Annotated in this window: 217 protein-coding genes, 3 tRNA genes, 3 pseudogenes, 1 riboswitch and 1 other annotated feature (2 of these 225 running past the window's edge); of the genes and pseudogenes, 197 read left to right on the top strand and 26 right to left on the bottom strand. The window is 50.0% G+C overall.

Annotation, left to right across the window (positions count from 1 at the left end; genetic code table 11):
* The 5 genes from ACI3EW_RS09605 to ACI3EW_RS09585 all read left to right on the top strand — a co-directional run.
* Nucleotides 1-816 carry the 3' end of a DUF6320 domain-containing protein gene (locus tag ACI3EW_RS09605; protein ID WP_118529728.1) on the top strand. It extends 1,062 nt beyond the left edge of the window, so the window shows 816 of its 1,878 coding nt (coding positions 1,063-1,878); its start codon lies off the left edge, out of view; it ends in the stop codon at nucleotides 814-816.
* 38 nt (nucleotides 817-854) lie between these two features.
* Nucleotides 855-1,880, top strand: a complete 1,026-nt coding sequence (locus ACI3EW_RS09600) for an alpha/beta hydrolase (RefSeq protein WP_118529729.1) — start codon at nucleotides 855-857, stop codon at nucleotides 1,878-1,880.
* Nucleotides 1,881-2,069: 189 nt separating this feature from the next.
* Nucleotides 2,070-3,455, top strand: coding sequence for an NCS2 family permease (locus ACI3EW_RS09595; RefSeq protein WP_118529730.1), 1,386 nt, complete (start codon nucleotides 2,070-2,072; stop codon nucleotides 3,453-3,455).
* 383 nt (nucleotides 3,456-3,838) lie between these two features.
* Complete coding sequence (locus ACI3EW_RS09590) at nucleotides 3,839-4,081, top strand: HPr family phosphocarrier protein (protein WP_405578954.1); 243 nt, start codon at nucleotides 3,839-3,841, stop codon at nucleotides 4,079-4,081.
* Between the two features lie 319 nt (nucleotides 4,082-4,400).
* Nucleotides 4,401-6,764, top strand: a complete 2,364-nt coding sequence (locus ACI3EW_RS09585; RefSeq protein ID WP_118514338.1) for an ATP-dependent DNA helicase — start codon at nucleotides 4,401-4,403, stop codon at nucleotides 6,762-6,764.
* Nucleotides 6,765-6,825: 61 nt separating this feature from the next.
* Here the strand turns inward: ACI3EW_RS09585 and ACI3EW_RS09580 are convergent, their stop codons facing one another.
* On the bottom strand, nucleotides 6,826-7,701 hold the full coding sequence (locus ACI3EW_RS09580; RefSeq protein ID WP_118529731.1) for a LysR family transcriptional regulator: 876 nt from the start codon (nucleotides 7,699-7,701) through the stop codon (nucleotides 6,826-6,828).
* A gap of 404 nt (nucleotides 7,702-8,105) precedes the next feature.
* Here ACI3EW_RS09580 and ACI3EW_RS09575 point away from each other — a divergent pair, with 404 nt between their 5' ends.
* The 24 genes from ACI3EW_RS09575 to ACI3EW_RS09460 all read left to right on the top strand — a co-directional run bounded on the left by ACI3EW_RS09575 (nucleotide 8,106) and on the right by ACI3EW_RS09460 (nucleotide 37,626).
* Nucleotides 8,106-8,291: a hypothetical protein gene (locus ACI3EW_RS09575; RefSeq protein ID WP_147352474.1), complete on the top strand. Its 186-nt coding sequence runs from the start codon at nucleotides 8,106-8,108 to the stop codon at nucleotides 8,289-8,291.
* Nucleotides 8,263-8,877, top strand: a complete 615-nt coding sequence (locus ACI3EW_RS09570) for a sigma-70 domain-containing protein (RefSeq protein ID WP_118298438.1) — start codon at nucleotides 8,263-8,265, stop codon at nucleotides 8,875-8,877. Before ACI3EW_RS09575 ends, ACI3EW_RS09570 begins: the two co-directional genes overlap by 29 nt.
* 223 nt (nucleotides 8,878-9,100) lie before the next feature.
* Nucleotides 9,101-12,865 (top strand): phosphoribosylformylglycinamidine synthase, encoded by a 3,765-nt coding sequence (locus tag ACI3EW_RS09565; protein ID WP_405578962.1) that lies wholly within the window; start codon nucleotides 9,101-9,103, stop codon nucleotides 12,863-12,865.
* 253 nt (nucleotides 12,866-13,118) lie between these two features.
* On the top strand, nucleotides 13,119-14,615 hold the full coding sequence (locus ACI3EW_RS09560) for a C69 family dipeptidase (RefSeq protein WP_405578965.1): 1,497 nt from the start codon (nucleotides 13,119-13,121) through the stop codon (nucleotides 14,613-14,615).
* 301 nt (nucleotides 14,616-14,916) lie between these two features.
* Nucleotides 14,917-15,999 carry a 16S rRNA (cytosine(1402)-N(4))-methyltransferase RsmH gene (gene rsmH, locus ACI3EW_RS09555; RefSeq protein WP_118298441.1) on the top strand — a complete coding sequence of 361 codons (1,083 nt, stop codon included), beginning with the start codon at nucleotides 14,917-14,919 and terminating at the stop codon, nucleotides 15,997-15,999.
* A 118-nt stretch (nucleotides 16,000-16,117) separates the two neighbouring features.
* Nucleotides 16,118-16,681 (top strand): hypothetical protein, encoded by a 564-nt coding sequence (locus ACI3EW_RS09550; protein ID WP_485662890.1) that lies wholly within the window; start codon nucleotides 16,118-16,120, stop codon nucleotides 16,679-16,681.
* Nucleotides 16,597-17,997: an LTA synthase family protein gene (locus tag ACI3EW_RS09545; RefSeq protein WP_485662888.1), complete on the top strand. Its 1,401-nt coding sequence runs from the start codon at nucleotides 16,597-16,599 to the stop codon at nucleotides 17,995-17,997. Before ACI3EW_RS09550 ends, ACI3EW_RS09545 begins: the two co-directional genes overlap by 85 nt.
* 519 nt (nucleotides 17,998-18,516) lie before the next feature.
* On the top strand, nucleotides 18,517-18,885 hold the full coding sequence (locus ACI3EW_RS09540; protein ID WP_118529735.1) for a heavy-metal-associated domain-containing protein: 369 nt from the start codon (nucleotides 18,517-18,519) through the stop codon (nucleotides 18,883-18,885).
* A gap of 100 nt (nucleotides 18,886-18,985) precedes the next feature.
* Nucleotides 18,986-19,342, top strand: coding sequence for a Fur family transcriptional regulator (locus ACI3EW_RS09535; RefSeq protein ID WP_118298444.1), 357 nt, complete (start codon nucleotides 18,986-18,988; stop codon nucleotides 19,340-19,342).
* Between the two features lie 316 nt (nucleotides 19,343-19,658).
* On the top strand, nucleotides 19,659-19,973 hold the full coding sequence (locus ACI3EW_RS09530; RefSeq protein ID WP_118298445.1) for a DUF6110 family protein: 315 nt from the start codon (nucleotides 19,659-19,661) through the stop codon (nucleotides 19,971-19,973).
* Between the two features lie 5 nt (nucleotides 19,974-19,978).
* Nucleotides 19,979-22,084: a heavy metal translocating P-type ATPase gene (locus ACI3EW_RS09525; RefSeq protein ID WP_405578974.1), complete on the top strand. Its 2,106-nt coding sequence runs from the start codon at nucleotides 19,979-19,981 to the stop codon at nucleotides 22,082-22,084.
* 284 nt (nucleotides 22,085-22,368) lie between these two features.
* Nucleotides 22,369-22,722, top strand: a complete 354-nt coding sequence (locus ACI3EW_RS09520; protein WP_118298487.1) for a hypothetical protein — start codon at nucleotides 22,369-22,371, stop codon at nucleotides 22,720-22,722.
* Between the two features lie 145 nt (nucleotides 22,723-22,867).
* Nucleotides 22,868-23,569, top strand: coding sequence for a UMP kinase (gene pyrH, locus ACI3EW_RS09515; protein ID WP_118298446.1), 702 nt, complete (start codon nucleotides 22,868-22,870; stop codon nucleotides 23,567-23,569).
* 15 nt (nucleotides 23,570-23,584) lie between these two features.
* A complete protein-coding gene (frr, locus tag ACI3EW_RS09510; RefSeq protein ID WP_118322076.1) occupies nucleotides 23,585-24,139 on the top strand; it encodes a ribosome recycling factor in 555 nt (184 codons plus the stop codon).
* A 147-nt stretch (nucleotides 24,140-24,286) separates the two neighbouring features.
* Nucleotides 24,287-25,015 (top strand): undecaprenyl pyrophosphate synthase, encoded by a 729-nt coding sequence (uppS, locus tag ACI3EW_RS09505; protein WP_118529736.1) that lies wholly within the window; start codon nucleotides 24,287-24,289, stop codon nucleotides 25,013-25,015.
* A gap of 11 nt (nucleotides 25,016-25,026) precedes the next feature.
* Nucleotides 25,027-25,830, top strand: a complete 804-nt coding sequence (locus tag ACI3EW_RS09500) for a phosphatidate cytidylyltransferase (RefSeq protein WP_118529737.1) — start codon at nucleotides 25,027-25,029, stop codon at nucleotides 25,828-25,830.
* Between the two features lie 73 nt (nucleotides 25,831-25,903).
* Nucleotides 25,904-27,064, top strand: coding sequence for a 1-deoxy-D-xylulose-5-phosphate reductoisomerase (locus ACI3EW_RS09495; RefSeq protein WP_329751416.1), 1,161 nt, complete (start codon nucleotides 25,904-25,906; stop codon nucleotides 27,062-27,064).
* A 159-nt stretch (nucleotides 27,065-27,223) separates the two neighbouring features.
* Nucleotides 27,224-28,309: a M50 family metallopeptidase gene (locus ACI3EW_RS09490; protein ID WP_405578981.1), complete on the top strand. Its 1,086-nt coding sequence runs from the start codon at nucleotides 27,224-27,226 to the stop codon at nucleotides 28,307-28,309.
* A 24-nt stretch (nucleotides 28,310-28,333) separates the two neighbouring features.
* The gene (gene ispG, locus ACI3EW_RS09485; protein WP_405578984.1) at nucleotides 28,334-29,398 is read left to right on the top strand and encodes a flavodoxin-dependent (E)-4-hydroxy-3-methylbut-2-enyl-diphosphate synthase; all 1,065 of its coding nucleotides are present in this window, start codon (nucleotides 28,334-28,336) and stop codon (nucleotides 29,396-29,398) included.
* 2 nt (nucleotides 29,399-29,400) lie between these two features.
* Nucleotides 29,401-34,080: a PolC-type DNA polymerase III gene (locus ACI3EW_RS09480; RefSeq protein ID WP_118529740.1), complete on the top strand. Its 4,680-nt coding sequence runs from the start codon at nucleotides 29,401-29,403 to the stop codon at nucleotides 34,078-34,080.
* Between the two features lie 514 nt (nucleotides 34,081-34,594).
* The gene (locus ACI3EW_RS09475; RefSeq protein WP_215703086.1) at nucleotides 34,595-35,341 is read left to right on the top strand and encodes an EFR1 family ferrodoxin; all 747 of its coding nucleotides are present in this window, start codon (nucleotides 34,595-34,597) and stop codon (nucleotides 35,339-35,341) included.
* Nucleotides 35,342-35,485: 144 nt separating this feature from the next.
* Complete coding sequence (locus ACI3EW_RS09470) at nucleotides 35,486-36,406, top strand: carbon-nitrogen hydrolase family protein (RefSeq protein WP_405578988.1); 921 nt, start codon at nucleotides 35,486-35,488, stop codon at nucleotides 36,404-36,406.
* Nucleotides 36,406-37,023 carry a flavodoxin family protein gene (locus tag ACI3EW_RS09465; RefSeq protein ID WP_015554272.1) on the top strand — a complete coding sequence of 206 codons (618 nt, stop codon included), beginning with the start codon at nucleotides 36,406-36,408 and terminating at the stop codon, nucleotides 37,021-37,023. Before ACI3EW_RS09470 ends, ACI3EW_RS09465 begins: the two co-directional genes overlap by 1 nt.
* 30 nt (nucleotides 37,024-37,053) lie before the next feature.
* Complete coding sequence (locus ACI3EW_RS09460; RefSeq protein WP_485662883.1) at nucleotides 37,054-37,626, top strand: NUDIX hydrolase; 573 nt, start codon at nucleotides 37,054-37,056, stop codon at nucleotides 37,624-37,626.
* Between the two features lie 297 nt (nucleotides 37,627-37,923).
* On the opposite strand, the gene ACI3EW_RS09455 is transcribed toward ACI3EW_RS09460, so the two are convergent.
* Nucleotides 37,924-39,162 carry a DUF1015 domain-containing protein gene (locus ACI3EW_RS09455; protein WP_405578993.1) on the bottom strand — a complete coding sequence of 413 codons (1,239 nt, stop codon included), beginning with the start codon at nucleotides 39,160-39,162 and terminating at the stop codon, nucleotides 37,924-37,926.
* A gap of 253 nt (nucleotides 39,163-39,415) precedes the next feature.
* Between ACI3EW_RS09455 and ACI3EW_RS09450 the strand changes: the two genes are divergently transcribed.
* Together ACI3EW_RS09450 and ACI3EW_RS09445 are read left to right on the top strand one after the other, a co-directional pair.
* Complete coding sequence (locus tag ACI3EW_RS09450) at nucleotides 39,416-41,941, top strand: heavy metal translocating P-type ATPase (protein WP_405578995.1); 2,526 nt, start codon at nucleotides 39,416-39,418, stop codon at nucleotides 41,939-41,941.
* Nucleotides 41,942-42,105: 164 nt separating this feature from the next.
* Nucleotides 42,106-42,468 (top strand): metal-sensing transcriptional repressor, encoded by a 363-nt coding sequence (locus tag ACI3EW_RS09445; protein WP_243022226.1) that lies wholly within the window; start codon nucleotides 42,106-42,108, stop codon nucleotides 42,466-42,468.
* A gap of 149 nt (nucleotides 42,469-42,617) precedes the next feature.
* Here the strand turns inward: ACI3EW_RS09445 and ACI3EW_RS09440 are convergent, their stop codons facing one another.
* The gene (locus tag ACI3EW_RS09440; RefSeq protein WP_118529748.1) at nucleotides 42,618-42,869 is read right to left on the bottom strand and encodes a hypothetical protein; all 252 of its coding nucleotides are present in this window, start codon (nucleotides 42,867-42,869) and stop codon (nucleotides 42,618-42,620) included.
* A 324-nt stretch (nucleotides 42,870-43,193) separates the two neighbouring features.
* Between ACI3EW_RS09440 and ACI3EW_RS09435 the strand changes: the two genes are divergently transcribed.
* From ACI3EW_RS09435 to ACI3EW_RS09425, 3 genes are all read left to right on the top strand, one after another.
* A tRNA-Pro gene (locus ACI3EW_RS09435) sits at nucleotides 43,194-43,267 on the top strand.
* 14 nt (nucleotides 43,268-43,281) lie between these two features.
* A tRNA-Glu gene (locus ACI3EW_RS09430) sits at nucleotides 43,282-43,353 on the top strand.
* A gap of 36 nt (nucleotides 43,354-43,389) precedes the next feature.
* Nucleotides 43,390-43,462: transfer RNA gene (locus tag ACI3EW_RS09425), tRNA-Thr, on the top strand.
* A gap of 569 nt (nucleotides 43,463-44,031) precedes the next feature.
* Here the strand turns inward: ACI3EW_RS09425 and aroA are convergent.
* The 3 genes from aroA to ACI3EW_RS09410 all read right to left on the bottom strand — a co-directional run bounded on the left by aroA (nucleotide 44,032) and on the right by ACI3EW_RS09410 (nucleotide 47,089).
* Nucleotides 44,032-45,309, bottom strand: a complete 1,278-nt coding sequence (aroA, locus tag ACI3EW_RS09420; RefSeq protein WP_405579000.1) for a 3-phosphoshikimate 1-carboxyvinyltransferase — start codon at nucleotides 45,307-45,309, stop codon at nucleotides 44,032-44,034.
* 116 nt (nucleotides 45,310-45,425) lie between these two features.
* The gene (locus tag ACI3EW_RS09415; RefSeq protein WP_118529750.1) at nucleotides 45,426-46,520 is read right to left on the bottom strand and encodes a prephenate dehydrogenase; all 1,095 of its coding nucleotides are present in this window, start codon (nucleotides 46,518-46,520) and stop codon (nucleotides 45,426-45,428) included.
* 194 nt (nucleotides 46,521-46,714) lie between these two features.
* Nucleotides 46,715-47,089 (bottom strand): hypothetical protein, encoded by a 375-nt coding sequence (locus ACI3EW_RS09410; RefSeq protein ID WP_215702987.1) that lies wholly within the window; start codon nucleotides 47,087-47,089, stop codon nucleotides 46,715-46,717.
* Between ACI3EW_RS09410 and ACI3EW_RS09405 the strand changes: the two genes are divergently transcribed.
* On the top strand, nucleotides 47,090-49,189 hold the full coding sequence (locus tag ACI3EW_RS09405; RefSeq protein ID WP_118297904.1) for an elongation factor G: 2,100 nt from the start codon (nucleotides 47,090-47,092) through the stop codon (nucleotides 49,187-49,189). It abuts the gene before it with no gap.
* Between the two features lie 673 nt (nucleotides 49,190-49,862).
* On the top strand, nucleotides 49,863-51,731 hold the full coding sequence (locus ACI3EW_RS09400; protein ID WP_215702988.1) for a tetratricopeptide repeat protein: 1,869 nt from the start codon (nucleotides 49,863-49,865) through the stop codon (nucleotides 51,729-51,731).
* Nucleotides 51,732-51,908: 177 nt separating this feature from the next.
* Here ACI3EW_RS09400 and ACI3EW_RS09395 read toward each other — a convergent pair whose 3' ends face one another.
* Nucleotides 51,909-53,096 (bottom strand): ribose-phosphate pyrophosphokinase, encoded by a 1,188-nt coding sequence (locus ACI3EW_RS09395; RefSeq protein ID WP_118298054.1) that lies wholly within the window; start codon nucleotides 53,094-53,096, stop codon nucleotides 51,909-51,911.
* A 242-nt stretch (nucleotides 53,097-53,338) separates the two neighbouring features.
* Here ACI3EW_RS09395 and ACI3EW_RS09390 point away from each other — a divergent pair, with 242 nt between their 5' ends.
* The 12 genes from ACI3EW_RS09390 (at nucleotide 53,339) to ACI3EW_RS09335 (ending at nucleotide 67,155) form a co-directional block, all read left to right on the top strand.
* Complete coding sequence (locus tag ACI3EW_RS09390) at nucleotides 53,339-54,757, top strand: DUF512 domain-containing protein (protein WP_215702989.1); 1,419 nt, start codon at nucleotides 53,339-53,341, stop codon at nucleotides 54,755-54,757.
* A 15-nt stretch (nucleotides 54,758-54,772) separates the two neighbouring features.
* Nucleotides 54,773-56,098, top strand: coding sequence for a ribosome biogenesis GTPase Der (der, locus tag ACI3EW_RS09385; protein WP_015554291.1), 1,326 nt, complete (start codon nucleotides 54,773-54,775; stop codon nucleotides 56,096-56,098).
* Nucleotides 56,099-56,101: 3 nt separating this feature from the next.
* A complete protein-coding gene (gene plsY / locus ACI3EW_RS09380) occupies nucleotides 56,102-56,734 on the top strand; it encodes a glycerol-3-phosphate 1-O-acyltransferase PlsY (RefSeq protein WP_405579011.1) in 633 nt (210 codons plus the stop codon).
* Nucleotides 56,735-56,797: 63 nt separating this feature from the next.
* On the top strand, nucleotides 56,798-57,805 hold the full coding sequence (locus tag ACI3EW_RS09375; protein WP_118529754.1) for an NAD(P)H-dependent glycerol-3-phosphate dehydrogenase: 1,008 nt from the start codon (nucleotides 56,798-56,800) through the stop codon (nucleotides 57,803-57,805).
* Nucleotides 57,806-57,890: 85 nt separating this feature from the next.
* Nucleotides 57,891-59,363, top strand: a complete 1,473-nt coding sequence (gene spoIVA, locus ACI3EW_RS09370) for a stage IV sporulation protein A (protein WP_405579015.1) — start codon at nucleotides 57,891-57,893, stop codon at nucleotides 59,361-59,363.
* 57 nt (nucleotides 59,364-59,420) lie between these two features.
* Complete coding sequence (locus ACI3EW_RS09365; RefSeq protein ID WP_118529756.1) at nucleotides 59,421-61,022, top strand: MBL fold metallo-hydrolase RNA specificity domain-containing protein; 1,602 nt, start codon at nucleotides 59,421-59,423, stop codon at nucleotides 61,020-61,022.
* A gap of 68 nt (nucleotides 61,023-61,090) precedes the next feature.
* Nucleotides 61,091-61,570, top strand: a complete 480-nt coding sequence (gene rnhA, locus ACI3EW_RS09360) for a ribonuclease HI (protein WP_118297913.1) — start codon at nucleotides 61,091-61,093, stop codon at nucleotides 61,568-61,570.
* A 229-nt stretch (nucleotides 61,571-61,799) separates the two neighbouring features.
* Complete coding sequence (locus ACI3EW_RS09355; protein ID WP_405579020.1) at nucleotides 61,800-62,597, top strand: lysozyme inhibitor LprI family protein; 798 nt, start codon at nucleotides 61,800-61,802, stop codon at nucleotides 62,595-62,597.
* Between the two features lie 181 nt (nucleotides 62,598-62,778).
* Nucleotides 62,779-62,901: a hypothetical protein gene (locus ACI3EW_RS09350; protein ID WP_275950589.1), complete on the top strand. Its 123-nt coding sequence runs from the start codon at nucleotides 62,779-62,781 to the stop codon at nucleotides 62,899-62,901.
* A 15-nt stretch (nucleotides 62,902-62,916) separates the two neighbouring features.
* Complete coding sequence (alaS, locus tag ACI3EW_RS09345) at nucleotides 62,917-65,571, top strand: alanine--tRNA ligase (RefSeq protein ID WP_405579024.1); 2,655 nt, start codon at nucleotides 62,917-62,919, stop codon at nucleotides 65,569-65,571.
* Nucleotides 65,572-65,780: 209 nt separating this feature from the next.
* Nucleotides 65,781-65,957: a 30S ribosomal protein S21 gene (gene rpsU, locus ACI3EW_RS09340; protein ID WP_003504099.1), complete on the top strand. Its 177-nt coding sequence runs from the start codon at nucleotides 65,781-65,783 to the stop codon at nucleotides 65,955-65,957.
* A gap of 169 nt (nucleotides 65,958-66,126) precedes the next feature.
* Entirely contained in the window at nucleotides 66,127-67,155 is a 1,029-nt protein-coding gene (locus ACI3EW_RS09335) for a tripartite tricarboxylate transporter permease (RefSeq protein WP_405579032.1), read from the top strand.
* A gap of 67 nt (nucleotides 67,156-67,222) precedes the next feature.
* Here ACI3EW_RS09335 and ACI3EW_RS09330 read toward each other — a convergent pair whose 3' ends face one another.
* The gene (locus tag ACI3EW_RS09330) at nucleotides 67,223-68,140 is read right to left on the bottom strand and encodes a LysR family transcriptional regulator (protein ID WP_118529759.1); all 918 of its coding nucleotides are present in this window, start codon (nucleotides 68,138-68,140) and stop codon (nucleotides 67,223-67,225) included.
* 156 nt (nucleotides 68,141-68,296) lie between these two features.
* On the opposite strand from ACI3EW_RS09330, the gene ACI3EW_RS09325 reads away from it, so the two are divergent.
* The 50 genes from ACI3EW_RS09325 (at nucleotide 68,297) to ACI3EW_RS09080 (ending at nucleotide 114,773) form a co-directional block, all read left to right on the top strand.
* On the top strand, nucleotides 68,297-69,697 hold the full coding sequence (locus ACI3EW_RS09325) for a YfcC family protein (RefSeq protein WP_118529760.1): 1,401 nt from the start codon (nucleotides 68,297-68,299) through the stop codon (nucleotides 69,695-69,697).
* Nucleotides 69,698-69,710: 13 nt separating this feature from the next.
* Nucleotides 69,711-70,895, top strand: coding sequence for a M20 family metallopeptidase (locus ACI3EW_RS09320; protein ID WP_118529761.1), 1,185 nt, complete (start codon nucleotides 69,711-69,713; stop codon nucleotides 70,893-70,895).
* Nucleotides 70,896-71,018: 123 nt separating this feature from the next.
* Nucleotides 71,019-71,885, top strand: a complete 867-nt coding sequence (locus tag ACI3EW_RS09315) for a YitT family protein (RefSeq protein WP_405579037.1) — start codon at nucleotides 71,019-71,021, stop codon at nucleotides 71,883-71,885.
* A gap of 63 nt (nucleotides 71,886-71,948) precedes the next feature.
* Nucleotides 71,949-72,221, top strand: a complete 273-nt coding sequence (locus tag ACI3EW_RS09310; protein ID WP_118529763.1) for a YabP/YqfC family sporulation protein — start codon at nucleotides 71,949-71,951, stop codon at nucleotides 72,219-72,221.
* Nucleotides 72,214-73,596 carry a sporulation protein YqfD gene (locus ACI3EW_RS09305; RefSeq protein WP_118529765.1) on the top strand — a complete coding sequence of 461 codons (1,383 nt, stop codon included), beginning with the start codon at nucleotides 72,214-72,216 and terminating at the stop codon, nucleotides 73,594-73,596. Before ACI3EW_RS09310 ends, ACI3EW_RS09305 begins: the two co-directional genes overlap by 8 nt.
* Nucleotides 73,583-74,605 carry a PhoH family protein gene (locus ACI3EW_RS09300; RefSeq protein WP_021904349.1) on the top strand — a complete coding sequence of 341 codons (1,023 nt, stop codon included), beginning with the start codon at nucleotides 73,583-73,585 and terminating at the stop codon, nucleotides 74,603-74,605. Before ACI3EW_RS09305 ends, ACI3EW_RS09300 begins: the two co-directional genes overlap by 14 nt.
* Complete coding sequence (gene ybeY, locus ACI3EW_RS09295) at nucleotides 74,602-75,099, top strand: rRNA maturation RNase YbeY (RefSeq protein ID WP_021904350.1); 498 nt, start codon at nucleotides 74,602-74,604, stop codon at nucleotides 75,097-75,099. Before ACI3EW_RS09300 ends, ybeY begins: the two co-directional genes overlap by 4 nt.
* Nucleotides 75,096-76,226: a DUF3048 domain-containing protein gene (locus ACI3EW_RS09290; RefSeq protein WP_118529767.1), complete on the top strand. Its 1,131-nt coding sequence runs from the start codon at nucleotides 75,096-75,098 to the stop codon at nucleotides 76,224-76,226. The genes ybeY and ACI3EW_RS09290 overlap by 4 nt, the downstream gene beginning before the upstream one ends.
* Nucleotides 76,216-77,880, top strand: a complete 1,665-nt coding sequence (locus ACI3EW_RS09285) for a putative polysaccharide biosynthesis protein (RefSeq protein WP_182426740.1) — start codon at nucleotides 76,216-76,218, stop codon at nucleotides 77,878-77,880. The genes ACI3EW_RS09290 and ACI3EW_RS09285 overlap by 11 nt, the downstream gene beginning before the upstream one ends.
* A gap of 106 nt (nucleotides 77,881-77,986) precedes the next feature.
* Nucleotides 77,987-78,394: a hypothetical protein gene (locus ACI3EW_RS09280; RefSeq protein ID WP_118529771.1), complete on the top strand. Its 408-nt coding sequence runs from the start codon at nucleotides 77,987-77,989 to the stop codon at nucleotides 78,392-78,394.
* A gap of 149 nt (nucleotides 78,395-78,543) precedes the next feature.
* The gene (locus ACI3EW_RS09275; protein ID WP_405579045.1) at nucleotides 78,544-79,980 is read left to right on the top strand and encodes a BaiN/RdsA family NAD(P)/FAD-dependent oxidoreductase; all 1,437 of its coding nucleotides are present in this window, start codon (nucleotides 78,544-78,546) and stop codon (nucleotides 79,978-79,980) included.
* Nucleotides 79,892-81,499, top strand: coding sequence for an NAD(P)/FAD-dependent oxidoreductase (locus ACI3EW_RS09270; protein WP_215703006.1), 1,608 nt, complete (start codon nucleotides 79,892-79,894; stop codon nucleotides 81,497-81,499). Before ACI3EW_RS09275 ends, ACI3EW_RS09270 begins: the two co-directional genes overlap by 89 nt.
* A 70-nt stretch (nucleotides 81,500-81,569) precedes the next feature.
* Entirely contained in the window at nucleotides 81,570-82,415 is an 846-nt protein-coding gene (gene proB / locus ACI3EW_RS09265) for a glutamate 5-kinase (RefSeq protein ID WP_118297934.1), read from the top strand.
* A 150-nt stretch (nucleotides 82,416-82,565) separates the two neighbouring features.
* Nucleotides 82,566-82,793 carry a DUF896 domain-containing protein gene (locus tag ACI3EW_RS09260; protein ID WP_405579049.1) on the top strand — a complete coding sequence of 76 codons (228 nt, stop codon included), beginning with the start codon at nucleotides 82,566-82,568 and terminating at the stop codon, nucleotides 82,791-82,793.
* Nucleotides 82,771-83,394 (top strand): 5-formyltetrahydrofolate cyclo-ligase, encoded by a 624-nt coding sequence (locus ACI3EW_RS09255; protein ID WP_405579052.1) that lies wholly within the window; start codon nucleotides 82,771-82,773, stop codon nucleotides 83,392-83,394. Before ACI3EW_RS09260 ends, ACI3EW_RS09255 begins: the two co-directional genes overlap by 23 nt.
* Complete coding sequence (locus ACI3EW_RS09250) at nucleotides 83,388-84,629, top strand: glutamate-5-semialdehyde dehydrogenase (protein WP_118297937.1); 1,242 nt, start codon at nucleotides 83,388-83,390, stop codon at nucleotides 84,627-84,629. Before ACI3EW_RS09255 ends, ACI3EW_RS09250 begins: the two co-directional genes overlap by 7 nt.
* 83 nt (nucleotides 84,630-84,712) lie before the next feature.
* A complete protein-coding gene (gene miaB / locus ACI3EW_RS09245) occupies nucleotides 84,713-86,143 on the top strand; it encodes a tRNA (N6-isopentenyl adenosine(37)-C2)-methylthiotransferase MiaB (protein WP_329751392.1) in 1,431 nt (476 codons plus the stop codon).
* 95 nt (nucleotides 86,144-86,238) lie between these two features.
* Nucleotides 86,239-88,872 carry a DNA mismatch repair protein MutS gene (gene mutS / locus ACI3EW_RS09240; RefSeq protein ID WP_182426750.1) on the top strand — a complete coding sequence of 878 codons (2,634 nt, stop codon included), beginning with the start codon at nucleotides 86,239-86,241 and terminating at the stop codon, nucleotides 88,870-88,872.
* Nucleotides 88,873-88,906: 34 nt separating this feature from the next.
* Complete coding sequence (gene mutL, locus ACI3EW_RS09235; RefSeq protein ID WP_405579057.1) at nucleotides 88,907-91,006, top strand: DNA mismatch repair endonuclease MutL; 2,100 nt, start codon at nucleotides 88,907-88,909, stop codon at nucleotides 91,004-91,006.
* Entirely contained in the window at nucleotides 91,006-91,956 is a 951-nt protein-coding gene (miaA, locus tag ACI3EW_RS09230) for a tRNA (adenosine(37)-N6)-dimethylallyltransferase MiaA (RefSeq protein ID WP_118529787.1), read from the top strand. Before mutL ends, miaA begins: the two co-directional genes overlap by 1 nt.
* A gap of 11 nt (nucleotides 91,957-91,967) precedes the next feature.
* Nucleotides 91,968-93,248, top strand: coding sequence for a methionine gamma-lyase family protein (locus tag ACI3EW_RS09225; protein ID WP_118529789.1), 1,281 nt, complete (start codon nucleotides 91,968-91,970; stop codon nucleotides 93,246-93,248).
* Between the two features lie 110 nt (nucleotides 93,249-93,358).
* Entirely contained in the window at nucleotides 93,359-93,610 is a 252-nt protein-coding gene (locus tag ACI3EW_RS09220; protein WP_118297943.1) for a DUF4321 domain-containing protein, read from the top strand.
* Between the two features lie 110 nt (nucleotides 93,611-93,720).
* Nucleotides 93,721-94,428, top strand: coding sequence for a RadC family protein (gene radC, locus ACI3EW_RS09215; protein ID WP_118297944.1), 708 nt, complete (start codon nucleotides 93,721-93,723; stop codon nucleotides 94,426-94,428).
* A complete protein-coding gene (mreC, locus tag ACI3EW_RS09210) occupies nucleotides 94,425-95,270 on the top strand; it encodes a rod shape-determining protein MreC (protein ID WP_118297945.1) in 846 nt (281 codons plus the stop codon). Before radC ends, mreC begins: the two co-directional genes overlap by 4 nt.
* Nucleotides 95,263-95,793, top strand: coding sequence for a rod shape-determining protein MreD (mreD, locus tag ACI3EW_RS09205; RefSeq protein WP_346011246.1), 531 nt, complete (start codon nucleotides 95,263-95,265; stop codon nucleotides 95,791-95,793). Before mreC ends, mreD begins: the two co-directional genes overlap by 8 nt.
* Entirely contained in the window at nucleotides 95,786-98,665 is a 2,880-nt protein-coding gene (locus tag ACI3EW_RS09200) for a penicillin-binding transpeptidase domain-containing protein (protein ID WP_485662870.1), read from the top strand. Before mreD ends, ACI3EW_RS09200 begins: the two co-directional genes overlap by 8 nt.
* A gap of 115 nt (nucleotides 98,666-98,780) precedes the next feature.
* Nucleotides 98,781-99,446, top strand: a complete 666-nt coding sequence (locus tag ACI3EW_RS09195) for a septum site-determining protein MinC (protein WP_118529793.1) — start codon at nucleotides 98,781-98,783, stop codon at nucleotides 99,444-99,446.
* 230 nt (nucleotides 99,447-99,676) lie between these two features.
* Nucleotides 99,677-100,468, top strand: coding sequence for a septum site-determining protein MinD (gene minD, locus ACI3EW_RS09190; RefSeq protein WP_118297949.1), 792 nt, complete (start codon nucleotides 99,677-99,679; stop codon nucleotides 100,466-100,468).
* On the top strand, nucleotides 100,469-100,753 hold the full coding sequence (gene minE, locus ACI3EW_RS09185) for a cell division topological specificity factor MinE (RefSeq protein ID WP_118297950.1): 285 nt from the start codon (nucleotides 100,469-100,471) through the stop codon (nucleotides 100,751-100,753).
* Between the two features lie 3 nt (nucleotides 100,754-100,756).
* Nucleotides 100,757-101,887, top strand: coding sequence for an FtsW/RodA/SpoVE family cell cycle protein (locus tag ACI3EW_RS09180; protein ID WP_118529795.1), 1,131 nt, complete (start codon nucleotides 100,757-100,759; stop codon nucleotides 101,885-101,887).
* A gap of 11 nt (nucleotides 101,888-101,898) precedes the next feature.
* A complete protein-coding gene (locus ACI3EW_RS09175) occupies nucleotides 101,899-102,294 on the top strand; it encodes a methylglyoxal synthase (RefSeq protein ID WP_118297952.1) in 396 nt (131 codons plus the stop codon).
* On the top strand, nucleotides 102,294-103,262 hold the full coding sequence (locus ACI3EW_RS09170) for a D-alanyl-D-alanine carboxypeptidase family protein (RefSeq protein WP_215703013.1): 969 nt from the start codon (nucleotides 102,294-102,296) through the stop codon (nucleotides 103,260-103,262). The genes ACI3EW_RS09175 and ACI3EW_RS09170 overlap by 1 nt, the downstream gene beginning before the upstream one ends.
* 22 nt (nucleotides 103,263-103,284) lie before the next feature.
* On the top strand, nucleotides 103,285-103,512 hold the full coding sequence (locus tag ACI3EW_RS09165; protein WP_405581345.1) for a hypothetical protein: 228 nt from the start codon (nucleotides 103,285-103,287) through the stop codon (nucleotides 103,510-103,512).
* A gap of 20 nt (nucleotides 103,513-103,532) precedes the next feature.
* Complete coding sequence (locus ACI3EW_RS09160) at nucleotides 103,533-103,952, top strand: twitching motility protein PilT (protein WP_118297955.1); 420 nt, start codon at nucleotides 103,533-103,535, stop codon at nucleotides 103,950-103,952.
* 168 nt (nucleotides 103,953-104,120) lie between these two features.
* The gene (ylxM, locus tag ACI3EW_RS09155; protein ID WP_015554334.1) at nucleotides 104,121-104,462 is read left to right on the top strand and encodes a YlxM family DNA-binding protein; all 342 of its coding nucleotides are present in this window, start codon (nucleotides 104,121-104,123) and stop codon (nucleotides 104,460-104,462) included.
* Between the two features lie 18 nt (nucleotides 104,463-104,480).
* Nucleotides 104,481-105,845 (top strand): signal recognition particle protein, encoded by a 1,365-nt coding sequence (gene ffh / locus ACI3EW_RS09150; protein WP_405581341.1) that lies wholly within the window; start codon nucleotides 104,481-104,483, stop codon nucleotides 105,843-105,845.
* Nucleotides 105,846-105,922: 77 nt separating this feature from the next.
* Complete coding sequence (rpsP, locus tag ACI3EW_RS09145; RefSeq protein WP_015554336.1) at nucleotides 105,923-106,165, top strand: 30S ribosomal protein S16; 243 nt, start codon at nucleotides 105,923-105,925, stop codon at nucleotides 106,163-106,165.
* Between the two features lie 14 nt (nucleotides 106,166-106,179).
* A complete protein-coding gene (locus tag ACI3EW_RS09140; protein WP_015554337.1) occupies nucleotides 106,180-106,407 on the top strand; it encodes a KH domain-containing protein in 228 nt (75 codons plus the stop codon).
* A 153-nt stretch (nucleotides 106,408-106,560) separates the two neighbouring features.
* On the top strand, nucleotides 106,561-107,076 hold the full coding sequence (gene rimM / locus ACI3EW_RS09135; RefSeq protein WP_118297957.1) for a ribosome maturation factor RimM: 516 nt from the start codon (nucleotides 106,561-106,563) through the stop codon (nucleotides 107,074-107,076).
* Nucleotides 107,077-107,088: 12 nt separating this feature from the next.
* Nucleotides 107,089-107,838, top strand: a complete 750-nt coding sequence (gene trmD / locus ACI3EW_RS09130; protein WP_118297958.1) for a tRNA (guanosine(37)-N1)-methyltransferase TrmD — start codon at nucleotides 107,089-107,091, stop codon at nucleotides 107,836-107,838.
* Nucleotides 107,839-108,030: 192 nt separating this feature from the next.
* Nucleotides 108,031-108,378 carry a 50S ribosomal protein L19 gene (gene rplS / locus ACI3EW_RS09125; protein ID WP_118297959.1) on the top strand — a complete coding sequence of 116 codons (348 nt, stop codon included), beginning with the start codon at nucleotides 108,031-108,033 and terminating at the stop codon, nucleotides 108,376-108,378.
* A gap of 132 nt (nucleotides 108,379-108,510) precedes the next feature.
* Nucleotides 108,511-109,056 carry a signal peptidase I gene (lepB, locus tag ACI3EW_RS09120; protein WP_118297960.1) on the top strand — a complete coding sequence of 182 codons (546 nt, stop codon included), beginning with the start codon at nucleotides 108,511-108,513 and terminating at the stop codon, nucleotides 109,054-109,056.
* A 24-nt stretch (nucleotides 109,057-109,080) separates the two neighbouring features.
* Nucleotides 109,081-109,929 carry a ribosome biogenesis GTPase YlqF gene (ylqF, locus tag ACI3EW_RS09115; RefSeq protein WP_118297961.1) on the top strand — a complete coding sequence of 283 codons (849 nt, stop codon included), beginning with the start codon at nucleotides 109,081-109,083 and terminating at the stop codon, nucleotides 109,927-109,929.
* A gap of 41 nt (nucleotides 109,930-109,970) precedes the next feature.
* On the top strand, nucleotides 109,971-110,615 hold the full coding sequence (locus ACI3EW_RS09110; RefSeq protein ID WP_118297962.1) for a ribonuclease HII: 645 nt from the start codon (nucleotides 109,971-109,973) through the stop codon (nucleotides 110,613-110,615).
* Nucleotides 110,616-110,742: 127 nt separating this feature from the next.
* Nucleotides 110,743-111,090: a YraN family protein gene (locus ACI3EW_RS09105; RefSeq protein WP_405581334.1), complete on the top strand. Its 348-nt coding sequence runs from the start codon at nucleotides 110,743-110,745 to the stop codon at nucleotides 111,088-111,090.
* Nucleotides 111,091-111,243: 153 nt separating this feature from the next.
* On the top strand, nucleotides 111,244-112,110 hold the full coding sequence (gene pgeF / locus ACI3EW_RS09100) for a peptidoglycan editing factor PgeF (RefSeq protein ID WP_118298056.1): 867 nt from the start codon (nucleotides 111,244-111,246) through the stop codon (nucleotides 112,108-112,110).
* A 151-nt stretch (nucleotides 112,111-112,261) separates the two neighbouring features.
* A complete protein-coding gene (locus tag ACI3EW_RS09095) occupies nucleotides 112,262-112,477 on the top strand; it encodes an alpha/beta-type small acid-soluble spore protein (protein ID WP_118297964.1) in 216 nt (71 codons plus the stop codon).
* A 485-nt stretch (nucleotides 112,478-112,962) separates the two neighbouring features.
* Nucleotides 112,963-113,517, top strand: coding sequence for a 16S rRNA (guanine(966)-N(2))-methyltransferase RsmD (gene rsmD / locus ACI3EW_RS09090; protein ID WP_118322725.1), 555 nt, complete (start codon nucleotides 112,963-112,965; stop codon nucleotides 113,515-113,517).
* A gap of 143 nt (nucleotides 113,518-113,660) precedes the next feature.
* Complete coding sequence (gene coaD, locus ACI3EW_RS09085) at nucleotides 113,661-114,158, top strand: pantetheine-phosphate adenylyltransferase (protein ID WP_118322729.1); 498 nt, start codon at nucleotides 113,661-113,663, stop codon at nucleotides 114,156-114,158.
* A gap of 21 nt (nucleotides 114,159-114,179) precedes the next feature.
* Nucleotides 114,180-114,773 carry an ATP synthase subunit B family protein gene (locus tag ACI3EW_RS09080; protein ID WP_118297966.1) on the top strand — a complete coding sequence of 198 codons (594 nt, stop codon included), beginning with the start codon at nucleotides 114,180-114,182 and terminating at the stop codon, nucleotides 114,771-114,773.
* Between the two features lie 87 nt (nucleotides 114,774-114,860).
* Here the strand turns inward: ACI3EW_RS09080 and ACI3EW_RS09075 are convergent, their stop codons facing one another.
* Complete coding sequence (locus tag ACI3EW_RS09075) at nucleotides 114,861-116,021, bottom strand: hypothetical protein (protein ID WP_405581328.1); 1,161 nt, start codon at nucleotides 116,019-116,021, stop codon at nucleotides 114,861-114,863.
* Between the two features lie 270 nt (nucleotides 116,022-116,291).
* Between ACI3EW_RS09075 and ACI3EW_RS09070 the strand changes: the two genes are divergently transcribed.
* The 11 genes from ACI3EW_RS09070 (at nucleotide 116,292) to ACI3EW_RS09020 (ending at nucleotide 127,494) form a co-directional block, all read left to right on the top strand.
* Nucleotides 116,292-117,038 carry a pseudouridine synthase gene (locus tag ACI3EW_RS09070; protein WP_118322720.1) on the top strand — a complete coding sequence of 249 codons (747 nt, stop codon included), beginning with the start codon at nucleotides 116,292-116,294 and terminating at the stop codon, nucleotides 117,036-117,038.
* Nucleotides 117,035-117,691 carry an HAD family hydrolase gene (locus ACI3EW_RS09065; protein ID WP_215703018.1) on the top strand — a complete coding sequence of 219 codons (657 nt, stop codon included), beginning with the start codon at nucleotides 117,035-117,037 and terminating at the stop codon, nucleotides 117,689-117,691. The genes ACI3EW_RS09070 and ACI3EW_RS09065 overlap by 4 nt, the downstream gene beginning before the upstream one ends.
* Nucleotides 117,692-117,886: 195 nt before the next feature.
* Complete coding sequence (locus ACI3EW_RS09060) at nucleotides 117,887-119,968, top strand: YgiQ family radical SAM protein (protein ID WP_405581325.1); 2,082 nt, start codon at nucleotides 117,887-117,889, stop codon at nucleotides 119,966-119,968.
* Between the two features lie 64 nt (nucleotides 119,969-120,032).
* Complete coding sequence (locus ACI3EW_RS09055) at nucleotides 120,033-120,797, top strand: SDR family NAD(P)-dependent oxidoreductase (RefSeq protein ID WP_118529813.1); 765 nt, start codon at nucleotides 120,033-120,035, stop codon at nucleotides 120,795-120,797.
* Between the two features lie 105 nt (nucleotides 120,798-120,902).
* Complete coding sequence (locus tag ACI3EW_RS09050) at nucleotides 120,903-121,475, top strand: O-linked GlcNAc transferase-like protein (protein WP_243022229.1); 573 nt, start codon at nucleotides 120,903-120,905, stop codon at nucleotides 121,473-121,475.
* Between the two features lie 11 nt (nucleotides 121,476-121,486).
* Entirely contained in the window at nucleotides 121,487-122,485 is a 999-nt protein-coding gene (locus ACI3EW_RS09045; RefSeq protein ID WP_405581316.1) for an RluA family pseudouridine synthase, read from the top strand.
* Between the two features lie 100 nt (nucleotides 122,486-122,585).
* Nucleotides 122,586-123,143 (top strand): Holliday junction resolvase RecU, encoded by a 558-nt coding sequence (locus ACI3EW_RS09040; protein ID WP_118728514.1) that lies wholly within the window; start codon nucleotides 122,586-122,588, stop codon nucleotides 123,141-123,143.
* Entirely contained in the window at nucleotides 123,140-124,303 is a 1,164-nt protein-coding gene (hflK, locus tag ACI3EW_RS09035) for an FtsH protease activity modulator HflK (RefSeq protein ID WP_405581313.1), read from the top strand. Before ACI3EW_RS09040 ends, hflK begins: the two co-directional genes overlap by 4 nt.
* Nucleotides 124,304-125,179: a protease modulator HflC gene (hflC, locus tag ACI3EW_RS09030; protein ID WP_015554456.1), complete on the top strand. Its 876-nt coding sequence runs from the start codon at nucleotides 124,304-124,306 to the stop codon at nucleotides 125,177-125,179.
* Nucleotides 125,180-125,343: 164 nt separating this feature from the next.
* Complete coding sequence (gene pepT, locus ACI3EW_RS09025; protein WP_329751378.1) at nucleotides 125,344-126,585, top strand: peptidase T; 1,242 nt, start codon at nucleotides 125,344-125,346, stop codon at nucleotides 126,583-126,585.
* A gap of 159 nt (nucleotides 126,586-126,744) precedes the next feature.
* A complete protein-coding gene (locus tag ACI3EW_RS09020; protein WP_215703024.1) occupies nucleotides 126,745-127,494 on the top strand; it encodes a YoaK family protein in 750 nt (249 codons plus the stop codon).
* 340 nt (nucleotides 127,495-127,834) lie between these two features.
* On the opposite strand, the gene ACI3EW_RS09015 is transcribed toward ACI3EW_RS09020, so the two are convergent.
* The gene (locus tag ACI3EW_RS09015; RefSeq protein ID WP_405581308.1) at nucleotides 127,835-128,722 is read right to left on the bottom strand and encodes a LysR family transcriptional regulator; all 888 of its coding nucleotides are present in this window, start codon (nucleotides 128,720-128,722) and stop codon (nucleotides 127,835-127,837) included.
* 177 nt (nucleotides 128,723-128,899) lie between these two features.
* Between ACI3EW_RS09015 and ACI3EW_RS09010 the strand changes: the two genes are divergently transcribed.
* The 8 genes from ACI3EW_RS09010 to ACI3EW_RS08975 all read left to right on the top strand — a co-directional run bounded on the left by ACI3EW_RS09010 (nucleotide 128,900) and on the right by ACI3EW_RS08975 (nucleotide 138,854).
* Nucleotides 128,900-130,294: a YfcC family protein gene (locus ACI3EW_RS09010; protein ID WP_015554462.1), complete on the top strand. Its 1,395-nt coding sequence runs from the start codon at nucleotides 128,900-128,902 to the stop codon at nucleotides 130,292-130,294.
* 18 nt (nucleotides 130,295-130,312) lie between these two features.
* Entirely contained in the window at nucleotides 130,313-132,061 is a 1,749-nt protein-coding gene (locus ACI3EW_RS09005; RefSeq protein ID WP_405581305.1) for a M28 family peptidase, read from the top strand.
* A complete protein-coding gene (locus tag ACI3EW_RS09000) occupies nucleotides 132,058-133,242 on the top strand; it encodes a M20 family metallopeptidase (RefSeq protein WP_021905021.1) in 1,185 nt (394 codons plus the stop codon). Before ACI3EW_RS09005 ends, ACI3EW_RS09000 begins: the two co-directional genes overlap by 4 nt.
* A gap of 96 nt (nucleotides 133,243-133,338) precedes the next feature.
* Entirely contained in the window at nucleotides 133,339-134,640 is a 1,302-nt protein-coding gene (locus ACI3EW_RS08995) for a CitMHS family transporter (protein ID WP_405581301.1), read from the top strand.
* Nucleotides 134,641-134,742: 102 nt separating this feature from the next.
* Entirely contained in the window at nucleotides 134,743-135,435 is a 693-nt protein-coding gene (locus ACI3EW_RS08990; RefSeq protein WP_117483142.1) for a response regulator transcription factor, read from the top strand.
* Nucleotides 135,436-135,444: 9 nt separating this feature from the next.
* Complete coding sequence (locus ACI3EW_RS08985) at nucleotides 135,445-137,604, top strand: ATP-binding protein (protein ID WP_405581299.1); 2,160 nt, start codon at nucleotides 135,445-135,447, stop codon at nucleotides 137,602-137,604.
* A 138-nt stretch (nucleotides 137,605-137,742) separates the two neighbouring features.
* Entirely contained in the window at nucleotides 137,743-137,907 is a 165-nt protein-coding gene (locus ACI3EW_RS08980; RefSeq protein WP_405581357.1) for a hypothetical protein, read from the top strand.
* A gap of 356 nt (nucleotides 137,908-138,263) precedes the next feature.
* On the top strand, nucleotides 138,264-138,854 hold the full coding sequence (locus ACI3EW_RS08975; protein WP_405581296.1) for an NAD(P)-dependent oxidoreductase: 591 nt from the start codon (nucleotides 138,264-138,266) through the stop codon (nucleotides 138,852-138,854).
* Here ACI3EW_RS08975 and ACI3EW_RS08970 read toward each other — a convergent pair.
* A complete protein-coding gene (locus tag ACI3EW_RS08970) occupies nucleotides 138,794-139,630 on the bottom strand; it encodes a LysR family transcriptional regulator (RefSeq protein ID WP_405581293.1) in 837 nt (278 codons plus the stop codon). The two genes, ACI3EW_RS08975 and ACI3EW_RS08970, sit on opposite strands and share 61 nt — an antisense overlap.
* Before the next feature lie 180 nt (nucleotides 139,631-139,810).
* Between ACI3EW_RS08970 and ACI3EW_RS08965 the strand changes: the two genes are divergently transcribed.
* The 15 genes from ACI3EW_RS08965 (at nucleotide 139,811) to ACI3EW_RS08895 (ending at nucleotide 152,620) form a co-directional block, all read left to right on the top strand.
* Nucleotides 139,811-140,584: an EFR1 family ferrodoxin gene (locus ACI3EW_RS08965; RefSeq protein WP_405581290.1), complete on the top strand. Its 774-nt coding sequence runs from the start codon at nucleotides 139,811-139,813 to the stop codon at nucleotides 140,582-140,584.
* Nucleotides 140,585-140,602: 18 nt separating this feature from the next.
* Entirely contained in the window at nucleotides 140,603-141,460 is an 858-nt protein-coding gene (locus ACI3EW_RS08960; RefSeq protein WP_405581287.1) for an aldo/keto reductase, read from the top strand.
* A gap of 26 nt (nucleotides 141,461-141,486) precedes the next feature.
* The gene (locus ACI3EW_RS08955) at nucleotides 141,487-142,074 is read left to right on the top strand and encodes a flavin reductase family protein (protein ID WP_405581284.1); all 588 of its coding nucleotides are present in this window, start codon (nucleotides 141,487-141,489) and stop codon (nucleotides 142,072-142,074) included.
* A gap of 97 nt (nucleotides 142,075-142,171) precedes the next feature.
* Nucleotides 142,172-142,894, top strand: coding sequence for a dihydrofolate reductase family protein (locus ACI3EW_RS08950; RefSeq protein ID WP_405581281.1), 723 nt, complete (start codon nucleotides 142,172-142,174; stop codon nucleotides 142,892-142,894).
* Nucleotides 142,895-142,990: 96 nt separating this feature from the next.
* Nucleotides 142,991-143,911, top strand: a complete 921-nt coding sequence (locus tag ACI3EW_RS08945) for an alpha/beta hydrolase (protein WP_405581278.1) — start codon at nucleotides 142,991-142,993, stop codon at nucleotides 143,909-143,911.
* Entirely contained in the window at nucleotides 143,908-144,909 is a 1,002-nt protein-coding gene (locus ACI3EW_RS08940; RefSeq protein WP_405581275.1) for an aldo/keto reductase, read from the top strand. The genes ACI3EW_RS08945 and ACI3EW_RS08940 overlap by 4 nt, the downstream gene beginning before the upstream one ends.
* 155 nt (nucleotides 144,910-145,064) lie before the next feature.
* Complete coding sequence (locus ACI3EW_RS08935) at nucleotides 145,065-146,165, top strand: cupin domain-containing protein (protein WP_405581272.1); 1,101 nt, start codon at nucleotides 145,065-145,067, stop codon at nucleotides 146,163-146,165.
* Nucleotides 146,166-146,221: 56 nt separating this feature from the next.
* Entirely contained in the window at nucleotides 146,222-147,385 is a 1,164-nt protein-coding gene (locus ACI3EW_RS08930) for an iron-containing alcohol dehydrogenase (protein ID WP_405581269.1), read from the top strand.
* Between the two features lie 11 nt (nucleotides 147,386-147,396).
* Nucleotides 147,397-147,546, top strand: a complete 150-nt coding sequence (locus ACI3EW_RS08925) for a hypothetical protein (protein ID WP_405581266.1) — start codon at nucleotides 147,397-147,399, stop codon at nucleotides 147,544-147,546.
* Nucleotides 147,547-147,579: 33 nt separating this feature from the next.
* On the top strand, nucleotides 147,580-149,172 hold the full coding sequence (locus ACI3EW_RS08920; protein ID WP_405581264.1) for a carboxylesterase/lipase family protein: 1,593 nt from the start codon (nucleotides 147,580-147,582) through the stop codon (nucleotides 149,170-149,172).
* A gap of 373 nt (nucleotides 149,173-149,545) precedes the next feature.
* A complete protein-coding gene (locus tag ACI3EW_RS08915; RefSeq protein WP_485662864.1) occupies nucleotides 149,546-149,860 on the top strand; it encodes a hypothetical protein in 315 nt (104 codons plus the stop codon).
* Nucleotides 149,861-149,864: 4 nt separating this feature from the next.
* Nucleotides 149,865-150,584, top strand: a complete 720-nt coding sequence (locus ACI3EW_RS08910) for a flavodoxin (RefSeq protein ID WP_405581258.1) — start codon at nucleotides 149,865-149,867, stop codon at nucleotides 150,582-150,584.
* A gap of 24 nt (nucleotides 150,585-150,608) precedes the next feature.
* Entirely contained in the window at nucleotides 150,609-151,715 is a 1,107-nt protein-coding gene (locus tag ACI3EW_RS08905; RefSeq protein ID WP_405581255.1) for an iron-containing alcohol dehydrogenase, read from the top strand.
* Nucleotides 151,716-151,741: 26 nt separating this feature from the next.
* A complete protein-coding gene (locus tag ACI3EW_RS08900) occupies nucleotides 151,742-152,377 on the top strand; it encodes a flavodoxin family protein (protein ID WP_485662863.1) in 636 nt (211 codons plus the stop codon).
* A gap of 24 nt (nucleotides 152,378-152,401) precedes the next feature.
* Nucleotides 152,402-152,620 carry a hypothetical protein gene (locus tag ACI3EW_RS08895; protein ID WP_485662862.1) on the top strand — a complete coding sequence of 73 codons (219 nt, stop codon included), beginning with the start codon at nucleotides 152,402-152,404 and terminating at the stop codon, nucleotides 152,618-152,620.
* Nucleotides 152,621-152,622: 2 nt separating this feature from the next.
* On the opposite strand, the gene ACI3EW_RS08890 is transcribed toward ACI3EW_RS08895, so the two are convergent.
* On the bottom strand, nucleotides 152,623-152,751 hold the full coding sequence (locus ACI3EW_RS08890; RefSeq protein ID WP_405581249.1) for a hypothetical protein: 129 nt from the start codon (nucleotides 152,749-152,751) through the stop codon (nucleotides 152,623-152,625).
* 118 nt (nucleotides 152,752-152,869) lie between these two features.
* Complete coding sequence (locus ACI3EW_RS08885) at nucleotides 152,870-153,514, bottom strand: LysR family transcriptional regulator (RefSeq protein WP_485662860.1); 645 nt, start codon at nucleotides 153,512-153,514, stop codon at nucleotides 152,870-152,872.
* A 172-nt stretch (nucleotides 153,515-153,686) separates the two neighbouring features.
* Between ACI3EW_RS08885 and ACI3EW_RS08880 the strand changes: the two genes are divergently transcribed.
* Genes ACI3EW_RS08880 through ACI3EW_RS08870 form a run of 3 tightly spaced genes read left to right on the top strand, consistent with a single transcriptional unit; the run spans nucleotide 153,687 to nucleotide 156,297 of the window.
* Nucleotides 153,687-154,865, top strand: a complete 1,179-nt coding sequence (locus ACI3EW_RS08880) for an alpha/beta hydrolase (protein ID WP_405582513.1) — start codon at nucleotides 153,687-153,689, stop codon at nucleotides 154,863-154,865.
* Between the two features lie 21 nt (nucleotides 154,866-154,886).
* Nucleotides 154,887-155,393: a flavodoxin gene (locus ACI3EW_RS08875; RefSeq protein WP_405582516.1), complete on the top strand. Its 507-nt coding sequence runs from the start codon at nucleotides 154,887-154,889 to the stop codon at nucleotides 155,391-155,393.
* 16 nt (nucleotides 155,394-155,409) lie between these two features.
* Nucleotides 155,410-156,297, top strand: coding sequence for a flavodoxin (locus ACI3EW_RS08870; RefSeq protein WP_405582519.1), 888 nt, complete (start codon nucleotides 155,410-155,412; stop codon nucleotides 156,295-156,297).
* Between the two features lie 54 nt (nucleotides 156,298-156,351).
* Here the strand turns inward: ACI3EW_RS08870 and ACI3EW_RS08865 are convergent, their stop codons facing one another.
* Nucleotides 156,352-156,618 (bottom strand): LysR family transcriptional regulator substrate-binding protein, encoded by a 267-nt coding sequence (locus ACI3EW_RS08865; RefSeq protein ID WP_405582522.1) that lies wholly within the window; start codon nucleotides 156,616-156,618, stop codon nucleotides 156,352-156,354.
* Between the two features lie 143 nt (nucleotides 156,619-156,761).
* On the opposite strand from ACI3EW_RS08865, the gene ACI3EW_RS08860 reads away from it, so the two are divergent.
* Nucleotides 156,762-156,983, top strand: coding sequence for a Rossmann-fold NAD(P)-binding domain-containing protein (locus ACI3EW_RS08860; protein ID WP_405582525.1), 222 nt, complete (start codon nucleotides 156,762-156,764; stop codon nucleotides 156,981-156,983).
* 305 nt (nucleotides 156,984-157,288) lie between these two features.
* On the opposite strand, the gene ACI3EW_RS08855 is transcribed toward ACI3EW_RS08860, so the two are convergent.
* Both ACI3EW_RS08855 and ACI3EW_RS08850 read right to left on the bottom strand, forming a co-directional pair.
* Entirely contained in the window at nucleotides 157,289-157,513 is a 225-nt protein-coding gene (locus tag ACI3EW_RS08855) for a hypothetical protein (protein ID WP_405582528.1), read from the bottom strand.
* Between the two features lie 186 nt (nucleotides 157,514-157,699).
* On the bottom strand, nucleotides 157,700-157,801 hold the full coding sequence (locus ACI3EW_RS08850) for a MerR family DNA-binding transcriptional regulator (RefSeq protein WP_405582531.1): 102 nt from the start codon (nucleotides 157,799-157,801) through the stop codon (nucleotides 157,700-157,702).
* A gap of 164 nt (nucleotides 157,802-157,965) precedes the next feature.
* Here ACI3EW_RS08850 and ACI3EW_RS08845 point away from each other — a divergent pair, with 164 nt between their 5' ends.
* The 11 genes from ACI3EW_RS08845 to rsfS all read left to right on the top strand — a co-directional run bounded on the left by ACI3EW_RS08845 (nucleotide 157,966) and on the right by rsfS (nucleotide 166,711).
* Nucleotides 157,966-159,831 carry a TIGR03960 family B12-binding radical SAM protein gene (locus ACI3EW_RS08845; protein WP_405582534.1) on the top strand — a complete coding sequence of 622 codons (1,866 nt, stop codon included), beginning with the start codon at nucleotides 157,966-157,968 and terminating at the stop codon, nucleotides 159,829-159,831.
* Entirely contained in the window at nucleotides 159,815-160,543 is a 729-nt protein-coding gene (locus tag ACI3EW_RS08840; protein WP_118529888.1) for a TIGR03936 family radical SAM-associated protein, read from the top strand. Before ACI3EW_RS08845 ends, ACI3EW_RS08840 begins: the two co-directional genes overlap by 17 nt.
* Complete coding sequence (locus ACI3EW_RS08835) at nucleotides 160,536-161,783, top strand: ribonuclease E/G (RefSeq protein WP_485662857.1); 1,248 nt, start codon at nucleotides 160,536-160,538, stop codon at nucleotides 161,781-161,783. Before ACI3EW_RS08840 ends, ACI3EW_RS08835 begins: the two co-directional genes overlap by 8 nt.
* A 257-nt stretch (nucleotides 161,784-162,040) precedes the next feature.
* Nucleotides 162,041-162,349: a 50S ribosomal protein L21 gene (gene rplU, locus ACI3EW_RS08830; RefSeq protein ID WP_021905027.1), complete on the top strand. Its 309-nt coding sequence runs from the start codon at nucleotides 162,041-162,043 to the stop codon at nucleotides 162,347-162,349.
* A gap of 8 nt (nucleotides 162,350-162,357) precedes the next feature.
* Nucleotides 162,358-162,687 carry a ribosomal-processing cysteine protease Prp gene (locus tag ACI3EW_RS08825; protein WP_015554472.1) on the top strand — a complete coding sequence of 110 codons (330 nt, stop codon included), beginning with the start codon at nucleotides 162,358-162,360 and terminating at the stop codon, nucleotides 162,685-162,687.
* 4 nt (nucleotides 162,688-162,691) lie between these two features.
* Nucleotides 162,692-162,982 (top strand): 50S ribosomal protein L27, encoded by a 291-nt coding sequence (gene rpmA, locus ACI3EW_RS08820; RefSeq protein ID WP_015554473.1) that lies wholly within the window; start codon nucleotides 162,692-162,694, stop codon nucleotides 162,980-162,982.
* A gap of 234 nt (nucleotides 162,983-163,216) precedes the next feature.
* Nucleotides 163,217-164,500, top strand: coding sequence for a GTPase ObgE (obgE, locus tag ACI3EW_RS08815; RefSeq protein ID WP_118322675.1), 1,284 nt, complete (start codon nucleotides 163,217-163,219; stop codon nucleotides 164,498-164,500).
* Nucleotides 164,501-164,575: 75 nt separating this feature from the next.
* A complete protein-coding gene (gene yhbY, locus ACI3EW_RS08810) occupies nucleotides 164,576-164,869 on the top strand; it encodes a ribosome assembly RNA-binding protein YhbY (protein ID WP_015554475.1) in 294 nt (97 codons plus the stop codon).
* Nucleotides 164,870-164,997: 128 nt separating this feature from the next.
* The gene (gene nadD, locus ACI3EW_RS08805; protein WP_118529892.1) at nucleotides 164,998-165,606 is read left to right on the top strand and encodes a nicotinate-nucleotide adenylyltransferase; all 609 of its coding nucleotides are present in this window, start codon (nucleotides 164,998-165,000) and stop codon (nucleotides 165,604-165,606) included.
* Between the two features lie 114 nt (nucleotides 165,607-165,720).
* A complete protein-coding gene (yqeK, locus tag ACI3EW_RS08800) occupies nucleotides 165,721-166,443 on the top strand; it encodes a bis(5'-nucleosyl)-tetraphosphatase (symmetrical) YqeK (RefSeq protein WP_118322677.1) in 723 nt (240 codons plus the stop codon).
* Nucleotides 166,358-166,711 (top strand): ribosome silencing factor, encoded by a 354-nt coding sequence (gene rsfS / locus ACI3EW_RS08795; RefSeq protein ID WP_117484561.1) that lies wholly within the window; start codon nucleotides 166,358-166,360, stop codon nucleotides 166,709-166,711. Before yqeK ends, rsfS begins: the two co-directional genes overlap by 86 nt.
* Before the next feature lie 66 nt (nucleotides 166,712-166,777).
* On the opposite strand, the gene ACI3EW_RS08790 is transcribed toward rsfS, so the two are convergent.
* Together ACI3EW_RS08790 and ACI3EW_RS08785 are read right to left on the bottom strand one after the other, a co-directional pair.
* Entirely contained in the window at nucleotides 166,778-167,236 is a 459-nt protein-coding gene (locus ACI3EW_RS08790; RefSeq protein ID WP_215703436.1) for a hypothetical protein, read from the bottom strand.
* Between the two features lie 23 nt (nucleotides 167,237-167,259).
* On the bottom strand, nucleotides 167,260-168,018 hold the full coding sequence (locus ACI3EW_RS08785) for a GNAT family N-acetyltransferase (protein WP_182426747.1): 759 nt from the start codon (nucleotides 168,016-168,018) through the stop codon (nucleotides 167,260-167,262).
* Between the two features lie 222 nt (nucleotides 168,019-168,240).
* On the opposite strand from ACI3EW_RS08785, the gene ACI3EW_RS08780 reads away from it, so the two are divergent.
* From ACI3EW_RS08780 to ACI3EW_RS08755, 6 genes and pseudogenes are all read left to right on the top strand, one after another.
* Nucleotides 168,241-168,840: an alpha/beta fold hydrolase gene (locus ACI3EW_RS08780; protein ID WP_118297999.1), complete on the top strand. Its 600-nt coding sequence runs from the start codon at nucleotides 168,241-168,243 to the stop codon at nucleotides 168,838-168,840.
* A 9-nt stretch (nucleotides 168,841-168,849) separates the two neighbouring features.
* A complete protein-coding gene (locus ACI3EW_RS08775) occupies nucleotides 168,850-169,245 on the top strand; it encodes a type II toxin-antitoxin system death-on-curing family toxin (RefSeq protein WP_485663371.1) in 396 nt (131 codons plus the stop codon).
* A 115-nt stretch (nucleotides 169,246-169,360) separates the two neighbouring features.
* Nucleotides 169,361-169,882: a hypothetical protein gene (locus tag ACI3EW_RS08770; protein ID WP_215703438.1), complete on the top strand. Its 522-nt coding sequence runs from the start codon at nucleotides 169,361-169,363 to the stop codon at nucleotides 169,880-169,882.
* A 214-nt stretch (nucleotides 169,883-170,096) separates the two neighbouring features.
* A pseudogene (locus tag ACI3EW_RS08765) lies at nucleotides 170,097-170,990 on the top strand (nucleotidyltransferase domain-containing protein).
* Nucleotides 170,991-171,023: 33 nt separating this feature from the next.
* Entirely contained in the window at nucleotides 171,024-171,488 is a 465-nt protein-coding gene (locus ACI3EW_RS08760) for a DUF3592 domain-containing protein (protein WP_118529902.1), read from the top strand.
* A gap of 124 nt (nucleotides 171,489-171,612) precedes the next feature.
* Nucleotides 171,613-172,068 carry a hypothetical protein gene (locus tag ACI3EW_RS08755; RefSeq protein ID WP_215703439.1) on the top strand — a complete coding sequence of 152 codons (456 nt, stop codon included), beginning with the start codon at nucleotides 171,613-171,615 and terminating at the stop codon, nucleotides 172,066-172,068.
* 14 nt (nucleotides 172,069-172,082) lie between these two features.
* Here ACI3EW_RS08755 and ACI3EW_RS08750 read toward each other — a convergent pair whose 3' ends face one another.
* Entirely contained in the window at nucleotides 172,083-172,268 is a 186-nt protein-coding gene (locus ACI3EW_RS08750; RefSeq protein ID WP_215703440.1) for a hypothetical protein, read from the bottom strand.
* A gap of 462 nt (nucleotides 172,269-172,730) precedes the next feature.
* Here ACI3EW_RS08750 and ACI3EW_RS08745 point away from each other — a divergent pair, with 462 nt between their 5' ends.
* From ACI3EW_RS08745 to ACI3EW_RS08725, 5 genes and pseudogenes are all read left to right on the top strand, one after another.
* Nucleotides 172,731-173,459, top strand: coding sequence for a PHP domain-containing protein (locus tag ACI3EW_RS08745; protein WP_215703441.1), 729 nt, complete (start codon nucleotides 172,731-172,733; stop codon nucleotides 173,457-173,459).
* A 144-nt stretch (nucleotides 173,460-173,603) separates the two neighbouring features.
* Nucleotides 173,604-173,792 carry a hypothetical protein gene (locus tag ACI3EW_RS08740; protein ID WP_118529910.1) on the top strand — a complete coding sequence of 63 codons (189 nt, stop codon included), beginning with the start codon at nucleotides 173,604-173,606 and terminating at the stop codon, nucleotides 173,790-173,792.
* Between the two features lie 149 nt (nucleotides 173,793-173,941).
* Nucleotides 173,942-174,341 (top strand): annotated as a pseudogene (tnpA, locus tag ACI3EW_RS08735) (IS200/IS605 family transposase).
* Between the two features lie 17 nt (nucleotides 174,342-174,358).
* On the top strand, nucleotides 174,359-175,462 hold the full coding sequence (tnpB, locus tag ACI3EW_RS08730) for an IS200/IS605 family element RNA-guided endonuclease TnpB (RefSeq protein WP_485662850.1): 1,104 nt from the start codon (nucleotides 174,359-174,361) through the stop codon (nucleotides 175,460-175,462).
* 184 nt (nucleotides 175,463-175,646) lie between these two features.
* The gene (locus ACI3EW_RS08725) at nucleotides 175,647-176,294 is read left to right on the top strand and encodes a hypothetical protein (protein WP_405582249.1); all 648 of its coding nucleotides are present in this window, start codon (nucleotides 175,647-175,649) and stop codon (nucleotides 176,292-176,294) included.
* On the opposite strand, the gene ACI3EW_RS08720 is transcribed toward ACI3EW_RS08725, so the two are convergent.
* Both ACI3EW_RS08720 and ACI3EW_RS08715 read right to left on the bottom strand, forming a co-directional pair.
* Nucleotides 176,260-176,508 (bottom strand): hypothetical protein, encoded by a 249-nt coding sequence (locus ACI3EW_RS08720; protein WP_215703601.1) that lies wholly within the window; start codon nucleotides 176,506-176,508, stop codon nucleotides 176,260-176,262. The genes ACI3EW_RS08725 and ACI3EW_RS08720 overlap by 35 nt on opposite strands.
* The gene (locus ACI3EW_RS08715) at nucleotides 176,505-176,816 is read right to left on the bottom strand and encodes a hypothetical protein (protein WP_215703602.1); all 312 of its coding nucleotides are present in this window, start codon (nucleotides 176,814-176,816) and stop codon (nucleotides 176,505-176,507) included. Before ACI3EW_RS08715 ends, ACI3EW_RS08720 begins: the two co-directional genes overlap by 4 nt.
* A 561-nt stretch (nucleotides 176,817-177,377) precedes the next feature.
* Between ACI3EW_RS08715 and tnpA (ACI3EW_RS08710) the strand changes: the two are divergent.
* Nucleotides 177,378-177,817: pseudogene (gene tnpA / locus ACI3EW_RS08710) on the top strand (IS200/IS605 family transposase).
* Nucleotides 177,780-178,898: an RNA-guided endonuclease TnpB family protein gene (locus tag ACI3EW_RS08705; protein WP_485662849.1), complete on the top strand. Its 1,119-nt coding sequence runs from the start codon at nucleotides 177,780-177,782 to the stop codon at nucleotides 178,896-178,898. The pseudogene tnpA (ACI3EW_RS08710) and the gene ACI3EW_RS08705 overlap by 38 nt, the downstream one beginning before the upstream one ends.
* Nucleotides 178,899-179,017: 119 nt before the next feature.
* Here the strand turns inward: ACI3EW_RS08705 and ACI3EW_RS08700 are convergent, their stop codons facing one another.
* A complete protein-coding gene (locus ACI3EW_RS08700) occupies nucleotides 179,018-179,530 on the bottom strand; it encodes a hypothetical protein (RefSeq protein WP_215702060.1) in 513 nt (170 codons plus the stop codon).
* 270 nt (nucleotides 179,531-179,800) lie between these two features.
* On the opposite strand from ACI3EW_RS08700, the gene ACI3EW_RS08695 reads away from it, so the two are divergent.
* Nucleotides 179,801-179,920 carry a GNAT family N-acetyltransferase gene (locus ACI3EW_RS08695; RefSeq protein ID WP_252197329.1) on the top strand — a complete coding sequence of 40 codons (120 nt, stop codon included), beginning with the start codon at nucleotides 179,801-179,803 and terminating at the stop codon, nucleotides 179,918-179,920.
* Nucleotides 179,921-180,316: 396 nt separating this feature from the next.
* On the opposite strand, the gene lexA is transcribed toward ACI3EW_RS08695, so the two are convergent.
* Nucleotides 180,317-180,934, bottom strand: a complete 618-nt coding sequence (gene lexA / locus ACI3EW_RS08690; RefSeq protein WP_118298003.1) for a transcriptional repressor LexA — start codon at nucleotides 180,932-180,934, stop codon at nucleotides 180,317-180,319.
* A 267-nt stretch (nucleotides 180,935-181,201) separates the two neighbouring features.
* Here lexA and ACI3EW_RS08685 point away from each other — a divergent pair, with 267 nt between their 5' ends.
* The 3 genes from ACI3EW_RS08685 to ACI3EW_RS08675 all read left to right on the top strand — a co-directional run bounded on the left by ACI3EW_RS08685 (nucleotide 181,202) and on the right by ACI3EW_RS08675 (nucleotide 185,671).
* Entirely contained in the window at nucleotides 181,202-181,516 is a 315-nt protein-coding gene (locus ACI3EW_RS08685; protein ID WP_118298004.1) for a LysM peptidoglycan-binding domain-containing protein, read from the top strand.
* A gap of 217 nt (nucleotides 181,517-181,733) precedes the next feature.
* Nucleotides 181,734-182,867, top strand: a complete 1,134-nt coding sequence (locus tag ACI3EW_RS08680) for an exonuclease SbcCD subunit D (RefSeq protein WP_118532999.1) — start codon at nucleotides 181,734-181,736, stop codon at nucleotides 182,865-182,867.
* Nucleotides 182,864-185,671 (top strand): AAA family ATPase, encoded by a 2,808-nt coding sequence (locus ACI3EW_RS08675; RefSeq protein WP_215702059.1) that lies wholly within the window; start codon nucleotides 182,864-182,866, stop codon nucleotides 185,669-185,671. The genes ACI3EW_RS08680 and ACI3EW_RS08675 overlap by 4 nt, the downstream gene beginning before the upstream one ends.
* 176 nt (nucleotides 185,672-185,847) lie before the next feature.
* Here the strand turns inward: ACI3EW_RS08675 and ACI3EW_RS08670 are convergent, their stop codons facing one another.
* Nucleotides 185,848-187,050, bottom strand: coding sequence for a tRNA(Met) cytidine acetate ligase (locus ACI3EW_RS08670; protein ID WP_215702058.1), 1,203 nt, complete (start codon nucleotides 187,048-187,050; stop codon nucleotides 185,848-185,850).
* A 272-nt stretch (nucleotides 187,051-187,322) separates the two neighbouring features.
* Here ACI3EW_RS08670 and ACI3EW_RS08665 point away from each other — a divergent pair, with 272 nt between their 5' ends.
* The 6 genes from ACI3EW_RS08665 to ACI3EW_RS08640 all read left to right on the top strand — a co-directional run bounded on the left by ACI3EW_RS08665 (nucleotide 187,323) and on the right by ACI3EW_RS08640 (nucleotide 192,711).
* Nucleotides 187,323-187,655: a cyclic-di-AMP receptor gene (locus ACI3EW_RS08665; protein WP_118298009.1), complete on the top strand. Its 333-nt coding sequence runs from the start codon at nucleotides 187,323-187,325 to the stop codon at nucleotides 187,653-187,655.
* Nucleotides 187,656-188,093: 438 nt separating this feature from the next.
* On the top strand, nucleotides 188,094-189,095 hold the full coding sequence (pta, locus tag ACI3EW_RS08660) for a phosphate acetyltransferase (protein WP_117470288.1): 1,002 nt from the start codon (nucleotides 188,094-188,096) through the stop codon (nucleotides 189,093-189,095).
* A gap of 152 nt (nucleotides 189,096-189,247) precedes the next feature.
* Nucleotides 189,248-190,441, top strand: a complete 1,194-nt coding sequence (locus ACI3EW_RS08655; protein WP_015554503.1) for an acetate kinase — start codon at nucleotides 189,248-189,250, stop codon at nucleotides 190,439-190,441.
* Between the two features lie 435 nt (nucleotides 190,442-190,876).
* Entirely contained in the window at nucleotides 190,877-191,404 is a 528-nt protein-coding gene (locus ACI3EW_RS08650) for a YceD family protein (RefSeq protein ID WP_021905044.1), read from the top strand.
* Nucleotides 191,405-191,406: 2 nt separating this feature from the next.
* Nucleotides 191,407-191,589: a 50S ribosomal protein L32 gene (rpmF, locus tag ACI3EW_RS08645; protein ID WP_015554505.1), complete on the top strand. Its 183-nt coding sequence runs from the start codon at nucleotides 191,407-191,409 to the stop codon at nucleotides 191,587-191,589.
* Between the two features lie 360 nt (nucleotides 191,590-191,949).
* Nucleotides 191,950-192,711, top strand: a complete 762-nt coding sequence (locus ACI3EW_RS08640; protein WP_118298013.1) for a creatininase family protein — start codon at nucleotides 191,950-191,952, stop codon at nucleotides 192,709-192,711.
* Between the two features lie 116 nt (nucleotides 192,712-192,827).
* Here the strand turns inward: ACI3EW_RS08640 and ACI3EW_RS08635 are convergent, their stop codons facing one another.
* A complete protein-coding gene (locus ACI3EW_RS08635) occupies nucleotides 192,828-194,927 on the bottom strand; it encodes a glutamine synthetase III family protein (protein ID WP_405582384.1) in 2,100 nt (699 codons plus the stop codon).
* 691 nt (nucleotides 194,928-195,618) lie between these two features.
* Between ACI3EW_RS08635 and pyrG the strand changes: the two genes are divergently transcribed.
* The 27 genes from pyrG (at nucleotide 195,619) to ACI3EW_RS08500 (ending at nucleotide 228,990) form a co-directional block, all read left to right on the top strand.
* On the top strand, nucleotides 195,619-197,367 hold the full coding sequence (gene pyrG / locus ACI3EW_RS08630) for a CTP synthase (RefSeq protein ID WP_215702055.1): 1,749 nt from the start codon (nucleotides 195,619-195,621) through the stop codon (nucleotides 197,365-197,367).
* Between the two features lie 141 nt (nucleotides 197,368-197,508).
* Entirely contained in the window at nucleotides 197,509-198,723 is a 1,215-nt protein-coding gene (locus ACI3EW_RS08625; protein WP_405579364.1) for an LL-diaminopimelate aminotransferase, read from the top strand.
* Between the two features lie 378 nt (nucleotides 198,724-199,101).
* Nucleotides 199,102-200,433 carry an aspartate--tRNA(Asn) ligase gene (gene aspS, locus ACI3EW_RS08620; protein WP_405579361.1) on the top strand — a complete coding sequence of 444 codons (1,332 nt, stop codon included), beginning with the start codon at nucleotides 199,102-199,104 and terminating at the stop codon, nucleotides 200,431-200,433.
* Nucleotides 200,434-200,471: 38 nt separating this feature from the next.
* Nucleotides 200,472-200,765: an Asp-tRNA(Asn)/Glu-tRNA(Gln) amidotransferase subunit GatC gene (gene gatC / locus ACI3EW_RS08615; RefSeq protein ID WP_118298020.1), complete on the top strand. Its 294-nt coding sequence runs from the start codon at nucleotides 200,472-200,474 to the stop codon at nucleotides 200,763-200,765.
* A 12-nt stretch (nucleotides 200,766-200,777) separates the two neighbouring features.
* Complete coding sequence (gatA, locus tag ACI3EW_RS08610; protein ID WP_405579358.1) at nucleotides 200,778-202,253, top strand: Asp-tRNA(Asn)/Glu-tRNA(Gln) amidotransferase subunit GatA; 1,476 nt, start codon at nucleotides 200,778-200,780, stop codon at nucleotides 202,251-202,253.
* Entirely contained in the window at nucleotides 202,250-203,683 is a 1,434-nt protein-coding gene (gatB, locus tag ACI3EW_RS08605) for an Asp-tRNA(Asn)/Glu-tRNA(Gln) amidotransferase subunit GatB (RefSeq protein WP_405579355.1), read from the top strand. The genes gatA and gatB overlap by 4 nt, the downstream gene beginning before the upstream one ends.
* A gap of 412 nt (nucleotides 203,684-204,095) precedes the next feature.
* Complete coding sequence (gene plsX / locus ACI3EW_RS08600; RefSeq protein ID WP_329752508.1) at nucleotides 204,096-205,103, top strand: phosphate acyltransferase PlsX; 1,008 nt, start codon at nucleotides 204,096-204,098, stop codon at nucleotides 205,101-205,103.
* Nucleotides 205,104-205,256: 153 nt separating this feature from the next.
* Entirely contained in the window at nucleotides 205,257-205,487 is a 231-nt protein-coding gene (acpP, locus tag ACI3EW_RS08595) for an acyl carrier protein (protein WP_015554516.1), read from the top strand.
* Nucleotides 205,488-205,556: 69 nt separating this feature from the next.
* Complete coding sequence (gene rnc / locus ACI3EW_RS08590) at nucleotides 205,557-206,237, top strand: ribonuclease III (RefSeq protein WP_329752509.1); 681 nt, start codon at nucleotides 205,557-205,559, stop codon at nucleotides 206,235-206,237.
* A 55-nt stretch (nucleotides 206,238-206,292) separates the two neighbouring features.
* On the top strand, nucleotides 206,293-209,850 hold the full coding sequence (gene smc / locus ACI3EW_RS08585) for a chromosome segregation protein SMC (RefSeq protein ID WP_329752510.1): 3,558 nt from the start codon (nucleotides 206,293-206,295) through the stop codon (nucleotides 209,848-209,850).
* A 13-nt stretch (nucleotides 209,851-209,863) separates the two neighbouring features.
* Nucleotides 209,864-210,799 carry a signal recognition particle-docking protein FtsY gene (gene ftsY / locus ACI3EW_RS08580; protein WP_118321069.1) on the top strand — a complete coding sequence of 312 codons (936 nt, stop codon included), beginning with the start codon at nucleotides 209,864-209,866 and terminating at the stop codon, nucleotides 210,797-210,799.
* 120 nt (nucleotides 210,800-210,919) lie between these two features.
* Nucleotides 210,920-212,152 (top strand): threonine ammonia-lyase, encoded by a 1,233-nt coding sequence (gene ilvA, locus ACI3EW_RS08575; RefSeq protein WP_405579350.1) that lies wholly within the window; start codon nucleotides 210,920-210,922, stop codon nucleotides 212,150-212,152.
* Nucleotides 212,153-212,285: 133 nt separating this feature from the next.
* A complete protein-coding gene (locus ACI3EW_RS08570) occupies nucleotides 212,286-213,536 on the top strand; it encodes a chloride channel protein (protein WP_215702048.1) in 1,251 nt (416 codons plus the stop codon).
* A gap of 231 nt (nucleotides 213,537-213,767) precedes the next feature.
* A riboswitch (cobalamin riboswitch) is annotated at nucleotides 213,768-213,978 on the top strand.
* A 55-nt stretch (nucleotides 213,979-214,033) separates the two neighbouring features.
* Nucleotides 214,034-215,059: a sirohydrochlorin cobaltochelatase gene (locus ACI3EW_RS08565; RefSeq protein ID WP_118533023.1), complete on the top strand. Its 1,026-nt coding sequence runs from the start codon at nucleotides 214,034-214,036 to the stop codon at nucleotides 215,057-215,059.
* A 150-nt stretch (nucleotides 215,060-215,209) separates the two neighbouring features.
* Nucleotides 215,210-216,148, top strand: coding sequence for a hypothetical protein (locus tag ACI3EW_RS08560; protein WP_118533025.1), 939 nt, complete (start codon nucleotides 215,210-215,212; stop codon nucleotides 216,146-216,148).
* A gap of 50 nt (nucleotides 216,149-216,198) precedes the next feature.
* Nucleotides 216,199-217,437, top strand: coding sequence for an ABC transporter substrate-binding protein (locus ACI3EW_RS08555; protein ID WP_346011200.1), 1,239 nt, complete (start codon nucleotides 216,199-216,201; stop codon nucleotides 217,435-217,437).
* 186 nt (nucleotides 217,438-217,623) lie between these two features.
* Nucleotides 217,624-218,634, top strand: coding sequence for a FecCD family ABC transporter permease (locus tag ACI3EW_RS08550; protein WP_405579346.1), 1,011 nt, complete (start codon nucleotides 217,624-217,626; stop codon nucleotides 218,632-218,634).
* Nucleotides 218,635-218,704: 70 nt separating this feature from the next.
* On the top strand, nucleotides 218,705-219,844 hold the full coding sequence (locus ACI3EW_RS08545; RefSeq protein WP_329752511.1) for an ABC transporter ATP-binding protein: 1,140 nt from the start codon (nucleotides 218,705-218,707) through the stop codon (nucleotides 219,842-219,844).
* Nucleotides 219,845-219,848: 4 nt separating this feature from the next.
* Nucleotides 219,849-220,047, top strand: a binding site (T-box leader).
* Between the two features lie 86 nt (nucleotides 220,048-220,133).
* Entirely contained in the window at nucleotides 220,134-222,074 is a 1,941-nt protein-coding gene (thrS, locus tag ACI3EW_RS08540; RefSeq protein ID WP_118533033.1) for a threonine--tRNA ligase, read from the top strand.
* 143 nt (nucleotides 222,075-222,217) lie between these two features.
* Complete coding sequence (locus ACI3EW_RS08535; RefSeq protein WP_185911881.1) at nucleotides 222,218-223,642, top strand: biotin/lipoyl attachment domain-containing protein; 1,425 nt, start codon at nucleotides 222,218-222,220, stop codon at nucleotides 223,640-223,642.
* Between the two features lie 11 nt (nucleotides 223,643-223,653).
* On the top strand, nucleotides 223,654-224,337 hold the full coding sequence (locus ACI3EW_RS08530) for a YggS family pyridoxal phosphate-dependent enzyme (RefSeq protein WP_118298033.1): 684 nt from the start codon (nucleotides 223,654-223,656) through the stop codon (nucleotides 224,335-224,337).
* A 17-nt stretch (nucleotides 224,338-224,354) separates the two neighbouring features.
* Nucleotides 224,355-224,867, top strand: a complete 513-nt coding sequence (locus ACI3EW_RS08525) for a cell division protein SepF (RefSeq protein WP_118298034.1) — start codon at nucleotides 224,355-224,357, stop codon at nucleotides 224,865-224,867.
* 11 nt (nucleotides 224,868-224,878) lie between these two features.
* Nucleotides 224,879-225,634 (top strand): YlmH family RNA-binding protein, encoded by a 756-nt coding sequence (locus tag ACI3EW_RS08520; protein ID WP_405579339.1) that lies wholly within the window; start codon nucleotides 224,879-224,881, stop codon nucleotides 225,632-225,634.
* Nucleotides 225,635-225,646: 12 nt separating this feature from the next.
* On the top strand, nucleotides 225,647-226,747 hold the full coding sequence (aroB, locus tag ACI3EW_RS08515; protein WP_215702041.1) for a 3-dehydroquinate synthase: 1,101 nt from the start codon (nucleotides 225,647-225,649) through the stop codon (nucleotides 226,745-226,747).
* A gap of 9 nt (nucleotides 226,748-226,756) precedes the next feature.
* Nucleotides 226,757-227,272 carry a signal peptidase II gene (gene lspA / locus ACI3EW_RS08510; protein ID WP_118321062.1) on the top strand — a complete coding sequence of 172 codons (516 nt, stop codon included), beginning with the start codon at nucleotides 226,757-226,759 and terminating at the stop codon, nucleotides 227,270-227,272.
* Nucleotides 227,269-228,180 carry an RluA family pseudouridine synthase gene (locus tag ACI3EW_RS08505; RefSeq protein ID WP_405579335.1) on the top strand — a complete coding sequence of 304 codons (912 nt, stop codon included), beginning with the start codon at nucleotides 227,269-227,271 and terminating at the stop codon, nucleotides 228,178-228,180. The genes lspA and ACI3EW_RS08505 overlap by 4 nt, the downstream gene beginning before the upstream one ends.
* A gap of 177 nt (nucleotides 228,181-228,357) precedes the next feature.
* The gene (locus tag ACI3EW_RS08500; RefSeq protein WP_405579332.1) at nucleotides 228,358-228,990 is read left to right on the top strand and encodes a cytidylate kinase-like family protein; all 633 of its coding nucleotides are present in this window, start codon (nucleotides 228,358-228,360) and stop codon (nucleotides 228,988-228,990) included.
* Between the two features lie 139 nt (nucleotides 228,991-229,129).
* Here the strand turns inward: ACI3EW_RS08500 and glmS are convergent, their stop codons facing one another.
* Nucleotides 229,130-230,686: the 3' portion of a glutamine--fructose-6-phosphate transaminase (isomerizing) gene (gene glmS, locus ACI3EW_RS08495; RefSeq protein ID WP_329752519.1), read on the bottom strand. The gene runs 261 nt beyond the window's last position; 1,557 of the gene's 1,818 nt are visible here — the last part of the coding sequence; the start codon falls outside the window, past its right edge; it ends in the stop codon at nucleotides 229,130-229,132.

Below are 230,686 nucleotides of genomic sequence, written 5' to 3'. Positions count from 1 at the left end.
GGCCCTGCAAAGATCCGGGAAGATCTGAGAGAGGATGTTGAGGATTTTGAGCTTCTCGTCGGTGCATCTCCGAAGCAGCGGATGAAATGCGGGGCGGTAGCTTACGATGGAAAGCTCTGCCTGGCGTTTACGAGTGCAATGGCAGAGAATCATCTGCCGGAAGTGTTTTTCCGTTTCCTGGAAGATCAGGGGATCCCGGTGGAGCAGGAGAGCAACGGGATCACAGACCGGGAACATGATAAAGGACGGTATCCGGTGATCGCACAGGACCGCAGAAAGATCAAAAAGGCTGTCCGGATGTTTTATCTTTCGCTGGTGTTCGTTTCGGTCCTTGCGGGGATCGTAAATCTTGCAACCTACCGGCAGATCCCATTTAAATGGTCACTCCTGACCGCGGGCGCCGCTGCCTATGTGGCGATGACATTAAAATTTTCCGTGATGCGCCATGCAAGCCTTTCCGGGATCCTTGTCAGGCAGTGTCTGGGGATCCAGGCGATCCTGCTTCTGATCGACACGCTGACGGGACTGCATGGCTGGTCGGTGGACTATGCGATCCCGTGCGTTGTCTTATTTGAAGTGGCGGCGATCCTGCTTATGATGCTCGTGAACCGACTGAACTGGCAGAGCTATTTTATGTACCAGATCGCGATCACGGTTTTAAGCTTTATCCCGCTGATCTTCTGGAAGATCGGCTGGACGAGGCATCCGCTGCTCACAGTGCTTTCTGTGGTGATCTCGGTGGCAGCGCTTCTTGCCACGGTGCTGCTCGGGGACAGGAGTGTGAAACGGGAATTGCGGCGGAGATTTCATGTGTGATAGATGAGGAAAAGGAACAGACAGGAAAGGAATGAAACATGAGCCGAAAAGAAGTCAGCATGATCGGGAATCTGACCAGGGATATGATGAGAGATGTCATGGAGACATCTTTAAAAAAGCCGATCCAGACCGGAGAATTCCGAAAGAATCCGGTGGAACCGGCATGGCGGTGCCCGAATGATTATATCTATGAACTGATCCCGACAGGGAAATTCGTGATGGAATATTTAAAGCCGAAGCAGGCGGTCACTGGGCGGGTGATCCTGCAGCTCCACGGCGGCGGATATATCGGTCCGATGAAGAACATTTACCGGCGGTTTGCGGTTAAATATTCGGAACTGGGGTTCGGGGCGGATGTCCTGACTCCTGACTACCGGGTCGCACCGGAGCATCCGTTTCCGGCGGCACTCGAGGATGCAGTCTATGCCTACAAATGGCTTTTAAATGAAAAAAAATACGATCCGGAACAGATCGTGGTTGCCGGAGATTCCGCGGGAGGCGGACTTGCCCTCGCGCTCTGTCTCTACGCAAAGGATCATGCGCTTCCGCTCCCGGCTGGGATCATCACGATGTCCCCTTGGACGGATGTGACGCTCAGCGGGGCTTCGTATGAGGAGAATTATACGATCGACCCATTGTTTGGAAATTCGAAAGAAAATATGCTCTACCAGTGCAGCTATATCGGGGATGATGATCCGAAGGACCCGTATCTGTCCCCGCTGTTTGGAAATTTTGAGGGCTTTCCTCCGATGCTCATGCAGGTGGGCTCCTATGAGGTCCTTCTTGATGACACGCGAGAAGCTGCGAAGAAAGCGAGAGCAGAGGGCGTAAAAGTCCGCTGTTCCGTCTACGACGGCATGTTCCACGTCTTCCAGATGGGACTCGACCTGATCCCGGAGAGCCGCGAGGCTTGGGAAGAGGTCGGAGAGTACCTGCGGATCGTTTACCGGATCCACAGGGATCAGGAAGGAAAGGTCGTAAAGAAGGTAAAGACGAGGCGGAAAGATACGGAGGAGCGGGCGAGACTGAATTTGCTGGCTTTTTTGAAGAGAGAATTGAAATAATGATATTTACAGGGAAGGTCGCTTAACCGAAAGGGGAGAGCGGCCTTTTTATGACATGAAATGCGAACTGCCGGAAAATGCTGACTTATAAAATCCGGCTCTTTTCCTTGCGTTTTTTTTCTGCACCTCGTATAATAAAAATTAACGGTTTTATAACAAAAACTGATAAAACAAATTGGAGGGAAACAAATGAGTCTCGAAAAATTTTTCCATCTCAAGGAAAACAACACGACTGTTAAGACCGAGATCATGGCCGGTGTGACGTCATTTATGACGATGGCGTATATCCTGGCGGTAAACCCGAACATCCTCGCAGCGGCGGGAATGGATCACGGCGCGGTCTTCACGGCGACAGCGGTGGCATCCTTCATCGGAACACTCTGTATGGCACTCTTTGCGAACTACCCATTCGCTCTGGCACCTGGAATGGGTCTGAACGCGTACTTTGCCTACACGGTCGTTCTCGGAATGGGGTATTCCTGGGAAGTTGCCCTTGCGGCAGTTCTCACAGAAGGTATCATCTTCATTATCCTTTCCTGCTTTAACATCAGGGAAGCGATCTTCAACGCGATTCCGTTCAACTTAAAGAAAGCGGTCAGCGTCGGAATCGGACTTTTTATCACATTCCTCGGTCTTCAGAACGCGAAGATCGTGATCGGAAGCTCCACGCTCGTCAGCCTGTTCTCCATCAGCGGATATAACAGCACACTTGCGGACGGACTCACAGCATCCATGAGCGATGCCGGGATCACGGTTCTCCTTGCGATCTTCGGAGTTCTGATCACAGGAATTCTGATTGTGAAGAATGTAAAGGGAAATATCCTCTGGGGAATCCTGATCACCTGGATCCTCGGTATCATCTGCCAGTTTGCCGGCGTGTATGTTCCGAATCCGGATCTCGGTTTCTACAACCTGCTCCCGGATTTCTCAAACGGAATTTCGATCCCGAGCCTGGCACCGATCATGTTCAAGTTCAGCTTAAAGGGCGTTCCGGTCCTTGAGTTCATCGTGATCGTGTTCGCGTTCCTCTTTGTTGACCTCTTTGATACACTCGGAACGCTCATCGGTGTATCTGCGAAGGCAGACATGCTGGACGCTGACGGAAAGCTCCCGAGGATCAAGGGCGCGCTCCTTGCGGATGCAGTCGGAACAACCTGCGGCGCATGTCTTGGTACTTCCACAGTCACAACGTTCGTGGAGAGTGCTTCCGGCGTAACTGAGGGAGGAAGAACAGGACTTACATCCCTGACAACAGCGGTTCTCTTCCTGTTATCCCTGCTCCTGTCCCCGATCTTTTTGGCGATCCCGTCCTTTGCGACAGCTCCGGCTCTGATCACCGTAGGTTTCTACATGATCGGCTCCGTATCTGAGATCGATTTCAAGGACCCGGCAGACGGAATCCCTGCATTCCTCTGCATCATCGCGATGCCGTTCTTCTACAGCATCTCCGAGGGAATCTCCATGGGAGTTATCTCCTATGTTGTAATGAACCTCTTCGCAGGAAAGAAAGAGAAGATCACTCCGGTTATGTACATCCTGGCCGTGCTCTTTATCTTAAAGTACATTCTGATGTAATAACATCATAGACAACTCACAAAAAGCCGGATATATAGATGGATAAAAAACGCCATTTATGTATTCGGCTTTCGGTTACTATGCATTTGCAGAAACTTGCTGATAAGGAGTTCCTGCAGATTAAGACATCAGACAACTACCTGCCTTTTCTGTGACAAATGACAAAAATTGTCATAAACTTAACAAAAAGATGGTGACATCTGTCGATTGACGCTCAACTCCGAATATGGTATAAATGTATAATCGTAGGCAGTATGGAAACATTTTCGAACCATTTCATATATTGGAATGTTAGAAACCATTGCTGTTCACGATTCGCAAAAAGGGTTTATGGAATCAGGTATTTGACATCTGTGGGTTTAACAAAAAGGAGTTTGAGAAATATGATGAAACAGAAAAAAGTAAAATTTGCGTCTGCAGACGAGGCAAAGGAGTTTGTAAGCATTGCCAGCGGCTGTGATTTTGATGTGAATGTATTTTATAACCGTATGATCATTGATGCGAAGTCTCTTCTCGGAGTACTGAGCCTTGATCTTACAAAGATCCTCACCGTTGAGTTCGACGGTGAGAACACACTGTTCGAGGAGTTCCTCGAGAGAAAGAATCCGATGCACGCGGTAGCGTAACGGATCGAAGAAAAAACGAAGAGGCAGCGGCTGTACAAAACGTATGGCTGGCTGCTTTTTTTACGCGAACAATGAGCCAAAGTCCGCGCGCGAGAGACTTTGGCGATTGGCGCGATAACAAGGGGAAACTCGCGAAGCGTGTTTTCACTTGTTTGTACCCGGAGTTTACAGCTTTGTTCTGGAATGTTATACTTGCAAAAGACATGAAATATGGAAACATCAGCAGCGATTCAGAGCCTGCAGTTCTGGTATTTTCTGCGGACGGCGCAGGAGATGTGCAGATATATTTGATTTACGAAAATGAAAGGGAGCGCATGTGATGAGCGAGGAAAATAAAAGATCGATCCGGATCTCGGTCCGGAATCTGGTGGAGTTTGTTCTGCGCTCCGGAGATATCGACAACCGAAGGTCCGGGAACGCCCAGAAGGATGCGATGCTGGCCGGGGGACGGATCCACAGGAAGATCCAGAAACGGATGGGATCCGGATACCGGGCGGAGGTCCCGCTGAAACATGAAGTCACGGATGACGAGCAGGAGATCGTTCTTTCGGTGGAAGGCCGGGCGGACGGGATCTTCACGGAAAACGGGATCACGGTGATCGACGAGATCAAGGGCATGTATACGGATGTTGCGAGACTGGAAGCACCGATCGAAGTCCACCTCGCCCAGGCAATGTGCTACGGGTATTTCTACTGCTGCGACAAGGATCTGGACGGGATCCGCCTGCAGCTCACCTACTGCAATCTGGAGACGGAGGAGATCCGGCGGTTTCAGACCGACCGCTCAAAGGAAGAACTGGAACAGTGGTTTTCGGGCGTGGTCCATGAATATTTTAAATGGGCGAGATATCTCTACCACCATGAGCTGACCCGCGACGCATCGATCCGGAATCTGGAATTCCCATACCCGTACCGGGAGGGACAGAGAGACCTTGTGGTGTCTGTCTACCGCACGATCAGCCGGAAAAAGCGGCTGTTCATCCAGGCACCGACCGGGATCGGAAAGACGCTCTCCACGGTGTTCCCTGCGGTCCGCGCGATCGGGGAGGGAAAAGGCGATAAGCTGTTTTATCTGACCGCAAAGACGGTAACGAGGACGGTCGCTGAGGAAGCACTCCGGATCCTCCGGGGAAAGGGACTGATCTTTACTTCTGTGACGATCACGGCGAAGGAAAAGCTCTGCCCGCTGGAAAACTGCGAGTGCAATCCGGATGCATGCCCGTATGCGAAGGGACATTTTGACCGGGTGAACGAGGCTGTCTTTGACATCCTGCATCTGGAACAGGAGATGACGAGGGAGAAAATCCTGGAATATGCCGAAAAATATAAGGTATGCCCGTTTGAATACTGCCTTGATATTTCAAGCTGGACGGACGGGATCATCTGCGATTATAACTACGTGTTTGACCCGAATGTGCGCCTGAAAAGGTATTTTGCGGACGGGCAGACGGGGGAATATCTGTTCCTTGTGGACGAGGCGCATAATCTCGTCTCGCGGGCGCGGGAGATGTACAGTGCTGAGTTAAAAAAGGAAGATATTCTCACGGTAAAGCGCCTGACAAAGGGCAAAGCTCCGAAGCTTACGAAGGATCTCGAGAAGTGCAATCAGGTGATGCTTGCGATGAAGCGGGAATGCGAGACATGGCAGCTCTTATCGGATGTGACATCCCTGGCGGCAGCGGCGATGGCGGTCTTTTCGGATATGGAGACATTTCTGGAGGATTTTCCGGATTTTGAAGGGCGGGACGAGGTCCTTGACTTTTATTTTGGACTCCGGGATTTCCTGAATGTCTATGAGCTGTTGGATGATCATTACCGGATCTACGCGGAAAATGTGGGCGTTTCTTCCTTTAAAGTGCGGCTGTTCTGCGTGGATCCGTCCTCGAATCTTTCACTCTGCATGGCACAGGGGAACAGCACGATCCTGTTCTCGGCGACGATGCTGCCGATCCGGTATTACAAGACATTGCTCTCAGGAAATGAGGATGATTACGCGGTCTATGCGAACTCCCCGTTTGCGGAAGAGAAGCGGCTTCTCATGGTGGCGACGGATGTCAGCAGCCGGTATTCGAGGCGGAGTGCGAGTGAATACCGGAAGGTTGCGGAGTATATCCGGGAGGTTGTCCGGTCGAAGAACGGAAATTATATGGTGTTCTTTCCTTCCTATCAGTATATGGAGCAGGTCGAACAGGCTGTGGAGGAGCTGGATTTTCCGGCAGATCTTCTGGTGCAGGGACAGGGAATGAAGGAGCAGGAACGACAGGAATTTCTGGAAGAATTTGAGAAGAAACGGAATCATTCGCTGGCGGCCTTCTGCGTGATGGGCGGCGTGTTCTCGGAAGGAATTGATCTGAAGGAGGAACGTCTCATCGGCGCTGTGATCGTCGGAACGGGGCTTCCGATGGTCTGTGTGGAGCAGGAAGTCCTGCGCGGATATTTCGAGGAGAAAGAGGAGGCGGGCTTTGATTTTGCCTACCAGTATCCGGGGATGAATAAGGTTCTGCAGGCGGCAGGGCGCGTGATCCGGACCACGGAGGATGAGGGGATCATCCTGCTCCTCGATGACCGGTTCTTAAAGAGAGAATATCTGGAACTGTTTCCGAGAGAGTGGGAACATTTTCAGATGGTGAACCGGGGAAACGTGGGACAGTGCATGGAGGATTTCTGGGAGAGCAGAAAGTAAAAGAAAAAAGAGCCCTGTCCGGCATGTAGTTGAGCGGGACATGACTCTTTTTGGTTTAATCCTACAGCATATCCATAAACTGCTTTGCAGCCTGGGAGACCGGAAGGTTCTCGTTGTGGACAACGACGAGCTGGCGGACCGGGAGAGTCTCGGAGAGCTTTAGGATAAAGAGCAGTTTTTCGTCCTCCGGGATACAGAAATCCGGGACGAAGGCGATCCCGAGGCCGATCCTTGCGAGGTCGATCAGAAGATCGTTGCTGCTGAGCTCGATCTCCGGGACCAGGTCGAGATGGGATTTCTGGAACATGGAGTGTAAAAACTCGCTGGTTGTACTCTTGCGGTCGAGCATCATGATCGGATAATCGAGAAGCTCGGCGAGTGTGAAGGTCTTATCCTGCAGCGGGAAGTGCTCGGCGCTTGCGACGAAGACATCGCGGAATTCGCGGATGGCACGGACGCTGTGGGTGTTTAAGAGACCGGAGTTCGGGTAGTTTGTGATGATGAAATCTACCTGGCCGTTCTCTAAAATGTGGGCGCACTCGATCGAGGTGGAGTTTGTCACTTTGATGTGGACGTTCGGGTAGAGCTTGTGGAATTTATTTAAGTACGGAACCAGGAAATAGCGGCAGATCGTGTCGCTGGCGGCGATACGGAGCTGGCCGCCGTTTAAGGTATTTGCCTCTAAGAGCTGGGTCTCGCCTTTGTGAATCAGGTTCATCGCCGGTTCGATATGTTTAAATAAGATATCGCCTTCCGGGGTGAGCTGGACGCGTTTTGTACTTCGGATGAAGAGGGTCTGGCCGAGCTTTTTCTCCAGGACCTTGACGGACTGGCTGACCGCGGACTGGGAGATGTAGAGGCATTTGGAGGCCTCGGAGAAGCTCAGGGTTTTTGCGACGTAGTAAAATACTTTATATAATTCGTAGTTGATATCCATTATTAGTCCTCCTAATGAAACAAGGCTATTTTATCATAGAATGGGGGATTTGAAAAGGGGGAAAAGGAAAATTGGTTGTTGCCTGCTGTTGCCAAATTGGTTGGCGGGCGGTGAGCATCCGGCCAGGAGTGCTGGGGATGCGGGGATGGTTCCTCTAACCTCCCGGGAGACTGCTAAGGGCGGAGAACAGCGGACACAACTCGCTTCGCTCAAACAAGTGTCCGCTGTTCTCCAACGCAGTCACCCGCGAGCTAAGAGGAAGCCAGATCCCCGGATCATGCACTCCTGTCCGGACGCTCACCGCCGGCGGCGGTATTGCTGGCATATTTTAAGAAGGGATGTTTCTGTGGATAGTGACAATCGTTGGGCAGAAGTTTCGTTATTTTTGCGGGTGACATGTGCTTATGTATGAATTCCAGGAGAGAAGTAAATTCTGCGAGCCTGGTGCAATAGGTTTTTTCTTTACTATGGAAGTCAGGGAAAAAATATGGTATGCTTACAGGGAACATGGAATTTTTGATATGTTTATATTTTTATCAATAGAAGAACGGAGAGAAGATCATGGCAGAGAAAATGAGATATGGCAGTAATGAGAATGAGAGTGGGAATGTTGATGACGAGTTCAACAATGCGAATGAGGAGCTGAATCCGGAAGATATTTACCGTGTATATATGGAAGAGATCGCGGCGATCCCGCCGTGCAGTGAGGAGGAGAATGAGAAGCTGCTCGGGGAGATCCGGAGTGGGAATAAGGCGGCGAGGGAGCGTCTGATCGAGGGTAATCTGAAAAATGCGCTGTTTTTTGTTCAGGATTATATCAATAAGGGCGTCCCGATGGCGGATCTGATCCAGGAGGCGAGTATGGAGCTGATGATGCTGGCGGATGAAGGCTTTGAGGGGAGCTTTGAGAAGCTTTTAGAGAGCCGGATTCGTGTCCGCATGGAGGAGATCATCAACGACCAGAAGAAGGAGACGGATATCGAGGAGGAGATGCTGGCGCGCGTCAATGTTCTCCAGGAGGTTTCAAAGTCCATGGCGGAGGAGCTTGGGCGTGAGGCGAAGCTTTCGGAGCTTGCGGAGCGCATGAAGATGACGGAGGACGAGGTCCGGGAGATCATGAAGGTGACAATGGATGCGCTCAGCATGAGCAAGATCAATCAGGATCTGCAGAGTTAATAATTTGCGGTGATACAGGATGGAAAAGAGTTCATCGCTGTGGGAGTATGCTGGATGTGACAACTGATAAGCATAAGTAATAAAATAAATTAGATATATTAACTTTACTAATCACACAAATCTGTGCTATGATAATGGAAAATGGATTGCTCCGCACGAGGTGGCGCTGCAGTCATGAAAAATAACAACCATCGGACAAAGCCGTTTTCCAGGAGGAGAGACTATGAGCGTAAAGCGCGTGTTTGTTGAGAAGAAACCGGAATATGCAATCAAGGCGAGAGAGCTTCGCGAGGAGATCGAGAGCTACCTTGACATTACAGAGGTAACGGGCGTTCGTGTACTGGTCCGCTACGATATTGAAAATATTTCTGAGGATGTATATAAAGAGGCACTCGGAACGATTTTTTCCGAGCCGCCGGTCGATGAGGTGTTCGAGGAGACATTCCCGCATGGCGCGGACGACGTGGTATTCTCCGTCGAGTATCTGCCTGGGCAGTTCGACCAGAGAGCTGATTCTGCGGAGCAGTGTGTAAAGTTATTAAATGAGAATGAGGAGCCGGTGATCCGCTCCGCAATGACTTATGTGATCTCCGGAAAGCTTTCCGCTGAGGAGATCGCTGCGATCAAGTCCTTCTGTATCAACCCGGTGGACTCCAGAGAGGCGTCCGAGGAGATCCCGGAGACACTTGTGACCGTATTTGATGTGCCGGAGGATGTTGCGATCTTTGACGGTTTTAAAGATATGGATGAGGCGGCTTTAAAGGAACTCTACAGCTCCTTAAATCTCGCAATGACCTTCAAGGATTTCCTTCACATCCAGAATTACTATAAGAACGAGGAGAAGAGAGATCCGTCTGTGACAGAGATCCGTGTGCTCGATACATACTGGTCCGATCACTGCCGTCATACGACATTCTCCACAGAGCTGAAAAATGTGACATTCACAGACGGCGACTACAAAAAGCCGATTGAGGACACTTATAACCAGTATCTTGCGGATCATAAAGAGATCTACAAAGGCCGCGACGACAAGTTTGTTTGCCTGATGGACCTTGCGATCATGGGCATGAAAAAGCTCCGCAAAGAGGGCAAACTCGAAGATCTCGAGGTTTCTGATGAGATCAACGCCTGCTCCATCGTTGTTCCGGTCGAGATCGACGGAAAGACAGAAGAGTGGCTTGTAAACTTCAAGAATGAGACTCACAACCATCCGACCGAGATCGAGCCGTTCGGCGGCGCTGCGACATGCCTCGGCGGTGCGATCCGTGATCCGCTTTCCGGACGTACTTATGTATACCAGGCAATGCGCATCACAGGTGCGGCAGATCCGACAAAACCGTTAAATGAGACATTAAAGGGAAAACTCCCGCAGAGAAAGATCGTCACAGAGGCTGCCCATGGATACAGCTCCTACGGAAACCAGATCGGACTTGCGACCGGTTATGTAAAAGAGCTTTACCACCCGGGATATGTTGCAAAGAGAATGGAGATCGGTGCCGTTATGGCAGCAGCTCCGAGAAAGAACGTCATCCGTGAGACATCCGATCCGGGCGATGTGATCATCTTACTTGGCGGACGTACCGGACGTGACGGTATCGGTGGTGCGACAGGTTCCTCCAAGGTGCACACAGAGGCATCCATCGAGGTCTGCGGCGCTGAGGTCCAGAAAGGTAATGCCCCGACTGAGAGAAAGATCCAGAGAATGTTCCGCCGTCCGGAAGTTTCCAGACTGATCAAGAAGTGTAACGACTTCGGTGCAGGCGGAGTTTCCGTAGCAATCGGTGAGCTCGCAGACGGACTTCTGATCGACCTTGACAAGGTTCCGAAGAAGTATGCAGGTCTTGACGGAACAGAACTTGCGATTTCCGAGTCCCAGGAGAGAATGGCAGTTGTCGTTGACCCGAAAGATGTTGACGCATTCTTAGGCTACGCAGAGGAAGAGAACCTTGAGGCGGTGACGGTTGCGACGGTTACCGAGAGCCCGAGACTCGTTCTCACATGGCGCGGAAAGACCATCGTTGATTTAAGCCGTGCGTTCCTTGATACGAACGGTGCTCACCAGGAGACAGACGTGACCCTGGAAGTTCCGAACCACGAGGGAACCCCGTTTGAAAAGAAAGAAGTGGGAGATGTTAAGGAAAAATGGCTGAAGATGCTCGGCTCCTTAAATGTATGCTCCCAGAAAGGTCTCGTTGAGATGTTCGACTCCTCCATCGGCGCATCTACCGTTATGATGCCGTATGGCGGTAAATATCAGCAGACCGAGATTCAGACCATGGTTGCAAAGCTTCCGGTCCTCGAAGGAAAGTGCGACGCTGTGACCATGATGAGCTACGGCTTCGATCCGTATCTCTCCAGCTGGAGCCCGTACCACGGCGCGATCTATGCGGTCCTCACATCCGTTGCGAAGATCGCGGCAGCAGGCGGCGATTATAAGAAGATCCGCTTCACATTCCAGGAGTACTTCCGCAGAATGAGCAGCGAGCCGACAAGATGGAGCCAGCCGTTCGCAGCACTTCTCGGTGCTTACAACGCACAGCTCGGCTTCGGGCTTCCGTCCATCGGCGGAAAGGACAGCATGTCCGGAACCTTTGATGAGGAGAGCGGAAAGGAGATCGACGTTCCGCCGACACTCGTCTCCTTCGCAGTTGATGTGGCGAACGCAAAGAACATGATCTCTCCGGAATTCAAGAAAGCCGGAAACAAGATCGTTGTATTTGAAATCAAGAAAGATTCCTATGATCTCCCGGATTACGCGCAGATCATGGATGGTTATGATAAACTTCATGAGGACATCAAGGCAGGCCGCGTGATCTCCGCTTATGCCGCTGAGGCGAACGGTATCGCAGAGGCTGTCAGCAAGATGGCATTCGGCAACCACTTAGGCGTAAAGATCGAGCATGACGTGGATCCGAGAGACTTCTTCGCACCAGCATGGGGCGACATCGTATGCGAGGTTCCGGCAGATAAGGTCGGAGAGCTTCAGATGAGCTACCGTGTGATCGGTGAGGTTACCGACAAGGCAGACTTTGAGTACGGCAATGTCTCCATCACGCTCGATGAGGCATTAAAGACATGGGATGCGACTCTTGAGGATGTATTCCCGACCGAGAGCGGCGTGAAGAAGGAAGAAGTTAAGAACGAAGTATTTAAGGCAGACAACATCGTGATCTGTGACCACAAGATCGGAACTCCGACCGTATTCATTCCGGTATTCCCGGGTACAAACTGTGAGTATGACAGTGCAAAGGCATTTGAGCGCGCCGGAGCGAATGTCATCACGAAGGTATTTAAGAACATGAGCGCCGAGGATATCCGTGATTCTGTCGAAACTTACAGAAAATCCATCGGGCAGGCGCAGATCGTCATGTTCCCGGGCGGATTCTCCGCAGGCGATGAGCCGGAAGGTTCCGCGAAGTTCTTTGCTACCGCGTTCCGCAACGAGGTATTAAAGGACGAGATCATGAAGCTCTTAAATGAGCGTGACGGACTCATGCTCGGTATCTGCAATGGCTTCCAGGCACTCATCAAGCTCGGACTCGTTCCGGAAGGAAAGATCGTAGAGCAGAAGCCGGATTCTCCGACCCTGACCTACAACACGATCGGACGTCATGTCTCCAAGATGGTGAACTTAAAGGTTGTCTCCAACAAGTCCCCGTGGCTTGCTGAGGCAAAGCTCGGCGGTATCTACACGAACCCGGTATCCCACGGTGAGGGACGTTTCGTAGCTCCGAAGGAGTGGATCGACAAGCTCTTTGCAAACGGACAGGTTGCGACCCAGTATGTGGATCTTAACGGCAATCCGACGATGGATGAGTACTGGAACCCGAACGGCTCCTTCATGGCGATCGAAGGTATCACAAGTCCGGATGGACGTGTATACGGCAAGATGGGTCACGCAGAGAGACGTGGCGACTTCGTTGCAAAGAACATCACCGGAGAACAGGATCTGAAGCTGTTTGAGAGCGGTGTGAAGTACTTTAAATAATTGAAATACTGATACTTTGAATGCCCCGGGGGATGCGTACTCCGGGGCATTTGCTGTGGTGCTGTTTCCTGTCACATCACCGCGGTGATTCAGTTAGTTGACAGAAACCAGGGCGCGTACTAAACTGAAGATATCCGTGGCCGGCGGACAGAATGGCCGAATGAAGACCGCTTCGCAGGACAGTTTCCTGCGGAAAGCTCAGGAGGCAGCCGCGAAACCATGATGACAAAATTGAATTTTGGGGGTATCTGATATGGCATGCACAACAATCCTGGTAGGAAAAAACGCATCATATGACGGTTCAACGATGATCGCGCGAAACGATGACTCCGGTTCCGGACATTTCACGGCGAAGAAATTCGTGGTGATCCATCCGGAGGAGCAGCCGAAGGTATACAAGTCAGTCCTTTCCCATGTGGAGATCGAGCTTCCGGGCGACCCGATGAAATTTACGGCAGTCCCGAATGCGATCAAAGGAAAGGGGATCTGGGCGGCCAGCGGCGTTAATGAGAAGAACGTGGGAATGACAGCGACAGAGACGATCACATCGAACGCCCGCGTGCTCGGCGCAGATCCGCTTGTAAAATATCAGCCGGCGGAGGACGGAAAAGAGGAAGCTGCCGGCGGGATCGGTGAGGAAGACCTTGTATACATCACACTTCCGTACATCAGCAGTGCGAGAGAGGGCGTGATCCGCCTCGGAAGTCTCCTGGAGAAGTACGGGACTTATGAGATGAACGGCATCGCTTTTCAGGATGCGGGTGAAATCTGGTGGCTCGAGACGATCGGCGGCCATCACTGGATCGCAAAGCGTGTTCCGGATGACCGGTATGTGGTGATGCCGAACCAGTTCGGTATCGATGAGTTTGACTTAAACGATGCGTTCTCTGAGCAGAAGGAGCATATGTGTTCTTCGGACCTTCGTGAATTTATCGCAGAGAACCATCTGGACCTCTCTTTAAACGGCGGAAATGGCAGTCATTTTGATGCGAGAGCTGCGTTTGGAAGCCACAGTGATTCCGATCACATCTACAATACTCCGAGAGCATGGTTCATGTGCCGCTACTTTAACCCGCATACAAAGAAGTGGGATGGACCGAATGCGGACTATACGCCGGAGTCCGATGATATTCCGTGGAGCATGGTGCCGGAGAAGAAGGTGACAGTCGAGGATGTCAAATATGCACTTTCCTCCCATTTCCAGGGAACTCCGTTCGACCCGTATGCGAAGAGCGGGGACGGCCTCCAGAAGGGCAAATACCGCGCGATCGGGATCAACCGCAACGATTTCCTGGCTCTGATCCAGATGCGCCCGGACGTTCCGGCAAACTGCCAGGCAGTCCAGTGGCTTGCATTCGCGTCCAACGCGTTCAATACGCTGGTCCCGTTCTATGCGGCTGTTGACGAGACTCCGGAATACCTTGCGAACACCACAAAGGAAGTTTCCACAGAGAATTTATACTGGTCGGCAAGAATGATCGCCGCGATGGCGGACGCATCTTTTGCGAAATCTGCGATCCACATCGAGCGCTACCAGAATGCGGTCCAGGCGAAAGGACATGCCCTGCTCCGCAAGTATGACGCCGAGGCTGCAAAGATCACGGATCCGGCGGAGAGCAGAAGACTTCTGGAGAAAGCGAACCGTGAGATCGCAAAGATGTTAAAGGAAGAGACGGGGAATACCCTGGATCATGTGCTCTTTGAGCTCAGCAATTCCATGAAGAACGCGTTTTCAAGATCTGACGCATAACAAGTTCAGGCCGAACGCATGTGAGACTTGACGCGTAATTCCGGCCGGTGGAAGCTGATAAATTCTTCTCAGAACGAGACCTCTGCAGGGATGATGCGGTGTAGATCAGGCCGCAGGATCCCGGGCGGAGGTCTTTTGTCATATTTTTGTACTTTTTGACGCTTGACACGGGAACCTCATCCCGTTATGCTACTTATGGCAGAAAATGCTCAGATTTACATGCCGCGCCTTTTTGTGTTAAGATAAACAGAAAGAGCGCAAGGCGCATGGAAGCTGAATACAGGATAAATGAGGTTTTAAGATGGAAGAAAAAGAGGTACAGGGAGCACCGGTGCACAAACGGCGTGTCCGTTACAGCGGGACACACCCGAGACGGTTTGAAGAAAAGTATAAAGAGCAGAATCCGGAGAAATATGCCGATACGATCGAAAAGGTCATCAAAAAGGGCAGCACTCCGGCCGGCATGCACATCTCGATCTGCGTGAAAGAGATCCTGGATTTCCTGGATATCAAGCCGGGAATGCAGGGGCTGGACGCCACACTTGGATACGGCGGTCACACGACGGAGATGTTAAAAAAGCTGGAAGGACAGGGGCATATGTATGCTCTTGACGTGGATCCGATCGAGATCGTAAAGACAAAGGAACGCCTGAAGGAACGCGGCTTCGGAGAGGAGATCCTTACGATAAAACAGATGAACTTTGCTGATATCGACAGGCTCGTCCCGGAGGCGGGGCTGTTTGACTTTGTCCTGGCAGATCTCGGTGTCTCCTCGATGCAGATCGACAACCCGGAGCGCGGTTTCACTTATAAGGCCGATGGTCCGCTGGATCTTCGCCTGAACCCGGAAAAAGGGATCTCTGCGGCGGAGCGCTTAAAACAGATGGATATGGAAGAGATCGCGGGCATGTTCGCGGAAAACTCCGATGAGCCTTATGCGGAGGAGATCGCACGGGAGATCGCAAAGAGAAACCGGAAACGTCAGTATATTGAGACGACCACGGAATTAAAAGAAGTGATCGAGCAGGTGCTTTCTTTTATCCCGGAAAAAGAGCGGAAGGAAGCCGTGAAGAAATCCTGCCAGAGATGTTTCCAGGCGCTGAGGATCGATGTCAACCAGGAATTCGAGGTTCTGGAAAGCTTCCTCTCAAAACTGCCGGGGATCCTGGCACCGGGCGGAAGAGCTGCGATCCTGACCTTCCATTCCGGGGAAGACCGCCTTGTAAAGTATTACTTCAAGGACGGCAAAAAGGAAGGAATCTACAGCGACGTTGCGAGCGATGTGATCCGTCCATCGGCGGAAGAATGCCAGAGAAACCCGCGTGCAAGATCCACAAAGATGCGCTGGGCGATCCGGGATGGCGAAAATCCGCACAGGATGTAAAGAAAAAACAGGCTCGGAAACGGAACTTGGAAATGAGAGAAGGAAACGGTTCAGCAAATCTTAGTATTCATTTGGCGGAATGGTTTCCGGAAGACAGAATCAGAAAGAAAAATAGATTATGAACAAAAAGATAGAAGAAACAACAGAGGAATACGAGAGAAAAGAAGGGAGTGGGCTCGAGCGCGCGGGAGCCGCGGCGATATTCTTCTTGTCGCCGGTATTATCCTACATCATGTTTGAACTAGTGACAGGAAATCTTGCCGCAGTGCTGCTGAAAAATGCGGTGCTGAACATGGTGTGGATGTTTGCGCTGTACCTTCTGGTATTCGGAATCTCCGGAAGTAGCCGGATCTCCATCCCTGTATCCTCCGTGATCCTTTATGTGATCTCTCTGGCGGAAGCCTTTGTCGTATCCTTCAGAAGCCGCCCGATCATGATGAGTGATGTCCTTGCGGTGAAGACCGCGATGACGGTGGCCGGGAGCTATAACTACACACCGACCTTTATGATGATCATCTGCGGGATCCTCCTGATCATGTGGAATGTACTGGCGCAGCTCGTGCCGGTGAGGATCAGGGGGAAGAAAAAAGAGCTGCCGTGTTTGGCGGATCCGCTGCTGCGGTCGCGGTGTTTATCGGCGGCTTCTACACGGTCCTTGTCCCGAAACTGGGACTGGAGGTAAATCTCTGGGATCCGACGACTTCCTACGCGGAGAACGGCTATGTGCTGGCGTCGGCGGTATCCTTAAAATATCTGGTAAAGAAAGCTCCGGAGGGTTATTCCCAGGCGAAGATCCAGGAGATCTATGAAAAATATGTGGGAAGCGAAGAAGAGCAGAACGAGGAGACGGCGGCCGCGGTGGAAGCGGGAGATGCGGTCCAGCCGACCAACATCATCTGCATCATGAACGAGAGTCTTTCCGACCTGTCGGTGGATGGGGAATTTACGACGAATACAGAGTATTTCCCGTTCCTCAACAGTCTGACGGAGAATACCGTAAAGGGAAAACTCTGCATGCCGGTGTTCGGCGCGATGACCAGCAACTCTGAGTTTGAGTTCCTGATCGGTGATTCCATGTACCTGATGCCGAGAGGCAGCATCGCTTACCAGTTCTATGTAAATCCCGGCGTCCGCTCCATGGTCAGCACGGTGAAAGACCAGGGATACACGGCTGTCGCCATGCACCCGTACCCGGCAGAGAACTGGAACCGCCGGATCTGCTACAATAACATGGGATTTGACGATTTCATGGATATCAGCGCCTATGAGGGCCGGGATGAGCTCCGAAATTATATCAGCGATCTGAGCGATTTTAAACTCATCACGGAGTATGTCGAAAAGAAGGCAAATCCTGATGACAAGTTATTCCTCTTCAATGTGACGATGCAGAACCATGGCGGATATACGATCCCGTTCGCAAACTTCGATCAGGAAGTATGGCTTACCGGGGACATGGAAGGAAAGTATCCGGAGGCGGATATGTACCTGTCTCTTGTGAAAAAATCGGATGAGGCATTTGAGTGGCTCGTAAATTATTTCTCCCAGTGCGACCAGCCGACGATGATCGTCATGTTCGGCGACCACCAGCCAGGGATCGAGGACGAGTTCTTTGACGAGGCGATGGGAGTGGAGAGCGCGAAGGCCCCGAACGAGCAGAAGATGTGCTGGTACGAGACTCCGTTCGTGATCTGGACCAACTACGACCAGCCTGCGGAGGATATGGGACGCTTAGGTGCGATCTACCTTTCTTCCTACGTGTTAAAGCGCGCGAACCTCTCACTGACTCCGTACAACGAGTTTTTACTGCAGCTTTCCGAAAAGCTCCCGATCATCCATCATCTCGGCATCTGGGAGTCGGACGGAACTTACCATGGCTGGGAGGACGCGGAGAGCGGAGAGTACGAGTGGAAGGAACAGCTGATGGAGTACGAGAACCTTGTATACAACCACAGCCTGGATCCGAAGACCGTAAATGAGATGTTTTCGATTTCGCAGTAAAAACTTTATGCCGAATGCATGTATGACTTGGCGTATCATTCTGGTCAGCATGAATTCATAAGATTTTTCGAAATTGCTGAGACAAATATAAAACAGAGGGCAGCCTGAAAGAGGGCTGTCCTTTTTGCTTACAGAAAATTCCGATGGAACTTCCTGTAAGCAAAAAGGCACTGTGCGCCTAAGATGCGCACTCGCGCGAGATGAAGGTTGTCGCAAGCGACCGCGCGAGACGCCCGAATGTACTGAGGCATATTCTTTTAATTTACGCGAACAACGAGCCAAAGTCTGCGCTTGCGCGAGACCTTGGCGACTGTCGTGATAACAAGGGGAAACTCGCGAAGCGTGTTTTCACTTGTTCAAAAAATTTCTCAAATAGGATTGACAACTTGGTTAGTTAGTGCTAATCTTTGTTAGTAGGAACTAACAGCCGATAAAGATACCCCCACAGGGAATCCGAAATGTGCTGTTTTTGCGGTTGTGAAGTCATGGCATGGCTGCGATAAAAAGGAGGCGTGATCAATGATAAACGGAATTATTATCGTTGTACTGATCGTGGTCGCGATCTTTGCAGTGAAAGGGGCAATGCACCAGTTCGTCTACGGCTGCTGCGGATCGAAGGACGTGGAGAAAAAGATCAAGGTGCAGGATAAAAATACGTCGGATTATCCGTACTATGCAGTTGTCGGCGTCGATGGAATGAAATGCAAACACTGCAAGCTCCATGTGGAGAATGCGTTCAACGAGAAGGACGGCAACTGGGCGGAGGTAAACCTCGAGAAGAAGGAAGCCGATGTCCGGATGAAGACAAAAATGACGGACCGTGAGATCCGCGATACCGTGAGCAAAGCCGGATATGTGCTCCGCGATATTGAATGGAAGCAGGCGTAGGAAATTTTTTAATTCGGAATGCGAAGTATCGGCAAGATCAGATTGACGGATATGTTGTGTACAGGCAGCAACGATTTTACAGGAATGAGAGGGATGCCGGATGTGGCAGAAAAAAGACATCGTGAATGAATTCCAGAGGCTTGGAAAACGCATTACAAAACAGAGAATGGTCATCCTTGACGTGATCCTGGAACAGAACTGGACAGACTGCAAGGAAGTTTACTATGAGGCTGTGCAGAGGGATTCGACTGTGGGACTTTCCACTGTCTACCGGACGATCCGGATGCTGGAGGAGATGGGCGTTTTAAAGCGTGTTTACCAGTATGTTTTTACCGATGAATCGGGAGAACAGGTCGATGGGGAGAGCGAGATCATCGCACCGGAATTTCACGGAAAAAGCGGGCTCAGAAAGACTGAAAAAGACGACGAAAAATGCTGTTCCGTCAGCGCGTCATAAAAGAGATAATTGTCAAAAATTGACAAAGTTTCTCAATTAAAGACATTATATTTGACTAACCGGGAGGTGTGGTGTTACCATGTTGAAAACGCAGAAAGACCTTCCGGTTTTTCCCGTTGTGTATAAAAAAGAAAGCAAGGAAGTGAGGACCGATGAAACACCATAAATTCTGGGCGTGGGCAACCGTTTTCTGCTTTGCTATGGTCATGTATACCGGTTATAAACATAAGTGACCGGGATGACCGTAACTGTTTCGTATCTTTACAGTTACAGATAAACTAGTGATTCTATTTTTTATTTACAGGAGGATTTAAAAATGTTAGATGTAAAGAAATGCTTAAAATTAAAAAATGTCGCTGTATTCGCAAGTGGTGTTCTCTTTGGAACAGCAGGTATCAAGGTCCTTGGAAGCCAGGATGCAAAGAAATTATATATTAACTGTCTCGCAGCAGGTCTCCGCGCAAAAGAGTGCGTGATGACAACTGCTTCCAACATCCAGGCAAACGCTGAGGATGTTCTTGCAGAGGCAAAGGAGATCAACCGTGCCCGTGCGGAAGAAGAGTTCGGTGAGGAAGAAGAGACAGCAGAGGATCTCACAGAGACTGCAGAAAATACAGAGGACGCTGAATAATCATCATGAAAACAGGAATCAGATTTACGGTAAAGCATGAAATCAGAGGCCGTATCCGAATCCATCTCACCAGAGGACGCCTGTCGATCAGACAGGCGGACCTCTTTTCCTTTTATCTCGCATCCCTTCCACAGGTAACGGCAGCAAAGGTATATGAGAGAATCGGAGATGCGGCGATCAGTTATACTGGCACGAAGGAAGACCTCATTGCAGAGATCTTAAAATTCTCGTTTGACGATGAGAAATTAAATGAACTCGTGCCGACAACCGGAACCAGAGCGTTAAATCAGGAATTCCAGGAAAAGCTTGTGACTAAGTGTCTCACAAGATGCTTCACAAAGATCTTCCTTCCGGTTCCGATCCGCGCGGTATGGACTGCGATCCAGTCTGTTCCGTATATCATCAAAGGAGTCAGAAAGCTTGCAGGAAGAAAACTGGAAGTCGAGGTCCTCGATGCGACCGCGATCACGGTTTCCATGTTGAGAAGCGATTTCAACACGGCAGGATCCGTCATGTTCCTTCTCGGGATCGGTGAGCTTCTTGAAGACTGGACCCACAAGAAATCCGTCAGCGATCTTGCTGGCAGCATGTCCTTAAATATCGAGAAGGTATGGCAGAAGACAGGAGATGCGGAAGTCCTTGTCCCGATCTCCGATATCAGGGAAGGAGACCTCGTTTCCATCCATGTCGGCAGCGTGATCCCGCTTGACGGCGTCGTTGAGTCCGGCGAGGCGATGGTAAACCAGGCGTCCATGACCGGCGAGTCCGAACCGGTCCGCAAAGAGAACGGCATGTACGTCTATGCAGGAACTGCGGTCGAGGAAGGAAATATCGTTGTCCGTGTCAAGAAGGCAGCTGGATCTACAAGATTTGAGCGTATCGTCAAGATGATCGAGGATTCAGAAAAACTGAAATCTTCCCTTGAGACGAAGGCATCCGGTCTTGCGGACGCTCTCGTTCCGTGGAGTCTCGGCGGCACGATCGTGACCTACCTTCTCACAAGAAACGTGACGAAGGCGATCTCGATCCTTATGGTCGATTTCTCCTGCGCGTTAAAGCTTGCGATGCCGCTTTCCGTTCTCTCCGCGATGAGAGAGGCGAGCAGCTACAAGATGACCGTCAAAGGCGGTTCCTTCATGGAAGCCGTTGCAGAGGCGGACACGATCGTCTTTGATAAGACCGGCACACTCACAAAGGCACAGCCGGTCGTTGCCGATGTTGTCACCTTTGAGGGACGCGATCAGGATGAGATGCTCCGGATCGCTGCCTGCCTGGAAGAGCATTTCCCACACTCCATGGCGAACGCGGTTGTTGCGGCATCCAAAGAAAAAGGACTCATCCATGAGGAGATGCATTCCAAAGTCGACTATATCGTGGCCCATGGAATTGCCTCCCATATCGGAGAGGATAAGGTTCTGATCGGAAGCTACCACTTCGTATTTGAGGATGAGAAGTGCGTGATCCCGGAGGGCGAGGAAGAGAAGTTTGAGGCACTCCCGGCAGAGTACTCCCACCTGTATCTCGCGATCGCGGGAAGACTGGCGGCTGTGATCTGCATCGAGGATCCGCTCCGTCCGGAAGCTCCGGAGGTCATGAAAGAACTCCGGAAACTCGGGATCAAAAAGATCGTCATGATGACAGGCGACAGCGAGAGAACAGCGCGTGCGATCGCTGCGAGAGTCGGTGTGGATGAATACCACTCAGAGGTTCTCCCGGAAGATAAGGCAAACTTTGTGGAGGCGGAGAAGAACGCAGGCCACAAGGTCATCATGGTCGGCGACGGCATCAACGATTCCCCGGCTCTTTCCGCAGCCAGCGTCGGCATCGCGATCAGCGAGGGCGCTGAGATCGCGCGAGAGATCGCGGATATCACGATCTCTGAGGATGCGATGTTCCAGCTTGTGACCTTAAAAGCGATCAGCAATGCGCTGATGCAGCGTGTCCACAGAAATTACCGCTTTGTCATCAGCTTTAACTTCGGTCTCATCATCCTGGGAGTGATGGGGGTACTCGCTCCGGCGACATCCGCCCTGCTCCACAATACGTCAACTCTGTGCATCAGCATGCACAGCATGACGAATCTCCTGAAGGATGAGGAGAAAAAACATTAAACTATAAGAATGACCGATCTGCCCGCGGCCGGAAACATCCGGCTGCGGGTATTTTTTACGCGGACAACGAGCCAAAGTCCGCGCTTGCGCGAGACCTTGGCGCCTGTCGCGATAACAAGGGGAAACTCGCGAAGCGTGTTTTCACTTGTTGTGCCGCGCCTGTCAGGAGTCCGGCTGTGTTCGATTTAGTGGTTCACAAGCGGCGGATTTCATGCTATACTAATGCAGGCATGTGGCAGAAGTCTGCCATCTGCTTCTTAAAAATGACAAAGGAAGGCACAAATATGAACTATATGATCTGTATTCCTTCACCGAGACTCGTCTCGAGGGAATACTGTGAAAGGATCCACAACATTCTGGCAAGAATGTCGGATCAGTACCGGGTCAATATCGTTCCGGAGCCGGTAAAGATGCGGCAGGGATCCTGCCCGGATTTCTATAAGAAATACCGGATCTACAAAGATATCAAGGATCGCGACGGAAACGGAGAGGCATATCTGACCTCCGAGGAAGAGAACATGATCTTAAGTGTCTGCAGAAATCCGGAGGAAGTGGAGCTCATGAAGAGCTGCACCTACGCATACCGGTATCCGACGACGCTGGTCCTCAAGAGCTTCCGGGAAGATAAGAAAAGATAACGAAGCGTTGGCAAACAGGTAAAAGTGTGATATACTTATTCTAAGTCCGCGGGGCGGCTGGGGGCTGCCTGGCGGGAAGGAAAAAAGAGAGCTGTGGCGTCTGGAACGAAAAAGTCACAGAAGATTTACGAGGAGTGCAGAGAAGATGAAAAACAGAAGAGTTTTTTTAAAGCTCAGCGGAGAGGCCCTTGCAGGTCCGAAAAAAACTGGCTTTGACGAAGATACGGTGAAGGAAGTCGCAAGACAGGTCAAGGCGTCTGTAGATGCCGGTGTACAGGTCGGGATCGTGATCGGCGGCGGAAATTTCTGGCGTGGACGCACGAGTGACGCGATCGACCGTCCGAAGGCGGATCAGATCGGAATGCTTGCGACTGTGATGAACTGTATTTATGTATCCGAGATCTTCCGCAATGCGGGAATGAAGACACAGATCCTCACCCCGTTCGAGTGCGGAAATATGACAAAACTGTTCTCCAAGGACCGTGCGAACAAGTATTTTGAGCATGGAATGGTCGTATTTTTTGCCGGCGGGATCGGACAGCCGTATTTCTCTACCGACACAACGATCACTCTGATGGCAATCGAGATGGATGCGGACTGCATTCTCCTCGCAAAGTCCATCGACGGCGTATACGACAGTGATCCGAAGGTAAATCCGAATGCGAAAAAGTATGACGAGATCTCGATCCAGGAAGTGATCGACAAGCAGCTCGGAGTCGTTGACCTGACTGCTTCCATTATGTGTATGGAACACAAAATGCCGATGGCGGTATTCTCCTTAAACGAAAAGGATGGAATCGCGAACGCCATGCAGGGAAAAATTAACGGTACGATCGTTACCGTCTGATAACAGGAGGAAACCATGAGCGAAGAATTAAAAGTATATGAAGAGAAAATGGAAAAATCCATCGATGCCCTCTTAAACGAGTACGCATCCATCCGCGCAGGACGTGCAAACCCGCATGTACTTGACAAGATCAAAGTAGATTACTACGGAACTCCGACTCCGATCCAGCAGGTCGGAAATATCTCCGTTCCGGAAGCGAGAATGATCCTGATCCAGCCGTGGGAGAAGAGCCTGATCCGTCCGATCGAGAAAGCGATCCAGACTTCCGAGCTTGGAATCAACCCGAGCAACGACGGAACAGTGATCCGCCTTGTATTCCCGGAGCTCACAGAGGATAGACGTAAAGAACTCGCAAAGGACGTAAAGAAGAAAGGTGACGGAGCGAAGGTTGCGATCCGTAACATCCGCCGCGATGCGAACGAAGCGTTCAAAAAGATGGAAAAGAACGATGAGATCTCTGAGGACGATTTAAAGGATCTTACCGAGAAGGTACAGAAGCTGACAGACAAGGCGATCGACAAGATCGATAAGGCCGTAGAGAACAAGACGAAGGAAGTTCTTACCGTATAAAAACGAACAGCCTGATTCCTGAGCAGAGGGAAATTTCCGGATGGAAGATCCCAAATCGTTCAGGATGAAGGTACATGACAGACAGGGACAGGGGAAGATTTCCTGTCCCTTGTTTTTACATTGGTTATAAAAGGGAGAACAAATATCATGGAAGAGAATTTAAAGATCCCCGCCCATGTGGCGCTGATCCTGGATGGAAACGGAAGATGGGCGAAGAAGCGCGGACTTCCGAGACAGCTTGGACATAAAAAAGGCTGTGAGACACTGGAGCAGGTCGTTGAGGACGCAGCACAGCTTGGAATCCGGTATCTGACCGTATATGGATTTTCCACGGAAAACTGGAAGCGCCCGGAGGAGGAAGTCGGTGCGCTGATGCAGCTGTTCCGCTTCTATGCGAAGAGACTTCTCGCGATGGCGGAAAAGAATAACATCCGGGTCCGCATGATCGGCGAGAGAAACCGGTTTGCACCGGATATCGTCGAGGCGATCAACGGTCTGGAAGAAAAGACGAAAGAGAATACAGGAATGACCTTCGTGATCGCCGTAAACTATGGAAGCCGTGACGAGATCACGAGAGCCGTGAGAAAGATCATGGCGGACTGTAAGGATGGAAAGATCGCGCCGGAGGAGATGACGGAGCAGGTCTTCGCCTCCTATCTCGACACCGCGGGGATTCCGGATCCGGATCTCATGATCCGCACGAGCGGGGAACTCCGCCTTTCCAACTATCTGTTATGGCAGCTCGCGTACTCAGAACTCTACGTGACCGAATGCCTGTGGCCGGACTTCAATAAGGAAGAATTATTGAATGCGATCCGCCAGTATAATAAGAGAGAACGCCGGTTCGGAGGAGTTGCGGCGGTAAAAACAGAGTAAGAGGTGATCTTATGTTTACGACCAGACTGATCAGCGGAATCGTCCTTGTGATCATCGCGGCGTTTCTGCTTGTTGAGGGCAGCACGGTCCTCTATTTTGGTTCCCTGGCGATCTCTTTGATCGGACTTTATGAGCTTTACCGGGTCATGAAGATCGAAAAGTCAGCGCCGGGATATGTGGGCTATGCGGCTGTCGTGGCCTATTACTGGATCATGGGAAGCAGAGAGCAGTATGTGACGTTCCTCGCGATCGTTTCCCTCATGATCTTAATGACGATCTACGTGGTGACGTTCCCGAAATACGGAACAGAGCAGATCACGGTCGCATTTTTCGGGATCTTTTATGTCGGGATCATGTTTTCCTATCTCTATCAGGTGCGAGAGATGCCGGACGGAAAATACCTTGTCTGGCTGATCCTTTTAAGTTCCTGGGGCTGTGATACCTTTGCCTACTGTGTGGGAAAGCTTTTCGGAAAACATAAAATGACACCGAAACTGAGCCCGAAAAAGACGGTGGAAGGCGCGGTCGGCGGTATCGTCGGTGCGGCAGTGCTGGGTTTCCTCTACGGAACCTTCTTTAAGAACAATATGATTCAGGTGACGAACCCGGGCGTGATCTCAGCGGCTGCCTGCGCGATCGCAGCAGTGATCTCCATGGTGGGAGATCTGGCGGCATCCGCTATCAAGAGAAACCATGATATCAAGGATTACGGAAATCTGATCCCGGGTCATGGAGGGATCCTGGACCGGTTTGACAGTATGATCTTTACGGCCCCGGCGATCTATTTTGCGATCACGTTCATGGGGATCCGCTAGGAAAGGATGAGACCGGCAGTCCGGCGAGAGAGACAGAAGACCGCCGCCTGCGGAAAACGAAAGGGTTTTAATTATGAAAAGAATTGCTATTCTGGGTTCTACGGGATCGATCGGGACCCAGACGCTTGATGTAGTCCGTGCGAATGGCGATATTGAAGTTGTCGGGATCGCGGCGGGCAGAAATATTCAGGCGCTGGAGAGCCAGATCCGGGAATTTTCCCCGAAGATCTGCGGCGTCTGGGATGAGGAGAAGGCGAAAGAACTGGCTGTCCGTGTGGCAGATACAGATACGAAGATCGTCTCCGGCATGGAAGGACTTTTAGAGATCGCAGTCATGGAGGGCTATGAGATCCTCGTGACAGCGGTGGTAGGCATGATCGGTATCCGACCGACAATGGCGGCCATCGAAGCCGGAAAGGATATTGCACTGGCAAACAAGGAGACGCTCGTGACGGCGGGACATCTGATCATCCCGCTCGTAAAGGAGAAGAAAGTCCGTCTTCTCCCGGTGGACAGCGAACACAGCGCGATCTTCCAGTGCTTAAACGGGGAACACGGGAATAAGATTGAAAAGATCCTCCTGACAGCATCCGGCGGTCCATTCCGCGGCTGGACGAGAGAACAGATGAAAGATGTACAGGTTGAGGACGCCTTAAAGCATCCGAACTGGTCCATGGGTGCAAAGATCACGATCGACAGCTCCACGATGGTCAACAAAGGACTCGAGGTCATGGAGGCAAAATGGCTCTTTGACGTCGGAATGGACGATGTCCAGGTTGTTGTGCAGCCGAAGAGCGTGATCCATTCGATGGTGCAGTTTGAGGACGGCGCGGTGATGGCGCAGCTCGGCACGCCGGACATGAAGCTTCCGATCCAGTATGCACTCTATTACCCGGAGCGCAGACCGATGAAGGGAGATCGTCTGGATTTCTGGACAATGAAGGAGATCGTCTTCGACAAGCCGGATTATGAGAATTTCCGCGGCCTGGCACTCGCGAGAGATGCAGGAAAAGCGGGCGGATCCGTTCCGGTCGTCTTCAACGCGGCGAATGAGTTCGCGGTCGCAAAATTCCTCGCGAAGAAGATCAGATACCTTGAGATCACGGATATGATCGAGGCGGCGATGGAGCATCATAAAAAGATCGCTCATCCGTCCCTGGACGAAGTGCTCGAGGCGGAAGCGGAGACATATGAGTTTTTAAAGAAACAGTGGGGATTCGTAACTATTCAGTAGGTCTGCGCATTTATTGCGCTGACCGTAAGAAAACATTGGTTTGAAGGCAAAAATCCTATCGGCGTAGCCGATTTGGAATGGATTTTTGCGCGTAACTGTGAAGGTACTGAACAGTTACGGGGATTCTAACGAATAATAGAAAGCAGGTGAACAATAAAGTTGAATCTTGGTTATCTGGCAGCGGTGGTGGTCCTTGGCGGTATCATCCTGTTCCATGAGTTTGGACATTATCTCCTGGCGAGGTTAAACGGGGTCGCTGTTGTGGAGTTTTCGGTGGGTTTTGGGCCGAGACTTCTCTCCTGGGTGAGCAAAAAGACCGGGATCCGGTACTCATTAAAACTTTTGCCGCTCGGCGGATCCTGCGCCATGCTGGGAGAATTCGGGGAAGATGAGAATGAAAAGGAAGAAATTCCGGATGTGAAGGGAGTTTCCTTTTTCGATAAAGGACCGCTTGCGAAAATGGCGGTGATCGCGGCCGGACCGATTTTTAATTTTATTCTGGCTTTTGTGTTCTCGTTTGTGATCTTATCCTGGGCGGGGATCGATCTTCCGGTCCTTGCGGGAACTTCCGAGGGAATGCCTGCACAGACGGCAGGACTTCAGGAAGGCGATGTGATCACGAAGCTTGACGGCAGAAAGATCCATCTGTCAAGAGAGATCTCCATGTACCTCATGTATTCGGGACAGGATCCGGTGCAGGTGGAATATCAACGGTACGATGAGAGCTCTGCCTCCTGGACGACGGGACATACGGTGATCCAGCCGGAGCTTAAGGATGGGAGATATTATCTCGGCGTGATCCTGCGCGGATACCGGAGTGCGGCGGAATCCCCGCTTCAGCTTCTCCAGTACAGCGCCTACGAGGTGCGCTACTGGATCCTCACGGTGATCGACAGCTTAAAGATGATCGCCGGCGGAAAGGTTTCGACCAACGATATCGCCGGTCCTGTGCGGATCGTCACGATCATCGACCAGACGGTGGAGGAGAATACGCAGTACGGCTTTGTGACGGTTGTGATGAACCTCTTAAATCTCATGGTCATGTTCTCGGCAAACCTCGGAGTCATGAACCTGCTCCCGTTTCCGGCGCTTGACGGCGGGCGGCTGGTGTTCCTGCTTTGGGAGCTCGTGACGAGACATCCGGTGAGCCAGAGAGTCGAGGGCGCAGTCAATATGGCCGGGATGGCGCTTCTCATGACATTTATGGTATTTGTCATCTTTAATGATCTGAGGATTATTTTATAGTTTTTGAAATTGGGAGAGAAATGTATGTTTAGAGATCATACAAGAGTAATTCAGATAGGGGACAGAAAGATCGGAGGGGGAAATCCTGTCCTGATCCAGTCCATGTGCAACACGAAGACAGAGAACGTCGCGGCAACGGTGGAGCAGATCCACCGCCTCGAGGAAGCCGGATGCGATATCATCCGCGTGGCAGTCCCGACGATGGAGGCTGCGGCTGCGATCCGCGAGATCAAGAAACAGATCCATATCCCGCTCGTCGCAGATATCCACTTTGATTACCGCCTTGCCATCGCTGCGATCGAGAGCGGAGCGGATAAGATCCGGATCAACCCGGGCAATATCGGGGCGCGGGAGCGCGTAAAAGCTGTCGTGGATAAGGCGAAGGAGTACGGGATCCCGATCCGTGTGGGCGTGAACAGCGGTTCCCTGGAAAAAGATCTTCTGGAGAAGTACGGCGGCGTGACCGCGGAGGCGCTCGTTGAGAGCGCGTTGAAGGAGGTTGCCGTTGTCGAGGAGCTCGGCTACGATAATATCGTGATTAGCATCAAATCCTCCGACGTTTTGATGTGCGTGGCAGCGCATGAACTCATTGCGAAAAAGACGGATTATCCGCTCCATGTCGGGATCACGGAGTCCGGAACGTTGCTTTCCGGCAATATCAAGTCCTCCGTGGGACTTGGAATTATTCTCCATGAGGGGATCGGCGATACGATCCGTGTCTCCCTGACCGGTGATCCGGTGGAGGAAATAAAGAGTGCAAAGCTGATCCTGAGGACTCTGGGACTCAGAAAAGGCGGCGTGGAAGTTGTTTCCTGTCCGACCTGCGGAAGAACCCAGATCGATCTGATCCACCTCGCAAACCAGGTCGAAAATATGGTATCCGGCATGGATCTTGACGTGAAAGTTGCCGTTATGGGCTGCGTGGTCAATGGTCCGGGCGAGGCGAGAAGCGCGGATATCGGGATCGCCGGAGGGATCGGCGAAGGTCTCCTGATCAAAAAGGGAGAGATCATCAAGAAGGTACCGGAAAATGAGCTTCTTTCCGTTCTGCGGGAAGAACTTTTGAAGATGCAGGAGATGCAGAAATAAGTATGGAAAAACCATTCCTTGAAGTTTTCCCGGGGCTTCATATTGCGGATGAACTGAAAGAGCTTTTGAAACTTGTCGTGGTGGAAAAGGTCACCATGACAAAGGACAGAAGCTCTATTCGTGTTTATATCAGAAGTCCCAGACTCATTCATAAAAAGAACATTTATGCCCTGGAAGACGGGATCGCGAAGCAGCTGTTTCCGGGAAGACCGATCACGATCAAGATTCTTGAGAAGTATCGTTTGTCGGCACAGTATACCCCGGAGAAGCTCTACGATGTCTACCGGGACAGCATCCTCATGGAGCTTAAGAATTACGGCATGATCGAGTACAACATTCTCCGTCGGGCGGACACAAAATTTGTGACCGACGACAAGATGGTTATGACGATCGAGGACAACCTGATCTACAGGGAGCGGTCGAAGGAAGTCGGGCGCGTCCTCGAGAAGATCTTTACGGAGCGCTGCGGACTTGCGGCGGAAGTGGAGTTTTTATATAAAGAAGCGGAGAAGAAGGACCCGATGGACCAGCCGGTGTTCATGAAGCCGGGCGGAGAGCTCATCATGGGAACCCGGAATGAGGAGAATTACCTGGAAGGCACCGCGGAAAGTGCGCCGTGGGACGAAGGTCCGGCGAACGGCGGATTCAGCGGAACGTTCGGAGACGGCAATGGAGACGCGGGGGCCGGGATCACGGCACAGAGCGCTGGAAATTCCGGATCCGCAGGACGGTCCGGCGCGGCGGACGGCGGTAAAAAAGCCCCCGGAGAAAAAACGGCGTCTGGTTCCGGAGCATCGAAGCAGAAGACGGATGCGGCAGGAAAGCCCGGCGGAAACCAGAACGGAAAGTCTGCCGGTGGTGGACAGAACGGCGGCGGTTTTACAAAGAAGACTTTCGGCGAGAAGGGAAAAGGCGGCTTTTCCGGCGGCTTCCGGAAAGGTTCCGACGGAAGGATCCCGTACCGGAAATCGGAGAATCCGGATGTTCTGTTTGGGCGCGATTTTGAAGGCGATGCGGTAGATATTCACGATATTGACGGTGAGATCGGCGAGGTTGTGATCCGCGGCAAGGTGATCCGCGCGGAGAAGAGGGAGCTCCGGAGCGGAAACAAACTCATGATCTTCGATATCACGGACTTTACGGACAGCATCACGGTCAAAATGTTCCTCAGGGAAGGCCAGGAGGAAGATGCGACAGCGGCGATCAAGGAAGGAAACTTCATCAAGATCAAGGGCATCACGACGATCGACAAGTTCGACGGTGAGCTCACGATCGGTTCCATCGTCGGCATCAAAAAGAGCGAGGACTTCACGTCCAAGCGTGTGGATAATGCCCCGGTGAAGCGTGTGGAGCTCCACTGTCACACGAAGATGAGCGACATGGACGGTGTCTCCGAGGTGAAAGACCTCGTAAAGCGTGCCAAGAAGTGGGGGATGCCGGCACTCGCGGTCACGGATCACGGCTGCGTCCAGGCGTTCCCGGACGCGAACCATGCGCTCGACAAGGGAGATACCTTCAAGGTCCTCTATGGAGTTGAGGGGTACCTCGTCGACGACATGAAGGAGATGGTCGTCAATTCCAGGAACCAGAGTCTTGACGGCGAGTATGTCGTATTCGATATCGAGACCACAGGATTTTCACCGACAAAGAATAAGATCATCGAGATCGGCGCCGTGAAGGTGAGAAACGGGGAGATCATTGACCGGATGGATGAGTTTGTAAATCCGGAGGTCCCGATCCCGTTTGACATCGAGCGCCTGACCGGGATCAACGACGCGATGGTCATGGGCGCGGACACGGTGGACAAGGTCCTGCCGAGATTCCTGGAGTTTGTCGGCGATGCGGCGTTAGTGGCGCACAACGCGTCCTTCGATGTGAGCTTTATCTCCCACAATGCGGGACTTCTGGGACTGCCGTTCGACCCGACCGTCCTCGATACGGTGACGCTTGCGAGAGCGCTCCTCCCGAACCTGAATCGATTTAAGCTTGACACGGTGGCGAAGGCGCTCGGCGTCTCTCTGGAAAATCATCATCGCGCGGTCGATGATGCGGAGGCAACTGCCGGAATTTTCCTGAAATTCGTGGAAATGCTGAAAAAACAGCACGATATGACGACGCTCGACCAGCTCGAGGAGTTCAGTCATGTGAGTGACGAGACGATCATGAAGATGCCGACGTACCATGTCATCATCATCGCAAAGAATGATCTGGGACGCGTGAATTTGTACCGCCTCGTGTCATGGTCGCACCTGAAGTATTTCTCGAGAAGACCGAGGATCCCGAAGAGTGTGCTGAATGAGTACCGGGAAGGTCTGATCATCGGCTCGGCCTGTGAGGCGGGAGAGCTTTACCAGGCGATCCTCCGCGGGGTTCCGGATGCGGAGCTTGCGAAGATCGTAAAATTCTACGATTATCTGGAGATCCAGCCGCTCGGAAACGACATGTTCATGCTGCGGGACGAGAAGAGCACGGTAAAGACGGTGGATGATCTCATGGACATCAACCGGAAGATCGTCTCCCTCGGCGAGCAGTTCAACAAGCCGGTCTGCGCGACCTGTGATGTGCATTTCATGGACCCGGACGACGCGATCTACCGGAAGATTCTGATGGCCGGAATGGGCTTTAAGGATGCGGACGAGCAGGCGCCGCTGTTCCTGCGGACGACGGAGGAGATGCTCTCAGAGTTCGAATATCTGGGCAGCGACAAGTGCTACGAGGTCGTTGTCACGAACACCAGGATGATCGCCGATATGTGTGAGCCGATCGCGCCGGTGCGCCCGGATAAGTGTCCGCCTGTCATCGAAAAGTCGGATGAGACGCTGCGAAATATCTGTTACAACCGTGCACACGAGATGTATGGCGAGAATCTTCCGAAGATCGTTGTGGACCGTCTGGAAAGAGAGCTGCACTCCATCATTTCCAACGGATTCGCGGTTATGTATATCATCGCGCAGAAGCTCGTGTGGAAGTCGAATGAGGACGGATATCTGGTCGGTTCCCGAGGATCGGTCGGTTCATCCTTTGTCGCAACGATGTCCGGTATCACGGAGGTAAATCCGTTAAGTCCGCATTATTCGTGCCCGAACTGTCATTATTATGATTTTGACTCGGACGAGGTGAAGAAGTATGCCGGAATGGCGGGATGTGATATGCCTGATAAGGTGTGCCCGGTCTGCGGACATCCGATGGTGAAGGACGGGTTTGACATCCCGTTCGAGACATTCCTGGGATTCAAGGGAGATAAGGAGCCGGATATCGACTTAAACTTCTCCGGTGAGTACCAGAGCCGTGCGCATGACTACACGGAGGTTATTTTCGGTAAAGGCCAGACGTTCCGCGCGGGGACGATCGGTACGCTGGCGGACAAGACGGCGTACGGTTATGTGAAGAACTATTTTGAGGAGCATGGAGAGCGGAAGAGAAACTGTGAGATCAACCGGATCGTTCAGGGTTGTGTCGGCGTCCGACGGACAACGGGACAGCATCCGGGCGGTATCGTTGTTCTGCCGCTCGGCGAGATGATCTATTCGTTTACCCCGGTCCAGCATCCGGCGAACGATATGACGACGAAGACGATCACGACCCATTTTGATTACCATTCCATCGACCACAACCTGCTGAAGCTTGATATTCTCGGGCACGATGATCCGACGATGATCCGTATGCTGCAGGACCTCACGGGACTTGATCCTGTTAAGGATATCCCTCTGGATTCGCGGGAGGTCATGAGTCTGTTCCAGAGTACGGATGCGCTGGGGATCAAGCCGGAGGATATCGGCGGTTGTAAGCTTGGCGCGCTCGGGGTTCCGGAGTTCGGTACGGATTTCGCGATGCAGATGTTGATTGACACGAAGCCGAAGTATTTTTCGGACCTTGTGCGTATCGCGGGTCTGGCCCATGGTACGGATGTATGGCTGGGGAATGCCCAGACGCTCATCCAGGAGGGCAAGGCGACGATTCAGACTGCGATCTGTACGCGTGATGATATCATGATCTATCTGATACAGCAGGGACTTGAGGAAGGTCTTGCGTTTACGATCATGGAGGCGGTCCGTAAGGGCAAGGGACTGAAGCCTGAGTGGGAAGAGGAGATGACGAAGCACGGGGTTCCGGACTGGTATATCTGGTCGTGTAAGAAGATCAAATATATGTTCCCGAAGGCCCATGCAGCAGCTTATGTTATGATGGCATGGCGGATCGCTTATTGCAAGGTATTCTATCCGCTTGCGTATTATGCGGCGTTTTTCAGTATCCGCGCCAGTGCGTTTTCATACGAGATCATGTGTCTGGGGCGTGAGAAGCTGGAGTATCATCTGGCGGATTATAAGAAGAGGGCGGATACGCTTTCGAAGAAGGAGCAGGATACGCTGAGGGATATGAGGATCGTGCAGGAGATGTACGCCCGTGGGTTTGATTTTCTGCCGCTGGATATTTATACGGCGAAGGCCAGACATTTTCAGGTCGTGGGGGACAAGCTGATGCCTTCCATCAACAGTATTGACGGTCTGGGAGAAAAAGCGGCTGATTCCATCGAGGAGGCTGCAAAGGCCGGAAAATTCCTCTCCAAGGAGGATTTCCGGAACAGAACGAAGGTCAGTAAGACGATCTGTGATCTGATGGAGGAGCTGGGAATCCTGAAGGGACTTCCGGAGTCGAATCAGCTGTCGCTGTTTGATTTCTAAATTTCATAGTGGCTGGGGTACGTGCCGGTGAGACTCCGGGCGCGAACACTTAGTGGGATTCCGGGAGGGTTCCTCTATGCTCCCAGAAAAATGCTAAGGGCGGAGGCCCGGGGACACAACTCGCAACTTGCGTTGCTCAGACAAGTGTCCCCGGGCCTCCAACGCATTTTCCAGCGAGCCAAGAGGAAGCCAGCTCCCTCCACCCAGGCGGTCCGTGCCCGGAGTCTCACCGGCGCTGGGTGTTGGCGGGAGTGAGGGATGAAGGGAAGGTTGTGGTGGGAGAGAGGGGGGTGGCGGAAGCTGGACGATGCGCGGGGCCCTTTGGGCGCCGCGGCATCGCGAGGTTGATGTGGCGGTGTGAAGGCTGTTGGTGCATTGTGAAATTGTGGAGTGGTCGAGGGAGTTGGGATTGTGTTTTTGAGGGAGAGTGGTATACTGGAGCATATAAATACAATTAATGTATTTTTATTATTTAGCCTGAATTATTCAGGAGAGCTTTTTTAAGGGGAAAGTTATGGTAAGTTATAATATTTATTTTAGTCCGACGGGCACGACGGAAAGAGTCGTAAAACATATGGGAGAAAGCTTTGGCAGTATGGAAAATATTGACCTGTCGAGACGGGATATGAAAAATCATGAAATGGAACAGGGGGATTTTTGTATTGTGGGAGTTCCGTCCTTCGGAGGACGTGTTCCGGGAATTGCGACCGAGAGACTTCGGAAAATAAAGGGTGACCGCACGCCGGCATTTTTGCTGGTTACATATGGCGGAAGAGCGTATGAAGATACTCTGGTGGAATTGAAGGATGTGCTTGAGGCTCAGGGCTTTGTCTGTATTGGGGCTGCTGCGATTGTGGCGGAACATTCGATCGCCCATCAGATCGAAGCGGGGCGTCCGTCGGCGCAGGATTACGATGAACTTGATACGTTTGTGGCTGAGGTGAAGGAGCGCCTGAAGGGGAATGTCTGTCAGGTCGAGGTGCCGGGAAACAGGCCTTATAAGGAATACAAGGTTCTGCCGATGGACATCCAGGTGTCAGCTGAATGTATGGGATGCGGAAGCTGCGTGGAGAGCTGTCCGGTTGGAGCGATACCGTTTGAGGATCCGAAGATGACGAACGGAGAAGTCTGCATTTCATGTATGAGATGTGTGGAGATCTGTCCGCAGAGTGCCAGAAGCGGGAATCCTGAAAAGGTCCAGATGATTTCGGAGAAACTGAAAATGATCTGTCAGCCGGATAAGGCGAATGAGTTTTTCTGATTTAGAGATAGTTGGGAGAAATGTTTTGAAGATATATGAATTTTCACAGTGTTGCAGGCCGGAGAAAGCGGGAAAAGAAAAAGATCATCGGCGTCAGGTAGGTTTTACATATAAGATTGCAGCAATGACAGGAGGAAAAATACTATGATTATCAAGAAGGATACATGTAAACTCGCTCTGGTACAGGCAGCACCAGTCATGTTCGATAAGGACAAGTGTGTGGAGAAGATCATCGCCCTGATCGGGGAGGCGGCCGCTAAGGGAGCGGAACTGATCGTTTTTCCTGAACTTTTTATTCCGGGATACCCATATGGAATGACTTATGGATTTACTGTCGGAAGCCGCAGCAGGGCGGGAAGAGAGGACTGGAAGACTTACTATGACAATTCGATCCTGGCGGATGGAGCGGAGATGCAGAGTATCGTTGACTGCGCGAAGGAACATTCGGTATATGTGAGTGTTGGGTATTCGGAGCGGGACGCTGTGACGGCGACACTTTATAATTCCAATATCATGATCGCACCAGACGGACAGACGATGAATCACAGAAAGCTGAAGCCTACCGGCAGCGAACGTGTGATCTGGGGAGATGCGGATAAGGATTTTTTCCCGGTAATGGAGACACCTTGGGGACCGATGGGTAATCTGATCTGTTGGGAGAGCTACATGCCGCTTGCGAGAGTGGCGCTTTACCAGAAGGGAGTTGCGCTCTATATTTCCCCGAATACGAATGACAATGAGGAGTGGCAGAATACGATCCGCCATATCGCCATCGAGGGACACTGCTTCTTCATCAATGCGGATATGTATTTCACGAAGGATATGTACCCGAAGACCGCCAGCGGGGATGAGGAGATTGCGAAGTTAAATGATATCGTGTGCCGGGGAGGAAGCTGCGTGATCGATCCTTACGGGCATGCGGTGAGTGAGACTGTGTGGGATAAAGAGGAGATCATCTACGCGGACCTCGACATGCAGAAGGTCCCGGCGAGCCGGATGGAGCATGATGTCTGTGGACATTACGCGAGACCGGACGTGTTGAAAGTGAGTGTGGAGGATAAATAATGAAAGTATTGATGATCAATGGAAGCCCGCGGGCGAATGGAAATACATCTATTGCGTTGAATGAGATGAAAACGGTGTTTGAAAAAGAGGGAGTCGACGCGGAGATCGTGCAGGTCGGCAGTGAGGCGGTAAGGGGATGTATTGCCTGTAATCGCTGCGCGGAGCTTGGGAAGTGTGTGTTCGACGATGTGGTGAATAAGCTGGCGGTGAAGCTTTCGGAGGCTGATGGACTGGTGGTCGCAAGCCCTGTTTATTATGCGTCTGCAAATGCGACCTTAATCGCGGTTCTGGACCGGCTGTTTTATAGTACATCCTTTGATAAGACAATGAAAGTCGGGGCGAGCGTTGTCTGTGCGAGACGCGGCGGATGTTCGGCGACTTTTGACGAGTTAAATAAGTATTTTACGATCAGCAACATGCCGATCGCATCTAGTCAGTACTGGAACTCCATCCACGGGCGCGGACCGGGAGAAGCTGTGGGGGATGCGGAAGGTCTTCAGACGATGCGGGTTCTTGCGAGAAATATGACATTTCTCATGAAGAGCATTGAGCTTGGAAAAGAGAAGTATGGTCTTCCGGAGAAGGAAGAGGTCGTGCGGACACATTTTATCAGATAGAGAAGAATGATATTGGAAGGAAATTATGCGATGAATCGGCAGAAACTGGTAAGTCAGATCAGAAGGTATGTGCCTTATAATGAGCAGGAAGAGGCGGATAAGGCTTTGATCCTAAACTGGATCGAGAAGAATGATGACGCGTTCCTTCGGGATAATGTGGTGGCGCACATGACGGCTTCGGCTTGGGTGGTGGATAAGGACAGGAGTAAAGTCCTTATGGTGTATCACAATATTTATCATTCCTGGTCATGGCTTGGCGGGCATGCGGATGGGGAGACAGATCTTCTGGCGGTTGCAATCCGGGAGGTGAAGGAAGAAGCAGGAATTTCCGATGTGCGGCCAGTGTCGGAGGAGATTTTTTCGCTGGAATCACTCACCGTTGACGGACATGTGAAAAAAGGACGGTATGTGTCCAGTCATCTGCATCTGAATGTGACGTATCTTCTGGAAGCGGATTCTGAGGAACAGGTGTCTGTGAAGGCGGATGAGAACAGTGGGGTCGCTTGGTTTACGCCGGAGGCGGCGTTAAAGAAATCTACGGAGCCGTGGTTTGTGGAGCGGGTGTATGCGAAGCTTGTCGAGAAGACGAAGTTCTGGAGATAAACGGAAACTAAATGGAAAGTCGGTCGATCGTATCAAGGGATGCATAAAGAAATTTTGAACGCAGATAAGCATTCCCCCGCTTCAAGTGCGCGGAGCACTAAGCGGTGGGTGAGTGGGATGCTTATGTCAGTGGGAGTTGAAAGCTCCCACTGACAGATCGCGAAGCGACTGCGTTCATGAGCAAGTAGCGAAGCGGATTGCGAATGTCCGCTTTACTAGAGTTTTATATTGTCGGTTCAGGATTTGAACTGGTCAGACGCCCGTCCGGTGAATGAACACTGGGCGGGCGTCTTGTGATCAGCTTAATCGGTGGATAAATAATCCGCTTCGGAGCTTCGGCTCAAACCAGGTAGACTTCGGCGGCATCAGGAGTCCTGCGTCCGCCACGGAAAGAAGTTCTTCGATGGACGTCGGATACATGGAAAATGCGACTTCCATATCTTCACCAACGCGGCGTTCCAGCTCCTTTAATCCGCGGATTCCGCCGATAAAGTCGATCCGTTTATCGGTTCTCGGATCACCGATCCCAAGAACCGGTGCAAGAAGATGATCCTGAAGGATCGAGACATCCAGTCCCTTTACCGGATCAGCGCTTCTGTACTGCGGAAGGATCTTTAACACGTACCATGTCCCGTCAAGATACATGCCGAAGGTTCCTTTTTGAACCGGAGCATAAGGTTCTTTCCCGATTTCTTCCAGTTCGAATTTTTCTTTTAATTTCTCAAAAAACTGTTCCGTGCTCATCCCGTTCAGATCCCTGACCACCCGGTTATACGGGAGGATCATAAGTTCCTCATCCGGGAATAATACAGAGAGAAAATAGTTGAACGGTTCTTCACCCGTATAACCGGGATGCTTTGTACGGCGCTTCAGACCGACTTTTACGGCGGAGGCGGCTCTGTGATGCCCGTCTGCGATGTAGGTGGACGGAATCGCAGCAAATGCAGCTTCAATGGCGTCTGTCCGGTCTGCTCCGTCGATCCGCCATACCCGGTGGCGGATCCCGTCGTCGGACACAAAATCATAGAGAGCCGGTTTCGTTTTTTCTTCTGCAACGATCTCCTTTAAGGCTATATTTTGCCGGTAGGCCAGAAAAATAGGACCTGTCTGCGCATTGACGGTATCCACATGGCGGATGCGGTCCAGTTCTTTTTCCTCCCTGGTGTTTTCATGCTTTTTGATCACACCGTTCACATAATCATCAATGGAACAGCAGGCGACGATCCCTGTCTGGCTGCGTCCGTCCATCGTCAGCTCGTAAAGATAGTAGTGATCCCCTGCGTCTGTCACGTAGATCCCGTCCGCGATCTGCGAATCGAGCAGCTCTCTTGCCTTTTCGTATATACAGTCCGCATAGATATCGACATCATCGGAAAACTGGGTCTCCGCCCGGTCGATATTTAAAAAAGAAAGAGGATTTCCTTTTACCGCCGCACATGCCTCTTTCCGGTTATACACATCATAGGGGAGAGCAGCTACTTCCGCTGCATGTTCCTTTGCTGGTCTGATGCATATAAATGGTTTTACAACTGCCATTTTAGTTCCTCCTGTTTGTTCTGATTCTGGTGTTCTTTAAGAGAAGAGTATTCCTGCATAATATTTTACGATCATTATAGAATAAAAGAATGGAATGTGCAAGAAGAGTACCGATGATACAGGACTTTGGCGGATTGCATGTATACGGATCAGTGACAAAAAATCTCAATAACAGCCCTTGACATTTCCGTATTCTATGTTACTATTTACATATACCAGGTATGGGTATACAGCAACAGAAAGGAACGACGATATGGAACAGTATACAGTTACAGGAATGAGCTGCGCTGCCTGCCAGACCCGCGTGGAAAAGGCGGTTTCCAAAGTGCCTGGCGTCACCTCGTGTTCTGTGAGTCTACTCACGAACTCGATGGGAGTCGAAGGGACAGCTTCTTCCTCGGAAATTATTGCGGCGGTCCAGGCTGCCGGATACGGGGCGTCCGTAAAAGGTGCAGAAAAATCAGATGGAGACGGAGACAGCGCGCTCTACGATGAATCGGCCCTGGAAGACCATGAGACTCCGGTCCTGAAAAAAAGACTTGTCTCCTCCATCGGTTTTCTCCTGGTCCTCATGTATTTCTCCATGGGGCATATGATGTGGAACTGGCCGCTTCCGAAATTTTTCGATGGAAACCATGTGGCGATGGGGCTTACACAGCTTCTTCTCACCGTGATCGTCATGGTGATCAACCAGAAATTCTTCATCAGCGGCTTTAAGAGTCTGCTTCACGGCGCCCCGAATATGGACACTCTGGTCGCCCTTGGATCGAGTGCGTCCTTCGCGTGGAGCACATACGCGCTGTTCATGATGACGGATGTCCAGGTAAAGGGAAACATGGACGCGGTCATGGAATATATGCACGAGTTCTATTTTGAATCTGCTGCGATGATCCTGACGCTGATCACGGTCGGAAAAATGCTGGAAGCGAGATCAAAGGGCCGCACCACCGATGCCTTAAAGGGCTTAATGAAGCTGGCACCGAAGACTGCGGTGATCGAAAAGGACGGCGTGGAGACCACAGTCCCGATCGCACAGGTCAAGAAAGGTGATGTCTTTGTTGTCCGCCCGGGTGAAAATATACCCGTGGATGGTATCGTGCTGGAAGGAAACAGCGCGGTGAACGAGTCCGCCCTCACGGGTGAGAGCATTCCGGTCGATAAGGCAGCAGGCGATCTTGTTTCGGCAGCAACCTTAAACCAGTCCGGATTTATCCGCTGCGAGGCGTCCAGAGTCGGAGAGGACACGACGCTCTCCCAGATTATCAAAATGGTCAGCGATGCGGCAGCCACAAAAGCTCCGATCGCGAAGATCGCAGATAAAGTCTCCGGCGTGTTCGTGCCGGCAGTCATCACGATCGCAGTGATCACGACGATCGGCTGGCTCCTTGCGGGTGAGACGATGGCATTCGCTCTGGCGAGAGGAATTTCCGTTCTTGTGATCAGCTGCCCGTGTGCGTTAGGCCTTGCGACTCCGGTTGCCATCATGGTCGGCAACGGAATGGGAGCGAAGAACGGAATTCTCTTTAAGACAGCGGTTTCCCTTGAGGAGACGGGCAAAGTGGAGATCGTTGCCCTGGATAAGACGGGAACGATCACAAGCGGCGAACCCCGCGTGACAGACATTGTCCCGGCGGAGGGGATCACAGAGACAGAACTTTTATCGATGGCGTATGCGCTCGAGAAGAAGAGTGAACATCCGCTCGCAAAGGCAGTTCTCTTAAAAGGCGAGGAGATGGGACTTTCCGCAGCCGACGTGGCAGACTTTGCGGCTCTTCCGGGAAACGGACTTTCTGCGAAATTAAACGGAAATACGATCTACGGTGGAAACATGAACTTTATCGGAAGTCATGTGAATGTGCCGGAAGAGATGAAACAGAAATCGGAAACTCTCGCGGAGAGTGGAAAGACTCCGCTGTTCTTTGCAGAGAATGAGAGACTTATCGGCATCATCGCCGTTGCGGATATGATCAAGGAAGACAGCCCGCAGGCGATCAGGGAGCTTCAGAACATGGGAATCCATGTGGTCATGCTGACCGGAGACAATGATCGCACCGCGAAGGCGGTCGGAAAAGAGGCCGGCGTCGACGAGGTCATCGCCGAAGTCCTTCCGGACGGCAAAGAGAGCGTGATCCGGAAGCTGAAAGAAAAAGGCAAGGTTGCCATGGTCGGTGACGGGATCAACGATGCCCCGGCGCTCACGAGAGCCGATATGGGAATTGCGATCGGAGCGGGAACGGATGTCGCAATCGATGCGGCGGATGTGGTCCTCATGAAGAGCCGCCTGTCAGATGTTCCGGCAGCGATCCGCCTGAGCCGCGCGACACTCACAAATATCCACGAGAATCTGTTCTGGGCATTTTTCTACAATGTGATCGGAATTCCGCTCGCGATGGGACTCTGGATCCCGGTATTCGGGTGGAAGTTAAATCCGATGTTCGGCGCTGCGGCGATGAGCTTATCGAGCTTTTGCGTCGTATCAAACGCCCTGCGTTTAAATTTCTTTGATATCCGGCGTTCCGACAGGGACAAAAAGATAAAAACAAAATCTCATAAGAAAGAGAAGGAGAGTAAAACTATGGAAAAGACACTGAAAGTAGAAGGTATGATGTGCGGTCACTGTGAGGCAACTGTAAAGAAGGCGCTCGAGGCGATCGACGGCGTATCTGCTGCAGAGGCAGATCACGTAAAAGGAACTGCGACTGTGACACTTACAAAGGATGTTCCGACAGAAGTGTTAAAGAAAGCGATCGAGGATAAGGATTATAAGGTGATCGGCTGATCAGTTTTTCAGACGGATCATGGCATTTTCTCAGATGTCGAAGATGTGCTGTCCCGGGATGCAATACTTCCGGGGCGGCTTTTCCTGCTATCATGGACATATAAAAATTTGGGAGGTCGCACATGGAAAAACGATCATGTTGTTGTTCCGGGGGAGACGGGGCAATGAACATAAATATGGAAACAGGCGCAGAAGCGGCAGAAAACGCGGCAGCTGCGGATGCAGGGACCGATGATGCAGTCTGTCACTGCCGCCACAAACACAGGACAGAAAAAGAAGAGAAGGACCTTTTAAACCGTTTGAGCCGGATCGAAGGACAGGTCCGCGGCATCAAAGCCATGGTCCAGGACGAGCGCTACTGCCCGGATATCCTGGTCCAGGTATCGGCGGTGCAGTCTGCACTGAATGGCTTCTGTAAGGTCCTGCTGTCAAATCATATCAAAACCTGTGTGGTGGAAGATATCCGGAATGGGAATGAGGAGACTGCGGTGGCAGAGCTCTGTGAGACGATCAAGAAGATGATGTAAAAAATATATTTGTGGTGAAGTGCCGCCTGAGTTGCTGTCAGTCATGCAATCGGAAAACGGGCAGTCTGTGGTGAGCATGCCCGCATAGTATCTATTATAAAAACCTGGCATCATATATGCGATGCCAGGCTTTTGCGATTTATGAACATTTATCCGATCGTGCGGTAAGTAAAAAACGCGAATCCCAGAATACAGAGGGATGCGATGATCTCACTGATAATGCGGACGACTGTGTGCGGGGTGTCATTGCTGATGATCCTGCGGGTGATGCGGATACAGACCGTAACGGCAACGAGAATGATCAGTGTGAAATATGCGGTCCGAAGCGGGATCACATTGAATGCGCCGAGACCGGCAGTGACCAGCATTGCGATAGAAAGAATGATTCTGATTGCCTTCATAAGAACGCCCCCTCTGATGAATATATTTGTGTACAGATATTATACCACAATTTTGATAAAATGGAAAACTTTTCTGTTAATTTCTTTGCGGAAATTCAGGATAATGAAAAGGTGATCCGCAAGAAGAGTGAAAATAGTATACAAAACCTTTGATAGCAGCTTGTGGGAGAGTGAGCGGAGTCCAGAGACTCCCTGGCAGGAGGCTGTTTTACAGTGAAGAAACGCCAAAAGTGTAGCTAATGTAGAAAAAATGCAAAAAATAGAAAAAAATCAAAAAAAGCTGTTGACATTTCCGTAAATCTGTATTATACTTACGTACGTAATCGAGGCGTGGCTCAGTTTGGTAGAGCGCTGCGTTCGGGACGCAGAGGTCGCAAGTTCGAATCTTGTCGCCTCGACTTATACAAACCAAGGCCTGTTGGTCAAGCGGTCAAGACGACGCCCTCTCACGGCGTAAACCCGGGTTCGATTCCCGGACAGGTCACTTGCTGTTGCGTAAGCAGCAGCATTTTTTAAAGGTGCTTCCGTGGCTCAGTTGGTAGAGCAACGCATTCGTAATGCGTAGGTCGCCGGTTCGAGTCCGGCCGGGAGCTGATTACAAAACCCCTTGAGAAATCAAGGGGTTTTCGTGTTTTTACAGGTTTGAAAAGTAGGTCCGAAAGAGGGCAAAAAAGGTGATTTGTCTACTATTTGTCTACTGTTGAATTTTTACCTGTGATTGACAACTACAGGATCATTCAGAAGCGTGTCTGACATGATGTTTGCCACCTCTTCCGTGCTTTGACGTATGCTTTTTGTACCGGATTGCAATGGGATGATCAAGGATCCATAAAAAATGTCGGCCCTGCTTGGATTTGTATTCTTGCTTGGTCTTGCTGTGATGATACTTTTTTACTGTTTAATGTTATACATTGGCAAAGATCAAACATAATATTATAATACAAATAAGATAACTTGTGAAGGATTAACACTGGGTCCCAAAATGGGGTAGGCGCTTAGTACTGAGCATTCCTATGTGCCTGGGGTTATCTTTTTTCTTTGCCTTTTTTAGACTTTCCACAAAATACGCACGAAGTCTCACGTGTGTTCGATCCATATAAAAAGGACATGGACCATCAGTTATTGGATGGTTCCATGTCCCTTTTTATACGAATCTTTGCTCTTATTCTGTCAGTCTCTCCAGTTCCTTGTAAAACGCCGGATAGGAGATATTCACGCAGTCTGCGTCATGGATTTCCGTCTCCCCCTCAGCGGCCAGCGCGGCAACTGCGAAGGTCATTGCGATCCGGTGATCTTTATGGCTGTCAATGACAGCGCCGTGGAGCGGTTTTCCACCGTGGATGATCATGCCGTCTTCCGTCTCTTCGACATCAGCGCCCATCGCACGCAGGTTTTCGACCATGATGGCGATCCGGTTGGATTCCTTTACTTTCAATTCGGCGGCGTCGCGGATCACGGTGGTACCTTCTGCAAAACATGCCATCATGGCGATCGTCGGAAGTTCGTCGATGAGCGTCGGGATGATATCCCCTTCGATGGTGCAGGCTTTTAAGCTGCTGGTACGGACGAGGAGATCGGCCGTTGGCTCCGCGTTCCCGTGGTTCTCATTTAAGAGCGTCAGATCAGCGCCCATCGCCTCACAGACTTTGATGAGTCCGGCTCTTGTCGGATTGATCCCGACATTTTTTATCAGGACTTCGGAATTTGGCAGGATGAGGCCGGCTGCGACAAAATAGACGGATGAGGAGATGTCACCCGGGACATCGATCCGGTTGCCGAAAAGCTCCGTTGCCGGCCAGATCGTCACGGAAGTTTCTTTGGACTCCAGTTCAGCGCCGAAAAATTTCAGCATGAGTTCCGTGTGGTTTCTCGATACCTGCGGCTCAGTGACGGTCGTGAGACCGTCTGCATAGAGACCTGCGAGAAGAATGGCGGATTTCACCTGGGCGGAGGCAACTTTTGATGTGTAGTGGATGCCTGCGAGCGGCATTCCACAGATTTTAAGCGGCGCACAGTCATTGCCGCGGATGCTCTTGATGTCAGCGCCCATCATGGACAGCGGTTCGATGATCCGCTTCATAGGGCGCTTCTGGATCGATTCGTCACCGGTCAGTGTTACATCAAAATTTTGAGGAGCGAGAATGCCGGAGATGAGTCTCGTTGTCGTTCCGGAATTTCCACAGTCAAGCGTCCCGGACGGGGCGGTCAGCCCGTGCATGCCCTTTCCGTGGACGATTACGGTACCGTTTTTATTTTCAATCTCGATCCCCATGCGGCGGAAACAGCCGATGGTCGAAAGGCAGTCAGCGCCCTCTAAGAAATTGTGGATCTCCGTAGTCCCCTTCGCAATGGAGCCGAACATGACGCTGCGGTGGGAGATGGATTTATCACCCGGGACAGTGATCTCGCCCCGGATATGAGCTGCTTTATGGAGTTTCATGGTAAATACCTCGATGTTTTTATTTGCGTGAACAACGAGCCAAAGTCCGCGCTTGCGCGAGGCCTTGGCGACTGTCGCGATAACAAGGGGAAACTTGCGAAGCGTGTTTTCACTTGTTATTTTGTCAGAACGTAGTTGTGACTCTTCAGGAGACTTGCTGCCTCATTTTTCTGTTCTTCTTTATAAAAGGAAATGCGGAGAGCGCCTTCCCCTTCCTCACGGCTGTGATTGATGCCCATGTTTTTGACACTGATGCCCTTTGCGGCAAGGATCGCGGAGAGGACGGAGATGGATCCCGGTTCATCGAGAACATCGACACTGAAGGAATAATCGCGCTCGATCGGACCGCGGCCGCGGTTCGGGAAGGAAGAACGGTATTTTCCTGATTCCTCGAACATCCGGTAGATTGCACTTCCGTCATGGTGCTCGAGCGTATCACAGATGGACTCCAGGGACGCGATGTAGCGCTTCAGGAGGGTCAGGATATTTTCAGTATTTGTCATGCAGATCTGCTCCCACATGACAGGGGAGGAGGAGGCGATCCTCGTGATATCTTTAAAACCGCCGGCCGCCAGCCGCTTCATGATCTCGTCCTTCGAATCATTGTCATGGACAAGATTGACGAGACTGGACGCAACAAGGTGCGGGAGATGACTGATCGCGGCGACAGAAAAATCGTGCTCATGGTAATCCAGAACAAGCGGCAGGGCACCGATCGCCAGGGCGACTTCGCGGATCCGGTCGATCTGTTCCGGAGTCGATCTTGCGGTCGGAGTAATAATATAGTAGGCATTTTCGAGAAGATGGTCAGTTGAACTCTCATAACCGGTCTTTTCAGAGCCTGCCATCGGATGACCGCCAACGAAGACATCCTCATATCCGAGCCGTTCCACAGCCTTGTGGATGTCGGTCTTTGTGCTGCCGATATCCGTGATAATGGCACCCGGTTTTAAGAACGGACGGACCTTTTCCAGATACATGGCATTGTACTCCACCGGGGTACAGAGAAAGATGATGTCACATGCGGAGAGCGTCTCATCGATCCCGTCAAGGATGATATCGATCGTCCCCTCTTTCTTTGCCTGCTCAAGCTTCGAGCGGGTCCGCATGTACGCCATAATGGTAATATCTTTATTTGCGCGGCGCAGGCCTCTGGCGATCGAACCGCCGATGAGACCAAGACCGATAAAACCAAAAGTAGAATCAGACATTTTGTAATCCCTCCTTTATCTCTTCGATTTTATAACATGGGTGTGGGAATGTCAACAGAAAAAAATCAACACTTTAAAGTGGCAAAATCAAGACCCGGATCATCGATGCATTTCTTATCTTTTTTCTGACTTAGAAAACTGCACGGCACTGTAACGACTGCGGAGGAGAGATCCTATTCACATTCTATAAAACTTTATAAATTGAAAACCCCGCGCTGCCATTCCATTCGCGGGCGGTGAGTTTCCGGGTGGGAGTGCTTGATCCCGGCACTCCCACCCGGAAACTCACCGCAAAACAAATCTTTCCTCAATCTCAAAAATATCGCAGAAAATAAGAAACCCACCCAGATTTTTAAAAGCTTTTCCGCCAAAACGCCCATGTTTTCCGCAATATCCCAAAAACAATCGAAAATATTTTGTGCAATTTCGATATTTAGCTTGAAAAATTCGAAAAGTTTTGGTAAAATATGACCATAGGCAATAAGCAGTATCGCCAGAACATCTGAACTCCGTAATTTGCGGAAGTCTTTTGAAAAAATGGCAAAAAAACATATACGGGAGGGATTCATATGGATATTTATGGAACAAAACAGATCCGAAATGTTGTACTTTTAGGGCACGGCGGCGCCGGTAAGACGACGGTAGCCGAGGCACTGGCTTATCTGACCGGCGTTACAAAGAGAATGGGCAAGGTTGCTGACGGAAATACGATCAGTGACTATGATAAAGAAGAGATCAAGAGACAGTTCTCGATCTCCACTACAATGGTTCCGATCGAGTACGAGGGAGCAGAAGGAAAGATCAAGATCAACCTTCTTGATACCCCGGGTTACTTCGATTTCGTTGGTGAAGTGGAAGAGGCTGTCAGCGCCGCTGACGCAGCGATCATTGTTGTAAACTGCAAGGCAGGGATCGAAGTTGGTACAGAAAAAGCATGGGATCTGTGTGAAGAATATAAACTCCCGAGAATCATATTTGTCACAAACATGGATGATGATCACGCATCCTTCCGTGAACTGATCTTAAAACTTGAGAAGAAGTTCGGAAGAAAGATCGCTCCGTTCCAGGTGCCGATCCGCGAAAACGAGAAATTCGTCGGTTTCGTAAACGCAGTCAAGATGCAGGGCCGCCGCTTTACGAACCTGTCCGATTATGAGGACTGCGAGATCCCGGAGTACACAAAGAAAAACCTCGGAATTATCCGTGACGCCCTGATCGAGGCAGTTGCCGAGACGAGTGAAGAGTACATGGAACGTTACTTCTCCGGCGAAGAATTCACGCAGGATGAGATTTATACCGCAGTACAGACTCATGTGTGCGACGGTTCGATCGTTCCGGTCATGATGGGTTCCGGAACCAACTGCCAGGGCTTCAATGCGCTGTTAAATGCGATCGACCGCTACTTCCCGTCACCGGATAAGGGCGAGTGCGTCGGCGTTGACGTATCAAACGGCGAGCATTTCACCGCAAAATACAATGACGAGGTTTCCCTCTCTGCGAGAGTATTCAAGACCATCGTTGACCCGTTTATCGGAAAATATTCCTTAATGAAGGTATGCACCGGAACATTAAAACCGGACAGCACCCTTTACAATGTAAATAAAGACGCAGAAGAAAAGATCGCAAAAGTCTACGTGCTGAGAGGCAAGGACGTGATCGAGGTTCCGGAGTTAAGGGCCGGCGATATCGGTGCTGTAGCGAAACTCTCCGTGACACAGACCGGCGATACGATCGCCCTCAGATCTGCTCCGATCGTATACCACAAACCGAAGATCTCCACACCGTACACTTATATGCGGTTTGCAGCCAAGACAAAGGGCGACGAGGACAAGATCTCCAGCGCACTCGCAAGAATGATGGAGGAGGATCTGACACTCCGCGTTGTGAACGATACGGAGAATCGTCAGAGCTTACTCTACGGAATCGGTGACCAGCAGCTCGAAGTTACAGTCAGCAAGCTTCTCGGCCGCTACAAAGTCGATGTGGAACTCTCCAAACCGAAATTTGCGTTCCGCGAGACGATCCGCAAGAAAGTGGAAGCTCCTGGCCGCTATAAGAAACAGTCCGGCGGACATGGACAGTTCGGTGATGTCAAGATGTCCTTTGAACCGTCCGGCGACCTTGAGACCCCGTATATTTTTGAAGAGAAAGTATTCGGCGGAGCGGTTCCGAAGAACTACTTCCCGGCAGTTGAAAAAGGCGTGCAGGAATGCTGCTTAAAGGGACCTCTGGCAGGATACCCGGTAGTCGGCATCAAGGCAACTCTTCTCGATGGCTCCTACCATCCGGTAGACTCCTCCGAGATGGCGTTCAAGATGGCATCAACAATGGCCTTCAAGAAAGGATTTATGGAAGCAAATCCTGTTCTCTTAGAGCCGATCGCCTCTGTGAAAGTCGTTGTTCCGGATAAGTTCACCGGCGATGTTATGGGTGATTTGAACAGAAGAAGAGGACGCGTTCTCGGAATGAACTCTCTCCATGGCGGAAAACAGGAGATCGTGGCGGATGTCCCGATGTCCGAGATGTTCGGCTACAATACGGATCTCCGCTCCATGACTGGCGGTATCGGAGAATTCTCCTATGAATTCAGCCGTTACGAGCAGGCTCCTGGCGATGTACAGAAGAAAGAAGTGGAAGCGAGAACTGCAGGCGGAGAAGTGGACGCTTAAAGTTTTTGAAAGATAAGAATAGAGGTAACTATTCAGTAGGTCTGCTCACTTGCTGCGCTGACCGTAATAAAACATGGGACGGAAGGCAAAAATCCCATCGGCGGAGCTGATTTGGAATGGATTTTTGCACGTAACTGTGAGGACACTGAACAGTTACGAACAGACTACGAATTCAGGGATCAGCCGCAAGGCTGGTCCCCTTTTTTACGCGAACAACGAGCCAAAGTCCGCTCTTGCGCGAGACCTTGGCGACTGTCGCGATAACAAGGGGAAACTCGCGAAGCGTGTTTTCACTTGTTGAGGTCAAAAGATATTTACGTTCCGCCTGATACAGGCAAATTCCATTCCCTGCCTATTACCTTGCAGAAGAGGTAAGAGACTTCCGTAGCCTTGTTAAAATACAGACTTCCTGACCGGAGTGAGGAGATTTCCCGGAACGTTCACAGTTTTGCCGAAGTTATGCCATAGTTTTCCATTGACTTACATCTGGACAGAAAGAGAGAAAAATGGTATAGTTATAAACTGATAAGCTATAATGTAGACGAATGAACGGAAAAATCGTTACAGTTTATGGATGACCGTTTTATGAACAAAGACTGGAACGTGACAGCCTGCTGATCGGATAAAAGATTTCCGGGATGCAGAATGCTCCGACAGAAAATGAGGAATTAGAATGAGAAAATGGTTTTTGATCATGGCCGCGGCGCTTGTACTCTGCTCCGCGTGCGGAAAGAAAGACACTTCGGTGAACGGTGTGACCCAGGAAGCGCAGGCAAGTTCAACAGAAGCGGAGAGCCTTTATAAGGAAGGAGCCGGGTATGTTGGAGAAGAAGATTATGAGAGTGCGATCGAATCACTGTTAAAATGTATTGAACTCGATCCGAATTACAGCAAAGCTTATATCCAGCTTTCCAAGGCATATATCGGAAATGAGGAATATGACGAGGCGGAGGCAATCTTAAAACAGGGATATGAAAAGACGAAAGATCCGTCCCTGGAGAAAGAGCAGGAGAACTGCATCCGCTCGATCTGCCAGGTCCTGACAGACAATGAAGACTATGAGACTGCGATCCCGTGGCTCTTAAAGCTTCAGGAGATCGACGGGGTTACCGTGGAGAACTCCTTACAGCTCTCAGAAGCGTACTCCATGATGGATGACTACGAAAACGCAGTGGCAGTCCTCCAGAAAGCGGATCAGAACGATGAGAGTATTAAAAGTGCTCTGCTGGAGGCGAGAATTTCCTACGGGCAGTATTGTTATGACGAAGGGAAAAATGACCAGGCGATTGAGACTTTAAAGGCCGTGATCGATGAAGCTCCGGACCGGATCGATGCGTATTCCATGCTGATCACCGTGTATGTTGATACCGGAAAGGCAAAAGAGGCGGAGAGCATCGTCCAGAGCGGACTGGAGCGCTTTGTCAACCAGAATTCCACGGTGACGGATGAGCAGCTGGATGAATTTTTAAATTCAGCATCCTCCTATTATATGGAACTTGAGGATGTGGATGCATGCCTGAAATTCTGGGAGAAGGCAGCTTCCATGAGACCTGGAAATAAGAGCTATAAAGAGGAACTGGACAGTTATCGTTCTTCCGCAGCGGATGAGGCATATGCGAAAGCAGATGAACTCCTGGAGGCCGGAGATGTGGAAGGCGCTTCCAAATATTACAAACGTGCGTTCGCACTGGCGCCGTCCAACTATGACGCGGGCGTGATCAGCGGTGGAGATTATACATATTGCCTTAACAAGGACGGTTCCTGGAGACTTGGATGGTATACGGATGAGACCGGCGGCTCTTATTACTTCAGCTCGGCGGCCGGACGCCTCTATGCGAGTGCAGTGACAGGATACCAGCAGCTTGACGGCGCGGTATATTACTTCGAGGATGACGGAAGAATGCTGGTGGACGACACGACTCCGGACGGACGTTTCGCGGATGTGGACGGAAAATTGTTGGATCACAATCCATATGAGGATGATGAGACAGCCGGCGATGAGACGGATGCTGCAGATGAAACGGAAGAAGAAACGGCGGCAGAGACCGAAGAGGAAACTTCCGCTGCGGCAAAGGAGACGACAGCGGCGGTAAAAGAAACTGTGAAGGAGACCACAAAGGCAAATCCGCAGCCGACACAGGCAGCAGCCGTAAATTCCGGAAATCTGAAACTGAATGCCGATACGCTCCAGGAGGCAAGCGACAAGGGCGGAACAAACACTTACGAGAAGACGGAACTCTTTGACGGATCGACTGGAAAACTTACGATGGGCGATGTATATAACTGTCTGTCCAAATACGGAAAGACCGAGTGGGTATCCCAGAAGCTTCCGTATGAGCTGAAAGTTGCAAACGTAAAGGTATGGATCCTTCCGGGCGACAACTGGAATACAACAGGACTTGTCATCAAGGATGCATCCCAGTACTTCGAGGTCCTGAAGAAGAAAGCACTTCCTGACAATGTACAGTTTGCGGTCGAGTTTGACTCCTCCGCAGCCGATAAGCTGGATATCAGCAAGGTGAGACGTACGAACGGAAACTAAAAATTGCAATAATATAAGAAGGGGCGGGAATCCCGGCAGAAGTGTCAGGGTTCCCGCCCTTTTTCCAGTTTGCGCGAACAGCGAGCCAAAGTCCGCACTTTCTTATGAAACTAAAAAGCGCCGCCTGGGATCCATAATAGAAACCGGGCGGCGTAAAAGATTTTCTGAAATTCAGGATTACAGAAGTCCCTCGTTGTACTTTCTGATGAGCTTCTGGATCTTGTCTGTCGGGGACAGGGAGTTTCCGATGGAAACGTCGTGGTTTAAGGAGTTGATGATGGCAGCAATGTACTTGCTCATATCAGCTTCCACATACCATTCCTTTGTGAAGAGTTCCGGGGAACGGTAGTTTAAGTTTGTTGTGACAACGCTGTCGATATAACCCTTCTGGTAGAACTCGTCGAATTTGTCGAAGCCTGCAGTGAAGAGACCGAAGGTACAGCATACAACAACCTTCTCAGCTTTGCGCTCCTTTAACTCTTTTGCGGTGTCGAGCATGCTCTCGCCGGATGCGATCATATCGTCGACAACGATCACAGTCTTTCCTTCTACAGAGCTTCCGAGGAACTCATGGGCAACGATCGGGTTTCTTCCGTTGATGACCTTGGAGTAGTCTCTTCTCTTGTAGAACATACCCATATCAACGCCGAGGTTGTTGGCGAGGTATACGGCACGGCTCATAGCACCCTCATCCGGGCTGATGACCATTAAGTGGTCTTTATCGATCTTTAAGGTATTGTCATGTTTAAACAGTGCTTTTACGAACTGGTAGGTCGGCATGAAATTGTCGAGACCGGATAACGGGATCGCATTCTGTACACGCGGGTCGTGTGCATCAAATGTGATGATGTTGGACACGCCCATGCTTACTAACTCTTCAAGCGCCATTGCGCAGTCTAAAGACTCTCTGTGAGTACGCTTATGCTGACGGCTCTCGTAAAGGAACGGCATGATCACGTTGATGCGGTGTGCAGTTGATGCGGTCGCACCGATGATCCTCTTTAAGTCCTGGTAGTGGTCATCCGGGGACATGTGGTTTACATATCCGGACATCTTGTAGGTGAGAGAGTGGTTTGTCACATCGACCATGCAGAAAATATCGGTTCCGCGAACAGACTCATTTACGATTCCCTTTGCTTCACCGCTTCCGAAACGCGGGCATGCGCAGTCGAGAAGGTAGGAGTCAACATCGTAGCCGCGGTACTGTAAATTGCCCTGACGGCGAATTAATTCTTCCGTATCGTTGCGGCGGAAGTTTACGATGTGGTCATTGACTTTCTGCGCAAGATCACGGCAGCTCTCAAGAGCAGCGATCTTAAGCGGTGCGAGCGGCAGACGGTCGTTGAAAACGTACTGATTAGACATGTCAGATAATCCTCCGATTTTTAGTGGTGCGGTCTGATCTCTTGTCAGGTCAGACTGTCCGATCATATTTTTGACCTGCATTTCCTTATTATACGGGATGAGCAGGCATTCCACGCCGAGTATACCATTTTCGGACATTTTTCGTCAATAGTTTCGCATGAAAATTCGTCAGAACATTCCTTTACAAATTGGAGGAAGATTGGTATGATTGTGTTTAGAACCATGCAGGAAGGGAAAATAAAGTGAAATATCAGGGACATAAAATTACGGCAGTCGCTCCCGGTTCCATCGCAGAAGAACTGGAACTGGAGCCGGGCGATGTGCTTCTTACCATAGACGGGGAGGAACTGGAAGATATCTTCGACTATGATTATATGACGGACGCTGAGAGCTTCGTGATGGTCGTCCGGAAAGCAGACGGCGAAGAGTGGGAACTTGAGATCGAGAGCGGCGGGGAGGACTTAGGACTCACCTTCGAGAACGGACTCATGAGTGACTACAAGTCATGTTCCAACAAGTGCATATTCTGCTTTATCGACCAGATGCCGCCGGGAATGCGTGAAACTCTCTACTTTAAGGACGATGACTCGAGACTTTCGTTCCTCCAGGGAAACTACATCACCCTGACAAATATGAAGGACAAGGATATCGAGCGTATCATCCGTTTCCATCTGGCTCCGATCAATATCTCGGTCCAGACGATGAACCCGGAGCTGCGCTGCAAAATGCTCCACAACCGGTTTGCGGGGGAGGCGTTAAAGAAGATCGACCGGCTTTACGAGGCGGAGACGGAGATGAACGGGCAGATCGTTCTCTGCAAAGGCGTCAATGACGGAAAGGAACTGGCGTACACGATCGAGCAGCTCTCAAAGTATGCGCCGGTAATGCAGAGTGTGTCGGTTGTTCCGGTCGGACTCTCGAAATACCGTGACGGCCTTTATCCGCTGGAACCGTTTACAAAGGAAGATGCCTGTGAGGTCATCGACCTGATCGAAAAATGGCAGAAGATCAATTATGAGCGCCACGGGATCCATTTTATCCATGCAAGCGACGAGTGGTATATTCTGGCGGAACGGGAGATGCCGGAGGAAGGACGCTATGACGGATATATCCAGCTGGAAAATGGCGTCGGCATGCTGCGCCTCCTTCAGGAAGAGGTGATGGACGCCCTGGACGGGAAGAAGGACGACGGGGTGAAGGAAGAACTCTCGATCGCGACGGGATACCTGCCGTACCCGTATCTGGAAAAGCTTGTGAGGGAGATCGAAAAGGTCTATCCGGGACGAAACGTCCATGTATATCGGATCCGGAATGACTTCTTCGGGGAGAAGATCACGGTGGCCGGCCTCATCACGGGGCAGGATCTGATCGCACAGCTGAAAGAAAGACCGCTGGGAGAGAGATTGCTTCTTCCGGCCGTCATGTTCAAAAGCGGAGAAGAAGTTTTCCTGGATGACATCACAAAGACCCAGGCGGAAGATGCTTTACAGATTCCGATAAATATAGTAAAATCAAGCGGATATGACCTTGTCGATGCGATCCTCGATCCGGAAGCGGCGAGAGAGCAGACTGCGGAACACGGGGCATATGAGCTTACAATGAAAGATGCCGGACTCACGGAAGACGGAGAAGTCATTCCGGACTGGGACGGCGAAGTATAGAAATGAGGAAAAAATATGAGTAAACCAGTAGTGGCGATCGTCGGCAGACCGAATGTGGGAAAATCCACACTCTTTAATGTACTTGCCGGCAGCACGATCTCGATCGTAAAAGATACTCCGGGTGTGACAAGAGACCGTATCTATGCGGACTGCACCTGGTTAAACAACAACTTTACCCTGATCGATACAGGCGGAATCGAGCCGGATTCCAAGGACATCATCCTTGCCCAGATGCGGGAACAGGCTCAGATCGCGATCGATACCGCGGACGTGATCATTTTCATCGTCGATGTCCGCCAGGGACTTGTTGACGCGGATTCCAAGGTTGCGGACATGCTCAGAAAGTCCAAGAAACCGGTCGTTCTTGCGGTCAACAAAGTGGACAGTATGGCAAAATTCGGAAATGATGTATACGAATTCTACAACCTCGGAATCGGCGATCCGGTTCCGGTATCCGCAGCGTCGAGACTCGGTCTCGGTGAGCTCCTTGACGAGGTAGTAAAATACTTCCGTGAGGACCAGTATGACGACAGCGAGGACGACCGTCCGAGGATCGCGATCGTCGGAAAACCGAATGTCGGAAAATCTTCCATTATCAATAAGCTTCTCGGCGAGAACCGTGTGATCGTGTCCAACATCGCCGGAACAACGAGAGATGCCGTTGATACGGAGATCGTGAGAAACGGCACGGAATATATCTTTATCGATACGGCCGGTCTCAGAAGAAAGAGCAAGATCAAAGAGGATATCGAGCGCTACAGCATCATCCGCACGGTAACAGCCGTTGAGCGCGCTGACGTGGTCCTCATGGTCATCGACGCCGTTGAGGGGATCACCGAGCAGGATGCGAAGATCGCCGGGATCGCCCATGACCGCGGAAAAGGCGTGATCGTTGTTGTCAACAAGTGGGATGCGATCGAGAAGAATGATAAGACGATCTATGAGTACACAAGAAAATTAAAAGAGACCCTGTCCTATATGCCGTATGCGGAGTATATCTTCGTGTCCGCCCTGACCGGACAGAGAATGGAAAAACTCTTTGAGCTGATCGATATGGTCCGCGAGAACCAGACGCTCCGTGTGGCGACCGGCGTCTTAAACGAGATCGTGACAGAAGCTGTCGCGATGCAGCAGCCGCCGTCCGATAAGGGCAAACGCTTAAAGATCTACTATGTGACCCAGGTTGCGGTAAAACCGCCGACCTTCGTAATTTTCGTGAACGATAAGGAGTTAATGCATTTCTCCTACACGAGATACCTGGAAAACAAGATCCGTGAGGCCTTTGGCTTCCGCGGAACATCCCTGAAATTCATCATCCGTGAGAGGAAGGAGAAGGATTAAGCGATGGGCAGAGTGCTTTGTCTTGTTATAGGTTATGTGTTTGGATTATTCCAGACAGGATATCTTTACGGGAAGATGAACCATATCGATATCAGAAATTACGGCAGCGGAAACTCCGGAACGACAAACGCGCTCCGGGTTCTCGGAAAGAAGGCGGGACTCATCGTCTTTGCGGGCGACTTTTTAAAGACTGTTTTCGCATGTCTTGCAGTCCGGATCATCTTTAAAGCAAGCCCGGATACAGACCTCTACGTGCTCTATGCGGGTCTCGGAGTTGTCCTTGGACATAATTTCCCGTGCTATCTGCACTTTAAAGGCGGAAAAGGGATCGCATCCATGGCGGGGATCCTCGTGTCCATGGACTGGCGCGTGACGCTCGTCTGTGCGGCTCTGTTCCTCGGCGCTGTGATCATCACAAGATATGTGTCCCTGGGATCGATCCTGGTCGTGATCTCATTCTTCATCCAGATGCTGATCTATGGATCACGGGGGGATTACCGTGTGTCCGAAGGAAGTCTCATGGAGTTTTTTGTCATCTCCTTTATTCTGATGGCGATGGCGATCTGGAGACACAGGGCAAATATTAAACGACTGTTATCCGGTACGGAGAATAAGCTCTGGGGCGGAAAGAAATAAACCGGCATCAGGTGCGTACATAAGAAAATCAACCTTAGGGCGTAGAAAAAGGAGTTCCTGAACATGGAAAAGATTGGTATTATCGGTTCCGGTACATGGGGAACCGCAATTGCGGTACTGCTGGTAAATAACGGACATGAGGTGACACTCTGGTCCGCGATCCCGGCAGAGATCGAGGAGATGGCAAAGACAAGGACCCACAGGAATCTTCCGGGTGTGACACTTCCGGAAGGACTCATCTATACTGCGGATCTTGAAAAGGCGATGGCGGATAAAGATCTTCTTGTGATGGCAGTCCCGTCTGTTTTCGTGCGCAGTACGGCGCAGAAGATGAAACCGTTCTGTAAGGATGGCCAGCTCATTGTCGATGTCGCAAAGGGGATCGAGGAGAATACTCTCGATACAATGACACAGATCATCAAAGAGGAGCTCCCGATGGCTGAGACGGCCGTTCTCTCCGGACCGAGCCACGCGGAAGAGGTAAGCCGCGGACTCCCAACGCTCTGTGTTGCGGGATCCCACAAAAAGAAGATCGCGGAGTATATCCAGTCCACCTTCATCAGTCCGGTATTCCGTGTATACACGAGTCCGGATGTCCTGGGGATCGAGACAGGAGCAGCGTTGAAGAACGTTGTTGCCCTGGCGGCCGGGATCGCTGACGGTCTTGGTTACGGGGACAATGCAAAAGCGGCCCTCATCACCCGCGGAATGGCGGAGATCGCGAGACTTGGCGTTGCCATGGGCGGAAAATATCAGACTTACACAGGACTCTCCGGGATCGGAGACCTGATCGTGACATGTGCAAGCATGCACAGCAGAAACCGCCGTGCCGGGATCCTCATCGGAAAAGGATACACGATGGAGGAAGCCATGAAGGAAGTCCAGATGGTGGTGGAAGGCGTTTATTCCGCAAAGGCTGCGAGAGCGCTTGCAAAGAAATATAACGTCTCCATGCCGATCGTTGAACAGGTCAACGAGGTCCTGTTTGAAGGAAAACCGGCGAAAGAGGCTGTTGCTGACCTGATGCTCCGCGACAAGCGCATCGAGCACAGCGACCTTCCGTGGGAATAAAGATCCGGACAGACCTGCCGCATGAGTGAATAAAAACATCCCCCTCGCGCATACACTGAAACAGTATATGCGAGGGGGTATTTTTATGGATGATTTCCATGTATACAAGGATATCGAGGCGAGGACGGGCGGCGAGATCTATGTGGGCGTCGTGGGACCCGTGCGCACCGGGAAATCTACGTTTATCAAGCGGTTTATGGAACTTCTCGTTCTCCCGAACCTTCCGGACGGGCAGAAAAAGTCGCAGACCAGGGATGAACTCCCGCAGAGCGCCGCTGGGAAGACGATCATGACCACGGAGCCGAAGTTTATCCCGAAGGAGGCGGCGGAGCTGGAACTCGCGGAGGGGATCCGGGCGAAGGTGCGGCTCATCGACTGCGTGGGATTTATGGTGGAAGGCGCCGCAGGACACACGGAAAACGGGGAGGAACGGCTTGTGAAGACTCCCTGGTACGACTACGAGATCCCCTTTACCCAGGCGGCGGAGATCGGGACGAGAAAGGTGATCCGGGACCATTCCACCATCGGTATTGTCGTGGCCTGCGACGGGAGCTTCGGGGAGCTTACCAGGGAGGACTTCCGGGAAGCGGAAGAGCAGACAATCTCAGAGCTAAAGGAGATCGGAAAGCCGTTCCTGATCGTGCTCAATTCCACGAGACCGTATGCGGCGGATACGAAAGCGCTGGCGCTTAAGATGGAAAACCAGTACGGAGTTCCGGTCCGGGCGGCAAACTGTGAGCAGTTAAAGAAGGAGGACATTGAGGAGATCCTGGGGAGAGTCCTTCTGGAGTTCCCCGTGACGGAACTCGACCTCGAGATCCCGAAGTGGGCGGAGATCCTGCCGGATACCCATGCGATCAAGGCGGACATGATCGCGGAGGCGGAAAAGCTTTTAAAACGTTCTGTTCAGATGAAAGATGTGCCGAAGGAGACGGTCCCGGAAGAAGACCGGGCGGTGAAAAAGCTGATCGCGGATGAACTCAATCTTGCGAGCGGGCGCGTGACGATCCGGGTCGTCGTCGACGAGAATGCGTACTTTGAGGTCCTGAGCGACATCTCCGGACTGCCGGTGCGCGATGAATACAGCCTGTTTAAGATCCTAAAAGATTCAGCGGAGATGCAGGGCGAGTATGAGAAGGTGAAAAATGCCCTGGCGGAGGTCCGGCAGAAAGGATACGGCATCGTCCTGCCGGATAAGACGGAGATTTCCCTGGATGAGCCGGAGCTGATCCGCCACGGCAGCAAATACGGGGTGAAGATCCATGCCCAGGCTCCGTCCATCAATCTTATCAAAGCGCGGATCGAGACGGAGATCGCCCCGATCGTCGGAAACGAGCAGCAGGCGAAGGATCTGATCGCGTACATAAAGGACGGGGAAGCGACGGAGGACGGCGTCTGGGATACGAATATCTTTGGAAAATCTGTGGAACAGATCGTGGAGGACGGCATGCAGGCGAAGATCTCCCAGATGACAGAGGATTGCCAGATGAAACTCCAGGATACGCTACAGAAAATTATCAATGACAGTAATGGAGGAATGATTTGCATAATTATCTGAAATTTGCTATAATAGATGCAAATAATACAGCTGATTTGCAGCGCGAGGAGGGGTTCCATGAAACTGACATTTATCGGCGCGGATCATGAAGTGACTGGCAGCTGCCATTATCTCAATGCGGCTGGAAAAAACATCCTGATCGATTATGGTATGGAACAGGGCGGAAACGTCTATGAGAATGCGGATCTTCCAATCCCGTTCTCCGATGTGGATTACATCTTTATCACCCACGCCCATATCGACCACACGGGCCTTTTGCCGTTGATCTACGCGAAGGGCTTCAAGGGTCAGATCTTTGCGACTCAGGCGACCTGTGATCTCTGCAACATTATGTTAAAGGACAGTGCCCACATCCAGGAGATGGAGGCAGAGTGGAAGAACAGAAAGGCGAGACGTGCCGGAAATCCGGAAGTTCAGGCACTCTACACGGTCAATGACGCTGAGGGCGTCTTAAAGCACTTTGTCCCGTGCCACTACGGCGATATCCTGACGATTTGTGAAGGGATCGAGGTACGCTTTACTGATGTCGGCCATCTGCTCGGCTCCGCGTCCATCGAGATCTGGATCGACGAGGACGGCGTAAAGAAAAAGATCGTGTTCTCCGGCGATATCGGAAACAAGAATAAGCCGCTGATCAAGGACCCGCAGTATACGGATGAGGCGGATTATGTGGTGATGGAGTGCACTTACGGCGACCGCTCCCATGACAGGACCCATGAGCACATCGAGGAGTTCGCGAAGATCATCCAGAGAACTTTGGACCGCGGAGGAAATGTTGTGGTCCCGGCCTTTGCGGTGGGCAGGACTCAGGAGATCCTTTACTTTATCCGTAAGATCAAGGAAGAGGGACTCGTCACCGGACATGACGGATTCCCGGTCTATGTGGACAGCCCGCTGGCTGTCGAGGCGACCCATGTGTTCAATAAAAACATTTCCGAGTGCTTTGACGAGGAGGCAATGGATCTTGTGAACCGGGGTATCAATCCGATCGGATTCCCCGGACTGAAACTTTCCGTCAGCAGTGACGATTCCAAGGCTATAAACTTCAATTCAGAGCCGAAGGTCATTGTTTCCGCGGCAGGTATGTGTGATGCCGGACGAATCCGCCACCACTTAAAACATAACCTCTGGAGGCAGGAATGTACGATCGTATTCGCCGGATATCAGGCTATCGGAACGCTTGGGCGAAGCCTGATTGATGGTGCGGAGGTCGTAAAGCTCTTCGGTGAGACGATCGACGTGGAAGCGGAGATCGTGAGGTTAGACGGACTTTCCGGTCACGCGGACAGGGAGGGACTTCTCACCTGGATCAATGCATTCAAGAAGAAACCGGGCCGCGTGTTTATGGTACACGGCGATGACCTTGTGTGCACGAAGTTCGCGAATCTCCTGCGGTCAGACTACGACCTTGTGGCGGACGCCCCGTTCTCGGGATCGGAGTTCGATCTGGCAGCGGGTGTATGGCTTAAACAGACCGTCGGCGTTCCGATCCAGAAGGAGACTGCAAGACAGAAGGAGAACAAGTCGATCTTCGCTCTTCTCGTGGCTGCAGGAGAACGTCTGGTGCGGATCATCCAGAAGAACCGCGACTGTGCAAACAAGGATATCAAGAAGTTTACGGCGGAGGTCAATGCACTCTGCGAAAAATGGGATCTCTGACTGCGGCTTATGACTGAGTGAGCCCGGAATATCATGAAATAAGACATCCTGAGAGGAAACAATACGACATGAAAGTGACACTTTATACAGACGGAGCGGCCCGCGGAAACCCGGACGGGCCGGGCGGATACGGAGCAGTGCTCCAGTTTATCGATAAAAACGGGGTTCTCCACGAGAAGGAGCTGTCCGCGGGATATGTGCGGACCACCAATAACCGGATGGAGCTGATGGCCGCGATCGCGGGACTTGAGGCGTTAAACAGGTCTTGTGAGGTGGACCTCTATTCGGATTCGAAATATCTGGTGGATGCCTTCAACCAGAAATGGATCGATGGCTGGGTGAGAAACAACTGGGTCCGCCCGAAGACAGGACCGGTGAAGAACTCGGACCTCTGGAAACGGCTGCTTGCCGCGATGAACCCGCATAAAGTGACGTTCCACTGGGTCAAAGGCCACGACGGACATCCCGGAAACGAGCGCTGTGACCGGCTGGCCACCGGCGCCGCGGACGGAGGGAATCTGCTGGTGGATGAAGGAGTAGGAAACTAGGACTGTCAAATGCCTGGGTATTCCAGCATGAAAGTCCGCTGGTCTGCACGGTCGCTTGATGACACTTTTTACAAAAGTCTTACAATCTATTACTAATTTGCGTTTTTTGTTCACAAAGATCTTCCGATATGGTATCTTTTTAGTAGAATGACAGCAGCTGTAAAAGGGGCTGTAACTGTGAGAGTACCGAACAGTTACAAGAGACTGAAAAGAGCGGGAGAGAGCATATATGGGCAGACGCAGAATATGGTTGATCATTATCGGGATCTTGATAGCCGGGGTATCCATCACGTGGGCAATGGAACGGTTTGTTTCCTCACGGGGAGTGGATACCGCGGCTGTCGTTGGTTTTGAGGCGGATGCCCTGCCGCAGGGGCCTGTGGACGCGGGAAATCCCTATGCGGTAGAAAACAGGATGAAGGCGGCGGGAACGCCGGATCCACAGACTCCGGAAGATGCGGAAGTCAGTGCCCTTGCAATGGCAGAGAATGAGATGGCAGTGGAGGAGAGCGAAACAGGGGCAGCGGCGGAGAACGCAGCAAAAGATCTGCAGGCTTCTGAGGAGACCGTGAAATCCCCGCTGGAAACAGGCAGTGCCGTTTCGGAGGCACAGAAGAACGAGAAATCTGCGGCGGAATATACGCTCTCAGACTTTAAAGAACGTCTTGAGACGGCGCGGACCGAGGCGGAAAAATACCAGGATGATCCGTCGATGAGCCAGACTTCCCGGTATGCTGCGGCGGAGTATGTGCGGAATCTCTGGGACCGGGAGCTGAATATAATCTACGCAGAGATCCACAAAGCGATGGACGAGAATGCGGCGGAATCGCTCCGGCGCGAGGAGGTGGAGTGGATCAAAAAGAGGGATCTTGCGGCAGATAAGGCCAGCGCAAAAAGATCCGGTACACCTGCCCAGAGCGTCGAGTATGTCCGGACATCGGCTAATATGACAATGGACCGGTGCTATGAACTCTTAAAGAACTATGGGGACTATCTGGAACCCGGGGAAGATCCGGGGGAAAAGTAAAAAACATCTTGCCAACCGAACAAGAAACGATTATAGTATAAGTTATGAGAATCTGCGCCAAAGACCGGACCACCGGCTTTATGGGCAGATCCCGAAAAAATAATATTATAGAAACTGTACAAATGTGTCATTTTGAACACAGGCGTCTGAATTTTGGACAGCCGGAAAAGGAGGCGTTTTTATGTCCGCATTTTTCGCATCATTTGTTTCAACAGCCGTCAAAGCTGTGATTCTGGCCGCAGTTGCCCTGGCGGGAATCGTTCTGGGTAAGAAATTCAGAGATAAAAAAAGTACACAACAGTAACCAGGAGGCAGTACCATGCAGAAATATGGTGTAAACGAACTGAGGAGAATGTTCCTTAAATTCTTCGAGAGCAAGGGACATCTTGCGATGAAGAGTTTCTCCCTCGTTCCGCACAACGATAACAGCTTACTTTTGATCAACTCCGGTATGGCACCGTTAAAGCCGTACTTCACAGGACAGGAGATCCCACCGAGACGCAGAGTCACCACATGTCAGAAATGTATCCGTACCGGCGATATCGAGAATATCGGTAAGACAGCCCGCCACGGCACATTCTTTGAGATGCTGGGCAACTTCTCCTTCGGCGATTACTTCAAGACAGAAGCGATCCACTGGGCATGGGAGTTCCTGACAGAGTGCGTGGGAATCCCGGCTGACCGTCTCTACCCGTCTGTTTATCTTGATGACGATGAGGCCTTCCGTATCTGGAATGAGGAGATCGGTATCCCGAAAGAGCGGATCTATCGTTTCGGCAAGGAAGACAACTTCTGGGAACATGGCGCAGGTCCGTGCGGTCCGTGTTCTGAGATCTACTATGACCGCGGAGAGAAGTATGGAACAGGTCCGGAGGACGTTATGGGCGGCGAAGGAGACCGTTTCATGGAAGTATGGAATGTTGTATTCTCCCAGTTCAACAATGACGGACACGGAAATTACACCGATCTGATCCAGAAGAACATCGATACTGGTATGGGACTTGAGAGACTGGCTGTTGTCTGCCAGGATGTTGCATCCCTTTTCGACGTAGATACAAACCGCGCTCTGATGGACGAGGTGGGCACTCTGGCTCACTGTAGATACGAGGAGGACGACAAGAAAGACGTTTCCCTCCGTATCATCGCTGACCACGTAAAGAGCTGCACATTTATGGCATCTGACGGGATCATGCCGTCCAACGAGGGCAGAGGCTATGTATTCCGCAGACTTTTAAGAAGAGCTGCACGTCACGGACGTATCCTCGGGATCGAAGGAAACTTCATGACAAAGCTCGCCCAGGTTGTGATCGACCTCTCTAAGGACGGTTATCCGGAACTGGAAGAGAAGAAAGATATGATCCTCCGCGTCATCGACCAGGAGGAGGAGCGCTTCGCAAACACGATCGACAAAGGACTTGAGATCCTTGCTGACCTTGAAAAAGACATGGAAGCAAAGGGAACAAAAGTCCTTGCAGGTGAGGATGCGTTCAAACTTTACGATACTTACGGATTCCCAATCGATCTGACAAAGGAGATCCTTGACGATAAGGGACTCACTGTCGATGAGGAAGGTTTCCACAAGGCAATGCAGGTTCAGAGAGAGACTGCGAGAAGCGCCAGAAAGACTACAAACTACATGGGACGCGACGATATCTACCAGAAACTCGACGCATCCTTAACATCCGCTTTTGTCGGATATGATAAGCTCGAAGCTGAGTCCAGACTGACAGCTCTTGTAAGACTTGCTTCCGATGAAGAGGGCGAGGATGAGATCACAGACGCAGTGACAGACGGCGAGAAGGCATGTGTCATCACATCCGAGACTCCGTTCTACGGAACCATGGGTGGTCAGGTCGGCGACCGCGGCGTGATCGAGAGCGCAAACGGCAAGTTCGAGGTAGAAGATACGATCCACCTTCAGGGCGGAAAGATCGGACACATCGGACACATGGTAAGCGGTATGTTCCAGACAGGCGAGGCGGTAACTCTGAAGGTAGATGAGGAGAACCGTGCCCTGATCGGAAGAAACCACAGTGCGACCCACATCCTCCATAAGGCTCTGAGAACCGTTCTCGGAACTCATGTTGAGCAGGCTGGCTCCCTTGTGACAAGAGACAGACTTCGTTTCGACTTCACTCATTTCTCCGCGATGACTCCGGCTGAGATCAAGGAAGTAGAAGCGATCGTAAATAAAGAAATCCGTGCGGCACTTCCGGTGGTTACAGACGTTATGGGTCTGGAGGACGCGAAGAAGACAGGCGCGATGGCGCTCTTCGGCGAGAAGTACGGCGATAAGGTCCGTGTCGTAAGAATGGGAGACTTCTCCACAGAGCTCTGCGGCGGAACCCATGTAAAGAATACTTCTGAGATCAGCTGTTTCAAGATCCTCTCTGAGGCTGGCGTTGCAGCAGGTGTGAGACGTATCGAGGCACTGACCTCCGACGGTCTGATCCATCATTATGAGAATGTGGAGCAGGAGCTTCATGCGGCAGCGGCTGCAGCAAAATCCACTCCGGCAGACTTACAGACAAAGATCGAGTCCATGATGGAGGAGATCAAGGCGCTTCACTCTGAGAATGAGAAGTTAAAGAGCAAACTTGCCAAAGAGGCAATGGGCGATGTTATGGATCAGGTTCAGGATGTGAAGGGTGTAAAAGTTCTCGCAGTCCGCGCAGACGGCGTTGATATGAATGGTCTGAGAAACTTGGGCGACCAGTTAAAGGAGAAGATTGGCGAGGGCGTTGTTGTGATCGCATCTGTTCTCGACGGCAAGGTAAACCTGATGGCTGCTGTGACCGATGAGGCCCAGAAGAAGGGCGCTCATGCAGGAAACCTCATCAAGGCGATCGCAGGCCTTGTAGGCGGCGGCGGCGGTGGACGTCCGAACATGGCGCAGGCCGGCGGAAAGAAACCGGAGGGCGTTGCGGACGCACTCGCAAAGGTTGCGGAAGTCGTTTCTGAGCAGGTAAAATAAGTTAAGAATTAAGGCTGTTTCAAGCCTTTTTGATGCCGGGCTGTGCAAGGTTGCCCGGCATCAAAAATAAATTTGAAAAAAATGCATTTTTCTAGTAAAAATAGGTTGACGAATGTGTAATTTATGATATAATCATACCAGTGCTAAAAAATACCCAAACAGTTGTATTATGCACAATTACACAACTGGAGGGAGGTTAGGTGTGAGCTATGTCAAACGTAATCGTTAAAGATAACGAAAGCCTGGACAGCGCTTTACGCAGATTCAAAAGAAACTGCGCAAAGGCAGGTATTCAGCAGGAGATTCGTAAAAGAGAGCATTATGAGAAGCCGAGCGTAAGACGTAAAAAGAAGTCTGAAGCGGCAAGAAAGCGCAAGTACAACTAATAAGCGTACAGGGGCTGTTCCTTTGGGGACGGCTCCTTTTTCTTTTTTATACGCAGGCTCTTGCCGAAGTCCCAAAATAAAGGGATGTGGTGATGAAAACGAAACGGATCAGGGGTTAAAAATTGGTTGCGGGATAAACGAGGACGTATTATACTATGGGAAACTTGCGGTGTTCGGCCTCTGTATCATCGCGAGTATCTCCGGCGGGAACATGGCAAAGGGCCTGATCTGCGGATTCTTAGGAATCTTAACAGCTACTGTCGGTATCGACAGCGTAACAAGCTATATTCGTTTCATAGACAACGCAAACCTTCTCTCCGGTATCCAGTACATTCCGGTTATGATCGGTCTCTTCGCGATGAGCCAGGCTTTCGAGACCATCGAGGATATCTACAGCACCGATGAGATCGATGCGAGCGTAACAAGACTTCTTCCGACAAAGGAAGATGTGAAGACGATCCTTCGCGTTGCTCCGGTTACGGGCCTCATCGGAACCATGATCGGTATCATCCCTGGTGCCGGTGCTGATATCGGATCCTTCGTTGGATACAACACAGCCCGCGGAATGTCAAAACATCCGGAACTGTTCGGTAAAGGAAGCCCGGAGGCCGTTGCTGCTTCCGAGGGCGGAAACAACGGTGTTACCGGCGGTGCAATGATCCCGATGCTGACACTCGGTGTTCCTGGTGATGCCGTAGCAGCGATCATGATCGGAGCGCTGACGATCCAGGGTCTTACCCCGGGACCGATGCTCTTCAAGACAAACAAGGTTCTTGTATACACGATCTTCCTTGGAATGTTCGTTGCCAACACGATCATGGTACTCCTTGGATTCTCCTGCATCCGCCTTTTCACAAAGGTACTTAGCGTTCCGAAGACGATCCTTACACCGGTCATTTTCATCCTCTGCGTCCTAGGAAGCTACGCAATGAGAAGTAACTTCTACGATGTAGGAACGATGTTGATTGCAGGCGTGATCGGCTGGCTCATGGGTAAAGTAAAGATTCCGACAAGCCCGGCGATCCTCGGTCTGATCTTAGGGCCGATGGCTGAGAAGAACTTCCGTACCGCACTGTTAAAGTCCAGTGGTAACCCGGTCGTATTCTTCAACACCCCGATCTGTTGGTTCTTCCTGGCCCTGATCGCGTTCACACTGTTTGGCGCGATCCGCGGACAGTTAAAGAAGAAAACAAACTAAAAACTGTGGATTTTTAAGCCGCGTCTGCTTTCTGGTTCTAAGCTGGAAAACAGATGCGGCTTTTTGATTATTGTATAATTGTTTTCAGAAAACGTGCGAGTTCGTGAATATATGGTGGAATAAAATCACATTGCCGAAACACGAGGGAGATGGGGGCTGAGATCGGCGGATCTCCGATCAGGTAATAATTGAGATCCGGGGAGATATCATGAGATAGGTACCTTCGCATTGTAAAACTGCAGCCCATGTGGTGCTGGGTCATTTGGTGAGCAGTTTCCAGGCCGCCTTCTGACAGAAGGTTAGAAGGCGTTAAGTTCCAGCGGCGAAATGCTTTTTGTTCCAGATAATAGATAGTCTCAGAGGGGAGCTGCGTGATGAATGGGATATCTTGAAAATCAGAGAGCTCAACATACTGATAAGGAGAAATTTCGCATTTGTAAACTGGAAAACGCCAATTTGTATTCTTAGGAACGACAAGGAGAAGATAATCTTTCGTTACAGTTAAATATTGAAAAATATCTTTATTCAGATGAGGAGAAACTTTACTCATAAAAACGATATCCAACTGATCATTTTCCAGCTTTTTTGTGAGATCCTCAAGAACACTCTTAGAAAAACGCAGAGAAACGCCAGGGTACATTTTCGAAAAATGGTCCATGATCGGCGGGATCAGGAAAGGAGCCTGGATCCAGGGAAGACCGATGCGTAAAGTACAGTTTTCAGAGTGGAGGAGAGAATCCAGTTGAATATGGAAATACTCCTCAAGATCTAAGATCTTTTTTGCCGTGCTTAAATAGAGTTCCCCGGCTTTTGTGGGCACCATGCGCCGGCCATTTCTAGTAAATAAAGGTGCTTCCAGTTCTACTTCAAGATTTGACAGAAAGATACTGAGAGCAGGCTGGGTCATGGACAATTTTTTTGCCGCAGCAGAGAGTGAGCCGGATTCTGCAATCGTTGTAACATAGACCAGTTCTTTTGAATACATATCAGATTCCCCCTTTAATTGCTTTTAGTATAGCATATAAAAAACACATGTGACGAATAAAATATAAAGAAAATTTATAGATGTACACAAAGTATAAAAATGTGAAATTCATGTGATTTATGATAATTATATCACAAATGCATAGGAGGAACGCATATGAAGAACGAACAAAAGAAACGGGAACTTCCAAATACGATCGTAATCATATTACTGATCATTTTAGCAGCCTGTATTATGACCTGGATCATACCGGCTGGAGAGTATGTGAGGGTAAAAAACGAGGCGGGAACTTCTGTAATTGATCCGAATCAGTTTTCTTTTGTGGCGCGTACGCCGGTGAATCCCCTGACGATACCGAACCACATTGCCAAAGGTTTTAAGGATGGTGTGGCTCTGTTTCTGTGTATTGTATTTTCTGGCGGAGCATTTCGCTTTGTGAATGTCAGTGGGGCGCTGCAGTCGGCAATTGCAAAGGTCGTAAAGAAATATTCCAATACGATCTGGGTCCTGATTCCGTTACTTACCAGTATTTTCACATTGATTTGCACAGTGAAGGGAGTAAACACATTTATACCGTTTGCCCCAATTCTTGTGGTGATCGCCCAGGCGATGGGACTTGATGCAATCGTCGGTGTCGGAATCATTCTTCTCGGCGGCGCAGTAGGCTTCAGTACCGGACCATTAAATGGATCAACAACAACCGTGGCGCAGGAACTGGCAGGACTTCCATTGTACTCAGGAATCGGCTACCGGATGGTATGCCTTGTGGTATTTGCGGTTGTGACGAATATCTACCTTGTTCGGTATGCGATGAAGATCAAGAAAAATCCGGAATTGAGCCCAATGTACGGATATACTGCAGGCACTCAGAAATCTGAAGAAAAGTCCCTAGATGATTTTGGACCTATGACAAAGACAAAAAGCCTTATTTTGATTATTATGGCGGCCTGCCTGTTAGTTATGGTCGGTGGTTCCCTAACTTTTGGATGGGGAATGATGGATATGGCGGCTATTTATATCTGGATGGCAGTGCTCATGGCGATCACACTCAGAATGTCTCCGAATCAGGCAGTAAACGAGTTTATTGCGGGAATGAAGACAATGCTCATGGCGGCCAGTATTGTGTGTGTTGCGAAAGCTGTCTCCTCGATTCTCACAGCGGGAACGATCATTGATACGATTATTTACGGACTGAGCTTTATTCTGAAAGCAGTTCCGACGATCCTTCAGGGACCGGCGATGTACATGATCAATATCGTTATAAATATTTTTATTACATCTGGAAGCGGACAGGCCGCAGTAGTAATTCCGATCGTTGCACCGCTCGCGGATATGATCGGAATTACAAGACAGACTGCTGTACTGGCATTCAACTTCGGGGATGGTTTCTGCAACTATATTCTTCCGACATCATCAGCACTGATGGGAATTTTAAGTATGGGAAATGTACCATATGATCGGTGGATGAAATTTATGTGGAAATTATTCCTGATCTGGATGGTGGTGGGATCTGTTCTGATGATCATTGCACAGATGATCCATTTTGGACCGATGTAAGAGAGGGAAAAGAATGAAGGAACAATTATTTGCATATCTGGATACACGAAGCCAGGAAATGAATGAGATGGCAGATGCGATCTTTACGCATCCAGAGACGGCTCACAATGAATATTTTGCCAGCAGTTTGCTGTGTGATTTCCTGACAAAAGAGGGATTTCAGGTGGAGCGGGGGCTCGGACGGCAGGAAACAGCATTTCGGGCGGAACAGACGCTTGGAAATGGCAATGGGCCGTCGATTGGACTTCTGTGCGAGTATGATGCGCTAGAGGGACTGGGACATGCCTGCGGACATCATATGCAGGGCCCAGGAATCTGCGGAACAGCCGTGGCTCTGAAAAAAATTCTGGATAATAAGTGCAATGGAAAAATCATTGTATATGGAACACCAGCGGAAGAGAGCGGCGGAGGAAAGATCATCTTACTGGAGGACGGTTATCTGAAGGATATCGATGTGGCTTTAATGCTCCATGGTTCTCCGACAACATGTGTGGATGTCAAATCGATGGCAGCGGCATCCGTGACAGTGACATTCCACGGAAAATCAGCACATGCTGCTTTGAAACCGGAGGCAGGAAGAAGCGCGTTTGATGCATTGCTTTTATCATTCAATGGATTGGAATTCCTCCGGGAACATGTTCGGGAAGATTCGAGAATCCATTATACCATGCAGGAACTTCCGGGACCGGCCAATATTGTTCCGGCGAAGGCTGTAGGAGCGTTCAGTGTCCGCTCTTACAATTCTGTATATCTTCATGATGAACTCCTGCCTCGCTTCTGTGACGTGATGAGGGGAGCTGCAATCATGACGGGGACGAGTTATGAGATAAAGACGGAACGAATCCTTGAGGGAAAAGTTCCGGCATACAGTCTGAATGAGATCGTGATGGAAAATGCAAGGCTGGTTGGTGCCCCGCGGATAAGAGCCCCCAGGGAAAAAACAGGATCTTCAGATTTTGGAAATGTTATGTATGAAGTCCCGGGCTGTTGTATCCGAATAGCGTTTGTGCCGGAGGGAACTTCGTCCCACTCGCAGATGTTTCTTGACATGGGATTGACGGAAGAGGCACATCAGGCAATCTTATATGCTGCCAAAATCCTGGCCGGAACGGCGTGGGATCTTTTGAGTGACAATGAGCACATGGAAACGGTGAAAAATGAATTTCGTGAAAATAAAGCACGGTTAAAAAACATGTAACCTACAGAACCTGCCACTGGCAGCATCTTTCGGATGCATGGCAACATAAAAAGACACGGACTGGCAGTTTGTTGGTCCGTGTCTTTTTATGACAGCAGCAATGTGGAGGAATAGGAGACAAAAATGGAAAAGAATATGAGCGTTACGATTGCAGGAGACGTGCTGTGCGATATTGTAAGTGGTTTTCTGCAGGGAATCGGGGTTCACTGCTATATCGACGGAATCGACGCAGCGCCTGGAGGAGCGACAGGTTTGTCGATCCTGCTGAATCGAATAACCGGTCTGCCAATCGGAATGTTGACGATCTGGATCAATCTTCCACTGATGGTGGCATCCTGGATTCTGCTAGGACGATCAAGAACAGTAAAAACAGTCAAGACAGTTTTGATCTGCAATGCGATCATAGATCTGGCAGTGACACCATATTTGCCGGTATATACAGGGAACCGGTTTATGGCATGCATTATTGGAGGTGTCTTGGTTGGGATAGGGATGGCAATCGTTTTTATGAGTGGATCTACAACGGGAGGAAGTGACATAGGAGCAAAGCTGATACAAAAATATTTTCCTCATATCCAGACAGGGACGGCGCTGATGGTACTTGATCTTATTATTATCGGGACATCGATTCTAATGTTCAGAAATATAGAGTCGGGGTTATATGGGATGATCTCCACGGTGGTTACAAGCTATGTGATCGATATGACGTTATACGGCTTGAACCGGAGTACGATGATGACGGTCGTCACTCCATTTTCTGATAAAATCGCAGATGTACTCATGGAATATCTGGATCGTGGCTGCACTTTGTTGGAATGTAGGGGAGCATATTCAAAGAAGGCGAGCGGCGTTACCCTGTGTGTTGTGGACAGAAAACAGATGTATAAAGCGAAAAAACTGATCTATCAGATCGATCCGAAAGCGTTCTTGATCGTCAGTGAGGCACGGGAAGTATATGGGGAAGGTTTTCTGGCATCTGATCAGGAATGACTATGCATACATGAAGTGCGGCAGTCATAAAATTTAACAAGGCATGATACGGCGGAGCATAGCATGAGAGGGCAGAAAAAGGATGATTTTCCCCGGATGGACTCCGCCGGGGTGTTTGCAGACGCGGTGGGCGGGGAGACGCTTTTGACATTCATCGGGACGCGGGCGGTACATATTGAAAATTACAGGAGTATTCTTGTATACACGGATACGGAGATCCGGATCCAGTGCAGGCATTATATTCTCTTTGTTTCGGGAAAGAAGTTAAAGATCTGCTATTATGATAAGGATGAGATGAAAATATCCGGCCGCCTGGAGGTGATCCGGTTTGAATAGATTAAAAGATATGCGGGAGGGAAGCGTGAAAGTCCGGATCGAGGGGAGAGGGATGGAGCGCTTTTTTAATATTGCGGCCCAGAGAGGGATCACGATTACAGAGATAGAGACAAAGGAAACAAAGAAAGCGCGAAAAGCAGGTTCGGTCGGGAAAAAAGAAGACAGAGTAGAGAAAATCCATGCGGCAGAATACAGCCATCGACAGTATACACAAAAAGATGAGTGTATTGAGAGAAATGAATATGAAAAAGATAATGCGGAAATGGAAAAAACGGTATATTTTTGGACGTCTCCGCGCAACTTCAAACGCTTGAAGCCGATCGCCCGGAAAACGGATGTCCGTCTTCGAATCACAGAAAAACATGGTTTTCCATTCTGGCTTCTCCTGGGACGCCGCAGAATTCTCTGGGTCGGCGGACTGGCAGCGTTCTTTCTTTTGCTCTATAGTTCGTCCTTCCATGTGTGGGACATCTCCTTTGAAGGAAATCACCGCTTTACAGATGAGACCTTGCTGCACTTTATGGCCACAGTCCCGGTGCAGTGCGGGATGAGAAAGAGCCGGATCTCCTGCACAGAACTGGAAAAAAGGATCCGGAACGCGTTCCCGGAGATCAGCTGGGTGTCCGCGGAGCTGACCGGCACGAGACTCACGATTCATTTGCGGGAGAACGACGGGATCTTAAAGGCGGAGACGGAACCGGAAACGCCCTGTGAGCTCACAGCTGGGACAGACGGCACCGTGACAAGGATCATCGTCCGGAACGGAAAAGCCAGAGTGAAGGTCGGAGACACGGTGAAAGCCGGGGATGTTCTGGTATCGGGGGAACTCCCGCTCTACGATGACTCGGAGACACTTGTGAAGACAAATAAGGTCCATGCGGACGCTGAAGTTTACGCCAGGACTGTCAAAACAGTCACATGGAAGATCCCGGATACGGAAGAGATCCGTGCAAGGACAGGAAAGAGGCGCCGAGGTATCTTTTTTAAACTTCTGGACCTGGAATTCTGCTTTCTGATGCCGGATCTCAAAAAAGAAAGCACATGGGAACTGTTTATGGAAGAATTCCAGCTGAAGCTTTCGAAAAATTTTTATCTCCCAGTCTACGGCGGGATCCTCACCGCAGAGGAATATGTTCCCTACGAAAAAGTCCTCACGGAAGCAGAGATCTCGGAGTCTGTGGACCGATATTTGAACGAATATTTACAAAATTTTACCGAAAAAGGTATACAAATCCTTGGTAGTGATGTTAGAATAGAGAGAAGTGAATCGCACTGGACGATTCATGGAACACTGACGGTGGTGGAGGACATCGCGAAGGAATCCCCCATCCCGGAAGATCAGGAGGAGATTCAGACAGTAGATGAGCATCATTGAGACAATCATAGACATTCCTGCAGAACATGAACGGAAAGTCTGCGGACAGTTTGACAGTTATCTGAAGAAAATCGAGCGGACGCTTCACGTATCCATGGTGGCGCGGGATGGGGAGATCAAGGTCATTGGACCGGATCATGCCGTAAAACGTGCCAAGAGCGTGTTTTCGACGCTTCTGGAGCTTTCGAAGCGGGGCGAAGAGATCGGGGAACAGAACGTGGATTACGCTCTGGCTCTTTCCTTTGAAGATAAGGACACGGAAATGCTTTCCTTGGACCGCGATATCATCTGTCACACCATAAATGGAAAACCGGTAAAACCGAAGACACTGGGACAGAAGCAGTATATCGATCTGATCCGGAAAAAAATGATCGTGTTCGGCGTGGGGCCTGCGGGAACCGGAAAAACGTATCTTGGCATGTCCATGGCGATTCAGGCATTTAAAAATGGGGAAGTGGGCAGGATCATTCTGACGCGTCCGGCCATCGAGGCGGGAGAGAAGCTTGGCTTCCTTCCGGGAGATCTTCAGAGCAAGATCGATCCGTACCTGCGTCCGCTTTACGATGCCCTGTACCAGATCATGGGCGCGGACAGCTATCTTCACAACTCGGAGAAAGGCCTGATCGAGGTGGCACCGCTCGCCTACATGCGTGGGCGTACCCTGGACAACGCCTTTATTATCCTTGATGAGGCTCAGAATACGACCCAGGCCCAGATGAAGATGTTCCTTACAAGGATCGGTTTCGGTTCCAAGGTTATTATCACCGGCGACCAGTCCCAGAAAGACCTGCCTGCGGGTCAGGTATCTGGTCTCGACGTGGCACTCAAGGTGTTAAAGAATATTGACGATATCGGGATCTGCCGGTTCTCCAATGAGGATGTGGTGAGACATCCGCTTGTTCAGAAGATCGTGAAAGCATATGATGAATATGAAGGCCGCGAGAAGCCGGATAGAATATCCCGCGCGGAACATGGAAAGAGCGGCCGGGAAGGACGGGAACAGAGATGACAGTGACAGTGGAGTACGAAGCAGAAGAAAAGCTGGATCTTCCCTATGAGGAGATCATCAAAAATGTGATCGAGGAGTCCCTGGATTATGTGGAGTGCCCGTATGACGCGGAGGTAAATGTTCTCCTGACGGATAATGCCGGGATCCACCAGATCAACCTTGATATGCGCGGGATCGACAACCCGACAGACGTTTTGTCGTTCCCGATGTGTGATTTTGAGACACCGGGCGACTTTTCCCATCTGGAAGAGACGCCGGAGGAATACTTCGACCCGGATACAGGGGAATTACTTATGGGGGATATTGTAATTTCCGTGGATAAGGTGAAAGAGCAGGCTGAGAAGTATGGCCACTCTCAGACGAGAGAACTGGCATTCTTAGTAGCGCACAGCATGCTTCATTTATCCGGCTACGACCATATGGAGGATGAGGAGCGGATCCAGATGGAGGACATGCAGAGAGAAATTCTGGAACGGAGAGGTTACAGGAGATGAGAAAACGGGGCAGAGCATTTATTATTGGTATTGGAATCATGATGGCAGCGGCAGCGCTCTCCGGATGCGGGAAGAAAGCGGAGGAAACAGCCGTGACGACGGAGGTGGAGACAGAGACGCCAGAGGAGACAAAAACGATCGTCCTCGAGACAGAGCCGACGACGGAGGCGGAGACGGAACCGGAAGGTCCGGAGGAACGCAAAGAAGTCGACGGAAAGATCCAGAGTTACCTGACCGGTGAGATGGTGGATGTGGCGAAAGCTAACAGACGCCCTGTTGCGGTCATGATGAGCAATGATAAAGCATCTCTGCCCCAGTACGGCATCAACCGGGCGGATGTTGTCTACGAGGCGCCGGTGGAGGGCGATATGAACCGCTACATGGCGATCTTCGAGGACTATGATGATATCGAGCGGATCGGTTCCGTCAGAAGCTGCCGTACCTACTATACATATTTCGCGAGAGAGTACGATGCGATCTATGCCCACTACGGACAGAGCACCTTCGCAGTTCCGTATCTGAAAAATGTGGACAACATCAACGGTGTCGATGGCACAGGCGGAAATGCGTTCTACCGCACAAAGGACAAGAAGGCACCGCATAACGCCTACACAAGCGGCGCGAAATTAAACAAGACCATCGGTCAGCTGGGCTACCGCACTTCCTACAGCGATACCTACAGCGGACACTTCCAGTTCTCAAAAAACGCTTATGTCCCGGCAGAATCAGACGCAAAGGACGCGTATAAGTTCTATCCGTCCTATGCGATGAACAATCCGTGGTTTGAGTACAATGAGGGAGACGGAAAATATTACCGGTTCCAGTACGGCGGAAAGCACAACGGAGACGGCGGCCAGATCGCTGTCAGGAACGTGATCTTCCAGTACGTGGAGTGGGGACATTACGCCAGCACCGATTATCTCAACATCAACGTCCACAAAGGCGGAGCGGGTTATGTCTTTACAGGCGGAAAGTGCGTTCCGGTCTCCTGGAAAAAGGATGGGGACTTCGGACCGACCCGCTACTATGACTCTGAAGGAAAGGAAGTTATGCTTAACAAAGGAAAGACCTGGATCTGCATTGTAGGAGCAGACAGGTTCGATAAAGCTGAAATTTATGGAAAGTAACAGACAGAAAAAGAAGAAGGAATCCAATTTCGTCGTCCAGGGAAGTATCCTGGCGGTGGCGTCCATCGTGGTGAGGATCATCGGTATCGCGTACCGCATCCCGATGATCAACATCATCGGCGATGAGGGAATGGGGTATTATGGAACTGCGTTTAATGTATACAATATTGCGCTGCTCCTGTCCTCCTACAGCCTGCCGCTCGCCGTGTCGAAGATGGTTTCCGCGAGACTTGCAGGAAAACAATACCGGAACGCCGCGAGGATCCTGCGCGCGGCACTCTGCTATGCAACGATCGTTGGTGCATTTGCGGCCGCAGTGATCTGGTTCGGCGCTGATTTCTTTGCGAGAGACGTATTCTTTATGCCTTATGCGGCATTTGCATTAAAGACATTAGCCCCGACGGTCTGGATCATGGCGTATCTCGGTGTGTTCCGCGGATATTTCCAGGGACAGGGAACCATGGTGCCAACGGCCTTTTCCCAGGTCTTTGAACAGATCGTAAATGCCATCATCAGCGTGGCTGCAGGAAGCTTTCTCTTTAACGAGGCGTTAAAGACAGAAGTATTAAAGAACCAGACAGGAACCGGCTATTCCAACGCTTGGGGAGCTGCCGGAGGAACGATCGGTACAGGTGCGGGCGCCTTCACGGCGCTGATCTTTCTGCTTTTCCTCTTTGCGATCAGCAGAAACGTCCGCAGACGTCAGATCCGCAGGGATCAGACGGAATTTGCGGAGAGCTATAAGGAGATCACGAGAGTCCTGTTCTTCACGGTCGTTCCGGTTATCCTGAGTTCCGCGATCTACAACTTAAACAGCGTGCTGGATAACGGGATCCTCGCATACAACTTTAAGACTCTCGGACAGGGAGATGAATTTGCCTCCATCTGGGGAGTGTATACAGGAAAATACCATCTGCTGATCAATGTGCCGATGGCGATTTCCAATGCCCTTTCGTCCTCCCTGATCCCGTCCGTATCCAGGGCAGTGGCGATGGGAGACAAAAAGCTTGTGAGAGAGCGCGTGGCATCTGCGATCCGTTTCTCCTGCTTTGTGGCGATCCCGTCCACTGTGGGACTTACGGTACTTGCGGGACCGGTGAATAACCTGCTGTTCTCTGGAGATAATACCCTGGCGATCCGGATGACGATCTACGGTTCTCTTGCGGTCGTATTTTACTCCGTCTCTACGGTGACGAACGCGATCCTTCAGGGAATCGACAAAATGCGTCTTCCGATCTTTCACGCGGTGATCTCCCTTGTCCTCCATCTGATCGCACTTGAGATCATGGCGCTGGGATTCCATATGGGAATCTACAGCATGGTATTTGCGAATATCCTGTTCGCGGTGTTCATGTGCCTGATGAATGCGAGATCCATCCGGAATCTTCTCGGTTACCGGCAGGAGATGAAAAAGACCGTTGTGATCCCGGTGATCGCTTCTGCAGTGATGGGACTCTTCGCGTTTGGCTCCTATCAGCTTGTGCATCTCGCGGTAAAGAGCAATGCGCTTTCTACGATGTTTGCGATGATGGTTGCAGTGATCGTTTACGGTGTGCTCCTGATCAAGCTTGGCGCCCTGTCTGCGGCGGAACTTAAGACCATGCCGGGCGGAACGAAACTTCTCAGGGTGTTCAGAAAGCTTCATTTAATGTAAAACTTTTATTTAACGGGAAGTTCCATCGGAATTTCCTGTTAAATAAAAATATATGTTTAAAAAAGAAAAAGAAAGCAGATACTTTCATAAAAGGAGGAATATTCCTATGAAAAAGTATGTATCCTGCTTTCTTTTCTTTTTCTTTCTGACATCCGCCAGCCTGATCACGCTGTTCCTTATGACTGCGGGGGAGGAAGCCCGGGGAACAGAGGAGGTACAGATGCAGCAGTCTGTGGAAGAGCCGGTCTTCGCGAAGGAGACGGAGGAGATCCATGTGGTCTTAAACCAGGAACAGGTGGAACATGAGACGATGGCGGAGGAGGAAGAACGATATTTTCTTGTTGCCGAGGAAGGATATCTGATCGTATACGATAAGGGAAAGGAGACCACGGATCTCTTTACCCACATGCCGCTCGCAGAATTTCCGGAGGAAGAACAGGAACGGCTGATGACCGGGATCTGGTTTCCGACAATGGCAGAAATATTCAGTTATCTGGAATCTTACAGCAGTTGATACTTGAAATTTTGCGTTCAGGTCGATATACTAATATAAATTGTAACCGTTCGGCGGGATGATCCCCGGATGATCTGTGATCGGGTTCCATGCGCGGATCATCGCACAGATGAACGGTTGCCGTAAATCAGGTACAGGGGAGAGATAGAATGGCGGAAAGTTTCGGAGGACGGAAAGGGATCATCATCGGCGGCGGTGCATCAGGACTTATGGCCGCGATCACTGCGGCAAAACAGGGTGCGGATGTGACGGTCCTGGAGCACACGGCCCGACCGGGAAAAAAGATCCTGTCAACGGGAAACGGCAAGTGCAACCTGACAAACCTCTATATGGATCCTTCCTGCTACAGGAGTGATCAGAGCGGATTTGAAACAGCCGCCATCCGGAATTTTCCACCGTCCGCCGCGACAGCGTTCTTCCGGGAACTTGGTGTCCTGACGATGGACCGCGGCGGCTATATATATCCGATGTCCGGTCAGGCGCAGACGGTCCTCGATGCACTGCTCCGGGGAGCGGACCGTGCGGGAGTCCGGATCATTACGGAATGTGAAGTCCGGAACGCGAAAAGACAGAAAGACCGTTTTTCGGTCGAGACAGACCGTGGGATCTATACAGGTGATTTCCTGATCTTGGCGTGCGGTTCCATGGCGGCGAAAGGAACAGGATCCGACGGAAGCGGCTATGAGCTCGCGAGACAGTTTGGACACCGGATCATCAAGCCGCTCCCGGCGCTTGTCCAGCTGAAATGCGAAGGAAATCTCCTCCCGAAAGCCTCCGGAGTCCGGACGGACTGCCTTGTGGAGATCCGGACCGGGGACGGAAAGACAGCGGCAAAAGACCGGGGAGAACTCCAGATCACGGACTACGGGATCTCGGGCATCCCGGTATTCCAGGTGAGCAGGTATGCGGCGAAGCTTTTGGATCGGAAGCAGAAGGTGTCTGCAGTCCTGAACTTTCTGCCGGATCTGGATGAAGAAGAAGTCCAGGATCTTTTGAAGGAGCAGAGATCCTGCCTTTCGGGGGAAACTGCCGAGACATTTTTAAACGGTATTTTTAATAAGAAACTCGCGTCGGTGCTCTTAAAAGCGGCAAAGATCCGGCCCGAAAGACAGGCGGGACTCTTGACGAAAGAGGAGCTGAACAGTCTGGTTTCTGTGATTCGGGAGTTTGTGATCCCGGTGAAGGAGACAAATCCTTTTGAACAGGCCCAGATCTGTGCAGGCGGTGTCGATACAACAGAGATAGAAGCGGAAACTATGCAGTCAAAACGCGTTCCCGGACTTTACATGGTCGGGGAGCTTCTGGATGTCGATGGGATCTGCGGCGGATACAACCTGCAGTGGGCATGGTCATCCGGATATGCAGCCGGATCTCATGCAGCCGCAGGGGTCGTCCAAGGATACAGAAAAACTGTCCGGGGACAGGAAAAACAGGTGAAATTCTCCGGATCGGAAGGGAACAGAGCCCGGGGAAGACAGGAAAGGAAAAAACATACATATGATCCGGATCAATCAGCTCACACTTCCCGTGGATCACGCGGAAGAGGCGATAAAGAAAAAGGCGGCAAAGCTCTTAAAAATCGATGAATCGGCGATCGGGGAGATCCAGATCGTCCACCGCTCCATCGACGCGAGAAAGAAGCCGAATCTGCTGTTCAGTTATATTGTGGATGTGACACTTGCAGGCGGAAAAAAAGAGGCAGCAGTCATCAAAAAGGCGGCAAACCAGAATGTCCGGGCAGAAGACTCGAAACTATATGCGTACCCGGAACATGGAACGCAGGAGATGAGAAAGCGCCCGGTGATCATCGGGGCAGGTCCTGCCGGGATGTTCGCAGCGCTGGCACTCGCCGAAAACGGCTATGCCCCGATCCTTTTTGAACAGGGAGATGCCGTTGAGGAGAGAACGAAAAAAGTAGAGGATTTCTGGAAAAACGGGGATCCGGCGCTCGATATCCGCTCGAACGTCCAGTTTGGTGAGGGCGGAGCCGGAACATTCTCAGACGGAAAGCTAAATACACTTGTAAAAGATACTTCGGGAAGGAACGGAAAAGTCCTCTCCACCTTTGTGGAGATGGGGGCGGATCCGTCGATCCTTTATGACCATGCACCTCACATCGGGACCGACGTGCTGAGAGAAGTGGTCAGAAATTTGAGAAACAGGATCATCGCCGGAGGCGGAGAGGTCCATTTCCGCTCGGAAGTCACGGAGATCCTGGAGGAAAACGGCAGAGTTTCCGGAGTAAAGCTCGCAGATGGGACCGTGATCGGGACGGAGCAGGTGATCCTCTCTGTGGGACACAGTGCCAGAGATCTTTTTGAGAAACTTGACAGGATGAAGGTCTTTATGGAGCCGAAGCCGTTTGCGGTGGGACTCAGGATCCAGCATCCGCAGGCGCAGATCAACCGGAACCAGTATGGGCTGGAGGATGCCGGAAAACTCGGCGCCGCGCCGTATAAAGTGACCGCGAAGACAACCAGCGGCCGCGGCGTCTACTCGTTCTGCATGTGTCCGGGAGGAATGGTGGTGAACGCCTCCTCGGAAAAAGGACGTCTGGCAGTCAACGGAATGAGCAATTTTAAACGGGACAGCGGCATCGCAAACAGTGCCCTGATCGTGGCGGTCACTCCGGCGGATTTCCCGACAGCCGGTCCTTTGGGCGGAATCGCATTCCAGAGAACCCTGGAAGAGCGTGCATTCGCGCTCGGCGGAGGAAAGATCCCCGTCCAGCTCTACGGCGATTTCGCCGCAAACCGACCGACGGTGGCCCTGGGAGATGTGAAACCTGTGTTCTGCGGGGGATATTCCTTCGCAAACCTGCGGGAACTGATGCCAGAGGCCTTAAACGGAGCGTTTCTTGAAGGGATGGAGCAGTTCGGAAGACGGATCAGAGGATTCGACCGGGCGGACGCTGTCCTTGCAGGAATCGAGAGCCGTACGTCATCACCGCTCAGGATCTGCCGCGATGAGAGCCTTCAGAGCAGTTTAAAGGGGCTTTATCCATGCGGCGAGGGAGCCGGGTACGCCGGAGGGATCACATCGGCGGCCATGGACGGCCTGAAGGTTGCGGAAGAGATCATCAAGCGGTATGCAGCGGTAGGTTAAACTGTAAAAGTGGCAGTGCGCCGGAGAAAAAGGCGGTACTGCCTGATTCCGTTGGAAAGGGGACTTTCATATGACAGAGAGAGAATTATTAAAAGATAAAAAGAGGATCGTGATCAAAATCGGATCTTCCTCATTGACACATGCGGAGACTGGAGACCTGAACCTTGCAAAGATCGAGAAACTGGTCCGCGTCATCAGCGATATGAGAGGAATGGGAAAAGAAGTGATCCTTGTCTCCTCCGGTGCGATCGCGACGGGGCGCCAGACGCTCGGCGGAAAGAAGCCGGAGACGGTTGCCGAGAAACAGGCTTACGCGGCGGTCGGTCAGGCACGCCTCATGATGGTATATCAGAAACTCTTTTCCGAGTACAACCAGACGGCGGCACAGATCCTGATCACAAAGGCGACGATCCTGGACGATACTTCCCGCGCAAACGCGAAAAATACGTTCAATGAACTTCTAAAACTCGGAACGGTGCCGATCGTAAACGAGAACGATACCGTATCTACATATGAGATCAAATTCGGTGATAATGACCGCCTTTCCGCCATCGTTGCGGCTCTTGTCGAGGGAGATTTGTTATTCCTTCTCTCCGACATCGACGGGCTCTACACGGATGACCCGAAGAAAAATCCGGATGCAAAGTTTATCAGCCAGGTGGATGACCTGACTGATGAGTTTATGGCGATGGGAAAAGGGACCACAGGAAGCGACGTCGGAACCGGAGGAATGGCGACAAAACTCCACGCGGCAAAGATCGCGACAGAGAGCGGTGCCGACATGGTGATCGCGAACGCAGACGATGTGGAAGTCATGTGGCGCATCTTAAAGGGTGAGGAGATCGGAACACTCTTTAAAGCAAATAAGAGCAGCGAATTTGCGCTGCTGGATTATATCCAGAGTATTCACGCGTAAAAAAGGTATCCCGGCATATTCGGGTGCCTTGCGCAGTCGCTTGCGTCGATCATCATCTTCGCGTGAGTGTGCATCAGATGGCAGGAACCTGCATTCCGGAAGCGGGGAAACCGCAGATCCCGGAAACAAACAGAGAGGACAGAAAATTACATGAAACAGGAACAGATCGACAGAATCAATGAACTTTACCATAAATCCCAGTCCGTAGGACTTACGGATGAGGAGAAAGAGGAGCAGGCGGCGCTCAGAAAGCAGTATGTCGCTGACATCAAGGCAAGTCTCAGAGGCCATCTGAACAACATTTCGATCGTTGAGAAGGACGACTCCGTGACAGACCTCGGAAAGAAATACGGAAATGTGGGAAACACAGAAAGCTGAGCTCAGAAAAGACATACGGAGCCGTCTGAAAGCGATGCCGGAAGAAGAAAAGAGGATCCTTGACAGGGAGATCGCGGAACACGTCCTGGGTCTTCCGGAGATTGCAGAAACGAAAGCCGTGTATGGATATGCGTCCCTGAGCTGGGAGGCGGGAACCGGGGAGATTCTGGAGGAACTCCGGGCACAAAAATACATCATCTGTCTTCCGAAAGTTACCGGGGAGACGATGGAGTTTTTTGTGACGGAGTCGGAGCAGGATCTCTCGGAAGGTTCATTTCATATCATGGAACCAAAGAACGGATGCCGAAAAGCGGATGAGACCAGATCAGAAATCCTCCGGACGGCGCCGATCCTGGTCCCGGGAATGGGATTTGTGGAAACCGGTGCCCGTCTGGGAAAAGGCGGCGGATTCTATGACCGGTATCTGGAACAGCATGCCGGTCATATGACGATCGCGCTGGCCTATGAGTTCCAGATCCTCGGGGAGATCCCGGTGGGACCGTATGATAAGAATGTAGATTTGATCGTGACAGAAAAGCGTGTGATCCGGTGCAAAGACCGGGATGCCGGAACACGGATCAGGGAGGAACAGCCATGTTAACAGAAATCGGACAGAAAGCAAAGGAAACTTCCTATGTTCTCGGAAAAATGGGGACAAATTTAAAGAATGCAGGACTTCTGGCAGCTGCTCAGGAGATCCTGGATGAGGAGAACGAGATCTTAAAGGCAAATGCGGCGGACGTTGCGAGAGCGAAGGAGAGAGGAATGGCTCCGGGACTTGTGGACCGCCTGGAACTGAACCATAAACGCATCGAAGGCATCGTGGAAGGCATGCGCCAGGTTGTCGGACTGGACGATCCGGTGGGTGAGGTCATCTCCATGAAAAAACGCCCGAACGGACTGCTGATCGGACAGAAACGCGTCCCGTTAGGCGTCATCGGGATCATCTATGAGGCGAGACCGAATGTGACGGCGGATGCGTTCGCTCTCTGCTTTAAAGCAGGAAATGCTGTGATCCTCCGCGGCGGGAGCGATGCACTGGAATCCAACAAGGCGATCGTCGCAGCGATCCGGAATGGACTGAAGAAGGAAAATATCCCGGAGGATGCGATCGCCCTGATCGAAGATACGAGCCATGAGACGGCGCGCGAGTTCATGCGGATGAACGGATATCTCGATGTCCTGATCCCGCGAGGCGGGGCCGGACTGATCCGCACGGTCGTGGAGAACAGCACAGTGCCGGTGATCGAGACCGGAACCGGAAACTGCCATATCTATGTGGATGAGAGTGCAGATCTCGATATGGCGCTCGACATCATCTTCAACGCGAAGACCCAGAGGATCGGCGTCTGCAATGCCTGCGAATCCACACTGGTGCACCGGAAGATCGCAAAGGAATTCCTGCCGCTCATGAAAAAGCGTCTGGATGAGAAGAACGTGGAGATCCGCGCAGATGAGGACGCCTGCTCGATCGTACCGGAATTTACGGCAGCGACGGAGGAAGACTGGGGGAAAGAGTACCTGGACTATATCCTTTCCTGCAAGATCGTGGATTCCGTGGACGAGGCGATCGCCCACATCAACCACTACAATACCGGTCACTCCGAGGCGATCATCACGAAGGATTACGAGAATGCCCAGAAATTCCTGAATGAGGTGGATGCGGCAGCTGTCTACGTCAATGCGTCCACAAGATTCACCGACGGCTTCGAATTCGGATTCGGAGCTGAGATCGGGATCAGTACCCAGAAACTCCACGCGAGAGGTCCGATGGGACTTCCTGCGCTGACGTCCACGAAGTACATCATCTATGGAGACGGGCAGATCCGGAAGTAAGGTGAAACAACAAGGTTGCATTTTCGGAGAATCTTGGTTATAATCATTCAGGATTGAATTTAGAAATTTGGAGAAACATAAGAATGATAGATAAAAATATCATCGCAGGGGCTCCGACGGAGGAACCGGCGAGACAGCAGTACTTTATGGAACAGGTGAAAAAGCTCGTGGAGGCAGAGAGCGCGAAAAAAGGACGCCCGCTCACCTGTTTTATCAATACATTCGGGTGCCAGATGAATGCCAGAGACTCCGAAAAGCTCCTTGGGATCTTAAAAGAAGCGGGATATGTGGAGGGAGCCGATGAGAACTCGGATTTCGTTCTTTACAATACATGTACCGTGCGTGAGAACGCGAACTTAAAGGTGTATGGCCGTCTTGGATATCTGAGCGGCGTGAAGAGAAAAAATCCGGATATGATGATCGCACTCTGCGGCTGCATGATGCAGGAGCCGGAGGTTGTCGCAAAGATCAAAAAGAGTTACCGCCATGTTGACCTGATCTTCGGAACCCACAACATTTTCAAACTTGCGGAGCTGCTCTACGAGCGCTTCATGGAAAAGAAGATGGTGGTGGATGTCTGGGAAGGAACCAATGAGATCGTGGAGGAACTCCCGGTCGAGAGAAAATATCCGTTCAAGTCCGGCGTCAATATCATGTTCGGCTGCAATAACTTCTGCAGTTACTGCATCGTGCCGTATGTGCGCGGACGCGAGAGGAGCAGAGAGCCGGAGGACATTATCAAAGAGATCGAAGAGCTTGTGGCTGACGGTGTTGTGGAAGTGATGCTTCTCGGACAGAACGTCAACTCCTACGGAAAGAATCTGGAACATCCGATCACCTTTGCGGAGCTCTTAAGAAGAGTCGAGAAGATCGAAGGACTGGAGCGCATCCGCTTCATGACTTCCCACCCGAAGGATCTCTCCGACGAGCTGATCGAGACGATGCGGGATTCGAAGAAGATCTGCAGCCATTTACATCTGCCGCTCCAGTCCGGCAGCAGTGAGATCTTAAAGCGCATGAACCGGAAATATTCGAAAGAACAGTACCTCGCACTGGTGGAGAAACTGCGCGCGGCGATCCCGGATATCTCCCTGACTACGGATATCATCGTGGGATTCCCGGGGGAGACTGAGGAAGACTTCGAGGAGACGATGGACGTGGTGCGCAAGGTCCGCTACGACAGCGCCTTCACCTTCATCTACTCCAAGCGCACCGGAACTCCGGCGGCGGCCATGCCGAACCAGGTTCCGGAGGATGTCGTAAAGAACCGTTTTGACCGCCTGTTAAAGGAAGTCCAGGACATTGCGGGAGAGGTCGTAAAGCGCCATGAGGGAACGGTACAAAAAGTCCTTGTGGAGGAGATCGATACCCACGAGTCCGGCTTTGTGACAGGAAGACTTTCCAACAACACAGTCGTACATTTCGCCGGGGACGCGTCCCTGATCGGAAAGATCGTGGATGTCTCTTTAGACGAGGCAAAGGGATTCTACTATATGGGTTCCCTTGTTAAATAATAAGGATGAAAAACATGTGACGCCCGGAGCCGAGTGCTTCGGGCGCTGTGGGCATGTTATGGAATAGGAGAAAAGACGTGGGACAGATTTCACCAATGATGACACATTATCTCGAGACAAAAAAGCAGTATCCGGACTGTATCCTTTTTTACCGGCTGGGTGATTTCTACGAGATGTTTTTTGAGGATGCGAAGACGGTTTCGAGAGAGCTGGAGCTGACACTGACGGGAAAGGACTGCGGTCTGGAAGAACGGGCTCCGATGTGCGGAGTCCCGTTCCATGCGGTGGAAGGCTATCTCACAAGACTCGTCCAGAAAGGTTATAAGGTTGCGATCGCGGAGCAGATGGAGGATCCGAAGCTCGCGAAAGGTCTTGTAAAGCGTGAAGTCATCCGCGTTGTGACGCCGGGAACGATCACGAGCTCCCAGGCTCTGGACGAGACAAAGAACAACTACTTGATGGCAGTTGTGTATACCGGAAACAATTACGGGATTGCGACGGTCGACATCACGACCGGCGATTTTTTTGTCACGGAGGTGACGAGCGAGCGGGCGCTTCTCGATGAGATCAACAAGTTCACGCCGTCGGAGCTTGTGTGCAATGAGGCACTCTTCATGTCCGGACTTGATATGGATGAGTTAAAAGAGCGGTATCATTTTGCCGTGACGGCACTGGAGAACCGGTTTTTCTCGGATGATGACTGCAGGAAGATCTTAAAAGAGCATTTCCATGTGATGAGTCTCGAGGGACTTGGACTCGGAGATTATGAGAATGGAATGATCGCATCCGGTGCGGTCCTTCAGTATCTCTATGAGACGCAGAAGAATGACCTGTCCCATCTGACGAAGATTACACCGTACACAACGGGACAGTTCATGATGATCGATACCTCCACAAGACGAAATCTGGAGCTTGTGGAGACTCTGCGTGAAAAACAGAAGAGAGGCTCCCTTCTCTGGGTCCTCGATAAGACAAAGACGGCCATGGGGGCGAGACTTCTCCGCTCCTTTATCGAACAGCCGCTGATCGACAAGACGGAGATCGAGCGCCGGCAGCAGGCGATCGAAGAGCTGAACATGAACTATATCTCCAGGGAGGAGATCCGGGAGTACCTGAATTCCGTCTATGACCTGGAGCGCCTGATGGGGCGGATCAGCTATAAGACGGCAAACCCGAGGGACCTTCTTTCCTTTAAGAATTCCCTGGAGATGCTGCCGTATATCAAAGATATTCTCGGGGAGTTTTCCTGTGAGCTTTTAAAGAAAATGAACGAGGATCTGGATCCGCTGCGGGATCTCTACGAACTCATTGACCGGTCCATCGTCGATGAGCCGCCGATCTCGCTCCGTGAGGGAAACATCATCAAGGACGGATACAGCGAGGAAGCCGACAAGTACCGGAAGGCAAAGACGGAAGGAAAGGCATGGCTGGCGGATCTTGAGACCGAGGAGAAGGAAAAGACCGGCATCAAGAACTTAAAGATCAAATACAACAAGGTGTTCGGATACTACTTTGAGGTAACAAACTCCTTCAAAGACTTGGTCCCGGATTACTTTATCCGCAAACAGACTCTGACAAATGCGGAGCGCTACACGACAGACCGGTTAAAAGAGCTGGAAGACATCATCATGGGTGCGGAGGACCGCCTGTACACTCTGGAATACGATCTGTTCTGCGATGTGCGCGATAAGATCGCTGCGGAGGTCCTGCGGATCCAGAGCACTGCGAAAGCGATCGCGGGCATTGATGTCTTTACCTCCCTGTCCACAGTGTCCATGCGGAATAACTACGTGAAGCCGAAAATCAACGAAAAAGGACTGATCAACATCAAAAACGGCCGTCATCCGGTTGTCGAGAAGATGATCAAAGACAGCCTGTTCGTCGCGAACGACACATATCTGGATAACGGAAAGAACCGGATCGCCGTCATCACGGGACCGAACATGGCGGGCAAATCCACTTACATGAGACAGACGGCACTGATCGTCCTCATGGCGCAGATCGGAAGCTTTGTTCCGGCTGACGAGGCGAACATCGGGATCTGTGACAGGATCTTCACGAGAGTCGGCGCCTCCGATGACCTGGCATCCGGACAGAGTACCTTTATGGTCGAGATGACGGAGGTTGCAAATATTTTAAGAAATGCCACGAAGAACAGTCTCCTCGTCCTCGATGAGATTGGCCGCGGCACGAGTACCTTTGACGGTCTCTCGATCGCCTGGGCAGTCATCGAACACATCAGCAACCCGAAGATCCTCGGCGCGAAGACGCTGTTTGCGACCCATTATCATGAGCTCACGGAGCTTGAGGGGACCATCAGCGGTGTCAACAACTATTGTATCGCCGTCAAGGAACAGGGGGATGATATCGTATTCCTCAGAAAGATCGTAAAGGGCGGGGCAGATAAGAGCTACGGAATCCAGGTCGCGAAACTCGCGGGTGTTCCGGAGCCGGTGATCGCCCGCGCGAAGGAGCTTGTTGAGGAGCTCGCGAGCGCCGATATCACAGCCCAGGCAAAAGAGATTGCCCAGATGAGCGCGTCCCCGCAGCATAAGGCGGTGGCGAAGCCGGACGAGGTGGATCTCAACCAGATGTCGATCTTTGATACCGTGAAGGACGATGACATTATAAAAGAACTCGGGGATCTGGAGCTTTCCAGCATGACCCCGATCGATGCGTTAAATACCCTGTACCGGCTGCAGACGAAGCTGAAAAACCGCTGGCAGTAGCAAGGATTGAAAAAGAAAGAGAGGGAGAGAGACTATGCCGATTCAGGTTCTGGATCAGAGTACGATCAACCAGATCGCCGCGGGCGAGGTCGTGGAGCGGCCGGCCTCCGTGGTGAAGGAGTTAATGGAAAACGCCATCGACGCCGGTTCCACGGCGATCACTGTGGAGATCCGCCAGGGCGGCATCGGGTTTATCAGGATCACGGATAACGGCTGCGGGATCAAAAAGGAAGAACTGCCGTTGGCTTTTCTGCGCCACTCGACAAGCAAGATCCGGACGGCAGAAGATCTTCTTACCGTGTCTTCCCTGGGATTCCGCGGTGAGGCGCTTTCCAGTATCGCGGCAGTCTCCCAGGTGGAACTGATCACAAAAACCTCCGGAAGTCTCACCGGATCGAGATACCGGATCGAAGGCGGTGAGGAGAAAGGTCTCGAGGAGATCGGCGCACCGGAGGGGACCACGTTTATCTCCAGAAACCTCTTTTTCAATACGCCGGCAAGGCGGAAATTTTTAAAGACGGAGGCCACGGAGGGCGCTCATGTGGCGGATCTCGTGGAAAAGATCGCCCTGTCCCACCCGGAGATCTCGATCCGGCTCATCGTGAACAACCAGAGCCGTCTCCACACCTCGGGAAACCACAACCTGAAGGACATCATCTACACGGTCTACGGGCGGGAGATCGCGGCAAACCTTCTTCCGATCGAGGTGTCGACCGGGATCGTGAAGATCTCGGGCTTTATCGGAAAGCCGGTGATCGCCCGGGGAAACCGGAATTTTGAGAATTATTTTATCAACGGGCGCTATATCAGGAGCGGACTCGTCTCCAAAGCGATCGAGGATGGGTACAAGAGCTATATGATGCAGCATAAATACCCGTTCACGCTGCTGCACCTCACGGTGGAGCCGGAGTATATCGATGTGAACGTTCATCCTTCGAAGATGGAGCTTCGATTCAAAGACGGCGAGAATATGTACCGAGTGATCTCGCAGGCGGTTCTCGACGCGCTTTCCGGGAAAGAACTGATCCCGAATGTGAGTCTTATGTCGGAAAAGGAAGAGCGCGAGCTTGCAAAGGAAGAAGCTGCCGTGGCACGGAATCCGGTGCCGGGGAGCGGAATGAATCCGGTGGCGAAAAACGCCCATGGACCGGAGCCGTTTGAACACCGCCGCATGGAGGCGATGGGCATCCGCGAAGAACGCCCGACCTACGGGGAGAAGAAGCAGGAGAGCAAATGGATCCTGCCTCCGAAGCCGCTCACGAGGGAACTGAAACCGGAGCCGGCGGCCGGACAATCGACCGGACAGACGGCAGAGCATATCATGGCGGGTCTTCCTGGAATGGATCCGGCAGAAAGAAAAGTGGGAGCGCTTCCTCCGGGAGCCGGAATTTCCGGTGCCGTGACAAAGAGTGCTGACTCTGCGGACAGAAAAGATAGTCAGGAAGTACGGTCTGAACAGGACCAGCCGGGAATCACACCCCGGGCGGAAAAAACAAAAGACCTCCAGCCGACCCAGATGGAGATGTTCGACAACCGTCTCCTCTCGGAATCTGCGAGAAAGCGCCACCGCCTGATCGGGCAGGTCTTTGAGACTTACTGGCTCGTGGAATATGACGGTAGCCTCTATATCATCGATCAGCATGCTGCCCACGAGAAAGTGCTCTTTGAGAAGAATTTTGCGTCATTAAAGACGAGAGAGTACACTTCCCAGCTCATAAGCCCGCCGATCATCCTGACACTTTCCCTTCAGGAGGCGGACCTCTTAAAGCGCCACATGAAGGTGTTTACGGACATCGGGTTCGAGATCGAACCGTTCGGCGGAAATGAGTACGCGGTGCGCGCAGTGCCGGACAACCTGTTCTCCCTGGCAAAGAAAGATCTCCTGATGGAGCTCATCGATGGCCTTTCCGACGACAGCATGGGGAAGAATGTGGAGTCCGTCTACGACCGGATCGCCACCATGTCCTGCAAAGCTGCGGTAAAGGGAAACAACGAGCTGTCCTTCGCGGAGGCGGATCAGCTCATCGATGAACTGTTAGAACTGGAGAATCCATATAACTGCCCGCACGGGAGACCGACGATCGTTGCGATCAGCAAATATGAGATGGAAAAGAAATTCAAGAGGATCGTATGATGAAAAAGCCTTTGATCATAATCACCGGGCCGACAGCGTCCGGAAAGACCGCCCTCTCCGTGGAACTCGCGAAAAAGATCGGCGGGGAGATCATCAGCGCCGACTCCATGCAGGTGTACCGCCACATGGATATCGGATCCGCGAAGGTGACGAAGGAGGAGATGGACGGTGTCCGCCACCACCTGATCGACGTTCTGGACCCGTGGGACGAATTTAACGTTGTCGTATTCCAGAAACTCGCGAAAGAGGCTATGGAGGAGATCTACGCGGCCGGGCATATCCCGATCATCGCCGGAGGGACTGGATTTTATATCCAGGCGCTGGTGAATGACATCGACTTCACGGAAAACGACGGGGATACGGGATACCGGGAGGAGCTGGAGCGCCTGGCGGCAGAGAAAGGAGCTTCCGCTCTCCACGACATGTTAAAGGAAGTGGATCCGGAATCAGCGGAGGCGATCCATGAGAACAATGTAAAGCGTGTGATCCGCGCCCTGGAGTTTTATAAAAAGACCGGGACAAAGATTTCCGCCCACAACGAGGCGGAGCGCAAAAAGGAATCGCCCTACAATTTTGCCTACTATGTGCTCAACATGGACCGCGGCCGCCTGTATGAGAGGATCGACCTGCGGGTGGACCTCATGATGAAGAACGGGCTGCTGGCGGAAGTGGAAAAACTGAAAGAGATGGGCTGCACGAGGGAGATGGTATCCATGCAGGGGCTGGGATACAAGGAGATCCTGGATGCCCTGGACGGGACGATCTCTCTGGATGAGGCCGTCTACATCATCAAGCGCGACACGAGACATTTCGCGAAGCGCCAGCTTACCTGGTTTAAGAGGGAAAAAGAAGTGACCTGGGTGGACCAGGGGAACTTTGATTTTGACAGAGAAAAGATCCTCGCGTGGATGTTAAAAGATCTGCAGGACAGAGGAATCGTGATAAAGTAAAAGGAGAAGACATGGAACTTACAAAGATGTACGGAGAGCTTGGAATCTCTGAGAAAGTTTTAAATTACGGAAGAGAGATCGAAAAGAGTCTGCATGACCGCTTTGAGGCGATCGATAAAACAGCGGAGTACAATCAGCTGAAGGTCATCAAAGCCATGCAGGAGGCGAGAGTCAGCGATATTCATTTTGCCGGAACGACCGGTTACGGTTACAATGACCTTGGCCGTGACACGCTGGAAGAAGTATACGCAAAAGCATTTCACGGTGAGGATGCCCTTGTGCGGCCGCAGCTGATCTCCGGAACCCACGCGCTTACCATCGCCCTTTCCGGAAATCTCCGCCCGGGCGATGAGATCCTCTCCCCGGTCGGAAAGCCGTATGATACGCTGGAGGAAGTCATCGGGATCCGTGATTCCGTCGGCTCCTTAAAGGAATTCGGCATCACCTACAGCCAGGTGGATCTTCTTCCGAATGGAGATTTCGACTTCGAGAACATCAGAAAAGCGATCAACGAGCGCACAAAGCTCATCGAGATCCAGCGCTCCAAGGGATATGCGACGAGACCGACCTTATCCGTAAAGCGCATCGGCGAACTGATCTCCTTTATCAAGTCCATCAAGCCGGATGTGATCTGCATGGTCGATAACTGCTACGGGGAGTTTGTCGAGGAACTGGAGCCGACGGATGTAGGAGCGGACATGATCGTCGGTTCCTTAATTAAGAACCCGGGCGGCGGACTTGCCCCGATCGGCGGCTATATCGTCGGACGGAAGGACTGTGTGGAGAGAGCGGCATACCGTCTGACAGCTCCGGGACTCGGAAAAGAGGTCGGCGCCAGCCTTGGCGTCAGCCAGTCTCTCTATCAGGGACTGTTCCTCTCCCCGACCGTTGTTGCGGGAGCACTGAAAGGTGCGATCTTTGCTGCAAATGTGTATGAGAAGCTTGGATTCGGCGTCGTTCCGAACGGAACGGAGAGCCGTCACGACATCATCCAGGCGATCACCTTCGGCACACCGGAAGGCGTGATCAAATTCTGTGAGGGCATCCAGGCGGCAGCGCCGGTGGACAGCTTTGTGACTCCGGAACCGTGGGCGATGCCGGGATACGATTCCGACGTCATCATGGCAGCAGGCGCCTTCGTTCAGGGATCCTCCATCGAGCTTTCCGCCGATGGTCCGATCAAGCCGCCGTATGCGGTATACTTCCAGGGAGGACTTACCTGGTTCCACGCAAAACTCGGTATTTTGATGTCCCTGCAGAAATTAGTCGATGCTGGTATCGTGACATTGTAAATGTGAACTTTTTCTTAACTCATTGTTTTTGAGCCAGAAATATGCTAAACTTCTGTGCATAAAGTGCCGGGACTGCTATGCGGTCCCGGCGATCGGGAGGAATCAACAGTATGAAAAGTAAAAGCTCCTGGGTCCTGCTTCTCCTTCTGCTTTCCGGGATCGTTCTTGGAGGCTTTATCGGAGAGATGACAGCGAGAGTGCCGGGACTTTCCTGGTTAAATTTCGGGGAATCGTTCGGACTGAACGATCCGCTCGTCTTAAACCTCGGGATCCTTGTGATCACGTTCGGACTCAGCATCCGGATCACGATGGCGAGCATCATCGGCGTGATCGTTGCGATCCTGATCTACCGTTTCCTGTAGGAAGATCTGTTTTCCGGGAAACTTCTGTCAGCCGGGGAATGTACGGATGACAAAAAGGGGATATCTGCCGCACCGTGTACCTGGAGAGACCGGAAAGGCGGGATGTCAGTATGGAAAAGAAATGTGGAAAGACGATGAAGGGGCTGCCGGTCTCGGAGCGCCCTTATGAGAAGGTGCTGGAGAAAGGCCCGGCGTCGCTTTCTGATGCGGAACTCCTCTCGGTGATCCTGCGATCCGGGACAAAGAATATCCCGGTGCGGGAGATGGCGGAGGAGATTCTGAATTCCGGAAATCCACCGGGGCTGGCGGGACTCCTCCATGGCGCCGTGGAGGATTATAAAGAGATCCGCGGGGTCGGGGAAGTGAAAGCGATCCAGCTCGCGTGCGTCGGAGAACTTTCGGCGAGGATCTGGAAAACGGCGGCATCAGAAAAGACGGTCGTTTTTGATGCGCCGTCAAAGGTGGCTGCATTCTATATGGAGGAAATGCGCCATCTGGAACAGGAGAATCTGAAACTTCTGCTTTTGAATACAAAGAACATTCTGTTAAAGGATACAACAGTCTCGATCGGAACGGTGAATGCCTCCTGCGCGACGCCGCGGGAGATCTTTATCGAGGCGCTGCGGTCCAGGGCCTGCGGGATCATTCTGCTCCACAACCATCCAAGCGGGGATCCGACGCCGAGCAGGGAGGACTGCCTCTTTACAGAACGTGTCATGGAAGCAGGAAAGCTCATGGGAGTCCCGCTTCTGGACCATATCATTATCGGAGATAATTCCTATGTGAGCCTGAGAGAACGGGGAATTTTTGAAACATGAAAAACAATACGAAATATTTTCTATTTGGACTGTCGCTTCTCTGTATCTGTATGATCGGTATTACGACGATCAGGGGAAGCATCTTAAATCCGCTGCGGACCGCGGTGGGATATGTGCTGGTGCCGATCCAGTCCGGTGTGAACAGGGTCGGCGGCGGACTCTACAATGAACTGAGCAGCGTCGGAAAACTGAAGACGGCTCTGGCAGAGAATGAGACCTTAAAGACGAGAGTGGATGAGCTGACGGAGGAAAATACGAGACTCCGCTCGGAACAGTTCGAGCTGGAGCGCCTCAGAAGTCTCTATGAACTGGATCAGGAATATATGCAGTACCATAAGATCGGTGCCCGTATCATCGCAAAAGACTCGAGTTCCTGGTTTTCCGTATTCCGGATCGACAAAGGATCCGATGACGGGATCAAAGAGGATATGAACGTCATCGCCGGAGGCGGTCTTGTCGGTATCGTCACAGATGTGGGAGCGAACTACGCGACAGTCCGCTCGATCATCGATGACTCCAGCCGTGTGAGCGCCATGGCGCAGCAGTCCGGGGATTCCTGTATCGTCGCGGGAGATCTTCAGCTGTTTAAAGACGGCCGGTTAAAGCTTTCCTATATGGAAAAGGACGATGATATCAAGGATGGCGACATGATCGTCACTTCCAATATCAGCGGAAAATTCCTGCCGGGGATCCTCGTGGGGTATGCGACGGACATCACGGTGGATTACAACGACAACCTGACGAAATCGGGATACCTGATCCCTGCCGCGAGATTCGACAGACTTCAGGAGGTCCTGGTGATCACAGACTTAAAGGATGCGGGGCCGGAGATCAATGAATAGCAATATGAAGCGGATCATCGCGAGTTTTCTGCTGGTGATCCTGGCATTTATCGTGCAGACCTGTATTTTCCCGCTGCTGCCGTTCCTGGCGGTATATCCGAATCTCATGGTGATCCTTGTCTTTTCCTTCGGGTTTATCCGGGGAAGTGCCTGGGGGATGGGATACGGACTGATCGCGGGACTTCTGATGGACCTCTCGTCCGGAGGTCCGCTCGGATTTCACACGCTGATCTTTATCTGGATGGGCTATGTAAACGGAATCTGCACGAAGTATTATTATGAGGACTATATTACGCTGCCGCTGGTGCTTTCAGCGCTGAACGAAGTGTTTTATAATTTCTATCTTTATGTATTCGGCTTCCTGGTGCGGGGAAGATTACATTTCGGCTATTATTTCATCAACATTATCCTGCCGGAGACGATCTTCACCGTGGTGACAACACTGATCCTGTACCGGCTGTTCCTCTATATCAGCCGCAGACTGGAAGAGATGGAAAAAAGGAGAGACACAACGATTGTTTAACGATTTTTCTGAAATTCTGAAAGAGTTTATGAAAAAGCTGCTGTCGTCAAGACTTGTGATCCTGGCGGTGGTATTTGTGGGGCTGTACGCGATCCTTGGCATGCGCCTGTTCAATCTTCAGATCATGGAAGGAGAGCAGTACCAGGAAAACTATATGGCAAAGACGGAAAAAAAGATCAGTCTTGCCGGTACCCGCGGAAATATTTATGACAGAAACGGGAATCTTCTTGCATATAATAAACTGTCGTACAATGTGACGCTTCAGGATAACGGAGATTACAAAAGATCCAACGACAGAAACCGGATGCTCCTGGAGCTTGTCCGGATCTTAAACCGTCACGGCGAGAACGTGGAAGGAGATTTTTCCGTGGGTTATGACTCCTCCGGGAATATGATCTTCACGACCACCAGCGAGGCGGCGAGAAAACGCTTTTTGAGCGACTATTACGGATTAAAAAAGACGGATGAACTGGATGACGCGGATGGAAAATATCCGTCCGATGTGACGGCCAGGGAAGTCTTTGACGCTAGGGTAAAATATTACGGTCTGGACCAGCTGAAGGATGACAATGACAACCCGATCGAACTTACCGATGAGGAAGCTCTCGGGATCATCAATATCCGCTATACGATGGGATTCACCGCGTACCGGAAATATGAGTCCACCACGATCGCCTCTGACGTCAGCAAGGAGACGATGACGGATGTTCTCGAAAACTCCGCGAACTTAAAAGGCGTCGGCATCGAGGAATCAACGATCCGTGTATACAATGACAGCGTTTATTTTGCACCGATCATCGGATACATCGGAAAAGTCTGGGATGATGAGCTCGAAAAACTCCGGGAGACGAATCCGGACTATGAGCTGACGGACCTTGTCGGAAAGACCGGGATCGAGGCATCCATGGAGACGGAGCTTCAGGGAAAGAAGGGTTCCCAGACTATGTATGTGGACAGTATGGGACGGATCCTTGAGGTCGTTAAGAGAACAGAGCCGGAGGCAGGACATGACATCTACCTGACACTGGACCGGGATCTCCAGATCGGTGTGTATCATATTCTGGAGCAGCAGCTTGCCGGTATCATCACGGACAAGCTCGTGAACCGTGATCTTGATGACAACGATTATAAGAAGGCGGCAAATATCCCGATCCCTGTGAAGGATGTCTACTACCAGCTGATCAACAACAATGTCCTGGACCTTGCAGCGTTTTCCGCGCCGGAGGCGTCCCAGACAGAGAAAAACATCTATGCGAAGTACAGCCAGTCGAGAGAACAGATCCTCGCACAGATCCGGAGCGAGCTCACGGATGGATCCGCGAGAAAGATGGCAGACCTGCCGGAAGACATGTTTGCCTACATGCAGTATATCTATACGTTGCTTTCCGACCGTGGGATCATACAGACAGACAAGATCGACCAGGAGTCTGACACATACAACGCATGGAAGAACGATTCCATCAGCCTCAGGGATTACCTGTACGACGGGATCGCGGAGAGCTGGATCGACACGACAAAGCTGAAGATCGAGTCCAGATACTCTGATGCGGACAGTATTTACCAGACGATCGTGGAATATGTGATGGATGACCTGCAGAACGATGCGGCGTTCACGAAGAAGATCTTCCGCTACCTTGTCAATAACGGCACCGTGTCCGGAAAGGAACTCTGCCTCGCCCTCTATGACCAGAATATTCTGGCTTACGACGAGAATGAAGTCCGGATGCTGGAGGCGGGCGGAGATGAGTACGCATTCCAGTTTATCAGAAACAAGATCTCCGATATCGAGATCACACCTGCCCAGCTTGCCCTGGACCCGTGTTCTGCCAGTGCCGTGATCACGGACGTCAACACCGGTGAGGTGCGGGCACTCGTGACCTACCCGAGCTACGACAACAACAAGTTCTCCGGAACCGTGGATGCGGAGTATTACAACAAGTTAAATAACGATCAGTCCCTGCCGCTTTTTAACAATGCCACACAGGCACAGAAGGCGCCTGGATCGACCTTCAAGCCGATCATCGCGGTGGCGGCTCTTGAGGAAGGCGTGATCGGGCTGAATGATACGGTGAACTGTACCGGTATCTACAAGGAGATCACACCGGCGCTGCGCTGCTGGATCTACCCGGGACAGCATGGACCTCTCGATGTGGTCCACGGCATCCAGAACTCCTGCAACGTGTTCTTCTCTGAGATGGGACACCGCCTCTCCATGGATGAAAACGGAAACTATTCACCGGAACTCGGTATCGAGAAGATCCGAAAGTATGCGTCCATGTTCGGACTCGATGAGACATCCGGAATCGAGATTGCTGAGAGAGAGCCGCAGATGACGACGGAGAAACCGGAGGCATCTTCGATCGGACAGGGTAAAAACTCTTACTCCAATATCCAGCTTTCCAGATATATCACGGCAGTTGCCAATAAGGGAACGGTATTCAAACTGAGTCTGCTCGACAAGATGACGGATTCCCAGGGAAATCTCTTAAAAGATTTCACACCGGAAGTACGTTCGACCATCGACGTCAAAGATTCCACATGGAACGCTGTCCACACCGGAATGCGCCGTGTAATCTCGGATGGTTCTGCGAGGAAGATCTTCAGTGACCTGGAAGTCGATATCGCAGGTAAGACGGGTACTGCCGAGGAGATAAAAAATGGACACCGCGTCAACCACGCGTTCTTCGTTTCCTTTGCTCCATACCAGAATCCGGAGATCGCGGTGACGGTGAATATCCCATACGGATATTCTTCCTCCAACGCGGCGACGGCGGCGAAAAATATTTACCGGTTCTACTACGGATATACAGACCTGAATTACATTCTGAATAACAGTGCGCTGAACTCTTCGAACGTAGAGATCGGAGACTAGTCTGCGCACTGCACAGACAAAATGCTGCAGCCCGGCGAAACTGCCGGGCTGTAAGGCGTTGACGGACCGGCGGTCTGGCGCACCTGTCAAAGTTACATAAAAGGGGGATTTCAAGATGAAAGAAGCTGTCGTAATCAAGGGAAATAAAGCCGGAATGACGGTTTATCTGGAGAAAGACCTGGATTTTGAGAAAGTTCTTCAGGCGATTGCAAAGAAGTTCAAGGCGACGGCGAAATTCTGGGGAGCTGCCCAGATGACGCTGACCCTGGAGGGACGGGACCTGACTCCGGAGGAAGAGTACCGTATTGTGCAGACGATCACGGAAAATTCCGATATCGAGGTGCTGTGTCTTCTCGACACGGACGGAAACCGGACGAGAAAATGTGAGAAAGCACTCAATGAGAGACTGATGGAGCTGTCTTCCCTCACAGGTCAGTTTTATAAAGGGAATCTCCGGGACGGGGACGAGCTGGAATCAGAGGCCAGCATCGTGGTGATCGGTGATGTGGAAAAAGGAGCAAAAGTCAGCGCAAAAGGGAACATCATCATTTTAGGAGCGCTCCGCGGGGCGGCCCATGCGGGGATCTGCGGAAATGAGGATGCGGTGATCGTTGCTTTTGAGATGGCACCGATATCGGTCCGGATCGCGGGACTTTCCCTGAAAAAAGCGGAGAAAGGACGCCATCTTGGGCGCGGTCCGATGATGATCCTCTCTGAGAACGGAAAAGTTGTCGAAGAACCGATCAAAAAGAGCTTTCTGAGTGCGCTGAATTTTATATAAAAGAGGTCCGTATCAGTTTCCTTTTATAAAGCTTTTATAAAATCTATTTTTTACTGGAATTTTTTGCTTTTTTCATGTAAAATATATCTTGTGGTACCAGGGGCAAAGATCAGAAAACGGGTGCAGGTCTGCCCGCAGGAAAATTTTTGAGCTTTTGCCAATCCGGTATCAATCTCTGAAAACAGAGGAGATGCGAGTACATTCATAACTTAATACAGGAGGATATTCTTATGAGTGAAGTCATTGTTGTTACATCCGGAAAAGGGGGTGTTGGCAAGACGACGACCTCAGCGAATGTCGGTACAGGACTTGCCATGCTCGGGGAGAAAGTGATCCTGATCGATACAGATATCGGTCTCAGGAATCTCGACGTGGTGATGGGACTGGAGAACCGCATCGTCTACAACCTTGTGGACGTCGTGGAGGGGAATTGCCGTCTGAAGCAGGCACTGATAAAGGACAAAAGATATCCGAACCTGTTTTTACTTCCGTCCGCCCAGACCAGGGACAAGTCCTCCGTGACTCCCGGTCAGATGCGAAAGCTGGTGGATGATCTGAGAGAAGAGTGTGATTATGTACTGTTAGACTGTCCTGCGGGGATCGAGCAGGGATTTAAAAACGCCATTGCCGGAGCGGACCGTGCTTTTGTCGTCACGACTCCCGAGGTATCGGCGATCCGTGACGCAGACCGGATCATCGGCCTGCTGGAGGCGGAAGAAATCTCAAAGATGGATCTCATCGTGAACCGGATCCGGATGGATATGGTCCGGAGGGGGGATATGATGTCGATGGAAGATGTGACGGATATCCTTGGAATCCCGATCCTCGGCGCGATCCCGGACGATGAGGAGATCGTGATCTCCACGAACCAGGGGGAACCTCTGGTGGGAATGAATTCCTTTGCCGGACAGGCTTATCTTAACATCTGTAAGCGGATACTTGGTCAGGAGGTGCCGCTTATGGGGCTTGAGAAAAACAAAGGATTCTTCCATATGTTTAGCGGCCTCTTAAAGAGGGCATAAATGAAAAAGAGACTGTTCCATATCCTGACAGGGAGAAATTCCGGAAGTATCGCGAAAAAACGGCTTGAATTTCTGCTGATCGCGGACCGGGCCGGATGTACGCCGGAAATCCTGGAGATGTTAAAAAACGACATGATAAAAGTCATATCAAGATATATGATGATCGATCCGGAACAACTGGAGGTCAAGGTGATCCACATGGATCAGAGAAAGGCGGGAGAAAAGCTCCCGGTCCTGTATGCCAGTGTTCCGGTTCGGGAACTGCTGGTTAAGGGGACATTTTAATACATGCTTTCAGAATACAATTTTAAAAACTTCAATTTCCGGTTGTTGTTCTACGCCCTGGCGTTAAATGTGATCGGGCTTCTTGTGATCAACAGTGCGGTAAACGGAGACAGAAGCTATATCAACCGCCAGTTGATCGGCCTTTTTGGCGGACTGGTGATCATGATCTTCTTGGCTCTGATGGATTACCACAAACTGATGCGCTGTACCGGCGTGATCTATCTTGCCTGTGTGGCGATCCTGCTGGCGATCATTGTCGCAGGACAGTTTGGAGGAGCCGGAACGGGTGCGAGACGCTGGATCACACTTCCTGTGATCGGACGCTTCCAGCCGTCGGAATTTGTTAAGATCGGTCTGATCATTTTCTTCTCCTGGTTTCTGCAGCGAAATCAGGAGAAGATCAACGATCCCCGCACATTGATCATCGTCGGGGCTTTTGCTGCGGTTCCGCTGCTTCTCATTATGAAACAGCCGGACCTGTCCACGAGTATCGTTATCGTGTTCATTATTGTATGCCTGATCTTTGTCGCAGGACTTAGCTATAAGTGGATCATCGGCGCGGCTGCTGTTGGGATCCCGGGGCTGGCACTCACGGTATTTCTTGCTGAGCGGGGCGCTGTTCCGTTCCTGACAGGATATCAGGTAAACCGAATCCTCGCCTTCATCAATCCGGGAAAATTCGCAGACTTAAATGTCCAGCAGGATAACTCAAAGATGGCGATCGGATCGGGAATGCTGTATGGAAAAGGTCTGCTCAACGAGACGGCCATTTCCGTAAAAAACGGAAATTTCTTATCTGAGGAACACACCGATTTTATTTTTGCCGTGATCGGTGAGGAGATGGGGTTTGTGGGCTGCATGCTTGTGCTGGTCCTCTACCTTCTCTTCGTATTTGAATGCCTGCGAATGGCAGGGAGAACGAGAGATCTGACCGGAAAGCTCCTCTGTACGGGGATGGCTGCTCTCGTTGGATTCCAGGCATTTACAAACATTGCGGTTGCCACCGGGATTTTCCCGAATACCGGACTTCCGCTTCCATTTATCAGTTATGGTGTAAGTTCTCTGGTAAGTCTTTATATCGGCATCGGCGTTCTTTTAAACGTCGGACTGCAGCAAAATAAACTGGAATTCTAGGAGGTATTCTTATGAATGTTGGACTGATCGCGCATGATTCCAAAAAGAAACTGATGCAGAACTTCTGTATCGCGTATAAAGGGATCTTAAGTAAACATAACCTCTATGCGACCGGAACGACCGGAAAACTCATTGAGGAAGTCACAAATTTAAATATCCATAAATTCCTTCCTGGCCACCTTGGCGGGGAGCAGCAGATGGGAGCACAGATCGAGAACAATGATATCGATCTTGTGATCTTCCTGAGAGACCCGCTGTCACCGAAGTCCCACGAGCCGGATGTCAACAAGGCGGTGAGACTCTGCGATATCCACAACGTCCCGCTTGCGACAAACCTTGCGACAGCAGAGCTTCTGATCAAGGCTCTGGATCGCGGAGATCTTGAGTGGCGTGAGATGTATAAGTAATGAGTAAGAAGAAAAGATGGATCCCGGGGATCGTGGGGTTCTGCCTGATTCTCGGCGCGACTGGCTGCGCCGGACTTGCAGATACGGGAAATACCTACGCCCTGGATCAGAGGATCGAGACGTTCGCATCTTCAGGCAGCGGAAGAACGGCGGACGGCTTTGCGGCAGACCTGGCGGTGGTAACGGATGGGATCGACGGAGACGGAACACTCACAGCGCAGTCTGCCGGGGTATTTCCGCTCGATGGGGGAAATGCCGTATTTGCGCAGGATGTTTTTGAACGCAGAAATCCTGCCAGCACGACGAAGGTTATGACGGCGCTTGTCGCCCTGAAATATGGAAATCTTGAAGATATGGTGACGGTTCCTCAGGAGTCGGTAATCACGGAGAGCGGTTCCTCCATGGCGGGGGTTGTTCCCGGAGATAAGCTGACACTGGAGCAGCTTCTTTATGGTCTTTTGATCCCGTCGGGAAACGACGCGGCAAACGCGATCGCAGTTCATATGGGCGGATCGATCGAAGGATTTGTTGAAATGATGAACGAGGAAGCAGCCCGGATCGGTGCCACAGGGACGCATTTTGCAAATGCCAACGGCTTGACGAACGAGGACCACTATATGACCGCCTACGACCTTTATTTGATGTTCCATGAGGCGTTAAAGTATGAGAAGTTCCGGGATATTATCGGAACGAAGACATACACGGCGTCCTATAAAGGGGCGGACGGATCGGATAAAACCGCATCCTGGAGTGTCAGCAACTACTACATGCTCGGAAAGAGGGAAATGCCGGATGGACTCTCCGTATTCGGAGGAAAGACCGGAACCACCCAGGCGGCGGGCTACTGCCTGATCATGGGGGAGAAGGACGCGGACGGGAAAGAGTACGCATCTGTCGTGATGCATGCGGACAGCCGCGATGCCCTCTATTCGGATATGTCGACGATCATGGAGAAGATCGACCGGTAGCAGAAAACAGGAGGAAGAATACGTGAATGAACAGGACATGAAAGTTTTCGGGGGATCCGAAGGTTTTCATGTCCTGTTTTTACTCCCGGGCAACCGTAAAGAACTGTCGACAGCAGATTCTACCGGTGTTGGAAGTACATTCTGCTTTTGTATGAAATTATTTCGAAATTTAGAAATAATGGTTGCAAATTTTCAGCAAATAGTCTATAATGAATTTACAAACAAGAGATTTTTTATACAAAATATATAAAATCCAAGGAGGAGTGCATTATGGTTCAGATCATCGCAGGACGGAAGGGAAAAGGAAAAACTAAATATTTACTTGACATGGCTAACACAGCTGTAAAAGAGGCAAAAGGTTCAATCGTTTACCTTGATAAAAGTTCGAAACATATGTACGAGCTTAACAACAAGATCCGCTTAATCAACGTGGCTGAGTTCTCCGTAAGTACGGCTGAAGGCTTTATCGGTTTCATCTGCGGAATTATTTCCCAGGATCACGATCTCGAGGCTATGTATCTTGACAGTTTCTTAAAGCTCGCCGGTCTTGAGGGAGAAGATATCACTGCAACTCTCGCAGAGCTGGATCAGATCAGTACAAAGTACCATGTAAACTTTGTATTAAGCGTATCCATGGATGGTGAAGAACTTCCGGAATCTGCAAAAGATATGGTGCTGGTAGCATTATAAAACAATCGCTCCTTCCTATAAGTAAGAGTACATAAACACCTGCCTGATGGCGGGTGTTTATGTTTTATAAGCCGGAAATTCTACGCTGCGAAAAAAATAAATAAAATGTCAAGCAAAAACACTTGACAACCATCACCGTTTATAGTATGATATCGCAGGTGACCTGATATGGAAAAAATTGTAGCACAGGGTCTTCTGTATGATTTCTATGGAGAGCTCTTAACGGAGCACCAGCGGCGTGTATATGAAGATGTGGTATTTAATGACATGTCCCTCAGCGAGATCGCCGAAGAACAGGGAATCAGCAGACAGGGCGTGCATGACCTGGTGAAGCGCTGTGACAAGATTCTTTCCGGATACGAGGAAAAACTGAAGCTTGTCGAGAAATTCAACCAGACAAAGAAAATGGTAGAAGAGATTAAGGAACTGGCTGGCCAATATAAAAAGGACGGCGACCGATCCCTGATCGACAGGATCGAAGCAATTTCCGAGGAGATCGGGAAGCTGTAAGCCAGAGGGAGAGTTTTCATGGCATTTGAAAGTTTAGCCGATAAATTACAGAATGTCTTTAAAAACTTAAGAGGCAAAGGAAGACTGTCAGAGGCGGATGTAAAAGCTGCCCTGAAGGAAGTCAAGATGGCTCTCCTGGAAGCCGACGTAAGTTTTAAAGTTGTTAAACAGTTTATCAGTTCTGTACAGGAGAGAGCGATCGGACAGGATGTCTTAGAGAGCCTGACTCCGGGACAGATGGTAATAAAAATTGTAAACGAAGAACTCGTAAAACTGATGGGTTCCGAGACCACAGAGATTGCCTTAAAGCCCCAGAATGAGATCACGGTCATCATGATGATCGGTCTTCAGGGCGCAGGTAAAACAACGACTACGGCAAAACTTGCCGGAAAGTTCAAGGCAAAAGGCAGAAAGCCGCTTCTTGCGGCTTGCGACGTCTACCGACCAGCTGCGATCAAGCAGTTACAGGTAAACGGTGAGAAAGTCGGAGTTCCGGTCTTCACAATGGGAGATAACCAGAATCCGGTGAATATCGCAAAAGCCGCTGTGGAACATGCCAGAAAAGAAGGCATGAATCTTGTATTCCTCGATACGGCAGGACGTCTTCAGATCGATGAGTCCATGATGGATGAGCTCGTCAACATCAAAGAAGCAGTCAATGTCGACCAGACGATCCTCGTTGTCGACGCGATGACCGGTCAGGATGCAGTGAATGTTGCCGGAAGCTTTAATGACAAGATCGGCGTCGATGGCGTGATCTTAACAAAGCTTGACGGTGATACACGAGGCGGTGCGGCGTTATCGATCCGTGCCGTGACGGGAAAACCGATCCTCTACGTCGGTATGGGCGAGAAGCTCTCTGACCTGGAACAGTTTTATCCGGACCGTATGGCTTCGAGAATCCTTGGAATGGGTGATATCCTTTCCCTGATTGAGAAAGCCGAATTTGAGGTGAGCGAAGAGAAGGCAAAAGAAATGAGCCAGAAACTTCGCAAAGCAGAATTTGATTTTAACGATTTCCTGGATCAGATGCGCCAGATCAAAAAGATGGGCGGAATGAACAGCATCTTGAACATGATGCCGGGAATGGCCCAGATGAAGGGAAATGTTGAAATAGACGAGAAATCCATGGATAAAATGGAGGCGATCATTCTCTCAATGACGAAGGAAGAGCGGGCGAACCCGTCACTCCTGAATCCGTCGAGAAAACAGAGGATCGCGAAGGGCGCCGGAGTAGATATTGCCGAGGTGAACCGGATCGTCAAACAGTTTGAACAGTCGAAAAAGCTCATGAAGCAGCTTCCTGGAATGATGGGAGGCGGAAAGCGGAAAGGGCTTGGCGGACTGGGCGGTATGCTTGGAAAGATGAAATTACCATTCTAAGTACCGCATTATGATAAGAAGGCAAATGCGATTCCCGCATGGCTGATAAACGAAAAAACCAAGGAGGTGAAATTGTCATGGCAGTTAAGATGAGATTAAGAAGAATGGGTCAGAAGAAGGCTCCTTTCTATAGAATTATCGTTGCAGATTCCCGCTCCCCGAGAGACGGTCGCTTCATCGAAGAGGTTGGATACTACGATCCGAACACAGAGCCGAGCACCATCAAATTCGACGAGGAAGCAGCTAAGAAGTGGTTAGGAACAGGCGCTCAGCCGACTGAGACTGTTGCTAAGCTCTTAAAGGCAGCCGGTATCCAGTAATCGAGGTGGATTCAATGAAGGAATTGGTAGAAGTTATCGCCAAAGCGCTGGTTGATAATCCAGATGAAGTCGTTGTTACGGAATCTGAAAAAGAAGAAGAGATCGTCATTGAGCTCAAGGTTGCCCCGACCGATATGGGAAAGGTGATCGGAAAGCAGGGAAGGATCGCGAAAGCCATCCGCTCCGTTGTGAAGGCGGCTTCTTCCAAGATGGATAAGAAAGTGATTGTTGAAATTCAGTAATCGTGAGGGACTGTGGACAGGATTTTTCCCGGCTGCAGTCCCCTTTCTGTTATCAGAGACGGTTTCTGCGGGCAGGTATCAGCCGTGCCGCGCTTGATAGAATGACAGGAGCTGACTGCCCGGGTTCCCTCACAGTTACGATAGGAGACAAATATGGAAAAATATCTTCGTGTAGGCGTCATTACCTCCCCGCACGGCGTGCGCGGCGAGGTGAAGGTCTATCCGACCACCGATGACGCGATGCGCTTTAAAAAATTAGATCATGTGATCCTGGACCTCGGAAGAGGAGAAAGCCGGGAGTTAAAGATCCGTCAGGTAAAATTCTTCAAAAACATGGTCATCCTGAAATTCGACGGGGTTGACACTATGAACGAGGTGGAAGGATGGCGCCAGAAGGACCTTCTGATCACAAGAGACCAGGCAGTGCCTCTTCAGGAGGACGAATTCTTTATCACCGACCTCATCGGACTTACTGTTGTCACGGACGAAGGGGATACGCTCGGAACGCTGACGGATGTGATGGAGACAGGAGCAAACGATGTCTACTGTGTAAAGACACCGGAGGGAAAGGAACTTCTTCTCCCGGCGATCCACGACTGCATTCTCGATGTGGATCTTGATAAGGAAGAGATGCTTGTCCATGTTCTTCCGGGACTTCTGGATCTGTAAGGGGAGGCCGCGATGAATTTTCATGTACTTACCCTGTTCCCGGAGATGATCATGAACGGTCTGGAGACCAGCATTCTCGGCCGCGCGGCAGCGAAGGGGATCGTATCGTTTGAGGCGGTGAATATCCGCGATTATACGCTGGAGCGCCACGGGAAGGTGGACGACTATCCTTACGGCGGCGGCGCCGGGATGGTCATGCAGGCGGAGCCGATCTACCGCGCTTATGAGGCACTTGTCGAGAAGATCGGAAAGAAACCGCGTGTGATCTACATGACTCCCCAGGGAAAGACTTTCAATCAGAATATTGCGGAAGATCTCGCGAAGGAGGAGGATCTGGTGTTCCTCTGCGGTCACTATGAGGGGGTCGATGAGCGCGTTCTGGAGATGATCGCGACAGATTACCTCTCCGCAGGAGACTATGTCCTCACAGGAGGAGAGCTTCCGGCGATGATGATGATCGACTGTATTTCAAGACTTGTCCCGGGAGTGCTGAACAACAATGTGTCTGCGGAGTTCGAGACATTCCACGATAACCTTCTGGAGTATCCGCAGTACACGCGCCCGGAAGTGTTCATGGGCAAAAAAGTGCCGGATATCCTTCTTTCCGGGCATCATGCAAATGTCGAGAAATGGCGCAGGGAGCAGTCGATCATCCGCACACTGAAGAACCGCCCGGAACTTTTGGAGGACGCTGTCCTTTCGAAAAAGGAGCAGAAGTTCCTGGATGAATTGCTGAGACAGCAGGAGACCGAAAAACCGTGACCAAAAAATTGCACGATATATGAGAAAACCGCTTGCATTTTGGCTTGCGGTATGATAAAATACAAAACTGTGGTATCCGAAAGACGGGAGAACCCTGTCAATACGGAGACTTAAATCATAAGAGATGTTCCGCTGCCGCAGGAAAAGAAGATGCGGGTAAGAACATCGAATACTTTAAGGAGGTTCATATCAATGAACGACATTATCAAGAATATCGAAGCTGCACAGTTAAAAGAGTCTGTACCGAGCTTCAACGTAGGTGACACTGTAAGAGTATCCGCTAAGATCAAAGAGGGAAACCGTGAAAGAATCCAGATCTTCGAGGGAACTGTTATCAAGAGACAGAACGGCGGCGTTAGAGAGACTTTCACAGTAAGAAAGAACTCCAACGGTATCGGCGTTGAGAAGACATGGCCGCTTCATTCTCCGTCTGTTGAGAACGTTGAGGTTGTAAGAAGAGGTAAAGTTCGCCGCGCGAAACTTTACTACTTAAGAACAAGAGTAGGTAAAGCTGCAAAGGTTAAAGAATTAGTAAAATAATTCATAACAACTGTACAGAGAGTCAGTAGATCAAAGGGGCAATGAAAATTGTCCCTTTGTTTTTACTAAAACAGCAGGAATTCCCCTTGCATAAAGTACAGATGTTCTGTCATGGATTCAGGAGGTCCCTTCATGGAATTTTTTGAGAAAAAGGAACCGAACAGACTTCACCGGATCACGGAATGGGCGGTCGACTGCGCAGTCATGATCGCTCTTGCGTGCTATCTCGTGTTTTGTTTTGGGAGCAGGGTTGAGATGAATGGAAGTTCCATGAAACCCGTGCTGGAGTCCGGAGATGTGGTGCTGATAAACCGGCTCGCATATGATGTCGGGAAACCGGTCCGATTTGATGTTGTCGTCTTTGAACGGGAAGGACAGCAGCCGGGGATCAAGAGGATCATCGGACTTCCCGGTGAGACGGTCCAGATCAAAAATGGATCCGTCTATATCAATGGGGAACTCTTAAAAGCGGAAAACGGACTTGCCGAGGCGACGATCGCCGGGGCAGCCGAGTATCCGGTCGAGCTCGGGGATGATGAATATTTTCTCCTGGGTGACAACCGTGAATCAAGTGAAGACAGCCGGTTTTCCGGCATTGGAAATATAAAACGGGAAAATCTCATCGGACGCGTCTGGCTGCGGTTTCAGCCATTTTCCAGACTTGGTTTCGTCCGGTAGCAGGAAAGGACGGAGACGATTACTATGAATATACAGTGGTATCCAGGCCATATGACAAAGGCGAAACGCGCCATGAAAGAGGACGTGAAACTTGTAGACCTCGTGATCGAGCTTGTGGATGCGAGAGCGCCGCTTGCCAGCCGCAATCCGGATATTGACAGCCTCGCAGCTGGAAAAGGCCGTGTGATCCTTTTAAATAAGGCGGATCTTGCTTCTGAGAAGGCAAATGCCGCATGGATCTCCTATTTTGAGGGACAGGGCTTCCAGGTCATGAAGATCGATGCAAGAGCGAAAGCGACGTTAAAACAGCTGAATGCCCTGATCCAGGAGGCATGTAAGGAGAAGATCGAGCGCGACAGAAGGCGCGGTATCTTAAACCGCCCGGTGCGTGCGATGGTGGTCGGGATCCCGAACGTCGGAAAATCCACGTTCATCAACAGCTTTGCCGGAAAAGCAGCTGCGAAGACGGGAAACAAACCTGGCGTCACAAAGGGAAATCAGTGGATCCGTTTAAATAAGCAGGTGGAGCTTCTCGACACTCCGGGTATCTTATGGCCGAAATTTGAGGACCAGAAAGTTGGTCTTTTACTGGCGTTTTTAGGCTCCATCAACGATGAGATCCTGGAGAAAGATGAACTGGCTTCCGAACTTGCGGGATATCTTAAGGAGATCACTCCTGGTCTCTTAAAAGAGCGTTACGGGATCGAGGAGGAAGGAAAGAAGCCGTATGAGCTCCTCGATGAGATTGCAACGGCGCGTGCATGCCTGACAAAGGGAGGCGTGAATGATCTGACAAAGGCGGCGAGACTTCTTCTTGATGAATTCCGCGGCGGAAAGCTCGGAAGAATCACGCTGGAGATGCCGGCGGAATAAAGTGTGGAACATGAATACGCAGGGATAAGGAGTAAAGAGATATGGCAAGACGTGTGCTGACCGGAGAAAAGCTGGAAAAGGAGCTGGAACGCCTCTCCCTCATGCGGGAGTTCGAGAGACAGTATGAGGACTGTGCGTTTATCTGCGGGATCGATGAGGCGGGCCGCGGACCTCTTGCAGGGCCGGTTGCGGCCGGTGCGGCGATCCTGCCGAAGGACTGCCAGATCCTTTATTTAAACGACTCGAAAAAGCTCTCTGAGAGCCGGAGAGAGGAACTGTTCCTGGAGATCAAGGAGAAAGCGATCGCCTGGTCGGTGGGGATCGTGGGTCCTGAGCGGATCGATGAGATCAACATCCTGCAGGCGACTTATGAGGCGATGCGCCAGGCGATCGCGAAACTTGACCCGGCGCCCCAGATCCTTTTAAACGATGCGGTGACGATCCCGCAGGTTGCGATCCCGCAGGTGCCGATCATCAAGGGCGATGCGAAGAGCGTTTCCATCGCGGCGGCAAGCATCCTCGCAAAGGTCACCAGGGACCACATGATGGAAGAGTATGATAAGGAATACCCGGAGTATGGGTTCGCAAAGCATAAGGGATACGGAACTGCCGCACATATCGCGGCGCTGAAAGAGTTCGGACCGACCCCGATCCACAGACGGACATTTATTACGAAGTTTGTGTGATAAGCAGCCATTTTTCGAAGAAAAATGAGCGGATTATGAATGCTTTTGAGCATTGCGGGAGCACGAAGTGCGGAGCAATGCGGTATCAGAGAAACAAAGCTGAGCGAGTCATCGATGGGGGATTTTTGTGACAAGAAATAATCGGGCAGTGGGCAGCATCTATGAGGAAAAGATCGCTGCCTTTTTAAAACAGAACGGATTTGTGATCCTGGAGCGGAATTACCGCTGTAAACAGGGCGAGATCGATATTATTGCGAAAGATGGAAGCTATTTCGTGTTTATCGAGGTGAAATACCGTGCCAGTGGTTCAGCTGGGGTTTCGCTGGAAGCGATCGACCACAGAAAGGCTCTTCGGATCCGGAATGCGGCAGTCTATTATCTGTATTCCCACCAGCTTCCGGAGGAGACACCGTGCCGGTTTGATGCGGCGGGGATCGATGGGGATGAGATCACATATATCAGGGATGCATTTTAAGGTTCAGGCCGAATGTATGTGGGACTCGCAAAAATCCATTATGCTTTTGATCGTGTATCCGGAACAAGCATGCGTACTTTCCGCATGGCTGAGAACGGCGCATATCGTTGAATGAAAAAATTCTGCATGAGATATCTCGGAAAGGGGAAAATTATGGATCAGTGGATCAGAAAAACAGATGCGGCGGATCATATGAAGGAAGTGACAAATAACGGTGTCACCTACCTGACATTCCCGGCACTTGATGCAACCGGGATCGTCACTCACGCGTTTTCCACGCGGATGGGAGGTGTCAGCGAAGGCTGGTATTCGACCATGAATTTCTCTTTCACACGCGGTGACAACCGGGAACATGTGCTGGAAAATTACAGCAGGATGGCGGCGGCGCTCGGCGTAAAGCGGGAAAAGATGGTCTTAACCTGGCAGACGCACACGACAAATATCCGCGTTGTATCGGAAGATGATCTTGGAAAGGGAGTTGTGAAGGAACGGGATTACCGGGATATTGACGGTCTCCTGACCAATATGCCGGGTGTGACGCTCGTGACGTTTTTTGCAGACTGTGTGCCGTTATACTTTGTGGATCCGAAGCATCGTGCGATCGGACTCGCCCATTCGGGCTGGAGAGGAACCGTGAACCGTATGGGAGAAAAGATGGTGGCGGCCATGAAGCGGGAATACGGAAGCCGGCCGGAGGACCTTGTCTGCTGTGTGGGACCGAGTATCTGCAGTGACTGCTACGAGGTTGGAGAGGATGTTGCGGACAAGTTTTATGACGCGTTTTCTAAGGAAGACTGCAGGGCGATCGTTCTGCCGTCGAAGACGGGCATGATCGGAAAGAGGCAGCTGGATCTCTGGGAGGCGAACCGACGGATCCTTCTGGAGGCCGGAGTCCCGGAAAAAAATATTTCCGTCACTGATATCTGCACGAGATGCAATCCGGATAAGTTGTTTTCCCACCGGGCGATGGGAGAGAAGCGAGGGAATCTCTGCGCGTTTCTTGCGCTTAAGGAGAATTAGGCGTGTGAGAATGCGGGGGTTCGCAAAAAATGACATTTGACGAAAAACCTTCCAGTGTATTATTTTTCAGGACGATCATACTAGGAACGTACCATCAAACATGCCCGATGCGAGAGCAGGAAAGGCATTACACTAAAAGGAGGCGTATCTTATGTCTAACACAAGCAGTTCTTCTTCTAACCGTGTAGTAGTTCCGGAAGCAAAGGAAGCGATGGACAAATTCAAAATGGAGATCGCGGATGAGCTCGGAGTGCCGCTTACAAACGGCTACAACGGCAATCTGACTTCTTACCAGAACGGCAGCGTCGGCGGCTATATGGTTAAGAAGATGATCGAGGAGCAGGAGAAGAAGATGGCGGGCAAATAAGGGTTAGAGCCTGAGCATCTGAGGGAGAGGCCTTCGCGATGGGATGGGATTTCAGAGATTCTATCTGATCGCGGGGGCTTTTTTCTGTGTAAAATTGGTTGGCGAGGGGTACGCGGTGAGCTTCCGCCTGGGAGCGCCCGGGGATGCGGGGATGGTTCCTCTAAGCTTGCGGGAGATTGCTAAAGGCGGAAAAAAGATGATACAACTCGCTGCGCTCAAACAAGTATCATCTTTTTTCCAACGCAGTCACCCGCGAGCTAAGAGGAAGCCAGATCCCCGGATCAAGGCGCTCCCAGGCGGAAACTCACCGCTGTGGGATGGTGGGGCGAAAAGAGTGGGGGTGTGACAGCGGGGAGGAAGTTTATCGCTGGTTTATGCAATGTCTGAAAAAGGCTCAGAAAACACTTGTATAATAGAAAAAATACGATTATAATGGGGCGGAGAATAAAAATTGCAGTGGTATTTTATGAGTTAGAGGTTGAGATATGAGAGTAATCGCAGGCAGTGCGAGACGGCTGCTTTTAAAGACGGTCGAGGGAATGGAGACGAGACCGACTACGGACAGGATCAAGGAGACTCTGTTTAATATGCTTCAGAATGATCTTTACGGGGCGAGATTTCTGGATCTTTTTGCGGGAAGCGGGGCGATCGGGATCGAGGCGCTGAGCCGTGGGGCGAAGGAAGCGGTCTTTGTGGACAAGGGAGACGGACAGATTTCCTGTATCCGGGATAATCTGAAGACGACCCATCTGGAAGAGAGGGCTCGTGTGATGTCCGCGGATGTGACAGAGGCGATCCGGAAGCTTGACCGGGAAGGAAAGGCGTTTGATTTTATCTTTATGGATCCGCCGTACCGGATGGATCTTCCGAAGAAGGTGCTGGAAGCGCTGAGGGACACTTCTCTTGCGGATGAGGAGACGCTGATCATCGTCGAGGAAGCTCTCGATACTGATTTTTCCTGGGCCGGAGCGCTCGGGTATGAGATTGAGAAGAGTAAGGAATATAAGACGAATAAGCATGTATTCCTGAGAAAAAATTAAGAATCATCTGTTCAGGGGACTGAAAAAGGGAAGACAGATCCGGCGGTCAGAGACTGAAGGCTGAAGCCGGGTCAAAATACAAAAACGGAACGATATAAAACGAGGAGAAAAACCGCGGGTTTTCGCGGTGTGAGACAGAAATTATGAAAAAAGCAATTTATCCGGGAAGTTTTGACCCGGTTACACTGGGACATATCGACGTGATCAGACGTGCGTCAAAGCTGTTTGATCATCTGATCATCGGCGTTCTTAATAATCGTGCGAAAACGCCATTGTTTTCCGTGGAAGAACGTGTTAAGATGTTAAAAGAGGTCACAAAAGACATTCCGAACGTGGAGGTAAAAAGTTTTGCGGGTCTTACCGTTGACTTCGCGAAAGAATGCGGCGCGAACGCCGTTGTCCGCGGACTCCGCGCGATCACTGACTTTGAATATGAGCTCCAGATCGCCCAGTTAAACCGCGTGATGGATACGAGTATCGATACAGTATTCCTGACGACAAGTCTCGAGTACGCGTATTTAAGTTCCAGTACCGTGAAAGAGGTAGCGGCTTACGGCGGCGATATTTCAAATTTTGTAACGCCTTATGTGGCGGATGAAGTACATAAGAGACTGCGTGAGAGACAGGGCAGTCAGGCGTAAGGGAAAGGAAAAGGAAACAACATGAGCAGAATTGAACAGTTAATCAATGAAATTGAGGAATACATCGACAGCTGTAAATTTCAGCCGTTATCTACATCAAAGATCATCGTAAATAAAGAGGAACTGGACGAGCTTTTAGTCGAGCTCCGTTTAAGAATCCCGGATGAGATCAAGCAGTATCAGAAGATCATCAGCAATCAGGACGCGATCCTTTCCGATGCTCACAGCAAAGCGGATGCGATGCTCGCAGAGGCAACTGCTCAGACAAACGAGCTTGTAAATGAACACGAGATCATGCAGAGAGCCTATGCCCAGGCAAATGAGATCATCGAGCAGGCGCAGGCGCAGGCTCAGACGATCGTTGACAATGCGGTCGCTGATGCGAACAGTGTCCGTCAGGGTTCGATCCAGTATACCGATGATATGTTAAAGAGTCTCCAGACGATCATGAACCACACGATGGAGGGCGCTCAGGGCCGCTTCGACGCATTCATGAATTCCATGAAGTCCAGCTACGATATCGTCTCCTCCAACAGAAAGGAGCTTTCCTCCGGGATCATCACTGAGAAAGAGGAGAGCGCTGAGCCGGAAAAACAGGATTCCACTGAGGCTTGATTGCGGAAACGCTGTCGACGGCGTACCGGCCTGACCGGACCGGATCTGCGAGAGGATGCGGGAGTGGTATTTTATGAGAACCGATATTTAAAAAAAGTGAAATCCCAGAATGCCGGTGAGAGCTGCCATAAATGCAGCAGCCAGGGCGGAATGGGCAATTTTCCAGAGAAGATACTGCCGGATGGAGAGTCCGGCAGTTTTTTTTATTCGCTTATTGTTTAACGGGAAATTTCCATGCACCGGAGAACTTTCTTCTTTATCTGCCGGAAAGTTCTGATGGGACTTCCCACTTTGGATCACCGCATTTGTCTGCGACAGGGCGGAAAAGCCTCCGAAGGAAAAGATGGCAGCTGCGGCGACGGCGGAAACCGGATACGGAAGGGAGTCATGAACCGTCCGGATCCCTGTGGTGATCTCCAGACTGCCGCAGAGAAACAGCCGGACCGGGGCAGGGATCCGGGGAGTGTTCCGGACAACGAGGATCAGGATGGAGTAAAAGATAAGATATCCGCCGATCTTTACGAGAATCTCCGCGGAATTTATGATCGCGGCGTCGAATGTGATCGTGGGTCTGGTCAGCCTGCTGACAGATGGAGCGTCAGGATTCATGATCGCGGCGTTGAGAGCGATCGTGGGTCTGGTCAGCCTGTTGACAGATGGGTCGTCAGGAGTCATGATCGCGGCGTTGAGAGTGATCGCGGAATGCTTCGTCTGTGCCCTTGCGGTAAAGCTGGCCGGAAAGGAGGCCCGGACGTGTTCTCTCCGGTAGATCAGGCTGGCCGGGACCGCGAGAAGGAGTAGAGGTGCGTAGATAGAAAAGACAAAATATGACAAAGGGACCTGGGAAGCAAACATGGGACAGACGAAACCTGCGAGAAACATGGGACTTGGATGATTGCAGAGTGCAAAGAGAAATTTCGCCTCCCCGGAGCTGATCCGCCCTTCCGCGTAAAGATCGGCACATGTCTTTGCTCCCATGGGGCAGCCGCAGAGAAGACCGGTGAGGAGAACATACCAGCCGTCCGCCGACAGTCCGGCAAAGCGGAAGATTACCGGGAACGGACGCATGAGTGCCTGGACCCCGCCGGAGGCGGAGAGAACGGAAGACAGTACCATAAACGGAAAAAGCGCCGGGACGACGGAGGAATACCACAAAAGAAGTCCGGACACAGCCCCTTTTGTTACGAGATCCGCGTGAAAGATCATAAAGATCAAGCAGAGCAAGATCAGAAAAGCTCGTTTTATCATAAACACTCCTTTTTGCAGAATTTTTTCAGGATTCATGGCCGCATCCGGATCTTACGAAAAAAAGCACTGCCCGCGTACTGTAACCTGCCCGCCGATGCTGCAGAACTCTTTCTATTATTTTCATTGTACTTTCCCCGGAATTTTGATATGATAAATATAGTGCGCTTTTCTGTTTAAAATGCATTTCCGGGATAAAGTCCGAAACCTGGAAAGTCTGCGGGTGCGGCTGTGGAAATGTCGGAGAGCGCGTGATCGGAAGGAGAGAAATATTTGGAAAAAGCAATCCGGCTGGACAAATATCTGGCTGATATGGGAAAAGGTACGAGAACGGAGCTCAAGGAGATGATCCGGAAAGGACGGATCAAGGTGAACGGCGAGGTCGTGAAAAAACCGGAGACAAAGATCCGGAAGGGCGAAGATACGATCCTGCTCGACAATGCGCCGGTGGAGTACGTGGAACTGGAATATTATCTTTTGAATAAACCGCAGGGCGTGATCTCGGCGACGGAGGACCGCCGCAGGGAGACGGTCGTGGACCTGATCGATGAAAAGCAGAGGAAAGATCTCTTCCCGGTGGGACGTCTTGATATCGATACGGAAGGTCTGCTCCTCATCACAAACGATGGGGCGCTTGCCCACCGTCTTCTTGCCCCGGGTCACCATGTAGATAAGGTCTACGAGGCGAGATGTGAGGGACTTGTCCCGGATGAAGCGGTACAGAAGTTCCGTGACGGGATGGAACTCTCGGACGGACTTTCCTGCATGCCGGCGGAACTCGAGATCCTGGAGAGGAAGGCCGGGGATCCGGAGACAGGGACGGAGGCGGAGAGTCTGGTGAGTCTGACTCTTCACGAGGGAAAATTCCATCAGGTAAAGCGTATGATGGAGGAAGTCGGCTGTCCGGTTGTCCACCTGAAACGCCTGTCCATGGGACCATTGAAGCTGGATGCGACATTAAAACCCGGTGAGTACCGGAAACTGACGGATAAAGAACGGGAGTTGTTGGAAAACTTATGATAAAAAATTTTTTGGATCATAAAAAAGCGATGCTTTTTGACCTCGACGGGACCCTGGTGGATTCCATGTGGATGTGGGAAGCCATCGATATCGAATTCCTTGGAGCGTATGGTTACGAGTGCCCGGAGGATCTTCAGAGAGCCATTGAAGGAATGAGCTTTTCGGAGACGGCCGTGTATTTTAAGGAACGGTTTAAGCTTCCGTTAAGCCTGGACGAGATCAAGGCAATCTGGGTTCAGATGTCGATCGACAAGTACCGCTATGAGGTCCCGCTGAAGCCGGGTGTGCCGGAGTTTTTAAAATACTGCAGAGAGAACAGGATCCGCACGGGGATCGGGACCAGCAACGGAAGCGAGATTGTGGACGCGGTCCTGACTTCCTTAAACGTGAAGGAATATTTCGACGTGGTGGTGACGGCCTGCGAGGTGGCTCACGGAAAACCGGAGCCGGATATTTACCTGGAAGTGGCGAAGCGCCTTGGCGTAAAGCCGGAGGAGTGCCTCGTATTTGAGGATATCCCGGCCGGGATCATGGCGGGCAAAGCGGCAGGAATGCCAGTGATCGCCGTGGAGGATGATTTCTCAAAAGACCTGATGGACGAGAAACGAGCACTCGCGGACGCGGTGATCGCGGATTACAGAGAACTTTTATAAAGCTGCAAATATTTCAGTGAAAACAGTGACTTTCCTAAGCTGGAAATTCGCTGGAGATGCAGAAAGAAATACAAAAAACATAATAACGGCGGGGGATGAAAGTTTGGGTTCTCCGCCTACGGCAGACCACGGTAAGTTCGGAACAAATATGTCAGACTGACGGTGGCTGGAAACAATATATGAAGGACATAGAATATGATACATGATTTTCTCCCGGTATGCCGGGCAGATATGGAAAAAAGAGGCTGGGATCAGTGCGATTTCGTCTATGTGTGCGGGGACGCCTATGTGGATCATCCGTCGTTCGGATCGGCGATCATCAGCCGTGTGCTGGAATCCTACGGATATAAAGTCGGGATCATCGCCCAGCCGGACTGGAAGGATAAGGAGAGCATCCAGATCCTCGGAAGACCGAGACTCGGCTTCCTCGTGAGCGCCGGAAACATGGACTCGATGGTAAACCATTATTCCGTCTCGAAAAGAAGGCGCGATAAAGATTCCTACACGCCGGGCGGTGTGATGGGAAAACGGCCGGATTACGCGGCGGTTGTCTACTGCAACCTGATCCGCTCGGTCTACAAAGACATCCCGATCGTGATCGGTGGGATCGAGGCGAGCTTACGTCGTCTCGCACACTACGATTACTGGTCAAACAAAGTAAAACACTCGATCCTCGTGGACTCTCAGGCGGATCTGATCTCCTACGGAATGGGGGAAAAGTCGATCGTTGAGATCGCGGACGCCTTAAATTCCGGGCTTGATGTGAAGGACATCACATTCATCGACGGAACCGTCTATAAAACGGACAGTCTGGATTCCGTCTACGATGCGGTGATCCTGCCGTCCTATGATGAGATCAAAACGGATAAAAGACGGTATGCGGAGAGCTTCGGGATCCAGTATAAGAATACGGATGCGTTCTCCGGAAAACGCCTGGTGGAGCCGTACCGCGACAATTTATATGTGGTCCAGAACCCACCGGCAAAACCGCTCTCCGTCCAGGATATGGATGATGTCTACGCGCTCCCGTATATGAGAAAATGGCATCCGTCCTACGACGCGGCGGGCGGGATCCCGGCGTTCTCTGAGGTGAAATTCAGCCTCATCAGCAACCGCGGCTGTTTCGGCGGCTGCAGCTTCTGTGCGCTGACCTTCCACCAGGGCAGGATCATCCAGGTTCGGAGCCATGAGTCTATTATCGAGGAGGCCAAATATCTGACAAACGAGCCGGATTTCAAAGGCTATATCCATGATGTCGGCGGTCCGACGGCGAACTTCCGCTTCCCGGCCTGCAAGAAACAGCTGAAATACGGAGCATGTCCGGGAAAACAGTGTCTGTTCCCGAAGCCATGCGAGAACCTGATCGCGGATCACACGGATTATATCGCACTCCTCAGGAAACTCCGGGCGCTTCCGAAGGTCAAGAAGGTCTTTATCCGTTCCGGAATCCGTTTCGATTATGTGCTCGCAGATAAAAAGAAGGATTTCCTCCGGGAACTCTGCATGTACCATGTCAGCGGACAGCTGAAGGTCGCGCCGGAGCATGTCTCCGACCAGGTCCTCCGCCTTCTCGGAAAGCCGGAAAATGCGGTCTACGAGAAGTTCGCGCAGGAATATAAAAAGATGAATGAGAAGCTCGGGTTAAAGCAGTACCTTGTCCCGTATCTCATGTCCTCCCACCCGGGTTCCACGCTGAAAGAGGCAGTGGAGCTTGCGGAACACCTGAGAGACCTCGGCTACATGCCGGAGCAGGTACAGGACTTCTACCCGACACCGTCGACGATATCGACCTGTATGTACTACACGGGACTCGATCCGCGGACGATGGAGCCGGTCTATGTGCCGACGAACCCGCATGAAAAGGCGATGCAGCGTGCCCTGATCCAGTACCGGAATCCGGACAACTATGATCTTGTAAAAGAGGCACTGATCAAGTCCGGACGAGAGGATCTGATCGGATTCGACCAGAAATGCCTGATCAAGCCGCGGAAGATGGCGAAAGACATGGCGGGCGGAGACCATTCCGGTCATTCGGGAAAGGCAGCTTCCGGCAGAGGCGGTTCCGTCCGGAGAGATGGCGAAAGACATGGCGGAAATAACGGCCGCGTTGCGTCACGGTCCGAGAAGAGCAGAAATGACAGCCGCTTCGCATCGCAGGCCGGAAAAACCAGAAATGACAGCCGTCAGACCGTATCCGGCAGGGCGAAAGGGATGGCAGGCCAGACCGGCGGCAAGAAGCCGAAACCAAGACCGCAGCAGGGAAGAAACAGGAAATAAAGAACGGTCCGGGATCATATCAGAACAGATACCGGTCAACATTTCATTCAGAAAGGCAGATCACATGAGCGGAAAGAAAATTGCGATCGTGACCGGCGCGTCATCGGGAATGGGACGGGAGATGGTGTATCTTCTCGCGGATCATTTCGCAGCGCTGGAGGAGATCTGGGTAGTCGCGAGGAGAAAAGAGAGACTCGAGGAGCTTGTCGGAAAGGTTCCGGTCCGTCTTCGGATCCTGCCGCTTGATCTCACGAGTGAGGAGGACCTCGGCGCACTCTCCGTCCTTTTAAAGAGAGAGCAGCCGAACGTCAAGATCCTGGTAAACGGCGCAGGATACGGAAAGACCGGGGCGGTCGGAACGATCCGGCGGGACCTCTCGGTCGGCATGGTGCGCTTAAACGATGAGGCGCTGGTTGCCGTGACGGAGATGGTGCTTCCGTATATCTCAAAGAACAGCAGGATCATCCAGTTTGCCTCCGCGGCGGCGTTTATGCCCCAGCCGGGCTTTGCTGTCTACGCGGCATCAAAATCCTTTGTGTTAAGCTACAGCCGGGCGCTGGCCGTGGAGCTGAAGAAGAAAAATATCTATGTGACGGCAGTATGTCCGGGGCCGGTGGAGACGGAATTCTTCGGGATCGCCCTGGACGGGGAAAAACTCGCTCCGATCAAGAAGCTCACGATGGCGGAGCCGAAAAAGGTAGTAAAAAAGGCACTCATGGACAGCATGAAAGGCAAACGGATCTCAGTGTACGGACCTTGGATGAAGGCGTTTTACGTTCTCTGCCGGATCGTTCCCCACGAGATCTTAATGGGGTTTATCAACTGGTAACTGCCGGACCGCACACCGCATGCGGGCTGGTCTTACGCATCACATACAGCAATAGAAAAAGGGACTGCGGACATCTGAGCAGTTCCCGGAAAAGAGGAAAAAGATTTGAAATTACGACTGGAAAAAGGAACCTATGGATACAGGACTGCCTACAAAAAGCGTCAGCTTTTCTTCGTTGTCCTATTCATCCTGGCGATCGTGGCACAGCTTATCTTAAGAAATTTTGTCACGGAGCAGATCTATAAGAATCTCGTCACGATCAGTGCGATCCTCACGGTACTCCCAATGGCGAACCTGGCATCACCGCTTGTCGTCGCATCGAGGATCCCGGAGGTCCCAGAGGAGCTCCACAAGGCGTGTCTCCCGTACGAGGACAAATTCCCGATCTTATATGATCTGGTCATCACCTCCAACGATCTGATCATGCCGGTCGATGCGGCGGTCGTTCATCCGACCGGAGTGTATCTCTACTGCACGAACCCGAAAGTGGACCGGAAGAAAGCGGAGAAATTTTTAAACGAGATGTTAGTCGGCTGGAAGCTGGACGGAAATGCGAAGGTCATGAACGAGGAGAAAAAGTTCCTACGGAGGCTTTCTGAGCTTAAGACCGTCACAGAGGAAGAGGATGACGGAAGCGCTCCGCATGTTTTAAAATTATTAAAGAGTCTTTCCATGTAGGGGAATAAAAGATGAGAGAGATCGTGATTGAAAAGAACGAGGCGGGACAGCGACTGGATAAATTTCTCGCGAAGTACATGAATGAGGCGTCGAAGAGCTTTTTCTATAAGATGATGCGCAAGAAGAACATCACGCTGAACGGGAAAAAGTGTGAGGGAAATGAAAAACTCGCCGAAGGCGATGTCGTGAAGCTGTTTCTTGCGGAGGACACCATCGAAAAATTTTCCAGTGTTCAGGTGCAGGAGGTAAAGAAAGTAGATCTCGATATTCTCTATGAGGATGATGAGATCATTCTGGTCAACAAACCGGCGGGTATGCTGTCGCAGAAGGCTAAGGAGACAGATGAATCTCTGGTGGAGTATCTGATCGATTATCTTTTGGGGAGCGGCAAGCTCACGGAGAGCGGGTTGCGCGCGTTCCGCCCGTCGGTCTGCAACCGTCTGGACCGGAATACCAGCGGTATCGTGGCAGCAGGAAAATCTTTGGCGGGTCTTCAGATGCTTTCCGGTGTGTTTAAAGACCGCTCGATCCACAAGTATTATCAGTGTCTCGTATCCGGTGAGATCCGGGATGTGAAGACGGTGGACGGCTGGCTTTTAAAGGATGAGAAGAGGAATCAGGTGCAGATCCTCACGGAGGCGGAGGCAAAGCGCTTTGGAGGAAGAGGCGGAGACGAGGAGCCGAAACGGATCCGGACAAAATATGAGCCGATCGCAACGGACGGAAGGTTTACGCTGCTCAGAGTGACACTTCTGACCGGACGTTCCCATCAGATCCGCGCCCATTTAGCGTCTCTTGGGCATCCGATCGTAGGGGATTCCAAGTACGGCGGAGTTTCGAAGGTGACCCCCTCCGGGCGAACCGTGAAGTATCAGCTTTTACATTCTTACCGTCTGGAGTTTCCGAAGCTTGCGGAACCGTTTGCCTATCTTTCCGGGAGGGTGTTTGAGGCGCCGATGCCGGGATATTTTGCTTCGGTGCTGAAAGAGACCGGGATCAGGCTGCCATAAAAACTGGCAACTCCGGACAGAGATATGACAAGCGATTGATTGATATAAAATACTTATGTAAACCACTCGAAAATATTTACATTGATGATAAGGAACAGCTATGGGAACATGGAAAACCAGGGGCCTTCGTGGTTCCACGTTGGAAGATCTGATCAACCGGACCAATGACAGCTACAGGGAAAAGAAGCTGGCACTGATCCAGAAGATCCCGACCCCGATCACGCCCATCGAGATCGATAAAAAGAGCCGCCATATCACGCTGGCGTACTTCGATATGAAAAGTACGGTCGACTATATCGGCGCGGTTCAGGGGATTCCGGTCTGCTTTGACGCGAAGGAATGCGCGGTGCGGACGTTCCCACTTCAGAACATCCACCCGCACCAGATCGCGTTCATGAAGGAATTTGAAGCCCAGGGCGGAGTTGCCTTCATTATCCTCTCCTTTACAGCGGAGAACGAGATCTATTATGTTCCGTTTGATGTGGTGAACCGTTTCTGGGAACGGATGGAAGAGGGCGGAAGAAAAAGCTTTACCTATGATGAGGTGGTGCCGGAGGCGTACAGGATCCGGAGCCACCGGGACATGTATGTCCATTACCTGGAAGGGATCCAGCAGGATCTTGACCGGAAGGAAGAAAAAGGAGGAGACGGCGAATGATTGAGATGGTCATATGGCTCGTTGTGATCGCGGCGTTCGTGTTCCGGGCGTTAAAACAGAACGGGACACTGGACGAACTCTTTGCGGGGGCAAAGAAACGGAAAGAAAATAAGGCAGAGCGCGTGGTGTACGAACAGCCGGAGGAAGGTTCCGGGAAGAAGGAGAAGAAGAAGGGGCCGGGAATCCGGGTCCCGAAGCACACAGGTCTTGCGGTGACTGCGGTTGTGATCGTCCTCGCGGCGGCAGTGCTTTCCTTTGACAGCTTCTATACTCTTTCCGAGGAGGAGATGGCGGTGGTCACCACGTTCGGAAAACCGGCAGTGGAGGAGGCATCAGGTCTTCACTTTAAAATTCCGGTGATCCAGCGCGTGACTAAGGTTTCCAAGGCCATCACGGGTATGCAGATCGGCTACACGACGGACCCGGCCCGGGCGGACGGCGCCTCCATAGACAATCCGGTATCCATCGAGAACGAAAGCCTGATGATCACAAAGGATTTCAATCTGACAAACGTGGATTTCTATGTGGAATACATGGTCACAGATCCGGTTCAGGCGGTGCGCCACAGAAGTGTGTACGAGTCTATCATCAAGAACCTGGCTCAGAGCTATATCCGCGATACCGTCGGCGTTTATAATGTCGATGATGTGATCACCACCGGAAAGACCCAGATTCAGGAGCGGATCAAAGAGCAGCTCACAAACCGTCTCGTCGAGGAAAATATCGGATATGGAATCTACAACGTGTCGATTCAGGATACGGAAATGCCGAGAGATGATGTGGCGAATGCGTTCAAGGCGGTTGAGGATGCGAAACAGGGCATGGAGACGGCGATCAACTCCGCAAAGAAATATCAGTCTGAGAACATTCCGGAGGCGAAGGCAAAGGCCGATAAGCTTTTGCAGGATGCCGAGGCATATAAGGAACAGCGGATCAACGAGGCAAATGGACAGGTGGCGCGTTTCGAGGACACATACGCGGAGTATGTGAAGTACCCGCTGATCACGAAAAAGCGTATGTTCTATGAGACGATGGAGGAAGTTCTTCCGGATCTCAAGGTCATCATCACCGGTGGAAACGGCACACAGACGCTGCTGCCGTTAGAACCATTTTCAGAGACAGCTTCCGGCAGCGCAGCACAGACGGGAGGAGGGAACTAAATGAAAAAGACAGGAAAAAGAATCATAGGGATCGTTGTTCTCCTTCTGATCGTTGTTCTGCTTCAGGGCAGTATGGTGAGCACATACAATGATGAGTATAAGCTCATTCTCCAGTTTGGGAAAGTGGTCCGGGTGGTGGAGACACCGGGTCTCAGCTTTAAGATCCCGTTTCTTCAGACAACACAGTCGATTCCTAATTATGAGATGATCTATGACCTTATTCCGAGTGAGGTTAATACGAGGGATAAAAAGGTGATGGTAACGGATTCCTTCGCATTGTGGAGTGTCACAGATCCGCTGGCATACCTTTCCAGACTCGGAGCAAACAAAGCAAATGCGGAAAGCCGAATTTCCGTTGTTGTATACAATGCTGTAAAAAATGTCATTTCCTCCACGGATCAGGCAGATGTGATCTCCGGCCGTGACGGAAAGCTGGCAGAGATGATCACGGAAAAGATCGGTTCTTCTCTGGACAGCTACGGAATCAAGGTAAAAAAGGTGGAGACGAAGCTCTTAGACCTTCCGGATTCCAACAAGGAGGCTGTTTACCAGCGTATGATCTCTGAACGGCAGAATATCGCTGCCGGATATATCGCAGACGGTGAGTACCAGTCCAATGTCATCAAGAACAGCACAGATAAGGAAGTCTCCATCATCATTTCCGAGGCGCAGGCCCAGGCGGAGAAGATCCGGGCGGAAGGCGAGGCAGAGTATATGAGGATCCTTTCCGGCGCGTACAATGACGAGGGAAAGGCCGATTACTATAATTATATCCGCAGTCTGGACGCGTTAAAGGCGAGTCTCAAGGGAGATAATAAGACGATCATTCTGGATGAAAATTCAGAGCTTGCGAAGATCCTCAGGGGAAACTATTAAGGAACGGCCAGGATAAAACCGCAACAGCGGAAAAATCCTGTGAAGCAGTGATGCTGTGGACCCGGAACGATCCGGACGAAGCAGGCTGCTGCGGGACATAACCGCGGTCAGTAAAAAAGATCGTGGATGTCTGATAAATAATGATACGGTAAAGGAGAAGGGTTATGTCAAAAGTAGTTGATTATTTCCTCAAGTATGTAGCATTCGATACGCAGTCCGCAGAGGATGCGGGAACAGTTCCGAGTACGGAAAAACAGTTCGCTCTGGCGAAGCTTCTGTCCGAACAGTTAAAGAATATCGGGGTGAAGGACGTCTCCATGAGTGAGCACGGTTACGTGTACGGAACGATTCCGGCAAACGGGGATTATAACTGCCAGACCGTCGGCTTCCTCGCGCATATGGACACTTCACCGGATTGTCCGGATGAGAATGTCCGCCCACAGCTCGTCAAGCACTACGACGGAAAGGATATCACTTTAAATAAGGCACTCGGTGTAAAGATGACAACAAAGATGTTCCCATTCCTAAAAAACTATGTGGGGCAGGATCTGATCACTACCGATGGAACTACACTGTTAGGTGCAGATGATAAGGCGGGAATTGCCGAGATCATGACCATGGCGGAGACACTTCTGACACACCCGGAGATCCCGCACGGAACCATCAAGATCGCTTTCACACCGGACGAGGAAGTCGGACACGGTGTTGACTTCTTTGATGTTCCCGGCTGGGGCGCAGATGTGGCTTATACCGTTGACGGCGGCGCCTGGGGCGAGATGGAATATGAGACCTTCAACGCGGCATCCATGAAAGTCACGATCCATGGAAGTAACATTCATCCGGGCAGCGCGAAGAACAAGATGAAAAACTCAATCCTGATCGGTCTGGAATTCCAGTCGATGCTGCCGGAGAACGAGAAGCCGCAGTATACGGAAAAATATGAGGGATTCTTCCATCTGAACAACATCGGCGGAAATGTGGAGAATACGACTCTCCACTATATCGTCCGTGACCATGATATGACGCGGTTTGAGGAGAGAAAAGCACTCGGCAATAAGATCGGCGAGTTCCTGAACGCGAAGTACGGTGAGGGAACAGTCGAGGTGGAGATCGCAGATACCTACTACAATATGGCTGAGAAGATCCGTCCGCATATGTACCTGATGGATGTGGCTGCTGAGGCATTTAAGGAGCTTGGCATCGAGACTCCAGCGATCAATCCGGTCCGCGGAGGCACGGATGGATCGAGACTTTCCTACATGGGACTTCCATGTCCGAACCTCTGTACCGGCGGACATAACTATCATGGAAAGTATGAGTTCATCTGCATTCAGTCCATGGAGAAGACAGTGGAGCTGCTTCTTAAGATCGCAGAAAAGTTTACGAAGGTTGAGAAGCAGGCATAAAATCTGGATCAGGATATGACTGTTTAGAAAATGCGGGAGGCGCTGGATGTCGCTTCCCGCTTTTCTTTTTGGATGTATGGATGTAATTTAGAACATGTCTTTATATTGAAGGAGCAGAGCATTCATGATATAATCATGCGCAGAAAGGCGGTACAGATTATGATAAAAATGATTCAAAGACGTCTGGACGCGATCCTGCATTGGAATATTTCTTTTGTGGGCGGTTTCCTCGGCGGTTATGCAATCCTTTCCCATGCCGGAGTCTTCGGCTCCGCACAGACGGGAAACCTGATGGAGATGGCTTCGAACGTCCGATTTATGGAATGGGAGGAAGTGGGACTCCGTCTGCTGGCGATGGTGATCTTCGCCTGCGGTGTGATCGCCTCCTATATGCTGACAAACTATACAAACTTACATATGCGGAAGCTGGCGATCTGGGTGGATGCGGCCGGTCTCGGACTTACGGCCCTGCTGCCGGATTGGTTCTCGCCGATTGCGGGTGTTTACCCGATCTTCTTTTGCTCGGCATTCCAGTGGGGTGTATATTCCGGCGCAGATGGTTTCAACAGCGCGACGGTCTTCATCACAAACAACTTCAAACAATCCGTCCTCGGCTGGACGCAGTATGCGTTGACGAAAGATAAAGAATTTAAGAGAAAAGCGGTGCTCTACAGCAACACGGTACTTATGTTCTTCCTCGGCGCTCTCCTCGGTGTCACTGGTGTAGCTGCCTTCGGCAACGCCCTCGGCGCCTGTGTAGGTTTTATTCCCCTTGCTGTCGCCCGGATCTTTATCAGCATCGGTGAACTTCCGGTAGAAGATGAGACTCCGGAGGAGACAGAGGAAGAGGCAGAAGAGATGCTGGAAGAGGCGAAGATTTTGGAGAAGGAAGAGAAGAAGAAAATTTAAAAATTGTATATTTGATGAATGGGAATAGGCAGTTGATTCAGGGATGGGTCGGCTGCCTGTTTTGTGTAACGGGAAATGCCGAAAAATTCCCTGGTACACAAAAAGACACGAATGTGCGAATATCTGGTGTGTAAGACTAAATTCCGCATGCCCCGGGGGAATTTACTTTTGAAATTTTCACGTGAATCAAAAAATCCATACCCCCATGCAATTTTCCGCTATTTTGTATATACTTAGAATATGAGTGGATAGATGCAGCCGCTATGTGTTGGGCATTTTGCCTGCCGTAGTAGAACGGGGCACTATCCACTCTTTTATGCTTATGAACAATCAATAGCCCTCACGCGGACTCCCGCAGCAGCCGGATCAGCTCCTTCATCGCCGGAAGGGTCTGTTTCCCTTTCAGCGTAACGATGGAGTAGCTGGTGGTGTCATCCGGATTACCGATCCGGAAGCAGCGGACAGGCTTGGGATAGTGGAAATTTTTCATGTACTGGTAGAAGTTGAATGCGATCCCATAGCCCTCCGCGGCGAGCTGACAGGCAGATTCAAGATTTTCGAGGAGAAAGACCTGTCCCGGTTCGGCGTGATCATAAGCGATGGCAAGGTCTGTGTAGTGCCTGGAGGACTGATCCGGCTTTTGCAGGATAAAACGTTCCCCGTTAAATTGTTTGAGATCGATCCTCGGACATGGATCTTTCCGGCTTTTCTTTGTTGTGCCAACGCATAACGGGTGGTCGGCGGAGACAACAGCGACCATATAGTCCTCATAGAGAGGACGGTATTCCAGCAGCGGATGGCTGGAGGATTCGTTTACGATGGCAAAATCAAGCTCTCCGGCAAGCAGATGCCGGATCATCTGCTCAGTAGATTCCTCGTATGGGACCAGCTTCACGTCCGGATAGCGGGCGGAAAAAACAGGCAGCGCCTTCGCAAGAAGATAAAGTGTTCTTCTGGGATGGATTCCGAAACGGATCGTTCCCGAAGAGCCACCCATGTATTTTTGAAGCTCATTTTCATAATGGGCTTCTATTTTTATCATTTCTTTTGCATGTTCCAAATAGATCTTTCCGGCCTCGGTTGGGACAAACTGTTTCCCGATCCGGTCGAAAAATCTTGTCCCGGTGCGTTCTTCAAGATTTCCTAAAAATATGCTGAGGGCAGGCGGAGAGATATGCAGGGCCTGAGCCGCATCCTTAATTCCCCTGTGTTTTTCAATTTCAAGCATATAGAGCTGTTCCCGCATATCCATGGCGTTTCGCTGGTCCTTTCCCTGAATAAATATTTGCAATTTCGCATAAAAATAAACAATATTAAATAAAACAATAAAAATATTAAACTTGCTTTAATTTTATATCTTGATTATAGTCTAAGAAAGAAAACAAATCAAGGAAGGATTGGAAGTATGAAACCATTAAAAGAAAAAAAGCCTTTTCAGGCACCGCACACATTTGTGATCCTTGTAGTGCTGATCCTTCTGGCAGTCGCAGCCACTTATGTTGTGCCTGCCGGAGAGTATACCCGGTATACGGATGAGGCGACAAACAGAACCCTCGTGGAAGCGGGGAGCTTCCATTATGTCGAATCTCACCCGGTAAGCTTTTTAACCGTTCCGGCACTGATCTACAGGGCGATCGTAAAGGCGGCAAGCACAGTTACGTTTATCCTTATTATCGGCGGCTCCTTTGAGATCATCACATCCACAGGGATCCTCACAGTTCTCTGCAAGAAGATGGCGAAAGCCTTCCGCGGCCGCGAGTATTTTGTGATCCCTGCATTTCTGCTGTTATTTTCTGTTTTTGGAACAACGATGGGAATGTCTGCCGAGGTCATGATCTTTGTGCCGATCGGAATTGCCCTTGCGGCATCTCTGGGACTTGACAAAGTGACAGGTACCGCAATGATCGCTATGGGCGCCGCATCCGGATTTACAGCCGGAATCCTGAATCCCTTCAATGTCGGTGTTGCTCAGGATATTGCGGAGATCCCGATGTTTTCCGGTATGGGATACCGCATTTTTATTCTCGGAGTTCTTCTGGTGATCGATACGGTCTACATTACCTGGTACGCAAAGCGCGTGAAAGCGGACCCGACAAAGAGTATCATTTACGGAGAGCCTGAGGATCAGGAATTTACTTTCGATGATACAGAAGAAGCGCTGAACCTGACCCATGGTCTGACTCTGGCAGTGATCGTAGCCGGCTTTGCGGTCCTGATCTATGGACTCAGTAAGCTCGGATGGTATTTTGAGGAGATGTCTGCGATCTTTATCGCGATGGGTGTGCTCTGCGGTATCGTGAACCGCTATAGCCCAAACAAGATCGCCGCTACGTTCGGAAACGGAGCGAAGGGAATCGTTGTGGGAGCTCTGATCGTCGGTATTGCCCGCGGTGTTGAGCTTGCATTATCTGACGCGATGATCCTTGACACCATCGTCCATGCGATCGCAAGTATCGTAAACATTCTTCCGCAGTCCTTAAAAGCCATCGGAATGTTCCTTGCACAGTCACTTGTCAACTGTGTGATCACCTCCGGTACCGGACAGGCCGCGGTTACCATGCCGCTTATGGTACCGGTTGCGGATCTGATCGGTATCACGAGGCAGACAGCCGTCCTTGCGTTCCAGCTCGGAGACGGATTTTCAAACTCTGTTCTTCCGACATCCTCTGCGCTGATGGGGTATCTCGTCGTTTCGAAGATCCCGTATGTAAAATGGTTAAAATTCATGATGCCGTTATTCTTAATCTGGACATTCTTCGGATGTCTGTTCATGCTTGGGGCACTCATGATCGGCTATTAAGACGGAGGAAAAGAGAAGATGCAGGATTTTGAAGTGAAGGAGCGTTTAAGAGAACATCTGGAGTACCTTTGTTCGTTCGACAAGCTTTCCGGTGAACCCGAGGCGTATCGCGCGGTCGAGTATATTCTTGAGGTATTGGAGAAATCCGGGATCTCCTGCCATGAGGAGGATTTTCCGGCTTATCTGAGCAATCCGGTGAGCAGTGTCCTTATCGCAGATGGTGAGGAGTTCCCATGCCGTCCAAGGTCTTTCTCGGAGAGCACAAAAGGGAGGATCGAGATCCCACTGATTTACGATCCCGGAACAAAAACGGAAGTCTCCCTTTCAGAACAGAAACAGTTTATGGAAACGGTTGCCGGAAAGCTTGTCCTCGGGTACGGATTTGATGAGCGTTACGCAAAATTGCTGGAGCAGCATGGAGCGGCCGGGTGGATCCAGATCTGGACCTCCGACGAGGACGCGGTCCATGAGGACACGGTAAGTCCTGTCTGGGGAACTCCGGATATGGACTCATCTCTGTTCCAGTTACGGATGCCGGTGGTCGCCGTCTCAAAGCCCTGCGGGGAGAAATTGATCCGGAAGCTGAAAACATATGAGGCAGAAGGAAAACAGCTTTTTGCGCAGCTTTCCAGCGAGGTGGACACATGCGTAAAAAACGTCGCGCTGCCGATCGCCGAGATCCCGGGAAAGAGCAGGGATTTTGTCCTGCTCTCCGGTCACTATGATACCTGGTATCGTGGCGCTTTTGACAACTGTACGGCAAATGCGCTGGCTCTGGAGCTTGCTCGTTATATGAAAGAACATCAGGATGAGATGTTCTATTCCCTGCGGATCGCCTGGTGGCCGGGACATTCCAATGGGCGCTATATGGGATCCACCTGGTATTGTGATCACCACTGGGATGAGCTTGAGGAGCACTGCATCGCTCACCTGAATCTTGATCTTCTGGGATCAAAAGGAGCAGACCATACGCTTGCGATCCGGACAGCGGGGCTTGAGGGCGAGGAATGGCTGAAAGAGCAGGTGCGGAAGGTAGATCCGGCGGCGGAAATGATGTTTGGGCGTATCGGTCGGGGAGCGGACCAGTCGCTCTGGGGCGCAGAGATCCCATACCACATCAATCCCCGTTATGAGGCGAAAAAAGAACGAAAACACTCGGATGCTCCGGGTCCCGGCATGTACTGGTGGCATACGATCGACGATACCTTTGACAAGATCGATCTTGACGGGCTTTTGCGGGATGGGAGAGTCGTGGGCGTTCTGCTGTATGAACTCCTCTCGAAGGAGAAGCTTCCTGCCGATTATCGCGGCTATGCAAAAACCTGGCTCCCATACTTTGAGACGTTAAAAAATTCAGAGGAGCATGAACAGGCGGCGGATGAGATCGAAACACTTCTAAAAGAGGTTCTGGATCGTTGTGAAACGCTTGAACATATATGGGGAACGGAGAAGATCGAAGAACATAACCGCCTTTGCCGTCTCGTCGGAGGAGTTTTCAGCCGTCTTATGCACTCCACAGGCTCCGCGTATGAACAGGATACTTCTTTTGCATATGGTCCGCTGCAGCTTCTTAAAGCTTCCGCGAAGGCGCTCCCTGAAAACAGTCCCGCGGATTGGAGCCTGTTCTATCAGACAACATTCGTGAGACAGAGAAACCGGATGGTGACGGAGCTTAGAAAACTGCTGAAAGAGATCGATTTGGAATTCAGGAATGGATCGGATCGCTTTGGATCTTCACGAAATTGTGACAGGAGAATGGAGATATGAAGAAAGAAACAATAAAGCAGGCCGTTGCGCCTTACATGGCAGAGCTTACCCAAATGGCAGACAGGATTTATGATCTGGCTGAGCCGGGGCTTGAGGAAGTCCGCTCCAGTGCGATCCTTACAGATTATCTGGAGAAAAAGGGATTTCAGATCGAGCGTGGGATCGCAGGTCTTCCGACCGCCTTCCGTGCTGTCTATGAACAGGGAAAAGGAGGACCTTCCTTTGGATTCCTGGCAGAGTACGACGCGCTGAAAGGGATCGGTCACGCCTGCGGTCATCACATGCAGGGACCGTCTGTGATCGGAGCTGCCCTGGCACTTCGGGATCTCTGTAAGGATCAGCCCTATAAGATCGTGATCTACGGGACACCGGCGGAGGAGACAGTCGGCGGAAAGATCATTATGAAGGAGAAAGGGTGCTTTCAGGATATCGATCTTGCGCTCATGATGCATGCAGCCCCCAATACCTGTGTCGATGTCCGCTGTATGGCCCTTGAGTGCTTTTACGTTACCTTCCATGGGGTAGAGGCCCATGCCGCCATGAGCCCGCACAAAGGGAAGAGTGCCTTTGATGCCGCGCTTCTTTCCTTTCAGGGGATCGAGTTTATGAGGGAACATGTCCTTGAGGATTCCAGAATGCATTACACGGTCCTCGATGCCGGCGGTCCATCGAACATCGTTCCGGGAACAGCTAAGGCAGAGTATACACTTCGGTCTTATAGTACGGATTACTTAGAGAAGGTTATCGTTCCGAGATTTCAGGACATCATAAAGGGCGCATGCCTGATGACGGGAACGACCTGTGAGACGGAGAGAAGCTACCCATTTCAGGCAAAGATCCCGTGTCTGACCCTGAATGACCTGATCATGGAAAACGCCAGAAAATTTGAGGCACCACAGCTCGCCGGACCGCGTGAAAAGACGGGCTCCACGGACTTTGGAAATGTTATGTATGATGTGCCCGGATGCTGCATCCGCACAGCGTTTGTACCGGAGGGTACCGCGGCGCATTCGCAGGAATATCTCGATGCGGGAAAGACGGAGCGGGCTCATGAAGCGATCCGGTCCGGTTCGGAGATCCTTGCGGGAACATGCATCGACATGATTGAAAGACCAGAGCTTTTGGAACAGATCAAAGAGGAGTTTCGGAAGCGGAAACAGGAAGAAACCGCAAAAATATGACAAAATTGTCATTTTCCAGTCATGAACAATTAAACTGCTGTCTGTAAAATATGAATCTGTAAGGAATTTAACAAATATCCAGAAAGGAAGATGATTATGACAGCAGCTATTGGTTTTCTGATGATCATTGCGATCGTAGCACTGCTCTTAAAGGGCAAAATGTCTCCGATCGTGGTACTTGCGGTGATTCCGGTCATTGCAGCCCTGATCCTTGGCTTCTCCCCGGTAGAGGTCATGGACTTCATTGCGGATGGAATTAAAACCACCACAAGCAATGGTATCTTATTTATCTTTTCAGTAATTTATTTTGGTGTTCTGGCAGACACCGGACTCTTTGATGTTATCGTAGGATGGCTGGTAAAAAAAGCCGGAAATAATGTGATCGCGGTCACTGTAGTTACAGCGCTGATCGCAACGATCGCTCATCTGGACGGTACTACGGCTGTCACCGTTCTCATTACGATCCCGGCGATGTACCCGGTATATAAGAAGATGAACATTGACTCCCGTATCCTTCTCTGCCTGACAGGTGCCTGCATGGGCGTTATGAACCTGCTTCCGTGGGGCGGTCCGACAGCGAGAGCGGCTACGGTACTCGCTATGGATGCCACTGAGTTATGGCACATGCTGATCCCGCTTCAGGTTGTCGGCCTGATGATGAACATCGTTCTTGCTGTACTTCTCGGCATGTTTGCGATCAGGCATGGTGCCGGCGCTGGAAAGGGCGTAGAGGTGGAGTCTGATGAGAAAGCGAAGAAAGAGGCGGCTGATTTAAGAAAATCCAACGCTTACCTGATCTTCAACTTCTTACTTACAGTAGGTGTGATTGCCCTGTTATCCACAGGTATCGGTAAATCCTATGTAATCTTCATGCTTGGTCTCTGCATCCTTCTGGCTGTCAACTACCCGAACCAGAAGACTCAGGACAAGTTGATCAAGAAGCATGCTCCGGCAGCCCTGATCATTTCCGCAACACTGTTTGCCGCAGGTGCTATGGTAGGTGTCTTCGACGGAACCGGTATGCTGGAAGCAATGGCAAATGCGATCATGGCGATCATTCCGGCAGCTCTCGGAAAGTACATTCACATCATCTTTGGTATTCTTGCGCTTCCGCTTGGTCTCTGTGTTGGAACAGACGCATACTTCTATGGCATCATGCCGTTAGTTATGCAGGTAGGCGAGACCTATGGCGTGGCTTCCCTGAATACTGCTCTGACCATGCTGATCGGTAAGAACCTTGCGTTAATGGTAAGCCCGTTAGTACCGGCAACTTACCTTGCGATCGGTCTGACCGGAACAGAGCTGAAAGATCATATGAAATTCAGCATTCCGCCGTACTACATTATCAGCCTTATCATGCTGGTATTCGGTGTGATTCTTGGCATTGTTGCCATCTAAATGATACATAACGAATGAAAACCCTGTTCTGCAGTACGGATCTTGTACCGCAGAACGGGATTTTTTGCTATAATGAAAGAAAAATGACGCAGGAGAAAGTTTATGAATACAGAAAAGATCCTACTGGTGGACGATGAGCGGGCGATCCGGTTGGCTGTGCGGACCGCCCTGACTCGTGAAGGAATGCAGGTGACGGAGGCAGCCGATGGAAGCGAGGCTCTGGAACTTTTAAAGAAACAACAGTTCCACCTGGTGATTCTGGACGTAATGATGGAACATGTGGGTGGTTATGATGTGCTGCAGGCAATGCGCGCCGCGGGAGACCACACGCCGGTCATGATGCTGTCGGGAAAATCCGATGAGATGGATCAGGTGCTGGGGCTGGGCTTTGGCGCGGACAGTTATCTGACAAAGCCGTTTCATACTGCGATCCTGATCCAGACAGCAAAGGCACTGATCCGCAGAAGTCAGATCTACAGCCAGGGGGCATCCGGAGACGCCGGGATCCGCAAGGGCCCGTTTACGGTAGATACCTTAAAGATGGAGTGCCTGAAAAACGGTGAGCCGTTAAATTTTACTGCCAGAGAGATGACCCTGTTCCGGTTCCTGATGGAGCATCCGGGACAGGTGTTTACGAAGGAACAGCTTTATACTCAGGTGTGGAATGAGGCAGTGGTGGATGACAATACCATCACCGTCTATGTGAAACGGATCCGGAACAAGATCGAGGATGACCCAAAGCAGCCCCGGTATCTGAAGACGGTGCGTGGAATCGGATATATGCTGAATGTGTAGGGATAAAAAATGAAGAAGACAGAAGAATTCTTAAATCGATGGAAACTGAAGCTGATGGCAGTTGGGGTGTTGATCGCTTTATCCCTTGTGGTGGTGCTTGCAGGCTTCAGATTTTACAGCCGGTACCGGGAGCAGGTGATCCGGACAGAGGAGAGCCAGCTTTTGACTATGGCCGGGATCGTAGGAAACAATCTCGATTCCTATCTGGAACAGCAGCTGGATGAGATCGATCTGTTTTATTCACAGCGCGGGATCCCGGAAGAATGGGCAGAGTCCAATGGGATCAAGCTGTGGACATCATATTTTTTAAAGAAGAATGCAGATGTCTATAACTGGATCACAGTGACGGAGCCAGACGGGACAAGGTTTAAGTATGAATCGGGAAAGGAAGCAGTTCAGGAATCTTCAGCTGAGAAGACGATGAGCGTGGCGCCCGGGAACAAAGATCAGAAGGCCAGGATCACCGGAAAGGAAATTTCGGACCGGACGGGCTGGTATGAGCTTTATATTGAGAAGGAAGTTTCTTCCATGTCCGGAATCTGTACCCTTACATTTGCCATGGATCTGAAAGCACTGTACGAGAAGATCGTCGCGCCGGTAAAGATCGGTGAGGCCGGATATTCCACGGTAAAGGATCAGAACATGAATATCATCATGCACCATGCGAAGAATCAGATCGGTCTGGAGGCAGTTGAGGGGCGCATCCAGAAATATCCGGATCTGGATCTGAGCAGTCTAGAAACCTGGATCTCCAGACAGGAAAAAGAAGATTCCGGAACCGGTGTGATCGACACCTATGTATGGGATGATCCGGGATTAAAAAAAGTCCGACGTGTCGTCGCATTTCAGGCGATCTCGATCCAGGGAGAACGATGGATCATTAATTCCACACTTCCGCTCCAGGAACTTTCGGGGCCACTGGAAAGCATGATGACGATGATGATCGGGGTTATGATACCTTATGTCCTGATTCTTGTGGTGGTCACAGTGTTCTTTCTGAGAAACCGTTTTCTGGCGGAATCCCAGCAAAAGGAGATCACGTATTTAAAAGAGATCAATCACGGAATGGAGATGCTGGTCCAGAAAAACAACGAGATCCGGCATTACCAGCGGATCCAGTCGCTGGGAATGATGGCGAGCCACATTGCGCATGAATTCAACAATTATCTGACACCGGTGCTGATCTATGCGGAGCTTCTTGAGAATGATGAATCCATTTCTTCCGAGAATCAGGAGATGATCCATGAGATCACGAAGTCGGTGGATCAGGCATCGAATCTGTCGAAAGAACTGCTCGCCTTTTCCAGACAGGATACCGGTGTGCGGCTGGAACTGCTGAACTTTACGGAAGAAGTCGGGAATGCGGTATCCATCGTGCGGCAGCTTGCCCCGGCGGCGATCACGTTGAAAACAGAGATCACGGAGGAGCCACTGTATGTTTTAGGACGCAGACGGATGGCGGAACATATTCTGATGAATCTCTGCAAAAACGCGTTTCAGGCCATGGAAAAGACGGAGAGAAAGGAACTGCTGATCCGGCTGGAGGCAAAAGGTTACGATATGATCTGTCTGCAGGTATCCGATACCGGCTGTGGAATCGGGGACGATGCCATGCAGAAGATCTTTGAGCCGTTCTACACGACAAAAGGATCCAGGCAGGGTACCGGACTCGGTCTTTCTGTGGTCCAGAATATGGTGACATCGGTCGGCGGAACGATCTGTGTAGAGAGCAAAGCGGGTGAAGGAACAACATTTGTCATTGAGATCCCGCAGAGCGGACCGGAAGTGGAAGCTGACGGCCGGAAACGGCTGAAGCATGTACAAAAGATCGCCATTGTATCCGGCGAAGAATCTGCAAAGACCTGGAAAGCGGCCGCATCTCACAGCCGGAAGACAGTGGATCTATACGCACACCCGGCGGCCCTTATCGACCGGGTCCAGAAAGATCCGTCAGCCTATGATCTTCTGATCGCGGAGTACACATTACCGACCATGAACGGAATCGAACTGTGTGAGGTGGTTCGCCGCATCAATCCGGAAATTCGCCTGATCCTGATCGCGGAACAGGGAGGAGCCGATTTCGAATGGTACCTGAACAACGGCATGATCGACCGGTTTATGCTGAAAGATGAGTTTGCGGAGGAATTTGCGGAGATGTTTGAGGGGTAAACCGAGAATAATCCCTTGCGGAAAACAGGAAAATAACGTATAATGATGCGGATTGACTACGTTTCTGCGGGTTCGTGTGTCCGCAACAGGATAGATAGAAACAGCAAACTTTAAATAAGACAGGAAAAACAGGTAATTATGAGAAAATTAGCATTACCAGAAGAGATACTCTTGAGTATCCAGCAGCCCGCCCGCTACATCGGCGGTGAGGTGAACATGGTGAAGAAAAATCCGTCCCTTGTGGACATTCGGTTTGCCATGTGCTTTCCGGATGTTTTCGCGAAACAAGGTGATGTATTGTGATATATGCACAAAATAACACGAACGATATACGAATATAATTGTGCATAGTGCAAAGAAAAACGGACAATCCAACACAAATCAACGCTGTCGTAATGCCTGTATAAAATGGTTTTGTCGTAATGAAAGAAAGGAAAAAGCGCAGAAATCGCTTCGTAGCCACTGGGCCGTCAGAATATTATTCTGGCGGTCTTTTTATATTTGTAATTGTGCGACGGGCAGGATTGAGTCTTTCTCATGTATTCCGGAGATAATGCAGCAAACATCTGATTGTCTTGAATGGAATGCAGCAGTATAATGGTATCATATAAAAAACTGAAAAAAACAAGAGAAAGAGAAAAAGGAAAAAGAAAAACCGGATGCGTATGTATGCCTGGTACGGACAGCAAAAAATGTACAGGCTCTGCAAAGAGCAGGGAATTTATTATGTGGACTGTCCGGTAAGCGGCGGCCCGGCAGGGGCTGCGGATTCCTCGCTGTCTGTGATGATTGGCGCAACTGAAGAAAAAATTATAGAACAGGGACTGGAGCCATTTCTCAGAGTCATCGGAAATACCTTTCACTATATAGGGAAAATCGGCGGCGGTTCCTCGGTTAAGATCATCAATAATTACATTGCGTTTACAACACAGGTAGTAAATGGAGAGGCTCTGCTGATGGCGGATACCCTGGGAATTCCGACCGAACTGTTTTATCAGGTAACAACCAGCAGTTCCGGCAGCAATAAGATTTTAAATGCAAAGAAAAAGAAGGTGCTGACCGGAGATCTGGAACCTGGTTTTGCGCCGGATTTGGTCGTGAAAGATCTGGAACTGGCAAGACAGCTGTGCCAGGATATGAAAGTGCCGAATTTCACATTGAATACGGTTCTCCAGTATTTCCTTCGAAATTACAGCAGCCGAAACAGTTCATCAAACTCCTTTGCCTTTTCTTTTTTACACACCAGATAATAGCTCACCGTTGCCTCCGCATCCGAGATGGGAACATAGATCCGGCCAGGCGGCGTAACCCGGTATTTCTCAGACAGATCTGTGATAAAGGAAGGCAGGGATGAGGCCTGGACCAGTTCGTTGAAGCTGAAGCGGTCACTCTGGGTCAGGAAGCGGGAATCCGGCATTTTGTCCATGACAAAAGCCCAGAAGCCGATATCTGGCATAAGGAGCATATTTTCCCCGTTCATTTCCGCGAAGGTCAAGTTTTTTCGTTTCGCATATCTGTGCCCTTGCGGAAGGGCGAACATTAAGGTTTCTGTCCCGCATTTTTTACAGAAAAATTCAGCGCCGGCAGGCGGTTCGTGGAGAGCGATCAACTGGTAAGAATCATCGATGAGATGTTTTAGAAGCAGTTCTTCGCTCTCCATTTCTGTCTGCAGTGACAGATGCGGATATACCTGGGAAATGAGCGGCGTGAGTGTCCAAAGCGGTGCAGGAGCACAGATTCCAAGCCGGATCGTCCGGTTTTTACGGTCAAACTCTTGAACTTTTTTTGCCAGGGCATCTGCGTCTTCCAGAAGTGTCCTGGCCAGGTCCAGGACATAAGTTCCGTTTTGATTCAGTTCTAATTTATTCTTTTTTCGTTCGAAAAGAGTTACACCCAGATCTTCCTCCAGCTTTTTCATATTCCGGCTTAAAGCGGGCTGGGATAAATGCAGGATTTCAGCGGCCTCCGATAAAGTTCCGGCCTCCGCGAATGCTGCAAATTGCCTTAACACATATAATTCTATCATTGCGGTCCTCTTTCAGTATAAAAAATATTGATGGCAGTATGATGGATTGGCATTGTACATTTTGAGAAAAATATCGTAAAATCCATCTTGAAAAGAAAGATAGTTTTATAAATCTCATTAAATCAAATTATAGCATAAACGATGATTTTTTCAATCTGCAGGCAAAAAGGTGAAAGACACATGGTATTTTATTTTACGGCAACGGGAAACAGCCTGTATGCCGCCAAACAGTTCGAGGAGAAACCTGTCAGTATTGCACAGGCCATTCACGATGAGCAGCCTGTCTATCAGGCAGAGAAGATCGGAATCGTCTGTCCGGTGTTTGGACATGAGGTTCCGTCGCTGGTAAAAGAGTTTCTGGAACGGTCTGTTTTTCAGACACCGTATTTTTACATGATCCTGACATACGGAAACCGGCATGGCGGGGCCGCAGAACTTGCAGAAAGTATGCTGGGAAATATAGGGATTCATGCTTCGTATATCAATGTACTTCTGATGGTAGATAATTTTCTTCCGGCCTTTGACATGAGTGAGCAGATTCAGATTGACAAAAAAGTGGATGAGCATATCCGGAAGATTCAGGAAGATATTAAAAATGGCAGGCAGTATATCGCACCTGTGACAGAAAAAGACAGGGCAGCGCATCAGGAATATCTGGCCAGAAGGGAAAAGATGCCCCAAGGTACGTTTACCAATCTGTACCGGATCACAGAAAACTGTATTGGATGTGAGATCTGCGCAAGAATCTGTCCGAAGAAGTGCTTTACCGTGGAATATCAGAAAAGCACCTGGCACTCCGAGGGCTGTATAACCTGTATGGCGTGCATTCACGCCTGTCCAATGATGGTCATTCAGCTGAATCTGCCGGAGAAGAATTCTAAAGCCAGATACCGCAATGAACACATCAGTATCTGCGAGATTGTAGATGCAAATAATCAATTCAATTATAAATAAATCAAGGAGGTTTGGACAATGGAATTTGTTACATTAAACACAGGCGCGAAAATGCCGTTAGAAGGATTTGGAGTATTCCAGATCCCGGATGCGGCAGAATGCGAGAAAGTGACCTATGAGGCTATCAAGACCGGATACCGTCTGATCGATACTGCAACTGCTTATGGAAATGAGGAAGCAGTTGGAAAGGCCGTTGCAAGAGCGATTGCAGATGGAATCACCACAAGAGAAGAACTCTTTATCACAACCAAAGTATGGGTAAGTGATATGAAAACAGAGGAGACTGCTTATGAGGCAGTAAAGGCATGTTTAAAGAGACTGAACATGGACTATGCAGACCTGATCCTGTTACATCAGCCGATGGGGGATTATTTTGCGGCTTACCGTGGAATTACAAAAGCATACAAAGAAGGGCTTACCAAGGCCATCGGAGTAGCCAACTTCTATCCGGCAATCCTGACCAATCTCTGTGAGACCGTAGAAGTGATTCCGGCAGTCAACCAGGTAGAACTCCATCCATTCTTTGTACAGCAGTCTGCCGTTGACAACATGAAGGCATACGGCGTTGTACCGCAGGCATGGGGACCGCTTGCGGAAGGAAAGCACGGCATTTTCACAGACCCGGAGCTGACGGCGATCGGTAAGAAGTATGGAAAGACAGCAGCTCAGGTAGCCCTGAAATGGAATGCCCAGCGCGGCGTATCCATCATTCCGAAGTCTGTTCATGTAGAGAGAATGGCGCAGAATATCGATATCTGGAATTTCACCCTGACAGAGGAAGAAATGCAGACTATCGCAGCAAAAGATCTGGGACACAGCGAGATTGTCAACCATAATGATCCTGCATTTGTAAAATTCATTTATAACTTACATTAATAATCAAAAATCGAAGGTAATTTAACATGAGAAAAGATTTAGGAGTACAGCCGGCCGTTTTTCCAATGCCGGTATTGATGGTAGCAGCATACGACGAGAATGGAACGGTCGATGTTATGAATGCGGCATGGGGCATGATCTGCGGTCATGACAAGATCGCGTTGTTTATCGATGAAGGCCACAAAACAACCAAAAATATCCGGATCTCCAAGGCATTTACCGTGAGTCTTGCAGATAAAGACCATATGGATGTTGCAGATTTCTTCGGTATTGCAACCGGAAACAAGATGCCGGACAAGTTTGAAAAATCTGGTTATCATGCGGAAAAGAGCGCTCATGTCAATGCACCGATCGTTACAGAATTCCCGGTTGCATTAGAGTGTGAACTTGCAGAAATCGTAGAAACTGAGAATCTGCACGCAATCGTAGGAAAGATCGTAAATGTCAGCGCGGATGAAAAAGTGATCTCCGACAATGGCAAGATTGATCCGCTGAAATTAAACGCCCTGATCTTCGACCAGTTCCAGGCAGGATATTATGTGGCAGGCGAAAAAGTTGGCCAGGCTTGGAGTGCCGGTAAGGCATTGATGGAGGATGCAGAGGCAGAAAAGTAAACAAAGTTTGAAATAACAGGGGGCTGTCACAAAATGGGATCCGGCATAAGTTGGATAGCGTTTTGCAACAGCCTCTTTTGGCAAAGGAGGAAACAGAATGAACAGACCCTATATGATTTGTCATATTTTAAGTGCGCTGAATGGAAAAATCAGCGGTTCTTTTATGGGAGCAGAGAGCAATCGTCAGATGGGCAGGGAGTACGCTGCAATCCGAAATGCCTACCAGGCGGATGCCTGGCTGTATGGAACCACTACAACAAAAGAGTTTACCGGATTCCGGGTTCCGGTATATTCCCAAAAAGATTATACAGTTCCTGCAGGAGATTTCATTGCGAAAAAAGATGCCGAACTTTATTATGTTTCTATCGATACAGAGGGTGAAATCGGGTGGGAGTCCGGAACCTGTCGCCGTGCCGGATGCCCGGATGCTCATGTGATTGAAGTTGTGACTGGAAGTACCCCGGTTTCTTATCTGGCATATCTGCGGAAACATGGAGTTTCTTATATTATGGCGGGAGAAAAGAGTCTGGACTGTCAGATTGCAGTGGAGAAGCTGTATCAGTTATTTGGAATCCGGAGAGTGCTGATCTGTGGCGGAGGTGCTGTCAACTGGAGTTTTCTGCAGCAGGGCGTGGTAGATGAACTGAGCCTCCTTTTAAGTCCGTCTGCGGATGGGGAGAACGATACTCCAAGCATATTTGAAAACAGCATCTATTTGCAAGCATCAGCTCCTGTGGAATTCAACCTGGAAGATGTTCAGAGAATCGGAAAAAGCGGACTTCGGCTGGTCTATTCCGTCCCGCAGAAAATGGAAAGGTGATAAAAGGTGAAACATAGAATTTACAGGACACTACTGGCAGCGGCCATGCTGACGATAGGATTGTCTGCATGTCACAAAGAGGAGGGGAAAGCAGCCATGACAACAGAAGCCGAAGCTGCGTTTACAGGAGATTCCAGGGTACAGGATGTGATGCAGAATCCGGCATTTGCAGGATTCGGACGTCTGATTTTTCCTGTAGATATGCGAATTGACAATGCGCTGGCACTGAAAGATGTGGAAGAAATTCTGCCCTGGTACAGCGAGGTGAATCCGGAGAGAACCATTTCCATCGTAAATGAAATGAAAATGCGTGTAAACCAGGGCGAAACGATTTTTTATGACATTTATACTGATGAGGAAAAAGCAAAGGATCCGGCGAAAAAGGATACCGGTCTCTTTTTCTTTCGCGGAAATCCAGGCGAAAAGTTTGCCATAACCAATGCAGGCGGAGGTTTTGCCTATGTGGCAGCCATGCATGACAGCTTTCCGCATATGCAGGAACTGGCCAAACGCGGATACAATGCCTTTGCCCTGATCTACCGGCCAGGGGCACAGACAGCCTGCGAAGATCTGGCCCGGGCCATCGCGTTCATTCATGAACATAAGGAAGAACTACAGGTAGATACCGATGGATATTCGTTGTGGGGCGGTTCTGCAGGAGCCCGCATGGCAGCCTGGCTTGGGTCCTATGGAACCGCAGCGTTTGGAGAAAAGGAGTATCCGGCACCGGGAGCCGTGATCATGCAGTACACCGGATTGTCGGAAGTGACAGGGACCGAGCCGCCAACCTACGCCTGTGTGGGAACCCGGGACGGCATCGCCTCCTACCGGATCATGCAGCAGAGAATCGAATGGATCCGTGCAAACGGCACGGCGGCAGAGATTGAAGTATTTCCAGGGCTTTCCCATGGCGTTGGACTGGGAGAGGGAACCGTTGCGGAAGGTTGGATCGACCGTGCGGTGAAGTTCTGGGAGCAAAATACAACAAGTTCAGATGAAAAAGGAGAAAGCGAATGAAAAAAAGAATACTTGGAACAGGTCTGGGAGTTTCCGCAGTCGGTCTTGGCTGTATGGGAATGAGCCATGCTTATGGAGCACCGGCAGACCGAAAAGAGATGACGGAACTTCTGGCAAAGGCAGTAGATATAGGCTACACGTTTTTCGATACGGCGGAGGTTTATGGAACTGCGCAGCATCCCCATGATAATGAAGAACTGGTGGGGCAGGCATTGAAGCCTTATCGCAATCATGTGATTCTGGCAACAAAGTTTGGCCTCCATTTTGATCAGACAGCTCCAGAAGTGAATAAGCCGCTTGTTCCGGATTCACGGCCGGAAGTCATTCGCACGTCGGTGGAGCAGTCCTTGATGCGTCTGGGAACCGACCATATTGATCTTTATTACCAGCACAGGCCGGACCCAGATGTTCCAGTAGAAGAAGTGGCAGGTGTGATGAAAGAGCTGATCGCGGAAGGCAAGATCCGGTATTGGGGGCTTTCTGAGTCAGGAGAGGAAACCATCCGGCGTGCTCATAAAGTCTGCCCAGTAACGGCAATCCAGAATCGCTATTCCATGATGGCAAGATGGTATGAAGCTCTTTTCCCTGTATTGGAAGAACTGCAGATCGGATTTGTGGCATTTTCTCCGCTGGCTAATGGTTTCTTATCTGCAAAATATGATAAAAATACCGTATTTGAAGCTGGAACAGATTACCGTAGTGTGATGCCCCAGTTTACGGCAGAAGGCGTGGACAAGAACCAGGCTCTGTTAACACTTCTGCATCGGATTGCAGAGGAAAAGCAGGCAACTCCGGCCCAGATTTCCCTTGCCTGGATGATGGAGAAGCATTCCTATATTGTCCCGATTCCGGGAACCAGAAAAGAGGAACGCTTAAGAGAAAATGCAGGGGCGGCGGATGTAACCCTGTCACAGGAAGAAATCCATGCAATGGATGAGGCACTGAACCACATGGAAATATCGGATGTGTTTGGCGGGTCACGCATGGCAGTAAAGTAGATTCCTGTTGCATCACATGTGGACACAGCTCACACCTTTTGGTTAGAACTATCATAGCTTATTTGTCGTTCCATCCAGGGAAACGCAGTTGTAAAATGAAAGCAGCTCAAGAGAGTACATCCAATCACGATGAAAAACGAAATGGAGGAATGACAGTGAAGAAACGATTTCGATATGGCGCGGCGGCAGCGGCACTGATGCTTTCCATGAGTGTGGCAGGTTGTGCGGGAGGAAGCAAAACAGCGCAGACATCCGCGGCAGCCACACAGGCAGAAGCAGCAGAAACCAGTGAAGAAACCGCAGATGCAAAAGAACCAGGTACAGAGGAAACATCTTCGGAAGAAACAACATCCGTTCAGGGTGGCGCCATTCTTTCCAATGATGCGCTTCCGTTCAAGCTTGGTCAGAAGATTGATTCTCCATCCTTCACCGGAACTGCCTACATTGAATCTATGATCCAGAATGATGACACCTATCATTTTCCGGCCACCAATCATATTACCTTTGAGCCGGGAGCCCGCAGCAGCCGGCACAGCCATGGCGGCATGGTACTTCTGGTAACAGGCGGCATCGGTTACTACCAGGAAGAAGGAAAGCCTGCACAGATTTTAAGAAAAGGGGATGTGGTAAACATTGAACCTGGTGTGCGGCACTGGCATGGAGCGGCACCGGACAGCTGGTTTTCCCAGATTGTCATTTTTGATTCCAATTATACCCCGGAGGCAGACGCACCGGAAGAAACATCGGTTACCGAGGAAGAATACAAGAATCTGGAAACCGAAGAATATACCGGACGCACCACGACTCCGGATAATGAATTTATGTTTGAACGCGCGCCGGAGGCCATGATGGCAGATACCTTCAGCGGCCCTACTTACGTATCTTCACTGATCGGCGCAGATAATGCAGCCGGAGCGCCGGATCTTCATTATGTTGTATTTGATCCGGGCGTCATCAACAACTGGCATACCCATGAAGGCGGTCAGATCCTGATTGCCACAGACGGAATCGGGTACCATCAGATTGAAGGCGAACCGGTTCAGGTTCTGTATCCGGGAGATGTAGCATTCTGCCCGCCGGGCGTGAAGCACTGGCACGGAGGAAGCGCAAACACAAAATTCGCCCACATTGCAGTAAATACAAACCCGGAATTAACGGGGCTGGAATGGTTTGACCGGATTTCAGACGAAGAATACGCAGCTTTGCCCACGGAAAAACCGGCAGAGACAACTTCTGGAAACGAATCTGATAGATAACCAGTCTGGAAGAATCCAGACAAAAACAGAAACAATGCATGAAAGGAGATTTCACTATGAACGATTTTACTTATTCTTATCCGGTAAAGGTTTATTTTGGCACGGATGCGGCAAAGAAAGCCGTCTCTCAGGAACTTGGCAAATATGGAAAGACTGTGATGGTTGCCTATGGCGGCGGATCCGTAAAAAAGAGCGGTGTTTATGATGCAGTCGTTTCCATGCTGAAAGAGGCAGGAAAAGAAATTGTGGATTTTTCGGGCATCATGCCGAATCCAACCTACGCGAAAGTGCAGGAAGGCGCGGCACTGGCAAAAGAAAAACAAGTGGATTTCATTCTGGCCGTAGGCGGAGGTTCTGTCATTGACTGCTGCAAGATCATTTCCGCACAGGCGAAGACAGAGAAAGATATCTGGGAGATGGAGTTTACGGATCATGTATTCCCAACGGAATTTGTTCCTATGGGCGCGATTGTGACCGCAACCGGAACCGGTGCTGAAATGAACAATGGTGCCGTAATCACTCATGAAGAAAAGAAAATAAAGACAGGTGTCTGGGGCGCGTTTGCAAGTTTTGCAGCACTGGATTATGACTATATGAAATCCCTTCCGGCAAAGCAGGTGGTTTCCGGTGCCTTTGATACCTTAAGCCACTGCATGGAAACCTATTTTGGAAGTCCGCGCACAGCCAATGTTTCCGACGAAATTAACGAAGCAATTATGCGCAATACGATCCGCAATCTTCGCGTGGTAGCGAAAGATTTTCTGGACGAGAACGCAAGACGTGAGCTGATGTGGGATTCTGCTATGGCAGAGAATGGAATCCTGAAGCTTGGAAAAGTGACAGATTTCCAGGCCCATATGATCGAACACCAGCTTGGCGCTTACACAGACTGTAATCATGGATGCGGTCTGGCAGTCATTCACCCGGTATTATACCGCCATATTTATAAAGATGCAGTCAGTCGTTTTGCTCATTTTGCAGAAGCAGTCTGGGGCGTATCCGCAGAAGGAAAGACCCAGGAGGAGACAGCACTGGCAGGCATTCAGGCACTGGCAGATTTTATCCGGGAGATCGGCCTTCCGACCAATTTTAAAGAACTGGGAATTGAAGCAGATGAAAACATGCTGCACGCAGTTGCAGAAAGTACCGTCACCACACCGGGCTGCTGCAAAAAGCTGACTGCAAACGAGATTTTCGAGATTCTGACGGAGTGCAGATGAGGCGGCTGCTGATGGCAGCGCTTATGTGCAGTTCAAAGTGGGATGGCGGATATGATACCATAACAAATGCAGAGGTTCCGGTCTATTTTGTAATCGGAGATTCGGATGAATACTATGGGGCAGAACCGTTTCGTCAGGACATCCAAAGCAGAATCCTTTAGACAGTACAGAATCATGAAAGGACGGATAAGACAATGAGAATGAAACTGGAATCAGGAAAGCGGTATGCGGCACTGGCTTTAAGTGCTGTAATGCTTGCAGGCTGCGGGAATGCAGCAGGAACAAAAGTGACACAGGCAGAAACGACTGCAGCTACGGAGACGGAAGCACAGACAGAGGCCGCAGAAGAACAGGCCGATGGCGTTGTAAAGACAACCGCCGGTCTGGTGCAGGGAACAAAAGAGAACGGAATTTACCGTTATCTCGGTGTTCCGTATGCAGAAGCAAAAGAGCGGTTTGTACCGGCAGAGGAGGTAACTCCGTGGGAGGGTATCCGCATGGCAGATACCTATGGACCGATGTCTCCGCAGGCACAGATCTCCGGCGTGGATGGAGAAGCTTCCCAGGATGGCACAGACAATAACAGCCAGAACTTAAATATCTGGACTCCGGGTGTGAATGACGGAAAGAAACGTCCGGTTATGGTATGGCTGCATGGCGGCGGATTTTCCACCGGTTCCGCCAACGAGGATGGTTATGATGGAGAAGCGATCAGCAGCAGCGGAGATGTGGTTGTTGTCTCTGTAAACCACAGACTGAATGTATTCGGCTATCTGGATCTCTCCGCATATGATGATAAATACAAATATTCCGCAAATGTTGGTCTGATGGATATTGTGGATTCCCTGAAATGGATTCATGATAACATTGAAGCCTTTGGCGGAGATCCGGAGAATGTAACTCTGTTTGGCCAGTCCGGCGGCGGAGCGAAAGTTCTGGCCATGATGACTTCTCCGTACGCGAAGGGTCTGTTTGAAAAAGGCATTGTTCAGAGTGGTGCCACGGAAACCATGGGTGTTAAGTTTAATACCCAGGAGTCCAGCACGGTTCTTGCGGAAAATATCCTGAAAAACTTAAATATCACTCCGGAAAATCTGGAAGAAATCCAGAATGTTTCCGTGGAGGATCTGGAAGCTGCTGCATCCGATGCCCTTGTTCAGACCGGCGAACAGTTACAGATTCCGACCTGGACCGGAGATTCCTATGCGGTAGACTGGGAACCGGTTGTAGATGGAGATTTTCTTCCAACCGATCCGGTAACAGATGATTCCTTTGCTGAGGCAGGAAAAGATATTCCGCTGTTGATTGGCAGCAATTTAAATGAGTGGACTGGTTATTTTGAGTCTGATCCGGTTACACCAACCGACGAACTGACAGAAGCATTAAAAGAAGCGTACCCGGATAAAACCGATCTGACTGCGGAACATGTAGATACGACTCTGATCCGTCTGCCAATCTTAAAGATTATGGCGCACAAAGCAGACCAGGGCGGTGCACCGGTTTATGGATATGTGTTTACTTACGGAAATTCCTTCCACGGTGCGGAAATCCCATATGTATTTGACCATCCGGAGGACAATGAAGATCAGAAAGCTCTTGCTGCTCAGATCAGCCAGGCGTGGATCAACTTCGCAAGGAACGGCGTACCGGAGGCTGACGGAATGCCGGAGTGGGAGCCCTACACCAGAGAAGGCGGCGCTACGATGATTCTGGATACACAGTCGAAACTGGTTCATAACCATGACCAGAAGCTGTTAAAAATCCTGGCACCGGATTATGTTTACTAGGTCGCAGGTTCCGGGCAGAACGAAGGTAAAATTGACGGTAGATATTCTTATGACAGCAGTTCTGCTCGGACTTATGACATACTCCTTTATAGGAGAAAAAGCCCATGAATGGCTGGGAATGGTCATGCTCCTCTTATTCGTTTTTCATCATATTCTCAACTTTTCATGGCTGAAAGGACTCGGCAGGGGAAAATACTCCCCTTACCGGGTTTTTCAGACTGTGATTGTCATTTTGATTTTTTTCTGTATGTTTGGCTCTATGGTCAGCGGGATCCTGATTTCCCAGTATCTTTTTTCTGAATGGACCAGTCAGTACCTTTATGAGAGTGCTTCCCTGGCCCATTTGTTTTGTGCATACTGGGGATTTATGCTTATGAGCATGCACATTGGACTGCACTGGCGCATGATTATGGGAATCATGAAAAGCAGGATGAAGAAACCATGTCCGACTATACTTGGGCGGTGCCTGCGCATTCTGGCAGCGGGAATCGCGCTTTACGGAGCATATCGTTTTATACATAACCGGATTCCGTCGTATTTGTTTTTGCAGACTCATTTTGTCATGTATGATTTTGACGCGACACTGCTCCGTGTGCTGAGGGATGAACTGGCGATAATGGGACTGTTTCTATATCTTGCCTATCATACAGGCGGAATCTTACAGAAAACCAAGAAAAAGGAGAACTAAAATTATGAAAGCAAAGAATTTAATTACCATGGTACTGGCAGGCGCTTTTTCCGTCAGTCTTCTGGCTGGATGCGGCGCTTCCAAAACAACAGAGAGCAGCGCTGCTTCTTCTGCGGCCCAAACGGAGACTCAGAGCAGTACTGCAGATACCACGGCAGCAGAATCTTCGGAACAGGCAGAGAGTAACACGGAAGAAAGTGCTGAAAACACAGCAGATAAAACAAACTCCGAAACTGGAAAGACACTGGTTGTTTATTACTCTGCCAGCGGAAATACAGAGCGTGTCGCAAAGGCGGCAGCTGAGGCAGCAGGAGCTGATCTGTTTGAAATTGTGCCGGTGGAACCGTATACCAGCGATGATTTAAACTGGAGAAACAATGACAGCCGTGTATCCAGGGAACACGATGATGAGAGCCTGCGGGATGTGGAACTGGTTTCCACGGAAGTAGAAAACTGGGATTCCTACGATACCGTTCTGATCGGATACCCGATCTGGTGGGGCATTGCGGCATGGCCGACCGATGGTTTTGTAAAAGCCAATGATTTTACCGGAAAGACCGTTATCCCGTTCTGTACTGCTGCAAGTTCCGGAATTGGACAGAGCGGAAAACTGCTGGCTGACCTTGCAGGAAGCGGAGACTGGCAGGAAGGACAGCGTTTTGCTTCCGGTGCGTCTGACAAGGAAATCGCAGCCTGGGTTGCAGGACTTGGATTAGCAAAATAAAGAAATATGGGGGAATATAGATCCATGAAAGATTTTCAGTTAAGAAATGATACAAAGCTTTTGTTCCGCAATGATCCAGTGTCGGATCTAACCAGGCTTGTGAAAGGAAAGAAGGTTCTGTTTGTATATGGAGGCGGTTCTGTAAAAAAGAATGGCTGCTATGAGGATAACTGCAATGCGGTGAAACAGAGCGGAGTCAGCTTATATGAGGCAGGAAATTCTTCCAGAGAACGTGTTGATATTCAAAGAGGCATACAGATGGTCCAAAAACACCAAATTGATCTGGTCATTGGCGCTGGCGGGGCAAGCATTATGGACTGCGCAAAACTGATTGCTTTGGGAAGCTGTCATGAAGATTTCTGGGAATATGTAAAAGGCAGAAAAAATCCATATGGATTAAAGAAACTTCCCCTTGTACTGATGCCAACGTATCCGTCCAGTGGTTCTGAGTATGGCCTTGGAGCAGTTGCAGCTGATGCCGGAACAAATGATTTTGGCACTGCATATGGAATTGCGGCAGATTATGCGATTCTGGCTCCGAAATATTCCCTGTCTCTTAGCCGGGAAATGACCGCTTATACAGCGCTGGTTACGCTGGTTCAGCTGTCTGCGTCCACTCTTGGAGATAAAAATCCGGTGTCCTACGACTGTGGAATTTCGATTATCCGAAATGTCCTGAAGGCAGCAAAACAGCTGAAGGAAAATCCGGAAGACCTGGATGCCCGTGGTGTTGTTTTATATGGAGCATCGATTTCTACGTCCGGACGGCTTGGCATTGGAAAAGAAGAAAATTACAGTTATGATATTTATGAGGCAGAGTTTATCCCGGAAGTATTATGGGGCGTTCCTTACCGGAAAAGTCTTACTACCATATTTCCAAGATTTTTAAAGGCCATGTCTGTTTATCATGAAGCAGATATTCAGGCCTTTATTCAGGATGCCTTTGGATATGAAGGAGATATTGCGGAATCTACAGAAAAGATCACAACATTATTTTCTGAACTTGGTATTGATATGTACTTTGATGGAGAAGTCGATGAAAAGGCCATTGCCGGAATTTCCATTGATACCGTGTTATCGACTGAAGAAGTCACGGATATGATACGCGAGTCTATGCGTGATATGCGATAAAAGTCAGGAAAAGGAATAGAGACGAAATGAAAGTATTACTAGTAAACGGCAGTCCGCACAAGAGCGGCTGCACCAACAGAGCTTTGGAGGAGGTTGCGGCAACGCTCCAGAAAGAAGGAAGCGAGACAGAAATGTTCTGGATCGGCAATAAACCAATTGGCGGCTGCATCGCATGCAAACGATGTGTCCAGACCGGAAAATGTGTATTTGACGATGTTGTCAATACCTGCCGCGAAAAAGCTTACAAAGCAGATGGTTTCGTGTTCGGCACACCGGTTCACTACGGCGCAGCCAGCGGCAATATGACGGCATTCATGGACCGTCTGTTTTATTCCGAACTGGGTGGAAACCAGAACAAAGCATTTTACTTAAAACCTGCTGCAGCTGTTATTTCTGCGAGACGTGCGGGTACTACCGCAGCTTTTGACCAGATGAATAAATACTTTACCATTCAGGAGATGCCGGTTGCATCATCCCGTTACTGGAATATGGTGCACGGTGCGGTGCCGGAGCAGGTAGAGGAAGATCTGGAAGGCCTCTATACCATGCGGGTTCTTGGCAGAAATATGGCATACCTGTTGAAATGCCAGGAAGCAGCAAAAAAGGCCGGTGTAGCGCTGCCAGAGCGGGAACCAGCCATTTTTACGAATTTTGTGAGATAAAAATGATGCATAGAGAGGTAACAAATGGGTAAAAAATTTGCCGGAAAAGCAAATGTGAAAACAAAGAAGAAGCCGGAAAAAGGTTCTATCATTCTTGCAGCCGGTGTGATTGTATGTATTCTGGGACTGATTGCCGCAATCTGGTGGTCTGTATCCAGACGTTCTGTTGGACGTCTGGAAATCTCAGTAAATGAAGAGGGAGAACTGGCCATGACAATGGAAGCTTTTGAAAAACAGGAATGACATTACTCATCCATCTGTCCAACTGTCATCAGAAACTGCAGCAGTTCTTTGGACGGATTCTTGGAATAGATCAGTCCATAGGGCATGGTGTAGTCCCAGTCCACCGGCAGCGTGGTTAGCAGCGGATGCACTCCCTTCCAGCATTCCGCAGACAACAGAAATTCATTGGAGGATACAAGCTGATTGAACTGGTTGATATCAGAATAATCGATTCCTTTTAAGTGAATCTGGGGATGGTGTGCCTCAATTTCATTCCAGACGGGAGTAAGTAGTATAATTGCTGACTTCCCGACGGCCAAGCAGCAGTGTTTTTCCGTGCAGGTCTTCCAGTGACAGGATTTCTTTGTCAGCCAGCGGATTCATCTTGGAACAGGTGACGCACAGCGGCAGATCACAAAGATAGAACGAGTTATAGCGGTCTCCCCAGTAACTGGTCTCATAAGGACAGGACAGCATATCAATCTTTGTTCCGAGATTGTCCAGTACCTCCAGAAAGGCCGGAACTGTATCTTCAAAAGGAATAATTTCCAGATGGAAGTTCGGATGAAGCTTCGCGGCGTGCTGCCACTGCTTCAGCAGAATATCCGCCGGGTTCATGAGAGAAACGCCAATGCGTATCGCATGATCCTGGCGGTTTTCCATTTCATGGGCTTTCTGCAGAACGGTATTGGAATGGCGGATCATCTTTTTGGCTTCCGTGTAGATAAGTTCTCCTGCTTCGGTGAGAGTAAGTCCCTGGGTGCTGCGGTGGAAGAGCTTTACATCCAGATGGCTTTCCAGAAGATTGATCTGCTTGGTCACGGCATTGGCGGATATATAGAGTTTATCGGCTGCCTTCAAAAAGCTTCCGCTGTCGGCAACCTGGATAAAGGTATCTAAGTGATGATTGTACATAATGATATTCCTCTCTCTTTGATCTGTACTGCGGCAGCCTTGCAAAACAGCCACAGCACGTTCACACCTTTTGGTTGGCACTATTATAGCTTTTTTTGCGTTCCAATTCAAGCACCGGAACGGTAAAATGAAATCAGAAACAAAAAGCATAAGCGAACTTAAGGAGGATTTTATGAGAAAGAAAAAATGGATGAACTTGGCGGCAATTGCCCTTGCCGGTGCAATGTTTGCTACCGGATGCGGAAGCAGTGCGGGAAGCGCAGCCCAGGCAACTACCCAGGCAGCACAGACGGAAAGCAGTGCAGAAGAGACAGCTGCCCAGGAGAATGCAGAAGCAGAGGAGACCGCAAAAGAGGAAGCAGTTGGCGCTTTGGTCATTAAAGCGCAGGGTATCTTTACAGCAGGCGGTACAACCGTTAATTCCGATGGAACCTTCGATCCGGAAAACCAGTGGGAAGAAACCGGAGTAGGGCAGACAGCCCATGTGGACCACGCCAATGTGCTTTATCAGATCCCGGAGGATGAGACCGAACTTCCGATGGTATTTCTTCATGGTTACGGTCAGTCCCGCATGGGCTGGATGACAACACCGGACGGTCGTGAGGGATGGTCCGATATGTTTCTGAGAAAGGGCCACAGTGTATTCTTAATCGATGAGCCGCGCCGCGGCGAGGCAGGTTCTACCTCTGTAAGCGGAGACATCAGCACCAAGACCCTGGATCAGCGCTGGTACACCCAGTTCCGTATCGGACGCTGGGAAGATGGAAAATCCGTTGCCAACGAAGGTTCTCAGTTCCCAAATGATGACGAATCCGTAGACCAGTTCTTCCGCCAGATGACTCCGGATACCGGCATGACCTCCGATATGGGCGCTGACTTTGACGGCGATATGGTAGCACAGGCCGTTGCCGCAACCATCGATAAAGTTTATGAGATGACCGGTAAAAATTCTATCCTGGTTACCCATTCCCAGGGCGGCCGTGCAGGCTGGCTGGTTCCGCAGTATACAACGCATATTGCTTCGATTATCGCGATCGAGCCGGGCGGAGCACCAGGTGCAGATACAGAAGAATACAAGGCAATCGCAGAACAGAATTTCCCAATCAGCATTTATTTCGGTGATTACATTGACAATGGAGATCCGGAAATTCAGGCAACAGCCAGCTGGCAGGGAATGCGCCAGACCTGTTATGATTTTGAGGACGCATACAATGCCCAGGGAGGAAACTGCACGGTAGTAGATCTTCCAAAGGAAGGAATCACCGGAAATGACCATTTTATGTTCCAGGATCTCAACAATGATGTCATTGCAGATCATGTAGAGAACTGGATTCAGGAAAATGTAAAGTAGCAGAAGTAACAGGGGCAGCGTATGAAAGCAATCATTGTGTATTACTCCCGGAGCGGAGAGAATCTGGTCAACGGGACCTTGAAAAACTTAAAGATCGGCAATACGGAAATGGCAGCCCTGATCCTGCAAAAAATCACGGGAGCAGATCTGTTCCGGATCGTTCCAAAACAGGACTATCCAGAAGAATACTGCCATTGCATTGATCTGGCCAGACAGGATCTGCTGCGGAAGAAACGGCCGGACTTAAAAGCGGTGCCAGAGCACCTGGAGACATATTCCAGAATCTATCTGGGCTATCCCAACTACTGGGGAACCATGCCAGCACCGGTATTTTCCTTTCTGGAGCAGTCCGATCTTTCAGGAAAGGAGATCTGGCCATTCTGCACCCATGAGGATGGCGGATTCGGGCATAGTCTGGAAGATCTAAAGCGGGTATGTCCGGCATCCGTGATTGCGGACGGACTTTCCATACGCGGGGCAGAGGTTCAAAATGAAACAGAAGCAATGGAACACTGGGTGACAATGTAAAGAAGGAAGCACTTCGATGATGAGACGACTGTGGAAAATCATGGTATCAGTTTTTGTATTATCCGTCCTGATGGGCATGACTGCTTTCGCGGCAGGCTGGACCACGGGACAGGGAAGCAACAGTTCCAGATGGTGGTATGATCTTGGGAACGGACAGTATTATGGAAATCCCGAGGAAACGGTAGAATGGCAGTGGCTGGATGGAAACGGAGATGGTGTTGCAGAATGTTATGCTTTTGACCAGGCAGGCTGGATGTACGCAGGAACGGAAACGCCGGATGGCTACCGGGTAAATTCCGATGGTGCATGGGTTGTGGATGGAAAAGTCCAGACCAGAAATGTAGAAGCAGGGTATGCAGGAAGCAGAGCACAGGCTGACCAGAACGCACAGGATACCCAGAGTAACCAGACCGATACAGCTGGCAACAGAATTCTGATCGCGTATTTCTCTCATACCGGCACGACACGGAATGCAGCCAGACGGATTCAGGATGTCACCGGAGCAGATATGTTTGAAATCACAGTAACCTCTCCGTATCCGGACAGTTACCAGAGTACGGTAAACCGGGCCAGACAGGAACTGGATCAGAATGCCAGACCAGAACTTGCCTCCAGTGTCAGCAATATGGATGACTATGATGTGATCCTGGTAGGCTATCCAATCTGGTGGCATACCGCGCCGATGGTCATTGACACCTTCCTGGAGTCCTATGACCTGACTGGAAAGAAAATCATCCCGTTCTGCACCAGCGCCGGAAGTACAGCAGAAGAAAGCATGCCAGACATCCGCAGACTGGGAGCCAGCCGCGGAGCAGAAGTCGGTAGCGGACTGACTGCAAACTCCAGCAGCAGAAGCGAGATTGGAAACTGGTTACAGCAGAATGGAGTTTCTGTTCAGAAATAAATGATAAGTGAAAAAATGCAAGGCAATCCCATAAGCAGGAGAGCCTTGCATTTTTTATTCTGCTCCCAAATAGGTCCGCAGCAGTTTTAGGAAGTTGTGGGCGGGCGGAGACAGCGTTTTGTTTTTCTTGCGGATAACTCCAAGCGGACGGATAATAGCCGGCTCGATCGGAATGATTTTGATGTTTGGCGGACATTCAATCGCACAGAGATGGGATAAAAACGTGACTCCAAGTCCATTGCTGACAAATTGAAGAATGTCGGAACCGCTTAAGGTGTCTACAGTAAAAGCCGCATTAAAAATGGAGAGATTTGTTCCCAAGAAAAGCGGTCAGCAGATCTCTTTATAAAGAATGCGGCCCATTGGGAATCCGGGTACTGATCATTGAGCCAGGCGCATTCCGCACAGGATTTTACGGTGCACTGCGTGGGGCAAAATCACATATTGCAGATTACGAGAACACCGTGAGCAGCATGTATCTGGAAAATGTAAATGACCAGCAAAACCAGCCTGGAGATCCGGTACGTGCAGGAAAAACCATTGCTCAGATTGTAGGACTGGAGTCCATCCCCAAACGCCTGCCTCTTGGAAGTGATTCTGTGGCCACATTAAAAACCGAGTATGAAAGCCGGTTAAGTGAAATGGATACATGGAAAAATTATAGTTTCAGCAGTGATTTTGATTGATCATAACTGTATATTACAAACAGCCATCGGCCGTCGGAATATTCATCCGGTGGTCGTTTTATATTCTGAATTGCGTGATAGACATAATTCTTTCTATTACAGAAAGACTCATAGTTCTGTCAGCAGGAATGCCATATACAATGGCAATGTAAGGATCTGTTCGGTACGCCCGACGTTGTAGTCCCCAAGCTTAATTGCATAGTAGACGTGATACTTTTCTGGATGGCGTAAAATTGTTTTTGTGCTTTTGGTATTACCGGTTGCCGCCTTGACTTCGACCAGGCTACATTCCCCCTGGTATCGAATCACGAAATCCACTTCCAGTCCACTGTCCTTATGAAAATAATATAACTTACGTCCCATTTTCCCAAAAATGTCCGCATGCCCACGACATGTTTATAATTTTTCTTTGCAAAATCAAGAACAGAAAATGTTTTCCCACATTGCCTGCAGCCCTTAATGATTAATGGTTTATGATTTTCCGTGTTTTTCCAGTCGGTCAATTTTTGTTCCATTTTCCGCTTTAACATAATGACTTCACCTCCGTGTTTATTTTATTATAATTTGAATATACAACTTTTTGAATGGAGTTTTAAATCAAAATATAAACTTTTTCAAACGACTTCTTTGTAAAAACAGCATTTTATTCAAACGACTATTACATATAAATGTCAATTTTTTGTGAGAGGTTGATAAAATCCAGAGTTTCCTGCAGCTCAGCCATTTGCTTTTCTACGGCCTGTTTCCGTTCCATAATAGCGCAGAGTTGTTGGGGGTACATTCATAATTTCTGCTGCTTCTTTAATTGTATAGGACATGAAACAATCCTCCTCGTTAAAATTTTTGAGAAACATGTTAAAAATACTGGGACCCGGGAAAGATTACCTTGCGGAAACGCATGAAATACCGTATAATAGCTTAGTTTGATAGATGAAGATTTACCAGGAACCAAGCACAAAATAGTTAGGAATAAGAAACGTATATGAGAAAATTAGCATTAAGTGATGAGATCCTCTTATCGGTGCAGCAGCCTGCCCGGTATCTGGGTAATGAGATGAACGTGATCGTGAAAGATCCGTCTAAGGTGGACATTCGGTTCGCCATGTGCTTCCCGGACGTTTATGACATTGGTATGTCCCATCTGGGAATCCAGATCCTTTATGATATGTTTAACAAGTACGAGGACGTATACTGTGAGCGCGTATACTCCCCGTGGACAGACCTTGATAAGGTCATGAGAGAGAAACATATCCCATTATTTGCCCTTGAGTCCCAGGACCCGGTGAGAGCGTTTGATTTCCTTGGAATTACACTCCAGTATGAGATGTGTTACACCAATATCCTTCAGATCCTGGATCTTTCCGGGATCCCGCTCCATGCGGAGGAGAGAACCTGGGAGGATCCGATCGTGATCGGCGGCGGTCCGTGCGCATACAACCCGGAGCCGATCGCGGCATTCTTTGACATGTTCTATATCGGTGAGGGCGAAGTTTCCTACCGGAAGCTCCTGGATGTCTATAAGGAATCCAGAAAGAACGGGGATTCCAGACTGGAATTCTTAAAGAAAGCGGCCATGATCCCGGGAATCTACGTCCCGTCGTTATATGAGGTGACTTACAAGGAAAACGGAACGATCGAGAGCTTCCTTCCGAAGGAAGCCGGGATCCCGGAGAGGGTAGAAAAGCAGCTCGTTATGGAGATGACCGAGTCCGTTTACCCGGAAAAACCGCTGGTTCCGTTCATCAAGGCGACCCAGGACCGTGTTGTCCTGGAGATCATGCGCGGTTGTATCCGCGGCTGCCGTTTCTGCCAGGCCGGAATGATCTACCGTCCGGTCCGCGAGAAAAATGTGGAACATCTGAAAGAGCTGGCATATAAGATGTTAAAAAATACAGGACATGAGGAGATCTCATTAAGCTCCTTAAGCTCCAGTGATTACCGCAGCCTTGAGGAACTTGTTACCTTCCTGATCGACACATTCCACGGAAAGGGCGTGAATGTTTCCCTTCCGTCCCTGCGTATCGACGCGTTCTCCCTCGACGTTATGAGCAAGGTGCAGGATGTCAAGAAGAGCAGCCTTACCTTTGCGCCAGAGGCAGGCTCCCAGCGCCTCAGAAACGTCATCAATAAGGGCCTTACCGAGGAAGATATCCTGAACGGTTCTGCGCTGGCGTTCAAGGGCGGCTGGAACCGTGTAAAGCTCTATTTCATGCTCGGACTTCCGACGGAGACGGTCGAAGATATGGAAGGGATCGCCCTGCTCTCCGAGAAGATCGCGGAGAAGTATTACGAGATCCCGAAGGACCAGAGAAACGGAAAGGTGCAGGTCGTTGCAAGTACCTCCTTCTTTGTTCCGAAGCCATTTACCCCGTTCCAGTGGGCGCAGATGAGCACGAAGGAAGAATTCCTCGGAAAAGCGCGCGTCGTAAACCACAAGATGCATGAGATGTTAAACCACAAGAGCTTAAAGTACAACTGGCACGAGGCGGATGTGACCGTCCTTGAGGGCGTTCTGGCCCGAGGAGACAGGAAGGTTGCCGCTGTCATCGAGGAGGCTTACCGACAGGGTGCACTCTATGATGCGTGGTCTGAGACTTTTAAGAATGATGTCTGGATGAACGCATTTGAGACATGCGGCGTGGATATTGATTTCTACACGACGAGAGCGCGTTCCCTCGACGAAGTATTCCCATGGGATTTCATCGATACCGGTGTGACGAAGGAATTTTTAAAGAGAGAATGGATCAATGCGACGAAAGAGACCGTTACCCCGAACTGCCGGATGAGATGCTCGGGATGCGGCGTGAGAAGATTTGGGGGAGGTGTCTGTTATGAAGATCAGAATTAAGTTTTCCAAGCAGGGAGCGATGAAGTTCATCGGACATCTCGACACGATGCGGTATTTTCAGAAGGTGATGCGCCGCGCGGATGTGGATATCCGCTATTCGGAAGGTTTCTCCCCGCACCAGATCATGTCCTTTGCGGCTCCGCTCGGTGTCGGCCTCACGGGAAGCGGAGAGTACCTCGATATCGAAGTGTTGTCCACGGATTCCTCTGTGGAGATGGTAAAACGCTTAAATGAGACGATGGTCGAGGGCGTGGAGGTCTTAAGCTACCGTCTGCTCCCGGACAATGCGGAGAATGCGATGAGTATCGTCGCAGCCTGTGACTACACGATCGTCCTGAGGGATGATTACGAGAACGGACTCTCCATGACGGCGGAGGAGTTCTATACAGGAATCCTTGATTTCATCGAAAACGGGAACCTTAATATCGTGAAAAAGACGAAAAAGGGCGAGAAGGAAATGGACTTAAAGCCCCTGATCTACAAGGCACACCGCGCGGAGAACGGAGACGGATTGTTCCTCCAGTTATCTTCCGGAAGTGCTGCCAACGTAAAGCCGGAGCTCGTTCTTGAGGCGTACTGCAAGTCCATCGGAAAAGAGTATCCGCAGTTTGCATTCCGCATCAACCGTGAGGAAGTTTACGCGGATGCAGGAGACCATGATTTTGTGACTCTGGAATCATTCGGGGAAGAAATTGGAGAAAAGATTGGATAAGCTGATCATTACGGCACTGCGCGGGAAGACCGCCGCAGTGCTTTTTGAAAATGGACGTGCCGTCCGGATCGATTTTGAGCCGGAGGCGGCAGAGGAAGAGACGGGGGTCATCTTCGTCGGAAAAGTAAAGAATATCGCAAAGAACATCAACGCGGCCTTCGTGGAGTACCGGCCGGGAGTCAACGGGTTTTACAGCTTGAAGGAGAACAGTTGCCCGCTGTATGCGGACGGGAAGCCGGATCATGGCCCGTTAAAAGCGGGGGATGAGATCCTTGTCCAGGTGGAGCGGTCCGCCGTGAAGACGAAGGACGCAGTCCTCACCTCGAATCTCACACTGACCGGCCAGACGGCGGTGCTTACTGCGGGGAAGAGTTCCCTCGGGATCTCCGCAAAGATCCGCGACAAGGAATGGCGGGAGGCGGCAAAACGCCGCTGGGAAGAGACTTCCCACGGAAACTGCGGTCTCGTCATCCGCACAAATGGGGAGACAGCCGGGCTCGACGCGGTGTTTGCAGAGTTTGAATCACTGTTTGAGCGTTACCGGGAGATCTGCAGGATAGCGGCGAGCCGGACATGCTGCAGCGTGCTGTACCGGCCGGAGAGCTTTGCAGTCCGCACGGTGCGGGATCTGAAGATCTCGGAAGGTCTTGAGGTTGTTACGGACCTGCCGGAAGTTTATAAGGAACTTCAGGATGCACTGGGAACGGCGGTTCTTCCGGATGCGATTTCCGGTGCATCTCCCAATGCGGCTGGCTCCGGAGAGCACGCCGCAGGCATGGGCGCAGGGAGACCGGTGATCCGGTTTTATGAGGATGAATTTCCACTCACCGCGCTCTATCACCTGGAGACGATCCTGTCGCAGGCGCTCGCGAAGACGGTCTGGCTGAAATCCGGCGGAAATCTTGTGATCGAGCCGACGGAGGCGCTCACGGTGATCGACGTCAATACGGCAAAGAGTGTCTCAAAGAAAACTTCGGAGGAGACGTATCTGAAGACGAATCTGGAGGCGGCGGAGGCGATCGCTGTCCAGCTGAGACTCCGAAATCTCTCCGGGATCATCATCGTTGATTTTATCGACATGAAAGAGGAGGAGAGCCGGAAAGCGCTCCTGGCGGCGATGCGGCGGGCGGTTGCTGCCGATCCCGTAAAGACAGTCCTCGTGGACATGACGCCGTTAGGCCTTGTGGAGCTCACGAGAAAGAAGATCCGGCGGCCGCTGCATGAGCAGGTGCGGGTGTAGACAGAAAGAAGATAACAGTTGGTGAACGGAAAAAATCTTCGCTCTGAATGAAGATATTCACTGGGAGAGCTGGATTTCAGATATGAAGAGAGAGCCCCCGGAGACAGAAAATAAAAATGTAAAAAATTGCAGAAAAAGTGATTGACAACAAGAAAAGTATTTGATATAGTTATCTAGTGTGCCGCACAGTGAGGTTTCCAAGGACTCCTTAACGGAGGACACCATAACTGGCGAGTAATGATAATAGGAGGTGCAATATGTACGCGATTATTGCAACTGGCGGTAAGCAGTATAGAGTAGCCGAGGGCGACAGCATCAAGATCGAGAGAATCGACGCAGAGGTTGGTTCTGCAGTAACTTTTGATCAGGTTCTTGCTGTTAACAACGGAGAGCTTACAATCGGATGCCCGACCGTTGAGGGTGCAACAGTATCTGCAACAGTAGAGAAAGTTGGCAAGGGCAAAAAAGTTATCGTTTACAAGTATAAGCGCAAATCTGGCTACCATAAGAAAAATGGCCACAGACAGCTTTATACTCAGGTTAAGATTGAAAAGATCAATGCTTAATTAAGATTATGATTCAGGTAAATATCCTGCGTGACAGGAACGAAGTAGTAAAGGGAATCGATATCAATGGTCATGCTGGCTATGCAGAATACGGACAGGACGTGATTTGTGCTGCTGTTTCCGCACTGGTTCTCAACATGGCAAACTCCGTTGAAACATTTACGGACGATCACTTCGAAGGAAGTGTGGGGGAAGACGGCGGAAGCTTTTCTTTTTCCTTCCCGGATAAAATAAGTTCTGAGTCGCAGCTCCTCATGAAATCCCTGATCCTCGGACTCGAAAACATCCGGGATGAATATGGAGCAGAATATATCAAATTTCGATTCAGGGAGGTGTAACGATATGTTTAAGATGAACCTTCAGTTATTTGCTCATAAGAAAGGTGTTGGTTCCACAAAGAACGGACGTGATTCTGAGTCCAAACGCCTTGGAGCTAAGAGAGCAGACGGACAGTTCGTATTAGCTGGCAACATCCTTTACAGACAGCGCGGAACAAAGATCCATCCGGGTCTTAACGTAGGCATCGGCGGCGATGATACATTATTCGCAAAAGTTGACGGTGTTGTTAAGTTTGAGAGAAAGGGCAGAGACAAAAAACAGGTTTCTGTATATCCTCAGGCAATCAACGAATAATAACGAAGAGCTCCATACTGGATGGTATGGAGCTTTTTTAAGATTAGATGGCAGTGTAACAGTGAGACTCGGGATTCATGGAAACAGGAAAGAAAGGTTTTGCTGTTACATTTTTTATAGGTAAAAGATTGTAACAATCCAGTAGGTCTGCGCACTTGCTGCGCTGACCGTAATAAGACACAGGCTTGAGGATACTGAGTAGTTACAAAAGATTTATTGAGAGGACGGTTTTCCATGTTTACAGACAGTGCAAAAGTATTTATCAGATCAGGAAACGGCGGAAACGGACATGTAAGCTTCCGGCGTGAACTGTATGTTCCGAATGGAGGACCTGACGGCGGTGACGGCGGAAGAGGCGGAGACATCATCTTCGAAGTGGATGATGGATTAAATACGCTCGTAGATTTCCGTCATGTAAGAAAATATGCGGCCGGAAATGGCGAGGAAGGCGGAAAACGCCGCTGCCACGGCGCTGACGGAAAGGACCTGATCGTCAAGGTCCCGGAAGGTACTGTCGTTAAGGACCTGGAAACCGGAAAAGTGATCACGGATATGTCCGGCGAAAATCGCCGTGAAGTGATCTTAAAGGGCGGAAAGGGCGGCCTTGGAAATATGCACTTCGCAACAGCGACGATGCAGGTTCCGAAATATGCCCAGCCGGGACAGCCGGGACAGGAACTCTGGGTACAGCTGGAGTTAAAGGTGATCGCGGATGTGGGACTTGTCGGATTCCCGAACGTCGGAAAATCCACCCTGTTATCCCGCGTTTCCAATGCGAGACCGAAGATCGCAAACTACCATTTCACGACCCTGAATCCGCACCTTGGCGTTGTAAATCTCGGTGACGGGAACAGCTTTGTAATGGCGGATATCCCGGGACTGATCGAGGGCGCATCCGAGGGAGCCGGTCTTGGACATGAGTTCCTTCGTCATATCGAGCGCACGAAAGTCCTGCTCCATGTGGTTGACGCGGCTTCCGTAGAGGGACGTGATCCGATCGCGGATGTTCATGCGATCATGGATGAGCTTTCCGCCTACAACCCGGAGCTTTTAAAGCTTCCGCAGGCGATCGCAGCCAACAAGCTGGATGCAGTTTATGATGAGGGCGCAGATCCGCTTGCAGATTTAAAGAAAGAGTTCGAGCCGATGGGGATCCCGGTATTCGGAATCTCCGCAGTCAGCGGCGAGGGCGTGAACGATCTTCTGTATTATCTCTATGACGTGATCAAAAATACAGACCGCACACCGAAGATCTTCGAGAAAGAGTTCGAGATCGAGTATGTCGGCGATCGTTCCCTTCCGTACACGGTCGAGAAGGATGAGGACGGCATTTACGTGGTCGAGGGACCGAGGATCGAGAAGATGCTCGGATACACGAACCTTGATTCCGAGAAAGGCTTTGACTTCTTCCAGAAATTCTTAAAGCAGTCCGGAATCCTTGCAGATCTTGAAAAAGCGGGGATCCAGGAGGGCGATACCGTCCGCATGTACGGACTCGTATTTGATTACTATAAATAATGCGCCGGAGCTTCCCGGGCGTTTCATGGGAACATCCAGGGAGCCGCGCTTTTCCATATATGAAAAGGAGTTATTATGACAAGCAAACAGCGTTCCTATTTAAAGGGACTTGCAATGACGATGGATGCCGTTTTACAGATCGGTAAATCCAGCCTCACACCGGAGATCACAAAATCGGTTGAGGAAGCATTAAACGCGAGAGAGCTGATCAAGATCCACGTTCTGAAGAACTGTGCGGATGACGGAAAAGACCTTGCACAGATCCTTGCAGAGCGTACTCATTCTGAGGTTGTACAGGTGATCGGAAAGATGATCGTTCTGTACAAACCGGCGAAGGAAGAGAAAGACCGGAAGATCGTTCTTCCGTAATTGCCGCGGAAATACCTGTATTCCTGAATGTCCGCTTTGTGCCGGAAATTTGCGAAAGTGATCTCCGCACGGACTGCGGAACGGGAAGAACAGGAAAAACGATAATCCTGTCGGTAATGGAGGATCCTATGAGACGCGTTGGTATTCTTGGGGGAACATTTGACCCGGTCCATAACGGACACCTGCTCCTTGGAGAACAGGCTCACCGGGAGTATGGGCTGGATGAGATCTGGTTCATGCCGTCTCATGTTCCGCCGCACAAAAAAGATCATCATATCACAGACGGAGCGGCGCGCATCCGGATGCTGGAGCTTGCCACGGAATCCGTTCCGTATTTTTCGGTCTCCGATTTTGAGATGGGACGCGAAGGAAATACCTACACGGCGCAGACACTGGCGCTTTTGAAGGAAGCGTACCCGGATATCGAGGTCTATTTTATCATCGGGGCAGATTCCCTGTATCAGCTGGAATCCTGGTATCATCCCGAACAGGTGATGGCACAGGCGGTACTCCTGGTCTCCGGAAGGACATACGAGGACGGCGGTGTTTCCCTTGAAGATGAGGTTTCTTACCTCAATAAAAAATATGGGGCTGATATCCGGATCCTCCACAACCCGAAGATCGAGGAAGCGTCCGCGGATATCCGGAAACGGGCGGCGCTGGGGGAGGACCTCTCGAAAGACACGCCCGAAGCCGTTGCAAATTACATCAGGGAAACAGGATTGTACAGGAAATAGAGGCAGGTAAACTGCAAGGAGACAGTCCGGCTCCTGACTGTAATAAAACAGGTGAAAACGAAGGACCCGTGCGGGAGATATCCCGGCGGGGCAGATTCAGAAAGAAGATTCATTATGGATAGTCGGGTACCTGAAATCAGAAAACATTTAAAGAAAAAACTCGATGCGTACCGGTACGAGCACACGCTCGGCGTAGAATTTACCTGTCAGGCGCTTGCAATGCGGTATGGGTACGATCTTGATAAAGCCGATCTTGCGGGACTTCTGCATGATTCGGCAAAACGCTTTGAAAATCCGGTCATGCTTCAGAAATGTCTGGACCGCGGGATCCCGGTGACAGCCGAGGAAGAGCGCGACCCGTCCCTGCTCCATGCGAAACTCGGGGCGTGGATGGCTGAGAACAAATATGGAGTGGATGATCCGGAGATCTTAAGCGCGATCACCTGCCATACGACGGGAAAGCCGGGCATGAGTCTGCTCGACAAGATCCTCTATGTGGCGGATTATATTGAACCGAGACGGTCCAAGGCGGCAAATCTTCCTGAAATGCGGAAGCTTGCCTTTATTGACCTGGATCAGGCATGCTTTGAGATCATGGAGAGCATTCTCGAGTATCTGAAGAGCACCGGGTGCCAGATCGATCCGATGACGGAGGCGGCCTGCCAGGATATGCGCCGTGTCGTTTCAGAAAAACAGAAAGAGACAGCCGGCGCGGCCGGAGAGACCGATCAAGACAAGGAGGAACAATCAGTTGAATCAGTCAAAAGAAATGGTAAAGCTTGCAGTCGAGGCTTTGGAAGAGAAAAAAGGCGAAGATGTAAAAATTATCGACATTGAAGGCGTTTCCGTGATCGCGGATTACTTCGTTCTCGCGAGCGCTTCCAACGCAAACCAGACACAGGCATTAGTTGATAACGTGGAGGAGAAGCTCTTCAAGGCAGGTTACGAGTGCCACCAGAAAGAAGGCAGCATGAGCTCTACATGGGTACTCATGGACTACGGCGATGTGATCGTACACGTATTCTCCAAGGAAGACCGTCTGTTCTATGATCTTGAGAGGATCTGGAGAGACGGAAAGATCGTGGAGTCGGTGGACGAGCTGTAGAAGAGATGTATATATACGAAAACAGGGATGACGGATTTAGATTGATCCGTACATCTCTGTTGTTTCTTATTCTGCATCATCCGGAAAACCGAAGATAAGAGAAAAATCCACCCGGTCGGAATCAGTCTGTTTATTGATGCTGATATGATCGGCGGCCGAGATGATCATACGCATTCTCTTTTCACTCGGCGTAATATCGATGCCGCACTGACTGCTGAAAGTTGCCGTGATGTCATGCCACGGGTCTTGCTGGATTTTCAGTCTGGAACCGGTGATCTCCGCAAAGTCTTTCAGAATCGGCAGGAAAGCGGCATCAAACACTGGGACATTACAAATGTATCCGATTTTGAAAATATGTTTGTAGGATACTGGTCTCATCCTGAATTCACAAAACGAGCAGGTACCTGGAACAACGGCACCTTCATTCCAACAATCTAAACTCACCAATTTACCCAAAGAAAAAGCACGAACCCAGCGTCCGTGCTTTTTCTTTACCTGAAAAAACGATGATTCACAGAATTTCAAAAATCTCCCTGCTCAGTCCTGCATTACATACGCGATTCAAGATTTTCAATCATATCCATCATTTCTTTCCTAAAATCTTCTTCTGTGCCTTTTTTCGCCTTTTCCAGTATGGATTTCAGAATCCGAGTTGTTTCCTGATACATGTGGTTGATTGCTTTGGTCTCTATCTTTTTCTCATAACTGAGATCACCGGTCAAAGAAAGAGAAAAACGTATTTCCGCAGGCTGGAGCGGGATCTGAAATACCAGCAAATTGGAAAGCAGCAGCTCCGGTTCAACGCCAAAGAGTTCCGCCATTCTTTTCACGTTATCCGAAATCAGTTCAGCATTGTCTTTTTGAAACTCTGTCCGTAAAGATTCCTCGATGCACGGGTTCTCCGTGATTTCATAGGGAGTACCGCCGATCTTTCTCATAAGCAAAATGCTTGGAAAGTTATCCGGGTATACCTTGCTGTGGAGTTTCTTCACATGATATTCATTCTTACAGATTTCCAGTAACCGAACCAAAGCGGCATATCCAATCCCCTGATGACGGAATCTTTCAAAAAGTTCCAGCCCAAATTCCTGAACTTCTTCGCCCAGTTTCAGAATGGAAGCAAATCCGCAGATCTGATCGCCCATAAGAACGGCATAATGAGCCTCGGTATCGGCAAACATGGCTTTCCACGATCGGTCGTTCGCTTCTTCGTCCTGCAGCATGCGTTTGTTTACCCATGTTTCATTTTCCAATTCGAAGTATGTCTCCTTATCCGAATCCAGAAGTTTTCTTAATTCAATGTTCATACCCATCATTTCCTTTGCGTGTTCGATCATTATGGGTCCATTCTATCATAATGCAGGTAAAAAGGACAGCAGGCGGAGTGCCGTAATTACACTTAACCTGCGTCTCCGAAGTGCCGCGTGGGATTCTATGTTTCTCTTATACACAAGTGTGTGATTGACGCAGTCCGTGCGGCGGCTTATACTGGAGACAGAATAAATTGAACGTACTGGGAGAATCATTTTATGGCAAAAACTATCATATACATTCACGGCAAAGGCGGTAATGCCGAAGAAGCCATTCATTATAAGCCGCTTTTTGGCAACTGTGATGTCATTGGTTTTGATTATGAATCGCAGACACCATGGGAGGCCAGGGAAGAATTTCCGAAATTCTTTGACACGGTCTGCCGGAATGCTCAGCCTGTGGAAATCATTGCCAACAGCATAGGAGCTTTCTTTTCCATGAACGCTTTAACGGACAAAAAAATCAGCAAAGCTTATTTTATTTCACCAGTCGTAGACATGAAAAAGCTGATTTCTGATATGATGCTGTGGGCCAATGTTACGGAAGAAGAGCTTAAGTGCAGGAAGAATATCCCGACAGCGTTCGGTGAAACACTTTCATGGGAATATCTTTGTTATGTAAAAGAACATCCTGTTGCGTGGAATGTTCCGACACACATTTTGTACGGGGATCGGGATAGCCTGACATCTTATGAAACCATTTCCTGTTTTGCAGACCAGATTGGTGCCACACTGACCGTCATGAAAGGTGGGGAACATTGGTTTCACACGGACAATCAGATGGCATTCCTTGATCAATGGATCAAAAAATATATCTGATCAGATTCAATAAAAACTTCGGCAAATGCGATTGAACTGGAAAACGAAGAATACGGAAGAAAATCTATTGTTCTGGAAGGAAAGGAGAAAGGTAAGGTTGAGGGAATCCTTGCTGCAGTATATCAAAGTATATTCGGCCAGGATGCATATCCATCATTGGAAGAAAAAGCCGCAAATCTATTGTATTTTATGATCAAGGATCATCCTTATGTGTATGGCTGCAAGAGAATTGCGGCATCACTTTTTCTTGAATTCCTGGATAAAAACAATGCTTTATTCCAAGATGGAGAAAAACGACTCAGCGATGGAACCTTGGTAGCCGTTACGTTGATGATTGCTGAATCCAATCCAGAAGAAAAAGAAGTAATGGTGAAACTGGTGATGAATCTACTGAATTTGCAATAAAAAAGCACGGATTGCAATACTTGTCCCTGAGATTCTCACCAGCAAATACGCTGTGTGAAATGCTTGTGTTTTATACAGACTGAATACGCTAACTCTTGTTGGCTTATGAAAATACTTGTATTTTCCAATCCATAATGTTATATTCATTCCTAACAGCAATAACAATCATCCAAACACCATCAGTGTCTGGTTTGGCCCTTGGGGCAAAGGAGGAGACAACATGCGCCTGATCGAACATAAGAAAGGATACCTGTACGGAGCGGCTAACAGGGAAGGAGTGTCATATACGGATTGGCGGGCACCGTATATTGACCGTTCCGGACTGCTTATGATTTATGAATCCAATTCGCGACCTGGAAAGTTTGTGTTTGTTTTCTTTACCGCTCCGGCAAGCGGTTTCGCTGGGCACTATTTAAAAACATCACCGGGAGATTTGGAAACAGAAGATGATGGCATCATCAAACTCACTACAGGAAACAGCATTTACCGTTTCGGACAGGATGACTCCTGTATTCCCGGTGAAGAGATGAAACTGCTGCTGTGGGATATCTATGAGGAGTTCGGACCATCGAATTCTATCCGGCAGGTGATGGAAAAAGAACTGTCTCTGGATGCCGGGCATGAATCGGAAGCGTGATTTCACAGGCAACTTGCCGGGGGTAAGTTACAGATATAATGGAATTGTATATATGAAAATAGGCATGACGGATTTGAATTGCTCCGTACATCTCTGTTTCCTGCTATTCAGCATCAGGGGGCATATGGAATTTATAAAAAAGGAGCTGCTATCCGGAATGCCGTAAGCTATGCGGAATATCTGAAATAAAGCAGTATAAAAGGAGAGGCTGGACATGGATATGGAACAGGTCATCAGGGAAAAACTGGCGGAGATTGGGAACAAAGAAAATGTCAGGATCATCATGGCGGTGGAATCCGGCAGCCGGGCCTGGGGATTCGCTTCCCCTGACAGTGATTACGATGTTCGGTTTGTATATGTGAGAAAACTGGAAGATTATCTGAAGCTGGATAAGACCAGGGACGTGATTGAATGACAGCTGGATGATACGCTGGACATCAGCGGTTGGGATTTGAAAAAGGCTTTACAGCTCATGCATGAGTCAAATCCGTCCATTTTTGAGTGGTGTGCTTCACCGATCGTATACAGGTGCAGTCCGGCATTCGAGGAACTGCAGGAAATCAGGAAAGAGTATTATTCCAAAAAGAAGAGCCTGTACCATTACTGGCATATGGCAAGCAGCAATTATGAAAACTATCTGCAGGGTGAAGAAGTACGGATTAAAAAGTATTTTTATGTGATCCGTCCATTGCTTGCGGCAAAATGGATCGCGGATCATGGAACGCAGCCGCCGATGCTGTTCAGCGAACTGCTGGATGCGGAACTACCGGAAGAGCTGAGAGCCATCGTGAATGAACTGCTGGACAAGAAGCAGAAAATGCTGGAAATGGGACTGGCCCCAAAAATCAAGGAACTGGACTGCTTTATCAAGAAAGAATTGGAAACAATCAGGCTGGCTGCCGATCAGACAGAAACTGACAGAAACACTTGGGATACCCTGAACCGTTATTTTATAAAACAGGTGACAGAACGTCCGGTTCCGAACCCATACGAACTGTTGCCATCCATTGGCATCGATTTGGTTGCCTTGACAAGGTATGCCAGAGCAAATGGAAAAACATTAACAGAAATTAATTTGTTTCGAAAGGGCGGTAAGGAAACCTGTTAATGATTTGTAAATTGGAAGTTGTGGAGGTTATACATGAAAGCGGCGAATGAATTCTATTTGGTGCTATTGCTGATCATATCTGTGCTTGGTCTGCTTGGCGTGAATTTTTTATGTATTGGCGCTGCGCTATATGCAAAAGAGAAGCGAAAGAGAGCCTCCTGCACACAACAAGTCATTGCATCAGTGACCGACATACAGCATCGGGCAATCGGCGCCTCCGGCTACACCGATGCCGATGAAGTGAAGATGATGTCATGGTTTCCTGTTTATGAATACAGCGTTCATGGCACAGTGCTGAGAAAACGAGCATCTGTAGGAACAGTGAGACCAGAGGTATCTGTCGGTCAAAAGGTCAATCTTTACGTTAATCCAAACCGTCCAGATAAATTCTACTGTCCTGCCGATAAATCAGCTCCCGTGCGAAAAGTGTTTATTGGTGTGGGTGCACTATGCGTAAGTGTTGCCTTGGTTCTCGGAGTGGTTCTATGCATGAAGTAATGGAGCGATAAAGAGCCATTAGATATACAGCTAATTTTGAAGATAGATTATTGAGAACTATAATTTCCAGTTTTTGGAACAACAACAAATCTTAAATTATTGCTAAATATGGGAGTTGAAAGAAATGATATTTGCAATAGTGATTGTCATAACCATTATTTCCTTGTTTGGATGTGTTTGCATAAAGAAATCTGCGGTAAGGATTGGACTTGGAATCATAGCTGTTTTGGGCCTAATGCTTGCAGGTCTGATCGGTAGCGTTACCTATACGACGAAATATCGGGTTAATTCCGTTGACTCGTCCACCTCTCAAGATGGGAAGTATGAATTACTGTTTCAACAGATAGGAGAACCAGATTGGCCATTTGGATATACACATGCCAGACTGGTTCTTAAAGATGAATTAGGAACGATTGCAAAGTATTCTTTTGATGTAAGAAATGATGGTGCTTCTGTTCATTCCGATTCATGGCAGGTTATCTGGAAAGAAGATAGTGTGGAGGTTGTGATTAGTGGAAAAGAGCAGAATGATGAACAGTACATTTTATATTTTGATGGAAAAACAGATTCCAGTTTTTGAGAGAGCTTGTGAAATCACACTTCTTTTAAAATCCGTTCTCTTGCCTGGTCAAAACTGAGAGCTCCATGTTGTATTTCCTGCATCATCAAGATATCATCATCGTCCAAATGCATACCTTCAAGTCTTAACGCAGCGGACACCTCGCTGATTTCCTCTGCATTTGTGTAGGATGCTTTTGACAGTTTTCCCATTGGTTCCATAAAGGTTACCACCTCAATTGATTATTGTATATTATATTACAATACATATACATAAATCAATGCACCTGAAATGGTCGAAGATTCCAGCCTGGGATTCTCAACACATCACTTTTCATCCGAACGGCTGCATCTCATTTCAGGCAGAAGAAATTTCGCTCGGTATTCCCAAAATATAAAGCATTTGTACTTACGACAGGAGGCGCGGATCGTCACGGTCCGTGCTTCTTTTTTTGCCAAAACAAATCGTTTTCTTTCCATAATTCTTTCACAAAAAATAATGATGAAAGAGAGAAGATTACATGAATGCAATAACCATGCCGACATGTTTCCGGCCGTATCCTGGAGAACTGCTATACAGCTGGATTATACGGCTCTACAATTCAAACGGATACCCTACCGTTTATAAAATGTATTTAATGGTATGCCGTCATGTGTTTGGCACCATGAAAGGAGAGCGTAAAAATGATTTCATTAGGAGAACGATATCTTTTCCATGTGCATACGTTCCGCTGCGGACATGCAGAGATGGTATCCGATGAAGAATATATCAAAAAAGCGATTGGTCTTAGAGCAACTGATATCTGCTTTACGGATCACGCTCCATTCCCCGGTAATCCGTTTGGTGGACGGATGAAGTATGAGGAACTGCCGGAATACATATCCACTCTTAAAAATCTGAAGGAACAGTATCAGAGAAAAATCAAAATTCATATCGGACTGGAGATTGAGTGTTTTTCCAGATATGATCAGAGTGGATATTATCAAGAACTTTCCAATAATCCGGATTTGGAAATTCTTTTGCTTGGACAGCATATGGCAGAAGACCCGGAAGACAGAGAGCATTATACGTTCGAATGGCCGAAAGAACGATTACAGGTTGACGAATACACAGTTCTTGGCGATGCGATGATCGCGGGAATGAAAACAGGCTGTTTCAAGATCGTTGCTCATCCGGATCGGATTTTCAGAAGACAGAAAATCTGGACTCCGGAAATGGAAGCAGTTGCTGTACGGGTGATTGATGCAGCTGTGAAATATGGATTGCCTCTGGAAAAGAATTGTTCCTCCATGCGACACAAACATCATTATTGGAAGGAGTTCTGGGAGATAGCCGAAGTGAACGGTGTGGAGACGGTTATCGGATTGGATGCTCACAAATTAAAAAGGCTGGAACTGCCAGATTTCCAATAACGAGGTAATAGGGAGTTTACAGATTCCAAAAAGATATTTCAAACAAAGTAATAAATATGAATAGTCCGTTTTATTGGACAGCATTTGTGTTATGATAAGGGGACAAAGAAAAACAAATCAGCAATCTTTAAGGAGGGCGCCGGTATGAAGTGGAAGGATTTTAACGGTGATGGAAAAATTGATGCAACTGAAAGATTCTTATGGGATGAATTAATGTGTACCAGCAAAGAGGAACACGAGGCTCTTTTTGGAGATGCCGGAGATTTCGATGAAGATGATGACGACGAGGATGACATTGACTTCGATGATTGTGATATGGATGATGACTTCTAAATAGCAATATTATAGGAAACAATGGAAGAGGATGAATGCTCAGATCAGCTGACATTCATCCTTCTTTGAAATAGGGCTACCGCAATCCCACTGGCTTTAGACGGTGGGTTAAGGTAGCCGGAAGCGGAGGTTTGTGCTATACTTGCGTTATGGAAACGTGGAAATCAAAAAACAGACACAAATATTTGTTACAGTATCATATTCGTATGCAAGTATAGAAAGAAATTGCTGATGTCAAAACAAATATTAGATGATATAAAGCAGTTTCCTTATGAGATATGTCAAAAGCATAAAGTCATTATCAGATATATGGAGACAGATAAAGATCATATTCATTACATGATAGAAACGGAACCAACAATGTCTATCAGTAAAATAGTAAATCCGATGAAGAGTTATACAACATATCATATTTGGAAAAGATATCCGGATTATCTACGAAAACATTTCTGGAAAGAACATACTTTTTGGACGGACGGATATTTTGTCTGCAGTGTAGGAAATGCATCAGAAGAGATGTTGAGAAAATATATAGAAAATCAAGGGTAGGAAGGTGGCGACAGTGGGTGTTAAAAGCATATAAATACAGGATATATCCTAATAGCGAACAAAGAATTCAGATTGCAAAAACATTTGGCTGTTGCCGTTTTGTTTACAATCAGACATTGGCATATCGGAAAGAAATATACGAGAAAGAGAAAAAGTCAGTTAGTAAAACGGATTGTAATAATTACTGTAACAGAGAATTAAAGAAAGACTATGAATGGTTAAAAGAAATAGATAAATTTGCTCTGACCAACGCAATCTATCACATGGACGCTGCATATCAAAAATTCTTTAAGGAACATGCAGGATATCCGAAATTCAAGAACAAACACGATAACCATAAATCATACACAACAAACTTCACAAATGGAAATATTGCGGTAGATTTTGAGACAGGGAAGATAAAATTGCCAAAATTAAAAGCGGTAAAAGCAATGTTACACAGGGAATATCGTGGGCAGATTAAGTCAGCGACCGTTTCGCAGGTTTCCAGTGGAAAATACTATGTGTCCATACTTGTAGAAACGGAGCATAAGGAACTGGCACATACAAATCATAACATAGGAATCGATTTAGGACTTAAAGATTTATGTATTACTTCTGATGGGAAGGTATATGAGAATCAAAAAATTATAAAAAAATACGAGAAACAGCTTGTAAAGTTGCAAAGGCAACTGTCACATAAAGGAAAGAGAAGTAAGAACTATTATAAAACAAAGAAAAAGATAGCATTACGCCATGAGAAAATAAGGAATATGAGAAAAGATTATCTACATAAAGTTTCACATGAGATTATCAGCGAAAACCAAGTGATAGTTTCAGAGAATTTACAGATAAAGAACATGGTAAAAAATCATCATCTGGCAAAAGCCATAAGTGATGTATCATGGTATGAGCTGACAAGACAGTTAGAGTATAAGGCAAAATGGAATGGCAGGAAATACATCAAAATAGATACATTTTATGCCAGTAGTCAATTATGTTCTGTTTGCGGGTATCAGAATCCTGATACAAAAGATTTGTCAGTGAGGACATGGATATGCCCGAAATGCGGAGCAGAACATGACAGGGATATCAATGCCGCGAAAAATATACTGACAGAAGGATTAAGACAAATAGCATAAAGAAATATATAGGGCAGGGACTGCCCAAATTAACGCCTGTGGAGATAGTAGGTTACGAGGTCGATGAAGCAGGAAGCCTATTGGCTTAAGACAATGGGTAGTTCACCCAGAGGTTCAATGCAGTCTTTCCTGTGCAGTGATATAACTGTCGTATCAGGGATATTACGGGAAAGGAGAAAGCACAATGGATGAAACCGCAAAGAGAATTACAAAGCGAATGAGTCCGAAGGAAAACGGAAAGAGACGGAAGGAAGAATGTTCCGTTTTTCTGTCGCACCGTAAGAGAGAATCGCTATGGGAAAGGATTTCCATATGGAGAGAGGACATTGTCTGCATTTATCAGAGACTGAGGTACGGATACTGTTACCGTGACACCTGGTCGATCGACCAATGGTTCCTTACGGTTGTTTCGAACATGATCCATGACCTTCGTGTTAACAGTCATGGCTACCCCGGCTCCTTTAAAGGAGCGGAAGAAGAAAACATCCGGAAATGGGACCGTATTCTGGGAAGAATGGAATTTCTGTTCCGGGAAGCAAATGAGGGCACGTGCAGAAAGAAAAATCCGTATGAGAAAGAACATGACCTGGCACGGGAAGAATTCACGGCAAAATATGGCATGTTCGGAGAGAAACTGAAAACGGAAGAGGAGATTGCAAGGGAAAATCGGGAGCATACGCATCGTCTGTATACGATGAGCGATGTTCCGAAATATGCGGAGATATCGGAAAAGTGGCTGGCGGCCGAGGGAGAACTGCGTGAGTACCGGGACCGGTGCCTGAAGCAGGGCATGGAGCTTATGACGAAATATTTTTGGAACCTGTGGGATTGATAGGCATGGACGGGCAAAAAAGCGGCGGGGAGTCGAAGGAGAATTCCCTGCCGCTTCTGTCGTGGGCTTTCTGTTTCTTCCGGTTGTATGCCCTGCCGTTCGGCATGGTCCGCGTTGCCGGGTTCAGGATGCCCCAGGTGGAACGCTGTGCGGAATGGTATGCTTTTTGTGCTTTCTTAGTCTGTTTGCTGATCGGGACAAATGATTTCTTCATGCAGCACCTCGATTCTGTTCCAGTGTTTCCATGATGCCGTTGCAGAATTCCATGTAATCGCTGTGCCCGAAAAGAAGCATCTTGTTGCGTAAGGACTCCATGGATTTCTCAAATTCCGCCGTATCTTTCTTTCTGGCTTTGCAGAGAATGATACGGTACGGGGAATCGTCCCGTGAGAATTCGTTTCCTAACCGCACGGAAACATGGTTCTGTGCGAGCAGGGAATCCGAAAGATAGTCCTTGTGGTTGATGTACATATATGTGACGGACAGGATGGACAGGCCGTCCAGTCTCAGAAAATTTTTCATAGGCTCCTCCTTTGTGATAGCTGTCTGTAAGGAAAAGGCTGCGAAATTCACATTCCGCAGCCGTGGTGCCTGAAACCGTACCCCGGCACCAGTGTGATCGCTCACGGGTTTTCTACAGGGGGATTATTTACCATTGATATTTGCTGAATTAGCGTACCATGAACCGAAAGATACAACGGATAAAAAATAACAAAACAATCCATGTCACTGAACGTTAACAATCCCATCTGCATTTTTAAAGACCCTGTACGGAAAATTCTTTAACAAGAATCAGCAAGAATTCTCCCACCTCTATAGGTGGTGAGATGAATTGTCATCTCTTGCATAGTGCGATAGTTGGTATGTAGATATCAGATTATTGCACATAGCTGTGCTGTGTATTGTAAACTTCTCATATATTGATTTTTGTAGTCGTGCTATATCATCAATTCTACATACAATAAGCCTGAAGGAAAAATAGATTGCAGATCAAGCAGAACAAATGTTCTGAAATGTAATAGACAAATGATCTCATTTGTGATATAATTAAATCAGTCGAAATAAAAAGAAAGGCTGATAAATATGAGAGAACTTGACAATAATGCACATTCAGTATTTTTACTCTGTTATCATCTGATCCTGGTCGTAAAGTACCGGAAAAGGTCCTGAATGATCCGATCTCGGATCGCGCACGAGAAATCTTTGAATACATTGCGCCCAAATATCATATCACCCTGGAAGAGTGGAATCACGATGAGGACCATGTCCATATCATGTTCCGTGCCCATCCGAAGTCGGAACTCAGTAAATTTATCAATGCCTATAAAAGTGTCAGCAGCCGTCTGAGCAAAAAAGAGTATCCGGAGATCCGGCAGAAGCTCTGGAAGGAAATGTTCTGGAGTCAGAGCTTCTGTCTTCTGAGTGCCGGCGGAGCTCCGATCGAAGTGATCCGTCAGTACATCGAGACACAGGGGGAGAAAAAATATGAACGTAGTATACCGGTTTCGGATCTATCCCAATAAAATACAGCAGGAACTGTTTGCAAAAACATTTGGATGTGTCAGGTTCGTATATAACCGGATGCTGTCAGAAAAGAAGGAATGCTATGAAAAGACCGGAAAAAACCTGAAGGTCACTCCGGCAAAATATAAGGCAGAGTTTCCATGGCTAAAAGAAGTGGACAGCCTTGCTCTGTGCAATGCCCAGCTGCATCTGCAGACTGCTTATAAAAACTTTTTCCGGGATCCATCGTTTGGATTTCCAAAATTCAAGTCAAAAAAGAATCCTGTTAAAAGCTATACCACAAACAGTGTCAATGGAAATATCCTGTTAAAAGATGGGAAACTGAAGCTCCCAAAGGCAGGCTGGATCCGGATCCGGCAGCATCGTAAGATCCGGGAAGATGCCTGCTTGAAAGGCGCATCCGTCTGTCTGGAAGCTGATGGGCGGTATTATGTTTCTCTTCTGTATTTTTGTGAAGAAAAGCCGGTGGAAACAAGGAACATAAGGCAGGCCGTCGGACTCGACTTTTCCATGAAAGAACTATATGTAGATTCCAATGGAAAACATGCAGGTTATCCGCACTATTTCAGAAACAGCGAGGAAAAACTGGCGAAAGCGCAGAGAAAACTGAGTCATTGCCGGAAGGGAAGCAATCGTTATAAAAAACAGCAGAAAAAAGTGGCGCGGATCCATACACATATCGCTCACCAGAGAAAAGATTACTTGCATAAAGAATCAAGAAAGATAACCAATTTCTATGATATCGTATGTATCGAAGATCTGGATCTGAAGACGATGAGCGGGGAACATCGTTTTGGAAAAAGTGTTCATGACAACGGCTGGAGAATGTTCACAGATTTTTTGCAGTATAAACTGGAACGGGAAGGGAAGAAACTTGTCCGCATCGACCGCTGGTATCCCAGTTCCAGAACATGCAGCTGTTGTGGAAAAATAAAACATGATCTGAAACTGGAAGAGCGGGTATATCTTTGCAGCTGCGGAAACCGGATGGACCGTGATGAAAATGCGGCAGTCAACATCTGCAGGGAAGGTCTGAGAATGTCCGGGATCATATTAGAAAAAAGCGAAAAAGCATCATAAAAATATATCAGACAAAAAGAACCGTGGGACACACGGGGATCGCTCGTGAATGCTTTGCCCAACGGGGTAATCGAACGAGAAGCCCCCACTTCAAGCATGAGCTAAGTGGTGGGAGTATGTCACATGTCCGCTTCAAACAGGAACGTCTGATTGTACTGGTCAAGGGCAATCTGCATTTCCATGATTTCGCCGGAGATATGTTCGTAATCCTGTTTTACCAGTTCCGGATCGTAATTGGTATAGCGATACTCAGGAACGGCATTCCTGGAGCTGAATGCATGGGAAGATTCCCTCATTTTCGGAAGGCATTTCCGCATGGTGTCCAGGGTCGCTTTGCGGGAGTTGAGCTGTGCCATCCTTACCAGAATGCTGTCGACGCTCATTTCCGTATCGCCTACCATGATCTTTGCTGTTGCGTTGGCCAGGTTCAGGGCGTGCTTGATAATAACGGTTTTTCGATCAATTTCTTTCAACGTCTCGGAAACGGCGGAGTAGTCATACTCCGGGATGACCGGTTCCTCGCCGACGGCGGCAACGTATGTACGGGATGTCGCTTCCTTGGCTTCCCAGTAGGACTTTTCGTCCGCCAGGCTTTTGAGCAGTTTATTGGCATAAGCCGAAGTCATTTTCATGATGTATTCGCCTCCTTCGCATCAATTCCTTATGACACGATTATAAGGCGAGAGAGGGAAGATGTCATTGAACCCTTGGTTTAAAGAAACCCATAAAAGAGGAATATCCCCGTCAATGACGAGGATATTTTCAATGCTAGTATGTAACAGTCTGCTGAGAATGATAAAGTTGTCCAGGCTTGGAAGTGATTTCCCGGCGATCCACTTATAGATTGCCTGCGGGTTCTCAAAGCCGAACGCACCCTGGATCTCGCGATTGGATGCTGCGGATTGCGACCATATCGTAAGAATGAATATGAGATCAGGTTTCATCTGCTTCCGCAATTCTGGAGAAAAGGCTACGCAGTGGAAGCTGCATCGGCTGTCATCAACTACGCGTTTTCCATTTAGAAAGCAGACGCACTGTTTGCAGGACAGAATCCTCATAATACTGAATCTGCAAAGGTTTTGCGTAAGCTGGGTTTTCACTATATTGGTGACGAATTTTACGAACCAACCGGCTTATATCATCCGTCCTATGAATTAAAGCAAAAACATTGGAATCGCAGATTCTGGTTTGCCGAGCTCTATAGGAGTAAATGATACATTGGAAGATCATGAAATAATATTTAACCCGACAAACGGCTGCATCTCATTTCGGGCATAAGACATTTCGACTGATATTCTCGAAATAGGGAAAGGGACAACAGCGCAAGAGCACAGCCTGGAAGATATGAAAAAATCTCCGACAGTTCCACTGCAAAAACACAGCGGACTGCCGGGGATTTTTCTTTTGTTATAAACAAATCAGCTCATCATGCGGAAAAGACCGATGACTTTACCGAGGATCTCTACGTGATCCAGGATGATCGGGTCCATCGTGGAGTTTTCTGGCTGGAGACGGAAGTGACCGTTCTCTTTGTAGAACGTTTTTACGGTCGCGGAGTCATCAACGAGCGCAACGACTTTATCGCCGTTCTCGGCGTCCGGCTGCTTTGCAACGATGACTTTATCACCGCTGTAGATCCCGGCTTCGATCATACTGTTTCCTTTTACCTTTAACATAAATACTTCTTTATTCGGGAGCATTTCGGCAGGGATCGGAAGATAATCTTCGATATTCTGCTCCGCGAGGATCGGAGTTCCGGCGGCGACCGTACCGATCACCGGCACATTTACAACTTCACGTCTTGTAAGAGCGAAATCATCATCGAGAATCTCGATAGTTCTCGGCTTCGTCGGATCCCGGCGGATATATCCGTTCTTCTCCAGGGATTCCAGGTGGGAGTGGACCGAGGAGGTGGATTTCAAGTGAACCGCCTCACAGATCTCGCGCACAGCCGGCGGATATCCTTTCTTTAAAATCATTTCTTTTATATATTCAAGTATTTCTTTCTGCTTATCAGTAATTTTTCCCTGACTCATGAGACCCCTCCTTTTATTCGTCACGGCGATTAGGAAAATGGCAACCGCGCATACACGGGGAGACATTTGACGACCGCTGTAATAATCTGCAAAAGAATATTTCTTCTCTGCATACATAGTATCATAAACTGCGGAAAAAAGCAAACCTTTGTTCGAAAAAATGGAGAAAAAGAATTGACAAACATATGTTCGCGTGATAGAATCTAAACCAGAACAGATGTTCCCAAACATGAGTTTGCACTTACTGAATACAGAGGAGGAACCAATATGAAGAAGTATTTGATCGCTCTTGTGATGATCGTGATGATCATGTCCTGCTTTTTTGGAAAGACCCTGGTTATGGCGAATGAAGACGAGGATGATGCCGTCTATAACCGCTATTATACGACGATCGAGGTGGAAAAAGGTGATACCCTCTGGTCTGTTGCAAAAACTTATTATCATCATTCCGGTATGTCCGTGCGGGAATATGTATATGAGCTGAAACTAATCAACGGAATGGTTTCTGACGAACTCCGTGCCGGTGATATGATCTCCGTGGAGTATTATGCGGAGACGCCGGGAAACCCGTATATAAAGTGATGATATAAGACAGAAAGATACAGAAGAGAGGATGCGGAGAGAAAGACTCTCCGGGCTGCAAACGAGATCCTTTGGGCAGAATGATGTCCGGGGATCTTGTTCTTTCTCCGGGATACTTGCATTCCAGCTGACCGGCGGCCAAAAGTTCCTTGCTTGCTATTGCCGGGATAAAACGGTACAATAGGAGGAGCAGAAGAGAGAGCAATAGGAGGAACCAATGAAATTATTCCATTTATCGGACCTTCATATCGGAAAGAGAGTCAATGAGTTTTCGATGATCGAAGACCAGAAATATATTCTTAAAAGAATTCTTGATCTGGCGGAAGAAGAAAAGCCGGACGGGATCATCCTGGCCGGTGATATTTATGACAAGCAGATCCCGTCCGCGGAGGCGGTCCAGGTGTTCGACGAATTTATCACAAGGCTTGCCGGGAGAGCGATTCCTGTTTTTATTATCAGCGGGAACCATGATTCGGCGGAACGGCTGGCTTTCGGCGGAAGACTGTTGAACAGCCGGGGGATCTACCTTTCGCCTGTATATGATGGGAGTGTCACGAAGATTCCGCTGAAGGATCAATACGGAACAGTCTGGATCCACCTGCTCCCGTTTATCCGCCCTTCGACTGTGCGGCATGTATTTGAGAATGAGGCGGATCTGGTAACGGATGTCCAGACTGCGGCGGAGACGGTGATCCGCCATATGGAGATCGATCTGAAGGATAGAAACATCCTTGTCGCACACCAGTTTGTCACGGGAGCTTCCAGGTGCGAGTCGGAGGATGTTCAGGTCGGTGGTCTCGACAACATTGATGCAGCGGTCTTTACACCGTTTGATTATACAGCACTTGGACATATCCACAGTCCCCAAAACGTAGGAACTGACCGGGTTCGCTATTGCGGGACTCCCTTAAAATATTCATTTTCGGAGGTGGACCAGGAGAAATCAATTACAGTCGTGGAGTTGGAGAAAAAAGGAACAGTAAGGACCAGCCTGCTGCCGTTAAAACCTCTCCGGGATATGAGGAAGCTCCGGGGCACTTATCTGGAACTTACCGACCGTTCTTTTTACAGAGATATGAACCGTGAAGATTATATCCAGGTGACCTTGACGGACGAGGATGATGTGCCGGACGGTCTTCAGAAACTGCGTGTGATCTACCCGAATATCATGCAGCTTTTGTATGACAATCAGAGGACAAAAACCACTCAGGAGGTCGATGCAGCGCAGGCCGTAGAAAAAAAGACAGAGATCGAACTGTTTTATGAGTTCTATGAACTTCAGAATAATCAGCCTATGACGAAACAACAGAAGGATTTTGCAGAACAATTGATCCGGGAGATAAAAGAATGAAACCTGAAAAACTGGTGATCAGTGCCTTCGGCCCATACGCGGGGGAGAACACGATCGATTTTGAACAACTTGGAGAACATGGTCTTTACCTGATCACGGGAGATACCGGCGCCGGTAAGACGACGATCTTTGATGCGATCACATTTGCCCTGTACGGTGAGGCAAGCGGAACTGTGCGGGAAGCCGGAATGTTCCGGAGCAAATATGCGAAAGCAGAGACGGAGACGTTTGTGGAGCTGACTTTCGCCTATCAGGGAAAAGAATATATCGTCAGAAGAAATCCGGAATATGAATGCCCGAAAAAGCGAGGAACCGGATTTACAACGAAAAAAGCGGATGCGGAACTGATCTATCCCGACGGACGTCAGCCAGTGGCAAAGATGGGCGCGGTCACAAAGGCTGTGACGGAGCTGATGGGTCTCGACTATAAACAGTTTACTCAGATTGCGATGATCGCCCAGGGGGATTTCCAGAAACTTCTGATCGCAGGGACTGCGGAACGCGGAGAAATTTTCCGTCAGATCTTTCACACGGAGATCTTTCAGGAGATCCAGTGGCGTCTGCGGGACGAGGAAAAGCGCAGACGAAAAGATTATGATGATCTGCGCCGGAGCATTACCCAGTACCTGGAGGATGCCTGCTTTGAGGAAGATCCGGCGGCGGAACAGGAATTTAATTCCTTAAAAAAGGTACATTTTGAAGGAAAAACAATGCGGGGGATCGAGCTGCTGCGCAGTGAGACAGAAAAAGAAAAGGTACATCTGGAAACGCTGGATGGATCTGTGCAGAGCCTGGAAAAGCAGATCCGCGCGGTAAATGAAAAAAAGGGAAAGGCGGCCCAGATCAGACGGATCGAGGCAGAACTGGAGAATAAAAAACAGGAACGGGAACGACTGAATCCGGAGTATGAAGCGGTCCTTGCAGAATGGAAAAAAGTGGAGAAAAAGTCGGAGCTTCGCGAAGAACTGGCAAAGAAAGTTCAGAAACTGGAACTGGATAGTCAGAGATTTCTGGAACTGGAGCAGAAAAGAGGAGAAGCGGCTGGGAAAGAACAGACACTTTTGAGCGTTCAGACAGATAGAAAGTCGATGCAGGAACAGACGGATCTTCTGCAAACAGAACTGGAGAACCGGTCTGGGGACAGAGAGAAGATTTCCAGAGCACCGGTGGAGAAAGAGCAACTGTCAAATGCGAAAGAAGCACTTTTGCGACAGAAAAAGGAACTGGAAGAACACCTGGAGCGGCTTGAGTCGACTTACAGGGAATTGAAAGATGTGCAGAAAGAGTACGCAATCTCGATTTCCCTGCGTGATGAGAGCCGCATACGGTATGGACACCTGGAAACACTGTTTCTGAATGCCCAGGCCGGCATTCTTGCACAGGATCTGGAGGAAGGAATCCCCTGTCCGGTATGCGGTTCCTGTCATCACCCGGCTCCTGCTGAGCTTGCAGAAGAGATCCCGGATCAGGAAGAACTGAAACTAAGAAAGAAGGAAGCTGAACGGGCAGGAGTGAAGTCTGAGAGGCTGAGCGAGAGAGCCGGAAACTTAAAAGAAAATCTGGATCTCGAGATAAAGAGGATAGTGGAGCTTCCTGCCGCTTTGAAAGCAGACCTGTATAACAGGATATCAGAGATATCGGATCCTGCGGAGTGTATGACGGCAGCCAGACTGGCGATAACAAAGACGGAGAAAGAACTTTGTGAACTGGAAATCCGTATCAGATCGAATGCAGAACAGCTGAAACAGCTAAAAACGCTGGAAGATTCAATAAAGAAGCTGGAAAAGGCTCTGGAGACGGCGAAAGAAAAAAATACGGCGCTTGCCTTGTCGGAGCAGAACCTGTTGACATCCCTGTCAATGCTGAAGGTGCAGGTGAAAGAGCTTCAGGAAAGGCTGGAAGGGCAAAATGCGGCAGAGATCGAAGAAAACCTGAAAATGATGAAAACGCAGAAAAGGGAGCTGGAGCTGGAAGAAAGCAGCGCGAAGGCTAAAATGGAAAAATACCAGAGAGATATGGCGAGCTTGGATTCTGCGGTGGAAACACTGGAAAAACAGATCGGAAAAAGAGAAGAGCTGAAGGAAACGGAACTCTCAGAGATGCTGGAACGCCTGGAGACGAAAAAAACAGGAACATTAAAACAGCGGGAACAGCTCCATTCGGCTTTACAGAACAACCGGAAGATCTACGAGAAGGTCTGCACCTGGCAGAATCTCATGGAACAGACAGAACAGGAATATATCTGGGTCCACTCACTTGCGGACACGGCAGCCGGGACACTGAATGGAAAGCGGAAGATCGAACTTGAGACCTATGTCCAGATGGCGTATTTTGACCGGATTCTGAGGCGGGCGAATATCCGGCTGATGACGATGAGCAGCGGTCAGTATGAACTGAAAAGAAGTGAGACATCGGGGAACAAAAAGGACAAGAGCGGACTGGAACTGAATGTGATCGATCACTATAATGGAAGTGAGCGGAGTGTAAAGACGCTCTCCGGCGGCGAAACGTTCCAGGCCTCGCTTTCCCTGGCGCTGGGACTTTCGGATGAGATCCAGTCTATGGCAGGCGGGATCCAGCTGGATGCCATGTTTGTGGACGAAGGATTCGGTTCTCTTGATGAGGATGCGCTGGACCAGGCGGTAAAGGCACTGGGAAATCTTGCGGACGGAAAAAAACTTGTCGGTATCATTTCTCATGTTGCGGAGCTGAAAGACAGGATTGAAAAAAAGATCGTGATAACAAAAAAACGCGGTCGGGAAGGCGTGGGAAGCACTGTCAGAATATCGGACGGCGTGATCTGAAAACGTGCGTGACAGCAGATCCGGCAGGAAGAGAGCTATTCCAGCCAATGTCCGTCGCAGTCGGAAGAAGTGTCAGCCAAATATGCGGAGAAAAGGAACCGGAAAAAAGAAGCATCTACATCGTAGATACGGTGATCTAAAATGCAGATGCGCGGTAATTCAATTGCCTATATAGTTCACGGGATCATGATCGGCGAACGGGTAAATTCGTTTTTTTGTACCTTTCCTGATTTCAGCTCCCGCACCATCCGGCAGATCTCAGATGCGGTCAGATTTTTCTCAAAAAGCGGATAGACTTCCGGGGAGAGAATCTCGTTGGCATCAGCGGTCTTGACGATGACAGGGATATCGCAATGCTTTTTCAATTCCGATAAAAGTGCTGCGGATGTTTTTCGGAATCCCAGGATCCGGACCCATGGAGCGTAATCGCAGGCAGCAAATCCCCGTTGGTCTTTGTCTGTGATATCCAGCATGAGATTCATAAGAGCGCGGCTGACCTTCGCGTAAGTATACTGCCGGTCTTTTCTGGCTGCGGTCAGTGCATCGGTCCGGAGAAATTCCAGACGGTTTTTATAGAGCTTTGCGGCGAGGTCCTCCGGCATACCGGAAATGCTCTGAATTTTTTCCAGAGCGGAAGTCAGGATCTTCTGTTCTATCAGGAGAGAAAAATCATCCGGAAATAATGGAACCTCGGATTCGGCCTGCAGACTTTCAAAGTGGGAATCCGGGAGAACAGCTGAGAGAAAATCCGGATCCTGCGCAGAGATCGCCTTTCGGATCGCTGTTGCAGAAGCGAAAGAGCCGTCCCGCCCTTCGGAGTGATACCCGGGATCGGAGCGTTTCAGGGTCCAGGGTTCGACCGCGGAAGAAAATTCCTTTAATGCCTTCAGGTACTCAACCGCAAGGATATCGTTGGGCGATACAGGAACAGAATCTTTTCTGGCAAGAGCCAGTGCCTGTGGGTAGGTAAGGCCGCTTCGGAGACTTTTACGGATCAGATCCGACTGTTCTTCCGTCTCTGTGCCGGCCTGGTCTGCCAGTTCCTGCAATTTTTTGATTTCCCCTGCTTCACTGCCGAAGGAGAGCACATCGATGATCCCCATATGATGAAACAAAGAGATTCCGCAGCGTGCGAAATCCTGGGCAGCGCTCAGACTTCCGAAAACGGGCATTTCGACAACGAGGTCAGCGCCGGAGAGAAGCGCGGAGCGAGTCCGGAGAAACTTGCTGTAGATTGCCGGGGCCCCGCGCTGTACGAAGTCACCGCTCATGACGACCGCGATGAAATCGGCTCCGGTCCGGCGTCTTGTCTCTTCAATCTGATATTTATGGCCATTGTGGAATGGATTGTATTCTGCAATGATGGCAGCTGTTTTCATAGTAGATCTCCTCAACTTGTGCAGATCATTTGCCTGCATTCGTTATCTAATATCATAGTCGAAACAAAATCTTAATGCAATATTTATTGTTCTCAAAGAAAAAATGTGATATACTGCATCTAAGCAGCGTGTGAAAGACTGATTGTTCCAGGATGATAAGAATATTCAAAAATATCAGAAAGAATTCAGAGCGGCTGCCTTAGTGTTACAGTTATATCTTTGCGGCGCATACCGCAATCTTCGAAATAAGACGCAGAAAGGATGGATGCTATATGAAACTGATCTACGCAATTATCCGGTATGACAACGAGGACGATGTGACGACGTCACTCACAAAACACAAATTCAGCGTGACCCGTCTTTCCACGACCGGCGGATTCCTGAAAAAAGGGAATACGACCCTGATGATCGTGACGGAAGAAGCGCGGGTTGATGAAGCGATCGATATTATTAAAAAGGAGTGCGGCCATCACCAGAAGATCACGATCAATATGCCGTATGTATCCGGTTCCTCCATGGTCCACTGCGCAACAATGCCGATGTCGGTCGATGTCGGCGGTGCGACGATCTTTGTTGTAGATGTTGAGCGGTATGAGAAGATCTGACCGAAAAATGATACTGACAGAGACTGCTGCAGCAATGCGAACAATAAATATGACTGCGGTCCTGCAGAGAAAAGATAAAAGATACAAACAGCTCCGGCAATCAGTATTCCTGGTCGACCGGAGCTGTTTGTTTACGCGCACAACGAGCCAAAGTCCGTGCTTGCGCGAGACCATGGCGATTGTCGCGATAACAAGGGGAAACTCGCGAAGCGTGTTTTCACTTGTTACCGGAACGTTCGATAAAATTTCCCGATAGGCAGGCAGCTGCTTCCGGTCAAACTTCCGCTGTGCCCGTTTTTTTACCGCATTGTTTTAAATTTAACGAGAGGTATTGAAAAAAGTGCAAAAAATTGGAGAATATAGTCTTGTATCCAGTATTTAGCTGCGATATAATAAAAATACGTATGAAAACCCATATTGAGGAAGGAGTCAATCATCATGGCATTTATTGATCTTATGAAAGAAAAGGCAAAACAGGATGTAATGACAATCATTCTGCCGGAGAGCAACGATAAGAGAACTCTTATTGCTGCAGCACAGGTATTAAAGGAGAAGACCGCTGACCTGATCATGATCGGAAAAGAGGAAAAGATCATGGATGGTGCTCACTGGCTGGAAGTTGACCTTACTGGTCTTAAGGTCGTAGATCCGGATACTGATCCGAAGTTTGACCACTACGCAGAGACCCTGTTCAAATTAAGAGAGAAAAAGGGTATGACTCTCGAGAAAGCACAGGAGATCTTAAAGACAGATTACATCACATACGGCGTTATGATGGTAAAAGAAAAAGACGCTGACGGACTTGTTGCAGGTGCTTGCCACGCAACAGCTGATACATTAAGACCGGCTCTTCAGATCTTAAAGACAGCTCCGGGAACAGAGCTTGTATCCGGTTTCTTCATCATGGACGTTCCGAACTGCGAGTACGGTGCAAACGGCACATTCTTATTCGCTGACTGTGGTTTAAACCAGGATCCGACATCTGCAGAGCTCGCTGCAATCGCTGACAGCTCCGCTAAGAGCTTCCGCGCACTTGTTGGTGAGAAGCCGATCGTAGCTATGCTTTCCCACTCCACAAAGGGCAGCGCAAAGCACGCTCTTGTAGACAAGGTTGTAGAGGCTACAAAGATCGCAAACGAGAAGTACCCGCAGCTTGACCTTGACGGCGAGTTACAGCTCGATGCAGCGATTGTTCCGTCCGTAGCAAAAGCAAAAGCAAAAGGAAGCGAAGTTGCAGGTCATGCTAACGTTCTTATCTTCCCGAACCTTGACTGCGGCAACATCGGTTACAAGCTGGTTCAGAGACTTGCTAAAGCAGAAGCTTACGGCCCGATGCTCCAGGGTATCGCAAGACCGGTCAACGACCTTTCCCGTGGATGCTCTGCTGAGGATATCGTTGGTGTAGTAGCTCTTACAGCTGTACAGGCTCAGATGGCTTAATCTATAATTACTTAACAACAATGGGGAACGACGCAAAATCGATCAAGAGGAAACGGCGTTCCCTTTTTGGCAACAACTGTAATATCCAGTCTTCGTTCCGGAGACCGGAAGACACAGATTCTATTTTATAATCACAAGGAGTTTTATCTGTCATGAATATTTTAGTTATCAACTGCGGAAGCTCTTCCTTAAAGTACCAGTTAATCAACTCTGATACAGAGGCAGTTCTTGCAAAAGGTCTCTGCGAGAGAATTGGTATCGAAGGAAGCCAGATCACATACCAGCCGGCAGGCGGAGAGAAGGAAGTTACCGTTTCCCCGATGCCGACACACACACAGGCGATCCAGATGGTATTAGACGCTCTCACAAACAAGAAGAGCGGCGTTATCGCAAGCCTTGCAGAGGTTGGCGCTGTTGGTCACCGTGTCGTACACGGCGGTGAGAAGTTTACTTCTTCCACAGTGATCACAGATGAGGCTATGAAAGCAATCGAAGAGTGCAACGATCTTGCACCGCTTCACAACCCGGCAAACCTGATCGGTATCCGCGCTTGCCAGGAGCTTATGCCGAACGTACCGATGGTAGCTGTATTCGATACTGCATTCCATCAGACAATGCCGGAGGAGGCTTACCTTTACGGTCTTCCGTACGAGTACTATGAGAAGTACAAAGTAAGAAGATACGGCTTCCACGGAACTTCCCACAGCTTCGTGTCCAAGAGAGCTGCTGAGGTTGCCGGAAAACCGTACGAAGATTTAAAGATCATCGTTTGCCATCTTGGTAACGGCGCAAGCCTTTCCGCTGTAAAGAACGGCAAATCCGTAGATACAAGCATGGGTCTCACTCCACTTGAGGGACTTATCATGGGAACTCGTTCCGGTGATATGGATCCGGCTATCATGGAGTTCATCGCTAAGAAAGAGAACCTCGACATCGCAGGCGTTATGAACGTTCTGAACAAAAAGTCCGGTGTTCTTGGCCTGTCCGGCGTATCCAGCGACTTCCGTGACATCGAGGAAGCAGCTGAGGCTGGCAACGACCGCGCAGCGAAAGCTCTTGCGGCGTACAACTACCGCGTTGTTAAGTACATCGGTGCTTACACAGCAGCTATGGACGGCGTAGATGTGATCGCATTCACAGCAGGTCTTGGTGAGAACGGCAAGTCCATGAGAAAAGCTGTTTGCGAGCATTTATCCTACCTTGGCATCAAGATCGACGACGAGGCTAACAGCGTAAGAGGAAAAGATATCGTAATCTCCACACCGGATTCCAAAGTTAAAGTTATGGTTATCCCGACAAACGAGGAGCTTGCGATTGCAAGAGAGACTTTAGCTCTTGTAAAATAATTCAGGGTACAGTTCAGCCGTGCGCCGGTTTCGATGAAAAGATGGGCTGCAAGCCTGCTTGCATAAGTGCTTTCTCATCTGAATCAGCATACGGTTTGATCGATTAGCAATGACGCTGACCCGTTCAGAACCCTGTGAGAGCAGGAGATGAGCGGGTTGGCTTCTGTGCTGTCTGGAGGTTTTAACGCCCTCAGGACGGCTTTGGAACTCTTACGACATACGCTGGGGTTTCTTATCCCAGGTACGAAAATATTCGTTTCTGGTGCTCTTAATGCGCGCTCTGGCGCGGTTAAGAATTTGTCACAAGAATATGGTTTGAGCGCAGAAATGCATGAAAAATAGAGCTTTTAAAATTTAATATTTTATTAGAAAAATTGTTGACAAATTGTTCCTGTTCATATATAATATCTTAGTGCGTATTAGGAGAAACATAATATGCTGATTAATTTATCTGAAGTTTTTACTCTGGAAGGCAAAGAGAAAACCTGGGAAGTACCGTTTGAAGCGAAAGCTTACAAGGGTTCCCGAGTTGAGTATCCGGTGGTCTCTGCGAACCCGGTAAAGATCACTGTAAAAAACCTTGGAAACAGAAAGCTGAGTCTTACGGGAAATACTTCCGTGACTCTTGCGATTCCCTGTTCAAGATGTCTGGAACCGGTGAATTACACCACAGATATCGAGTTTGACCAGGAGATCGATATGAATGCTTCCGATGAGGACAGAGTGAAGGACTTGGATGAACAATCTTATTTATCTGGTTATAATCTGGATGCCGATATGCTGGTTTGCAATGAGTTATCATTGTACCTGCCTATGAAGGTCCTTTGCAAGGATGATTGCAAGGGAATCTGCAGTAGATGTGGAGCAAATCTCAACAAGGGAGATTGCGGCTGTGATACATGGGTTCCTGACCCGCGGATGGCAGCCATCCAGGATATTTTCAAACAGTTTAAGGAGGTGTAACCATGTCTATCTGTCCTAAGAATAAATCTTCCAAAGCGAGAAGAGACAGCCGCAGAGCGAACTGGAAAATGTCCGCTATGAACTTAGTAAAGTGCAGCAAGTGCGGTGCTTTAATGATGCCTCATAGAGTATGCAAGGCATGCGGCAGCTACAACAAGCGTGAAATCGTTAAAGTTGAAGACTAATTAAGAATTATGAGATCCTCCGGTGGTTTTCCACCGGGGGATTTTTTCGCCTACAGCAAGAAGTCAGATCCTGCGGTGTCTGGCTTCTTGCTTTTTGAAAAACAAATATGTATTGGTGTTAAGGATGTCGATGGCGTAAAAACCACAAATCGACATCCTAAATTTATGATTCGTTTTCTGCTAAGCTATTGTTGTCGATTGGGAATATTGACAATCCTATTACCATAGACTATACTTGTTTTATAAAGAAATGCTTGAAAGCCCCAAAAATGTCAGATAATAAAGCCAATACTAAAGAGGAACAGTAAATTATTAACCGTTAAGATAAATTATAAAATCATATATGAAAGGAAAGAAACTATGAGACTTGAAAATTTGACATGGCCGAAAGCTCAGGAATATTTTGAAAAAAATGATATGGTACTTGTTTCTATCGGCAGTATTGAGTGTCACGGCCGTCACATGCCGCTTGGAACCGATACACTGATTCCGGAGCACTTGTTGGAGAAAATTGAGAAGAAGAGTGATGTTTTGATTGCTCCCACCATTCCATATGGTTCCTGCCCCAATTTTGCTCCGTATCCTGGTACAATTGATATTGACGACGAGGTACTCTATCAGTTTTGCCGTCAGGTTTTCCTGAGTCTGTATCGTCACGGCGCAAGAAAATTCGTTTTCCTGAACGGACACGGCGGAAACATCAAGATGATTCAGCGCCTTGGCATGGAATTCGAGGATAAGGGCTGTCTGGTTGCTATGCTTAACTGGTGGCTGATGGCATGGGATATGAACCCGGCGTGGAAAGGCGGCCACGGCGGTGGTGAGGAAACGGCTGCGATTCTTGGAATTGATCCGTCTTTAGTTGATAAGAGTGAGATAGGTGGTGAACTCCAGTTTAAGCATCTGTCTGAGAATCTGAAGACAACCGGTTTCCGTTCTGTTGAGTATAAGGGAGTTACCGTTGAGATTCTTCGCAAAACTCCGCATGTTACCGACAGCGGCTGGATTGGACCAGATCATCCAAGTACCGCTACAGAAGAGTGGGGCAAGGAAATGCTCGAGACCACAGCAAACTATATTGTTGATTTCATGGAAGAGTTCAAGAAAGTTAAACTTTCATAAAGAGGTGTCAGAACGGATAAGAAAGTGACGCTGGAAATTTTTTTAAAATGTGATACGAAAAGACCGCCGGTTCAGATTTCTCTGGTAACCGGCGGTCTTCCCTATGAGCAAAACAATTAAATGTAGAAGAGCAATGCATCGTATGTCGGATACGGGAGATAATCCTCCGGGATCAGGACTTCCGCATCGTTGACAGCCAGACGGATCTTTTCCATTTCGGTAAGAATCGTATCGTGGTAGTAGGTGCCAGCCTTTAAGTAGTCATCCATACCTTCGGCGGTACCGATCATATCCTTTAAGGTATCGAGCTCATCAGAGATCACATCTGCGAGCCCGGAGAGCTTTGTGATCAGCTTTTCTTCGGCCTTTGTTGTAATGCCGGGAACGAGCTCTTTTTTAGAGCTTCCTGTGCATGCAAGGTCATTCACATAGGAGAACAGGGACGGAAGGAAGTCTTTCTGAACCATCTCCTCCATAGTCTTTGCCTCGATGTGGAGAGCCTTCGCATAATCCTCAAGAAGGATCTCGTAACGGGAGAAGAGCTCCTCTTTTGTGAAGACTTCATGTTTTGTGAAGAGCTCAATGTTCTTCTCGTCGATGAAATGCGGAAGAGCCTCCGGTGTGGACTTGAAGTTCGGAAGACCGCGCTTCTCGGCTTCTGCAAGCCATTCGTCTGTGTAGCCGTTTCCGTTGAAGATGATCCGCTCATGCTTCTTAAAGGTATCTTTTAAGAGCTCATGAATTGCGGAATCGAGGTTCTCCCCGGTAAGTCCGTCCAGGACTTTGCAGAATCCGGCGAGGGACTCGGCAACGGCTGTATTTAAGATCACGTTCGGACCGGACAGGGAGAGGGAAGAGCCCGGCATACGGAACTCAAACTTATTTCCTGTGAAGGCGAACGGTGAGGTACGGTTACGGTCCGTGTTGTCTTTTGTGAAGTGCGGGAGCACCTTCGGTCCGATGGACATCTGAACAGCGCCCTTTCCTTCAAAATATGTATCAGATTTAATGGAATCGACAACAGCCTCAAGTTCTTCTCCCAAGAACATGGATACAACAGCTGGCGGTGCCTCGTTTGCGCCGAGACGATGGTCATTTCCGGCTGTAGCAACGGAGATCCTTAACAGATCGGCGTAATCATCAACAGCCTCAACAACAGCTGCTAAGAACAGTAAGAACTGTGTGTTCTCTGCCGGTGTCTTTCCCGGATTTAACAGGTTCTCGCCGGAATCTGTGGAGAGTGCCCAGTTGTTGTGCTTACCGCTTCCGTTGATGCCCTCGAACGGTTTTTCATGGAGCAGGCACGCAAGACCATGGCGGTCAGCGACCTTCTTCATTATCTCCATAACGAGCTGGTTGTGGTCAACGGCAACATTGACGGTCTCAAATACCGGAGCAAGCTCATGCTGAGCAGGTGCAACCTCGTTGTGCTCAGTCTTTGCCGGGATGCCGAGTTTCCAGAGCTCTTCGTTCAGGTCCTCCATAAAAGCTTCGACTCTCGGTTTGATGGAACCGAAGTAATGGTCATCCATTTCCTGTCCCTTCGGAGCCGGAGCACCAAATAAGGTACGTCTGCAGAAGATCAGATCTTTTCTTAAACGGTAGCACTCCTTGTCTACCAGAAAATATTCCTGCTCAGCGCCTACCGTGGTGTTGACGCGTCTGACGTCTGTTTTTCCTAAAATGTGAAGTAAGTGGGTAGCTTCTTTGCTGACGGCTTCCATGGAACGGAGCAGCGGAGTCTTTTTATCGAGTGCCTCGCCGCTGTAAGAACAAAAGGCAGTTGGGATACAGAGTGTATGTCCCTTGATGAATGCGAAAGAGGTAGGATCCCATGCGGTATATCCGCGGGCTTCGAAGGTGGCGCGTAAGCCGCCTGACGGGAAGCTGGAAGCGTCCGGCTCACCTTTTACAAGTTCTTTTCCGGAAAATTCCATGATTGCTTCGCCAACACCGGTCGGAGAGAGGAAACTGTCATGCTTTTCAGCAGTGATGCCTGTCATCGGCTGGAACCAGTGAGTGAAGTGGGTAGCACCATGTTCGAGCGCCCATTCTTTCATTGCGACTGCAACAGAGTTCGCGATATCCAGCTCCAGATGGGAACCGCTGTTGATCGTTTTTGTAAGGGCTTTGTAGACATCCTTCGGGAGACGTGCTTTCATTTCGGAGTCGTTGAATACAAGACTGCCATACAGTTCAGGAATACTTTTGCTCATAGATATTTCTCCTTTCAACTCCGCTGGGGAACCTCCTTGCTCCCTGTCTGCGGGAAATTATACAAAGTTTGCTGTCTGCTCCGGGGTATGGAACAGACAGTCATCATTTCGCGGATCCCAAATGGGGGGTTGTGGGGAAGATCCGTGAAATGCGAGAAGGGCGCCGGGGTGTATGTATCATGCACCCAAGCGCCCTTGCTCTTATGGTGGTATAATATACTCATTTTCCGGGATTTGTCAACACATTTTTTTAAAATTTTTTCCGATCACAGACAGCGTTCCTATTATTAAGTTTTTCTGCTTCACCAGTCTGGCGGGATACCTGATGACGCCGCAAGACCCGGATAAAAAAGAAGAAAGTGGTCCTGTGATTCCGGATAAAAAACTTTTGAAAACTGTAAAAAAACTACTTTACAAATTCGAAAAAATGGAATATAGTAGTTCCATATTTTTTTAACGCAGCAACAAAACCTATGAGCAATTATCCCTGCGTAAAAATGAGTTTCATATGATGTGATTGATTAGACAAAGGTGTCAGAGTCTTAGTACTTCTGTCACCTTTTTTCATGCAATGTTGCATGAGCATGAAGCAGACAGTTTTCGCACATCATAGGAAAAGTTCCCGTAACTGTGAAAAATACTGAACAGTTACAAGTTCCCCACATTCACAATATATATTTGGAGGTAAGGTATGGCAGTTAAATACGTATTCGTCACGGGAGGCGTTGTCTCCGGACTCGGCAAAGGTATTACAGCCGCATCCCTTGGACGTCTCTTGAAGGCAAGAGGGTACCAGGTCACGATGCAGAAGTTCGATCCTTATATCAATATTGATCCGGGTACCATGAATCCGATCCAGCATGGAGAGGTGTTCGTCACCGACGATGGAACAGAGACCGACCTGGACCTTGGACATTATGAGCGCTTTATCGATGAGAGCCTTGACAAAAATTCCAACGTGACCACTGGTAAGATCTACTGGACGGTTCTTCAGAAAGAACGCCACGGAGACTTCGGCGGAGGTACCGTACAGGTGATCCCCCACATCACAAATGAGATCAAGGCGAGATTTTACCGCGCGAAATCCCCGGACGAGGACCGCATCGCGATCATCGAGGTCGGCGGCACCGTCGGCGATATCGAGAGCCAGCCGTTCCTGGAGGCGATCCGCCAGTTCCGCCACGAGATCGGATATCAGAATTCCGTTCTGATCCATGTGACACTCGTTCCGTATTTAAAGGCGTCAGGAGAATTAAAGACGAAACCGACCCAGCAGAGCGTCAAGGCACTTCAGGGAATGGGAATTTCCCCGGATGTGATCGTATGCCGTACAGAGGTTCCGCTCGAGGACGGTATCGAGAGCAAGATCGCTTTATTCTGCAACGTTCCGGAAGACCATGTTCTCCAGAACCTGGATGTAGAATATTTATATGAAGCGCCGCTTGCCATGGAAAAAGAGCGCCTGGCTCATGTGGTCTGCGAATGCCTCAATCTTCCGTGTCCGGAACCGCAGCTTGGTGACTGGAAACAGATGGTCGATGCATTAAAGAATCCGACAAGCGAGGTCACGATCGCACTGGTAGGAAAATACATCCAACTGCATGACGCGTACTTGAGTGTCATGGAGGCGTTAAAGCACGGCGGGATCGCAAACCGCACAAAAGTGACGATCAAATGGGTCGATTCCGAGTTCTTAAAACCGGAAGCTCTCGACGATACATTCGCCGGTGTTGACGGCATCATCATCCCGGGCGGTTTTGGCTCCAGAGGAACCGAAGGCATGATCCTGGCTGCAAACTATGCGAGAGAGAACAAGATCCCGTTCCTCGGGATCTGCCTCGGCATGCAGATGGCCATGGTGGCATTTGCGAGAAATGTTCTCGGCTATGCGGATGCAAACAGTTCCGAGCTGGATCCGGAGACAACCCATCCGGTTGTCGATCTGATGCCGGATCAGAACGGCGTGGAGAACCTTGGCGGAACGCTTCGTCTCGGCTCCTATCCGTGTGTCCTTGATAAAAAGTCGAAAGCATATTCCCTCTACGGAACAGATATGATCAACGAGCGCCACAGACATCGTTTTGAGATCAACAATGACTACCGTGATGACTTTACATCTCACGGCATGATGCTCTCCGGACAGTCCCCGGACGGACATATCGTTGAGATGATCGAGCTCCCGGATCACCCGTTCTATGTGGGGATCCAGGCACATCCGGAATTCAAGTCAAGACCGAACCATGCACATCCGCTCTTTGCAGGTTTTGTTGAGAGTGCTGAGGAGCAGGGGGTTTTGAGACGTGCGAAAAAGCTTCTCATGAAGCGGAACCATCTTTCTGAGCCGGAGGCACACCGGTATCTTCAGAAGACCAGCATGGATACAGGACGGACCATGGCGGAGAGCGCCCATATGGTCACAATGCTGATCCAGGAAGATTAATGGTTTGACTTTAACTGTTTATCATTAAAAAAAGTTAATGCGTTAGCCAAATTATTATCGCAGTTCCTGCATTTGTGTGGTATATTTATTCATGAAAAATATCCTAAATGCATTTACAGACAGAAAGAGAGGATTGAGACCATGTTTAAAGTCAATGAAAATTTTGCCAAACTGCCGGGCAGCTATCTGTTCGCAAATATTGCGAAGAGAGTATCCACATTCCAGGCAGAGCATCCGGAAAAGGAGATCATCCGCCTTGGTATCGGTGATGTGACTCAGCCGATCGCTCCGGCGATCATCGAGGCAATGCACAAAGCTGTCGATGAGATGGGTCATGCGGAGACCTTCCGCGGCTATGCTCCGGAGCAGGGCTATGACTTTTTAAGAAATATCATTGCAAAAGAGGATTTCCAGGAGAGAGGCTGCGACATCTCCGCAGATGAGATCTTTGTATCCGACGGTGCAAAGTGTGACTGCGGAAATATCCAGGAATTATTCTCCTTAGACAGCGTAGTCGCAGTATGCGACCCGGTATACCCGGTATACGTGGATTCCAACGTTATGGCAGGTCGCAGCGGTCTCTACAACAGCGAGACCGGACGTTTTGACAAGATCGTTTACATGCCGTGTACTGCAGACAACGGTTTCCTTCCGGAATTCCCGAAGGAGCACGTGGACCTGATCTATCTCTGCTTCCCGAACAACCCGACCGGTGAGGCGATCAAGAAGGCAGATCTCCAGGCATGGGTAGACTTTGCAAACAAGAACGGCGCTGTGATCATCTATGACGCTGCTTACGAGGCATATATCACTGAGGCTGGCATTCCGTACTCCATCTATGAGTGTGAGGGCGCAAAGACATGTGCCATCGAGCTCCGCAGCTTCTCCAAGAAAGCCGGATTTACCGGTATGCGTCTTGGTTTTGCCGTGATCCCGAAGGACTTAAAGTGCGGCGATGTGAGCTTAAATGCGATGTGGATGCGCCGTCAGGGTTCCAAGTACAACGGAACTCCGTATATCATCCAGCGTGCCGGCGAGGCAGTGTACTCTCCGGAGGGAAAAGTACAGGTTGCTGAGCAGATCGCACGCTACATGAAGAACGCAAAGACGATCTATGACGGCTTAAAGGATGCCGGATATACCGTATACGGCGGCGTAAACTCCCCGTATATCTGGTTAAAGACCCCGAATAACATGAAGTCCTGGGATTTCTTTGATTTCCTGTTAAACAATGCGGGAATCGTGGGTACTCCTGGTGCAGGTTTCGGCCCGTCTGGTGAAGGATATTTCCGGATTACTGCATTCGGAACTTATGAAAATTCTTTAAAAGCACTTGACAGAATCAAAAATCTCTGATAAAACAAGAGACATCAAAAAAATATCAAACAAAGGCGTTGAAGGAAACTCCCTTTCGAAGAACTTTACAGAGAACCGTGTGACAGCTGAGAGCGCGGAAGAGATGAGAAAGGCGGGAACGCTCCGGAGCCGGCTGCTCGATATCGGAACCGATGGTAGGACAGCACGCAAGCCGCACGTTACGCGGCCGAGTCGTTAGGATGATGGTCCGACAGCGAAAGCGGCGACTCATGAGTGGCATGAAAATGCAATGCGGGTGGTACCGCGGGAAATAAAAAGATCCCGTCCCGGAGAATGATAAGAGCAAAATTCTCCGGGGCGGGATTTTTGTTTACTCTGAAAGCCTCAATTACCCCACAAAACGAGGAGGAACCGATTATGGAGTTTGTAACAGGATTAAAAGACAGCAAAGTAAAAACTCTTGAAGAACTGGAAAGAGAAGAGCCCGTTGGTACCGAAGTTACCGCAGAAGGAATGGTACACAGCATCCGCGATATGGGAGAGATCTCCTTCGTGATCTTAAGAAGCCGGGAAGGTCTTTTACAGACCGTAGTCCAGGACGGGATCGGAAGTGAGACGCTCAAAGAAATCCGTGAAGGACAGGCGGTTCGCGTGACAGGAACCGTATTCAGGGAAGAGCGTGCACCGCACGGGATCGAGATCCACCTTGCGGACGCAGAAATCCTCTCAAAACCGGAAGAGCCGATGCCGATCGCGATCGACAAATGGAAACTTCCGACATCGCTGGAAGCGAACTTAAACCGCCGTGCCATTGCCCTCAGAAATGTCCGTGAGCGTGCAAAATTCAGGATCCAGGAAGGCATCTGCCGCGGCTTCTGTGAATTTATGACAAGCCAGGGATTCACCGAGATCCATACCCCGAAGATCGGTGCAAAATCCGCAGAGGGCGGCGCAAACCTCTTTAAGCTCCAGTATTTCCACAGACCGGCAGTTCTGGCACAGAGCCCGCAGTTCTACAAACAGATGATGGTCGGCGTTTTCGACAGAGTCTTTGAAACTGGTCCGGTGTTCCGTGCGGAGAAACACAACACAAAGAGACATTTAAACGAGTACACGAGTCTTGACTTTGAGATGGGATTCATCGACAGCTTCATGGACATCTGCAGAATGGAGACAGCGATGCTCCAGTATGTGGTAGAACTTCTGAAGAAAGATTACGCGAAAGAGATTGCACTTTTAAAGATCGAACTTCCGAACGTGGAAAAGATCCCGTATGTCCGCTTTGATGAGGCGAAGCGCCTGATCGCTGAGAAGTATGACAGACAGATCAGAAGCCCGCACGATCTGGAGCCGGAGGAAGAGGTACTGATCGGTGAGTACTTCAAAGAGGAGTACGGTGCGGATTTCGTGTTCGTTACCCATTATCCGTCAAAGAAACGTCCGTTCTACGCGATGGATGATCCGGAAAACAAAGAATTTACCCTGAGCTTTGACCTTTTATTCCGCGGCCTTGAGATCACGACGGGCGGCCAGAGGATCCACGATTATGAGACACTTTTAAAGAAGATCGAGGAGAAAGGCATGGATACAGAGGGAATGGAAGATTACCTCGACTGCTTCAAATACGGAATGCCGCCGCACGGCGGTCTCGGGATTGGACTTGAGCGTCTGACCATGAAGATGATCGGCGAGGACAACGTCCGTGAGGCGTGCCTGTTCCCGAGAGACATGACAAGATTAAAACCGTGATGAAAAAAACGCAGACCATTCAGGAAGGACGGATAATTATGGCAGAGATGATCAACGATAAGACCATGGATGAGATCGAGATCCTGGCAAAACTTCATCTGACGGATGAAGAAAAAGAGAAATCAAGAAACGATCTTCAGCAGATGCTGGACTATGTGGACATGTTAAATAAGCTGGATACCTCCGATGTGGAGCCGTTGACCCATATCTTCCCGATCAAAAATGTGTTCCGTGAGGACGTTGTCCTGGAGAGCACCCCGAGGGAAGAGCTGATGAAAAATGCACCGAAGGAAAAGGACGGACAGTTCCTTGTTCCGAAGACGATCGGTTAGGAGGAGACGGATATGAAGATACTGGAACTTTCCGCCACAGAGCTGGCAAAAAAGATAAAAGCAGGCGAGATCACTTCCGAGGAAGCCGCGAAAGCGTCCCTGGAACAGATCGCGAAGGAAGATCAGAAGATCCGCGCATACCTCACCGTGGATGAGGAGAAGGTCCTGGCACGGGCGAGAGAAGTGGATGCGGGGATCCGCGCAGGAAAATATACAGGGCCGCTTACAGGTGTCCCGATCGCAGTGAAAGACAATATCTGTACAAAGGGAATGAAGACGACATGTGCGTCAAAGATCCTGGAAAACTTCGTCCCGTTCTATGACGCAACGGCAGTCACCCGGATCACGGATGCCGGAATGGTGATCCTCGGAAAGACAAACATGGACGAGTTCGCGATGGGAAGTACGACAGAGACGTCTGCATTTCAGGTTACGAGAAACCCGTGGGATCCGGAACACGTTCCGGGCGGTTCGTCCGGTGGCTCCTGTGCGGCGGTCGCTGCGGGTGAGTGCTTTGCGGCTCTCGGCTCCGATACCGGCGGTTCGATCCGTCAGCCAAGTTCCTACTGCGGCGTCACGGGGATCAAGCCGACATACGGAACCGTCTCCCGTTTCGGTCTCGTCGCTTATGCGTCTTCTCTCGACCAGATCGGACCGGTCGGAAAGAATGCGGCCGATTGTGCAGCGCTTCTTGAGACGATCACAAGCCACGATGAGAAGGACAGCACTTCCATGGAGCGGGAGGATACGGATTTCACTTCGGCGATCGGAAAAGATGTCCGCGGCATGAAGATCGGGATCCCGAAAGAGTACCTGTCCGACGGTCTTGACGCAGATGTGCGGGAAGCGGTGGAACAGTGTGCGGCTTACCTGAAAGAATGCGGGGCGGAGGTCGAATACTTTGATCTCGGTCTCATGGAATATACGATTCCGGCCTACTATGTCATTGCGGCCGCGGAGGCAAGCTCCAACTTAGAGCGCTTTGACGGCGTCAAGTACGGCTACCGGGCAAAGGACTACGAGGGACTTCATGACATGTACAAGAAATCAAGATCCGAGGGCTTCGGACCGGAGGTCAAGAGAAGGATCATGCTTGGTTCCTTCGTCTTAAGCTCCGGATATTATGACGCATATTATCTGAAAGCTCTGAAGGTGCGTGCACTGATCAAAAAAGCCTTTGATGAGGCATTTGCGAAGTATGACATCATTTTAGGACCGGCAGCTCCGACGGCGGCTCCGAAGATCGGAACCTCCCTGAGCGATCCGATGAAGATGTACCTGAGCGATATCTATACGGTTGCTGTCAACCTTGCGGGTCTTCCGGGACTCACCGTTCCATGCAGTGTAAACGAAAAAGGACTCCCGATCGGCGTCCAGCTTCTCGGCGACTGCTTCAGGGAAAAGACATTATTTGCAGCGGCATCCGCCATGGAACATGTCCGCGGTGAATGGACACTTCCGTTTGCCAGAAAGGAGACCTTATCATGAAACAGTATGAAACAGTCATCGGTCTTGAGGTCCATGTAGAACTTGCCACAAAGACAAAAATCTTCTGCGGATGCAAAACAGATTTCGGCGCTGCGCCGAACACACATGTGTGCCCGATCTGTACAGGTATGCCGGGATCTCTTCCTATATTAAATAAGCAGGTTGTGGAGTTCGCTCTCCGCGCCGGACTTGCGTTAAACTGTGAGATCAACCAGTTCTGTAAATTTGACCGGAAAAACTATTTTTACCCGGATAACCCGCAGAACTATCAGATTTCCCAGCTGTATCTGCCGATCTGCCATGACGGTTACGTGGAGCTTGAGACGGCAGCGGGAACAAAGCGGATCGGGATCCATGAGATCCACATGGAGGAGGATGCCGGAAAACTGGTCCATGACGAGTGGACCGACAGTTCCTTAGTCGATTACAACCGAAGCGGCGTGCCGTTAATTGAGATCGTGTCGGAGCCGGATATGAGAAGTGCCGACGAGGTCATCCAGTACCTGGAGCATCTTCAGTCCACGATGCAGTATCTCGGTGTTTCCGACTGCCGTCTCCAGGAAGGTTCCATGCGTGCCGACGTAAACCTTTCTGTCCGCGAGGTGGGAAATCCGGTATTTGGAACGAGAACCGAGATGAAGAACTTAAACTCCTTCAAGGCGATCGCCCATGCTATCGAGGGAGAGCGGGAACGCCAGATCGAGCTTCTCGAGGACGGCCGTGCCGTCATTCAGGAGACGAGACGCTGGGATGACAACAAGGAATCTTCCCACGCGATGCGTTCCAAGGAAGATGCAAAGGATTACCGTTACTTCCCGGACCCGGATCTTCCGCCGATCGATATCTCCGATGCCTGGATCGCCTCGATCCGCAAGGCACAGCCGGAGTTAAAGAAGGCGAAATCGAAGAGATATCAGTCGGAGTACGGTCTGAGTGCCTATGACGCCGATATCCTGACTGCCGATAAGGCGCTTGCAGAGCTCTTTGAGAACACGATCAAAGCCGGAGCAGCTCCGAAAAAAGCGGCAAACTGGCTGACCGGGGAGACACTCCGTCTCTTAAAGGAGAAGGAGATGGAGGCATCAAAGATCGTCTTTTCCGCAGAGCATCTGGCAGCACTGATCGAACTCCTTGAAAAGAGTGTGATCAATAACCAGACTGCGAAAGAGGTGTTCGCTGCGATGTTCGAGTCCGACGTGGATCCGTCTGTCTATGTGGAGGAACACGGACTGAAGATGGAGAGCGACTCCGGTCTTCTCGAGGAGACCGTGAAAAAGATCCTGGACGCAAACCCGAAAGCGGTTGGAGAGCTGAAGGAAGGAAAAGATAAAGTCATCGGATTCCTCATGGGACAGGTCATGAAGGAGATGAAAGGAAAAGCGAACCCGGCGCAGGTGAGCGAGATGATCCGCAAACTGGTGCAGGGATAATAAAAGAAGCCATGACAGCTGGCCGGAGCTCCGGTGCAGCTGCCATGGCCCTTTTTGTTCATTCCGGAGCGGTGCAGCCGCAGCAATCCTGTTTCTTCTATATATAATGTACTTGTTGCCGGAATGTATGAGTTTTCCGGTGCTTTGCATTCTGAATCGTCAAAATTTGCAGCCGCAGCGGTATTGCAGGGGACTTCCCGTTCGGAAAAACCTGACTGTGAAAAATGTTAAAAAAGGAACATATTCTGTTCACGAAAAAAGTATTGATTTTATGAATGGTATTTAGTATATTAGTTACTATAAAAGTCCCTGAGAGCAGCCGTATCATTTTGCGGTGTTCGATGGGATGATCCGCGTATGGGGAATATTTAGAAGAACTTCCCGCTGCGGGCAGGAATTGGAGAGAAAATACATGATAAAAATTGCAGTAGACGCCATGGGCGGAGACAACGCCCCTGGAGAGATCGTAAAGGGTGCCGTTGACGCGGTCACAGAGCGGAACGACATTACGGTCTGTCTGACAGGACAGAAAGATGTCATCGAAAAAGAGCTCTCGAAATATACCTATAAAAAAGAGCAGATCGAGATCGTTGACGCCCCGGAAGTGATCGAGACGGGAGAACCGCCGGTCAATGCGATCCGTAAGAAAAAGAATTCTTCCCTTGTAGTTGGTCTGAACCTCGTGAAAAACGGCGAGGCTGACGGCTTTGTATCTGCGGGAAGCTCAGGAGCCGTCCTCGTAGGCGGCCAGGTCATCGTTGGTCGCGTCAAAGGCGTAGAGCGCCCGCCGCTCGCACCGCTGATCCCGACGGAAAAGGGAGTTTCCCTTCTGATCGACTGCGGGGCAAACGTTGACGCGAGACCGTCCCACCTGCTACAGTTCGCCCAGATGGGTTCCCTCTATATGAAATATGTGATGGGAATCGAAAATCCGAGAGTGGCGATCGTCAATATCGGTCTGGAGGAGGAGAAGGGAAATGCTCTCGTGAAAGAGACCTTCCCGCTCTTAAAAGAATGTAAAAATATCAACTTTATCGGAAGTATCGAAGCCCGTGAGATCCCGCACGGCGGCGCGGATGTGATCGTCTGCGAGGCCTTTGTCGGAAATGTGATCTTAAAGCTCTATGAGGGCGTCGGCGCAACGATGATGACAATGGTGAAGAAAGGCCTGATGAGCAATTTAAGAAGCAAGATCGGAGCTCTTCTGATCAAACCGGCGTTAAAATCCACGCTGAAGAGCTTTGATGCGAGCCAGTACGGCGGCGCACCGCTCCTGGGCTTAAAGGGACTCGTTGTGAAGACTCACGGAAGCTCCAAGGCAAAAGAAGTAAAGAATTCGATTATCCAGTGCATCTCCTTCAAGGAGAATGAGATCTCGGATAAGATCCGGGAATGCCTTGCACCGGAAGAAACTGCATAGACAGGTTGAAAAACACCAATATGCGGCAGTTCACATCGCCGCATAAAATTACATCAGAAGACAACCGGCAACAGTCCGGATGCAAAAATTAAATATATGGAACGGCACAGTTTTGTGTCTCCGTAAAAAGCAAAATAAGAGAGGATGGAAATTATGGAGTTCGAAAAATTACAGCAGATCATCGCAGAGGTTCTCAACATTGATCCGGAGGAGATCACAATGAATACAACATTCGTTGACGATCTCGGCGCGGATTCTCTGGATGTATTCCAGATCATCATGGGAATCGAAGAAGAGTTTGACATCGAGATCCCGACTGAGGAAGCTGAGAAGATCGCGAGTGTCGGCGATGCTGTTGAGGCGATCAAAAACGCATTAAATTAGTAGCAGGAAAAGGTGTCTCCGCAAAGGGACACCTTCTTTGCGATACATGGCAGAAGAAAGGCAAATCGAATGAAAGAAAAACTAGAAAAACTTCAGGAAGTGATCGGCTACCGGTTCAAAGATCCGGGACTTCTGACTCACGCCCTGACACACAGTTCCTACGCGAACGAAAAACACTGGGATAAGACGCGCTGCAATGAGCGCCTGGAATTTCTGGGCGATGCCGTGCTCGAGGTGATCTCCAGCGATTTTCTGTTTCACACTTATGAGTCCATGCCGGAGGGCGAGATGACAAAACTCCGTGCCAGTCTTGTCTGTGAGCCGACGCTCGCTTACTGCGCGGAAGTGATCCCGTTAGGTGATTATCTGCTGCTCGGAAAGGGCGAGGACCTGACCGGAGGAAGAAAACGTCCGTCTGTTGTCTCCGATGCGATGGAGGCAGTGATCGGTGCGATCTATCTGGATGGTGGTCTTGCTAATGCAAAAGAGTTTATCCATAAATTCATTTTAAATGATATCGAACATAAGCAGCTCTTTTACGATAGCAAAACTATCCTGCAGGAAATGGTTCAGGCAAAGTACAAAGAAACACTTGTCTATGAACTGATAAAGGAAGAGGGACCGGATCACAACAAGTCCTTCGAGGTGTGCGTAAAGATCGGCGATGAGGAGATCGGCAGAGGTCTGGGACGCACGAAAAAAGCGGCCGAGCAGGTTGCCGCTTACCACGGGATCTGCAGGATCAAATAAGATCGGGACCCGTGAGGACCGGAATGGTCACATTATAGAAATAGGAAAATAACGCATGTATTTAAAGAGTATCGAAGTACAGGGATTCAAATCCTTTGCAAATAAGATCGTATTTGAATTCCACAACGGAATCACCGGCATCGTTGGTCCGAACGGAAGTGGAAAGAGCAATGTTGCCGACGCGGTCCGCTGGGTGCTCGGTGAGCAGAAGGTAAAGCAGCTCAGAAGTGCGTCCATGCAGGACGTGATCTTCTCCGGCACAGAGACAAGAAAACCCCAGGGATTTGCCTATGTGGCGATCACCCTGGACAATTCCGACCACCAGCTTGCCATCGATTACGATGAAGTGACGGTCTCCAGGCGGATCTACCGCTCCGGTGAGAGTGAGTACCTCTTAAACGGAAGCGCCTGCAGGCTGAAGGATATCAATGAGCTTTTTTATGATACCGGTATCGGTAAGGAAGGCTACTCCATCATCGGGCAGGGACAGATCGATAAGATCTTAAGCGGACGCCCGGAAGACCGCAGAGAGCTTTTTGATGAGGCGGCCGGGATCGTAAAGTTTAAGCGCAGAAAGGCGATCGCCCAGAAAAAACTCGAGGATGAGAAGCAGAATCTCGTCCGCGTATCGGATATCCTGAGCGAACTTGAAAAGCAGGTGGCACCTCTTGCAAAACAGGCGGAGACGGCGAAAGAGTATTTAAGACTCCGGGAAGAGCTGAAGCGTTTCGATGTGAACCTCTTCCTCGCAGACCTGAAAGCGGTCGAGGAGCAGAAACGGGAACTCGCACAGAAAGAGCACACCGTAAACGGCGATATGGAAGATTCCAAAGCCGCTGCCGAAGCTTTGAAAGAGGAATATGACCGGATCTCCGAGGCGGTCCGTCTGCTGGACGAAAAGATCACGGAAAAGCAGAATGCCGAAAATGAGGCGAAACTGTCCGCAGGAAACCTGGAAGGACAGATCGATGTCATAAAAGAGCAGATCCGCACAGAGGAACTGAATGCGGAGCACATCAAAAACAGGACGGCTGCCATCGATGAGGAGCTGGCGGCCAAAGAGAAAGAACAGGGATCGATCAGGCAGGAAAGAGAGGCTCTCGGGACCAGAATCCGGGAAGTGTCAGAACGACTTTCCGATGCGGAGAACACCGTAAATACTTCCGGCAGCCGCGTTGACAGTCTCGAACAGTCCATCGAAGAGTTAAAGAGTGCAAAGATCGAAGCACTGAATGAAAAATCAGAACTCTCTGTAAAGAAGCAGAAGGATGTCACCACGCTGGAGCAGGTCCAGGTCCGCAGATCTGAGGTAGCCCAGAAACTCTTAAAAGTAAAGAGTGATGAGGAAAACTGGGATAACCAGATCTCAGAGCAGAACGAGCGTCTGACTGCCATCGATGCGGAGATCGAAAAACTCCTCTCCCAGGCGGAATCCCTGGAGGAAGAGGTGAAGGCGGCGAACGAAGAGATCCGCCGTTTAAACAGAAACTTAAGCCACACGGAACAGGATTACCATACGGCCCACACAAAACTGGAATCCTTAAGGAACCTTGCGGAGCGTTATGATGGATATGGAAACAGCATCAAGCGTGTCATGGAAGTCAGGGACCGTGTGAGAGGGATCCACGGCGTTGTGGCTGATCTGATCGATGTTCCGAAAGAATATGAGATCGCCATCGAGACAGCGCTCGGCGGATCGATCCAGAACATCGTCACAGATTCCGAGCAGACCGCAAAAGTCCTGATCGAACACCTGAAAAAGAACAAGTTCGGTCGTGCGACCTTCCTGCCGTTATCCGCGATCTCATCCGGGGATGGATTTAAGACGCCAGGCGCGCTAAAAGAACCGGGAGCGATCGGGATCGCTGCAGATCTTGTCCGCGTGCGTCCGGAATATCAGGCACTTGCCAGATATCTCCTCGGCCGCGTCCTCGTGGTGGATCACATCGACAATGCGATCGCCATCGCGAGAAAATACCGGCACTCCATCCGGATCGTAACGCCGGAGGGCGATCTCTTAAATCCGGGCGGTTCCATGAGCGGCGGTGCCTTTAGAAACTCCAGCAATCTTCTCGGAAGAAAGAGAGAGATGGAGGAGTTGGAGGAGGCATGTAAACGCGCGCTGACGACCGTCGATAAGATCCAGGCGGAGACCGTGTTCCAGGAAGGCATATTCCAGGAAAAGAGCGGGGAGCTGGAGTCGGTAAAGAGTGCTCTCCAGGAAAAATATCTGGAAGAGAATACGACAAAGATCGCGTTAAAGCAGCTGGAAGGAAAGAAAGAAGAACTCTATGAATCCTCCGCGGACATGAACCTGGAAAACCGTCAGCTGGAAGAACAGATCCATGAACTCCGCGCAAGTCTCGCCGCGATCGCGAAAGAGATGGAGCGGCTGGAACAGGAAAACACGGAGCGGGAGACAAAGATCGGGACGGATTCCACCGCGTTGGAACAGGCAAAGGCCGACCGGGATACTGCATCTGCGGCGCTCTCCGAAGTCCAGCTGGAAGCAGCAAACTTAAAGCAGCAGGATTCCTTCCTCGACCAGAACATCCATCGTCTCGAAGATGAAAAAGAGCGGCTGCTCTCCGAAAGAATGTCTCTGCATGACGGACACACGGACAGTAAGCATGAGGTGGAAAAACGTCTGGCACAGATCGAAGAACTGAAGGAAAAGATCAAAGATGCCGGAAAGGATGCGGAAACGTACCGTCAGGAGATGGCTGCTGCCCAGGAAGAAAAAGCCGCGAAAAACGAGGCACAGAAAGGCTTCTTCGAAAAGCGGGAAGCGCTCTCTGCGAGAATCTCCGATCTCGATAAGGAGCTGATCCGTCTTCAGAACCAGAACGACAAGCTTGCGGAACGCCAGGATTCCCAGGTGGACTATATGTGGAATGAATATGGTCTCACCTTCTCAACAGCGGAGCTTCTCCGGGATGAGACCCTGACGAATGCGGCGGATATGAAACGCCAGATCGCTGAACGGAAGAATGCAATCCGCGGACTCGGAAATGTCAATGTCAATGCGATCGAGGATTATAAAGAGATCTCTGAGCGTTACGAGTTCATGAAGACCCAGCATGATGACCTTGTCGCGGCACAGGATGCCCTCTATAAGATCATCGAAGAGCTGGATATCGGAATGCGAAAGCAGTTTACAGAAAAATTTGCCCTGATCCGGGCAGAGTTTGACAAGGTATTCCGGGAACTCTTCGGAGGAGGACACGGAAGTCTTGAGCTGATCGAGGACGAAGATATCCTGGAGGCGGGGATCCAGATCATCTCCCAGCCGCCGGGAAAGAAACTTCAGAATATGATGCAGATGTCCGGCGGTGAAAAGGCACTGACGGCGATCGCCCTGCTCTTTGCGATCCAGAACTTAAAACCGTCCCCGTTCTGTCTCCTTGATGAGATCGAGGCGGCGCTTGACGATTCCAACGTCGACCGCTATGCGAAATATCTGCACAAACTGACAAAACATACCCAGTTTATCGTCATCACCCACCGAAGAGGCACGATGCTCGCGGCTGACCGGCTCTACGGAATCACGATGCAGGAGAAAGGCGTATCCACGCTTGTCTCCGTAAACCTGATCGAAAACGATCTGAAATAATTGGAGGATTCATATGGAAGAGAAGAAAAAGGGCTTTTTCTCGCGCCTTGTGGAAGGTCTCACGAAGACCAGAGAAAACATTGTATCCGGAATGGATTCCATCTTTTCCGGCTTCTCCGCGATTGATGATGATTTCTACGAGGAGCTTGAGGAGACTCTGATCATGGGCGATATGGGAATCCAGACGACCATGGCGGTCATTGAAGACCTGAAAAAGACCGTAAAAGAGCAGCATATCAAAGAACCGGAGAAATGCCGGGAGGCGCTGATCGCCAGCATCCGTGCAAAGATGGATCTTGGCGAGAATGCGTATGAGTTTGAAAACAGGAAATCCGTTGTCCTCGTCATCGGTGTCAACGGAGTCGGAAAGACGACGTCCATCGGAAAGCTTGCAGACCAGTTAAAGGCAGAGGGAAAGAAGGTTGTTCTTGCGGCGGCTGATACCTTCCGTGCTGCAGCGATCGACCAGTTGGCAGAGTGGGCAAACCGTGCCGGCGTGGAGCTGATTGCCCAGAAAGAGGGATCCGATCCGGCTGCCGTGATCTACGACGCGATCTCCGCGACAAAATCGAGAAACGCAGACGTCCTGATCTGCGATACCGCGGGAAGACTCCATAACAAGAAAAACCTCATGGAGGAGTTAAAAAAGATCAACCGCATCATCGATAAGGAGTACCCGGAAGCTTACCGTGAGACACTCGTTGTTCTCGACGGAACGACAGGACAGAACGCTCTGGTCCAGGCCCGCCAGTTCATGGAAGCTGCCGACATTACGGGCATCATCCTCACAAAGCTTGACGGTACTGCAAAGGGCGGCATCGCGGTTGCAATCCAGTCGGAACTTGGGATCCCGGTCAAATATGTCGGTGTCGGGGAGAAGATCGACGACCTTCAGAAATTTAATTCCGAAGACTTCGTAAACGCATTGTTTGCGAAACAGCCGGAATGACCGATGCAATTCAGGCAGAAAACAGCCAGATAAATGCCGGTATAGCAGACAACTATGGGAAAGACAGAAAAATGTTCCATCGATGAGATCGATCAGGAATGAATATGAAGGAGAATACAAATGGAAATGCAGGAACTTTCACTCGAAAAATTTGAAGAAGCATCTGAGATCGTAAAAAAGGTCACTCAGGAGACAAAACTGATCTACAGTGAATATTTTTCTGAGCGCTACGGGAACAAGATCTACTTTAAACCGGAAAACATGCAGCGCACCGGTGCATACAAAGTGCGCGGCGCTTATTATAAGATCAGCCAGCTCTCAGCGGAAGAGCGTTCCCGCGGTCTGATCACTGCATCTGCCGGAAACCATGCCCAGGGCGTTGCCTATGCCGCAAAACTTGCCGGTGTGAAAGCAACCGTCGTTATGCCGGTGACAACACCGCTCATCAAGGTAAACCGCACAAAATCCTACGGTGCCGACGTTGTCCTCTACGGAAATGTCTTCGATGAGGCATGTGCCCATGCATACGAGCTTGCAGACGAGCACGGATATACCTTCGTTCACCCGTTCAATGATCTGGAAGTTGCGACCGGCCAGGGCAGCATTGCGATGGAGATCATCAAAGAACTCCCGACTGTGGATTACATTCTCGTTCCGGTAGGCGGAGGCGGACTCTGTACAGGCGTCTCCACACTCGCAAAACTCTTAAATCCGAAGATCAAGGTCATCGCTGTTGAGCCGACAGGAGCTGCCTGCTTAAAGGCATCCTTAGAGGCCGGAGAGGTAACCACCGTCTCCAAGATCAACACGATCGCGGACGGTACCGCTGTCCAGACGCCGGGCGACAAGCTCTTCCCGTATCTTCAGGCAAACGTGGATCAGGTCATCACAGTGGACGACTCCGAACTGACTCTTTCTTTCCTCGATATGGCAGAGAATCATAAGATGATCGTCGAGAACTCCGGTCTTTTGACCGTTGCGGCTTTAAAGCATCTTGACTTCAAAGGCAAAAAAGTCGTATCCGTTTTAAGCGGCGGAAACATGGATGTCTTAACGATGGCGACAGTTGTCCAGAACGGACTGATGCAGAGAGACCGTATCTTCACGGTAAGCGTGATGCTTCCGGATAAGCCTGGCCAGTTGGCAGCTGTTTCTGCACTGATCGCAAAAGAGCAGGGCAACGTGATCAAGCTCGAGCACAACGTATTCGCAAATGTAAACCGCGCAGCGGGTGTGGAACTTACGATCACATTAGAGTCCTTCGGAACTGAGCACAAGGATCAGATCATCAAGGCTCTGGAAACAGCGGGCTACTGCCCGGTAATCTCCAAGACTTCCGGAATTTATATGTAATGATACCAGGGATTCTCCCGCCTCTGCGGGAGGTGTGATGAACGGACCGCCGGTCATGGAACGCGGTCAGGCATATATCAATTTGTCAAACTTCGTGAAATGCCCGACGGTCTGCTGAATAAGGGGAAAATGTATGTACAGAAGCGAAACTCATACTGCTCTCAGCAAGAACATCCTGTATTTTCTCCGCTGGACCGCGATCTCTATTGTAATGGGAACCGTCTGCGGTCTCATCGGGACCGTTTTCGGATACGGGGTCATCTACGCTCAGCGGCTGTTTAAAACTTACAGCTTTATGCTGTATCTCATGCCCGTGGCAGGTGTTCTGATCGTCCTTCTTCACCAGATGTTCCACGAGATCGGAAACCGCGGGACGAACCTGATCCTGGAGTCGATCTCATCCAACGAGAAGATCCATATGACGACCCTGCCGTGTATCTTTGTCTCCACGATCTTAAGCCAGGCGGTCGGCGCGTCTGCCGGCAAAGAGGGAGCTGCCTTACAGATCGGCGGCTGCATCGGAAATTATCTCGGGGATCTCTTCCATATGGATGAGAGAGACAAAAAAGTCATGATCATGAGCGGCATGAGCGGCTGTTTCGGGGCGATCTTTGGGACGCCTCTGGCTGCCGCAATGTTCGGAATCGAGGTCATCAGCATCGGTGTCGCTTATTACGCGGCTCTCGTGCCGTGCGTCTTTGCCTCCTTCATCGGTGCCCAGATTTCCGGTGCGCTTGGACTTCACGGGGAAGCGTTCCAGATCCTCCATGTTCCGGAATTTTCCCTTGTACCGGCGCTCTACACCGTCGGACTCGGACTGGCCTGTGCGCTTTTAAGCGTCTGCTTCTGCATCCTGCTCCATGAGACCCAGCATCTCTACAAGAAAAAGATCGACAACGTTTATCTGCGCATTCTTGTGGCAGCAGTCCTTTCCATCGGACTCGCGCTGGTGTTCGGCAGGGATTACTGCGGAGCCGGATTTAATCTTGTGGAACAGGCGGTGGAAGGAGATGCCGGATACCTGGCGTTCTTCTTCAAGATGGTCTTCACGGCGGTGGCCCTCGGCGGCGGCTTTAAGGGCGGAGAGATCGTTCCCACACTGGCAGTGGGATCCACATTCGGGTGCACGTTCGGACTGCTCACAGGCTTTGAACCGTCCCTGTGTGCGGCAGCAGGCATGCTCGCCACCTTCGTCGGCGTCACAAACTGCCCGATCGCGACCATGTTCCTCGGCTTCGAGCTCTTCGGTTTTGAGGCGATGCCGTATTTTGCGGTTGCCGTTGCCATCAGCTTCACACTGTCGGGATATTACGGGCTCTACAGCAGCCAGAAGTTCACATATTCAAAGACAAAGACCGAGTTCATCAACCGGAAAGCCCACTGATCAAGGTCCGGTTCCGGGGATTCAGTTAGAAAAAATGATCAAAAGTAATCAGATATTTCGGAAAATATTTGCAGAACCCGATGACCGGGGATTTTCAGATCGGAAATCCCGCAGGGTATCCATTGATCGGGACCGGATGTGAATATTATCGGGATATCCGGTTGCTTTTTTACTGCCAAGGTGTTATGATAAACGACACAGGTCTATTTACATGCGGTGCTGTCACAGACCGCCGGAGGATGGTTGTACGATATCCCAAACGGCGATCTCTGAGAGTTAAAAGGGAAACAGGTCAGACGCCTGTGCGAGCCCGTCACTGTAGATCCGGAGTGCATGAATCTTGTCCGTGTTATGCGGACAGTCACTGGCGAAACCTGCCGGGAAGGCGTTTCATGCATGATGATGGATGAGCCAGGAAACCTGCCGGATGTCCGTTTGGAGGGGAAAAACCAGCCGGGGACCTTAAAAAATCATTTTTCAAGCGAGGAGAAGAGTAAATGAGAAAAGCAAACATCTACGCCGTTATGACAGCGGCAGCCGTATCCATGGCGATCCTTTCCGGATGCTCCGGAAGCCAGACAGCAGCGACAACAGCTGCGGAGACCACAACCGTTGCAGAGACAACAGCTGAGGAGACTACAGCCGCAGAGACAGCAGCTGCAGAAGAGGACGAGGAAAACTACAATACAGGAGACGCTTCCATGGATAACACAAGAAATCAGGATGAGATCGGCGAGAAAGAACTTCTTGTTGTGAGCTTTGGTACAAGCTACAATGACAGCAGAAGACTGACAGTCGGCGCGATCGAGAATGCGATCGAAAATGCATTCCCGGATTACTCCGTAAGAAGAGGTTTCACAAGCCAGATCATCATTGACCATGTAAAAAAGAGAGACAATGTTTCGATCGATAACGTGACAGAGGCTTTAAACCGCGCTGTTGACAACGGTGTCAAGACTCTCGTTGTACAGCCGACCCACCTTATGAACGGTCTTGAGTACACAGATCTTGTAAACGAGTTAGCTGATAATTCCGACGCTTTCGAGCAGGTTGCTGTCGGTGAGCCGCTCTTAACTTCTGATGATGACTTCAAGGCAGTGATCTCCGCGATCACAGACGCAACAAAAGAGTACGATGACGGTGAGACCGCGATCTGCTTCATGGGTCACGGCACAGAGGCTGATTCCAACGCCGTTTACCAGAAAATGCAGGATATGTTAAAGGAAGAGGGCTTTGACAACTACTATGTAGGTACCGTTGAGGCAACTCCGTCCTGTGAAGATGTCATCAATCAGGTAAAGGAAGGTTCCTACAAGAAAGTTGTTCTTGAGCCGCTTATGATCGTAGCCGGTGACCACGCAAACAACGATATGGCCGGTGACGACGATGACTCCTGGAAGAGCCAGTTTGAGGCTGCAGGCTATGAGGTAACCTGCCTTGTAAGAGGTCTTGGTGAGCTTGAGCCGATCCAGCAGCTCTTCGTACAGCATGCCCAGGCTGCAGTGAACAGTCTCGCAAAATAAGAATGTTTAGATATGGGCGGTCGAGGATTCGGCCGCCTTTTTATATAACCGGGAGGTGCACTTGCGGGAAACTCCAGCCTGCGAAAGGAACTTCAGGAAACCGTCCAGGATGCCCCAATGATTTCCGGTTACAAAAGGAGAGAAAACTTTATGCGTAAATTAAAACAATTTTCATTAGCACTCGCAGTTGTCTGCGCTCTGTCCACAGCCTGCGGACAGTCCGGGTCGACAGAAACGACAGCTGCTTCTGCAGAGACCACGGCGGAAACAACAGCGGAAACTGCTTCGGCCGATGAGACAAAGGCAGCCGTTGCTTCCGGCGAGGAGACTGCCGCAGAACAGACACTTGACACGACGGGACTCGTCCCGGTATCTGCAGAGGATCTGAAAGAGGGAACCTACGAGATTTCCGTGGAGTCCAGCTCTTCCATGTTTAAGATCACATCCTGTACGCTGACAGTCAAAGACGGCGCCATGACCGCGAAAATGACGATGGGCGGGACCGGATACCTGTATGTCTATATGGGAACCGGAGAGGAGGCTGCAAAGACCGCGGAGACAGACCGGATTCCTTTCGAGGAGAATTCTGACGGAACACACAGCTTTACTGTTCCGGTCAAGGCCTTAAATGAGGTGCTTCCGTGCGCTGCATTCAGCAAGAAAAAAGAGAAATGGTATGACAGGGAGCTTGTCTTTGAGGCATCCGGGATCCCGGCAGACGCGCTTCTCAATTCTTCCTTAAAAACCGTCCAGGATCTCTCCCTTGCGGATGGAACTTACACCGCGGAAGTCTCCCTGAGCGGCGGATCCGGACGTGCATCCGTGGAATCTCCGGCTGTGATCGAGATCAAAGACGGAAAAGCGGAGGCGACGATCATCTGGAGCAGCTCCAATTATGACTATGTGCGGGTAGAGGAAGAGAAATTCCTCCCGGTTAATACAGAGGGAAACTCCACATTTGTGATCCCGGTAGCTGGATTTGACAGCCCGCTTACGATCTTTGCGGATACAACTGCCATGAGCACGCCTCATGAGATCGAGTATACGCTGACCTTTGATTCCAGTACCCTGGCGGAGCAGAAACAGTAAATATGGAAAGAAGACAAATTGATCCCAGGAAGCAGAAAAGAAGGACGCGGGTGCGTTATACACTTTTTAGATCTGTTCTGGCTGCGGCAATCCTCATGACTGCTGCGTTTGCCTGCTCCGGCTGTTCGAAAAAAACGGAACCCGGGACGGCCGCGCCGTCTACAGGGGAAAACCACACGACCGCTTCCGTGGATGGCAGTGAGGAAAATCTTCAGGCTCAGCAAAACAAAGATCTGCCGGTTCTTAACTGGGAGGAGATGTCCCCGACAGGCTCCATGGATCTTCTCTACGCCGACCAGTTTTCAGCAGACTATTATGAGGACGGCATCGCCCTCATCACCATCGGGGATGCGGATCAGTTTCTCCTGCTGCCGGAAGGTGTGTCCGCGCCTGACGGACTTCCGGCTTCGATCACGGTCCTTCATAAACCGGTAAAAAATATCTATCTTGTGGCGACCTCCGCCATGGATGATTTTATCCGCCTGGATGCCCTGGATTCCATTGCACTTTCCGGGACAAAGGAGACCGGATGGTACCTTCCGGAGGCGAAAACTGCGATGGAAGAGGGAAAGATTGCCTATGCAGGAAAGTACAGCGCACCGGATTACGAAACGATCGTAAGCAGCTCCTGTGAGCTTGCAGTGGAATCCACGATGATCTACCATACCCCGGAGGTCAAGGAACAGCTGGAACGCCTCGGGATCCCGGTCCTCGTGGAGCGGTCCAGCTATGAGAGTCATCCGCTCGGGAGAATGGAGTGGATCCGCCTCTATGGTCTTCTGACGGGAAAAGAGGAGGAGGCCGATCAGATCTTTCAGGAAAATATGAATGCTCTGTCGGATGTCCTCGCCATGAAACCGTCCGGAAAGACAGCTGCATTTTTCTATGTGACAAATTCCGGAAGCGTCAATGTCCGGAAGAACGGGGATTATATCGCGAAGATGATCGATATCGCCGGAGGAACGTATGTGCCGGAAAATGCCGGGACCGGTGAGAATGCGCTTTCCACGATGAACATGGATTTTGAGTCTTTCTATGCCGCCGCAAAAGACGCGGATGTCCTGATCTACAACAGCACGATCGACGGGGAACTTACCACGATCGACGAACTGTGTGCAAAAAATCAGCTCTTTGCGGATTTCAAGGCGGTGAAAGAGGGCAATGTCTGGTGTACCGGGAAAAACATGTTCCAGGAGACCATGGGGCTCGGGGACATGATCCGGGACATGAATGCAGTGTTCTCCGGAAACCGGGAGTATGCGTTCACGTATCTGCACCAGCTGAAATAAAAAACAACGTAACTGTTCAGTACCCTCACAGTTACGAGCAAAAATCCATTCCAAATCGGCTTCGCTGATGGGATTTTTGCCTTCAAGCCTGTGTTTTATTACGGTCAGCGCAGCAAGTGCGCTGACCTATTGAATAGTTACAAAACAGCTTAAAAACCGCGGTCGATGAAAGGAGACATGGAAGCTATGGAAGTTCAGACAAAGCGGATCATCCGCGCCTATCTGCTCCTGATCGTGCTGCTCGGAGGACTCGGCTTTTTGAGCCTGGCGGTCGGCAGCGTGCGGGTATCGGCAGCAGATCTCCTCGCGGCCCTGACGGCGAAAGAGGGGACCGATATGGTCCGGCATATCCTCTTTGATATCCGGCTTCCGAGAATGCTCGCTGCCCTGACCCTCGGCGGAGCACTCTCCGTATCCGGTTTTCTCTTACAGACATTTTTCTCAAATCCGATCGCAGGACCTTTCGTCCTCGGGATCTCGTCCGGAGCAAAGCTTGTCGTATCGGTCTTTATGGTCGTGTTCCTCGGACAGGGACTGATCATGAATTCCTGGACCATGATCCTTGCGGCATTTCTCGGCGCCATGGTGTCCATGGGCTTTGTCCTGACGGTCTCAAAAAAGATCCCTCAGATGTCCATGTTGGTGGTCAGCGGCATTATGATCGGCTATATCTGTTCTGCGGCCACGGATTTTATCGTGACGTTCGCGGATGATTCGAATATCGTAAATCTCCACAACTGGTCCATGGGAAGCTTTTCCGGGATCTCGATGGATGGGGTGAAGATCAGCTCCCTTGTAGTCACAGCGGCGTTTCTTGGTTCCATGCTGCTCTCAAAAGCCATGGGAGCTTACCAGCTGGGAGAAGTCTACGCGAGAAACATGGGAGTCAATATCAGACGGTTCCGGATCGAACTGATCCTTTTGTCCAGCATCCTCTCAGCCACAGTGACTGCGTTTGCCGGTCCGGTCTCATTCGTCGGGATCGCGGTGCCCCATGTGATCCGGCAGCTTTTTAAGACCGCGAAGCCGATCATTGTGATCCCGGGATGTTTCCTCGGCGGGGCTGTTTTCTGCCTGTTCAGCGATCTGCTGGCGAGGACATTATTCGCGCCTACGGAGATCTCCATCAGTTCCGTGACCGCAGTGTTCGGAGCGCCGGTGGTGATCGTGATGATGATAAAGAGGGCAAAGCGCTGATACCGGGAAAGTATGGAGCAGCTTGTAGACCACAGCTTATCAGCCTGTGAGCAGCATGAAAGGAGAACGTATGAAGACCTACCTGACAGCCGACTGCCTGACCGTCGGATACCGCGGAAAACCGATCATTTCCGATATTTCCATGAACATCCGCCGCGGCTCCATCGTCACGCTGATCGGACCGAACGGGGCCGGAAAGTCCACGATCTTAAAGAGCATCATCCGTGAGCTTTCTCCTCTGGGCGGGAGTGTTTATCTGGACGGCAGGGGGATCGGGGAATATTCCGACCATGAGTTTGCGAAAAAGACTGCCGTGGTCATGACCGGGCGGCCGGATCCGGAGCTTATGACGTGTTTTGATGTGGCCGCTGCCGGGCGGTATCCGTATACCGGCCGGTTCGGGATCCTGTCCGGGGAAGATAAGAAAAAAGTCCGGGACGCCCTTTCCATGGTGCAGTGCGAAGACCTTGCGGACATCCTGTTCCGGAACACGAGTGATGGACAGAAGCAGCGCGTTCTTCTGGCTCGCGCCATCTGCCAGGAACCGGAACTCCTGGTCCTCGATGAGCCGACCTCCTTTCTTGATATCCGGCATAAACTCGAGCTCCTTGATATTTTGAAACGGCTGGTTCACGAAAGAAATATGGCAATCCTCATGTCGCTCCACGAGCTGGACCTTGCGGAGCGGATCTCCGATTACGTGCTCTGTGCGGAACACGGGACGATCGGAAGAGCAGGAACCCCGGAGGAAGTGTTTGAAAAGGAGTATATCGCGAACCTCTACGGGATCCGGCACGGGAGCTATCTGACTTCGCTTGGATTTCCGGAGCTTCCGCGGACAGACGGAACTCCGAAGGTGTTTGTCATCGGCGGGATGGGGAGCGGGATCCCTGTATACCACGCCTTAAACAGAGCCGGGATCGCGTTTGCAGCCGGGGTCATCCATGAAAATGATGTGGAGTACCAGACGGCGATGGCGCTGGCGGCAGAGGTGGTCTCCGAGATCCCGTTTGAGCCGGTGGGAGAGCAGGCGTATCTTCAGGCAGAAAAACTTCTGGATTCCTGCGAAGCCGTTCTCTGCCCGCTCACAGTCTTCGGGACCATGAACAGCAGGAACCGCGAGCTTTGGCGGTCTGCGAAGGAACTCGGAAAATTACAGCAAATAAATCTTGACAAATCTGATTCCGGTGATATACTGATTTACAAGTGAAAAAAATAACACGTTGACAGGAAGAGTACGTTCGGAAAATGCTCAGAGAGGGATATGTTTGGTGAGAATATCCTGCACGGAACGAACCGAAGACCGCCCTGGAGTGTCCCTTAATCGGGAACGGTGATTCCGTTATCATCAAATGAAGTGGTATAGATTTTCTATACAAGCAGGGTGGAACCACGGGTAATCTCGTCCCTTGACTGTATTTCGTGTACAGTCAAGGGACTTTTTTTTCGCGAAACGGAAAACAGCATAAAATTTTTCCACAAGAAAGAGGAGAATGACCATGAAAGTAACATTAAAAGATGGCTCTTTTAAAGAGTACGCACAGCCGATGGCTGTCATCGACATCGCAAAAGATATCAGCGAAGGCCTTGCAAGAATGGCCTGTGTCGCAGAGATCGACGGAGAAGTAAAGGATCTGCGCACGATCGTTGACAAGGACTGCACATTAAATATCTTCACAGCAAAGGATCCGGAAGGTCTTGCAGCACTCCGCCACACAGCAAGCCATGTGATGGCTCAGGCGATCAAGAGACTCTGGCCGGAGACAAAGCTTGCGATCGGTCCGTCCATCGCTGACGGCTTCTACTACGATATCGACCGCGATGAGCCGGTAACATCCGATGACCTCGCAAAGATCGAAGCTGAGATGAAGAAGATCATCAAAGAAGCTCTTCCGTTAGAGCGCTTCGAGCTTCCGAGAGCGCAGGCGATCGAATTCATGAAAGAAAAGAATGAGCCGTACAAAGTAGAGCTCATCGAGGATCTTCCGGAAGATGCGATCATCAGCTTCTACAAACAGGGCGAGTTCACAGACCTCTGTGCAGGCCCGCACCTCATGAACACAAAGGAAGTCGGCAAGGCATTCAAGCTCATGAACATCGCCGGTGCTTACTGGCGCGGAAGCGAAAAGAACAAGATGCTCACACGTATCTATGCGACAGCTTTCGCAAAGAAAGAAGACCTGGAAGCTTACGTTACCATGATGGAAGAGGCGAAGAAGCGTGACCACAGAAAGCTCGGCAAAGAGCTCGGTCTCTTCATGATGAGCGATGCAGGTCCTGGATTCCCGTTCTTCCTTCCGAAGGGAATGATCTTAAAGAATACACTGCTTGATTACTGGCGCGAGATCCATAAAAAAGCAGGTTATGTAGAGATCTCCACACCGATCATCTTAAACAGAAGCCTCTGGGAGACATCCGGTCACTGGGATCACTATAAGAACAACATGTATACAACTGTGATCGACGGCGAAGATTACGCGATCAAACCGATGAACTGCCCGGGCGGCGTTCTTGTTTATGCTTCCGAGCCGCGTTCCTACCGTGACCTTCCGCTCCGTATGGGCGAGCTTGGTATCGTTCACCGTCATGAGAAATCCGGTCAGCTTCACGGTCTTATGCGTGTACGCTGCTTCACACAGGATGATGCCCATATCTTCATGACTCCGGAGCAGATCCGCGACGAGATCAAGAACGTAGCAGGCCTCATCAATCAGGTATATTCCCTGTTCGGATTCAAGTACCATGTAGAGCTCTCCACAAGACCGGAAGACTCCATGGGAAGCGACGAGGACTGGGAGCTTGCAACAAGCTCCTTACAGGGTGCGCTTGATGACCTTGGACTCGACTATGTGATCAACGAAGGCGACGGCGCATTCTATGGCCCGAAGATCGACTTCCATCTGGTAGACGCGATCGGCAGAACATGGCAGTGCGGTACGATCCAGCTTGACTTCCAGCTTCCGCAGCGTTTCGAACTTGAGTACATCGGAGCTGACGGTGAGAAGCACAGACCGATCATGATCCACCGTGTATGCTTCGGTTCCATCGAGCGTTTCATCGGTATCCTGATCGAGCACTTTGCAGGCGCATTCCCGACATGGCTTGCACCTGTTCAGGTCAAGGTTCTTCCGATCTCCGAGAAATACGAGGAGTACGCAAAATCCGTCAAGGCAGCTCTTGACGCAGCGGATATCCGCTCCGAGATCGATCTCCGTTCCGAGAAGATCGGATACAAGATCCGTGAGGCACAGGGTCAGAAGATCCCGTACATGTTAGTTGTCGGACAGAAAGAGCAGGCAGACGGAACCGTATCCGTAAGAAGCCGCTTCAAAGGCGATGAGGGTGCAGAGGATCTGAATGTATTTATCGCAAATATCAAGGCTGAGATCACAGCACGCATCAACCGTCCGGTTGAAGTAAAGAAAGAAGAAGAGAAATAATCTCGATCCAGAGATAAATTGCAGGCCGGTCTTCGGAATTTTCCGTGGACCGGCTTTTTTCTGCTTTTTTGTCTGTCCGCTTGAACTTTTTTCTGAATGATGGTATCATAAAGCGGAATATGACCGTTGGGAGGTTTTATCAATTGGCGAAGAAAAAGAACAGGAAAGTCGTTCGTTATCGCCGGCCCCTGAATATCAATGTGGGCATGATCATTTTTGCCCTCATTTTCTTATATATGGCGTTTTATCTCTATACCTACCTTCGCAGGGACAAGGTGGAGTTTTATGAAGTTGTGGAAGGAAGTATCGTAAATGATACGAGGCACACCGGGATCATTCTCCGGACGGAGGAGCCGAAATATACGGACCGTGCCGGAAACATCAACTTCTATATGCGTGAGGGAAAGAGAGCAGCCGTTGGCACAAGAGTCTACTCGATCGATGAGACAGGAACACTTTCGGCTCTGCTCGCGGAGAAAACAGACGGATCGGTCGCGCTCTCAAAGGAGAATCTTGCTTCTTTAAAAAAACAGCTGTCGAGCTTCAGCCAGACATTCACCAACGAGGATTTCCGCGAAGTCTATGATACAAAGAATACTCTGGATTCAGAAGTCCTGGAGTATGTCAGCGTGGATACACTGAAAAATCTGGACAGCGCGATCTCAGAACTCGGCGGGAATTTTACCCAGGTGCGGTCCGATGTGGCCGGTGTTGTTTCGTACTCCATTGATTCGATGGAGACTCTGACACCAAACCAGGTGACTGCTGAGATGTTTGACAAGAGCAGCTATAAAAAATCCGGGATCCGTTCCGGGCAGCTCGTGGAGACGGGGGCTCCGGCTTATAAGATCATTACCTCCGAGGACTGGTCGATCGTATTTCCACTTTCCGATGAAGATCTTACCACTTATAATGGGAAGACATCCCTGACAGTAAAGTTTACAGGGCGTGACCTGGAGACTTCGGGGGCATTCTCCACCGTGACTGGGGGAGACGGAAAAACATACGGAAAACTCGATTTTTCCAAATATATGGAGCAGTTTGTATCGGACCGCTATGTGGACTTTGAGATCGTGACGGATGAAGTGCGCGGACTCAAGATCCCGAGAAGTTCCGTGACCGATGTGACGTTCTATGTGATCCCGAAAGACTACTATGTGAGCGGGAAGAAAGACTCTTCCGACACCTCGATAGTCTCTCAGAGCGGTTTCCGGAAAGAGACATATGCGGACGGAAAGACGGTGGGAGTTGTCACTCCGTGTACGATCTACTATGCGGATGACGAATATTATTACGTGGACGCCGGGGAAAACAGCGAGCTGAAAGCCGGGGACTTCCTCACGAAGGATGATTCCGGGGAGCGCTATCAGATCGGAATGACCCAGTCTGTACAGGGTGTCTACAATATCAACCGCGGTTATACGGTATTCCGGAGAATTGAGATTCTTTCTTCGAATGATGAATATTACACGATCAAAAAGGGAACGGACTACGGTCTGTCCGTCTACGACCACATTGTCCTTGACGCGAATGCCGTGACCGGAAACGGAATGATCATCTATCAGTAGGAGGTTTTATCATGTCAATTGCAGAGAATATAAAAAATGTGAGAGAACGCGTGAATGCGGCCTGCCTTCGTGCGGGAAGAGACCCGAAGGAAGTTACCCTGATCTCCGTCAGCAAGACGAAGCCGGTTTCCATGCTGATGGAAGCTTATGAGGCCGGGGAGCGTGATTTCGGTGAAAACAAGGTGCAGGAGATCACGGAAAAACGTCCGCAGATCCCGGAGGATGCGAGATTCCATATGATCGGACATCTCCAGACAAACAAGGTCGGACAGGTCATCGATAAGGCGGTCCTGATCCACTCCTGTGACAGCGTCCATCTCGCAGAGAAGATCGAGAAGGAAGCGGCGAAGCGTGATATGATCGCAAACGTGCTCCTCGAGGTCAACGTAGCGAGGGAGGAGAGCAAATTCGGCATGTTCTTAGAGGATGTGATCCCGAACCTGAAAGAGATCCAGGCATTCCCGCATGTCTGCGTAAAGGGGATGATGACGATCGCTCCAAACGTCGAAGACGCGGAAGAAAATCGAAAATATTTTAAAGAATTATATCAATTATATGTTGACATCAAAAGTAAAAACATTGATAATGGTACTATGACTGCGCTTTCCATGGGTATGACCGGCGACTTCGAGGTGGCTGTTGAGGAAGGTGCAACCATGATTAGAGTAGGGACCGGAATCTTTGGTTCCAGATAGATTGGAGAGAACTAGATATGAGCTTTTTAGGCAAGATTATGGATACGATGCGTCTGAACGACGATGAAGATGACGATTACTTCTTAGATGACGATTATGAGGATGAAAAACCGGCACGAAAGAGCCTTTTTAAGAAACAGGCAGCCGATGATCTAGATGATTATGAGGAGGAGAAACCGAGATTCTTACCTCGCGCCACAAACAACAATAAAGTCGTTCCGATGCGCCGCGGAAACGGGATGGAGGTTTCTCTGATCAAACCGACATCCCTGGATGACGCAAAGGAGATCTGCGATTATCTGCTTGCCGGAAAGGCAGTAGTCCTTAACATGGAGGGGATTCACACCGAGACCGCACAGCGGATCATCGATTTCACATCCGGATCCACCTATTCCATGAACGGAAATCTCCAGAAGATTTCCAATTACATTTTTATTGCGACCCCGCAGTCCGTTGAACTGTCCGGTGACTTCCAGGATCTTCTTTCCGGAGGAAACTTAGACGTATCCGGACTCAACATTCATCTGTAAAAAGGATCGATATGGAAAAGGAAGAACAGCTTTTTAAAAAGCGGATCCAGGAACTGGCGCAGAACGTTTACTCCCGCGATATCCCGCTTCACACAGATTTTCTGACACTTGCAGAACAGACTGTCTTCCAGAATATGTCGGCTACGCTGCCGCCGGTGAAGTTCGTACTTTCCGGCGGCTTTCCGATGTCTGAACGGAAGGTTTTATGTTTTCTGGCGTCCTACGAGGAGGAACTCTACGCTCCGCCGTTTGTGTGTTTAAAGATCGCGCCCGCGAACCGGCGTTTTGCGGAGGAGCTGACACACAGGGATTATCTCGGTGCGATCATGAATCTCGGCATCGAGCGGTCCATGATCGGAGATATTGTTCTGCAGGAGGGGAATGCCTGGGTTTTTGTCATGGAAAAGATGAGCAGATACCTTGCGGAGAACCTCACGATGATCCGGCACACTTCTGTTATCACAGAGATCACGTCGGATTTTTCGGATCTCCCGGAACCGGAGACGGAGGAGGTTTCCGGAACGGTGAGCTCGGTCCGCCTGGACTCGGTCGTCGCACTGTGCGCGAGACTTTCCAGGACAAAGGCAGCAGTCTATATTGAAGGTGAGAAGGTTTCCGTAAACGGAGCTGTCTGCACAAATGTATCGTTAAACCTGCGGGGCGGAGAGATCCTGTCAATCCGCGGGATCGGAAAATTCCGGTTCGGAGAGCCGGGAAATCTTACGAAAAAGGGGCGTACATCCGTCGTGGTGTACCGCTACAAATAGGAGGTTATCCTTATGATCAAAGAACATGTAAACCGGATCCCGGTCCACATGGACGGGAAGACTATTTATGATATTGTCCTGGAGGACTCGTTTGATTCACTTGCAAAGGAGATCTCCGTTCTCGGCACCGAAAAGAAGAAGATCTGTATCATCGCGGATTCCAATGTCGCTGACATCTATCTCGATGAGGTGACAAGGATCCTCTTCGGCTGCTGCCGCGAGGTCACTTCCTATGTGTTCCCGGCAGGGGAAGAGAACAAGAATTTAAAGACGGTCCAGGGAGCTTACGAACATCTGATCTTAAACCACTATGACCGGAAAGATCTTCTCGTCGCACTGGGCGGCGGCGTTACGGGCGATCTCTGCGGCTTTGTCGCAGCTACCTATCTCCGCGGCGTCGATTTTGTCCAGATCCCGACAACCCTGTTATCCCAGGTGGACTCCGGGATCGGCGGAAAGACGGGGGTTGATTTTGATTCCTACAAAAATATGGTCGGCGCCTTCCATATGCCGAAACTTGTATACACGAACGTGTCCGTTCTTCGCACACTTCCGGACAACCAGTTTTCCGGCGGCATGGGAGAGGTCATCAAACACGGTCTGATCCGTGACCGGGAATACTTTGACTGGATCGCGGCCAACAAAGAAAAAATCCTCGCAAAGGATGCGGATACATTAAAACTTCTGATCCAGGGAAGCGATTTTATCAAACGTGAGGTCGTTGAGATCGATCCGACCGAGCAGAATGAGCGTGCGACCTTAAACTTTGGTCATACGCTGGGGCATGCCATCGAGAAATTAAAGAATTTTACGATGCTCCACGGTCACTGTGTTGCGGTCGGTGCCCTTGCAGCCATGAATATCTGTAAGGAGCGCGGTCTTGTGAACCAGGATGAGATCAATGCATACCGGGCACTGATGGAGTATTTCTCCATTCCGACATCTGTTTCCGGTCTCGATCCGGAGGAAGTGATCGCGGCGACGAAAAATGATAAAAAGATGGAGGCCGGCGTGATCAAGTTCATCCTTCTGGACCGTGTGGGACATGCCTACATCGACCGGACCGTCACAAAAGAGGAGATGGAGCGCGCCCTTGCAGCCATTTTCAGATAGGAGTGTTTTATGAATACGATCGGAAAACGCTACGGCATTCTTGCCGTTTGTTCTGCCCTGCTCATCGCCCTGGACCAGTGGGCGAAGAGTATGGCTTACAGCACGCTGCGCGTCAACGGACCGCTGGTGCTGATCAAGGGAGTCTTTGAGCTTTTATACTCGGAAAACCGGGGAGCGGCTTTCGGGATCCTCCAGGGAAAACAGTGGTTTTTCTTCCTGGTGGCTGCGGCCGTTGTGATCGCGGTCCTTGTCTTTGTGGCAAAACTTCCGTCCGGAAGCCGGTACCTGCCTCTTTATATCGCCATGATCCTTCTCCTTTCCGGAGCTGTCGGAAACCTGATCGACCGTGCGGTACGGGGGTTCGTGGTGGATTTCTTCTATTTTAGCCTCATCGACTTCCCGATTTTTAACGTGGCGGACTGCTACGTGGTCTGCGCGGCCGGACTTCTGATCCTGCTGATCGGCTTTTTCTACAAGGAGGATGAGCTTTCCTTCCTCTCATCAAAAAAGGAGAATGAGCAGTGAGAGAAGAATGTTTTGTGACCGAGGAGACGGCTGGAGACCGGATCGACAAGTTCCTTGCGGAACAGTATGAAGATCTGTCGCGCTCGTTTTTGCAGAAGCTGTTAAAATCCGGGGAAGTCATGGTAAACGGGCGCCCGGTGAAAGCGAGCTACAAGGCGGCAGAGGGGGATACGATCTCCTTCGAGGTGCCGGAGGCTGTGGAGCCAGAGATCGTTCCGGAGGATATCCCGCTCGATATCTTATATGAGGATCACGATGTGATCCTGGTGAACAAGCCGAAGGGCATGGTGGTCCATCCGGCAGCAGGACATTACACAGGGACTTTGGTGAATGCGCTGATGTACCATTGTAAGGAAGATCTCTCAGGGATCAACGGGGTTCTGCGCCCGGGGATCGTCCACCGGATCGATATGGACACGACCGGCGTCATCATCGCCTGCAAGAATGATCTCGCCCACAATTCCATCGCAGCACAGCTGAAAGAACATTCGATCACCCGCCGCTACCAGGCGATCGTTCACGGCGTTTTAAAGGACGATGAGGGCGTGATCGACGCGCCGATCGGAAGAAGTCCGAAAGACCGGAAGAAGATGGCGATCAATTACAATAACGGAAAATCCGCGGTGACCCATTACAAGGTGCTTACACGGTTTAAGGATTTCACTCATATCGAGTGCCGCCTGGAGACGGGAAGGACTCACCAGATCCGCGTCCATATGGCGAGCATCGGACATCCGCTTTTGGGCGATGCCGTATACGGTCCGGCAAAATGTCCGTACAAGCTTCAGGGACAGACGCTGCATGCGGGGATCCTCGGCTTTGTGCATCCGCGGACAGGGGAATATATGGAATTTTCGGCGCCGCTGCCGGAGTATTTTGAGGAGCTTTTGCGGAAGCTGCCCAGATAACGGATCCTGAGCGGGATTTGTCAATTTCACTCATTTCACAGGCAGCAGGGTATTCTGCTTTCTGCATATACTGATACAAAAATTCGGAAAAATTATGGAATAACTCTTGCATATTATCTGAAATTTTTATATAATACAGGTATCAGAAAGCTTGATGACAGAAAGGAGCTGTGGCATATGAGTGATAACCTTATTATTACGATCGGAAGAGAATGTGGAAGCGGAGGAAGACATATCGGGCAGGCGTTAGCAGAAAAACTCGGTATAAAATGTTATGACAAAGAGCTCCTGAATCTGGCTGCAAAAGAGAGCGGTCTCTGCAAAGAGCTGTTTGAGACCCATGACGAGAAACCGACGAGCAGTTTCTTATATTCTCTGGTAATGGATACGTATTCCCTTGGATATACGAACTCTGCATATATGGATATGCCGATCAACCATAAGATCTTCCTTGCGCAGTTTGATACGATCAAAAATCTTGCGGATAAAGAATCCTGCGTAATTATCGGACGCTGCGCTGACTACGCGCTGGCTGATTATCCGAACGTAGTATCCGTGTTTATTACAGCTGATGAGGATGTGAAGATCAAGACTTTGATGGAGCGCCATAAGATCACGGAATCTCAGGCGAAGGATCTCATGATCAAGACCGATAAAAAGCGTTCCAGTTACTATAACTATTATTCCAGCAAGCGCTGGGGCGATTCCAAGAGCTATGATCTCTGCATGAACAGCAGCAAGATCGGATATGACGGAGTTGTGAAGATGATCCAGGAATTTGCGAAGATCAAGGACGCTTATAAGAAATAGTGGTTCTGACGGAAGCCATCCGGCGAACGTACAGAAGGATCAGAATGGATAAAAAAGAAGAATAAAGCGTAAAAAAACACCGGTCCGGGCGAGGATGTATCTGCCTGAACCGGTGGTTTTTTGTATAAACTTGTTTTATTTATTCCACCGTCACGGATTTTGCCAGGTTTCTCGGCTGGTCCACATCAAGACCTTTCTGGACGGAAGCGTAGTAGGCGATGAGCTGAAGGACAACGGCGATTGGGAACACGGTGAATTTGTCATCTTCCCTTGGAATGCGGATGATCACATCTGCAATGCCCTCGTCGACAGCGGTATCTTCCGTGACGAGGAGGATCACATAAGCACCTCGCGCTTTCACCTCGCGGATATTCGAGATCGTCTTTGCGAAAATATGCTTCTGGGTCGCGATCGCGATGACCGGAACATGGTCTGTGATCAGAGCGATGGTTCCGTGCTTCAACTCACCGGCTGCGTAAGCCTCCGCATGAATGTAGGAGATCTCTTTCAGCTTTAACGCGCCCTCCAGGGAGAATGCGTAGTCCATTCCGCGGCCGATAAAGAAGACATCCGGGTAGTTTACGATATGGGTGACGATCTCATTGATCGTATTTTCCTCCCGGATCATGGTCTCCATGGAGGTGGCACAGTTTAAGAGGTCACTCATGAACTGCTCTGCATGTTCTTCCGTGTATACGCCGCGTATAAGCGCCATACGGCAGAAAAGAAGATAGAGGGCGGCAATCTGTACCGTGTAGGCTTTCGTGCTCGCCACGGCGATCTCAGGGCCTCCATGCGTGTAGATCACATAGTCGCTTTCGCGGGCGATCGTGGAACCTTTTACATTTACAACCGAGATCACGGTGGAGCCGCATTCTCTCGCGAGGCGCAGCGCCGCCAGGGTATCGATCGTCTCGCCGGACTGGGAGATCACGATCGTGAGCGTGGAGTCATCGATCAGCGGCTCCTCATAGCGGAACTCGGAGGCGATGGACACTGTGACCGGGATCCTGAGACGTGGCTCGATCAGGGCTCTTGCGACCATCCCGGCGTGCATGGCAGTTCCGCAGGCGATGACGCGGATATTTGTGATCCGTTTTAAGAGCTCATCCGGGATCTTCTCGTCGGTGAGATCCGGGAGACCTTTTGTGAGACGCGGCAGGATCGTTTTCTTTAACACTTCCGGCTGCTCGTGGATCTCCTTCATCATAAAGTGAGGGAACCCGTTTTTCATGGCAGCGTCCGTGTTCCAGGATGCCTCCAGGATCTCAGGCTCAGTCTTTGTGCCGTCAAGCTCGTAGAGATCAGCGTGGTAGGCGGTGAGCTGTACGAGCTTTCCTTCCGGAACAACGAAGTATTTCTTTGAGTACGGGAGAAGTGCGGTCAGGTCGGAGGCGATCATGGCGCCTGAAGCTGTGTAAGCCGCTACGAGCGGACTTACGTTTCTCACCGCATAGATCTCGCCGGGACGGTCTTCAAACATGATACAGAAGGCGTAGGAGCCTTCCAGCTGGTTTAAAAATTTCCGGATCGACGGGATCGGGTCACCGTTGTAGATCTCGTTTAAGGTTGCTGCGGCAACTTCCGTGTCCGTCTGGGAGTGAAGTTTTCCTTCCAGGTGGTATTTTTCCGTCAGGGCGTGATAGTTTTCTATGATGCCGTTATGGATCATCGTCACCTTCCCTGCAACATGCGG

Origin of the sequence: Pilosibacter rotomagensis (genome assembly GCF_045062245.2) — a bacterium.
Taxonomy (GTDB): Bacteria; Bacillota; Clostridia; order Lachnospirales; family Lachnospiraceae; genus Pilosibacter.
This window is presented reverse-complemented; position numbering and strand designations above follow the sequence as displayed.

Coding starts and splice junctions, on each gene's coding strand:
- ACI3EW_RS09600 (WP_118529729.1), top strand. CDS start 855: ATGAGCCGAAAAGAAGTCAGCATGATCGGGAATCTGACCAGGGATATG.
- ACI3EW_RS09595 (WP_118529730.1), top strand. CDS start 2,070: ATGAGTCTCGAAAAATTTTTCCATCTCAAGGAAAACAACACGACTGTT.
- ACI3EW_RS09590 (WP_405578954.1), top strand. CDS start 3,839: ATGATGAAACAGAAAAAAGTAAAATTTGCGTCTGCAGACGAGGCAAAG.
- ACI3EW_RS09585 (WP_118514338.1), top strand. CDS start 4,401: ATGAGCGAGGAAAATAAAAGATCGATCCGGATCTCGGTCCGGAATCTG.
- ACI3EW_RS09580 (WP_118529731.1), bottom strand. CDS start 7,701: ATGGATATCAACTACGAATTATATAAAGTATTTTACTACGTCGCAAAA.
- ACI3EW_RS09575 (WP_147352474.1), top strand. CDS start 8,106: ATGTATGAATTCCAGGAGAGAAGTAAATTCTGCGAGCCTGGTGCAATA.
- ACI3EW_RS09570 (WP_118298438.1), top strand. CDS start 8,263: ATGGCAGAGAAAATGAGATATGGCAGTAATGAGAATGAGAGTGGGAAT.
- ACI3EW_RS09565 (WP_405578962.1), top strand. CDS start 9,101: ATGAGCGTAAAGCGCGTGTTTGTTGAGAAGAAACCGGAATATGCAATC.
- ACI3EW_RS09560 (WP_405578965.1), top strand. CDS start 13,119: ATGGCATGCACAACAATCCTGGTAGGAAAAAACGCATCATATGACGGT.
- rsmH (WP_118298441.1), top strand. CDS start 14,917: ATGGAAGAAAAAGAGGTACAGGGAGCACCGGTGCACAAACGGCGTGTC.
- ACI3EW_RS09550 (WP_485662890.1), top strand. CDS start 16,118: ATGAACAAAAAGATAGAAGAAACAACAGAGGAATACGAGAGAAAAGAA.
- ACI3EW_RS09540 (WP_118529735.1), top strand. CDS start 18,517: ATGATAAACGGAATTATTATCGTTGTACTGATCGTGGTCGCGATCTTT.
- ACI3EW_RS09535 (WP_118298444.1), top strand. CDS start 18,986: ATGTGGCAGAAAAAAGACATCGTGAATGAATTCCAGAGGCTTGGAAAA.
- ACI3EW_RS09530 (WP_118298445.1), top strand. CDS start 19,659: ATGTTAGATGTAAAGAAATGCTTAAAATTAAAAAATGTCGCTGTATTC.
- ACI3EW_RS09525 (WP_405578974.1), top strand. CDS start 19,979: ATGAAAACAGGAATCAGATTTACGGTAAAGCATGAAATCAGAGGCCGT.
- ACI3EW_RS09520 (WP_118298487.1), top strand. CDS start 22,369: ATGAACTATATGATCTGTATTCCTTCACCGAGACTCGTCTCGAGGGAA.
- pyrH (WP_118298446.1), top strand. CDS start 22,868: ATGAAAAACAGAAGAGTTTTTTTAAAGCTCAGCGGAGAGGCCCTTGCA.
- frr (WP_118322076.1), top strand. CDS start 23,585: ATGAGCGAAGAATTAAAAGTATATGAAGAGAAAATGGAAAAATCCATC.
- uppS (WP_118529736.1), top strand. CDS start 24,287: ATGGAAGAGAATTTAAAGATCCCCGCCCATGTGGCGCTGATCCTGGAT.
- ACI3EW_RS09500 (WP_118529737.1), top strand. CDS start 25,027: ATGTTTACGACCAGACTGATCAGCGGAATCGTCCTTGTGATCATCGCG.
- ACI3EW_RS09495 (WP_329751416.1), top strand. CDS start 25,904: ATGAAAAGAATTGCTATTCTGGGTTCTACGGGATCGATCGGGACCCAG.
- ispG (WP_405578984.1), top strand. CDS start 28,334: ATGTTTAGAGATCATACAAGAGTAATTCAGATAGGGGACAGAAAGATC.
- ACI3EW_RS09480 (WP_118529740.1), top strand. CDS start 29,401: ATGGAAAAACCATTCCTTGAAGTTTTCCCGGGGCTTCATATTGCGGAT.
- ACI3EW_RS09475 (WP_215703086.1), top strand. CDS start 34,595: ATGGTAAGTTATAATATTTATTTTAGTCCGACGGGCACGACGGAAAGA.
- ACI3EW_RS09470 (WP_405578988.1), top strand. CDS start 35,486: ATGATTATCAAGAAGGATACATGTAAACTCGCTCTGGTACAGGCAGCA.
- ACI3EW_RS09465 (WP_015554272.1), top strand. CDS start 36,406: ATGAAAGTATTGATGATCAATGGAAGCCCGCGGGCGAATGGAAATACA.
- ACI3EW_RS09460 (WP_485662883.1), top strand. CDS start 37,054: ATGAATCGGCAGAAACTGGTAAGTCAGATCAGAAGGTATGTGCCTTAT.
- ACI3EW_RS09455 (WP_405578993.1), bottom strand. CDS start 39,162: ATGGCAGTTGTAAAACCATTTATATGCATCAGACCAGCAAAGGAACAT.
- ACI3EW_RS09450 (WP_405578995.1), top strand. CDS start 39,416: ATGGAACAGTATACAGTTACAGGAATGAGCTGCGCTGCCTGCCAGACC.
- ACI3EW_RS09445 (WP_243022226.1), top strand. CDS start 42,106: ATGAACATAAATATGGAAACAGGCGCAGAAGCGGCAGAAAACGCGGCA.
- ACI3EW_RS09440 (WP_118529748.1), bottom strand. CDS start 42,869: ATGAAGGCAATCAGAATCATTCTTTCTATCGCAATGCTGGTCACTGCC.
- aroA (WP_405579000.1), bottom strand. CDS start 45,309: ATGAAACTCCATAAAGCAGCTCATATCCGGGGCGAGATCACTGTCCCG.
- ACI3EW_RS09415 (WP_118529750.1), bottom strand. CDS start 46,520: ATGTCTGATTCTACTTTTGGTTTTATCGGTCTTGGTCTCATCGGCGGT.
- ACI3EW_RS09410 (WP_215702987.1), bottom strand. CDS start 47,089: ATGAATCCCTCCCGTATATGTTTTTTTGCCATTTTTTCAAAAGACTTC.
- ACI3EW_RS09405 (WP_118297904.1), top strand. CDS start 47,090: ATGGATATTTATGGAACAAAACAGATCCGAAATGTTGTACTTTTAGGG.
- ACI3EW_RS09400 (WP_215702988.1), top strand. CDS start 49,863: ATGAGAAAATGGTTTTTGATCATGGCCGCGGCGCTTGTACTCTGCTCC.
- ACI3EW_RS09395 (WP_118298054.1), bottom strand. CDS start 53,096: ATGTCTAATCAGTACGTTTTCAACGACCGTCTGCCGCTCGCACCGCTT.
- der (WP_015554291.1), top strand. CDS start 54,773: ATGAGTAAACCAGTAGTGGCGATCGTCGGCAGACCGAATGTGGGAAAA.
- plsY (WP_405579011.1), top strand. CDS start 56,102: ATGGGCAGAGTGCTTTGTCTTGTTATAGGTTATGTGTTTGGATTATTC.
- ACI3EW_RS09375 (WP_118529754.1), top strand. CDS start 56,798: ATGGAAAAGATTGGTATTATCGGTTCCGGTACATGGGGAACCGCAATT.
- spoIVA (WP_405579015.1), top strand. CDS start 57,891: ATGGATGATTTCCATGTATACAAGGATATCGAGGCGAGGACGGGCGGC.
- ACI3EW_RS09365 (WP_118529756.1), top strand. CDS start 59,421: ATGAAACTGACATTTATCGGCGCGGATCATGAAGTGACTGGCAGCTGC.
- rnhA (WP_118297913.1), top strand. CDS start 61,091: ATGAAAGTGACACTTTATACAGACGGAGCGGCCCGCGGAAACCCGGAC.
- ACI3EW_RS09355 (WP_405579020.1), top strand. CDS start 61,800: ATGGGCAGACGCAGAATATGGTTGATCATTATCGGGATCTTGATAGCC.
- ACI3EW_RS09350 (WP_275950589.1), top strand. CDS start 62,779: ATGTCCGCATTTTTCGCATCATTTGTTTCAACAGCCGTCAAAGCTGTG.
- alaS (WP_405579024.1), top strand. CDS start 62,917: ATGCAGAAATATGGTGTAAACGAACTGAGGAGAATGTTCCTTAAATTC.
- rpsU (WP_003504099.1), top strand. CDS start 65,781: ATGTCAAACGTAATCGTTAAAGATAACGAAAGCCTGGACAGCGCTTTA.
- ACI3EW_RS09330 (WP_118529759.1), bottom strand. CDS start 68,140: ATGTATTCAAAAGAACTGGTCTATGTTACAACGATTGCAGAATCCGGC.
- ACI3EW_RS09325 (WP_118529760.1), top strand. CDS start 68,297: ATGAAGAACGAACAAAAGAAACGGGAACTTCCAAATACGATCGTAATC.
- ACI3EW_RS09320 (WP_118529761.1), top strand. CDS start 69,711: ATGAAGGAACAATTATTTGCATATCTGGATACACGAAGCCAGGAAATG.
- ACI3EW_RS09315 (WP_405579037.1), top strand. CDS start 71,019: ATGGAAAAGAATATGAGCGTTACGATTGCAGGAGACGTGCTGTGCGAT.
- ACI3EW_RS09310 (WP_118529763.1), top strand. CDS start 71,949: ATGAGAGGGCAGAAAAAGGATGATTTTCCCCGGATGGACTCCGCCGGG.
- ACI3EW_RS09300 (WP_021904349.1), top strand. CDS start 73,583: ATGAGCATCATTGAGACAATCATAGACATTCCTGCAGAACATGAACGG.
- ybeY (WP_021904350.1), top strand. CDS start 74,602: ATGACAGTGACAGTGGAGTACGAAGCAGAAGAAAAGCTGGATCTTCCC.
- ACI3EW_RS09290 (WP_118529767.1), top strand. CDS start 75,096: ATGAGAAAACGGGGCAGAGCATTTATTATTGGTATTGGAATCATGATG.
- ACI3EW_RS09285 (WP_182426740.1), top strand. CDS start 76,216: ATGGAAAGTAACAGACAGAAAAAGAAGAAGGAATCCAATTTCGTCGTC.
- ACI3EW_RS09280 (WP_118529771.1), top strand. CDS start 77,987: ATGAAAAAGTATGTATCCTGCTTTCTTTTCTTTTTCTTTCTGACATCC.
- ACI3EW_RS09275 (WP_405579045.1), top strand. CDS start 78,544: ATGGCGGAAAGTTTCGGAGGACGGAAAGGGATCATCATCGGCGGCGGT.
- ACI3EW_RS09270 (WP_215703006.1), top strand. CDS start 79,892: ATGATCCGGATCAATCAGCTCACACTTCCCGTGGATCACGCGGAAGAG.
- proB (WP_118297934.1), top strand. CDS start 81,570: ATGACAGAGAGAGAATTATTAAAAGATAAAAAGAGGATCGTGATCAAA.
- ACI3EW_RS09260 (WP_405579049.1), top strand. CDS start 82,566: ATGAAACAGGAACAGATCGACAGAATCAATGAACTTTACCATAAATCC.
- ACI3EW_RS09255 (WP_405579052.1), top strand. CDS start 82,771: ATGTGGGAAACACAGAAAGCTGAGCTCAGAAAAGACATACGGAGCCGT.
- ACI3EW_RS09250 (WP_118297937.1), top strand. CDS start 83,388: ATGTTAACAGAAATCGGACAGAAAGCAAAGGAAACTTCCTATGTTCTC.
- miaB (WP_329751392.1), top strand. CDS start 84,713: ATGATAGATAAAAATATCATCGCAGGGGCTCCGACGGAGGAACCGGCG.
- mutS (WP_182426750.1), top strand. CDS start 86,239: ATGATGACACATTATCTCGAGACAAAAAAGCAGTATCCGGACTGTATC.
- mutL (WP_405579057.1), top strand. CDS start 88,907: ATGCCGATTCAGGTTCTGGATCAGAGTACGATCAACCAGATCGCCGCG.
- miaA (WP_118529787.1), top strand. CDS start 91,006: ATGAAAAAGCCTTTGATCATAATCACCGGGCCGACAGCGTCCGGAAAG.
- ACI3EW_RS09225 (WP_118529789.1), top strand. CDS start 91,968: ATGGAACTTACAAAGATGTACGGAGAGCTTGGAATCTCTGAGAAAGTT.
- ACI3EW_RS09220 (WP_118297943.1), top strand. CDS start 93,359: ATGAAAAGTAAAAGCTCCTGGGTCCTGCTTCTCCTTCTGCTTTCCGGG.
- radC (WP_118297944.1), top strand. CDS start 93,721: ATGGAAAAGAAATGTGGAAAGACGATGAAGGGGCTGCCGGTCTCGGAG.
- mreC (WP_118297945.1), top strand. CDS start 94,425: ATGAAAAACAATACGAAATATTTTCTATTTGGACTGTCGCTTCTCTGT.
- mreD (WP_346011246.1), top strand. CDS start 95,263: ATGAATAGCAATATGAAGCGGATCATCGCGAGTTTTCTGCTGGTGATC.
- ACI3EW_RS09195 (WP_118529793.1), top strand. CDS start 98,781: ATGAAAGAAGCTGTCGTAATCAAGGGAAATAAAGCCGGAATGACGGTT.
- minD (WP_118297949.1), top strand. CDS start 99,677: ATGAGTGAAGTCATTGTTGTTACATCCGGAAAAGGGGGTGTTGGCAAG.
- minE (WP_118297950.1), top strand. CDS start 100,469: ATGAAAAAGAGACTGTTCCATATCCTGACAGGGAGAAATTCCGGAAGT.
- ACI3EW_RS09180 (WP_118529795.1), top strand. CDS start 100,757: ATGCTTTCAGAATACAATTTTAAAAACTTCAATTTCCGGTTGTTGTTC.
- ACI3EW_RS09175 (WP_118297952.1), top strand. CDS start 101,899: ATGAATGTTGGACTGATCGCGCATGATTCCAAAAAGAAACTGATGCAG.
- ACI3EW_RS09170 (WP_215703013.1), top strand. CDS start 102,294: ATGAGTAAGAAGAAAAGATGGATCCCGGGGATCGTGGGGTTCTGCCTG.
- ACI3EW_RS09160 (WP_118297955.1), top strand. CDS start 103,533: ATGGTTCAGATCATCGCAGGACGGAAGGGAAAAGGAAAAACTAAATAT.
- ylxM (WP_015554334.1), top strand. CDS start 104,121: ATGGAAAAAATTGTAGCACAGGGTCTTCTGTATGATTTCTATGGAGAG.
- ffh (WP_405581341.1), top strand. CDS start 104,481: ATGGCATTTGAAAGTTTAGCCGATAAATTACAGAATGTCTTTAAAAAC.
- rpsP (WP_015554336.1), top strand. CDS start 105,923: ATGGCAGTTAAGATGAGATTAAGAAGAATGGGTCAGAAGAAGGCTCCT.
- ACI3EW_RS09140 (WP_015554337.1), top strand. CDS start 106,180: ATGAAGGAATTGGTAGAAGTTATCGCCAAAGCGCTGGTTGATAATCCA.
- rimM (WP_118297957.1), top strand. CDS start 106,561: ATGGAAAAATATCTTCGTGTAGGCGTCATTACCTCCCCGCACGGCGTG.
- trmD (WP_118297958.1), top strand. CDS start 107,089: ATGAATTTTCATGTACTTACCCTGTTCCCGGAGATGATCATGAACGGT.
- rplS (WP_118297959.1), top strand. CDS start 108,031: ATGAACGACATTATCAAGAATATCGAAGCTGCACAGTTAAAAGAGTCT.
- lepB (WP_118297960.1), top strand. CDS start 108,511: ATGGAATTTTTTGAGAAAAAGGAACCGAACAGACTTCACCGGATCACG.
- ylqF (WP_118297961.1), top strand. CDS start 109,081: ATGAATATACAGTGGTATCCAGGCCATATGACAAAGGCGAAACGCGCC.
- ACI3EW_RS09110 (WP_118297962.1), top strand. CDS start 109,971: ATGGCAAGACGTGTGCTGACCGGAGAAAAGCTGGAAAAGGAGCTGGAA.
- pgeF (WP_118298056.1), top strand. CDS start 111,244: ATGGATCAGTGGATCAGAAAAACAGATGCGGCGGATCATATGAAGGAA.
- ACI3EW_RS09095 (WP_118297964.1), top strand. CDS start 112,262: ATGTCTAACACAAGCAGTTCTTCTTCTAACCGTGTAGTAGTTCCGGAA.
- rsmD (WP_118322725.1), top strand. CDS start 112,963: ATGAGAGTAATCGCAGGCAGTGCGAGACGGCTGCTTTTAAAGACGGTC.
- coaD (WP_118322729.1), top strand. CDS start 113,661: ATGAAAAAAGCAATTTATCCGGGAAGTTTTGACCCGGTTACACTGGGA.
- ACI3EW_RS09080 (WP_118297966.1), top strand. CDS start 114,180: ATGAGCAGAATTGAACAGTTAATCAATGAAATTGAGGAATACATCGAC.
- ACI3EW_RS09075 (WP_405581328.1), bottom strand. CDS start 116,021: ATGATAAAACGAGCTTTTCTGATCTTGCTCTGCTTGATCTTTATGATC.
- ACI3EW_RS09065 (WP_215703018.1), top strand. CDS start 117,035: ATGATAAAAAATTTTTTGGATCATAAAAAAGCGATGCTTTTTGACCTC.
- ACI3EW_RS09060 (WP_405581325.1), top strand. CDS start 117,887: ATGATACATGATTTTCTCCCGGTATGCCGGGCAGATATGGAAAAAAGA.
- ACI3EW_RS09055 (WP_118529813.1), top strand. CDS start 120,033: ATGAGCGGAAAGAAAATTGCGATCGTGACCGGCGCGTCATCGGGAATG.
- ACI3EW_RS09045 (WP_405581316.1), top strand. CDS start 121,487: ATGAGAGAGATCGTGATTGAAAAGAACGAGGCGGGACAGCGACTGGAT.
- ACI3EW_RS09040 (WP_118728514.1), top strand. CDS start 122,586: ATGGGAACATGGAAAACCAGGGGCCTTCGTGGTTCCACGTTGGAAGAT.
- hflK (WP_405581313.1), top strand. CDS start 123,140: ATGATTGAGATGGTCATATGGCTCGTTGTGATCGCGGCGTTCGTGTTC.
- hflC (WP_015554456.1), top strand. CDS start 124,304: ATGAAAAAGACAGGAAAAAGAATCATAGGGATCGTTGTTCTCCTTCTG.
- pepT (WP_329751378.1), top strand. CDS start 125,344: ATGTCAAAAGTAGTTGATTATTTCCTCAAGTATGTAGCATTCGATACG.
- ACI3EW_RS09020 (WP_215703024.1), top strand. CDS start 126,745: ATGATAAAAATGATTCAAAGACGTCTGGACGCGATCCTGCATTGGAAT.
- ACI3EW_RS09015 (WP_405581308.1), bottom strand. CDS start 128,722: ATGCTTGAAATTGAAAAACACAGGGGAATTAAGGATGCGGCTCAGGCC.
- ACI3EW_RS09010 (WP_015554462.1), top strand. CDS start 128,900: ATGAAACCATTAAAAGAAAAAAAGCCTTTTCAGGCACCGCACACATTT.
- ACI3EW_RS09005 (WP_405581305.1), top strand. CDS start 130,313: ATGCAGGATTTTGAAGTGAAGGAGCGTTTAAGAGAACATCTGGAGTAC.
- ACI3EW_RS09000 (WP_021905021.1), top strand. CDS start 132,058: ATGAAGAAAGAAACAATAAAGCAGGCCGTTGCGCCTTACATGGCAGAG.
- ACI3EW_RS08995 (WP_405581301.1), top strand. CDS start 133,339: ATGACAGCAGCTATTGGTTTTCTGATGATCATTGCGATCGTAGCACTG.
- ACI3EW_RS08990 (WP_117483142.1), top strand. CDS start 134,743: ATGAATACAGAAAAGATCCTACTGGTGGACGATGAGCGGGCGATCCGG.
- ACI3EW_RS08985 (WP_405581299.1), top strand. CDS start 135,445: ATGAAGAAGACAGAAGAATTCTTAAATCGATGGAAACTGAAGCTGATG.
- ACI3EW_RS08980 (WP_405581357.1), top strand. CDS start 137,743: ATGAGAAAATTAGCATTACCAGAAGAGATACTCTTGAGTATCCAGCAG.
- ACI3EW_RS08975 (WP_405581296.1), top strand. CDS start 138,264: ATGCGTATGTATGCCTGGTACGGACAGCAAAAAATGTACAGGCTCTGC.
- ACI3EW_RS08970 (WP_405581293.1), bottom strand. CDS start 139,630: ATGATAGAATTATATGTGTTAAGGCAATTTGCAGCATTCGCGGAGGCC.
- ACI3EW_RS08965 (WP_405581290.1), top strand. CDS start 139,811: ATGGTATTTTATTTTACGGCAACGGGAAACAGCCTGTATGCCGCCAAA.
- ACI3EW_RS08960 (WP_405581287.1), top strand. CDS start 140,603: ATGGAATTTGTTACATTAAACACAGGCGCGAAAATGCCGTTAGAAGGA.
- ACI3EW_RS08955 (WP_405581284.1), top strand. CDS start 141,487: ATGAGAAAAGATTTAGGAGTACAGCCGGCCGTTTTTCCAATGCCGGTA.
- ACI3EW_RS08950 (WP_405581281.1), top strand. CDS start 142,172: ATGAACAGACCCTATATGATTTGTCATATTTTAAGTGCGCTGAATGGA.
- ACI3EW_RS08945 (WP_405581278.1), top strand. CDS start 142,991: ATGACAACAGAAGCCGAAGCTGCGTTTACAGGAGATTCCAGGGTACAG.
- ACI3EW_RS08940 (WP_405581275.1), top strand. CDS start 143,908: ATGAAAAAAAGAATACTTGGAACAGGTCTGGGAGTTTCCGCAGTCGGT.
- ACI3EW_RS08930 (WP_405581269.1), top strand. CDS start 146,222: ATGAACGATTTTACTTATTCTTATCCGGTAAAGGTTTATTTTGGCACG.
- ACI3EW_RS08925 (WP_405581266.1), top strand. CDS start 147,397: ATGGCAGCGCTTATGTGCAGTTCAAAGTGGGATGGCGGATATGATACC.
- ACI3EW_RS08920 (WP_405581264.1), top strand. CDS start 147,580: ATGAGAATGAAACTGGAATCAGGAAAGCGGTATGCGGCACTGGCTTTA.
- ACI3EW_RS08915 (WP_485662864.1), top strand. CDS start 149,546: ATGAGCATGCACATTGGACTGCACTGGCGCATGATTATGGGAATCATG.
- ACI3EW_RS08910 (WP_405581258.1), top strand. CDS start 149,865: ATGAAAGCAAAGAATTTAATTACCATGGTACTGGCAGGCGCTTTTTCC.
- ACI3EW_RS08905 (WP_405581255.1), top strand. CDS start 150,609: ATGAAAGATTTTCAGTTAAGAAATGATACAAAGCTTTTGTTCCGCAAT.
- ACI3EW_RS08900 (WP_485662863.1), top strand. CDS start 151,742: ATGAAAGTATTACTAGTAAACGGCAGTCCGCACAAGAGCGGCTGCACC.
- ACI3EW_RS08895 (WP_485662862.1), top strand. CDS start 152,402: ATGGGTAAAAAATTTGCCGGAAAAGCAAATGTGAAAACAAAGAAGAAG.
- ACI3EW_RS08885 (WP_485662860.1), bottom strand. CDS start 153,514: ATGTACAATCATCACTTAGATACCTTTATCCAGGTTGCCGACAGCGGA.
- ACI3EW_RS08880 (WP_405582513.1), top strand. CDS start 153,687: ATGAGAAAGAAAAAATGGATGAACTTGGCGGCAATTGCCCTTGCCGGT.
- ACI3EW_RS08875 (WP_405582516.1), top strand. CDS start 154,887: ATGAAAGCAATCATTGTGTATTACTCCCGGAGCGGAGAGAATCTGGTC.
- ACI3EW_RS08870 (WP_405582519.1), top strand. CDS start 155,410: ATGATGAGACGACTGTGGAAAATCATGGTATCAGTTTTTGTATTATCC.
- ACI3EW_RS08855 (WP_405582528.1), bottom strand. CDS start 157,513: ATGTTAAAGCGGAAAATGGAACAAAAATTGACCGACTGGAAAAACACG.
- ACI3EW_RS08850 (WP_405582531.1), bottom strand. CDS start 157,801: ATGTCCTATACAATTAAAGAAGCAGCAGAAATTATGAATGTACCCCCA.
- ACI3EW_RS08845 (WP_405582534.1), top strand. CDS start 157,966: ATGAGAAAATTAGCATTAAGTGATGAGATCCTCTTATCGGTGCAGCAG.
- ACI3EW_RS08840 (WP_118529888.1), top strand. CDS start 159,815: ATGAAGATCAGAATTAAGTTTTCCAAGCAGGGAGCGATGAAGTTCATC.
- rplU (WP_021905027.1), top strand. CDS start 162,041: ATGTACGCGATTATTGCAACTGGCGGTAAGCAGTATAGAGTAGCCGAG.
- ACI3EW_RS08825 (WP_015554472.1), top strand. CDS start 162,358: ATGATTCAGGTAAATATCCTGCGTGACAGGAACGAAGTAGTAAAGGGA.
- rpmA (WP_015554473.1), top strand. CDS start 162,692: ATGTTTAAGATGAACCTTCAGTTATTTGCTCATAAGAAAGGTGTTGGT.
- obgE (WP_118322675.1), top strand. CDS start 163,217: ATGTTTACAGACAGTGCAAAAGTATTTATCAGATCAGGAAACGGCGGA.
- yhbY (WP_015554475.1), top strand. CDS start 164,576: ATGACAAGCAAACAGCGTTCCTATTTAAAGGGACTTGCAATGACGATG.
- nadD (WP_118529892.1), top strand. CDS start 164,998: ATGAGACGCGTTGGTATTCTTGGGGGAACATTTGACCCGGTCCATAAC.
- yqeK (WP_118322677.1), top strand. CDS start 165,721: ATGGATAGTCGGGTACCTGAAATCAGAAAACATTTAAAGAAAAAACTC.
- ACI3EW_RS08785 (WP_182426747.1), bottom strand. CDS start 168,018: ATGAACATTGAATTAAGAAAACTTCTGGATTCGGATAAGGAGACATAC.
- ACI3EW_RS08780 (WP_118297999.1), top strand. CDS start 168,241: ATGGCAAAAACTATCATATACATTCACGGCAAAGGCGGTAATGCCGAA.
- ACI3EW_RS08760 (WP_118529902.1), top strand. CDS start 171,024: ATGAAAGCGGCGAATGAATTCTATTTGGTGCTATTGCTGATCATATCT.
- ACI3EW_RS08755 (WP_215703439.1), top strand. CDS start 171,613: ATGATATTTGCAATAGTGATTGTCATAACCATTATTTCCTTGTTTGGA.
- ACI3EW_RS08750 (WP_215703440.1), bottom strand. CDS start 172,268: ATGGAACCAATGGGAAAACTGTCAAAAGCATCCTACACAAATGCAGAG.
- ACI3EW_RS08745 (WP_215703441.1), top strand. CDS start 172,731: ATGATTTCATTAGGAGAACGATATCTTTTCCATGTGCATACGTTCCGC.
- ACI3EW_RS08740 (WP_118529910.1), top strand. CDS start 173,604: ATGAAGTGGAAGGATTTTAACGGTGATGGAAAAATTGATGCAACTGAA.
- ACI3EW_RS08725 (WP_405582249.1), top strand. CDS start 175,647: ATGGATGAAACCGCAAAGAGAATTACAAAGCGAATGAGTCCGAAGGAA.
- ACI3EW_RS08720 (WP_215703601.1), bottom strand. CDS start 176,508: ATGAAGAAATCATTTGTCCCGATCAGCAAACAGACTAAGAAAGCACAA.
- ACI3EW_RS08715 (WP_215703602.1), bottom strand. CDS start 176,816: ATGAAAAATTTTCTGAGACTGGACGGCCTGTCCATCCTGTCCGTCACA.
- ACI3EW_RS08705 (WP_485662849.1), top strand. CDS start 177,780: ATGAACGTAGTATACCGGTTTCGGATCTATCCCAATAAAATACAGCAG.
- ACI3EW_RS08700 (WP_215702060.1), bottom strand. CDS start 179,530: ATGAAAATGACTTCGGCTTATGCCAATAAACTGCTCAAAAGCCTGGCG.
- lexA (WP_118298003.1), bottom strand. CDS start 180,934: ATGAGTCAGGGAAAAATTACTGATAAGCAGAAAGAAATACTTGAATAT.
- ACI3EW_RS08685 (WP_118298004.1), top strand. CDS start 181,202: ATGAAGAAGTATTTGATCGCTCTTGTGATGATCGTGATGATCATGTCC.
- ACI3EW_RS08680 (WP_118532999.1), top strand. CDS start 181,734: ATGAAATTATTCCATTTATCGGACCTTCATATCGGAAAGAGAGTCAAT.
- ACI3EW_RS08675 (WP_215702059.1), top strand. CDS start 182,864: ATGAAACCTGAAAAACTGGTGATCAGTGCCTTCGGCCCATACGCGGGG.
- ACI3EW_RS08670 (WP_215702058.1), bottom strand. CDS start 187,050: ATGAAAACAGCTGCCATCATTGCAGAATACAATCCATTCCACAATGGC.
- ACI3EW_RS08665 (WP_118298009.1), top strand. CDS start 187,323: ATGAAACTGATCTACGCAATTATCCGGTATGACAACGAGGACGATGTG.
- pta (WP_117470288.1), top strand. CDS start 188,094: ATGGCATTTATTGATCTTATGAAAGAAAAGGCAAAACAGGATGTAATG.
- ACI3EW_RS08655 (WP_015554503.1), top strand. CDS start 189,248: ATGAATATTTTAGTTATCAACTGCGGAAGCTCTTCCTTAAAGTACCAG.
- ACI3EW_RS08650 (WP_021905044.1), top strand. CDS start 190,877: ATGCTGATTAATTTATCTGAAGTTTTTACTCTGGAAGGCAAAGAGAAA.
- rpmF (WP_015554505.1), top strand. CDS start 191,407: ATGTCTATCTGTCCTAAGAATAAATCTTCCAAAGCGAGAAGAGACAGC.
- ACI3EW_RS08640 (WP_118298013.1), top strand. CDS start 191,950: ATGAGACTTGAAAATTTGACATGGCCGAAAGCTCAGGAATATTTTGAA.
- ACI3EW_RS08635 (WP_405582384.1), bottom strand. CDS start 194,927: ATGAGCAAAAGTATTCCTGAACTGTATGGCAGTCTTGTATTCAACGAC.
- pyrG (WP_215702055.1), top strand. CDS start 195,619: ATGGCAGTTAAATACGTATTCGTCACGGGAGGCGTTGTCTCCGGACTC.
- ACI3EW_RS08625 (WP_405579364.1), top strand. CDS start 197,509: ATGTTTAAAGTCAATGAAAATTTTGCCAAACTGCCGGGCAGCTATCTG.
- aspS (WP_405579361.1), top strand. CDS start 199,102: ATGGAGTTTGTAACAGGATTAAAAGACAGCAAAGTAAAAACTCTTGAA.
- gatC (WP_118298020.1), top strand. CDS start 200,472: ATGGCAGAGATGATCAACGATAAGACCATGGATGAGATCGAGATCCTG.
- gatA (WP_405579358.1), top strand. CDS start 200,778: ATGAAGATACTGGAACTTTCCGCCACAGAGCTGGCAAAAAAGATAAAA.
- gatB (WP_405579355.1), top strand. CDS start 202,250: ATGAAACAGTATGAAACAGTCATCGGTCTTGAGGTCCATGTAGAACTT.
- plsX (WP_329752508.1), top strand. CDS start 204,096: ATGATAAAAATTGCAGTAGACGCCATGGGCGGAGACAACGCCCCTGGA.
- acpP (WP_015554516.1), top strand. CDS start 205,257: ATGGAGTTCGAAAAATTACAGCAGATCATCGCAGAGGTTCTCAACATT.
- rnc (WP_329752509.1), top strand. CDS start 205,557: ATGAAAGAAAAACTAGAAAAACTTCAGGAAGTGATCGGCTACCGGTTC.
- smc (WP_329752510.1), top strand. CDS start 206,293: ATGTATTTAAAGAGTATCGAAGTACAGGGATTCAAATCCTTTGCAAAT.
- ftsY (WP_118321069.1), top strand. CDS start 209,864: ATGGAAGAGAAGAAAAAGGGCTTTTTCTCGCGCCTTGTGGAAGGTCTC.
- ilvA (WP_405579350.1), top strand. CDS start 210,920: ATGGAAATGCAGGAACTTTCACTCGAAAAATTTGAAGAAGCATCTGAG.
- ACI3EW_RS08570 (WP_215702048.1), top strand. CDS start 212,286: ATGTACAGAAGCGAAACTCATACTGCTCTCAGCAAGAACATCCTGTAT.
- ACI3EW_RS08565 (WP_118533023.1), top strand. CDS start 214,034: ATGAGAAAAGCAAACATCTACGCCGTTATGACAGCGGCAGCCGTATCC.
- ACI3EW_RS08560 (WP_118533025.1), top strand. CDS start 215,210: ATGCGTAAATTAAAACAATTTTCATTAGCACTCGCAGTTGTCTGCGCT.
- ACI3EW_RS08550 (WP_405579346.1), top strand. CDS start 217,624: ATGGAAGTTCAGACAAAGCGGATCATCCGCGCCTATCTGCTCCTGATC.
- ACI3EW_RS08545 (WP_329752511.1), top strand. CDS start 218,705: ATGAAGACCTACCTGACAGCCGACTGCCTGACCGTCGGATACCGCGGA.
- thrS (WP_118533033.1), top strand. CDS start 220,134: ATGAAAGTAACATTAAAAGATGGCTCTTTTAAAGAGTACGCACAGCCG.
- ACI3EW_RS08530 (WP_118298033.1), top strand. CDS start 223,654: ATGTCAATTGCAGAGAATATAAAAAATGTGAGAGAACGCGTGAATGCG.
- ACI3EW_RS08525 (WP_118298034.1), top strand. CDS start 224,355: ATGAGCTTTTTAGGCAAGATTATGGATACGATGCGTCTGAACGACGAT.
- ACI3EW_RS08520 (WP_405579339.1), top strand. CDS start 224,879: ATGGAAAAGGAAGAACAGCTTTTTAAAAAGCGGATCCAGGAACTGGCG.
- aroB (WP_215702041.1), top strand. CDS start 225,647: ATGATCAAAGAACATGTAAACCGGATCCCGGTCCACATGGACGGGAAG.
- lspA (WP_118321062.1), top strand. CDS start 226,757: ATGAATACGATCGGAAAACGCTACGGCATTCTTGCCGTTTGTTCTGCC.
- ACI3EW_RS08500 (WP_405579332.1), top strand. CDS start 228,358: ATGAGTGATAACCTTATTATTACGATCGGAAGAGAATGTGGAAGCGGA.